This window comes from Streptomyces yamdrokensis (assembly GCF_053890455.1).
In genome coordinates this window covers 6,557,454-6,783,462 of record NZ_CM132679.1, presented here as the reverse complement: position 1 = coordinate 6,783,462, position 226,009 = coordinate 6,557,454, and the positions used below count along the sequence as shown (strand labels likewise).

Sequence of the window (226,009 nt, the reverse complement as noted above, 5' to 3'; positions counted from 1 at the left end):
GGGGGGTGCCTCGGGGCGGAGGATCAGGACGAGGCCCGGTCCGCGGTCCGGGACGTGCGGGGGCCGGACCGGCCGTGAGGGGTCCCACGGGAGTGCGCTGCCCCCGCGCCGGGGGTGCGGGTGGTGCCGTCGAGCGGGAACACCGCGACCGCGGTGCCGGCGTCCTGCGGGGAGGCCGCGGCGGAGGGCTCCGCCGTGCACACGGGCGCGGACTCGTGCGCCGTGACGACCGGTGCGGCCGGGGTGCCCGCGCGGGGCACGGACGTACCGGCGACAGGACGTAAAAGTACTGAACGCGGGGGGTGCCACATGAGCGACTCCTTGCAGTTCGGGCGTGCCGTGACGGACGCGTCGACTGGTGGAACCGCTCCCACTGGTGTCCATGAAGCTAGCGCCAAGTGACGGCAAAGAACAGGGGAGTTACCGACATTCACTGAACTTCGGTCATCGAATCTTTTCGACTCTCCACAAGCCTTGACCGCCTTGGACCCCATCCTCACTATGGGAGCGCTCCCACTGGTTCAAGCCTTGACATCTCCGAGTCGCAGGAGGAACCAGCACCATGCATCCCCCACCCAGAAGACGCCGCGGCCTCCGGCGACTGTGGACGGCCGCCGCGGCAGCACTCGCGCTTCCGCTGACGATGCTCTCCTCGGGATCGGCTCCCGCCCAGGCGGCTGCCGTCCAGTGCAGCGTGGACTACCGGACCAATGACTGGGGTTCCGGTTTCACCGCGGATCTGACCCTCACCAACCGTGCCGCGGAGGACATCGACGGCTGGACCCTGACCTACGCCTACACGGGCAACCAGCGGCTGGTGAACGGCTGGAACGGCAGCTGGAGCCAGTCCGGTTCCACCGTGACCGTGCAGAACGCCGGATACAACGCGCGGATCGCGGCCGGCGGCGCCGTCACCACCGGCGCGCAGTTCTCCTACAGCGGCAGCAACGCCGCACCCTCCTCCTTCGCCGTCAACGGCACCACCTGCACGGGGGCCCACCAGCCGCCGATCACCGTGCTGACCAGCCCCGAGGCCGGCGCGGTCTACACGCGGGGCGAAACGGTTCCGCTCGCGGCGACCGCGGCGGCGGCCGACGACGCGACGATCACCAAGGTGGAGTTCTACGACGACACCGAGCTGCTGGGCACGGACGAGAGCGCGCCCTTCACGCTTTCCGCCGCTGGTTTGACCGTGGGCAGTCATTCACTGACGGCGAAGGCCTACGACAGCCTGGGCGCCTCCGCGAACTCGGCCCCGGTCGGCATCACCGTCGCCTCCGGTCCGGTCGTCGTGGCCACTCCTTCCCAACTGGGCGTACGGCAGGGCGAGTCGGGCACGTACGAAGTGAAGCTGTCGACGCGGCCGAGCGCGAACACGACCGTCACGACGACCCGCGCGAGCGGCAACCCGGGGCTGTCGGTCACCGCGGGCGGCTCGCTCACCTTCACGCCGTCGAACTGGGACACCGCGCAGAAGGTCACGATCGGTGCCGACGCGTCGGGCACGGGTTCGGCGGTCTTCGAGTCGTCGGCCCCGGGGCACACCGAGGCGGCGGTCACGGTGACGCAACTGGGCGCGACGAAGGCGTACGACGCGCGCTTCCTGGAGCTCTACGGGAAGATCACCGACCCGGCGAACGGGTACTTCTCGCCCGAGGGCATCCCGTACCACTCGGTGGAGACGCTGATCGTCGAGGCGCCGGACCACGGCCACGAGACCACCTCGGAGGCGTACAGCTACCTGCTGTGGCTGCAGGCCATGTACGGCAAGGTGACCGGTGACTGGTCGAAGTTCAACGGGGCCTGGGACATCATGGAGCGGTACATGATCCCGACCCACGCGGACCAGCCGACCAACTCCTTCTACAACGCCTCGAAGCCGGCGACGTACGCGCCCGAGCTCGACACCCCCGCCGAGTACCCGGCGCCGCTGGACACCGGCGTCTCCGTCGGCCCGGACCCGATCGCCGCCGAGCTGAGGTCCACGTACGGCACGGACGACGTCTACGGTATGCACTGGCTGCAGGACGTGGACAACACCTACGGCTACGGCAACGAGCCCGGCCGGTGCGAGGCGGGTCCGACGGCGACCGGGCCGTCGTACATCAACACCTTCCAGCGCGGTGCGCAGGAGTCGGTGTGGGAGACGGTGCCGCAGCCCACCTGCGACGCCTTCAAGTACGGCGGTGAGAACGGGTATCTGGACCTGTTCACCCAGGACACCTCCTACGCGAAGCAGTGGAAGTTCACCAACGCCCCGGACGCCGACGCGCGCGCGGTGCAGGCCGCCTACTGGGCCGACCTGTGGGCCAAGGAGCAGGGCAACGGCGGTGACATCTCCAGCACCGTCGCCAAGGCCGCCAAGATGGGCGACTACCTGCGCTACTCCATGTACGACAAGTACTTCAAGAAGGTCGGGAACTGCACCAGTCCCTCCTCCTGCCCGGCCGGTACCGGCAAGGACGCCTCGCACTACCTGATGTCCTGGTACTACGCCTGGGGCGGTGCCACCGACACCTCGGCGGGCTGGGCCTGGCGCATCGGCTCCAGCCACGCGCACGGCGGCTACCAGAACCCCCTGGCGGCCTACGCCCTCAGCTCCTACGACGCCCTGAAGCCGGACTCGGCGACGGGGGCGGCGGACTGGGGCAGGTCCCTGGACCGGCAACTGGAGTTCTACCGCTGGCTGCAGTCCGACGAGGGCGCGATCGCGGGCGGCGCCACCAACAGCTGGGCGGGCCGCTACGCGACACCGCCGGCCGGGACGCCGACGTTCTACGGCATGCACTACGACGAGAAGCCGGTGTACCACGACCCGCCGTCCAACCAGTGGTTCGGCTTCCAGGCGTGGTCCATGGAGCGGGTCGCCGAGTACTACCAGCAGACGGGCGACGCGGACGCGAAGGTCGTCCTCGACAAGTGGGTGGACTGGGCACTGTCCGAGACGACCGTCAACCCGGACGGCACCTTCCGCCTCCCGGCGACGCTCCAGTGGTCGGGCAGCCCCGACACCTGGAACCCGTCCTCCCCCGGCGCCAACAGCTCGCTGCACGTCACCGTCACCGACTACACCAACGACGTCGGTGTGGCCGCGGCCTACGCCAAGACACTGACCTACTACGCGGACCGCTCGGGCGACACCGAGGCCGCGGACACGGCGAAGGCGCTCCTCGACGGCATGTGGGACAACCACCAGGACGACCTCGGCATCGCCGTCCCGGAGACCCGCGCCGACTACCACCGCTTCGACGACCCCCTCCACGTGCCGAGCGGCTGGACCGGCACCATGCCCAACGGCGACAGGATCGACTCGTCGTCGACGTTCGACTCGATCCGTTCCTTCTACCAGGACGACCCGGCCTGGTCGAAGATCGAGTCCTATCTGGCGGGCGGCGCCGCGCCCACCTTCACGTACCACCGGTTCTGGGCCCAGGCCGACATCGCCCTGGCCATGGGCTCGTACGCGGAGCTCCTCGAATAGCCCCCGCCGGCGCTCCGCGTGCCGGCCCCGGCACCTGACGCCGGGGCCACGGCGGCCGGGCGGGCCCCCTCGCGCACGGGGGGCCCGCCCGGCCCTCGCACGCTCCCCTCCCCCGCTCCTCCCGCCTCCCCCCACCCCGAGGAAGGACTTCACCGTGCGAAGAACCCGCGTCCTGGCGGCCGTGCTCGCCCTGGCGGCCGGCCTGCTCACGGGCGGCCCGCCCGCCCTCGCCGCCGCTCCCCCCGACCGCTCCGCCGCGGCCGACGCCCCGGCGGGGTCCGCGCTCGCCGCCGACACGTACACCTGGAAGAACGCCCGCATCGACGGCGGCGGCTTCGTCCCCGGCATCGTCTTCAACCGCAGCGAGAAGAACCTGGCGTACGCCCGCACGGACATCGGCGGCGCCTACCGGTGGCAGGAGGGGACGAAGACCTGGACGCCGCTGCTGGACTCGGTCGGCTGGGACGACTGGGGACACACCGGCGTGGTGAGCCTCGCCTCCGACCCGGTGGACCCGGACCGCGTGTACGCGGCGGCGGGCACGTACACCAACGACTGGGACCCGGACAACGGCGCGGTGCTGCGTTCCGCCGACCGGGGCGCCACCTGGCAGAAGGCCGACCTGCCGTTCAAGCTGGGCGGCAACATGCCGGGGCGGGGCATGGGCGAACGCCTGGCCGTCGACCCCCACCGCAACAGCGTGCTGTACCTGGGGGCGCCCAGCGGGAACGGCCTGTGGCGTTCGACCGACTCGGGCGCGAGCTGGTCGGAGGTGACGGCCTTCCCCAACCCGGGCAACTACGCGCAGGACCCGGGTGACACCTCCGGGTACGCCAGTGACAACCAGGGCGTCGTCTGGGTCACCTTCGACGAGTCGACGGGCACGCCGGGCAGCGCGACGCGGACGATCTACGTGGGCGTCGCCGACACGGAGAACGCGGTGTACCGGTCGACGGACGCGGGTGCCACCTGGGAGCGGATGGCCGGGCAGCCGACCGGGCACCTGGCGCACAAGGGCGTCCTGGACACCGGGAACGGTCACCTGTACATCGCATACAGCGACAAGGGCGGTCCGTACGACGGCGGCAAGGGCCGGCTGTGGCGGTACGCGACCGCGACCGGGACCTGGACCGACGTCAGCCCGGTCGCCGAGGCCGACACATACTACGGCTTCAGCGGGCTGACGGTGGACCGGCAGAACCCGGGCACCCTCATGGCCACGGCGTACAGCTCCTGGTGGCCGGACACCCAGATCTTCCGCTCCACGGACAGCGGTGCGACGTGGACGCAGGCGTGGGACTACTCCCCGTACCCGAACCGGGTCGACCGCTACACCATGGACGTCTCGTCCGTGCCGTGGCTGACCTGGGGCGCCAACCCGTCACCGCCCGAGCAGACGCCCAAACTGGGGTGGATGACCGAGGCGTTGGAGATCGACCCGTTCGACCCGGACCGCATGATGTACGGGACGGGCGCGACGGTCTACGGCACCGAGAACCTCACGAACTGGGACAGCGACACCACGTTCACCATCGAGCCCATGGTGCGGGGCCTGGAGGAGACGGCGGTCAACGACCTCGTCTCTCCCCCGTCGGGCGCGCCGCTGATCAGCGGACTCCTCGATGTCGGCGGCTTCCGGCACACGGACCTGACGAAGGTGCCGTCGATGATGTTCACCCAGCCGAACTTCACCGGTACCACCAGTCTGGACTTCGCCGAGTCCAGCCCCGATACGGTGGTCCGGGCGGGTGACCTGGACTCCGGCCCGCACATCGCGTTCTCGACGGACAACGGCGCCAACTGGTTCGCGGGCACCGACCCTTCGGGCGTCAGCGGCGGCGGCACGGTCGCGGCGGGCGCCGACGGCAGCCGTTTCGTGTGGAGCCCGCGGGGCGCCGGGGTGCACCACACCACCGGCTTCGGCACCTCGTGGTCGGCGTCGAGCGGCATCCCCGAAGGGGCGGTCGTCGAGTCCGACCGGGTGGATCCGAAGACGTTCTACGGCTTCAAGTCCGGCACGTTCTACGTCAGTACGGACGGCGGTGCCACCTTCACGGCCTCCCCCGCCACCGGCCTGCCGAGCGGTGACAGCGTGCGGTACAAGGCGCTGCCGGGCGCGAGGGGCGACATCTGGCTGGCCGGCGGGGAGAGCGGCGGGGCGTACGGTCTGTGGCGCTCCACCGACGGGGGACAGAGCTTCACCAGGCTGCGGGGCGTCGACGAGGCCGACACCGTCGGCTTCGGCAAGGCGGCCCCCGACGCCTCGTACCAGACCGTCTTCACCAGCGCCAGGATCGACGGCGTGCGCGGCATCTTCCGCTCGACGGACCAGGGGCAGACCTGGACGCGTATCAACGACGACGCCCACCAGTGGGGTTGGACGGGTGCGGCGATCACCGGTGACCCGCGGGTGTACGGCAGGGTGTACGTGGCGACCAACGGCCGCGGGATCGTCTACGGCGACACCTCGGACACCGGAGGCGGGGACGACGGCGGCGGAGGTACCGACCCCGATCCTGATCCGGAGCCGACGGGGGCCTGCGCGGTGGCCTACGAGGTCACCAACCAGTGGCCCGACGGTTTCCAGGCCCAGGTCCGGGTGACCAACACCGGGTCGGACGCCTGGGACGGCTGGTCACTGACCTGGTCGTTCGCGGACGGACAGCGGGTGTCCCAGCTCTGGAACGGGGCCCACACCCAGTCCGGTCCGGCGGTGACGGTACGCAGCACCGACTGGAACGGCACCGTCGCGGCGGGCTCGTCGATCGGGTTCGGCTTCACGGCGAGCCGTTCGGCGACGAACACGCGGCCGGCGGCCTTCGAACTCGGCGGGCGGGCCTGCACGGTGAGGTGACCGGCTGAGGAGCGGGGAGCCCGCGGGGCACGTGCGGCCGGGTCGGCCGTACGTGCCCCGCGGCCCTGCTCAGGGGGTGTAGACCGCCGGACGCGGCGGGGTCGGCATGCCGTCACCGATGAAGAAGCCGGTGTGCGGCGGCTGGTTGTATGCAGTGTTCTGCCACGCCAGCGAGGTGCGGTACAGGGTGTCGTGGAGCAGTGTCGTGATCTTGACGTTGGTGTCGTGCGGGGTGGAGTAGACGCGCAGCGCGGTGTTGTCGCCGGTGCGCCAGACGACCTCCTCACGCCAGTCGCCGAGGATGTCGCCGGACAGTACGGGGGTGGCCTTGGTGCCGTTGTTGGAGGCGACCCCGGACCCGGTCAGCAGGCGGGTGTCAAAGGAGGTGCCGTACTTGTCGATGCGGGTGCCGTCGAGGAGTTCACGCACCGGGTCGCCGTCCCACCAGGAAAGGAAGTTGGCGGAGGACGGCTTGCGGCCCTTGGTGCCGCCGCCCTCGTCGCGGACGGAGCCGTCGGAGGAGGACCACATCTCGGGGCCGGAGTTGCCCGACCAGATGTCACCGGCGACACCGCGCCCGTTGTCGCAGCAGGCGGACAGCTTCCAGCGGACCGATCCGTTGGCGGGGTCGATGTACAGGGCCGCGGGCTGGGAGGCCGACTCGGAGACCTTGTAGTACTCCAGGCCAGAGGTCGACGCGTCGAGGTCGCCGAGGTGCTGGGCGTCGCCGTGACCGGTCCTCGTGGTCCACAGGCCGTTGCCGTTGTCGTCGACGGCCATCGCGCCGTAGACGATCTCGTCCCTGCCGTCGTTGTCGACGTCGCCGACGGAGAGGCTGTGGGAGCCCTGGCCGTCGTAGCCCTTGCCGCTGTTGGTGGAGGAGTTGGTGTCGAAGGTCCAGCGTCGGGTGAAGGTGCCGCCCCGCCAGTCCCAGGCGGCGACGACGGAACGGGTGTAGTAGCCCCGGGCCATGATCAGGGAGGGCCGGGCTCCGTCGAGGTAGGCGGTGCCGGCGAGGAACCGGTCGACGCGGTTGCCGTAGGAGTCGCCCCAGGAGGAGACGGTGCCGCGGGCGGGGACGTGGTCGACGGTGCCCATGGCCCTGCCGGTCTGCCCGTTGAACATGGTCAGGTACTCGGGGCCGGACAGGATGTAGCCGCTGGAGTTGCGGTGGTCGGCGGAGGAACTCCCGATGACGGCGCCGGTGCCGTCCCGGGTGCCGTCGGCGGTCTTCATGGCGACCTCGGCCTTGCCGTCGCCGTCGTAGTCGTACACCTGGAACTGGGTGTAGTGGGCGCCGGAACGGATGTTGCGGCCCAGGTCGATGCGCCACAGCCGGGTTCCGTCGAGCCGGATGCCGTCGACGATCGTGTTGCCGGTGTAACCGGACTGGGAGTTGTCCTTGGCGTTGGTGGGCTGCCACTTGAGGACGAACTCGAGGGCGCCGTCGCCGTCGAGGTCCCCGACGGAGGCGTCGTTGGCCTCGTAGGTGTAGGAGACGCCGTCCGGGGTGGTGCCGCCGGCCGGCGGGGAGATGGGCACGTCCTTGTAGCCGCCGCGGAACTGGACGGCGTGCACGGAGTCGCCCTGCTCGACGCCGTTCACGACGGCGCGGACGGTGTAGTCGGCGTGGGACGGGGCGCCGGAGTGGAAGAACGTGGTGGAGCCGGTGACGGGGCTTGCGTTGACCTTCGTACCGGCCCGGTAGACGTTGAAGGAGACGTTGTCCGGATCGGTGCCGAGCCAGCGCCAGCCGACCAGGTTGCCGCTGCCGTTGTGCACGCTGACCACGCCCCGGTCGAGTGCCTCGACCTGGCGTGCCGTGGCGGCTTCGGCGGGACCGGCGCCGAGCCCGGTGAGCCCGGCCCCGGCGAGGGCCACGGCGGTGAGGACCGCGGGAAGGGCGAACCGGCGTCTGCGTGACCTGTGCGCGTGCTTCCTTGGATGCAAGTGCAGGTGCTTCACGGGACGAACCTCCAGGGAGGGCGGGGGGATTCCGCCTTTCAGTGGTCACCGGTCCCGGTTCGGTTGCCTCATCCCGCAAGGGACGTCGGCGGCTTCGGCGGCTTCGGCGGCTTCGGCGGCTTTCGGAACGCCCGTAACCGGAAGACCGGGTCGGGGCGGGGGCGGTCCTGGTCGGGGAGGGCGGCGAGGCGGGCGGCGAAGGCGTCGGCGAGGGGGGAGCCGGGGGGCAGGGTGACGAACCAGCCGCGGCGCAGGTCGGCGATGGTACGGCGAGGGCTGCGGCCCTGGCCGTGGCCCCGGAAGACGGTCTGTCCGGCCGGGACGAGGCCCTGTTCGGCGGCGCAGGCCGCCACGTCGGCGGCGAGGTCGCGCACCGGGCCGCGCGGGCGGGCGGCGAGGACGGCGTCGATGTCGCTGCCCACGTTGTGCGAGGCGGCCTTGTCGACGGTGGTGACGTAGACCCCGCCGGGCCGCAGGACCCTGGCGCACTCGCCGACGAGCGCCCGCACGTCCTCGGGGCCGGACTGGAGGTGCAGCAGCCACACGCTGACGGCGGCGTCGAACCGGGCGTCACCGAACGGCAGACGACGGCTGTCCGCGCGGACCACTGCGCCGGGCAGACGGGTGGCCGCGATCCGGGTCATCGACGGGGCGAGGTCGACACCGGTCACCCGCAGGCCGGGGCGGACGGCGGGGAAGCGCCGGGTCACGATGCCGGTGCCGCAGGCGATGTCCAGCAGGTCGCGCGCCCCGAGGGGGATCAGGTCGAGCACCGCCTGCGCGGCGGCCGCGGCCCGGGGCTCACCGCCCCGTGAGGCGTCGTACCGCCCCGCTTCCTCGTCGTAGTCGAGCACACACCTCAGTGTGCACCGTGACCGGGGGCCAAGTCCTCTACTCTGCGTGCCAGTTCGACATCCCTCGCGGTGACGGCGCCACCCGCGCTGTGCGTCTGGACGGCGACGGACACGGTGTTGTAGCCGAGGGTGAGGTCGGAGTGGTGGCCGAGTTCCTCCTGCACCCGGGCGACGTGGACGACCATCGCCGTCGCCGCGAAGTGGGAGCCGAGCCGGTAGGAACGGGTGAGCCGGCCGCCGTCGAGCGACCAGCCCGGCAGGCCGTCCAGCCGTTCCTCGATCTCCTTCGGCGACAGCGGTGCGTCGGATGCGGCGGGGTCGGGCATGGGCTGCGCTCCTCCTCTGTCCCCCGGTGCGGTCGGATTCCTCTCCCGCCCAGCGTGCCACAGGACGTGCCGCCGGACCCTGTGCAGGAGGCCGGGGACGGCCGGGGGGGGACGGACCCGAAGGCACGGCTCCCGCGTGCGGTGCCTTCTCGGCTACCGTCCCGGCATGAGCACTCTCATGTCCGGGACCGCCCCCGCCGCCGAAGGCGTGGGGCCGCTGCTGCGCGCCTGGCGGGAACAGCGGCGGGTCAGCCAGCTGGAGCTCGCGCTGCGCGCGGACTCGTCCGCCCGGCACATCAGCTTCGTCGAGACCGGCCGCTCCCGGCCCAGCGAGGAGATGGTGCTGCGGCTGGCCGAGCACCTGGACGTCCCGGTACGGGAGCGCAACGCGCTGCTGCTGGCGGCCGGTTACGCGCCCCGGTTCCCCGAGACCCCCCTGGACGACCCGGCGCTGGAGGCGCTGCGCGAGGGCATCGAGCGGCTGATCACCGCATACGAGCCGTATCCGGCGCTGGTCGTGGACGCGATGTACGACGTCGTGGCCGCCAACCGCGGGATCATGACGCTGTTCGACGGGGTGCCCGAGTCGCTGCTGGTGCCGCCGCTGAACGCGGTGCGGCTCACGCTGCACCCGCAGGGTCTCGCACCCCGGATCCGGAATCTGCGGGAGTGGCGCGGTCATCTGCTGGAGCAGATGGAGCGGCAGATCGCACTCCGCCGCTCCGCGCCGCTGCGGGCTCTGTACGAGGAGGTCTCGGCGTTCTGGGCGCCGGAACTCGAGCCGGACCCGGTCGAGGGGGCCGGAGAGGAGGAGTCGGCGTCCGTGGCGTACTTCGCGCTGCCGATGCGCATCGAGCACGAGGGCCGGATCCTGTCGTTCGTGTCGTCCATCTCCACCTTCAACACACCGATGGACGTGACCGTCGCCGAGCTGGCGGTGGAGACCCTCCTGCCGGCCGATCCGGCAACGGCCAAGTACCTTCATTCCTGGATGAGTTGACGGGAACTCCGCAGCGCCGTGTGCTGGAGGAGGGCGAAACCGGCCACGACGAGGGCCTGGAGGACCGTCCACACCGCGCCCGCCGTGCTCGGCTCGAGCCACAGCAGGAGGGCGGCGCAGCTCACCACCGCCCAGACGAGGTTGATCTCGACGACGGCCCGGACGCCCAGTGCCGGCGGATGCGGGCGCGAGGCCAGCAGACCCACGCCGGCCGCGTACACCGCGAGGAAGGCTCCGAGCCCGGCCAGCAGGCCGGAGCCGACGCCGAGGAGACGGCCGAGCGGACCGGGGAGGGCGAGGTAGGCGAGTGCGTTGACGCCGGTCACGGCGGCGTCGAGCACCAGGAGGCGGCGCAGTACGGACTGTGGGCCAAGGGCCCGGGTGAGTGCGGCGAGCCGGGTCGCGGACATGATGGATCACCCTCCGTCGGGGTCGGGGGCGGGGGCGGGGTCGAGGCCGGTTCGGGGCGGTTCGGTCACGGGTTGAACGCCGGAGCGCACCGCATATCGCATACGACGCTCCGGATACCGCGTACCTTCCTGTCAGCGGGTGCTGGACGAACCCGGTCCGGGTCCCGGCCCAAAGTGCGCCGGCCCGGGACCCGGTACGTCCACGATCCCGCCCGGGGCGGGCCGTGGTCGATTACCCGGGACGTCATGCCCCGTGCGCCCGGGAACGGGGGCGCCCGGCCGTCTCCCGTGAGAGGGTCGGGCGGGCATGGCAGACTGATCGTGTGTTTGGGCGCGTTGGGGAGACGTGGCGTGAGTGAACGGCGGGCCGCACCCACGGTGGGCCAAGTGGTACTCGGCAGGCGGCTGCAGGAGCTGCGGGAGACGGCGGGCCTCACCCGCGAGGAGGCCGCCCGGGTCCTGCGGGTGGCCCCCGCGACCGTCCGGCGCATGGAAACGGCCGAGGTCGCGTTGAAGATCCCGTACATCCAGATCCTGCTGACGACGTACGGGGTGTCCCAGAGCGAGGCCGCCACCTTCATCGGGCTCGCGGAGGAGGCGAACCGTCCTGGCTGGTGGCAGCGGTTCCACGACGTGCTGCCCGAGTGGTTCAGCCTGTACGTGAGCCTCGAGGGCGCCGCCCGGGTCATCCGGTCCTACGAGCCGCACTTCGTGCCGGGGCTGCTGCAGACGGAGGACTACGCGCGTGCCGTCATGGAGGCCGGGACGATCGGGAACCAGGGGCCGGAGGCCGTCGAGCGGCATGTCTCGCTGCGGCTGGAGCGGCAGCGGCTCCTGGAGCGCCGGGATCCGCCCCACCTGTGGGTGATCCTGGAGGAGACGGTCCTGCGGCGCCCGGTGTCACTCGACGGCCGGGTGATGCGTGAGCAGTTCGACAAGCTGCTGGAGTGGTCCGAGCGGGACCGGATCACGCTCCAGGTCGCCGAATTCGCCGACGGCCCCCACCCGGGGACGTACGCGCCCTTCTCGCTGTTCCGGTTCGCCGAGCCGGAGCTGCCCGACATGGTGTTCACCGAGTACCTGACCGGCGCCCTGTATCTGGACTCCCGCAAGGAGGTCTCGGTGCACCTGGAGGTGCTGGACCACATGACGGCGCGGGCCGCCTCCACCCAGCACACGCAGAAGCTGCTGCGGGAGTTCCGGGACAGCTACTGAGCGGCCCCGCGCCCGCCCCTTCCGCCGCTCCCCGCCCCCTCGTCGTTCTTGTCGTTCTTGTCGTTCTCGTCGTCGACGATCTCCGCGTCGACGACACCGTCCTCGCCGCCCTCGCCGCCCTGTTCCCGTGGTGCCCCATGGGGGCCTGCCTCGTCCGCGGACGACCGGGCTTCGCTCCCGGCCCCGTTCCCGGCGTCGGCCTGGGCGTACATCGCCTGGCCCATCCGCTGGCTGACCGCGGCGAGCTTCTCGGCGCCGGCGCGCAGGGCGGCCGTGTCGGCGGGCCTCTCCAGCAGCGGCTTCAGCTCGGCGACGGCGCCCTCCACCTCGGCCCTGGTGCCGGCGGGGATCCGGTCCTCGTTGTCCCGGATGAACTTCTCGGTCTGGTAGACGAGTTGCTCGGCCTGGTTGCGGGTCTCGGCGGCCTCGCGGCGCCTGCGGTCCTCCTCGGCGTACTGCTCGGCCTCGCGCATCATGCGGTCGATGTCGTCCTTGGGCAGTGCCGAGCCGCCGGTGACGGTCATCTTCTGTTCCCGGCCGGTGGCGAGGTCCTTGGCAAAGACGTGCATGATCCCGTTGGCGTCGATGTCGAAGGCCACCTCGATCTGCGGGACGCCGCGCGGGGCCGGGGGCAGACCGGTCAGGTCGAAGACGCCGAGCTTCTTGTTGTACGCCGCGATCTCGCGTTCGCCCTGGTAGACCTGGATGCCGACCGAGGGCTGGTTGTCGGTGGCGGTGGTGAAGGTCTCCGAACGCCGGGTCGGGATGGTCGTGTTGCGCTCGATCAGCGTGGTCATGATGCCGCCCTTGGTCTCGATGCCCAGGGACAGCGGGGTGACGTCGAGGAGCAGCACGTCCTTCACGTCGCCGCGGATGACACCCGCCTGGAGTGCCGCGCCGACGGCGACGACCTCGTCCGGGTTGACGCCCTTGTGCGGGTCCCTGCCGGTGAGTTCGCGGACCAGCTCGGTGACGGCGGGCATACGGGTGGAGCCGCCGACGAGGATGACGTGGTCGACCGCGGAGAGCTTCACCCCGGCGTCCTTCACGGCCTGGTGGAAGGGCGTCCTGCAGCGCTCGAGCAGGTCGGCGGTGAGTTCCTGGAACTGGGCCCGGGTGAGTTTCTCGTCCAGGTGGAGCGGACCCTCGGCGGTGGCCGTGATGTAGGGCAGGTTGACGGTGGTCCCGGAGGAGGAGGACAGCTCGATCTTGGCCTTCTCGGCGGCCTCCCGCAGCCGTTGCACGGCCATCCTGTCCCGTGCCAGGTCGATGCCGTGCCGGCTCTTGAAACGCTGGGCGAGATGTTCGAGGAGCCGCTGGTCCCAGTCGTCGCCGCCGAGCCGGGTGTCGCCGTTGGTCGCCTTGACCTCGATGACGCCGTCGCCCATCTCCAGGAGCGACACGTCGAAGGTTCCGCCGCCCAGGTCGAAGACGAGGACGGTCTGCTCGTTCTCCTTGTCCAGGCCGTACGCGAGGGCCGCCGCCGTGGGTTCGTTGATGATCCGCAGAACCTTCAGCCCGGCGATCTCCCCGGCCTCCTTGGTGGCCTGCCGCTGGGTGTCGTCGAAGTACGCCGGTACGGTGATCACGGCGTCGGTGACGTCCTCGCCGAGGTAGGCCTCGGCGTCCCGCTTCAGTTTCTGCAGCACGCGGGCGGACAGTTCCTGCGCCCGGTAGCGGGTGCCGTCCACGGAGCCCTGGTCCGGGAAGTGCCACTGCCCGTCACCCATGTGGCGCTTGACCGAGCGGGCGGTGCGGTCGACGTTCGTCACGGCCTGCCGTTTGGCCACCTCGCCGACCAGCACCTCCCCGTGCTTGGCGAAGGCCACGACGGAGGGGGTGGTCCTGGCCCCCTCCGCGTTCGTGACGACCGTGGACTCACCGCCCTCCAGCACGGCCACCACCGAGTTCGTGGTCCCCAGATCGATTCCGACCGCACGTCCCATCGCTGTCCCCTTCCGCCAGGGCACACCTCTTCGGACTTACAGACTTCCAGCAGAAAACTTGAGCGCGCTGTTGTCAATAGTTTGCCCGGACTGTTCGTCGCCCGTCCTCAACCGCTCGCCGCGCGCAGTTCCACGGCGCGGCGGGGTCGGTCGGTGATCAGTACGTCCACGCGCGGGTCGGTGAGGAAGGCGCGCATCGGGGCGGTGTCGTTGACCGTCCACACCATGGTGAACAGTCCGTTGCGGGCCGCCTCGCGCAGCGCCCCGCCGCGGGCGAGCCGCTGGTGCGCCGCGATCCCGTGGGCGCCGCAGGCACGGACCCGCCGCATGGGCAGCAGCTCGCTCAGCCTGGTGCGCGCCAGCCGGGCCCGCGGGACCCCGGTGCCGTCCCGGCCGAGGGAGAGCGCGGTGCGTACGCCAGGGAAGGCCGTGGTGATCGCGGCGACGGAACGGTCCTCCAGGCTGGTGGCGACGAACCCGTCCCGGCCGAGCAGGGCGATCGCGCGGTCGATCAGCTCCCGCTCGTGGCCGGTCTCCTTCAGGTCGAGATGCCCGACGAGCTTCCCGGCGATCAGCTCCATGACGTCGTCCACGACGGGAACGGGGTAGCCGGCTCGCGCGCGGAGTTCGGCATGGGTGAGCGTGGCCAGCGGCGGGCCGGTGCCTCCCGCACGGGCGTCGTGGTGGACGACGAAGACCCCGTCGGCCGTGCGCCGTACGTCGAACTCGACGTACTCCGCGCCGGACCGCAGGGCGTCCTCGTAGGCCTCCCGGGTCGCGGGCGCGGCGCGTTCGGAGCCTCCCCGGTGCGCGGAGACGGCGGGCCGTGACGTCATGAGGGGGGCGGCTCCCTGCCTTCGGGGTCTTCGGGGTCGTCGGGGCCCAGGCGTCGGGGCGGGGGACGCGGACGCGACGCAGGCCGCCCCCTGCGGAGCGGCCTGCGGGTGTCTCCGTACGTCCTTGCGTACAGGGCGAGCGGGTCAGGAGAGCTTTGCCGTCAGGGTGATCTCGGTGCCCTTCAGCGCCTGGCTGACCGGGCAGTTGACCTTGGCGTCCTCGGCGGCGGCGAGGAAGGCCGCCTCGTCCAGGCCCGGGACGGTGCCCTCGACGGTGAGGTGGATGCCGGTGATGCCCGTACCGGGTACGAAGGTGACGTCGGCGGAGGTCACCAGGCGGGTCGGCGGGTTGCCGGCCTTGTCGAGAATGTTGGAGAAGGCCATCGAGTAGCAGCTGGAGTGCGCGGCGGCGATCAGCTCCTCGGGGCTGGTCCTGCCGTTCGCCTCCTCGGCGCGCGAAGCCCACGTGACCGGCTGCTCGTCGATGCTGCCGGAGGAGTCGAAGGTGACGACCCCGTTGCCCTTGATGAGGTTGCCTTCCCAGACGGTGTGTGCGGAGCGCGTGGCTGCCATGACGCATCCTTTCGAAGAAGTCCGGCCGTGTGTCCGGCCGGGGAGCAAAACGGTCGGGAGACTCCCGGGCCACCGGGTTCCCGGCCCTATCCGATCACACTACGGCTCGACGCGGCCGCAGGACGCCCGCCCTCGCGGTGAGGGCGGGCGGCGCGCCGCCGACGGGAGGGCGGGCCCGTCACACGCGTTCACCCGGACTCTCCAACGCCGATCGCGCCGTACGGAGACGACGCATCGAGCGGCGGCGCATCCATACCACCCACCAGAGGAACCCGAGCGTGCCGGCCGCGAAGACCGCCGAGGGGACGACGGAGCCGCTGACGACGCCGAGGACGAGCAGGCCGACGGCGACGAGCCCCATCAGGGCGAGCCAGTAGGGGAACCACCGGCCCGCGCGCTGCATGCGTTCGAGCTGGTCGTCGGCCAGCCGTCGCATGGCCGCCCGTTCCTCCGGGTCCTGCGGCACCTCACCACGCCGTATCCCGCGGTTGAGGCCGGCGACCGCTCCCGGACCAACACCCGCCGCCCGTACGGAACGGCGACGCTGAGCGGCCAGGATCGCCACGGTGACACCGGTGTAGAGCGCGGCCTGCACGACCCAGACCACGGGATGCTCGTCCCTGCGCAACAGGGCGGTGGCCCCCACACACAGCGGGAAGATCAGCATCGCCTGGGCGGCAAGACTTCGGTCGAGTAAACGCTTGACGGCGGACACGCACGTACCTCCTCGGACGGCCGGGACAACCACGGTCCGTCCCACATACCCCGCGTACGGCGGCACATGAGCGATCCGCCCCGGCGGCCGCCGCCCGTCCTAGGCCGCCTGTTCCCGGTCCTGATCCGTCTTCAGCCCGGAGTCGTCCGACTCCTTCAGCCAGCGGCGCAGCACGTGGTGGACCTGCTCGGCACCGGCGAGTTCCTCCCCGTCGGCGACCGGCGCGGACAGGACCACCGGGGAGAGCAGGAAGGGTCGGCACTGGTCACCGCCGAGGCCGCCGTGGGAGCCGATCTGTTCCTCGAAGGCGAGCACCTCGCCGTCGGCGGGGTCGTGGGAGGAGTTGACCATGATGTCGGCGGTGTGCGGGAAGGAGTGGGTGCGGCGTACGGCGTCGGCGGCACCCGGCCCGAACGCGTCGAGCGGCCCGGGGTCGTCGTCGAGTTCGTCCAGGGGGATCTCCGCGCCGTGCGCGCCGAGCACGACGCCGCCGTGCCGTTGGCTGCGGACCAGCAGGAAGCCGATGCCGGGATGGTTGGCGAGGGTCGGCAGCAGGGCGGGGTGGCGGGCGTCGATCTCCTCCTTGGTCATCCGGTGCGGCACGTCCGGGAAGGAGACCAGGCCGAGGTTGCCGGAGGCCAGGACGACGGGTTCGGAGTCGCGCGAGGGGCGGTGCTGCTCGATGCCCTCCTCGACCGGGCGGCGCAGCGCGGCCCGGACCGCCGCGCGGGCCTCGGCGCCGCTGCGGGTGCGCCGGGCGCGGCGCGGCACGGGCAGTCCGCAGCCGGCCCGCACCAGGTCGCCGAGGGTGAGGCCGTATCGGGAGCGGAAGGTCTCGCCGGGGCTCTGGCCGTGGTCGGAGAGGACCACGATCCGGTAGGGGCGGGGGGCGTGTTCGGCGACGTGCTCGATCAGGGCGAGGGAGCGGTCGAGGCGTTGCAGGACCTTCTCGGCGTCCCGGCCCGCGGGTCCGGAGTGGTGGGCCACCTCGTCGTAGGCGACCAGGTCGGCGTAGACGGAGGTACGGCCGGCGAGCAGGTCGCCCATGACGGCGGAGACGACCACGTCCCGTTCGACGACGGTCGCGAAGGCCCGTATGAAGGGGTAGAGCCCGCCGCGGGAGACGCGCGGGAGCTGTTCGGTCCACCGGGCGCGGGTGGACTGGCCAATCTCGCGGATCACCTCGGCGGCGAAGGACAGGGCGGTGCGCACGGCGTTGGCCGGGTCGGAGAAGTAGGCGAAGTAGCCGGAGCGGGAGCGGTTCTCGCGGCTGCGGCGGCGGGCGGCGATGGACAGCACCAGGGCCTGTTCGTCGGCGCCGCCGCTGAACAGGTTGCCGCGGCTGGCGCCGTCGTCGGCGAGCAGTCCGGGGTGCCCGGCGTACCGGACGGCGCGCTGCTGGAGCTCCACCGCACTGGTGGGACGGTTGCAGACCATCACCTCCCGGCGGTCCTTCTCGTACCAGCGGAAGGCGGGGACGTCGTGGTTGTTGCCGTGCAGGATGCCCAGCTGGCTGGCGCCGGTCTGGCTGGACCAGTCGGTGCGCCAGGGAGTGAGCCGGTGGGAGTGGGGAAGGCCTGCGTCGCCGGTGCCGAGCCAGCGGGCGACGGTCGGCATCAGGCCGTCGCCGACGGCGCGCAGCAGGACGTCGTGGCCGACGCCGTCCAGTTGCAGGAAGACGGTGCCGGGAGTGGCCGGGGCGGGTGGTGTGGTGCGCCGGCGGCGGTCGGCGAGGCGGTAGAGGCGGCGGCGGTAGGCGTCGTCGTCGCGCACGGCGAGGGCGGCTCCGGTGGCGGAGGCGACGGCGGACATCACGGCGGCGACCACGACCGCGGTCTCCCAGGCGGCGGTGCCGCGCTCGACGGGGTTGAGCCGCAGCGCCACCAGCAGGAACGCGCCGTTGAGGAAGAACACCAGCAGGCCGAGGACGAGCGCCGGCACGAGCAGCAGCAGGCGCACCAGCAGCGGCCACACCAGCGCCGACAGCAGGCCGAAGGCGCCGGCGCCGAGCGCCGCGGTGACCGCGATGTCGGTGGCGCTGTCGCCGTCGGCGGAGCGCAGCCGGAAGTCGGGGAGGATACCGGCGAGCACCAGCATGGTGAGGGTGGCGACCGCCCACACCGTGACGCTCCGCCCGATCTGACTGGCGATCCGCCGCCACCGCACGCCACTCACGCCCAGTCCACCTCACGTCCCGGCCCGTTTGCCGCCAGGGCGGCCTGCGAACCGGCCCCCGCCCGTACCCACACCCTGTCACAACGCCCGGACGTGCCGTTTCGTCCCCCGTCCGCGGGCGGTCCCCGGAGCCGGGCGGTGCCCCCCGAGCCGGGCGGGCAGGTCTCAACGGCCGTCGTAGCCCGCGGTCGGCATGGACAGGCGGCGGTGCACCCGGGCCTTCATCACGGCGTCGTACAGCGGTTCGGCGCGGCCGACGGTCTCCACGCGCACCCCGCGCCGCGCGCACTCGACGGTGAACTCCTCGACGCAGGACAGGGCGCTCTCCAGCACCCGGCGGCTGGGTGCCACGAACAGGTCGGATCCGGGCCGTACGCCGTCCCACAGCACGCAGTGGTCGGGGCGCAGGCCGCGCACCAGCAGCTCCCGGGTCACCACGTACCCGCGCTCGTCGGCCCAGCGGGCGCACATGGCGTGCTGGCTGCGGGAGTCCACGAGGAAGGGATCGGCGTCCAGTTCCTCCAGCGGCGTCAGACTCGCGATCGCGATCACCCGCACCGGCCCCATGGCGCCCCCTCACCTCCGGACTTCGCCGCCGACCCTACTCCTGCGCGTAGGCTTCGGGGAGTCGCAGAAGGAGGCGAAGCGGTGCCGGTGGAGATCACCTGGTGGGGGCACGCCACCTGCACGGTCGAGGATGCGCGCACCCGCGTGATCACCGATCCCCTGTTCGCCCGCCGGTTCGCGCATCTGCGGCGCCGGCGCGGCGCGCTGCCGCCGCCGGATGCCCGGCACGCGGACCTCGCACTGGTCTCCCACCTGCATGCCGACCATCTGCACGTGCCGTCGCTGGCCCTGCTCGCCCCCGGCACGCACCTGCTCGTGCCCCGGGGCGCACGCCGTGCGGTGCCGTCGCTGCGCCGGCTCACGCATCTCAGGGTGAGCGAGGTGGCGCCCGGCGATGTCCTGACGGCGGGCGACCTGGTCGTACGGGCGGTGCCCGCCCGGCACGACGGGCGGCGGCTGCCGCTCGGGCGGCACCGCTCCCCCGCCCTCGGCTACGTCATGGAGGGCGAGGCGCGGACGTACTTCGCCGGTGACACCGGGCTGTTCGACACGATGGCCGAGGAGGTCGGCCCGGTCGACGTGGCGCTGCTGCCGGTGGGCGGCTGGGGTCCGTACCTCGGCGAGGGGCATCTGGACGCGGCCCGCGCCGCCGAGGCACTGGTCCGGCTGGGGGCGCGCAGCGCGGTGCCGGTGCACTACGGCACGTACTGGCCGGTCGGCATGGACGCCGTGCGTCCGCACGAATTCCACTCGCCCGGCGACGAGTTCGTGCGGCGGGCGGCCGAGCGGGCGCCCGGGGTGCCGGTGCACCGGCTGGGGCACGGGGAGAGCGTGCGCCTGGGAGTTCCACGGTGACCCTGCCCGCCGCCCTGACGCAGGTGACCGTACCGGCGACGGTGACTCCGGACACCACCCAGCAGGCGATCGGGTATCCCTCGTTGTTCCTGCTGGTGCTGATCGGGGCGCTGGTGCCGGTGGTGCCGACCGGAGCGCTGGTCAGTTCGGCGGCGGTGGTCGCCTTCCACCGGGCGGCACCGATCTCGATGGTGCTGGTGTTCGCGACGGCGTCGCTGGCCGCGTTCCTCGGGGACATCGCGCTCTACTGGCTGGGGCGGCGGGGGATGCGGTCGCGGAACGGCTCGCGCTGGCTGAAGGCGATCCGGGCGCGAGCGCCGGAGGACCGGCTCGATCAGGCGCGGGAGAAACTCGCCGACCACGGCGTCTCGGTGCTGGTGCTGTCCCGGCTGGTGCCGGCGGGGCGTCTTCCGGTGATGCTGGCCTGCCTGATCGCCGACTGGCCCATCCGCCGCTTCGTCCGCGGCAACCTGCCGGCCTGTCTGGCCTGGGCGGCGACGTACCAGCTGATCGGCGTCCTCGGCGGCTCGCTGTTCGACGAGCCCTGGCAGGGCGTGCTCACGGCGGTCGTGCTGACCGTGCTGATCAGCGTGGCTCCGGGCGCGTGGCGTTACCTGCGGGGGCGGGCGGCGGCGCGGTGATCCGCCGCCCGCCCCGGCGGACGGCGGGCGGGTGGGCGTCGGTGGGCCGGGCGGCCCTGGTCAGTCCAGGACGCGGGAGCCGCCGACGGGCAGGTCCCACAGGTGCTCGCGGGGCAGACCCGCCCGGTCCCAGGCGGCACGGACGCGGGTGAGGGGTTCCAGCACCGGTTCGGCGGAGAGGACGAACGTCGCCCAGTGCATGGGCGCCATCCGGCGCGCGCCGAGGTCACGGGCGGCGCGTACCGCCTCCTCCGGATCGCAGTGGACGTCCCTGAGCCACCAGCGCGGCTCGTAGGCGCCGATGGGCAGCAGGGCGAGGTCGATGCCGGGGTAGCGGCGGCCTATCCGGGAGAACCAGTGACCGTAGCCGGTGTCGCCGCCGAAGTAGACGCGCTGTCCGTCGGAGTCGGTGAGCACCCAGCCGCCCCACAGGGAGCGGCAGGTGTCGGTGAGGGTGCGCTTGGACCAGTGGTGGGCCGGCACGAAGTCGAAGCGGACGCCCTTCAGTTCGGCGGCCTCCCACCAGTCCAGCTCGGTGACGCGGGTGAACCGGCGGCGGTGGAACCAGCCGGCGAGCCCGGCCGGCACGAACACCGGGGTGTCGCGCGGGAGCCGGCGCAGCGTGGGGGCGTCCAGGTGGTCGTAGTGGTTGTGGCTGATGACGACCGCGTCGACGCGGGGCAGGGCCTCCCAGGCGACGCCGACGGGGGTGATGCGGGCCGGGGTGCCGAGGATGCGGCGGGACCAGACGGGGTCGGTGAGCACGGTGAGCCCGCCGATCCGCACCACCCAGCTGGCGTGCCCCGCCCAGGTGACGGCGACCGTGCGGGTACCGACACGGGGCGGCGGGCCGGGGGCGTACGGCAGTTGCGGTATGCCGGCGAGGCCCTGCGGACCGGGTCCGGTGGAGCCCTCACGGGCGAAGCGGGCGAGCCCTTTCAGGCCGGGCAGCGGGGAGGTGAGCCGGTCGTGGAAGGTGCGCGGCCACACCCGCCGTTCGGCGAGCGGGCGGGGTTCGGCGAGCGGCGGGTACGGGGCCGGGAAGGAGCCGGCCGCCGGGCCGGCAGGGGCGGGGCCGGCTGCGTGCGGGGCGGTGCTCGTGGCCGTGGCCGGCTCGGACTGCTGCGTCATCGAGGAGACTCCCCTCGCCGGGCGTCATCGCGGAGATCGTCGAAGACCGCCCTCAGGTGGATCAACATGCGTCGCAGGTGCGGGAGTTCCAACGGCGCGGAGGATCCGAGGCATTCCGCACGCCGCTCGGCGGTGTCACCGAGCAGGGGCGCGGTGCACAGTCGTACGCGGGGTGCTTCGAGGTCGTCGCCGAAGCGGTGACCGCCCGCCGCGGGCATGCCGAGCCGTCCGGTGAGGAAGTCCTCCAGCTCCTGCGCGTCGCCGACGCCGTGCGCGGCGAGTGCCGGGGCCAGCGGCGCGAGGTCGACGTACAGGTGCCGCCCGGCCTGCGGGGGCCGGGCCAGGGCTCCCGCGGCGACCACCGCGTCGCGGGCGGCCGCGGCCACGCGCGCGTGCAGGCGTACGGCGGCTGCCACCCGCGCGGTGACCGGTTCCGGCTCGGACAGCGCGTAGGCGGCGGCCGCGGCGACCGGGGTGGCGACGCGCGCGTCGAGCGCGGTCAGGACGTCGAGCACGCGCGCGTGCAGCGCGCCGCCCGCCGCGCCCGCCGGGAAACGGGCGACCGCGGCGGGCCAGCCGGGCGGGAGCAGGGCGCCCGCCAGGTCGGTGACCACGGTGACCCGTTCGGGCAGCATCTCGGCGGGGCTGAGCAGCACGGTGTCGCGCGGCGCGTGCAGGGTGTCGCGCCAGGTCTCGTCACTCACCAGGTGCAGCCCTTCGCCGACGGCGGCCTCGAGGGTCTCGTGCAGCAGCTCGGGCGGGGCGACGGTGGCGGTGGGGTCGTCGGCGACGGAGAGCACCAGCAGGCGGGGGTCTCCGCCCTCGGCACGCAGTCGCCGCACGGTCTCCAGCAGGGCGTACGGATCGGGGACGCCTCCGCTCTCGGCGGGGGTGGGCACGTGGAAGGCGGGGCGGCCGAGCAGCCGGGCGTAGGGCGCCCACCAGGCGGCGCAGGGCCGGGGCACCAGCACGTCCCCGCCGATCGCCGCGGTGAGCGCCGTGAGCAACACGGGCGCGCCGGGGCCGGCGGCCACCCGGTCCGGCGCCGCGGGCAGGCCGCGCCGGTCGCCGTGGCCGCACGCGGCGTCCAGCAGGACCGGGCCGCCGCCGACCGGCTCGGCCGCCGGGCGGGACGCGGCGGCGGCGAGGACGGCGGCCAGTTCGGGCAGCACGGGCAGCCCGTCCTCGGGCAGCGCCGGCCCGAAACGGACGGGGCCGTGGCCTTCGGGGTCCGTCCGCCGCATACACACCTCCACGCGATGTCCGGTGTCAGTACCCACGGTGCCCGCCCCACTCCGGTCCATGCCCCGGCCGGGGCATGGGCCGGGTGCGAGGGCCGGCCGGTCGCGGGAGGCCGCTCGGGAAAGAGATCAGTGATCCGTACGCGTACCCCTGCCCCGGTGGAGCCGGTGGGCGGCGGCGCCGAACGCGCCCGCGATCAGCAGCCCGCCCGCGACCAGGGCGGGGACGGAGCCGGTGAACCCGCCGCCCACTCCCGCGTGGACGCCTCCCGGGACGGTGGGGCCGCCGCAGTGGGCACGCTCGGACGGAGGGCAGGGCGAGGGGGACGGCTCGTGGGAGGGGGACGGTGGTCTGTGGGGGTGGGACGGGGACGGCGCACGGGAGGGGGACGGTGGTTTGTGGGAGTGGGACGGGGACGGCGCGCGGGAGGGGGTGCCGGAACCGTCCGGGTGGCGGGCGACGACGGTGAAGGCGGCGCTCCACGGCTTGCCCTTCCCGCCGGGCGCGGCGGGACACGTGCCCTCGACGGTCCACGCGGAGCCGCCGCCCGCCGTGCCGACGGCGTCGAGTGCGCCGAGCGCTTCGGGGGTGAGCGCGTCGAACGCACCGTCGGCAGGACTCACGGGCCCCGCCGTCTCCTCGGTGTCCTCGGTCTTCTCGGCGTCCTCCGCGCCCCCGGCGTCCTCCGTGCCCTCGACGCCTCCGTCGATCTCCTCGTCGATCTCCTCGCCGAGTTCCTCGTTCAGGCGGTCGTCCGGCCCCTCGTCCCGGTCTTCGTAGAGCTCCTCATGGGGCTCCTCGTCGAAGAGTTCGTCCTCCAGGGTCCCTGCCGCGCCCTCCGCGTCCAGGACGTCCCGGATGTCCGCGGTGCCGCGGTAGGTCGAACGGGACTCCTTCTCGTCTGTGCCGGCGGCCTTCTTCAGTTCGACGACCTCACCGTCGAAGGCCTCCGAGGTCGCCTCGAGGGTCTGCGGCGGGGGCCCGTCGGCCGGATCGCAGAAGACCGAGACGGTGACGGTGCCGCCCGGGGCCACGCTGCCCGGACTGACCTCGGCGGACGGCTCCGCGGACGCGGCGGGCGCGAGCACGTTGAGGACGGTACCGACGGCTGCGGCGAGGGTCAGGGCACGGGCGGTGCGGCGCATGGTGCGGGCTCCTTCGGGCGACGGCCGGGGCACGGCGTCCCGTTCGACGGCCGCGGGGGGTGGTCCCACGTCGGCGGGGCACGGGGTCACGCCCCGCATCCATCACAGTCCCCCGGCTGCCGCATCGCGCGCGGCCGGGCCCCATTCGCGGGACGCGCACGCCCGAGCGGGTGAAACCCTCGTGTGCCGGAACCCGTGCAGCGGGTCAGGAACTGCCGGGAGCCCGTCCTGGTTCCGCCCGGACGGCCGGCGCGGCGGGCGTGACGCCGGCCCGGATGCCCGCGTCCTGCGGTGGAGTGGCGCTGTCGGGGGCCCGTTCGGGCGGGCCGGGCAGCAGGAGTTCCTCGTAGCGGCCCAGCACCAGCAGTACGCCGAGCATGAGCGACGGAACGAGCACGGCGAGCACCGCCATGGCCGGGTCCCTTCCAGGAGACATGTGGGGCACGCAGGAGCGGGCGAGCCGGGTCTCCCGCAGCTCCCGGCGCAAACCGGCGGCGGGCCGGCTTACCGGTGAAGGCGATGACGATCCGCCCGGCGAACCCCGTGTCGGTCCCCGCTGTCCGGGTACGCGGTGCGCACCCCGAGCCATCTGGAGGGAAACATGCAGCGAGGCAGCGACCGGCTGAGCGTTCACCGCGACGACGAGATGAAGCACGAGCTGCAGGGCCTGCTGAGGTCGGGGCGCCCCACCCGGACCGAGGAGTGGAACGATCCGGAGCCGTCCGCCGAGGACGACCCGCAGGTGGCGCACGGTCCGGTGACGCCGAGCCGCGCGCCGACGTCGCTGGAGTCGGTGCGGCTGGAGCTGGCCAGGATCCTGGGCCGCGGGGCCTTCCCCGCGGGCCCGCGTGAGCTGATGCGCACCCTGAGCCGGCGGCACGCCCCTGACACGCTCGTCGAGGCGCTGGAGCGGCTGCCTCGGCAGGCCCGCTACGACAGCGTCCAGGAACTGGCCGAGGCGCTGACCCGGTCCCGGGAGACGGAGAACGCCTAGGCGCGGCTCCCCCGACATCATCCGAACGACTCATACCGAAAGGACGGAGCGCACCATGCGCATCGCATTCCTCGTCGCGCCCGAAGGCGTCGAGCAGGTCGAGCTGACCGAGCCGTGGCAGGCGGCCGTGGACGCCGGTCACGAACCCGTGCTCGTGTCGACGCGGTCCGGCAGCATCCAGGCCTTCAACCATCTCGACAAGGCGGACACCTTTCCCGTGCAGGAGGTCGTCGGCGACACGTCGGCCGACGCCTTCGGCGGGCTGGTGCTGCCGGGCGGCGTGGCCAACCCGGACCTCCTGCGCACGGACGAGAAGGCCGTGGCGTTCGTGCGGGACTTCGCCGGGCAGGGGCGGCCGGTCGCCGCGATCTGCCACGCGCCCTGGACCCTCATCGAGGCGGACGTGGTCCGCGGCAGGGAGCTGACCAGCTGGCCCAGCCTCGCAACCGACCTGCGCAACGCCGGTGCCACCTGGGTCGACGAGCAGGTGAAGGTCTGCGACCACGGCCCCGGCAAGCTGGTCACCAGCCGCAAGCCGGACGACCTCAAGGCGTTCTGCGAGACGTATCTCGAGGTCTTCGCCGCGGAAGCGGACGCGAAGGCAGCCTGAGACCGACGGCCGCCCCGGGCAGGGCCCGGGGCGGCCGCGCGGCGCCCGGGCGAGGGCTCGGCGCCCGGGCGGAGGTCAGGTGCCCGAAGTCGTGGGGGCCGCGGGGGCCTCCCCGGCCGCGCCGGTCCGCTCGCGGGCGCCTTCGCGCGTGCGGCCCGCCGCCACCCGGCGGCGGGGGTTGCGGCGCAGGTACTCGCCCTCCAGCTGCGCCATGCGCTCGTTGTGGGCCCGCAGCGCGCCGTTGGAGGCGTACAGCAGGGTGTCGTGACGCGTGCGGTGGATGGTTTCCAGCTCCTTCATGAGCTGCTGGTCGTCCAGACGGTTCGGCTCGACTCCGGTCATCGTGTGCCCCGCTCGTCGTGTGCGTCCTGCGGTCCGGGTACCCGCCGGGGAAGGCCACGGGCCCCGCGTCCCTGCATCCACTCTACGAACATCCCGGCCGGCGGGCCCGTCCCGCCTACCGGGCCCGTTCCACCCTGCGCTCGTCCCACACCGGTTCGGAGGTCTCCCGGACCCTGCCGTCGCTGCCGAAGACCAGGTAGCGGTCGAAGGAGCGGGCGAACCAGCGGTCGTGCGTGACGGCCAGCACCGTGCCCTCGAACGCCTCCAAACCCTCCTGGAGCGCCTGGGCCGACTCCAGGTCCAGGTTGTCCGTCGGCTCGTCGAGCAGCAGGGCCGTGACGCCCTGGAGCTCGAGGAGCAGGATCTGGAACCTGGCCTGCTGGCCGCCGGAGAGCCGGTCGAAGGTCTGCTCGGCCTGGCCGGTCAGTTCGTAGCGGCGCAGCCGGGACATGGCGGCGCCCCGGTCCTGGGCGTGCTCCTTCCACAGGATGTCCAGGAGGGTGCGGCTCTCCAGCTCGGGGTGCGCGTGCGTCTGCGCGAAGTGTCCGGGGACGACGCGGGCGCCGAGCCGCCAGCCACCGGAGTGGCTCACGTCGTCCCCTGCGAGCAGGCGCAGGAAGTGCGACTTGCCGGAGCCGTTGGAACCGAGCACGGCGACCCGCTCCCCGTAGAAGACCTCCAGGTCGAACGGCTGCATGAGGCCGGTGAGTTCGAGCTGCTCGCAGGTGACCGCGCGGACTCCGGTCCGGCCGCCCCTCAGGCGCATCCTGATGTCCTGCTCACGCGGCGGCTCCGGTGGCGGGCCGGCCTCCTCGAACTTGCGCAGCCGGGTCTGCGCCGCCTGGTACCGGGACGCCATGTCGTGGCTGACGGAGGCGGCCTGACGGAGGTTCAGCACCAGCTTCTTCAGCTGGGCGTGCTTCTCGTCCCACCGCCTGCGCAACTCCTCGAAGCGGGCGAAGCGTTCGCGGCGGGCCTCGTGGTACGTGGCGAAGCCGCCGCCGTGCACCCAGGCGTCGGCACCGGCGGGACCCGGCTCGAGGGAGACGATGCGCTGGGCGGCGCGGGCGAGCAGTTCGCGGTCGTGAGAGACGAACAGTACGGTTTTACGGGTCTGTTCGAGCCGTTCCTCCAGCCAGCGCTTGCCGGGCACGTCGAGGTAGTTGTCGGGCTCGTCGAGGAGCAGCACCTCGTCGGTGCCGCGCAGGAGCGCCTCGAGGACCAGGCGTTTCTGCTCCCCTCCGGAGAGGGTGCGCACCTGGCGCCACTGCGCCTTGTCGTACGGGACTCCGAGCGCGGCCGTCGTGCACATGTCCCAGAGCGTCTCGGCCTCGTAGCCGCGCGCCTCGGCCCAGTCGGCGAGGGCCTGCGCGTACTCCAGCTGGGCGGCCTCGTCGTCCACGGTGAGGAGGGCGTGCTCGGCCTTGTCGACGGCGCGGGCCGCTTCGCGGATCCGGGGGGTGGCGACGGAGACGAGGAGGTCGCGCACGGTCGTCCCGTCCCGTACGGAGCCCACGAACTGGCGCATGACGCCGAGGCCTCCGCCGACCGTGACCGATCCGCCGTGCGGCTTCAGCTCGCCGGAGAGAAGGCGCAGGAGCGTCGTCTTGCCCGCGCCGTTGGGTCCCACCAGGGCCATGACGGCCCCTTCCCCCACCCGGAAGGACACGTCGCCCAGGAGCGCCCTCCCGTCGGGAAGGAAGTACTCCAGATACGCGGCTTCGAGGTGACCCATGAGAGACGATTGTCCGGGGCCTCGACGCCGGTGGCAAACCGTTTTGACCGCCGGGCACGCGTGCGCCCGCGACCTCGGACCTTCGTCCGGAATGTGAAACACGGGTCTCGCCATTCGGTCGATGCGTCTACTGTGCCGGTCACGCGGGGAACCCGGGAACCCGGGAACGCCGGAACGCGACGAGAAGGGACGGGCCCCTCATGTCCGCACCGCAGGAGACAGCCGTCTACACCCACGGGCACCATGAATCGGTGCTCCGGTCGCACACCTGGCGGACTGCGGCCAACTCGGCGGCGTACCTCCTCGGGGCGCTGGAGCCCTCCTCGCGGATCCTGGACATCGGCTGCGGGCCCGGCACCATCACCGCGGACCTGGCCGCGCTCGTCCCCGACGGACACGTCACCGGGCTCGACCGGGCGCCGGGCATCCTGGAGCGGGCCCGCTCCACGGCCGCCGGGCGGGGCCTGACGAACACCACGTTCACGGTGGGCGACGTGCACGCGCTGGACTTTCCGGACGACACGTTCTCCGTGGTGCACGCCCATCAGGTACTCCAGCACGTGGGCGATCCGGTGCGGGCGCTGCGCGAGATGAAGCGGGTGACCCGGCCGGGCGGTGTCGTCGCCGTCCGCGACGCGGACTACGCGGCCATGACCTGGTACCCCCCGTCCCGGGGCATGGACGACTGGCTGGACCTGTACCGGCGGGTGGCGCGGGCCAACGGGGGCGAGCCGGACGCGGGGCGGCGGCTGAAGTCCTGGGCGCTGGCCGCGGGGTTCACGGACATCACCGCGACCTCGGGCACCTGGACCTATTCGACCGCGGAGGAACGGACCTGGTGGAGCGGCCTGTGGGCCGACCGCACGGTGGCGTCGGAGTACGCCGGGCGGGCCACCGGACAGGGCCATGCCACCGGCGAGCAATTGAGGGCCGTGGCGGACGCCTGGCGGGAGTGGGGCGTGCGGGACGACGGATGGTTCAGCGTCCTGCACGGAGAAATCCTCTGCCGCAAGGACGCGTGAAACGAGAATTCCGGGCAATCAGGAGTCCAGGAGGTCAAAACAATGATTCCTGTTCTGCTCGTACTGCTTCTGGCTCTGGTTCTTTTCGGCGCCGGATTCGCCGTGAAGGTGCTCTGGTGGATCGCGCTGGCGGTGCTTGTCCTGTGGCTCCTGGGATTCTTCATGCGCGGCACGTCCGCGAGCGGCGGCAGGGGCCGTTGGTACCGGTGGTGAGATGACGAAACCCTCGGGGCCGATGCGGGACCCGAGCCCTCGAAGCCCTTCGGGCTCCCGGAGCGCAGACCCCTTTCCCGGGGTCTGCGCTCCGGGCCGTTCAGGCGTCTTCCCCGGCGAACGAATACGCCGCCCACGGCCCGGTGAGGTCCACGCGGATTCCGGGCACCGCGCCTTTGGCCCGTTCCACCCTTTCCACGAACTTCTCGGATTCCGCCCGGGGTACGAGAAAAGCCGCATCGAACACATTGTGTCCCGGGGTGGGGGCGTCGCCGCGGAGCGCGGGATTGCGTGACGCGCGTGGCCGGGAATCCTCGGCGTACCCGGACAGCGTCTCGAAAAGCCGGTTCGCGAGGGCCTCGGCCTGCCGCGGGGACACCGGCGGTGCGGCGGAGGCCTCGGCAGGCTCCTCGACGAAGACCCTGACGCCCCATTCCACCCGGCCCTCCAGCCGGTCCAGCGTCCGCAGGAAGTGTTCCTCACGCGCCTCCATCATCGTCCGTACGCCGCTGTCGTCGGGAAACACGCTGCCCAGCCGCAGCGGCAGCGGGGTGGTGACGGTGGTGAGCGCGTCGACGACGCCCTGGTGGGCGCGGGCCACCGCGGTCAGCCAGTCGGGGTCCTCCCGGCGCGTGGGGAACGACTCCTCGGCGAAGTCGGCCTCCGGGACATGGCTGACGACCGCCACCAGGCCGTGGTGCGGCAGCAGCCGGGGCGGATCGCCCGCCACACCGGTCAGCTGCGCCTGGAGCGGCGTGCCGTAGGGACGGCATATGGCGTACACGTACCGCAGTCCGGTCACGAAGCCTCCTTCGGCGTGCGGCCGGCCGGCCGCCGTGCCGGCGTCCCGCTCCCACCGGTCAGTGCGTTCAGCCGTCGGCGGGCCGGTCCCAGTGCGCGGCCCCGGCGCGGCAGTCCGGCCCAGGGGTCGGTGCGCAGGTGCTCGACGGCGTCGGCGACGGTCCAGCGGCGGGCGTGCAGCTCCGGGTCGTCCGGCCGGCCCCAGGTGATCGGGGCCGCCACGGGGGCCCCGGGCAGCGCCCGGACGGTGCAGGGGGCGACCGCGGTCCGCGCGTAGGCGTTGCGCTGCACGTCCAGGTAGAGCCGGCCGGCCCGCTCCTTCTTGCGCGCGGCGGTCGTGAGCCGGCCGGGGCGCGCCCCGACGAGGGTGTCGGCGACCTCGCGGGCGAAGTCGCGCACGTCGTCGAAGTCGTGGCCGCCGTCGAGGGACACGACGATGTGGAGCCCCCGGGAGCCGGTGGTCATCGGCGCCGAGGGCAGATCCGGCTCGTCCAGCGGTTCCGCCGGCAGCCGGGCGGCCTCCCGCACCGCCTCGAAGTCGTCGCCCGAGGGGTCGAGATCGAAGACCAGCCGGTCCGGCCGCTCGATCCGGCCGGCCCGGGACAGCCAGCGGTGCAGGGTGATGCCCGCCTGGTCGACGAGGTACAGCGGGGTGGCCGTGTCGTCGCACACGGTGCGGCGGACCGTGCCGTCCTCCTTGCCGACCTCGACGCGGGTGATCCACTCCGGACAGGTCCCGGGAGTGTGCTTCTGCATGAACGCGGGCCCGTCGATGCCGTCCGGCCGCCGCTCCAGCATCAGGGGCCTGCCCCGCGGGTGCGGCAGCATGAACGGGGCGACGGCCCGGTGGTAGTCGGCCAGGTCGCCCTTGGTGTACTCCCGGGCGCCCTCGCCGCCGGGGAAGAGCACCTTCCCCGGCCGGTGGATCCCCACCCTGCGGCGGCCTGCCCGCACCGTCCGCACGCCGTCACGGGCGTCGCCGCCGCTGTCGGTCACGGCACGATCGCCTCCTCCGCCAGCAGCCGTCCGGCCGCCGCGATGGAATCGGCGTCGATGCCCGCGGCGCGCAGTTGCTCCTCGGGGGAGGCGGAACCGGGCATGTCGCGGACGGCCAGCCGTACCAGGCGCGGGACGGGCCGCCCGTCGGTGAAGGCGTCGAGGACCGCGTCCCCGAGACCGCCCTGCGGATGGTGGTCCTCCACGGTCAGCAGGCAGCCGGTCTCCTCCGCCGCCCGGCGCAGGGTGTCCCGGTCGACGGGCTTGACCGAGTACAGGTCGATCACCCGGACCGCGATGCCCTGCTCGGCCAGGGTGTCCGCGGCTGCCAGCGCCTCGGACACCGTGACACCTGCCGCGAGCACGGTCAGCCGGTCCTCGGCCGAGGAGCGCAGCACCTTGCTGCCGCCGACGGGGAACTCCTCGTCCGGGCCGTAGACCACCGGGCTCTCACCGCGCGAGGTCCGCAGGTAGCGGATGCCGTCGAGGTCCGCCATGGCGGCCACCAGGCGCGCGGTCTGGTTGGCGTCACAGGGGTACAGCACGGTCGATCCGTGCACCGCCCGCATCATCGCCAGGTCCTCGAGACCCATCTGGCTGGGCCCGTCCTCGCCGATGGCGACGCCTGCGTGCGAGCCGACGAGGTTGATTCCCGAGCCGCTGACCGACGCCATGCGGACGAAGTCGTACGCGCGGGTCAGGAAGGCGGCGAAGGTGGTCGCGTACGGCACCCAGCCCCGCGATGCGATGCCGGTCGCCGCGGCGACCATCTGCTGCTCGGCGATGTAGCACTCGACGTAGCGCTCGGGGTGCTCCTTGGCGAAGAACTCCGCGCGGGTGGAGTCGCCGACCTCTCCGTCCAGCGCCACGACGTCGCCGCGCGCGGTGCCGAGGGCGGCCAGCGCCTCACCGAAGGCGTTGCGCGTCGCGACCTTCTCGCCCTTGTCCCACCGGGGCGGTTCGGCCTGCCCGGTGTGCACGGCGTGCAGGGCGCGGGCGTCGGAGGGTTCCCGCACCTGGACGCGCAGGTCGCGCGGACCGCCGAGTTCGGCGATCGCCTCGTCGGCTTCCGGCAGTGGTTTGCCGTGCATCCCCTCGCGGTCCTGGATGGCCGCGACGCCCTTGCCCTTGAGGGTCCGGGCGAGGATCACGGTCGGCTGCCCCTTGGTGGAGGCCGCCTCGCCGCAGGCGCGGTCCACGGCGTCGACGTCGTGTCCGTCCACCTCCACGGTGTGCCAGCCGAAGGCCTGGAACCGGCGGGCGTAGGCGTCGAGGTCGTGCCCGTACCGGGTGGGGCCGCGCTGGCCGAGCCGGTTGACGTCCACGACGGCGGTGAGGTTGTCGAGGTTCTCGTGGGCGGCCTGCTCGGCGGCCTCCCACACCGAGCCCTCGGCCAGTTCGCTGTCCCCGCACAGCACCCACACCCGGTAGCCGGTGCGGTCGAGCCGTTTGCCGGCCAGCGCGATGCCGACGCCGACGGGGAGCCCCTGACCGAGCGATCCGGTGGCCGTCTCGACCCAGGGCAGCCGCCGGGGAGTGGGATGCCCCTCGAGGCGGCTGCCGAGCCTGCGGAAGGTGAGCAGTTCCTCGTCGTCGATGGCTCCGGCAGCCTTGAAGGCGGCGTACATCAGGGGCGAGGCATGTCCTTTGGAAAGGACGAGACGGTCGTTGCCCGGGTGGTCCGGGCGGTCGAAGTCGTAGCGGTAGTGGTGGGCCAGCAGGACGGCCATCAGGTCGGCCGCGGACATCGAGGACGTGGGGTGCCCGGAGCCGGCGGCGGCCGCGGCGCGGATGCTGTCCACGCGCAACTGCTGTCCGAGCTCGACGAGTTCACCGGTGTTCATGAGTCTCCTTGGACGGGAGGGGTGGGATCGTCAGGATCACGGGGATACCTGGGGCCGGTCGTGCCGGCGTGGCCGGCCCCGTTCGCCGGGGCGTCGGTGCGTTTGACGGGGCCGGGGGCGGTGTCCGGGCCGGTGGGCGGTCCTGGGGCCGGCCGACCGCCCTTCGCGGGCTCACCGCCGGGCTGATTCTTCGCGGGCTCACCGCCGGGCTGATTCTTGGCCGGCTCACCGCCGGGTTGATTCTTCGCGGGTTCTGTGGCCGACTGCGACGCGGCGGGTGCGGGTCCGGTGGCCTCGCCGGGACGGTGCCCCCGTGCCGGGCCGGACGGCACCCGGGCCAGTTCCGGGGACGCCGTGTCGAGCGGCACCGACCACGACCGTACGAGCCCCAACTGGACCGCCTGACGCGGCAGTACGGCGTCCAACAGCCAGTCGGCGGCGACGCGCACCCGGTTGCCGGGCATCGCCGCGAGGTGGTAGCCACGGGCGACCGCCCCCGCCGCAGGTCCGGACAGGTTGACGCCCAGCGGGTTGGCCGCCGCCTTGACACCTCCGAGATCCACCACGAAGCCCAGGTCGCGGTGCCGGTAGGCGCGCGGCTCGCCGTCGCCGAGGGATGCGGCGACGTTGTGGGCACAGACCCTGCCCTGGCGCCATGCGTGCTGCGCGGTCATCGGGGTGTACTGCCCGGGTTCCTCCAGGTCGGGGACGGCCGCCGCGTCGCCGCACGCGAACACCTCGGGCCGGCCCGGTACCCGCAGCTGCGGGTCGACCAGCAGCCGCCCGCGTTCCATGGGCAGTCCGAGCGACTCGGCGAGCGGATCGGGCCGTACGCCCACGCACCACACCACCGTCCGGGTGTCGACGAACTCGCCGTCGGTCAGCAGCACTCCCTCGTGCGTGGCCTCCTTCACGGAGGTTCCCATGCGTACCTCCACGCCCCGTTCGCGCAGGACCCGGTCGGCGGTGCGGGAGAGCCGCTCGTCGAGTTCGGGCAGCACACGGTCGGCGATGTCCAGCAGCAGCCAGCGTGGCCGCATGCCTGTCCGCATGGGGTGCCTGTGAACCTGCGCGTCGCTGAACAGCTTTCCGTGCGCGGCGACTTCGGTTCCGGTGTAACCGGCACCGACCACGACGAAGGTGCACCGGGCGGCGCATTTCGCGGGATCGTCGGTGGCGGCCGCGAGCTCCACCTGCCGGGTCACGTGGTCACGCAGGTACAGCGCCTCGGGCAGCCCTCGGAAACCGTGCGCGTGCTCGGCGACGCCGGGAATGGGCAGCAGTTTGTTGACACTGCCGGCGGCCAGCACCAGCCGGTCGTACGCGAGGGTGCCGCCCTCGCCCTCGGGGTCGGTGTAGCGCACGGTGCGTGCGTCGAGGTCGATGCCGTCGGCCTCGCCCAGCACCAGCCGTACGTGCGGGAGCGTGCCGGAGAGGGAGACCGTGACCCTGCGCGGCTCCAGGACTCCGGCGGCGACCTGGGGCAGCAGGGGCAGGTACAGGAAGTAGTCGGTCGGATTCAGCAGGGTGATGTCGGCCCGCCCCCGGGCCAGCCGGGACAGGGTGCGGGCGGTGCGGTAACCGGCGAAGCCGGCACCGACGATCACGATGCGGGGTCGCCCCACAGCTCGCCTCCAACGCTGTCGTCACGTGCTTCGGGAGACTTCCGCGTTTCCCCGGACCGGGCGGCCAAACGTCCGCCGGTCCCCGATCCGGCGGGGCACGACGTGGGGCGAGCTGAGGTACAACCGCCGCAGCGGGCCAACTAGGCTCGTCGTCATGGAGATTCTGGGTGCCACACTGCGCGTCTGCGTCGACGACATCGAGACCGCGATCCCCTTCTACGAGCGGCTGGCGGGTGGCAGGGCCCTGCGCTTCGAGCGAGCCGGTGTCCAGGTGGCCGCCGTCGGCTGCTTCCTGCTGATGAGCGGCCCCGCGGCCGAGCTGGACGTGCTGCGCAAGGTGGCGGCGACCATCGCGGTGGAGGACGTCGAGGAGGCCGGTCAGGTGCTGGCCGAGATGGGGGCGGACGTCATCGCCGGCCCGCTCCCCACCCCGGTGGGCCGCAATCTCATCGCACGGCACCCGGACGGGGCGGTGTACGAGTACGCGGACCGCCGCACCCCCTGACCCACCTGGCCGCGGCTGCCTCTGCCCTCCGGACGCGGGCCGCACCGGCACGGTCAGTGCGGCCCGCGCATCTCGCGGGTGAGGGCCCAGCGCTCGTGGTCGCGCCAGGCGCCGTCGATGAGGAGCATGTCCGGTGAGAACCCCTCGAGGCGGAATCCGCAGCCGCGGGCCAGGGCGATGGAGGCGGCGTTGGCGGGCTGCACGTTGATCTCCAGCCGGTGCAGCCGCATCGGTCCGAAGGCGTGCCGCACGACGAGGCCGAGCCCTTCGCGCATCAGCCCGCGCCCCGCCGCGTGCGCGAACGCGCCGTACCCCAGGACGCCGCACTGGAACGCGCCGTGCACGATGTTGTTGATGTTGATGAACCCGGCGATGGAGCCGTCGCCCTTCTCACAGACCAGGAAGCCCGCCCTGGTCGGGTCCTCGATCAGCCGTTGCGCGTACGCGGAGTACGCCGAGGCACTGTCCGGCGGGAACAGCCAGGGGTGGTGCAGGTCCCTGCTCTGCCGGGCGCGGGCGGTGAACTCGGCGCTGTCCGCGTGGGTGAAGTGACGTATTCCCACGTGGGGGCCTTCGGCGAGGTGGCGGGAAGCGTGGTGCGGCACCGTGCCACCCTACGACGGGTGTCCGATGCCCGCTGCCGCGTGCCGGACGGACTCAGTTCAGCGCCGGTTCGTCGAGCGTCAGGGTACCCGCGTCCGCGTCGAGTTCGGCCATGACGCCGAACGGCACGGTGCGTGCCCCGTCGCAGTGCCCGAACCCGAACTGCTCGGCCACGGGCACGCCGAGACCGCCGACCCGGTCGGCGAGCAGGGCCCGCACCTTCTCGTACGGGCCGCACTGCGCCCAGGAGCCGAGCAGCAGCCCCGACACGCCGTCGAGCCGGCCGGCCCGCAGCAGCTGGGTGAGACAGCGGTCGAGGCGGTACGGCTCCTCCCCCACGTCCTCCAGGCACAGCAGGCCGCCGCGCGCGAAGGCCCGGGTGTGCGGAGTGCCGAGGCCCGCGGCGAGCAGGGTGAGGCAGCCGCCGAGCGTGACGCCGCGCGCCCGGCCGGGGGCGAGCGCCGTGCCGTCGGAGGTGAGGGTGCGGACGGTCTCGGGGGCGAACAGGGTGGCCTTGAGGTGCTCCTGCGCGCGGGCGTTCTTGAGGAAGTCGACGCCCGCCGCCATCGGCCCGTGCAGGGTGACCAGTCCGAGCCGGGTCGCGAACGCCTCGTGCAGGGCGGTGATGTCGCTGAACCCGACGAGGACCTTCGGTCCGGCCGCCCGCATCGCCGTCCAGTCGAGCAGGTCGACCATGCGCTGCACGCCGTAGCCGCCCCGGGCGCAGATCACCGCGTCCACCGCGGGATCGCACCAGGCGGCCTGCAGGTCGGCGGCCCGGTCGGCGTCGGTGCCGGCCAGGTAGTCGAACTCGCCGTGCCGGTCGAGGACATGGGGTGCGGCCACCGGGTCGAGGCCCCAGCCGCGCAGCGTGTCGAGACCGGCCTGCAACCGCTCCTCCGGCACGGGCCCGCTGGGCGCGACGACGGCCACCCGGGCGCCGGGACCGAGCCGGGACGGCCGCCGCAACGGCTCGACCCGGCCTGTCGGCCGCCCGGCGCGGCTCGGCCGCCCGGCCCGGTTCACCGGTTCGCCCCGGCTGCTCCGGTCAGCTCCAGAACCGGCAGGCCCGGCACCTCGAGCCCGAACACCTTTGCGTACAGGGACAGTTCGGCCTCCAGTGCGCGCACCATGGTCTCCGCGCGCCGGAAGCCGTGTCCCTCTCCCTCGAAGGTGAGGTACGCGTACGGCACTCCCCTGCCCTCCAGCCGGGTGCCCTCCAGCCGGGCCAGGAACCGCTCGCACTGCGCGGGAGGGCAGATGCGGTCGTCCAGGCCCTGGAGGAGCAGGAACGGCGCGGTGAGCCGGTCGGCGTGCGCGGCGGGCGAGCGTTCGGCGTACCGCCCGGGGACCTCGGCGCGCGGGCCGATGAGGCTCTCGAGATAGTGGGACTCGAAGTCGTGGGTCTCCTCCGGGCCCCAGCCGGTCAGATCGAGCACCGGGTAGAGGATGGTGCCGCAGGCGTAGAGGTCGGTCGTGGTGAGGGAGACGGCCGTGGTCCAGCCGCCGGCGCTGCCGCCGCGGACGGCGAGCCGGTCGCGGTCGGCGGTTCCCTCGTCGGCGAGGGCGCGCGCGACGGCGGCGCAGTCCTCGACGTCGACGACGCCCCACTGCTCGCGCAGCCGGTCGCGGTAGGCGCGCCCGTAGCCGGTGGAGCCGCCGTAGTCGACCTCGGCGACGCCGATGCCGCGCGAGGTGAAGTAGGCGATCTCGAGGTCGAGGACGAGCGGTGCCCGGCCGGTGGGCCCGCCGTGCGCCCGGATCACGTACGGCGGCAGCTCGCCGTCGGGCCCGGCGCAGCCGGGGTTGCGCGGCGGGTACACCTGGGCGTGGATCTCGCGGCCGTCCGGTCCGGTGAAGGTGCGGACTTGGGGTTCGGGGTAGTGGGCGGGGTCCACGGCGTCCTCGTGCGCGGCGCCGATCACCCGGGTCCTGCCGGTGCGGGTGTCCAGCTCGACGACCTCGTGGGCGCTGCGCGGGCTCGCTCCGACCGCGACGACGCGCTCACCGTGGGCCGCGAGCGTGGGCGAGAACTCGGTCCAGGGTCCCGCCGCGTCGACGACGTCGCCCGTCCGCGGGTCGAGTATGCCGAGCGTGGCGGCGCCCCGGCCGTGCACGACGGCGATCAGGCCGCTGTCCAGCGGGGTGAACCAGCGCGAGCCCGGCTTCCACAGCGGCCCGCCGAACTCCTCCTCGCGCGGGCAGACGGGTTCGCCGTCGAGGTAGAGGTTCCACCAGCCGGTGCGGTCGCTCGAGTGGAGCAGCCGGCCGTCGCGCGTCCAGTCGGCCTGGGCGACCGACTCGCCGGGGCCGCCGGCCACGGTGCGGGCGTCGTGCAGGGTGCCGTCGGGGGCGACGTCGGCGAGTCGGAGTTCGGTGCCGTCCCAGGGCATGCGGGGATGGTCCCAGGCCAGCCAGGCGACAAGCCGCCCGTCGGGCGCAAGGCGCGGCCCGGTGACGAACCGGTGGCGGTCGTCGGTGAGTTCACGCACGGCCCCGCGGTCGTCGGCGGCCGAGCCGTCCAGGGGTACGGCGGCCAGAACGCGGCGCACGTCACCGGGTCCGTCGCCGGTGAACTCCTCCAGGACGCACCACACCTCGCCGCGGTCCGGCAGCAGGGTCGGCTCGGCCCAGCGCAGCCCCTGCCCCACCGGGGAGACGGGAGTCAGCGGACGCGGCTCGCCGCCCGGCTCGTACCGGTAGAGGCGCTGGTCGGCGAAGTCGACGAACACCACGAACGGGCCGTCGTCCCGCACGAACCCGGCCCAGGGCCGTCCGCCGTACTCGACGACCCGGCTGCGCACGTTCCACGGGGCGGGCAGGACGGACTCCTCGACGCCGTCGGAGTGCCGGCGCACCAGGGTGCGGCGGCCGCCCTCGGCGGGCCGGGGCTCGGTCCACCACACCTCGTCCCCCACGAACCCCACGTACTCGGGGCTTCCGTCGTGTGCCGCGGCCGTGGCCGCGTCGACGGGCGAGGGCCACTCGCCGTACGACAGGGTCCGCACCGTCTCCTCCACGCTCTCCCCCATCCGCTCAGGCCGTCCGCAGGAACCGGTCGAGGACACGGACGCCGAAGTGGAGCGCCTCGACGGGGACGCGCTCGTCGACTCCGTGGAAGAGGGCCTGGTAGTCGAAGCCCTCCGGCAGTTTCAGCGGGGCGAAGCCGTAGCCGGTGATGCCGAGGCGGGAGAACTGCTTGGCGTCCGTGCCGCCGGACATGCAGTACGGCACGGGGTGCCCCTCGGGTGCGAACTCCCGCACGGCGGCCCGCATCCGGGCGAACGTCGTCGATTCCACCGGCGACTGGAGGGCCGGCTCGCGGTGATGGAACTCCCAGTCCACGTCGGGCCCGGTGAGCCGGTCCAGGGTGGCGTGGAAGTCGTCCTCGCCACCGGGCAGGATCCGTCCGTCGATGTACGCCTCGGCCTGGCCGGGGATCACGTTGACCTTGTAGCCCGCGTCCAGCATCGTCGGGTTGCTGCTGTTGCGGACCGTGTGCTCGACGAGTTTCGCGGCCGGTCCCAGCTTGGTGAGCAGCGTGTCCACGTCGGACAGGTCGGGGTCGACGCCGTAGAGAGCGGCGAGTTCGGTGAGTGCCGCGCGGACGGTCGGGGTGAGGCGCAGCGGCCACTCGTGCTCGCCGATGCGGGTGACGGCGGCGGCGAGGCGGGTCACCGCGTTGTCCCGGTTGACCTTGGAGCCGTGGCCGGCCCGCCCGCGCGCGGTGAGCTTGAGCCAGGCCGTGCCGCGCTCCCCGGCGGCGATCGGGTAGAGCTGCCGGCCGGCGCCGTCGTGGACGGTGTAGGCGCCCGACTCGCTGATGCCCTCGGTGCAGCCCTCGAAGAGTCCGGGGTGCCGGTCGGCGAGGAAGCCGGAGCCGTCCTCGGCGCTGGCCTCCTCGTCGGCGGTGAAGGCGATCACGATGTCGCGCCGGGGCCGCACGCCCTGGCGGGCCCAGGCCCGCACCACGGCGAGGATCATCGCGTCCATGTTCTTCATGTCGACGGCGCCGCGCCCCCAGACCACCCCGTCGCGCACCTCGCCGGAGAACGGGTGCACGCTCCAGTCGGCGGCCTCGGCCGGTACGACGTCGAGGTGGCCGTGGACGAGGAGCGCGTCGGCCGTCGGGTCGGTGCCCGCGAGGCGCGCGACGACGTTGGTCCGGCCGGGGGTGCGCTCGAGCAGCACCGGCTCCAGGCCCGCTCCGGCCAGCCGCTCCGCCGCGTACTCGGCGGCGGGCCGCTCCCGGCAGTCACCGCCGCCCCGGTTCGTGGTGTCGATCCTGATGAGGTCGGACGTGAAGGTCACGACCTCGTCCAGGGCGCGTTCGTCAGCCATACTGCTCCTCCACCGCGGCCGAGGCGATCGTGGTGACCGCCTTGAAGGTGCGGATCCCGTCGTACATGGTTCCGCTGGTGTACGCCACTTTTCGCTCGCCGGTCCGGGCCACGCCCGGCACGACGGTGGCGGCCATGGCCAGATGCTCCGCGTCGAACTCCACCGAGACGGTGAAGGGTCCCTCGGCCACCGGCTCGTGGCGTACCGCGAGCGCGGCGGCGTCCTTGGCCGCCGCGCGGATGTCGAGGGCCGTCCGGGCGGGGGTCCGGCACACGGCCGCGTACCGCGACACGTGGTCCTTGACCGCGACCTTCAGCGCCCCTGGAGCGTAGCCGAGCGCGTCCTCGCAGGCCACGTCGTCGCCGGTGACCAGGACGACCGGCACTCCGTACTCGGCGACGACGGCCGCGTTGAGCAGGCCCTCGCTCGCCCGTTCGCCGTTCAGCCACACGCCGGTGACGGAGTTGGCGAGGAAGGTGTGGGCGAGGACGCCCTCCATGCCTGCGCCCGCGTGGTAGCCGACGAACGCGATGCCGTCCACGTCGCCGTGCTGCACACCTTCGACCATGGACAGGGACTTGTGCCGCCCGGTGAGCATCTCGGCCCGCTCGTCGAGCCGCTCCAGCAGGAGATTGCGCATGCTCCAGTGCGCCTCGTTGATCAGCACCTCGTCGGCGCCGCCGTCGAAGAAACCGCGCACGGCTGCGTCGACGTCGGAGGTGAACATGGACCGGCAGCGCTCCCACTGCGGGGTGCCCGGCAGCACGTCGGCCGGCCAGGTGACACCTGTGGCGCCCTCCATGTCGGCGCTGATGAGGATCTTCATGCGCCTCACGCTACGTCGTACCGCCAGAGCTCTGCCAGGCCTGTGGAAAACTCCCGCCGGCCCGGACCAATGACGGTACAGGGCCCACAAAACCGCCTCCCACCAGCCCCTACGTCTCCAGCGCCCCTACCCGCGCGCCCTGTGCCGCGTCCCGGGTCATCCGGCGCGCCCGGTCACATACCAGGCGGACGGCAGTTCGATGCGGGAGCCGTCGGGCGCGTACTCCGTCGTGGTGAGGGGCACGGTGCCGCTCGCCAGCAGGGTCAGCCCGGCCGCGGCCAGGAACTCCGGCACCGCGTCGTCGGCAACCTTGACGGGGGCTATGCCGTGCCGGAAGATCGCCGCCACCTTGGGCGGCGGCCCGGCGGGCGAGGCCGTGAGGCTCTGCAGCAACGGCCCGGCTGCCTCGGAGGGCTCGACGAGGAAAGCACGGCCGCGGTCGCCGACCAGGGTGGCGACGCCGTCCGCCAGGGGCTGCCGGTCGTCGGCCTCGCACTGGTGCAGCACGCCCCGCACATAGACGTTGACGTCGCCGAGCTCCGCGTGCAGGTCCTGCGCCTCGCCCTCGCCCGCGGCGTCCAGTTGCCGGTAGGCGGCCCGGCCGGCCGCGTCGGCACGCCGGGCGTGGTCCAGGGCGGCGGCGGACAGGTCGGCGCCGACGACCTGCGGGAAGCGGTCCGCGAGGAAGCGGGTCTGGGTGCCGTTGCCGCAGCCCAGGTCGACCAGGGGCAGACCGGGATCGGACAGATACGGTTCGAACAGGGCCAGATGGCGGGCCACGGTCAGGGTGGGTTCCGCGTCCCAGAACACTCCCCCCTGCCCGTCCGGCGCCTCGCGCCAGAAGCCCTCCCACGCCTCCCGGTACCGACTGGTCACGCTCATGCCCGACTCCTCAGGGTGTGAAGCGAATCCGCCCGCGTGACGGGCCAGTACGGTGTATCGCGCGCCGGGGCGCGCCGACAAGGACACGGCGCGTTCCTTCACGCCTCGTTCGCTTCGGGTGAGCCCCCGTCCGCCTCGAGTGCGCCCTTGTTCGCGTCGCGTGGACCCGCTCGCGGCGGATGAGGGTGGGACGGGAGAGCCGAGGTGTGGGACGGGGAGTGTGCCGGATCAGCGGCGCGGCAGCGTCAGTTCGAACCAGACGCTCTTGCCGGACTCGGTCCGGCTGGTGCCCCACTCCCGCGCGAGCCTGCTGACCACCCGCAGCCCGCGGCCTGCCTCGTCCGTCGGCCCGGCGCTGAGGAGGGTGGGCAGTTCGTGGTCGTCGTCCTCGACCTCGCACAGCAGGGTGTCGCCGCGGACCAGGCGCAGCGCCACGGGCCGGGCGTGGGCGTGCCGCACGGCGTTGGTGACGAGTTCGCCGACCATCAGCTCGGCGTTGTCCGCCTGCTTCGCGAGGCCCCACTCGTGGAGCTGCTCGCGGACCACGGCGCGGGCCCGGGGGACCTCCGACGGGTCGGGGGCGAGCCGCCACTCGGCGACGTGGCCCTGCTCGATGCCGCTCAGGCGTGCCATCAGCAGGGCCACGTCGTCCTTGCGGCCGCCGCCTGCGTTGAGGGCGCAGATGATGGTGTCGCAGGCGTCGTCCATGGAGGCGGCCGGGTGGGCCGCCGACTCGCACAGGGTGGCGAGGCCGACACCGATGTCCTCACCGCGCATCTCGACCAGTCCGTCGGTGCACATCACCAGCCGGTCGCCCGGCTCCACCCGCACGCGCGCGGACTCGAACGGCACGCCACCGACGCCGATCGGGGCGCCTGTGGGCAGGTCGAGCAGTTCGCTGCGGCCGTCCGCCGCGCGGACCAGGACGGGCGGGATGTGGCCGGCGTTGGCGAGGTGGAGTTCGCTCGCGATGGGGTCGTAGACGGCGTACAGACAGGTCGCCAGGTGGGTGTCGCCGAGCCGCTGGGCGAGGTCGTCGAGGTTGCGCAGCAACTGCGCGGGCGGCAGGTCGAGCCCCGCCATGGTCTGCACTGCGGTACGCAACTGCCCCATCATGGCGGCGGAGTTGAGGCCGTGGCCCATGACATCGCCGACGACGAAGGCGGTTCGGGCGCCGGGCAGCTTCACCGAGTCGAACCAGTCGCCGCCGACCCGGCCGAGCAGCGTGCCCGGCAGATAGCGGGTGGCGATGTCGCACCCCGCCATGCGCGGCGGGATGTGCGGAAGCATGCTGTCCTGGAGCGTCTCGGCGACGTTCTCCTGGTAGGTGTACATGCGCGCGTTGTCGAGCACCAGGCCCGCGCGGGCGGCGAGTTCGGCGCCGGTGACGCGGTCCATGTCGTTGAAGGCCTGCCGCTTCGGATGGCGCAGCAGAATCATGAAGCCGAGGACCACCTGACGCGCCTTCAACGGTACGACGAGCATCGAACGACCGGTGATCAGCGGGCGGATGTCGCGCTTCTCGAACTGCGAGGCGATGGCGTGCCCCGTCTGTTCGCTGATGCGCGGCACGAGCACGGGCTCGCCGGTGGTCATGCACTGGAAGAACGGGGTGTGGGCCGGGAAGGGCATGGCCTCGCCGACGGGCACGACGTCGTCCCAGCGGCCGGGCTCGTCGGTGTGCTCGAGGGCGACCCGGTGCCACATGGTGGTGGTGTCGGGCACGCCCTCGTCGAAGTCCTCACCGGCGACGGCCTGTTCGCGCAGATAGGTGCCGGCGACGTCGGTGAAGCGGGGCACGACGGCCTTGCTGACCTCGACGATGGTGCGGGACAGGTCCAGGGAGGTGCCGATTCGGGAGCTGACCTCGTTGAGGAACTCGAGGTGCTCGCGGACGGCGGCGTACTCGAGGTCCTCGGCCTCGTCGCGCAGGTCGTCGGGCACGGGTTCACCGGCCGCGCGGGCGCGTGCGGCCCGTTCCCGGCGCGCCTTGCGCCCGGCGCGGCGGGGGACGCCCCAGTCGGGAGTGACGGGCACCCGCTCGTTCTGGCTGAACTCCAGGATGGGATAGCCCAGTTCGAGGATCTGGGCGACGATGCGGGCGCTCTCCCCGACGCTCATGCTGGGCAGGATCTCGGGGAGCCGGCGGGCCAGGTCCGCGGAGCCGGGGAAGTCGGTGTGCAGGGCGAATCCGGGGGCGATCCGCTCGAACGCCTCCGCCCCGTCGCCCTGCAGCGCGTCCGCGTCGGCGGCGAGCACCAGCAGCCGCTCGCTGCCGGGGCCGACCAGCGGGTAGGCCCACCACAGCACGTCGACGCGGCCGGCCCCGGACCCGGCGTCGGACCCGGCGTCGGACCCGGGCGCGGGCGTGGGCGCGGGGGCAGGGGCGGCGAGGCGGGCACGGCCCGCGGCCGGATAGGAAAGGCCCCGGTCGAGGGAGGATTCGAGACCGGGGCCGAGACCGTCGTAGTCCGCGTACGGCGTGTACGCGCCGTGCCGCCCGGCCCCCCGTTCCTCCTCGTCCTCGGGGAGGGCGCCGGAGACCGGCAGCAGATCGGTGGCCGGCCGGCCGAGGGCGTCGCCCTTGGACAGCCCGAACAGGCGCTGTGCGCCCGTACTCCAGTGCGAGACCAGCCCGTCGCGGTCCACGATGACGACGGCCAGCGGGATCCGGCCCGCGCCGAGGCCCCCGGTCGCCGTGCCGTCCTCGGCTCCACGGCCGGCCGGCGCGTCCCGCTTGGCGCCATGGTCCATGGCCCAGGCCCTCTCTCCCCGCGGATCCCAAGATCTGTACCGCTCTACCACCGTACGGGCACGGCTTGTTGCGACGGGTGGCAATACGGGAATTGACCGCCGGTGTTCGCACCGGAGTGCGCTCCACCGCACGGACGTCCGTTCCGGATCCCCTTTCCCCTCGCGTGCCCCACACGTGCCCCACGCCGTGAGGGGGCCGGCCGCCTCACGGCGCCGCCGGCCCCCTCACGTCACCGCACCGGTCTACTTCTCGACCTCGGCGGCGAGCCTGGCCAGCAGCGCGTCGTGGATGCGGGCGAGCCCCTTGGGGGCGAAGGTCCTCTCGAAGAAGCCGCCGATGCCCCCCGCGCCGGTCCAGGTGGTGGTCACGACGACCCGGGACTTCCCCTCCCCGGCCGGGGTGACGCGCCAGGTGGTGACCATGGACGAGTTGCGGTCCTTCTCGACCAGTTCGCCGTCGCTCGGCTCGGTGACCTCCAGGAGGCAGTCGCGGACGCGCTTGCTGGTGGCCTGGAGCTTCCAGTGGACGAGGCTGCCCTCACCGTCGCCGCCCTCGCGGACCTCGTACTCGCTGTACTGCTCGGGCATCAGTTTCGCGCGCGTGCCGCTGTAGTCGGCGAGGGCGTCGAACACCGTCTCCGCGTCCGCCGCGACGATCCGCTCCGTAGTGGCCTCGACCTGCGCCATCGTTTTCCTCCAGGACATGGGTTCTCGGGGTGGCGGGGCAAGCCAACCACCCCCTCACCCGGCCCCCCAAATCGGGGGTCCGGAAGTGATCGGGAGTGCGACCGAAACCGTCGTTCGCACGATCAAGGGAACACTTGTTCTATTGTGTGGGCCAGTGCTACCGAGGAGGCGTCATGCGCTGGGAGAACCTCACCCCGGACTCCGAACACAGCCGGGCCGACGCCGCGCTGTTCGGCGCGGAGGCGGTGACCACCCGCACCTTCGACACACCGGAGTTCGCCGGAATCACCTTCCACGAGATCCGGGCCCGCTCGGTCCTCAACCGGGTGCCCGGAGCCTCCCGCATGCCCTTCGAGTGGACCGTGAACCCCTACCGGGGATGCACGCACGCGTGCGTGTACTGCTTCGCCCGCAAGACGCACAGCTATCTGGACCTCGACACGGGCACCGGCTTCGACAGCCAGATCGTGGTCAAGGTGAACGCCCCCGAGGTGCTGCGCCGTCAGCTCGCCGCCCGGCGCTGGCAGGGCGAGCACATAGCGATGGGCACGAACGTCGACTGCTACCAGCGTGCGGAGGGCCGCTACCGGCTGATGCCGGGCGTCCTCGCCGCGCTGCGCGACCACGCGAACCCCTTCTCGATCCTCACCAAGGGCACGCTGATCCTGCGCGACCTGGAGCTGCTGCGGCAGGCGTCCCGGGTGGCCGACGTCGGCATCTCGGTCTCCGTCGGTTTCACCGACACCGGGCTGTGGCGCACCGTGGAGCCGGGCACGCCGGCCCCGGAGCGCCGGCTGGAGGTGGTGCGGACGCTCGCCGCGAACGGGATCGGCTGCGGGGTGCTGATGGCACCGGTGATCCCGTTCCTGGGCGACCGGCCGGAGCAGCTGCGGGCCACCGTGCGGGCGATCGCCGCGGCGGGTGCCACCTCCGTCACACCGCTGGTGCTGCACCTGCGGCCGGGGGCCCGCGAGTGGTTCACGGCCTGGCTCGGACAGCACCATCCGTACCTCGTGAGCCGGTACGAGCGGCTGTACGCGCAGGGCGCCTACGCCCCGAAGTGGTACCAGCGCCGGATCACCCGTCAGGTGCACGACCTGGCCCGCGAGTACGGCATCGGTCCCACCCGCGCGGAGATGCCCCACCGCCCGAGGCCCGCCGGACCCGTCGGACCGGCCGCGCCCGCCGGGCCCCCCGGGGGCCGCCGCGCATCCGGTCTCCGGTCCGACCCAACTCTCGCTCCTCCAGGAGCATTCGAGGGCATCCGACGACCCGATCGGGTCAAGAGTCGGTAGAACGCGTTCATCCGGCGGCTCATTCCGGGACGATGCCGCGTGGACCGTGAGCCCGCGGTTCACCGACCTCCGTCCTGGGAGGACCCATGAGGAAACGCGCAGCAGTGCTGTGCGGCGCCGCCGCCGTCATGGCCGGGAGCCTGACGGCCCTGCCCGCCGAGGCGGCCGCACCGAGCGGTGCCGACACGTTTCGCGCGGCGAAGCCCGCGTGGCAGGACTGCGGCACCGAGAACCACCCGACGCTGCAGTGCGCGTCCGTCGAAGTGCCGCTCGACCACGCCCGCCCCGGAGGGCGGAAAATCACCCTCGCGCTGTCCCGCGTGCCGCACACCGCGAAGAAGTACCAGGGACCCCTGCTGGTCAACCCGGGCGGCCCCGGTGGCAGCGGGCTGACGCTCGCCGGGTTCGTCGCGGCCTCGCTGCCGAAGGAGGTGGCAGCCCAGTACGACGTGATCGGCTTCGACCCGCGCGGGGTGGGCGCGAGCAGGCCGGCCCTGGACTGCCGGCCGGGCTTCTTCGGGCCGGTACGGCCGGACCCGGTGCCGAGCACCCCCGCGGTGGAGCGGGCCAACCTCGAGCGCGTGAAGTCGTTCGCGGACGCCTGCGGCAGGAAGCACGGGGATCTCCTGCCGTACGTGAACACGACCAGCGCGGTGCGCGACATGGACGTGATCCGGCAGGCGCTGGGCGCCGGGAAGATCAATTACTTCGGCTACTCCTACGGCACGTACCTGGGCGCCGTGTACGCCAAGCTGTTCCCGGAGCGGGTGCGGCGCCTGGTCCTCGACTCGGTCGTCGACCCCACCGAGGTCTGGTACGAGGCCAACCTGAACCAGGACCACGCCTTCAACGACCGCCACCGCGCCCTGATGGCCTGGATCGCCGGGCACGACAGCACGTACCGGCTGGGCACCGATCCGAGGAAGATCGAGGCCGAGTGGTACGCGATGCGCGCGGCCCTGGCGAAGAAGCCGGCCGGTGGCAGGGTGGGCGCGGCCGAACTGGAGGACACCTTCCTCCCGGGCGGCTACTACAACGGCTACTGGCCCTACCTGGCGGAGGCGTTCGCGGCATACGTGAACGAGGGCGACCCGGGGCCCCTGGTCGAGACGTACGAGAACTTCGGCGCGGTCGACGCCGCCGGCGACAACGGCTACAGCGTCTACACGGCGGTCGAGTGCCGGGACGCGTCCTGGCCGCGGGACTGGCGGCAGTGGCGCAAGGACAACTGGGAGGTGTACGAGCGGGCGCCGTTCATGACATGGAACAACGCCTGGTACAATGCGGCGTGCGCGTTCTGGCCGACCGGGTCGCAGCGGCCGGTGAACGTCGTCAACGCGAAGCTCCCGCCCGCGCTGCTCTTCCAGGCCACCGACGACGCGGCCACCCCGTACCAGGGCGGCGTGACGGTCCACCATCTGCTGGCCGGCTCCAGCCTGGTGGTGGAGCAGGGCGGCGGCAACCACGGCGTCACGCTGAGCGGCAACGCCTGCCTGGACGAGCACCTGACGGCCTACCTGGCCGACGGCACCGTGCCACGCGGCCGCGGCGAGGCCGACGCGGTCTGCGAGCCCCTGCCCGACCCGGCCCCGCACACGTCGAAGGCGGCGTCCACCACGTCCCGCGGCTCGACCCTGCACGGCCTCCTCGGCTTCCGCAACTGAGCAGGGGCGTTCGTCGGGGACGGGGAGCCGGGTCGGGGCACGTGTCGCGTCGTCGGGCCCCCGGGCCATCATGGAGCCCATGAGTGAGCCCACCGGGGCCCCCGTCCCCGACGAAGCCCTTCCCGTCTTCCCGGCGGGCGTCGTCCCGCGTCCGATGACGGCGGACGACTGCGGCGGCGTGGCCGGGATCCGCGTACGCGGCTGGCAGTACGCCTACGAGGGCCTGGTTCCCCAGCCGTATCTCGACGGGCTCGACGTCGCGGCGGACGCCGACCGGCAGCGCGCCCGGCTGCTGGACGGCGACGGGAGTGTGCGGAACCTGGTCGTCGACGGGGACGAGGGGGAGCTTCTCGGCTGGGTCGCCTTCGGCCCGTACCGGGACGGTGACACACGCACCGGGGACGCCGAGTTGTACGCCCTCTACCTCCGCCCCGAGCACATCGGCCGGGGCGTGGGCGGGGCCCTCCTCGCGGCGGCCACCCGGCACTGCGCCGACGCCGGGCACGCGCGCATGTACCTGTGGGTCCTCAAGGGCAACACCCGCGCCCGCCGCTTCTACGAGCGCGCCGGCTTCGCCGCGGACGGCACCGAGGAGGCCTTCGAGGTGGGCGGTGCGGTGGTGCCGGAGGTGCGGTACGCGAAGGAACTGCTCCACGGCTGAGCAAGCGGTCGCCCCCGCCCCCGGGACCCTCAACCGGCCCTGCGGCCAGGGGTTTTTGATGGTTCTCCCTGGGGGAAGGAGCGGCGTTCGGTGCGTGCTCCCGATGTGCCGGGCCTCGCGACGCCGCCGGGATCCGTCAGAAGCCCCCTAACGCTGTCCGGGAATCCGCGGCGGCCCCGGCGCCTGCCGCTGCCCCGGGATCCGAGCCAGGGCGTGGACCGCCGCCTCGGCCAGGGCGGGGTGGGCGAGGGCGTCGGTCAGGACGGGGGCGGCGCGGGCGTCGCCGAGTTCGCCCAGTCCGTCCACGCAGGCGAGGGCGACCCCGCGGTACGGGTCGCGCGGGCGCAGCCGCCGCCGTAGCGTGGTGATCAGGGCGGGCACCGCCTCCGGGGCGCGCAGCGCGACGAGCAGACGTACGGGGTGCAGGGCGTAGGCGACGCGGAGTTCGTTGGTGGCGAGGGCGGCGGCGGCGCGGGCGGTGCGCGGGTCGCCGAGGCGGGCCAGGGCATGGGCGGCGGCGGCGCAGCGCGGGGGGTCCCGGTGGTTGAGGAGGAGGACGAGGGGCTCGAAGGCCCGCCGGTCCCCCGCCAGCCCGAGACGGAAGGCGGCCAGTTCCCTGGCCCACAGCGACTGCCCGGGTTCGGTGAGTACGGCGGCCAGGGCGTCGGGGTCCTCGGTCACCAGAAGCCGGTCGAGGGCCGCCGATCCGGCCGCTGTGGCCGCCTCGCCCCGTAAGCGTTCCGTGAGCGACCGCAACTCTTCGTCCATGTCCCGAGGTTAGACGGCTCACCCGCGCCTCGGGACGTACATCACAAACACCGAGGGCTGGCGCGCTCGTTACCGGCGAGTTAAGCTCAATCGAGCGAGTTACCCACTCGCGTTCCTGCTGTTCGTTTCTCCTCACGGTGGTTTGGTGACGCAGCCACGGTGAGTGCAGTCGGTTCGGTACTCGTGTACCGCAGTACGGCTCGGCCTCGGGACAGGGCCGGCCGGAACCGCCGTTCCCGGGCGTGTGCACGCCCGTCGTGACGGCACCGGGCGTGTGCGCTCGCAGCCCGGCATCACCCGCACTCCTTACGCACGCACCCGGGTGCGCCCTTCGGCGCACCCGGGCGCGTTCTCCGTCGTCACCCTCATTCCTGGAGTCCCTCGATGGCCACTCCCCTGTCCCCCCTGTCCCCCCAGTCCGGCACTTCCGTGTCCCCGCTCCGGACCGTCGCCGTGGTCGGCCTCGGCACGATGGGCACCGGCATCGCCGAGGTCCTCGCCAAGGCCGGCCGCGACGTCGTCGGCATCGACATCAGTGCGGCCCGGGCCGCACGGTGCGTCGCCGCCCTGGAGTCCTCGACGGCCCGCGCCGTGGAGCGCGGCCGGCTCACCGCGGAGCAGCGCACGGAGCTGCTGGCCCGCGTGACCACCTCCACCGACGTCGCGGCGGCGGCCGGCGCCGATCTGGTGATCGAGGTGGTGCCGGAGTCGTACGAGGCCAAACAGCAGGTCTTCCGGGAACTCGACGCCGTGGTGCGGCCGGAGACGATCCTGGCGACCGGTACCAACGCCCTGTCGGTCACCCGCCTCGCCGCCGACTCGGCCCGCCCCGAGCGCGTGCTGGGTCTGCACTTCTTCAATCCGGCCCCCGCGATGAAGCTGGTGGAGGTCGTCTCCTCGGTGCTGACCTCGCCGGCGGCCGTCACCGCGGTCACCGATCTGGCCCTGGACCTGGGCAAGGAGCCGGTCGCGGTCGGCGACCGGCCCGGATTCGTCGCCGACGGGCTGCTGTTCGGCTATCTCAACCAGGCCGCCGCGATGTACGAGTCGAACTACGCGTCCCGCGAGGACATCGACGCCGCGATGCGGCTGGGCTGCGGTCTGCCGATGGGCCCGCTGGCGCTGCTCGACCTGATCGGCGTCGACACCGCCCGCACGGTCCTGGAGGCCATGTACACGGAGTCCCGCGACCGGCTGCATGCGCCGGCCCCCATCCTCGGGCAACTGAGCGAGGCGGGTCTGACGGGGCGCAAGGCGGGGCGCGGCTTCTACACGTACGAGGAACCGGGAAGCGCCGCCGTCGTGCGGGACGCGCTGACCCCGCCGGAGGGCGGCCGGCCCACCGAGGGCCGGCCGGTCCGTTCGGTGGGCGTGGCCGGCTCGGGCACCATGGCCTCGGGAATCGCCGAGGTGTTCGCCAAGGCCGGCTACCACGTGGTCCTCGCCGCGCGCAGCGCGGAGAAGGCACGGGGTGCCAAGGCCCGGATCGGAAAGTCGCTGACGCGCTCCGTCGACAAGGGGCGGATGACCGCCGAGGCCGCCGCCCAGGCTCTGGAGCGGGTCCGGCCGACGGGCTCCTACGACGACTTCGCCGACGTGGACCTGGCGGTCGAGGCGGTCGCCGAGGACCTGGAGGTCAAGCGGCAGCTGTTCGGGACGCTGGACAAGGTGTGCAAGCCGGGAGCGGTGCTCGCCACCACCACCTCCTCGCTGCCCGTGATCGCCTGCGCCCGCGCGACCTCGCGTCCGCAGGACGTGATCGGCATGCACTTCTTCAACCCCGCGCCGGCCATGAAGCTGGTCGAGGTGGTCCGCACGGTGCTGACCGGGGACGACGTCCACGCGACGGTGCGCGAGGTCTGCCACGCGATCCGCAAGCACGCCGTGGACTGCGGCGACCGGGCCGGATTCATCGTCAACGCGCTGCTGTTCCCGTACCTCAACAACGCGGTCAAGATGGTGCAGGAGCACTACGCCGACATCGACGACATCGACGCCGCGATGAAGCTGGGCGGCGGTTATCCGATGGGCCCGTTCGAGCTGCTGGACGTGGTCGGGCTGGACGTCTCGCTCGCGATCGAGAAGGTGCTGCACCGCGAGTTCCGCGACCCGGGGCTGGCCCCGGCACCACTGCTGGAACACCTGGTGGCCGCGGGCTGCCTCGGCCGCAAGACCGGCCGAGGCTTCCGCGAATATGCCAAGCGCTGATCCCCCTCACCGCCTGGACGACCGGTACCGCGGCGACGGCCAGTGGGGCGGGCTGCTGGAACCCGGCCGGTTCCCGCAGCCCGCGGGCCGCACCGCTCCCCCGCCCCCCGAGGGCGGGGGAGCTCCCGGCCGGGCGCGACGAGCTGCGCGCATGCAGTACGTTCGGGGCATGTCCCAGCCCGCCAGGTCCTCCCGTACACCCGCCACGACCGAGCCGCCGGAACGCGCCGCAGGCACGCGCGCCGCCGCCCAACGGCTGAAGATGCGCCGGGAACTGGCGGCCGCCGCGATGGAGCTGTTCGCGACCAAGGGGTACGAGGCCACCACCGTCGACGAGATCGCGGCCGCGGCCGGGGTCGCCCGGCGCACCTTCTTCCGGCACTTCCGCTCCAAGGAAGAGGCGATCTTCCCGGATCACGACGACACCCTGGTGCGCGCCGAGGCGGTGCTCAACGCGGCGCCGGCACACGAGCATCCGCTCGACACGGTGTGCCGCGGCATCAAGGAGGTCATGCGGATGTACGCGGCCCGGCCGGAGATCTCGGTCGCCCGCTACCGGCTGACCCGCGAGGTGCCCACCCTGCGCGAGGCGGAGATCGCGTCGGTGGCCCGCTACGAGCGTCTCTTCACCCGTTACCTGCTCGGCCACTTCGACGAGCACGCGCACGACGAGGACGCCGGCGACGACCCGCTGCTGGCGGAGGTCGCCGCGTCCGCCGTGGTCACCGCGCACAACCACGTGCTGCGGCGCTGGCTCAGGGCGGACGGCCAGGGCGACGTGGAGGCGGAGCTCGACCACGCCTTCTCGATCGTCCGCAAGACCTTCGGGAGCGGGATCATGGCGGGCCGCCGCACGGTGCCGCCGAGGCCGCCGGCCGCGTCGGCGTCCGCCCAGGGCGAGGTGCTGGTGACGGTCGCCCGCACCGACGCCCCGCTGGACGAGGTGATGCGCACCATCGAGCGGGCCCTGAAGGAACGCTGAACACGCCCTCACCGCTGTGACGACGGCCACCCCACGGGGTGGCCGTTCTGCCATGTCAGGGCCTCTTTTCGCGCCCTCTGCCGATACCGTTCGATCGATCATCGCTCATTTGTTGCGTAAAGATTTCATCTGAGATCGATTTATGGCACCCAGTGCCTTGCGTGCTGTCACGGCGTGCCATACGTTGAAGGAGTCCGGGCGGCCGGCGCGCAGCGACCCTTCGTGCGCCGGCTGTCCCAGCAAGCCGGAAGGCCTGCCCGCCCGGACGCCTGCGTCACAGGCACCCTCCCGCGCCACCAAGCGCTGCCGAAGCACCACCGCCGAACCGACGGCATCCCCTCGAACCCTCAGCAGCACCGACGCAACCCTCAGCGCCCCTCCCTCAGGGTGCTCACCGCCGGAGGCAACACCGTGACCATGAAGGACATCCTGGCCGCGATCCAGTCGCCCGACTCCACGTCGGAGGACTTCGCCGCCCTGCCGCTGCCCGAGTCGTACCGTGCGATCACCGTGCACAAGGACGAGACGGAGATGTTCTCCGGGCTCGCCACCCGCGACAAGGACCCGCGCAAGTCGATCCACCTCGACGACGTGCCCGTGCCCGAACTCGGCCCGGGTGAGGCCCTGGTGGCTGTGATGGCCTCCTCGGTCAACTACAACTCGGTGTGGACGTCGATCTTCGAGCCGCTGTCGACCTTCGGCTTCCTGGAGCGCTACGGCAGGCTCAGCGAGCTGACCAGGCGCCACGACCTGCCGTACCACATCATCGGCTCGGACCTCGCGGGCGTGGTGCTGCGCACCGGCCCCGGCGTCAACGCCTGGCACCCCGGCGACGAGGTCGTCGCCCACTGCCTCTCCGTCGAGCTGGAGTCCAGCGACGGCCACAACGACACGATGCTCGACCCGGAGCAGCGGATCTGGGGCTTCGAGACCAACTTCGGCGGCCTGGCGGAGATCGCCCTGGTGAAGTCCAACCAGCTGATGCCGAAGCCGGACCACCTGAGCTGGGAGGAGGCCGCCGCCCCCGGCCTGGTCAACTCCACCGCCTACCGGCAGCTGGTCTCCCGCAACGGTGCCGGCATGAAGCAGGGCGACAACGTGCTCATCTGGGGCGCCAGCGGCGGACTCGGCTCCTACGCCACCCAGTTCGCGCTGGCCGGCGGCGCCAACCCGATCTGCGTCGTCTCCAGCGAGCAGAAGGCGGACATCTGCCGGGCGATGGGCGCCGAGGCGATCATCGACCGCACCGCCGAGGGCTACAGGTTCTGGAAGGACGAGCACACCCAGGACCCGCGCGAGTGGAAGCGCTTCGGCAAGCGCATCCGCGAACTCACCGGCGGCGAGGACGTCGACATCGTCTTCGAGCACCCCGGCCGCGAGACCTTCGGCGCCTCGGTGTACGTCACCCGCAAGGGCGGCACCATCGTCACCTGCGCCTCCACCTCGGGCTACCACCACGAGTACGACAACCGGTACCTGTGGATGTCCCTGAAGAAGATCGTCGGCTCCCACTTCGCCAACTACCGCGAGGCCTGGGAGGCCAACCGCCTCGTCGCCAAGGGGAAGATCCACCCCACCCTGTCGCGGGTGTACTCCCTCGAGGACACCGGCCAGGCCGCCCACGACGTGCACCGCAACCTCCACCAGGGCAAGGTCGGCGTGCTGTGCCTGGCCCCCGAGGAGGGCCTGGGCGTGCGCGACCACGCCAAGCGCGCGAAGCACGAGGACGCCATCAACCGCTTCCGGAACATCTGAGGGATCACATGAGTGAGCGTCAGAGCGCGCCGCGGGCGCGAGGGGAACGGGACCGGCCGTGGCTCATGCGGACCTACGCCGGCCACTCCACGGCCGAGGCGTCGAACGAGCTGTACCGGCGCAATCTCGCCAAGGGCCAGACCGGTCTGTCGGTGGCGTTCGACCTGCCCACGCAGACCGGTTACGACCCCGACCACGTCCTCGCCCGCGGTGAGGTCGGCCGGGTCGGGGTGCCGGTCTCGCACATCGGCGACATGCGCAGGCTGTTCCAGGACATCCCCCTGGAGCAGATGAACACCTCGATGACGATCAACGCCACCGCCATGTGGCTGCTGGCGCTCTACCAGGTCGTCGCCGAGGAGCAGGGCGCGGACATCACCCGGCTCCAGGGGACGACCCAGAACGACATCGTCAAGGAGTACCTCTCGCGCGGCACGCACGTGTTCCCGCCGGGGCCGAGCCTGCGCCTGACGACGGACATGATCGCGTACACGGTGTCCCGCATGCCGAAGTGGAACCCGATCAACATCTGCAGCTACCACCTGCAGGAGGCGGGCGCCACGCCGGTCCAGGAGATCGCGTACGCGATGTCCACGGCGGTCTCGGTGCTCGACGCCGTGCGCGACGGCGGCCAGGTGCCGCCGGAGCGCATGGGCGACGTCGTCGGCCGTATCTCGTTCTTCGTGAACGCGGGTGTCCGCTTCGTCGAGGAGATGTGCAAGATGCGCGCCTTCGGCCGGATCTGGGACCGCGTCACGCGCGAGCGGTACGGCATCGAGAACCCCAAGCACCGCCGCTTCCGCTACGGCGTCCAGGTCAACTCCCTCGGCCTGACCGAGGCGCAGCCGGAGAACAACGTCCAGCGGATCGTGCTGGAGATGCTGGCCGTGACCCTCTCCAAGGACGCCCGCGCGCGTGCCGTCCAGCTGCCGGCCTGGAACGAGGCGCTGGGCCTGCCCCGCCCCTGGGACCAGCAGTGGTCGCTGCGCATCCAGCAGGTACTCGCCTACGAGAGCGACCTGCTGGAGTACGGGGACCTCTTCGAGGGCTCCAAGGTGGTCGAGGCGAAGGTGGACGAGCTGGTCGAGGCGTCGCTGGCCGAGATGGGGCGGATCGAGGGGATGGGCGGCGCGATGGCCGCCGTCGAGTCCGGCTATCTGAAGTCCCAGCTGGTCTCCTCGCACGCCGCCCGCCGGGCCCGGATCGAGTCGGGCGAGGAGAAGATCATCGGTGTCAACGCCTTCGAGGGCACCGAACCGAACCCGCTGACCGCCGACCTCGACACCGCGATCCACACGGTCGACCCGGCGGTCGAGGCCCGGGTCGTGGCGGCGCTGCGCAACTGGCGCGACACGCGCTACCAGCCGCCGTTCAACCACCCGCGTCCCTGCAAGGCGCTGGAGGCGCTGAAGGAGGCCGCGAAGGGCGACGGCAACCTGATGGAGGCGACCCTGGAGTGCGCCCGCGCGGGAGCCACGACCGGCGAGTGGGCCGGCGCCCTGCGCGAGGTGTTCGGCGAGTACCGCGCCCCGACCGGGGTGTCCTCCGCGCCGGTCGCCGTCCCCGCCGAGGAGGGCTCGGCGCTCGCCGACGTCCGCCGCAGGGTGGAGGTGACGGCGCGTGACCTCGGCGTCGGCAAACTGCGCTTCCTGGTCGGCAAGCCGGGCCTGGACGGCCACTCCAACGGCGCCGAGCAGATCGCGGTGCGGGCCCGTGACGCCGGGTTCGAGGTGGTCTACCAGGGCATCCGGCTCACGCCGGAGCAGATCGTGGACGCCGCCCTCGCGGAGGACGTGCACGCGGTGGGCCTGTCCGTCCTCTCCGGTTCCCACGCCCAGCTGGTGCCGGACGTGCTGGAGCGGCTGCGCGAGGCCGGCGCGGCCGACATCCCGGTGATCGCCGGCGGGATCATCCCGAACGCCGACGCCGAGCAGCTCAGGGCCGCCGGAGTGGCAGCCGTCTTCACCCCGAAGGACTTCGACATCACCGGGATCATCGGCCGTATCGTCGACGAGATCCGCAACGCGAACAAGCTCGACCCCCTGGAGGTCCCCGCATGACGACTCCCCCGCCCCAGGTCAACCGGCTTCGCCCCCGGCGCTCCTGCCTGGCGGTGCCGGGCTCGAACCCGCGTTTCCTGGAGAAGGCCCAGGGCCTCCCGGCGGACCAGGTCTTCCTCGACCTGGAGGACGCCTGCGCCCCGCTCGCCAAACCCGAGGCGCGGCACACCATCGTCAAGTTCCTCAACGAGGGCGACTGGACCGGCAAGACGCGCGTGGTCCGGGTCAACGACTGGACGACCGAGTGGACGTACCGCGACGTCGTGACCGTCGTCGAGGGCGCCGGTCCGAACCTCGACTGCATCATGCTGCCGAAGGTCCAGGACGCCCGGCAGGTCGTCGCCCTGGACCTCCTTGTGACCCAGATCGAGAAGACCATGGGCTTCGAGGTCGGCCGCATCGGCATCGAGGCGCAGATCGAGAACGCCCGGGGCCTGAACAACGTCAACGAGATCGCGCAGGCCTCCCCGCGCGTCGAGACGATCATCTTCGGCCCGGCCGACTTCATGGCGTCGATCAACATGAAGTCGCTGGTCGTGGGCGAGCAGCCGCCCGGCTACCCGGCGGACGCCTACCACTACATCCTGATGAAGATCCTGATGGCCGCCCGCGCCAACAACCTCCAGGCGATCGACGGCCCCTACCTGCAGATCCGCAACGTCGACGGCTACCGCGCGGTCGCGCAGCGGGCCGCGGCCCTCGGCTTCGACGGCAAGTGGGTGCTGCACCCGGGGCAGGTCGAGGCGTCCAACGAGATCTTCTCGCCCTCCCAGGAGGACTACGACCACGCCGAGCTGATCCTGGACGCGTACGACTACTACACGTCCGAGGCGGGCGGCAGGAAGGGCTCCGCGATGCTCGGCGACGAGATGATCGACGAGGCCAGCCGCAAGATGGCCCTGGTCGTCTCCGGCAAGGGCCGCGCCGCCGGTATGCGGCGCACCAGCACGTTCGAGATCCCGGAGGCCTGAGCGGTATGCAGTTCGGACGCACCTACGAGGAGTTCGAGGTCGGCGCGGTCTACAAGCACTGGCCCGGGAAGACGGTCACGGAGTACGACGACCACCTCTTCTGCCTCCTCACCATGAACCACCACCCCCTCCACATGGACGCCAACTATGCGGAGAGGACGACGGATTTCGGCAAGAACGTCGTCGTGGGGAACTACGTCTACTCGCTGCTGCTCGGCATGTCGGTGCCGGACGTCTCCGGCAAGGCGATCGCCAACCTGGAGATCGAGTCGCTGAAGCACGTGGCGCCGACCTTCCACGGCGACACGGTCTACGGCGAGACGACCGTGCTCGACAAGTGGCCGTCCAGGTCGAAGGACGACCGCGGCATCGTGCACGTCGAGACCAGGGGGTACAAGCAGGACGGCACCCTGGTGTGCGTGTTCCGCCGCAAGGTGATGGTGCCGACCGAGACGTACATCAAGGAGCGCGGCGGCGAGCAGCCCGGCCGCCCGCCCGTCTCCCACCACCGCCCTCGGACGACGCCCCTGCGGGGCGACACCCCTGGATCCGAACTCGAGCAGCAGGAGAAGTGAGAGATGAGCCGTCTCGCCCAGACCCACGGCCTCACGGACGTCCAGCGGGAGATCCTGTCCACCGTCCGGGACTTCGTGGACAAGGAGATCATCCCGGTCGCGACCGGCCTGGAGCACCGCGACGAGTACCCGCAAGCGATCGTCGACGGCCTGAAGGAACTCGGCCTGTTCGGTCTGATGATCCCCGAGGAGTACGGGGGCCTGGGCGAGTCGCTCCTCACCTACGCCCTGTGCGTGGAGGAGATCGCGCGCGGCTGGATGTCGGTGTCCGGCATCATCAACACGCACTTCATCGTGGCGTACATGCTCAAGCAGCACGGTACGGACGAGCAGAAGGACCACTTCCTGCCGCGCATGGCGGCCGGCGACATCCGGGGCGCGTTCTCCATGTCCGAGCCGGCTCTCGGCTCCGACGTGTCGGCGATCTCCTCGAAGGCGGTGAAGGACGGTGACGAGTACGTCCTGAACGGCCAGAAGATGTGGCTGACGAACGGCGGCACGTCGTCACTGGTGGCCGTTCTGGTCAGGAGTGACGAAGGACACTCCCCTTCGGAGACGGCCGCGGCGCCGCACAGGTCGATGACGACCTTCCTGGTGGAGAAGGAGCCCGGATTCGGCGAGGTCCGGCCCGGACTGACCATCCCGGGCAAGATCGACAAGATGGGCTACAAGGGCGTCGACACGACCGAGCTCATCATGGACGGCCTGCGCGTTCCGGCGGACCGCGTGCTCGGCGGGGCCACCGGCCGCGGTTTTTACCAAATGATGGACGGCGTCGAGGTCGGCCGGGTCAATGTGGCGGCACGCGGCTGCGGTGTCGCCCTGCGCGCCTTCGAACTCGGTGTCCGGTACGCCCAGCAGCGGCACACCTTCGGCAAGCAGATCGCCCAGCACCAGGCCATTCAGTTCAAGCTCGCGGAGATGGCTACCAAGGTGGAGGCGGCGCATGCGATGATGGTGAACGCCGCACGCAAAAAGGACTCCGGAGAACGAAACGACCTTGAAGCAGGGATGGCCAAGTACCTCGCGTCCGAGTACTGCAAGGAGGTCGTGGAGGACGCCTTCCGGATCCACGGCGGCTACGGCTTTTCCAAGGAGTACGAGATCGAGCGCCTCTACCGCGAGGCGCCGATGCTGCTGATCGGCGAGGGCACCGCCGAGATCCAGAAAATGATCATCGGCCGCAGACTGCTCGAAGAGTATCGATTCCAGGGATGAATGTCCGGATACGGGGTGTTTTCGTGGGCTACAGGATCACACCCCGTCAGCACCCTCCGGCCATCGACTCGACTGACTGGCTTACCCAGTTGTCGCCCGGAGCCGCTACGATCGCCGGAAAGCCGCCGTCCCCCGTCCATGTGCGCGGCACTATCCGCTACGAAGGTCATCCATGCCCCACAGCCAAACCTCTGCATCTCGCGACAGCCTCGCCGGCGTGCGCCTCGCGCGCGGAGCATCGCCGTGGCTCCTGCCGACCGTCGCCACCGCAGCCGTCAGCCTGGTCCGCGCCCGCCGCTCGGGTGCCGCCAAGGCCGTAGCCGTCCCCGCCACCGCTCTCGCGGCGGGGATGCTGTGGTTCTTCCGCGACCCCGAGCGCGAGATCACCCGGGGCCGGGTGATCTCGCCCGCCGACGGTGTGGTGCAGAGCATCATGCCGTGGAAGGACGGCCGGACCCGCGTCGCGATCTTCATGAGCCCACTCAATGTTCACGTCAACCGCGCGCCGCTGGCCGGCACGGTGACGTCGGTCGAGCACATCCCCGGTGGATTCGTTCCCGCCTTCAACAAGGAGAGCGAGAACAACGAGCGCGTCGTCTGGCACTTCGACACCGAGCTCGGTGACATCGAGATGATCCAGATCGCCGGCGCGGTCGCCCGCCGCATCGTGCCGTACCTGCCCGAGGGCACCAAGGTCGAGCAGGGCGAGCGGATCGGTCTCATCCGGTTCGGCTCCCGCGTCGACCTCTACCTGCCCGAGGGCGTGGAGATCGACGTCGAGGTGGGCCAGAAGACCGTGGCTGGGGTGACTCGCATTGACCGTGATTGATCCGGAGAAGACCAGTTCCGGCTGGGTGCCCGGCGCCGACGAGGCGGACGACGACGAGGAGATGCCCCTCTCCCTCCGCCTGTCGATAGCCGACACCCTCACCCTCGGCAACGCCACCTGCGGCTTCATGGCCGTGTACTTCACCACCACCGGCATCCTGATCCCGCACCTCACGGGCAGCCAGGAGACCGGGATGGCCCGGCACAGCGCGGCCACCGCCGTGATCCTCATGCTGTGCGCGGCGGTCTTCGACCTGTTCGACGGCCTGGTGGCCCGCAAGCTGCGCTCCTCCCCCATGGGTGCGGAGCTCGACAACCTCTCGGACCTGATCAGCTTCGGTCTGGCCCCGGCGTACTTCGTCCTCGTCTACGGCATGGTCGCGGACGACGCGCACCAGAAGGTGGCCGCGGTCGGAGCGATCGTGGTGCTGCTGGCGGTGGTGCTGAGGCTTGCCCGGTTCTCCTGCGTCACCGTCAAGGACGGCACCTTCCAGGGCATGCCGTCCCCGTTCGGTGCGCTGACCGTCGTCTCGATCGTGCTTCTCGAGCTGCCGTTCGTGGCGACGGTGCTGGCCGTGCTGGGCACCGCCTGGCTGATGGTGAGCCGGGTCGAGTACCCGAAGCCCCGGGGCCCTCTCGCGGTCGCGATGCTCTCCTGGATCGTGCTGGCCATGGGACTGCTGGCGGCCTGGGCCTTCGACGCCCCGAGCGGCCAGCTGCTCCTGCAGACCGGCTGCGCGCTGCAGCTGGTGCTGGGCGCGGTGATCCCGCTGTTCGCCACGGCTCGCCGGGTGAACAACTTCCGCGACAACCGGCGCGAGGCACGGGCGGCGCAGCCGTAACGCCCGCACAGCAAAGGGCCCCGAACCCTGTGGGGTTCGGGGCCCTTTGCTGTGCGGGCGCCCGGCGCGGGGGCGGGCCCTGCCGGCGGCTGTGCCCCCGGTACGGCGTGGCCGGGCGGCCTCAGCTCAGGAAGTCCCGGGCGATCCGCTCCCCGGTGCGTTCCAGGAGCGGGCCCGCCTGTGCGACGCACGTGGCCACGTCCGGCTCGAGATCGGTCAGCGCGTACGCCCACCGGATCCCCGCCCGCCCCAGCGCCTCCGGCTGCAGCGCGAGCCTCCCGCACACCGCGACGACCTCCTTGCCGGCGGCACGGGCCGCGGTGGCCACCCCCGCCGGGGCCTTGCCGTGCAGGGTCTGCTCGTCCAGCGAGCCCTCCCCGGTGATCACGAGGTCGGCCCGCTCCAGTGCCGGTGCGAAGCCGAGGACGTCCAGCATGACCTCGATACCGGGCCGGAACCGGGCTCCGAGGAGCAGTGCGCCGTACCCGATGCCGCCGGCCGCGCCCGCACCCGGCGAGGCGGCGAACTCTGTGGCCCTGGCCCCGGCCGGTTCCTCCAGCACCTTCACGAAGTGCGCGAGCGCGGCGTCCAGCCGCTGTACGTCCTCGGGGGAGGCGCCCTTCTGCGGGCCGTAGACCGCCGGGGCGCCCTTCGGGCCGGTCAGCGGGTTGTCGACATCGCTGGCGAGCACGAACCCGACCTCACCGAGGCGCGGGTCCAGGCCCGACAGGTCCGCCGAGGCCAGCTCGGCGAGAGCGGCGCCGCCCGGCGCCACCGGCTCGCCGTCGGCCTTCAGGAAGCGGGCGCCCAGCGCGGCCAGCATGCCGCTGCCGCCGTCCGTGGTGGCGCTGCCGCCCACCCCGAACACAAGGGTGCGCGCGCCCGCGTCCAGCGCGGCCCTCAGCAGCTCGCCGGAGCCGTACGTGGACGCCGTCAGCGGTGCGAGCACACCGCCCGGCAGCCGCGCGAGTCCGCTGGCCTCCGCCATCTCCACCACGGCGGTGTCGCCGCGCAGCGCGAACGCCGCGGTGACCTCGTCGCCGAGGGGGCCGGTGACCCGTACCTCCCGCCGGTCGAACCCGGCCGCGACCGCCGCGGCCACCGTGCCGTCGCCTCCGTCGGCCACGGGCAGCGCCTCGATCTCGAGGCCGGGCACCACCCTGCGCAGCCCGGCGGTCACCCGCTCGGCGACCTCCACGGCCGTCAGCGACCCCTTGAACTTGTCCGCGGCGATGAGCACCCGCCGCACCGGGGCTTCGGGCCGTGCGGACCGTGCCGCTCCTGCCGACCGTGCCGATCGGGTCCCGTTCACTGCAGCGTCCGCCACTTCCGCCATCCCCTTGCTCTCCGGGCCCGTCCGCATGCCGGGTCGGTCGCGCCACCAGTGACCCTAGCCCTCGGCGCCCCGGAACGTCATGCCCCTGCCCAGCAGGTGGAACGGCGTCGGGCGCGGGCGGGGCCGGGCGCGGGACGGGCGGCGGGCCGGGGTCTGCGTGCTCCCCGCGCGTGCGCCGTCCGGTGCCGGTCGCGGGACCGGTGTGTGCTGCCGTGCGCCCTGGCCGGCCGGGCTTCCGGCGGCGGTGGGACCGTTCGCCGCCACTACCCTTCCCGCATGACCATCGCACAGGACACTCAGGACTACGCCACCTATATCGCCTCGCTCCCCCGGGTCCTCGCCGCTGCCGCCGCCCTCTTCCGGGACGGCGAGGGCCGCGTGCTGCTCGTCGAGCCGAACTATCGTGAGGGGTGGGCGCTGCCCGGCGGCACGATCGAGTCGGACGAGGGCGAGACCCCCCGGCAGGGGGCGCGGCGGGAGACGGCCGAGGAGATCGGGCTCGACCGTGAGCTCGGACGGCTGCTCGTCGTGGACTGGGTGCGCGGCCCCGGACGGCCGCCGATGGTGGCGTACCTGTACGACGGCGGAGCGCTCGGCGCGGACGACCTCGCGGCGATCCGCCTCCAGGAGTCGGAGCTGCTGTCCTGGCGGCTCGTACCGCGCGAGGAGCTGACCGGCCATCTCCCCGGTCCCCTCGGGCGCCGTGTACTGGCCGCCCTGGATGTCCTCGCCGACGGTTCGGGCACAGCGGAGCTGGAGGAGGGCCGTCGAACGGACCGAGGCGAACCGAGGCCGGCCTGAGCAGATCCGACCGGGATTCAACAAAATCCGCGGAGTGGCGGCTGGAACAGGCCCGGGCCCCGCTCCAGCTCCAGCAGCCGCTGCTTGCGCTGCAGACCGCCCCCGTACCCGGTGAGGCCGCCGCTCGCGCCGATGACCCGGTGGCAGGGGATGACGATGCCGATCGGGTTGCGGCCGTTGGCCAGTCCTACGGCCCTGGACGCCTTCGGACTGCCGAGGTCCTCGGCGAGTTCGCCGTAGGTGCGGGTCTCGCCGTAGGGGATGCGCGTCAGCAGGTCCCAGACGCGGCGCTGGAACGGGGTGCCGTGCGGGTTCAGTTCCAGGGTGAACTCCTTCAGCCCGCCCGCGAAGTAGGCCTCCAGTTGTTCCTCGGCCTCGGTGAAGGCCCGCACGCCGTCGGCGCGGTCGCCGAAGGTCTCCTCCGCGGGGCGGTGGCGCTGGTCGGTCATGTAGAGGCCGCACAGGACGCCGCCGTCGTCTGCGACGAGCGTCAGCGGGCCGTACGGGCTGTCGATCACGGTGTGCTGTTTCATACGTCCTCATGCCGGCAGGATGTTGATCGGGTGGTCGTCCGTCGCCCACAGGTACTGCACCGCGTACGCCCGCCAGGGCCGCCAGGCCGCCGCGTGCGCGGTGAGCGCGGCGGGGGTGGAGGGCAGGCCCAGTTCCCGGGCGGCGCGGCGGATGCCGAGGTCGGTGGGGAGGAAGGCGTCGGGGTCGCCGAGGGCGCGCATGGCGATGACGTCGGCGGTCCAGGGGCCGAAGCCCGGGAGGGCGAGGAGCTTCGCACGGGCCTCGGGCCAGTCGCTCCCGACGCCCAGGCGCAGACTGCCGTCCACGAGTGCGCGCACCAGGGTGGTGAGGGTGGCGCGGCGGGCACGGGGCAGGGCCAGGGTCTCGGGGTCCAGGTCCGCGAGTGCCCCGGGCGACGGGAAGAGGTGGGTGAGTCCGCCCTCCGGGTCCGGGTCGTCCACCGGTTCGCCGTACGCGGCCACCAGGCGGGCCGCGTGGGTGCGGGCGGCCGCGGTGGAGACCTGCTGTCCGAGTACGGCCCGGACGGCGAACTCCGCCTCGTCGACCGCACGCGGGACCCGGCGTCCGGGTGCTTTGTCCACGAGGGGTGCGAGAACCGGGTCGGTGCGCAGCCGGTCGTCGACGGCCACCGGGTCGGCGTCCAGGTCGAGGAGGCGGCGACAGCGGCTGATGGCGACGGTGAGGTCGCGCGGGTCGGTGAGGGTGAGGCGGCAGGCGATGTGGTCGGGCCGCGGGGCCAGGGCCACGAAGCCGTGCCCGTGCGGCAGCCGCAGGGTGCGCCGGTAGGCGCCGGCCCGCCACTCCTCCACGCCGGGTACGGCGGTGGCGGCGAGGTGTCCGAAGAGGTTGTCGGGGGTGAGCGGGGCCCGGAACGGCAGGCGCAGCGACAGAGCGGCGGGGATGCCGGCGGAGCCGGGGGGCGTGGCAGGACCGGACGTCCGCTTCGGTGCGCGGGCGCGCAGGTCGCTCGGGGCGAGGGCGAAGACCTCGCGCACGGTGTCGTTGAAGGTGCGGACGGAGGAGAAGCCTGCGGCGAAGGCGATCTCCGTCATCTGCAGGGCCGTCGTCTCGATGAGCAGCCGCGCCGTCTGCGCGCGCTGGGCCCGCGCCAGGGCGAGGGGCCCGGCGCCCAGCTCGGCGAGCAGTTGGCGTTCGACCTGCCGGGTGCTGTAGCCGAGCCGGGCGGCGAGGCCGGGCACGCCCTCCCGGTCCACGATCCCGTCGGCGATCAGACGCATGGCGCGGGCCACGGCGTCGGCCCGCTGGTTCCACTCCGGTGAGCCGGGGCTGGTGTCGGGACGGCACCGCTTGCAGGCCCGGAACCCCGCCTGCTGGCAGGCCGCCGCGCTCGGGTGGAAGACCATGTTCTCGGGCTTGGGCGGTACCACCGGGCAGCTGGGCCGGCAGTAGATGCCGGTGGTCAGGACCGCGGTGAAGAACCAGCCGTCGAACCGCGCGTCCTTGGACCGGACGGCACGGACGCAGCGTTCGGTGTCGGTGTGCATCCCCTTCTGCATGGGTCCAGCATCGGGCACGGACCGGGCCCGGTCTCGCGGAAATCCGACATGAACCTCAGCCGGCCTGCGCCACCCCGGTTCGCCACGCCGACTCGCGCAGCAGCCGCAGCCCGTTGAGGCCGACCAGGACGGTCGAGCCCTCGTGGCCGGCGACGCCGAGCGGGAGCGGGAGGTGACCGATCAGGTCCCACAGGACCAGGACGGTGATGGCCGTGCCGGCGATGACGAGGTTCTGCACGACCAGCCGGCGGGCGGTCCGGGACAGCCGTACGACCGCGGGCACGGCGGCGAGTTCGTCCCGTACGACGACGGCGTCCGCGGTCTCCAGAGCCAGGTCGGAGCCCGCGCGGCCCATGGCGAGACCCGCGTGGGCGGTGGCGAGGGCGGGCGCGTCGTTGACGCCGTCGCCGACGAACAGGACCTTGCGGCCGGCGTCCTGGAGGCCCCGTACGGCATGCGCCTTGTCCTCGGGCAGGAGACCGGCACGGACGTCCGTGAGACCGGTCGCGTCGGCCACGCGGGCGGCGGCCCGCGCGTTGTCGCCGGTCAGCAGGACGGGCGCGGTGCCGGTGAGGTCGGTCAGCGCGGCGGCCGCCCCGGGGGCGTCGGGGCGGAGGCGGTCGGTGAGGGCGAGGGTACCGACGGGGGCACCGTCCCGGGTGACGTGGACGAGGGTCTCGCCGCCGTCCGGTTCGAGGGCCCCACGGCCGTTCGCGTCGTGGGCCGTCCCGTCCGCGCCGGCCGCCGTCTTCGCGCGGCCCACGGTCACGACGTGCCCGGCGACGGTGGCGGTGATGCCGCGGCCGGGGGCGGCCGTGAAGTCCGTGGCGGGGGTGAGGGGCAGGGCCCGGGCGTGGGCGGCGGCCACCACGGCGCGGGCCAGCGGGTGCTCGCTGGCGTGCTCGGCGGAAGCGGCCAGGGCGACCAGGGCGTCCTCGTCGAGGCCGGAGCCGGGCAGCGGGCGTACGGCGGTCACCTCGGGGGTGCCTTCGGTGAGGGTGCCGGTCTTGTCGAGGGCCGTCGTGTCGATCTCGCCGAGGCGTTCCATCGCGACGGCCGACTTGACCAGGACGCCGTGCCGTCCGGCGTTGGCGATGGCGGACAGCAGGGGCGGCATCGTGGCGAGCACGATCGCGCAGGGCGAGGCGACGATCATGAAGGTCATCGCCCGCAGCAGGGCGTCGGTGAGGTTCTCGCCGAAGGCGAGCGGGATACCGAACACCGCGAGCGTGGCGGCCACCACGCCGACCGCGTACCGCTGCTCGATCTTCTCGATGAACAGCTGGGTCGGCGCCTTGGTCCGGGACGCCTCCTCGACCAGGGCGACGATACGGGCGATCACCGAGTCGGCCGGGTCGCGTCCGACCCGCACCCGCAGGACGCCCGTGCCGTTGAGGGTGCCGGCGAAGACCTCGTCGCCGGGGCGTTTGGCGACCGGCAGCGACTCGCCGGTGATGGTGGCCTGGTCGGCCTCGCTGACACCGTCCAGGACGGTGCCGTCGGCGCCGATGCGCTCACCGGGGCGGACCAGCAGGATGTCGCCCAGGGCGAGGCCGGCGGTGGGTACGGACTCCTCGCCGGCGGCGGTCAGCCGGGTCGCCGTGGCGGGCGCGAGGTCGAGCAGTCCGCGTACGGAGTCGGCGGTGCGGGCGGTGGCCAGGGCTTCCAGGGCGCCGGAGGTGGCGAAGATGACGATGAGCAGGGCACCGTCGAGCACCTGGCCGATGGCGGCGGCGCCGAGCGCGGCGACGATCATCAGGAGGTCGACGTCGAGGGTCTTCCCGCGCAGCGCGCGGAGCCCTTCGAGGGCCGGTTCCCAGCCGCCGCACACGTAGGCGACCGCGAACGGGACACCGCTCACCCAGCCCGGCGCCCCGCCGAGGTCCAGTGCGAGACCGGCCAGGAAGGCGACGAGCGAGGCGAGCGCCCACCGCGTCTCCGGGAGGGCGAGCACGCGGGTGCGGCGCCCCGCCGGGACCTCGGTGGACGGCAGGGGCGTGGGAGCGAGAGTCGTGGACACGGGCGCCACCATACAGGAACACATGAAGACTCATTCATCTGTTCATTCATTCAGGTGTTCGTGACCGGTGGGTAGGATGTCCGCATGGGTCATGGAGCCGTCATCCCCGCGCAGGACGCCGCCGAGCGTGTCCGCCTCGACGCGGACAACGTCGCGAAGGTCGCCACCACGCTCCAGGCCCTGTCCACCCCGTCCCGGCTGCTGATCCTCGCCCGGCTGCGCGAAGGGCCGCTGCCGGCGACGGAGTTGGCGGCGGAGGTGGGCATGGAGCAGTCGGCCTGCTCGCACCAGCTGCGGCTGCTGCGCAACCTGGGCCTGGTGGTGGGCGAACGCCGGGGCCGTTCCGTGGTGTACGCGCTGCACGACCACCATGTCGCCGGGCTGCTGGACCAGGCCGTGTACCACGTGGAGCATCTGCGGCTCGGGATCACCGACGCGGCCGAGTGACCGCGCCGGTCCCGTGGGCGCTGCTCGCTGCTCGCCGCGTGCTGCCCGGGCCCGCAGCCCGCTCTAGTCGGTGAACTCCTCCGCTGTGGGCCGCCGTGAGAGCGCCGTCGCCCCGTCCGGGTCGGTCAGCGGTCGCAGCCGGTAGGTGTGGGCGTAGTCGCGGTCCGCGAGGAGCTTGTACTCGTCGTGGGTGTGGGCGCCCCAGCTGTCGTCGCCGCCCACACCCATCTGCCGGTGGTTCAGCCGCAGCACGACCGCGTCGCGCGGGGTGAGCTGGTAGTCGTGCCGCACTCCGGCCGACAGGTCCTCCGGGGTGAAGTGCGAGGCGTTGACCTCCAGCAGCGGTTCGCCGCTGACGAGCAGGCCGCGTCCGTCGCGTCCGGTCAGGGCGGCCCAGCGCACGTCGGTCCTGTTGCCGTTCTCCTGCGGGCGCAGATACGGCGTCCACTGTCCGGCGACGGTGCCGGAGTACAGCCCGACATCGGTGCCGTCGGCGCGGTCCCAGTGGTTCTCCTCGGGACCGCGCCCGTAGTAGCGCAGGCGGTCCAGGCCCCGGGGCAGGAACAGCAGGGTGCCGACCTCCGGAAGGTACGGCAGGCCCGGCGCGCCGGGGTGCAGGGTGTTGCCGACCTTGATCTCGCCGTTGCCGAAGACGGTGTACGTGGTGGTGTACGCGGACGCGGCGGTGGTGGACCCGGTGGAGGTGGGCAGGGTGCCGGTGACGGTGATCTCGACGGCCCGGTCCCGCAGGGCCCGCACCCGCACGTCCGTCACCCGGCGCCGGGCTCCGGCGTCGCGCCAGGTCTGGTTGCGGATGTGCTGGCCGTTGCCCCGGTCGTTGTCGGTGGGCGCCCGCCAGAAGTTCGGTACCGGGCCGGAGTCGATCAGGCGCAGACCGCCGGCCTGGTACGAGGTGATGGTGCCGTCGCGCTTGTCCACCGTGACGGAGAAGCCCTTGCCCCGGACCGTGACGGCCCGGTCGCCGTCCTCGTGGCGCAGTGCCGGGACGCGTTCCAGCGGTACGGGGGTCACGGGCGGGCTGCCCGCGTCGACGGGGAGCTGCTGCGCGGCCACCTCGAAGCCGGCGTCGGCCCACGGGGTGCGTTCCCTGGTGGTGAAGGACAGTCGCAGGAAGTACTCGGCGCCCGGGGCCGGGTTCCGCGGCGGCCGCACGGGCAACGTGATGTCCTTGCCGGACGAGGGCGGCACGTCGAGCTGACCGCGGGTGAGCCTGCCCCGCTGTACGGCCTTCCCGTCGGCGACGAGGGACCAGCTGCCGTCGAACTCACGGAGGCTGGTGAACAGGTACTCGTTGGTGAGGGTGACGCGCCCCGGGGCGGGCGCGCCGCCGGACGCGGGCGTGACGTGGACGGCCTGGTGGATCCGCTTGACCTCGGCGGCCTTTCCGGTGTGGCCGCGGTCGGCGGTGACGATGCCGTCCCCGGCGAAGGCGCCGTCGTTGGGGTTGTCGCCCCAGTCGCCGCCGTAGGCGAGGAAGTCCTTGCCCCGGGGCCGCAGTTCGGTGTGCCCGACGTCGGCCGCGTCGAACCAGAACCGCACCCCTTCGTCACCGGGACCGCGGTTCCCGGAGGCCAGTTCGGTGGCGCCGAGGGCACGCGCGTACACCCGGGCGCGCCGGATGGTGCCGCTGAACTCCCGGGTGGGGTTGTCGACATCGGTGGCGAGGGAGAGCGGCGCGGTGTTGACGTCGGGGCCGCGGGAGGTGGTCCGGGTGGCCCGTCGCGCGCCGTCGGCGTACAGGGTCAGTGTGCCCGCGTCCGCGTCGTAGACCCCGGCGATGTGGTGCTCGCGTCCGGTCCAGTCGTCCGGGACCGCCCAGGTGGCGGTGATCCACCGGCCTCCGCCATGGACGAAGAACTCCAGGTTCCCGCCGTTCTGTTTGAGGGCGTACTGGGTGTCGCCCTTGACGAGGACCGGCTGATGATAGCCCGTCACTTTCGGAGTGATCCACGCCTCCAGGGTCAACGAGCCGGTGAGGTCGAGGCGTTCGTCGCGGGCGAAGACGGTGCCGCCAAAGATGCCGCGGTCGCGGGAGAAGGACCCACTGGGGTTGACGATCTCGCCGCGCAGCCCGGCCGGGCCCGATTCGGTGAGACCGACGCGCGCAGGGGCGGGACGGCGCAGCGCCTGGTCGGCGAAGTCCCAGATCCAGCCGCCCTGGAGCACGTCGTGCCGGCGGACGACGTCCCAGTACTTCTTGAAGTTGCCGTTGGAGTTCCCCATCCCGTGCGAGTACTCGATCATCACGTACGGCCGGGTGTCGGCGGTGTCCTCGGCCCGCTGCTCGACGCGGGCGGGGCTCTCGTACATCCTCGAGCGGATGTCGCTGATGCCGGGGCGGTCGTCGCCCTCGTACTGGATGACGCGGGTGGCGTCCTGGGAGCGGATCCAGTCGTGCATGGCGTTGAAGGTGGTGCCGCCGCCCGCCTCGTTGCCGAGGGACCAGATGACCACCGAGGGATGGTTCTTGTCGCGGTGCACCATGTTCTGCGCGCGGGCGACGCACGCCTCGGTCCAGTCGGGGTGGTTCCCGGGGTACTCGCCGCGGATGCCGTGGGTCTCGAGGTTGGTCTCGCCCACGAGGTAGAGGCCGTACTCGTCGGCGAGTTCGAGCCAGAGCGGGTTGTTGGGGTAGTGGGAGGTGCGGACGGTGTTCATGTTGAGCCGCTTGACGATCCCGATGTCCTCGACCATGTCCGCGCGGGTGAGGGACATGCCGCGGTCGGGGTGCATCTCGTGGCGGTTGGTGCCGCGGAAGGAGACGGGTCTGCCGTTGATCCTCATCAGGCCGTCCGTGAGCGCGAACTCGCGCAGCCCGACCCGGTGCGAGAGCGTCTCGGTCACCGTGCCGAAGGGGTCCCGCAGCCGCAGCACCGCCGTGTAGAGGTAGGGGTGTTCGGCCGACCAGAGCCGCGGTTCGGGCACGCTCCTGGACGCCTGCACCGTGACGTCCTCGCCGGCCGGTACGGAGCCGGTGTCGGCGGTCGACTCCAGGGGCCTCGGCCAGACGGCGTGGCCCCGGGCGTCGTAGAGCTGGGTCTCCACGGTGTACCGGCCCACGCCCTTGCCGCCCGAGTAGTCCCGTACCTGGGCGGTGACATGGAGGGCGGCGGCCGTGTGGCCGTCGCCGAGCGGGGTGTTGAGCGTGAAGTCGCGCAGGTGGACGGCCGGGGTGGAGTACAGGTGGACCGAGCGGAAGATGCCGCTCAGCCGGATCATGTCCTGGTCCTCCAGCCAGTCCCCGTCGGAGTACCGGTAGACCTCCACGGCGATCCGGTTGGAGCCGGGCCTCAGGTGCTCGGTGATGTCGTACTCGGCCGGGGTGAAGGAGTCCTCGTGGTAGCCGACGAGCGTGCCGTTGATCCACACGTAGTGGGCGGATTTGACTCCTTCGAAGTGCAGGAAGGTGCGCCGCCCCGTGGCCGTCCAGCCGCGGGGCACGGTGAAGGTGCGCCGGTACTGGCCGACGGGGTTGAAGCGGGTCGGGGCGGCGGGCGGGCGCGCCTCCTCGCCGAGCCCGTTGGCACCCCACCAGGGATACGTGATGTTGACGTATACCGGCGCGTCGTAGCCGTGCAGCTGCCAGCAGGAGGGGACGGGGAGGGTGTCCCAGGAGCTGTCGTCGAGGTCGGGGCGGTGGAAGTCGGGGTCGCGCTCCTCGGGGCGGTCGACGTGCGCGAACCGCCAGGTGCCGTCGAGGCTCAGCCGGTACGGGGAGCGGGTGCGGTCGGCGTCGAGGGCCTGCTCGAGATCCGCGTACGGCATGAGTGTGGTGTGCGGGGGCTCGGTGCCGAGCCGGAAGACGGAGATGTCGCCGTTCCACTCCGTCCCGTCGGCCGCGACCGGAGCCGCGGCGGGGCCGCCGTCCGGCGCGTCGTCGGCCGCGGCGCCTCGTCCGGCGGCGTACGCGCCGGCGGGCGGCGCGGACAGGGCGAACGCGCCGAGGAGGGCGGCGCCCCCTTCCAGCAGCCGGCGGCGGCTGACGGGCGGCCGTGTGCCGGGACGGGCGGACCGGTCGTCGGGAGACACGTGGGGGTGCGGCATGGCCGTGGCCTTCCTCGGTTCGACAGCGCACCGCCGCACGCACACGGATGCGCGGACAGGGGCCGGGGCCGGGGGAACGTCAGGGCCGGCCCTCAACACACCCTGACGGAGGATGCGTTGCTGTCGGGGGGATCACAACGAGTGATGTCGGAGGTGACGCAAGCGAGCTCTGAGCCAGGCACACCCTAGGACTCGAACACAATCGAAGCAATGATCCTGTCGAGATCTGTGCGACCTTGATGGTTCGATGGCCGAATCCCCGTCGCTCGTCCGTGAACAGCGGGCGCCGGCCGCGACTGCCGGCGAAGGAGAGCCCGCGGGGCGGGCCACGGTCGCGTGGGCCCGCCCCGTGACCACGGTGCGGAATCCCGGCCGGGCCGGAACCGAGCGGGCCGGCTCCGTCAGACAGGGCACGGAGCCGGGTCCTCCCACTGCGCGGGAGTTTCCGCCCGTGCTCGGGCGAGCAGAGCGGCCGGGTCGGGATCCGCCTGCAGGAACCGCAGTACCAGCGTCCACCACTGGTCGAGCCGCTCCCGCCAGTTCCGCCCGCCCGGCATCTCGTCGGTCAGGGTGCAGAGCCCGAAGAACGCGCACACGAGCGTCACGGCCGCGGCCGACGGCTCGACCCCCTTTGCGAGTTCGCCTCTGGTGCGGGCCTGCGCGAGAAGCCGGGTGGCAGCCACCGACCAGGCGTCGAACGGCGTGGGTACGTCGGCCTCGATGGTGCGGCGTTCCGCCCACAGCCGTGCACCGGCACGCGCGACGACGTCCTCGTTGAGGGACCGCGCGACCCGGAAACTGAGACCGACCAGCTTCTCCAGCGGAGGGACGCCGGGCCTGGCGTAGACGGCACCGAGTTGCGGCCAGGTGGCGAACTGCTCGCGGACCACGGCCAGTGCCAGCTTCTCCTTGCTGGAGTAATGGAAATAGATCGCCCCACTGGTTCTTCCCGAGTGATCGCTTATGTCATTGACGCTCGTTCCCGCATATCCCCGCTCGACGAATAGATGTGCCGCCGATTCCAACAGCACCCTGCGGGTCGCACGCGCCCTGTCCTGCACTCCGGTTCCACCTTCGCTCAAACGCGCCAACGCTACGACGGGAAAAGTCGGGCACCACCCATTGAGGCACATGCGTAGCGCGCGAAGATCTTATTATTCCTCGGCCATGCGTGGGAACGGACGGCAACACACCCGGGGTCGACCCCGTCGAACAGAATCGTTTCAGCCGAGTGCGGCGAACCCGCCCCGACCGAGGCCGCGGAACGCCGGAAACAGCTTTCACCAGGCGCGTTGACCGCCCTCCAGGCGTTCCGGCTTTTTTCTCCACCCCGCGCGCGAGAGGCCGACGGACCCCGGCCGGGGCATTCTCATGCACTCGAATTGGTGATTGCGGAAATCGCAGAAGCGAAATTAACGTAATGACCACGATGTTTTCGGGACTCACCCGAAAACGACGACCCGCGTCCGTCGCAGCGCGCTCCATCACGCTCGCGCGACCGCGGCAGCCGTACGGCATCCCCACCACCACTCGTGTCCGCGAGTGGACCAGTCACATCCCGACACGCACCTGCGCCCCGGCATCGAACCGGCTGGCGCGGCCTTGGAGAATGGCAGTTGCATGACAGCTCATCGCATCCTTTCCTGGTCCCCCGCCGCCATCGTCTTCGACTGCGACGGCACCCTGATGGACACGGAACAACACTGGCAGGAGGCCCGGAGCATCACCTTCCGGGCGTTCAGTCTCAAACCGCCGACCGGGTTCGCCGACCGGGCGAAGGGCATGCACTACACCGAGTGCGGCGCGCTCATGGCCGAGGAGACCGGGAAACCGGACCTCGTGGAGGACCTGACCGGGACCCTCCTCGACACGTTCACCGCACTCGTCGACGAGGACCCTGTCACCATGCCGGGCGCCGCCGCCCTGGTCCGGCTGGCCGCCCGCCACCTCCCCCTCGCCGTGGCGAGCAACTGCCCCCGCGAGGTGGTGGAGTCGTGCCTGGACCGGGCCGGGCTTCTCGACTGCTTCGGCCACATCGTGGTCGCCGGCGAGAACGTACGGCCGAAGCCGCAGCCCGACGTCTACCAGGTGGCCGCCCGCCTCTGCGGCGTGCCGCCGGAGGAGGCGCTGGCCGTGGAGGACTCGTTGACCGGCATGGAGTCCGCCCGCCGGGCGGGACTGCGCGTCCTCGGCATCGGACCGTGCCCGCCTGGGCCGGAGGCCAAGAAGGCCGACCTGTGGGTCGCGAGCCTCGCCGACGGGGAACTGCTGTCGTGGGCCCACAGCCGGATCGTCGCGTAGAGGGCACCGGCCCGGACGGGGGGACGTTCAGCCGGTGGAGAGATGAGGCGCCAGGGTGCGCACGGTCGCGGCGGCGGAGGCGAAGAACAGGGCGACGCCCACCGCTCCGGGGTCCGGGATGCCTGTCACCCGCTCGCCCAGGTAGCTCGCCCGGCCTCTGCGCGCCGTCAGGGACGCGGTGTCCCGCACCCCCTGCCATGCGCCGTCGGCCGCCGCGGCCAGAGCCGCCGCGGGCAAAGTGCCCTCCGCCGCCCGCAACGCGGCGGCGGCCGGGGCCAGCGCATCGACGAGTGTCTTGTCCCCGGGTACGGCACCGCCCACACGGCGGATGGCGGCCAGGCCCTGGGCGGTGCCTTCGGCGAGCGCACCCGTGGTCAGCCCGCCGCCGGGGCCGACGACGGAATCGGCGGCCCTGCTCAACGCCTGGAACAACAGACCGAACAGAGGGCCGCTGGTCCCACCGATCTCGTCGAGGAAGGCGGTGGCCACGGCTCCCAGCTCCTTCGCGGAGCCGACCGGGCCTCCCGTCCGGTCGAGCAGCAGCCCGGCGGCCCGGACCCCCGCGGCGAGATTGGTCCCGAAGTCGCCGTCCCCCACCTTCTGGTCCAGCTCGGTCAGCTCGGCCTCGGTGGCGTACACCGATTCGGCGAAGCGACGCATCCAGTCACCGGTCTGCGTGGTGTCGAAAGCGGCGGTCGTCATGATGCCGTCCTCCTGCTCCTGTCACGGGCCGCCGGGAGCCGGACCCTTCGGCCACCGGCCACTCACCATCGCCACGCCGGGGTGTGGACCGGCGCATCGTAGAAGTCCAGCACCGTACGGTCGGCGACCATGAGGGTCAGGGAGAAGCCCCGCATGTCGAGGGCCGTGACGTAGTCGCCGACGAGGTGCCGGGCGAGCCGGACCCGCCGGGCGTCGAGGACACGGCCCAGCTCACCGAAGATGCCGTACAACTCGAGCGACGTGACCGAGCCCAGGCCGTTGACCAGGGCGACGACCGGATCGTCGGGTCCGGGACGCAGTGCGTCCAGCAGCACCCCCGCCATGTCCTCCACCAGCACGCCGACCTGTTTCTGGCTCCGGGTGTGGTCGGCGCGTTCGCCGTGGATACCGACGCCGTACTCCAGTTCGCCGGGCGGCAGCGCGAAGGCCGGCTCGCCGGTGACCGGTGCGTGGTGAGCGGCGGAGGCGACGGCGAGCGTCCGGCACCGGCCTGCCACGGAGGTGCCGAGTTCCACCAGCGCCTCGAGCCCCATTCCGGTGTCCGCGGCGCCGCCCAGGACCTTCTCCACCAGGACCGTGGCGCCCGTGCCGCGGCGCCCGGCGGCGATGTCCTCGGAGTCGGAGGCCAGGTCGTCGTCGACGAGGACCCTCCCGCAGGCGACCCCCGCGTCGCCGAGCCGCTCGGCCGCGATACCGAAGTTGATCCGGTCGCCCGTGTAGTTCTTCACGATGTGCAGCACGCCGTCCGGCCCTGCCACCGCGCGGGAGGCCCGGAAGATCTGCCGGTTGTGCGGAGAGGCGAAGACCCTCCCGGGGCAGGCGGCATCGAGCATGCCCGCACCCACGTATCCGGCGTGCAGGGGTTCGTGTCCCGAACCTCCACCCGAGAGGAGCCCCACAGTCCGTGTCGGCGCGGGGTGCCGGGCGGTGACGTATCCGTCCACGGGGTCGTGGTCCACGAGGTCCTGGTGAGCGCGGGCGAATCCGGCCAGCGCGTCGGGGACGAGTTCACCGGTGCCGTTCTCGAAGTACCTGGTCATGTGCGGCACCCCTTCCGTCCCCGGCGGCGAGGCCGGACGAGTCGGCCTCCGGACGAGACCTCCATGGTGTGGGTGACCTGACGTGTACGGCAACTCGCGCAGCGTGCCGGCCCGGAAAGCGGGCCCCGCGGGTCGGCCGATCGGGTCATGGAGACCACACGTCGACCGGTTCCCCACGCTCCGGAGCAGGGCGTCCCGGCGGGGACGGAAGCGTTGCCGGCGTCCGGTGATCCGCCGGTGGGGGTCAGCCGACCCGCGCGGCGAACGCCTCGTGGGCCCGGACGTCGAAGAGAACGAACCTGACCTCCTCGACAGCCGTGTCGGCCCCCCGCACTGCCTCCACCGCGACACGTGCGGCGTCCTTTGGCGGCCACCCGTACACACCGGTGGAAATGGCCGGGAAGGCCACGGTCCGTGCTCCGAGTGTGTCGGCGACGCGCAGCGCCTCACGGTGGCAGGACGCCAGCAGGTGCGAGCGGTCCTCGGTCGCGCTGAAGACGGGGCCGACGGTGTGGATCACCCAGCGGGCGTCCAGCCGGCCCGCGGTGGTGGCGACGGCCCGGCCGGTGGCGAGGCCCTTGCCGTACTGGGAGGCGCGCAGGCGGCGGCACTCCTGAAGGATCTCCGGGCCGCCACGGCGGTGGATCGCGCCGTCCACGCCGCCCCCGCCGAGCAGTGAGGAGTTGGCCGCGTTGACGATGGCGTCGGCGCGTTCGCGGGTGATGTCGCCCCGGGCGAGGGTGATGGTGGTCATGGCTGCCGCAGCCTCCTCCAGACGGCCTTCGCCGCGTTGTGCCCGGACATGCCGTGCACGCCGGGGCCGGGCGGGGTGGCCGACGAGCAGATGAACACGGCCGGGTGCGGGGTGGCGTACGGGAACAGGGAGAGGCGGGGCCGCAGCAGGAGCTGGAGTCCGGAGGCGGCGCCGGAACCGATGTCGCCGCCGACGTAGTTGGCGTTGCGGGCGGCGATTTCGGGCGGGCCGGCGGTGGCGCGGGCCAGGACGCGGTCGCGGAACCCGGGTGCGAAGCGCTCCAGTTGGCGTTCCACGGCGTCGGTCAGGTCGCCCGTCCAGCCGCTCGGGACGTGTCCGTAGGCCCAGAAGACCTGCTTGCCGGCCGGAGCACGGGTGGGGTCGGCGACGCCGGGCTGCACGGTGATGAGGAACGGCGGGTCGGGGGCGCGGCCCTCCCGGGAGGCGGCGCGCAGGGCGGCGCCGATCTCGGCGCTGTCCGCGCCGATCTGCACGGTGGAGGCCCTGCGGGCCTCGGGCGCGGTCCACGGCACCGGGCCGTCCAGCGCGTAGTCGATCTTGAACACGCCGGGGCCGTAGCGGTAGTTCGCGTAGTGGTTGCCGAGGCCGGCGATGCGGGCGAGGGCGGTGGGCGAGGTGTCGAAGACGTACGCGCGGGCCGGCGGCAGGTCGTCGAGGCGCTTGACGTCGTAGTCGGTGTGGACGGCGCCGCCGAGGTCCTTCAGGTAGGCGGCGAGGGCGTCCGAGATCGCCTGGGAGCCGCCGCGGGCGACGGGCCAGCCGCGGGCGTGCGCGGCGAGGGCGAAGACCAGGCCGACGGCGCCGGTGGCGAAGCCGCCGAGGGGCGCCATCACATGGGCGACGAGTCCGGCGAACAGGGCCCTGGCCCGCTCGTCGTGGAAGCGGCGCGTCAGCCAGGTGGAGGGCTGCAGTCCGACGAGGCCGAAGCGGGCCAGGCCGACCGGGTCGCGGGGCAGCGCGGTGAGCGGCAGGGACATGAAGTCGCGGACCAGGGTGTCCCACCGGGGCAGGAAGGGCTGGACCAGGCGGCGGTACGCCCCGGCGTCGCGCGGGCCGAAACTGGCGGCCGTCTCGCCGACCGACCGGGACAGCACGGCCGCCGTGCCGTCGGGGAAGGGGTGGGCCATGGGCAGGTCCGCGTGCAGCCACTCGAGGCCGTAGCGCTCCAGCGGGAGGGCACGGAACGCGGGCGAGTTGATGCCCAGCGGGTGGGCCGCGGAGCACGGGTCGTGCCGGAAACCGGGCAGGGTCAGTTCCTCGGTGCGGGCGCCGCCCCCGACGGTTCCCTTCGCCTCGAACAGGGCGACGGAGAAGCCGCGCCGGGCCAGCTCCACGGCAGCGGTCAGTCCGTTCGGCCCCGCGCCCACCACGACCACATCGAGCATCGACACCACCTTCGGAACTCCTTCGTCGGCCGACGGCAACCGGATGCGACCAGAGCCCCCGGAGGACCCAGGATATGCCGGGGCACCGGCACTCCCCCGGCCCCGCCCCGGGGAGCGCCCGGCCGGTGACAGCGCGCCCGGTGCCGACTCGGCGTACCCGGGGGTCAGACTCCGGCCGACAGCAGTCCCGCCACCCGGCGGGCGGTGGCCTCGTCGCGGGCCGCGGTGAAGGGGAGGTCGTTGCCGCCGGTGATGCGGAAGGGTTCACCGGCGCGGGTCAGGTGGGCGCCGCCCGCCTCCTCGACGAGGAGCAGGCCCGCCGCGTGGTCCCAGGCCGCTTCCCAGGTGAAGGCGGTGGCGTCGGATTCGCCGCGGGCGACGGCCAGGTACTCCAGTCCGGCCGAACCGCAGGCGCGCGGGGCCACGCCGTCGGTCCCGAGGGCGATCAGCGAGCGCTTCTGGTCGTCCGTCGTGAAGTCCGGGTGGGACGTGGCCACGCGCAGATCACGGCCGGTCTCCGGGGAGCCCGCGTGCAGCCGCGCGCCGTCGAGGAAGGCGCCCTGTCCCCGTACGGCCGTGGCGAGCCGGTCGAGGGCCGGGGCGAACGTCCAGGAGGCGTGGACGACTCCGTCCAGCGCGAGGGCGACCAGGGTGCAGAATCCGGTGTCGCCGTGCACGAACTGCCGGGTGCCGTCGACCGGGTCGACGATCCACACCGGCGCCTCGCCGCGTATCCCCTGGTACGACGCCGGGTTGGCGTGCACCGCCTCCTCGCCCACCACGACCGAGCCGGGCAGCAGGGCGGGCAGCACCTCGGTGAGGTACAGCTCGGCCTGCCGGTCGGCGTCGGTCACCAGGTCGTGCGGGCCGGACTTGCGGTCGACCTCGTGGTCGGCGAGCCGGCGCCAGCGCGGCATGATTTCCTGGGCGGCGGCCTTACGGACGGCTTCCTCCACGTCGACGGCGCGCCCGGCGAGAAACTCTTCGATGGTTTCGTTGTGCTCGATCATGCCCTCCATGAGACCACGCGCCACTGACAAACCCCGCTCGCCCGGTGCACTCCAGGCGATATCCGCATGAACAAGGGGCCCCGGGGCGTGGTCAGCGGCCCACCGCGTAGCCCTGCATGCCGCGCGGGTTCGCCGCCGCCGAGAGCACGCCCGTGGCCGGGTCCCGCGCGACCGCGCACAGCCGGCCCTCCGACCATGCCTCGCCGACCGTCACCGCGTGTCCCCGGCGCCGCAACTCCCGCACCACCGCCGGGTCCGTGCGGGACTCCACGGTGACGCTGCCGGGACGCATGCCGCGCGGGTGGAAGGAGCCGGGGAAGCTGTCGTTGTGCCAGTTCGGGGCGTCGATGGCGCCCTGGAGGTCGAGCCCGCCGCGTACCGGGCCGCGCAGCGCGACGGCGAGGAAGAAGTGCAGCTGCCACTGGTCCTGCTGGTCCCCGCCGGGCGTGCCGAACGCCATCACCGGCACTCCGTCGCGCAGGGCGACGGACGGGGTGAGGGTGGTCCGGGGCCGACGTCCCGGCGTGAGGGTGTTGGGCAGCCCGTCCTCCAGCCAGGTCATCTGGAGCCGGGTACCGAGGGGGAAGCCGAGTTCGGGCACGACCGGGTTGGACTGGAGCCAGCCGCCGCTCGGGGTGGCCGCGACCATGTTGCCCCAGCGGTCGACGACGTCCAGGTGACAGGTGTCGCCGCGGGTGGCCCCGTCGCCGAGGACCTCCGGTTCTCCCGGCACGGGGGACGTGGGGTGCTTGGCGACCGTCGGTTCGCCGGACCCGGGCGCGCCGGCTCCCCTCGCGCGGGGGCCGCCCGCGCCGACGGCCGCCACGCGCGCGTGCGCGCTCAGGCGCGGGGCGCGGCCGCCGGGACTGCCGGGGCGCAGGGCGTAGGAGGCACGGGGGCCGACGCGGGTGCGCCGCTCGGCGTTGTACTGCGCCGACAGGAGGTCGTCGAGCGGCACCTCGGCCGCGTCCCCGTACCAGGCCTCCCGGTCGGCCATGGCGAGCTTGCTGCCCTCGATCAGCAGGTGCGTGTAGTCGGCGGAACCGTACGGGGGCAGTTCCGGCGGGAGCAGGGCGAGTTGCTGGAGCAGCACGGGACCCTGGCTCCAGGGGCCCGCCTTGCACACGGTCCAGCCGTTCCAGTCGTACGTCGCCGGGTCCTCGTACGTCGCCGACCAGCCGGCGAGGTCGGCGGCCGTCAGCGTGCCGGTGTGGTGCTCGCCGCTGGTGTCCAGGGTGGGCCGCCCGGCCTGCCGGACCAGCGCCTCGGCGATGAAACCGGTGCGCCACACCTCCCGCGCGGCGTCGATCCGTTCCTCCCGGCCGCCCGCGCCGGCCACCTCGTCCAGCAGCCGCCGCCAGGTGGCGGCGAGGGCGGGGTTGCGCAGCAGCTCACCGGGGCGGGGCGCGTGGCCGCCGGGCAGGTAGACCCGTGCCGACGAGGTCCACTCCGTCTCGAACAGTTCTCGTACGGTCTCGACGGCCCCGCCGACGTTCTCCACGGGCGCGTGCCCGTGTTCTGCGTATCCGATGGCGTACTGGAGGACGTCGGCCAGGGACCGGGTGCCGTGGTCGCGCAGCAGGAGCATCCAGGCGTCGAAGGCGCCGGGCACGGCGGCGGCGAGCGGTCCGGTGCCCGGGACGAGGTCCAGGCCGAGCGCACGGTAGCGGGCGGCGCTCGCCCCGGCCGGTGCGACGCCCTGCCCGCACAGCACCCGCACCCCGCCGTCCGCGGGCGCCAGCAGGATGGGCGCCTCGCCTGCGGGTCCGTTGAGATGCGGCTCGACGACGTGCAGCACGAAGGCGCCCGCCACGGCCGCGTCGTACGCGTTCCCGCCGCCCTCCAGGACGGCCATGGCCGACTGGGACGCCAGCCAGTGGGTGGACGACACCATGCCGAAGGTGCCCTGAAGGGTGGGGCGGGTGGTGAACATACGGCCTCTCACCTCGTTGTTCTCGCGTGTCGGCCGGTCCCGGCGCTGCTCGGAACGGGCCCTGGGGAGAATCCGGGAGTCCGGTCCGGACCCCTTCGCCGTCCCGCTCCCCCAGCAGGCTATCGACCGCCCTGTGTCCCTCGGGTACGCGTACCCGGCGAGGGATGTGAAGGTCCCCTCGCCCGTGGGCGGCCTCCTGCGGACCGGGGTCCGCCGGGGCGTGCGGGTCTCCGGTGACCGGGTACCCGGCGGGCGTCACAGCCGTCACCGGGAGGAGCTGGCGATGGCCGGCACAGTGGGCGGCGGGGTGGTGGTCACGGGCGCGACCGGCAACGCGGGGACGGGCCTCGTGTGCCTTCTGTCCGAGGACCCGCAGGTCGAGTGGGTGCGGGGCGTCGCCCGGCGGAAACCCGATCTGATCCTGCCGAAGACCGAGTGGCACAGCGTCGATCCGGCGTCCGACCGGGCCGGCCCGGCGGAGGTGTTCCGCGGAGCGACCGCCGTGGTGCCTCTGACGTGGGCGTTCCAGCCGACGCACGATCCGGCGTGCGCCCGCTCCGGCTGCCCCGTACGGCGGCCCGGTCCGCCGTCGCCGCCGGGTGGGGACTCCGTCTCCTTCCCGCCCCGCCCCACCTCTTCGATGCGGTACTGCGGGAGTTCCTGGACGGGTTGCGGCACGGCGCGGGCACCGGCACCGCACCCCTGCGGGGGCGCAAGGCCGGCTGAAGGGCCGGGGTCCCGTCCTGTGCGGGTGGCCGGGGCCGGCTGCCCCGGGAGGCTCACTCCCGGGGCAGCAGCGGTCCCAGCGGCCCGAGGTCCAGGTTCAGGTCCTCGGGCCGCAGACCGTATCGGTCGCGCAGCTCGGTCATGCGGTCGTCGAGGAGCATCAGGGTGAGCCCGATCCGCTCCTCCTGTTCCTCGCTCAGGTCTCCCTCGTCGACACGGCGCAGGGCCTGGCGCTCCATGAGCTGACGCAGCAGTTCCACCACGGTCAGCACCAGCTTGATCAGGTCCCGCTCGACCGTGTCGGGTTCGAGGTCGAGGCTCTTGCGGCGGTCGGTCACGTCAATCCCCAAACGGCGACGGAACATTGCGGTTGACCGAGCTGATCAGCGCGTTGAGGTCGATGCGGACCAGGTCGACGTCCGCGATGCGCAGCGTGACGTCGCCGGTGATGACGACTCCGCCGGCCAGCAGCCGGTCGAGCAGGTCCACGAGGGCGATCTCACGGCGTTCGACGACCGTCACGGTCCCTCCCCTGCGGTGTCCGCGTCGGCGGTTTCCTCACCGGCGAAGGAGTAGGCCGCCCACGGACCGGTGAGTTCCACACGCATTCCGGGGGCGTCGTCCTTCGTACGGTCCACCATCTCCACGAACTCCTCGGAGGCCTCCCGCCGCACCAGATAGGCGGCGTTGAGGACGTTCTGGCCGGAGGCGCCGGAGAGGCCGGGATTCTGCGGCGCGTGCAGCCGCGCGTCGTCGGCCCGGGAGGACAGCGTCTCGTGCAGGCGTGTGGCGAACTGTTCGGCCCTGGACCACAGGTCCTCCTTCGCCCGCGTCCGCATGCGCCGCTGCCGCAGGTAGTCCCGGCCCGAGGCGGGCTTTTCCGTGGGCTCCGCCGGGGCCCCCGACCGCTCGGGTTCCGTCTCGGCGTACACCTTGACGCCCCACTCCACGCGCCCGTCCAGCCTGTCCAGCGTGCGCCGGAAGGTTTCCGCGCGCTCCTCCATCATCGCCCGCACGCCGTCGTCGTCCCGGAAGACGGTCGCCAGCCGGAGCGGCAGGGGGGTGGTGACGGTGGTCAGCGCGTCGATGACCTGCTGATGGGCCCGCGCGGTCCCGGCGAGCCAGTCCAGGTCCTCCAGGCGGGCCCGCAGCGCCTCCTCGGAGAAGTCGTCCTCGGACACCCGGCCCACCACGGCGACCAGGTCGTGGTGGTTCAGCAGCCGGGGCGGGTCGCCCGCGACCCCGGCCGGCGGGGCCGGGAGGGGCGCGTCGAGGGGGCGGCAGACCGCGTAGACGTAGCACAGCTCTGTCATGGTGCCTCCCTCGGTACGCGCCCCGCGTCCAGCTCGCGCAGACGTTCACGCAACTCGGCGTTCTCCCGGGTCAGTTCGTCCTGCCGGGCACGTGAGGAGAGCGCGGGGTCGCTCTCCCACCAGTCGATGCCCATTTCCTTGGCCTTGTCGACGGAGGCGACGATGAGCCGCAGTTTGATGGTGAGCAGCTCGATGTCGAGCAGGTTGATCCGGATGTCGCCCGCGATGACGACTCCCTTGTCGAGCACCCGTTCCAGGATGTCGGCGAGGTTGGCACTCTGTCCCTGGCCATAGGGGTCGGGCAGTCGGCTGGGTGTGGTCATCGACGGCCCCCACGGCCGGCGTCCTCGTCACGGGGCGCGCCCTCGTCCTCGCGGGCTTCCTTGTCCTCCGCGTACCCGGCCTCGGGCTCCTCCTCGTACTCCGCGTCGGCCTCCTCCTCGTACTCGCCCTCGGGATCCTCCTCGTACTCCCCTTCGGGCTCCTCCTCGTACTCCGCGTCGGCCTCCTCCTCGTACTCGGCCTCGGGGTCCTCCTCGTACTCGGCCTCCGCATCACCCTCCTCCTCGGCGTACGGAGCTTCCTCGTCGTCCTCGTGCGCTCCTTCCGCCGCGGACTCTTCCCTCTCCTGCTCCTCGTTCTCCTGCTCCTCCGCCTCCTGCTCCTCCGCGACGGCGTCCTCGTGGCTGCGGACGACCTCGCCGTCGCGGATCTCGCCGCGCCAGCCGTCGTCCGCCTCGCCCTTGAGGGTGATGTGGCGGACGTAGTTCTTCAGGTCGAGGCGGGCCCGGCGGCCCTGGGCGCGCCAGATGTTGCCGGTCTTCTCGAACAGGCCCTTGGGGTAGTACTCGATGACCAGGATCACGCGGGTGAGGTTGTCGGCGAGCCGGTGGAAGCTGACGACGCCCTTGGTCGTGCCCTTGGCGCCCTCCGACGTCCAGGAGATCCGGTCGTCGGGTACCTGCTCGGTGGTCTTCGCCTTCCAGCTGCGGTTGGACCAGAAGACCTTCATCTGCCAGTCGGACGAGGTGTCGTCGGCGCGGTTCGCGCTCTTGACACCCTTGGCGAAGGTGCTGAAGTCCTGGTACTGGGTCCACTGGTCGTAGGCCGTGCGCAGCGGTACGCCGACGTCGGCGTACTCGATGATGACGGTCGGCTTCTGCCCTCCGCCGCCCTTGCGCCTGCCCTTGCCGCCGCCGAGGTTCTTGACCGCGCCGACCACGTTGTCCTTCACCTTGGAGGCGCCGACCTCGAACGCGGCCCGCACCGGGCTCTTGCCCTCGGCGAGCTTGCGTCCCCCGTCGAGGGCGAGCTTGGTGAAGCCGGGGCTGTTGCCCTCGGCTATGTCGTTGAGCTTGCCGGTGGTCTCACCCAGCTTGCGGCCGGCGCCGGTCAGCAACCGCTGGGCCTGGACGGCGAGGTAGTCCTGGACCTCCGACTTGAGACGGTCGGCGGCCTCGCTCCTGGCCACGTCGGTGAGCGGGTTCTTCTTCGCCGCGCTGCCCGCCGTGGAGGTCGCGGAACCGAGCGTGCCGCTCATCGCTCACCACCGCCCTTCGCCTGCCGGGCTCCGGCCCCTCGGGCGGTGCTCCTGGCCCCGGCCGTCTTCTTGGCGGCCGTCTTCTTGGCCGCCGCCTTCTTCGCGGGTGCCTTCTTCGCGGGCTCCGCGGTCTTCTTCGCGGCCCGCTCGCGTCGCGGCCCGCGCCGCTCGTCGCGCCGGCCGGGCTGCTCCTCCGCCTGCTCCTCCGCCTGCTCCTCCGCCTGCTCGTCCTCGTACTCCGCGCGCGGCTCCGAGTCCTCCGAGGCCCCGGAGCCGCGGGAATCGTCGGACCCCACGCCCCGCACCTGGGACGCCACGCCGGAGAGCTGGTCGCGCACCTGGGCGGTGCGCCCGTGCAGACGGTCGGCGATCGCGCCGATCTGCCGCTCGACCAGGGCGCCCGAGGCCGCCTTGCCCACGCCCCGGAAGTCCGTGCGCAGCTGATCCCCGATCTCCTTGAACTGCGGGTTGTTCTGCAGCTGCGTGGTGACCAGTTCCGCCACGCCCTTCGGCGTCAGGTTCATCTTCTTGCCGGCCACCATCGTGCCCACGGCGACGGCGAGTTTCAGTTTCTTCGTACGTCCCAGCAGATAACCGGCCCCTACCGCGAGGCCTAGTCCCACTCGATTCATGGTGCCGTACCGTTGCCCAATCCCGCGCTGTTGCGCGAAGCGATCTCCAGCCGGTCCAGAAGCTCGTCCTCCTGCCGGTCGAACTCCTCCTCGGTGATCTCCCCCGCCTCCAACCTCTGTTCCAGAGCGGCCAGTTCGACCCGGACGGTAGCGGGGTCGTAGTAGATCCGCTCGGCCTCGTCCACCACCTGTCCGATGACCCAGGCGCTGGCGCGCACCGGGGCGAACGGCAGCATCAGGACCTCCGTGATCAGCCCCACGTCGTCACCCTGAGCCGACGTCCACACCACCGGCCGCCACGCCCGCGGGCTCGGACTGACCGGGCTCGACGAAGCTGTACGGCGGCAGCGGGCCGTTCACCCGCACCTCCAGGTGCGGCATCTCCTCGCGGATCCGGTCCACGGCGTTCAGGAACTCCTGGGCCGAGTCCCGGTCCACCAGGTACGACACGTTGGCCAGCCAGCCGGTGGACTCGGGGCCCACGCTCACGGCGTGGGCGGCCGGTACCAAAGCGTTCTCCAGCGCCATGGCGTCCTGGGCCTCCTGGCCCTTGACGGCGGTGGCGACCATCTCGCCGAGCTGGATCTTGCTCTCGTAATTACCGCCGCCCGCCTGCCGGGCGGCCTCCGCCATGGCGCGGAGCTCCGGGCTCTCGGCCATCACGCGGTGCAGGACTGCCTCCTCGACGTGGCTGGCCTTGATGTTGTACTCGACCCGGCCGTCCAGCGCCCTCAGGCGTTCCTTGTAGTGCTCGGCACGCTCCGCGAGCACTGCGGTGACCGCATTGTCGTCGGTGGCGACGCTGCCGAAGCGCATGGGCAGCACACAGCCGGCCGCGCCCACCTCGCTCAGCACGTGCTGATGGGCGAGCAGTTCCTTGCGCTTGGGACGCAGCCCCTCGGGCGCGTCGCTGACGACGGCCGCCAGCCCGCTCTCCTCGAGGATCCGCACCTCGCGCGGCGGGTCGCCCACGCCGCCCATGCCCTCGGGAAGAGAGGGGTGCGCCTCGGCGATGATGCCGTAGATGTACGTGCTCACTCCTGCTCCTCCTTACGACGCGAGGGCGCGGCCTTGCGGGCACGCGGACGCGATGCCGGCTCGCGCTCGGAGTCGCCCTCGTCCCGGGCCTGCTTGAACGCGTCGGATATGGTCTCGGCGGCGCCGGACAGCGCCCCCTTGGACTTGCCGCGAGCACCGGACTCGGTCATCTCCCCGACCAGGTCGGGCAGGCCCGGGTCCTTGCGCGGCCCGGCCTCCAGGTCGAGCCGGTTGCACGCCTCGGCGAAGCGCAGATAGGTGTCCACGCTGGCGACGACGACACGGACGTCGATCTTCAGGATCTCGATGCCGACCAGGGAGACGCGCACGAATGCGTCGATGACGAGCCCCCTGTCCAGAACGAGCTCAAGGACGTCGTAGAGACCGCTGCTGCCGCCTCCACCGCTGCTCTGTTGTGCCGGTACGACAGTCATGTCCGGTGTTCCTCCATCGTGTTCGTCGGTGTGGTTGCTTCTCCGGGTGGTTGCTTCTCCGGTCGAGCGGCCTAGCGGCCGCCGGAACCGCGCGCGTCGGCACGGCCTCTCTCATAGCGCCTGCTGCGCCGGTAACCGGTGAGCTGCCCCTGGGGGTCGGCCTCCACCTGGTAACTCGCCAGCAGGCTCATCGTGTCGGGCACCCGCTCGAGCTCGAGGACCTCGACCTCCAGCGTCCAGCCCTCCTCCGTCTGTTCGAAGGACGACACGGATTCGACGGTCAGGCCGGTGAGCTCCGCGAACTGGGCGCGCGCCTGACGCAGTACCTCCATCAGGCTCGGCCGACGCTCCTGTGCGGGGGTGTCGCCCGTGTGCCCGCTGTCGTCCTCGGACGAGTTCCGGGAACTCTGCGACGAGTTCTGCGACTTCTGCGAACTTTGTTGTGAACTCTGCGATTCGGACGTGTTCTTCGTATTCGACATGGCCACCTCGTCCTCCGTGTGGCCGCAGGATCGTTCGCCAAACCTCCACGATCGCGCGCATGCGCCACACACCGACCGACGTCGCGCCGATTTTCGACCCAAATCCCCCATGTCGGCGACATGCTGACGACTGTTCAGTGAAGCGTCCGGGGAAGGAAGCCAGGGGGGGCGCGCCCGAGCACCAGCACACGTGCGACCCGTGGAGGACCTCCACTCCCTGGCACCGCCACCCGACCGCTCGGCTGCTCCCGGATGCACGTCCCCCGCCCGCTGTCACGCACCCTGAAGCGCCCGCCCGAGGCAGGACACGCTCACCACGGACCGAGACGAAGCCCATGACAGGCCGGACGCCTGCCGCCTCGTTCGCGCGCCCGGCCGAATACCGGCCCGCGGGTGCGGCGCCCCGGGACGGATGCCGAATACACCTAGTGCCCGAAGGTGGACAATTTTCCCATGTGACGGCGCAAAGGCACCGCCCTCGTCGAAGTCAGGTCGGTCATGGCGAGGAAACCACCCGCGTCCGAGCCCCGAGCCACCCCGGGGAAAGGGTCCGAGCCGTCACCAGGGCACCTCGCAGCACGGCTGGTCTCCCGACGTGGACGAGACGCGTCAGCGGGAGAACCCCAGCGCCCGCCGCTCCTTCCAGGCCGCCGAGCACGGCGGCGAGAAGGGCCCGGGACGAACGAAGTCCGGGCAAGAGACGAAGTCCGTACCGGGCGAGACGGTGCAGAGCGACAGCGCACGCGGCGAGGAGTACGCCCACAACGACGAGAAGGGCCGCCGGGACACGGGGCCCAGGGGCCGCTCCCGGCGTCCCAGCGGCGCCAAGGACGCCTCCGCGGCGACCGGCGTCGACCCACAAGATCCGTGAGCCCGGCGCCTCCGGCGCCACGGGGGCCGGTACTGCGGTCCTACGGCCTCCGTGTGCTCACGGGGTCTGGCCGGGGGTGCGGCGGGCTTCCTTCATCTCCGCCTCGTACACGTGCTCGCGTCCCTCGAGAAGTTCGCGCCGGATGCGGGCCTCGGCGTCTGCGAAGGGCCGGTAATAGTGGGTGTTGTACTCCTCGACGATCTCGAAGGTCCAGTGCCCGGGGATGACGTTCCGGCCCACGATGTCGTGCTGCAACCGGTCGGCCTGGGCATGGTGGCCCCCGGCGCGCAGGTGCTCCAGCGCCTCGTCCAGTTTCAGGTCCGCACCGCCGGTCAGCTGGTGGAAGGCGTAGAGGCTGCCCCGGGCCCGTTCCACGGTCTCCAGAGCCTCCGAGAGCGCGCCCAGGGCCTTCACCGTGGTGTCGGTGGCGCCGTCGGGCCGACGGTGCGACAGGTCGGGGCTCTGGGGCTCGTCCGGGTTCTCGTTCATGGTTCTCCTGTGTCGTCGGCGGGTGAGCGGCCCACCGCCCTGGTACGCCTCGGACGCCGCTGCTCCCGTGCTCGTACCGGCCCCGTCACGGCAGTGGGGTGCCGCCGGTCGCGTTGACGATCTCGCCGGTGATGTAGCTGGCCTGCGGGGAGGCCAGGAAGACGTAGGCGGGTGCCATCTCGGCCGGCTGGGCGGGACGGCCCAGCGGTGACTGCTTCCCGAACTCCTTGGTGTCCGGGAGCGTCGCGGGAATCAGCGGTGTCCAGACGGGACCGGGCGCGACCGCGTTGACGCGGATGCCGTCCTTGGCCAGCATCTGCGCGAGCCCCTGGGTGAAGGTGACGATCGCGCCCTTCGTCATGGCGTAGTCCAGCAGGTGGGGGCTGGGCTTGTAACCCTGGACGGAGGCCGAGTTGATGATGCTGCCACCGGCCGGGATGTGCGGGAGCGCCATCTTGGAGAGCCAGAACATGCCGTACAGGTTGGTGCGCATCACCCGGTCGAACTGTTCGGTGCTGATGGCCGCGATGCCTTCGGGCTGGGACATCTGGTAGGCGGCGTTGTTGACGAGGATGTCGATGCCGCCGAATTCCTCGACGGCCCGGTCGACGAGGCTTTGGCACGCCTCTTCCACACGGATGTCGCATTCCACCGCGACGGCGCGCCGGCCGGCGTCCTCGACCAGCCCGACGGTCGTGCGGGCCTCGTCCTGTTCCTCGGGCAGATGCGTGAGAAGGACGTCCGCGCCCTCACGGGCGTAGGCGAGGGCGACTGCCCGGCCGATGCCGGAGTCCCCACCGGTGATCAGAGCCCTGCGCCCGGTCAGGACGCCGGAGCCGCGGTACGTCTCCTCGCCGTGGTCCGGGGGCGGATCCATCGGCCCGGTCCAGCCGGGGTGTGCCTGATCCTGCTGGGCGAACTCGGGCTGCGGATGCTGCTCGGCGGGGTGGGGCGTGGGCGGCTCGTTCTGCGCCATGGGCTGCTTCTCCTGTCTGTTGCTGCGGTCTCCCGGTACCGGCCTGATACCTACGGATGCTCAACTCGGGGGGTAGGGCGATTGCTCGAGGAGTTTCGCCAGATGGGCGGCATTGGCCGCCATGGCCTTGGTGGTGGCGGCCACGGCGTCGGGGGTGGCCGCCAGATCCTGGTAGTCCGTGCCCTGCTGGGCTTCACCGACCCAGTAGGTGACCGCACCCGGCGACAGCGAGAACCCGAGGTCGTTGAGCCCTTGGAAGAGATCCGCGCTCACCTTGTGCGCGCCGTCCTCGTTGCCCACGACGGCGACCAGGCCGACCTTGCCGCTGAACAGCCGGCGCCCCTGCTCGTCGGTCTCCGAGATGTCGGCGTTCAGGCGTTCCAGGACGCGCTGGCAGAGGCTGGAGGGGTGGCCGAGCCAGATCGGAGTGGCCAGGAGCACGATGTCGGCGGCCGTCACCTTCTCCCACAGTCCGGGCCAGTCGTCTCCGTCGCCCATGTCGCGGGCGATGCCCGGCCGGACGTCGTGGTCGACGACGCGGATCGTCTCGCCCTCCACACCGAGGCCGGCGAGTTCCGACATCACCTGTTCGGCGAGGTGGTGGCTGCTGGAGCGGTCGGGCGAGGGGCTGAGTGTGCAGACGACTGCGACAGCGCGGGTCATGAATCCTCCTGGTCGGGCGGGGTCGCCGCGGGGGCGGGGTCGGCCGTCGGGATCAGATCACCGTGGAGGGCTGCCGCGGGGAGTGCTCGACCACGTCGGCCAGCCGGGCGAGCATGGTGCGGTGACGCAGTTGGATCAGGGCGTCGGCGACCGTGTTGTGCAGCTTCCCGCCCGGTCCGCGCAGGGGATGCTCGTTGATGGTGAGCAGTGTGTTCTCGCCCCAGGGCCGCACCTCGAGGGCGATCCGCGCGGTGCCGAGCCATCCGCTGTCGGCTTCCAGCTCCAGGATGAAGGGCGCTTCGCACCGCCGGACGACGGTGCTCCCCGACACCGACCACGGCGCCAGATGAACGGTGTACGTGATGCTGGAGCCGACGTGGGGCCACACGCCCGCGTCGGGCCGTGTCCCGGACGTGCCGACCACCCAGTCGGCGTAGCGGGTGCCGTCGGCGAGTACCGCCCAGACGTCGGCGGGCGGGCGTTCGATCAGCCGGTGCCGTTCAGCCATGGATCCTCCAGTTCACGGTGGGCTCACTGGTGGTAGTCCTGGTGCCCAGCATGTCGCGGCTCATCCCCTGTTCTTCCACTTTTGCACGCATCCCGGGGATCCGCCGCCTGTCGGCCGTGGGGCGTCGTCCTCGCGGCGGGTGGTGTGTCCGGCACCGGCGTACCCCGGACGGGACGGGTCAGAGCGGTCCGCGCAGACTGGTGCGTCCGTCGCGCCAGGCGGTGAGCGTCCTCTCGCCCAGGCGCGCGTCCAGCAGATCGGTGGCGTGGATACCGAACGCCACGTCCGCCTCCAGCCACGGTTCCTCCTCCAGCAGCCCGCCCACCACGTCGCGGCGGACGACCTGTTCGTGGACGGCGTCGGCCTCCACGTGCTCGGCGTAGAAGTGCACGGCCGCTTCTCCGGCACCCGTCCGGCGCATCGCCTCGGCCAGTCGGCGGGAGGCCGGCGACGAGGTGACCTCGACGGCGGCGAAGTGTCCCACCAGCGCGCCGCGCAGGGCACGGTGCAGGCCGAACATCGACATCAGGTTGACGATCGCCAGCATCTCCGCCGTGGCCACGTCGACGTACCGGCCGTACGTCGTGTCCAGGTCCAGGTCCCTCATCAGGTCCGCGAAGAGCCGCGAGTGCATCCGTGACGCCCGCCCGGCACCGAATTCGTCGTACTCGACCGCGACCATGGCCGCCTTCGCCCTGCCGCGCAGCCGGGGGATCACCCAGGCGTGCGGGTCGGCTTCCTTGAGGTGGTAGAGCGAACGCTGGGCCGCGTACTCACGCAGCTGCCACAGTTCCCCTTCGTCCCGGAGGTGGCCCGAAAGTCCACCGGCCTCCACGGGCTCGACGAGGATCCCGGCGAACGCCTCTTCGAGGCCGGTGCCGCGCTCGGTGTCCGCGCGCAGCGCGTCCAGGAAGCGACGTTCCAGACCGGCGCGCAGCCCGAGCAGCCCCGGGTCCCACTCCCAGGCGGAATCCACGTCGTGGAACCCGCGGTAGTGCAGTTCGTAGCAGAGGTAGAGCGCGAGGTGGAGGTCCTCTCCGTACGGGTCGGCCTCGTCGGCCGTCCCGCGCGACGGCAGGGGGACCCCGTCGCCGGGGTCGCCCCGCAGGGCACGGACGACTCCGTGGCTGAGGTCGCCCCGTCCTGCCGGCAGGACGGGCCCGGTCAGAGGGGTGCCGGACTCCTGAACCGTCTTCACTCGAACCGTCTTCACTCTGCGGCCTCGCCACTCGGGTCGGCAGTACGGACAGCGGTCTCGTCGGCAATCCGTTCGGCATCCGAACCGGCACGTCGTGCCGGCTTGTCCTTGTCCGCCGCGGGGCGCCCGGTGCGAGGGCCTCGGCCGGCGGAGTCCCTGACCCTGCGGCGGTGGCTGGTGTCGCACCACGGGTAGGTCCTGCTGCGCCGGCAGGCGCACAGGGCCACCACGAAACGGTCCGACGTGACCGTGCTCCCGTCCTCGAGGGTCACTTCGACCGGCCCCTCCAGGAGCACCGGCCCGTCCTTCGTCGGCGTCACTCGGTGCGGCCCGTCACCGGATGCGGTCGGCACGGATGATCACCAACTCTTCCTTCTCGTCATCGGGCGCGATCAGACCGCGGCCCGCCAGCCACTTCCTGCGTGCCGAGAGCACCGGACCGAAAGGCACACAGCGCCGGTCGGTCACCTCGGCCCGCAGGCCGGACCGCTCCAGACGCTCCAGGGTGGCGGACACCCCGCACAGGGCCGAGTGCACCAGCAGCACAGCTCCGCCGGGGCGCAGCAGGTCCGCCGCGCCGTCGCACAGACGGTCGACGAGGAAGCGTCCGTCGTGGCCCGCGTCCCAGGCTCTGGCCGAGCCCCGCCGGGGTGGTGCGGCGTCCGGAGCGGGCACGTACGGCGGATTGCTGAGGATGAGGTCGAACCGCCGTCCGGCGGCGGGGGTCAGGAGATCCCCCCGGACGACATCGATCCTCAGTCCGGCGATCGCCGCGTTCACACGGGTGGTGAGCACGGCGCGGCGGGTGCGGTCGACCGCCGACACGCGCGCTCCCCGCCGTGCCGCGGCGAGGGCGAGCACACCCGACCCCGTTCCGACGTCCAGGACCTCCGTGCCGGGGCCGACCGCCTCACGTTCCAGGGCCTTCCGCAGCAGCAGCGTGTCCTCCTGAGGCGCGTAGACACCCCGCGGCGCCATCACCCGACCGCCCAGGTTGTACGTTCCCAGCAGACCTGGCATCGGCTCACCTCACACATCCGGTTGAAGCGCACCCTTCACGCTGTTCTCACGACGACCCAGTGCCTAGTGCCCGTGGAGGAGGTGTTTAATCAACGCCTCTGTCCCGTTACCGGCGGTGCCGGAGTGCGACCGGGCCCCGCGGCCGAAGCCCCGGCGCCCCCGGCGGGCCGGGGGCGCCGGGGACGCCGGGGCGCCGGGGGCGGTCGGCCGGTGGGTCAGTGGCCCGCGACGACGCCGGAGAGTTCGTTGGTGCTCTTCGGCAGGGTCACGGAGGTGATCTTCTCGCCCGATTCGATGTCCACGGCGTGCAGTTCGCGCGTGCCCGGTTCGGAGACGTACGCGGTGTGGTCGCGGACGAAGAGGGTGGGCCTCGGCTGCTGCCAGTCGAGCGGTTCCTGCCACTTGTCCACGACGGGGATCTTCTTCTCGACCTTGCCCGTCTCCGGGTCGATCACGTGCAGGGCGCCGTCCGTACCGAGGACGAGCGCCTCGCCGTGGGGCCCCCGGCCCAGCGAGCGGAAGGAGTAGCTGGTGCCGAGGTCGACCAGGCGCAGCTCTGCCGTCTCGGTGTCGATCAGGGACACGCGCGTCGGCCGCTCCAGCTCGGCGTCCGGGTCGGTCTTGTAGTCGCCCAGCAGGACCGGGGAGGCGTCGCTGCCGGCCTGGTTGCCGATGCGGCCGTAGTCGTCGGGGGCGTCGATCTTGGTGAACTCGCCGTCCTTGTAGATCAGGATGCCGTCCTCGCAGCCGACGGCGACGGCCTCGCCCTGGGCCGTGGCCTCGCCGTGGACGCCGGGGCACTTCTCGTTGCGCGCGATCTCCTTGTCGTTTTCGTCGAGGACGAGGGCGCCGGTGCGCTTCTCCTCGGTGCCCACGGTGCTGAGGAGTTCGCCGTTGCTCAGCTCGATGGCGACGCCGTGGTGCGGTTCGGCGGAGGTGTGGCTCCGGCCCTCGGGTTTCCCGCCGCCGGCGAGGTCGGCGGGGTCGAGGACGTTGACCTCGCCCGTGCCGTCGGTGAACAGGACCGTCTTGCCGGCGTGCCGTACGACGTGTCCCGGCTTGGCGCCGTCGTACGTGATGTCGGTGAGGGCCTGCCCGGCTGCGTCGAGGACCCGGAAGCCGGAGTCGGTGGAGACGAAGACGTGGGAGTCGTCACCGGCGGGGTTGACCCGGTTGAAGCCGGGCAGCTCGATCGTCGTGGCGAGCTTCAGGGTCTCGCCGTCCAGGATGTACAGGCCGCCGTCGAAGGTGGCGACCAGCGGTTCCTCGACCCTGGCGGCCCCGGCTCCCGGGGTGCCCTTCGTCGCCTTCTCCGTCTTCTCCGCCTTCGCGTCGGACGAGGAGGTCCCGCCGCCTCCGCAGGCGGTCAGGACGGCGGAGACCGCCAGGGCGAGGGCCGTACCGGTGAGGGCTCTGGCGCGTGTCGACTTGCTCACTGTGCGTGTTCCTTTCCGGCCGCGCGGACGCGGCTTGGGGGTGTTCGAAAACGGGGGTTCGGGCGCGGGTTCAGCCGGCGGTCAGGCCGTCCGTCATGGCGGTGGTGTTGGCGCGCATCATCTGCAGGTAGGTGCCGGCGCCCCCGCCCTTCTCGGTCAGCGACTCGGAGTACAGCGCGACGACCTGTACCCGGCCGCCCAGTTCCGTGCGCAGGACCTCGGCCAGCCGGGTGGGCTGGGAGGAGTCCGCGAAGACGGTCCGCACCCCGGCCTCGCGCATGGCCTCGGTGAGCGAGCGCAGGTCCGAGGAGCTGGGCGAGGCCAGCGTCGTACCGCTCGGTACGACCGCGCCGACCGTCCGGAAGCCGAAGCGTTCGGCGAGGTAGCCGAAGACGTGGTGGTTGGTCACCAGCGCGCGCCGCTGCTCGGGTATGCGGTCGAAGGAGCGTTCCATCCAGGCGGTCAGGTCGGCGAGTCGCCCGTCGTAGCGGTCGGTGTGGGCGCGGATCGTCTTCTCGTCCACGCCGTCCACGTGCTCGACGACCCGGTCGGCGATCAGGCCGGCGGCCGTGCGCACCCGGTCGGGGTCGGTCCAGAAATGCGGGTCGGGCTGTCCGGCGTCCCCCTCGGGGCCGCCGTCGGCCGGCGCCCGGAAGACGAGCGGGTCCACCTCCCCGCCGACCTCGAGCGTGGCGATCCCCGCCTCCCGGGCGGCCTCCACGTGCCGCAGTACGTTCTCCTCCAGGCCCAGCCCGTTGAAGACCACGAGGTCGGCCCGCTCCAGCTCGGCCGCCTGCACGGCCGACAGCCCGAAGGAGTGCGGGTCGGCGTTCGGTTTCATCAGCACCGTGACGTCGGCCTCGTCGCCGACGATCTCCTGGGTGATGTCGCCGAGGATGTTCGTCGTCACCACGACCCGGGGCCGGTCGTCGGCGGTCGCGCACGCGGTGGCCGTGCCGGCGAGGGCGAGGGCGAGCAGGGTGAGGAGCAGGCGGCGCAGCCGCAGGACGGCGCGCCTCGGTGTCGTCGTCATCGGCCGGTCTCCACCATCAGGGCCGGTTCGATGTCGAGGTCGAAGGTGCGCGCGATGCGCAGGTCGTCGTTGTAGTCGATCTCGTACACGCGCTTGCCCGCCGGGTCGTTGAGGTAGGCGCGGCTGCGGTCGACCTCGATGACGGGCCGGGGCGTCGTCGCCTCCGGTCCGGTGCCGGGTACGTCCTTCAGCAGCTGCTTCGTCCGGGACACCTGCTCGCCGGTGGCGATGTCGTAGCCGTACAGGACCCCGTCGGTGCCGAGGACGAGCAGGGGCGAGCCCTCGCCCGCGGTGTTGGCGGCGACGGCGGGGCCGGTCTCCACCCGGGTCCAGGTGCGCTCCGTGACGTCCAGGACCCATACGGCCCGGTCTCCGGCCGGCGCCGTGAGCGTGTCGCTGCCGGCCCGGTGACGGAAGGCCGTGGCCCGTTCCCGCTCGGCGACGCCCGTACCGTACGGGATCCTCTCGGCGGTGAACGTGCCGTCCTCCGCGCGGACCAGCAGGGCTCCGTCGGCGCAGCCGAGGACGACTCCCCGCCGGGTGACGGCGTCGCCCCGCGGGTTTTCGCACTCGGCGTCCGGTGCCGCGACGCGCTCGCCCTCGCGGTCGTACACCGCGACCTTCGGGGTGCCCTTCGTGTCGTCGGTGAGGGTCAGCAGGTGCTCCTCGTACGGCACGACGGCGCCGGCGTGCGTTCCGGGCAGCGGGCGGGGGGTGCCGGTGGCCCCCGCCTCCAGGTCGGCCCTGCGGTGGATCCCGGCCCGGCCGTCGCCGTGGGTCACGACGGTCACGGCGGCGTCGCTGCGGACGCTGGTACGGGGGCCGTCGGAGAGGCGGCCCACGTCGCGTATCTCCGCGCGGTAGTAGTGCACGTGGTCGCCGTGGTCCACCGTCCAGGCGCCGGTGTCGAGGACGCGCGTGCCGTCCGCGGCGTGGAGGTGGCCGAACCGGCCGTCCGTGGTGAGGGCCGAGGTGCCCGGCACCCGGGAGACCTCGTGCGACTCCCCGGTGATCAGGTCGAGGACACGGGTGTCACCGCCGCTCGGGTCGTTGAGGAGCAGTCTGGACTGCTGCTCGGCCTTCTCCTGCGCCCCTTCGACGTATCCGTGCGGGGTGGCGGCCGACGGGCTCGCCGGCGGGGCGGAGGCGGCGCCGTCCCGGCCGTCCGCGCAGCCTGTGGCGAGCAGCGCGAGGGCCAGGAGCGCGGAGGCCCCGGCAGTGACGTTTCCTCGGAGGGGCAAGGGGATCGCCTCAATCAGGTTTCTGGATCAGGTCTTGAGTTCGGGTCGGGGCTTCGGGTCAGGTCCGCGGATCAAGGCGGCGGCGTTGCTGCCGGTGGCGGAGGCCCGATGCGAGGTGGGAGAGGAAGAACAGGCCCACCGCGAGGGCCGAGACGGTCGCGCCGGCCGCGGTGCTCAGGTGCCAGGAGAGCAGCAGGCCGAAGAAGGTGGCGGCCGCGCCGAGCAGTGCCGCGATCACCATCACCGCCCGCACGCTGCGCCCCCACGGCAGTGCCGCCGCCGGCGGGGCGATGAGCAGGCCCAGGACCAGCAGCGTCCCCACGATGTGGAAGGAGGCGACGATGGCCAGCGCCAGCAGGCCCAGCAGTACGGCGTGGGCGACGCGCGGACGCAGGCCGAGGGTGCGGGCCTTGCGCGGGTCGAACGCCAGGGCGAGGAAGGCGCGGTGGCCGAGAACCGAGACCGTCAGTGCCGACAGCAGTGCCGCTGCCAGCAGGACCAGGTCCTGTTCCCGGACGGCGAGGACGTCGCCGAAGAGGAACCCGGTCAGGTCCACCGCGAAGGACTGCGAGCGCGACACGATGATGACGCCGAGCGAGAGCATCCCGACGAAGAGCAGGCCGATCCCGGTGTCCTGGGACAGCCGGGGGGTACGCCCGAGGGCGGTGACACCGGCCGTCATCACGGCCGCGCTCAGCAGCGCCCCCAGCAGCAGGTTGCCGCCCAGGAGCGCGGCGAGCGCGACTCCGGGCAGCAGTCCGTGCGACATGGCGTCACCGAGGAAGGCCATGCCTCTGAGCACCACCCAGGTGCCCGCCAGGGCACAGATCGCCGACACCAGCATCCCGCCCCACAGGGCCCTTTGCACGAAGGTCACCTCGAAAGGGCCTGTCAACCACTCCATAACGAGCACACTACAATGACAACCATGTTCAATAGAACCCTCTCCCCCGCCGTCGAGGGCCGGACGCCGCCCCGCGTCCGCTTCACCGGACTTTCCGCGGGCTACCCCGGCCGTCCCGTGCTCGACCAACTCGACGGCGAGATACCGGCATTGGCCGTCACCGCGCTGATCGGCCCGAACGGCAGCGGGAAGTCCACGCTGCTCGGAGTACTGGCCGGAGTGATCCGCCCCACAGCGGGAGAGGTCCAACACGACGGAGGCCGGCCGCCGGCGTTCGTCCCGCAGCGAGGGGCCGTCGGCGACACGCTTCCGCTGACGGTCCGCCAGACCGTGGAGATGGGCCGCTGGGGCGAGCGGGGACCGTGGCGCCGGCTCACGCGGCGCGACCGGACGGTGGTGGACGAGGCGATGGAGCGGCTCGGCATCACGGCGCTCGCCGCACGCCGGCTCGGCGAGCTCTCCGGCGGGCAGAGGCAGCGCACGCTCATGGCGCAGGGCCTGGCCCAGGAGTCGGACCTGCTCCTGCTGGACGAGCCGACCACCGGCCTCGACCCCGAGGCCAGGGAGCGCACGGCGGCGCTGCTGACGGAGCTGGTGGCCGACGGGGTGACCCTCGTCCACGCCACCCACGACCTGGACGCGGCGCGCTCGGCGGACACCTGCCTGCTGCTCCGCGACGGCCGCCTGGCCGGCCAGGGACCGCCGGACCGGCTCCTCACCCCGACGGCACTCGCCCACCTGTGGCAACCGGTGTGAGAGCCGCGGCAGCCGCGCGGGCCATTCCTTCGAGCTCACTGCTCCGGGCTCACGCCTCGGACCGGTTCACGCGGATCAGCAGCGTCTGCTGCCCGGTGGCGACGGGCGTGCGTTCACCACCCGAGCGGATGCGACAGCCGGTCACCTGTGAGCGGCAGGACCGCAGGACGTGGTGGCATGCGAGCGGCCCCGGCGCCCAGGTCGGCGCGGGGCGAGAGGGTGGGGGCAGGTGACCGGCATCAGTGGGGGTGGGTGTCCTCCCTTCCCCCGCGCAGCGGTCCTCACTCACCCCCGTGGAGGGCCGCTGCGCCCTCACGACCCTCCGCCTGGCCGTCACCAGCGGGAGCGGGCGGTTCCTCGTCGCGTGGAGTGGCTCGCAGAGAGCGAGGTCGGCGGCCGTGTCACCTCGGCCGGTGAACAGCCGAGGTGACACGGTGTCCCGTCGGCACGGTCAGGAGGTGAGTCCGGCCACGAAGGCTCGGGTCAGCGCGGTCGGCGCGGTGATGGCGGTGCCCACGACGACGCTCAGTGCGCCCGCCGACAGGGCCTCGGCAGCCTGCTCCGGGGTCGCGATCCGGCCCTCGGCGATCACCGGGGCGGTGATCGCGGCGGCGAGGTCGGCCACGAGGGCCAGGTCGGGGGCCGTCCGGCGGGGGCTGCCCGGCACGTGTCCGGACAGCGTCGTTCCCACGAAGTCGGCGCCGCGGGCGACGGCCGCGCAGCCCTCGTCGAAGGCCGACACGTCGGCCATGACCAGGGCGCCCGCCGCGTGGACGGCCTCGACCAGGTCCGCGAAGGTGCTGCCGTCGGGCCGCGAGCGCGCCGTGGCGTCGGCCGCGACGACCGCGGCTCCGGCCTCGACGAGGGCGAGGGCGTGCCGCACGGTCGGAGTGATGTAGACGCCGGTGTCGCCGTCCTTCCACAGCCCGATCACGGGCAGGCCGACCGCGGCGACGGTGGCCGCGACGACCTCCGGCTCGTTGACCCGCACGGCCGCCGCGCCGCCGGCCTCGGCCGCACGGGCCAGGCGCACCAGCGTGTCGGTCTGGCGCATCGGATCGCCGGGAGGGGCCTGGCAGGACACGATCAGCCGGCCCTTCAGGGCGTCGGCCAGAGGCAGGGTCATCGAGGAACTCCGGTGGCTCGGGGGCTGTGCAGGGGCAGGGTGCGGGTCAGCGCCGCGGCGCCGTGCACCGCTGTGTCGGATCCGCCGCCCGGCGGGGCGGGGCGCAGGCCCCGCAGCGGGGGCATGAGTTCGGTGGCGAAGGCGGCGTCCAGGGCGTCCGTGTACAGCGCTCCGATGCGGGGCACGCCGCCGCCGACGACGACGTGGTCGGCCCCCAGCACGTTGGCGAGGCCACCCAGGACACGGCCGACGGCCTCGGCGCCCAGGACGATGGCCGCGGTGGCGTGCGGGTCACCCTGGGCCGCGCGGGCGGCCACGGTCTCCAGGCGGTCGGCCGGGACTCCGCTCATCCGCGTGTAGTGGGCGGTGACGGCGGGACCCGCCGCGATCGCCTCGAGATGACCGGTGGCACCGCAGGTGCAGGGCAGCCCCTCGGCCTCGGGGCTCGACAGGTGGCCGAGATGTCCGGCGATGCCGGCCGCCCCGTGCAGCATGCGCCCCTCGGCGGCGACGGCGCCGCCGACGCCGGTGCCGACCGCCGCGTAGATCAGCGTGGGCCGGTGACCGTCCGTGCCGCCGTTGTCGTGCGCGGCGCCGTCCCCGCGGCCGGCGCCGTCCTTCCGGAGGGTGGCCAGTTCCGCGGCGGCGGCGGCGCGCACGTCGTTGTCGCAGGCCACCGGGAGCCCGGTGCGGGTGGCGAGGCCGGTGGCCAGGGGGGTGCCGGCCCAGCCCCGGATCGCGTCGGTCGCGCTGGTGACGGTCCCGGTGGCGGGGTCGATCACCCCGGCGGCCGCGACGCCGATCGCCCTCGTGCCCAGTGCCCGGACCGCGCGGGCGGCCTCGGCCAGCGCGTCGAGCACCGCCTCGGCCCCCTCGGTCGCCGGTGTGGGCCTGAAGTGCCGGTCCAGGACGGTGCCGTCGGCCCCCACCAGGGCGGCGGCGATCTTCGTACCGCCCAGGTCGAGGCCGATGACCGTCGCGTCCGGTCGCCGTGCCGTCATCGGACCGGAAGCAGTCCGGCGCCGCGCAGCCGCTGCTCGACGAAGGCGATCGACGCGTCGCCCAGCTGGATCTGCGGGGCCGCGGTGGTGCCGTGCGTGAACACTCCGAGCAGCCGCAGCGCGTGCTTGAAGGCGCCGATGGCGGAGGAGTTGGGGCCCATCTCGTCCCCCGGCCCGGCGTCGACCATGCGGAACAGCTCGACGAGCCGCTCCTGTTCCTTGACGGCGCTGTCCAGGTCGCCACCCCGCACGGCGTCGTAGAGGCGCACGTATCCGGCGGGGTCCACGTTGCCCAGGCCGGGGACGACCCCGTCGGCACCCGCCAGCAGGGCGGCGTCCACGGTCAGTTCGGAGCCGGTGAGGATGCTGAAGGAGGGGGCCGGGCCGTCGGCGCGGCCGTGCCGCCCGCCGAGCTGGACGATGAGCCGGCGCAGGCCGCCCTCGTCGCCGCTGCTGTCCTTGAGGCCGGCGAGCGTGCCGTCCTCGGCGAGTTCGCGCACCAGGGCGGTGGAGAGCTTGCTGTGCACGGAGACCGGCAGGTCGTAGGCGTACAGGGGGAGGTCGACGCGGGCGCGGAGGGTGCGGAAGTGGTGGGCGATCTCCCGGGGGTGGGTCCGGGCGTAGAAGGGCGCGGTCGCGACCAGGGCGTCGGCGCCCGCCTCGCGCGCGGCCTGTGCGTGGTCGATCACCCGGGGGGTGGTCGTGTCGATGACACCGGCGAGTACGGGGACGCGTCCGGCGACGGCGTCCACGACGGTCCGCAGCACCACCGCACGCTGCCGGTCGGTGAGGAAGGCGACCTCGCTGCTGGAGCCGAGGGCGAACAGGCCGTGCACTCCCCCGCTCACGAGGTGTTCGACGTGCCGGGTGAGCGAGGCGGTGTCGACCTCGCCCGAAGCGTCCAGGGGGGTGCAGACGGGCGGCACGACGCCGCGCAGCGGCTGGGACGGGGACGGGGACATGAGAGTGCTCCTGGGTTGTGCGGTGGTGGTACGGAGGGAAACGGGCCGCCCGCCCCGGGTGGTGGGCGGGCGGCCCGGGCGGCCCTGGTCAGGGGGCCGTGACGGTGAGCTTGTTGTCACCGTAGGACCGCTGGGTGCCGCGGACGGTGTAGGTGGCGGTGGTCGGCACGGTGCCCGCCGCGGCGTTCGCCGGCACGGTGACGGGGATCTTGACGTTCGCCCCCTGGCCGGGATTGAGCGCGGGCATGGCCACGGACGGGGCGCTCCAGCCGGCCGGCAGCTGGAGGGAGACCGTGCCGGCGGGAAGGAGGACGTCGTTCTGGCTGACGACGCGGACGGTGACGTCGGTGGTCCTCCCGGCGGGCAGGGAGGCCGGCGGGGTGACGGTGACCGGTGCGCAGACCCCGCCGAGCCACTGGAGGTCGAAGGAGGAGTAGGTGATGTGCTGGTAGTTGTTGCGCTCCCACAGCATGCCGACCCGGGCGTTGCCGGTGCCGTCACCGAGGGGGGTGAGGGTGGAGTAGGCGGCCGAGCCGGCCTCGGCGGTCTTGCGGACCGGCCAGTTCTGTCCGTTGTCGCAGGACAGGCGGACGGTGAGGTTGCTGCGGCTGTTGGTGGTGGCGGTGTTGCTGAACATCAGCCAGGAGGCCCGCGGGTGCGAGGCGGCGACGCCCGGCGCGAAGCGGGCGATGGAGCCGTTGTTGGCGGGGTCGGGCAGTTCGGTGTCCTGCTGGAAGGGGGTGTAGGTGACACCGCCGTCGCTGGAGTGGGCCACCGTGCGGTAGGGCGCGGAGCGGTTGTTGAGCATGACGCGGCCGTCGGAGAGTTCGACGGTCTTGTTCTCGTCGCCGCCCGGTCCGACGGGGGTGCCCATCCTCCAGGTGGCGCCGTGGTCGTCGCTGTAGGCGCTGACCGCGTAGTTGGCCCCGTTGTTGCGGATGGCGTACTGCTGGATCAGGCGGCCCTTGTAGGTGCCGTGCCGCAGCTGGATGCCCTCGCCGGAGGCGGCGAACATGCCGGCCCAGGCCGGGTTCTTGATCTCCGCGGTGATCCGCTCGTGCTTCCAGGTCAGACCGTCGTCGTCGGAGTAGCTGTAGTCGGCCTGCAGGACGTTGGGGTCGTTCTCGTCGTTGCCGGTGCCGGAGCCGAAGAAACCCTGGTTCACGGAGGCCGCGTAGAAGACGAAGACGCGTCCGGTCTCGCGGTCGACCAGGAGGCTGGGGTCGCCGTAGCCCTTGGGCGCGGCTTCCTTGCGCACGACCTGCTGCGCCTGCCAGGTGGTGCCGCCGTCGGTGCTGCGGCGCAGGACGACGCCGAGGTTGCCGGGCAGGTCGCCCAGGGTGGGGCGGGCGTCGTACGCGGCGAGCAGGGTGCCCTTGGTGGTGCGGGTCAGGGCGGGGATGCGGTAGTGGGGGGACCCGGTTCCCGCGGTGGCGATGTTCTGCGAGGTGAAGGTGGCGGCGGCCACGGCGGGGGCGGGCTGGTCCGCGCCGTGGGCGGTGGGAGTGGTGAGGGCCAGGACCGTCAGGGCCGCGGCCGCGGTGGCGGTGACGCTGAGGGGAACTCTTCGCTGCATGGACAGGCCTCTTCTCGGGTGAGGGATTCAGGCGAGTTGCGGATCGTGCAGTGCGGAGAGAGCCGTGGAGCCCGCAGGGTTCGCGGGGTCCACAGGGCTTGTGGGACTCGGCAGGACCAGCCGTTCCCTCAGCCAGGCGAGCTGTTCGCGCCGGTGGTGGCCGCCGCCGCCCTCGTGGCCGTTGAACTCGTAGACGCGCAGGTCCTTGCCGCCGCCGTAGCGGTGGTAGGCGGCGAAGCAGGTGGAGGGCGGGCAGACCTCGTCCATCATGGCGATGGAGAAGAGGGCCGGTGCCGTCGCGCGTAGGGCCAGCAGGGCCGCGTCGACGTAGGACAGGGTGGTGAACACCGTCTCGGTGCGGCAGCGGTGCAGGCGCAGGTATTCGGCGATCTCGGTGTAGGGCGGTTGGGCCGCGATGTTCGCTCCGCGCCGGATGTCGCACAGGAACGGGACGTCGGGCATCACGCCGGCGAGGCCCGGCACGAGGGCGGCCACCGCGAGCGCGATGCCGCCGCCCTGGCTGATGCCGGTCACGACGGTCCGGGCCGGGTCGACGGCCGGGTGCGCGCGGGCCGCCTCGACGAAGCGGACGGCGTCGGTGAACACGCGGCGGTAGTAGTGGTCGTGGGGGCTCTCGACGCCGCGCGTGAGGAAACCGGGGACGGTACCGCCCACGTCCGCGGTGTCGGGGGTGTCGCCGCCGGCGGTGGACCAGCCCTGGCCGCGGGTGTCCATGATGAAGTGCGCGTAGCCGGCGTTCGCCCAGAGCACCTGCTCGTGTGCCAGTCCGCGTCCGCGTCCGTAGCCGAGGAACTCCACCACGCAGCCCAGCGGTCCGTCGGCCCCGGCGGGCAGGTGCAGCCAGCCGCGGACCGGCTCACCGGCGAAGCCCGGCACCGTCGCGTCGTAGGTCCTCACCTGGGTCAGCCCGGTCTCCACGGGCGTGAAGCGGGCGGGGCCGCCGACCGCCCGGGCCTGGCGGAGGGTCTGGTCCCAGAAGGCGTCGAGGTCGGCGGGCTCGTCGAGGTCGGGCCGCAGCGCGAGGCACTGGGCGAGCGTGAGGTCCGTCAGTGGCATGTGGAGGGCCCCGGTGGGTGAGGCGTGCGCGCAGGCGCAGCGCGGGAGTCCGGAGGGATGTCGATCCGGAAGACCGACTCCCGAGAACAGACGTCTGATGTCTGTTGTCCTGGGACCCTAGGGATCCGGAGAACGCCCGTCAAGTGCCCCGCCACCGCCGCCGCCCGCCCCGCCACCACCCCCCGGCGGCGGGGCGGGCGGCGGCACGGCAAGGCGGGGGCGGCCCTGCGCCGAAGCGGCCCCCGCCGCCGGAAGAGCCCAGGTCAGCGGCGCGCGCGGGCCTCCGTGATGCGATGGCGCACCGGTGCGTAGTGTTCGACCAGGGCGGCCGCGAACTCGACGGGATCCCGGTCCCGGACGGCGTCCACGATGCGCTGGTGACTGGCGATGGTGGCCGCCTCGTGCTCGTGCGTGAAGACGTCGAGATGCGGCGCGACGATGACGTAGACGTCCCAGAAGGCCGCGGACAGCTGCCCGACGAGATCGTTGCCGAGAGGGGCGAGGAGCAGGGTGTGGAAGGCGCGGTCGGCCTCGACGAATCCCTGCCCCTCGCCGGCTCCGGCCCGGCGCATGGCGTCGACGAGCTCCTCGAGGCGGTCGATCTGCTCACCGGTCAGGGACGTCACGAGCCGTTCCGCCATGCCGCGTTCGAACAGCTCTCGCACCTCGATGAGGTCCGACATCACCTGGAAGTCGTCGTCCGGACTGAGCAGGCCGCGGAAGGCCAGGCTTTCCACCAGCGCGGACAGGCTCAGCCGCCCGACGTACGTGCCGTGACCGTGCCGCACCTCGACGATGTCGAGCGCGGTGAGGATCCTGATCGCCTCCCGCACGCTGGAGCGGCTGGCGCCGAGCGCCTCGCACAAGGCGGGCTCGGTCGGCAGCGGGTCCCCCGGGCGCAACTGATTGTGCAGAATGTATGCCTTGATGCCGTCCACGACCTCCTGCCGCAATGGCTGTCGTGCCGTTTTGGGCTCCGGCATCGTCCGCCGGACCGCCCCCTGATCCACCGCCACCTCTTGACCCCTCTCCCTTGCCGAGCTACGTTCCCACGCTATCAAGCATCAGACATCAGACGTCTGATGCATCGTGGGTGAGGTACCGTTCGCGCCCGCTTCTTCCTGACATCGACCATCGCACGTCATTTTCCCGCCTGGAGGAACCTTGTCCGCGCGCAGCGCAGCCGGCGTCGACCGCCGCACCTTCATGAGATACACCAGCGCCATCGGTGCGGCGACCGCGATCACCGCGGGTCTGTCCGCCTGCGGCGGTCCCGGCAGCACCGGCGAGGATTCCGGTGGCTCCGGCGGCGGCAGTGCCAGCGACACCATCGAAGCCGGCCTCTCCTATCCCCTCTCCACGGGCTTCGACCCGATGATCACCTCGGGCGCGACTCCGTTCGCGGCCAACATGCACATCTTCGAGAGCCTGGTGGACCTCGACCCGGCCACGCTCGCCGCACGGCCGGCGCTGGCCACCGAGATGCCCAAGAAGATCAACGCGACCACCTACCGGGCCACCCTGCGCGAGGGGGCCACCTTCCACGACGGTTCGGCGGTCACCGCGGACGACGTGGTGTTCAGCTTCGAGCGGGTCCTCGACCCGAAGAACGCCTCGCTGATGGCGCAGTTCGTCCCGTTCATCGACCAGGTGAAGGCGGTCGACGAGTCGACGGTCGAGTTCAAGCTGAAGCACGCCTTCGCGCTCTTCCCCTCGCGCATATCCGTGGTGCGGATCGTGCCGGAGAAGATCGCCGGCGCCGACGCCAAGGCCTTCGACGCCAAGCCCGTCGGCTCGGGCCCGTACCGCTTCGTGTCGGCCGTCCGCGAGGACAAGATCGTCATGGAGGCGTACGACAAGTACAACGGCCCGCACCCGGCCAAGGCCAAGAAGATGGTCTGGCGCCTCATGTCCGACCCGTCCGCGCGGGTCAGCGCGCTGAAGTCCGGCCGCGTACAGGCCATCGAGGACGTGCCCTACATCGACGTCAAGGGCTTCACCGGCAAGGACAAGGTGGAGTCGGTGCAGTCCTTCGGGCTGCTCTTCCTGATGTTCAACTGCGCCGACAAGCGCTTCGAGGACAAGCGGGTGCGCCAGGCGCTGCACTACGCCCTGGACACCGAGAAGATCATCTCGACCGCGCTGCTGGGCAACGCCGAGCCCGCCACGGGTTACGTCCAGGCCACGCACCCCGACTACCGCAAGGCCGCCACCGTCTACAGCCACGACCCGGCCAAGGCCAAGAAGCTGCTCGCCGACGCGGGCGTGGGCAGGCTGTCCTTCACGCTGCTGCTCACCGACACCGGCTGGGTCAAGGACATCGCGCCCCTGATCAAGGAGAGCTGGGCCGCGGCCGGCATCGACGCCAAGCTCGACATCGCCCAGTCCCCCGCCCAGTACGCCAAGGTCGACAAGGGCGACTTCGAGGTCCTGGCCGCGCCCGGCGACCCGTCGGTCTTCGGCAACGACGCCGACCTGCTGCTGCGCTGGTTCTACTACGGCTTCTGGCCGGAGAACCGTTACGGCTGGAAGGGCTCCGCCGCCTACAGGAAGACCAAGTCGCTGCTCGACGAGGCCGCCCGGGAGGCCGACGCGGAAAAGCGCAAGGAGCTGTGGGGCGAGGTCACCGACCTGGTCGCCGATGAGGCGGCGCTCTACCCGGTGCTGCACCGCAAGCTGCCCACCGCCTGGCGGGAGGGAGCGCTGTCGGGCTTCAGGCCGCTGCCCACCACCGGACTGTCCTTCGTCGACGTCGGCCGCGCCTGAGCCTCGTCCACCCGGACCGTCGGGCCGCCGCCGCTGCCTGCCGGGCAGCGGCCGCGGCCGGCCCCCAATCCCTAGGAACCTCACGATGGTTGCATTTCTCCGGCTCGCGCTGCGCCGCGTCGCGATGATGCCGGTGATGATCCTCGGCATCGCGCTGCTGGTCTTCGTGGTCCTGCAGTTCTCGCCGGTCGACCCCGCGTACAACGCGCTCGGCGACAGCGCGAGCCCCGAGGCCCGTGCCGCGTTCGCCGAGGCCCAAGGTCTCAACGATCCGCTGCCGGTGCGGTACTTCGCCTTCTTGGCCGATCTGGCACAGGGAGACCTCGGCGTCACCGTGCCCCCCAGCCAGCCCGTCGCCGACCGCATCGCCACCGCGTTCCCGCTCACCCTGCAGCTGACGCTGCTCGGCCTCACGCTGGCCATCGTGCTGGCCCTGGTCCTCGGTGTCACCAGCGCCGTGTGCCGCGACCGCTGGCCCGACCAGGTCTTCCGTGTGCTGTCGATGGCCGGGATCGCCCTGCCCTCGTTCTGGCTCGGTGTCCTGCTCATCCAGCAGTTCGCCCTGAACATGCAGCTCCTGCCGACCGGCGGGTACGTCAACCCGGCCGACTCCTTCGGCGGCTGGCTGCGGAGCATGGCCCTGCCCGCGACCGCCCTCGCCCTGCCCGTATCCGCCTCCCTGGCCCGGCTGATCCGTACCTCGATGGTCACCGAACTCGACCGCGACTACATCCGCACCGCCCGCGGCAGCGGCCTGCCTCCGTTCATGATCGTCCGCTCGGCGCTGCGCAACGCCCTGGTCACCCCGCTGACCGTACTCGGCGTCAAGGTCGGCTACATGCTCAGCGGCGCCGTCGTCATCGAGGCGATCTTCGACCTGCCCGGCATGGGCAAGCTGATCCTCGAAGGCGTCACCGGAGGCGACGTCGGTCTCGTCCAGGGCACCGTGCTCACCATCGCGGTCGCCTTCCTCGTGGTCAACGTCGTCGTCGACCTGCTGTACCTGCTCGTCAACCCGCGCATCAGGACGGTGTGATGTTCGCCCCACGCTCCCTCGCCGAGCGGCTGGCCCCCGGCACCCGCCTGCGCCGCCTGCCCCTGCCCTCCCGGATCGCCCTCGGGGTCATCCTCGTGGTCGTGCTGGCCGCGGTGTTCGCGCCGCTGCTCACCCAGGACCCCCTCGCCACCGGCATCCCCGCCCAGCCACCGAGCGCCGACCACTGGTTCGGCACCGACCGGGCCGGCCGCGACGTGTTCGCCCGCGTGGTGCACGGCGCCCGCTACTCCCTCGTCATCGGTCTCGGCGCCACCCTGCTCGCCCTGAGCATCGGCTCGTTCCTGGGCGCCCTGGCAGCCACCTCGCGCAAGTACGCCGACGAAGGCGTCATGCGCTCCCTCGACGTCGTCATGTCGTTCCCGCCGATCGCCCTGGCCGCCGTCCTCGTCGCCGTGTTCGGCCCCAGCGTCCCGGTGATCATCTTCACCATCGCCTTCGTCTACTCCCCCTCCCTGGCCCGCGTCGTCCGCGCCAACGTGCTGGAGCAGTACGGCGAGGACTACGTCGCCGCCGAACAGGTCATCGGCGCCCGCCGCGGCTACATCGTCGCCCGGCACGTCGCCATCAACTGCGCCGCCCCCGTCATGGTGTTCGCCACCGTCATGGTCGCCGACTCCATCATCTTCGAGGCGAGCCTGTCCTTCATCGGCGCCGGCGTGCAGGACCCCGACCCCAGCTGGGGCAGCGTGCTGGCGTACGGCCGGCAGATCCTGCTGTCCGGCGGCTGGTGGGCGACCCTCTTTCCCGGCCTGTGCCTGCTGGTCACGGTCCTCGCCCTGAACGTCCTGTCCGAGGGCATGACGGACGCCGCCGCCTCCCCGGACAAGGCCCGCGCCGGCGGCGCCGACCCCGAGAAGGAGGTCGCCGCCGCCGCGCCCGTCGCCCACGGCGCCGAGGTGGACGCCGCGCTCACCGAGCTCGCCACCCGGCTGACGGCCGTGGAGCCCTCCGTACCGCCGCTGGCCGAGGACGCCTCCGAGCTGCTCGTGGTACGCGACCTGACGATCCGCTTCCCCGACCGCTACGGCGACACTCGCGTCGTCGACGGCATCTCCTTCGACGTCCGCGAGGGCGAAACCCTCGGCCTGGTCGGCGAGTCCGGCTGCGGCAAGTCCATCACCAGCCTCGCCGTCATGGGTCTGCTGGCCCGCAACGCCGAGGCCGAGGGCGAGATCCTCTACCGCGGCCGCAACCTGCTGACGCTGTCGTCCAAGGAACGCCGGGCACTCATGGGCCCGGAGATCGCCATGGTCTACCAGGACGCCATGTCGTCCCTGAACCCGTCCGTCCTCATCGGCACCCAGCTCAAGCGCCTCACCTCTCGCGGCAGCACCCGTACCCCCGCGGAACTCCTCGACCTGGTCGGCCTGTCCCCCGAGCGCACCCTGCGCAGCTACCCCCACGAACTCTCCGGCGGCCAGCGCCAGCGCGTACTGATCGCCATGGCACTCTCCCGCAGCCCGCGGCTGCTCATCGCGGACGAACCGACCACCGCGCTCGACGTCACCGTGCAGGCCCAGGTCGTCGAACTCCTGGTCGGGCTCCGCGACGAACTCGGCTTCGCGATGCTCCTCGTCTCGCACGACCTGGCCCTGGTGGGCGACCTCGCGCACCGCATCGCGGTGATGTACGCGGGCCAGGTCGCCGAGGCCGGCGACACCCGCTCGCTGCTGACGGACCCCACCCACCACTACAGCCGCGGCCTGCTCGGCTCCGTCGTCTCCCTGGAGGCGGGCTCGGACCGGCTGCACCAGATCCGCGGCGTCGTGCCCGCGCCCAGGTCGTTCGGCCCCGGCTGCCGGTTCGCCTCCCGCTGCGTGGCCGCCACCGACCTGTGCGCCACCACCCCGCCGCCGACGGCCGACCGCGACGGTGCGCGGGACCACCGCTTCGCCTGCCATCACCCGGCGTCCGTCGACCGGCCGGCCAAGTCGCTGGAGAGCGCCCGATGACCGCCCCGGAGGACACCACGATGGACCCACTCGTCCGGCTCGACCGCGTCCACGTACGGCACAAGGCCCGCAGCGGCGGCATTCTGCGCAGGGATGTTGTGCACGCCCTGACCGACGCCTCCCTGGAGGTACGGCGTGGCGAAATCCTCGGCCTGGTGGGCGAGTCGGGCTGCGGCAAGTCGACCCTGGCCCGGGTGGTCACCGGACTGCAGCGCCCGACCGAGGGCCAGGTGTACTTCAAGGGCCAGGACCTGTGGCAGATGCCCGCCGCCGAACGCCGCGACGACTTCGGTGCCGGCATCGGCGTGATCTTCCAGGACCCTTCCACCGCCCTGAACCCGCGGCTGCCGGTCCGCCGCATCCTGCGCGACCCGCTGGACGTGCACCGCCGCGGCACCCGCGCCGAGCGCGAACAGCGCGTCGAGGAACTCCTCGATCTGGTGGGTCTGCCCGGCCACACCCTGGAGGCGCTGCCAGGCCAGCTCTCCGGCGGCCAGCGCCAGCGTGTGGCGATCGCCCGCGCGCTGGCCCTGGAACCCGAGCTGATCGTCGCCGACGAACCCACCAGCGCCCTGGACGTCTCCGTGCGCGCCCAGATCCTCAACCTGCTGGTGGATCTGCGCTCCCGTCTGGGTCTGGGCATGGTGTTCATCTCCCACGACGTGCAGACCGTGCGCTATCTCGCGGACCGCATCGCCGTGCTCTACCTCGGCCGCGTCGTCGAGGAGGGCGGGGCCGAGCAGGTGAGCGACGACTCCCGCCACCCCTACACCGAGGCCCTGCTCTCCGCCACGCCCAGCCTGCTGGAACGCCCGGAGCGCATCGTGCTGCACGGCCCGGTGCCCTCGGCCACCAACCCGCCCTCCGGATGTCCCTTCCGCACCCGCTGTTGGAAGGCGGACGACGCGTGTGCCACCGTCTTCCCCGCGGTGGCCGAAACGCCCGGCGACCACCGCTGGCACTGCGTGCACCCGCAGACTCCCGGCAGGGGCGCCGCCGCGGCGTCCCTGCCAAAAAGCGCGGCAGGCGCCACGTGACAGCGTCGGACGGTGCGCGGCCGGCCGCGCACCGTCCGACGCTCACTGATCGACCGCGCACCACCGGCACCACTGACCGTGCGGCCTCCCGGGCCGGGACAGCGCCGCCCCCTCCGTCCGGACGAGCCCGCCCACCCCCGATCTCCGACGAGGAGCCCACCGTGCGCGGACGCTCCATGCTTCTTGTCGCCCGGCTCTCCGGTGCCCGTCCTGCAAGCGCCGAACCCGGTCGATCGGGCGAAATGGCCCGGCCGCACGGAGCTCCGGCGCTACGCGCGGACCATGGGAGAAGTGGCGGCCCAGGAGAAGGCCGTCTTCCTTGACCACTACGACGACTGGCTGGACGGCAACGGCGGCAGGGTTCCGCTCTCCCTGCTCAACGACGGCCTGCACCCCGACGAGCGGGGGCATCACCGGATCGTCCTGGAGATGATCAGAGACCCGCAGCTCTTCGACCCCGCCGGCCGGGTGTGCGCCCTGTCCGCCCCCCGACGAAGCCTGCGCCCCCGCACGGTCGGCGCCGAAGCCGGGCATCGGGAGAAAGCGACGGCGACGGCGTGGTCCTCCCGTACCTCGACGGAGTGACGAACTGAAGTGCGCGACAACACCGTTGGGACGTAAGTTGTGGTGCGACACACCCACTGGCTGAATACGCCTGCCTCGGCTGAGAGACGGACCGTACCCATGAGCGACCCCGAGACGACGCCCGGAACCGCCGCACACCAGAAGATCGACACCTCGGTGCCGCATTCGGCCCGGATCTGGAACTACTGGCTGGGCGGCAAGGACAACTACCCGGTCGACGAGGAGGCCGGCGACGCGTACACCGATGTCTTCCCCGGCATCGTGACCATCGCCCGCAGCAGCCGGGCCTTCCTGCGACGCAACATCACGTATCTGGTCTCCGAGGCCGGCATCCGGCAGTTCCTGGACATCGGAACGGGCCTGCCGACCGCCGAGAACACCCATGAGGTCGCCCAGCGCATCGCCCCGGAGAGCAGGATCGTCTACGTCGACAACGATCCGATGGTCCTGGCGCACGCCCGCGCCCTGCTCTACTCCACCCCCGAGGGGGCGACCGCCTACGTCGACTCCAACGTGCTGGACCCGGAGCGCGTCCTGGAAGCCGCCGCCAAGACGCTGGACCTCTCCCGCCCCACGGCCCTGATCCTCAGCAACATCCTGGGCCACATCGCCGACTACGACGAGGCGCGCTCCATCGTCACGCGACTGATGGACGCGCTGCCGTCCGGCAGCCACCTGTCCGTCAACGACGGTTCACGGGGCGTCGACCCGGGCTTCGAGCAGGCCCAGGACGGCTACAACAAGAGCGGTGCCGTGCCGTACAACCTGCGTACCGTCGAGGAGATCACCTCGTTCTTCGACGGCCTGGAGCTCCTGGAGCCCGGCGTGGTCTCGGTCACCCGGTGGCGCCCGGACGCCGGCGCACCCGAAGCGCCGGTCATCGCCGAGCACGGCGGCCTCGCCCGCAAGCCGTGAGCCTTTGACGGGCCGCCGGGCCCTCGTGGCCCGCGGCCCCGGCTCCCGCCCGACGACCGACGGCAGGGCGCCGCAAATCACCTGAACTCAAGGGAAGTACGGCAAAGCGTCACCCGTGACGGTGCTCCCCTGTCACCCCGCCCCTACGGAGCGAGTTCACACTTCCGCCCCACAGGGAAGCGTGTGAGACTGGCGTCCCGTCCGCAGTGCGGGCCCTCCTCCGCACCGACCCCCACGAGAAGTGCGACGTGCGTTCCTTTCCTCTGCCGATAGCCCTGACCGCGCGCCTGTCCCCGGTGGTCGTCCTCGCCGCGGCGGGCTGGGCCCTGTCGTCCGGACCGTCGTCCGAACCGCAGACCGCCGAGAAGAAGCCGACCGGGGCGACGGGGTCGCAGTCCGCCTCCACTCCGCCGCCGACGACCGTGCCGAAGACGTACAGCGCCGCTCCCGCGCCCTGCGACAGCATCGCCGAGAAGACCGTCAAGTCCCTCGTGCCGGGGGCGAAGGCGGCGGGCAAGGAGATCAAGTCCACCGACTCCGGTCTGCGCCGCACCTGTTCGTGGAACGCGCTCGACGGTTACGAGTACCGCTGGCTCGACGTGTCCTTCGAGGTCCTGCAGTCGGACGAGGCGGCCGAGGAGTCGTACCGGGGGCGGCTGAAGGACAGGAGCGGCGGTGGCGAGGTCCCCGGGCTCGGTGACGCCGGATACTCGGTCGTGGACCTCTCCACCGAGGACAAGCAGCAGACCCGGGAGGGCGTGGTGGTGGCCCGCGCCTCCAACGCGCTGGTGGTCGTGACGTACAACGGCAGCGACTTCGAGTCGAAGAAGGCGCCCTCCACGGACGAGATCAACAAGGGCGCCATCAAGGCCGCCAAGGAAGCGGTGGCGGCGCTGCTCGACGGCAGGGCCTGACCCGGCCCGTGCGGGCCCGGGTCAGCCGTTGACCGCCGGGATCACGTGTGTCCCGTACACGTCGATCACGGTTTCCGGGGCGTCGTGCATGTCGTAGACGGCGAACTGGTCGACGCCCAGGGCGCGGAGCGCCTCCAGCTTCTCGACGTGCTGTGCCACCGTGCCGATCAGGCAGAACCGGTCGACGATCCGGTCGGGCACGAACGCGGTGTCGGGGTTGCCGCTGCGGCCGTGGTGGGCGTAGTCGTACTCCTGGCGGGAGGCGATGTAGTCGGTCAGTTCGTGCGGGACGACGCCGCTGTCGGCGCCGTACCGGGCGACCAGGTCGGCGACGTGGTTGCCGACCATCCCGCCGAACCAGCGGCACTGTTCGCGTGCGTGGGCGAGGGCCTTCGGGGAGTCGTCCTCGGTGACGTAGGCCGGGGCGGCGACGCAGACGGTCACCTCGGCGGGGTCGCGTCCGGCTGCGACCGCGGCGTCCTTGACGGCCTTGACCATGGTCCCGGTGAGGTAGGGGTCGGCGAGCTGGAGGATGAACCCGTCGGCCTCCTCCCCGGCCATCCTCAGCGCCTTCGGCCCGTACGCGGCCATCCACACGGGGAGGCGGGAGCCCTCCTCGATCCAGGGGAAGCGGACGACGGTGCCGCCGCCGAGGTCGGCCTCCCCGCCCTCGGCGAGGGCGCGGATGACCTTCATGGCCTCGCTCATTCGGGCCAGGGTGTTGGGTGCGCGGCCTGCGACCCGCATCGCGGAGTCGCCGCGGCCGATGCCGCAGACGGTGCGGTTGCCGAACATGTCGTTGAGGGTGGCGAAGGTGGAGGCGGTGACCTCCCAGGTGCGGGTGCCCGGGTTGGTGACCATCGGGCCGACGGTGAGCGTCGTCGTGTGGGCGAGGATCTGGCTGTAGATGACGAAGGGCTCCTGCCAGAGCACGGCGGAGTCGAAGGTCCAGCCGTGGGTGAAGCCGGCCTGTTCGGCGCGCTTCATCAGGTCGACGACCCGCGAGGCCGGCGGGTCGGTCTGCAGAACGAGTCCGAAGTCCATCCGTGCTGCTCCTAGTTGAGGTACTGACAGGTGGACCGCGGGGTGTAGACGCCGTGGCCCGCGCGGCCGGTGTACTCCCGCTCGGTGATGACGGGTTCGCCGCGCGAGAGGACGCTCTCGACGCGGCCGGTGACGCGCTTTCCCTCGTAGGCCGAGTAGTCGACGTTCATGTGGTGGGTCTCGGCGGAGATGACCTGCTCTGCGTGCGGGTCGTAGATCACGACGTCGGCGTCGGCGCCGGGCGCGATGGTGCCCTTCTTCGGGTACAGGCCGAACATGCGGGCCGGGGTGGCGCAGGCGATCTCGATCCAGCGGCGGCGGGTGAGGTGCCCGTCGACAACTGCCTGGTGGAGCAGGTCCATTCGGTTCTCGACGCCCGGCAGGCCGTTGGGGATCCTGGAGAAGTCGCCGCGGCCGAGGTCCTTCTGGCCGGTGAAGCAGAACGGGCAGTGGTCGGTGGAGACCACCTGGAGGTCGTTGGTGCGCAGGCCCCGCCACAGCGCGGCCTGGTGCTCCTTCGGCCTCAGGGGCGTGCTGCACACGTACTTGGCACCCTCGAAGTCCGGCTCGGCGAGGTTGTCGGTGGACAGGAACAGGTACTGCGGGCAGGTCTCGCCGAAGACGTTCAGGCCCTCGTCGCGGGCCCGCGCCAGTTCGGCGACCGCCTCCGTCGCGGAGACGTGGACGACGTACAGCGGGGCGCCGGCGACCTGGGCGAGGCGGATGGCGCGGTGGGTGGCCTCGGCCTCCAGCAGGGCCTTGCGGACCTCGCCGTGGTGGCGGGGGCCCGTCTCCCCGCGGGCCAGGGCCTGTTCGACGAGGACGTCGATCGCGATGCCGTTCTCGGCGTGCATCATGATCAGACCGCCGTTCCCGGCGGAGCGCTGCATGGCGCGCAGGATCTGTCCGTCGTCGCTGTAGAAGACGCCGGGGTAGGCCATGAACTGCTTGAAGGAGGTGACGCCCTCCTCGACCAGCCGGTCCATCTCCTTGAGGGTGTCCGGGTTCACGTCGGAGACGATCATGTGGAAGCCGTAGTCGACGGCGCAGTTGCCCTCGGCCTTGGCGTGCCAGGCGTCCAGTCCCTCGCGCAGGGAGTGGCCGACGCTCTGCACGGCGAAGTCGACGACGGTCGTCGTACCGCCCCAGGCGGCGGCCCGGGTGCCGGTCTCGAAGGTGTCGGAGGCGAAGGTGCCGCCGAACGGCAGCTCCATGTGGGTGTGGGCGTCGACGCCACCCGGGAGGACGTACTTCCCGGTGGCGTCGATGGTCCGGTCCGCGGTGAACGTCTCGGCGGTGAACGTCTCGGCGGCCGGGGTGCCCGAGGCGGCGAGGGCCGCGATGCGGCCGTCCTCGATCAGGACGTCGGCGTGGAGTTCGTCGGAGGCGGTGATGACGAGGCCACCACGGATGACGGTACGGCTCATGCGTGCACGCTCCGCTGGGTCGTGGTCGAAAGGTGCGGGTCTTCGGCGGCTGGTCGCGCCCGCGCTCGGCGGCAGCCGCACATCGATCCCGGCCCCGCGCCCCCCGGAGGCTTCGCCCCGCACGGGGGACGCGGGCAGCCGGGAGCGGGCGTCGGGCCGCTACTGGAGGCTCCGCAGGGCCTGTTCGAGGACGGCGGCGCCCTCCTCGGCCTCCGCGACGTCGAGGGACAGGGGCGGGGCGATCCGCAGGACGCTGGTGTTGTGGCCGCCGCCCTTGCCGATGAGCAGTCCGCCCCGGCGGGCGGCCTCCAGCACGGCGGAGGCCGCCCGGGGGTCGGCCTCGTCGGTGCCCGGTCTGGTCAGCTCGACGCCGATCATCAGGCCGCGCCCGCGGACCTCCCGTACGGCGGGCACCTGGGCGGCGACGGCCCGCAGGCGTTCGATGAGCAGGCCGCCGACCCGCCGGGCGTTGCCCTGGAGGTCGTGCTCGAGGAGGTAGGTGAGGTTGGCGAGACCTGCGGCCATGGTGACCTGGGTGCCGCCGAACGTCGAAATGCTCTGGGAGTCCAGGCAGTTCATGATCTCGGCGCGGGCGACGACGCCGCCGATGGACATGCCGTTGCCGATGCCCTTGGCGAAGGTCACGATGTCGGGCGGGCCGCTTCGGGCATGCGCCTGCCAGCCCCAGAAGTGTTCGCCGGTGCGGCCCCAGCCGGTCTGCACCTCGTCGGAGATCCACAGCACGCCGTGCGCGTGCAGGACTTCACGGAACGCCGCGTACAGTCCGTCGGGCGGTGAGGTGAAGCCGCCGACGCCCTGGATCGGCTCGGCGATCAGGGCCGCGGGCGGACGGGTGTGGCCGAGCAGGTCCCGCAGGTCCTCGACGCAGGCCGCGATGAACTCGTCGTCACCGAGCGTGGCATACGGGCCGCGGGTGCGCACGCCTCCGTGCACGTACAGGGTCTGCAGCGGGGACAGCCCGGTCGGGGACCATCCGCGGTTGCCGGTGACGCCGACGGCGCTGAAGGAGCGGCCGTGGTAGCTGTTGCGCATCGCCAGGACGGTGTTGCTGCGCCGGTGGGCGGTGGCGAGCAGCAGGGCGGTGTCGTTGGCCTCGGTGCCGGAGGTGGTGAAGAAGACGCGGGCGTCCGGGATGCCGCTCAACCGGGCGACGCGTTCCGCCATTTCCACCATCTGCCGGTTGAGGTAGAGGGTGGAGGAGTGGATGATCCGCCCGGCCTGCTCGGCGACCGCCTCCGTCACCTCGGGCAGGGCGTGGGCGGTCATGGTGGTGAGGATGCCGCCGAAGAAGTCGAGGTACCGGTTGCCCTCAAAGTCCCAGACGTGGCGGCCCTCGCCGTGGGTGATCTCGATCGGCTCCTCGTAGTAGAGGGCGAGCCAGTCGGGGAGCACGGAGCGGTGGCGGCCCAGGAGGTCGTCGGTCACGGCCGCACCAGCCCTTCGTAGGCGTCGGGGCGGCGGTCGCGGTAGAAGGCCCACTGCTGCCGCACCTCCTCGATGAGGCCGAGGTCGAGGTCGCGGACCACGAGTTCCTCCTTGCTGTCGCTGGCGGCGTCGCCGACGAACTGCCCGCGGGGGTCGACGAAGTACGAGGTGCCGTAGAAGTCGTTGTCCCCGTACTCCTCCTGGCCCACGCGGTTGATCGCGGCGACGAAGTACTCGTTGGCGACGGCCGCGGCCGGCTGTTCCAGCCGCCACAGGTGGGACGAGAGTCCGCGGTGCGTGGCGGACGGGTTGTAGACCAGCTGGGCCCCGTTGAGGCCGAGTTGACGCCATCCCTCCGGGAAGTGGCGGTCGTAGCAGATGTAGACGCCGACCTTGCCGACGGCGGTGTCGAAGACGGGCCAGCCGAGGTTGCCGGGTTTGAAGTAGAACTTCTCCCAGAACCCCTTGACCTGAGGAATGTGGTGCTTGCGGTACTTGCCGAGGACGGTGCCGTCGGCGTCGATCACTGCGGCGGTGTTGTAGTAGAACCCCGACTGCTCGACCTCGAACACCGGAACGACGATCACCATGCCGGTCTCGCGGGCCAGTTCCCGCATCCGGGTGACGGTCGGCCCGTCGGGCACGGGCTCGGCCCAGCGGTAGTGCTCGGCGTCCTGGACCTGGCAGAAGTAGGGGGAGTTGAAGACCTCCTGGAACCCGATGATCCTCGCGCCCCGCCGGGCCGCCTCGCGGGCGTGCTCCTCGTGTTTCGCCAGCATGGACTCGGTGTCGCCGGTCCAGGTGGCCTGGACCAGGGCGGCACGTACGACGTTGGCCATGAGCTGCTCCTTCGACGCGGCGTCAGCGCCTCTACGCCCGTAGAAGCGGTCGTAGAGGGACGAACGTAAGCCCCTCGCCCGGCCTTGCCAAGACCATCGTCGTGAAGCCGCGGAGTCGATCCTGTTTCGCACTCCGGTGGGTGAGTCCCCGCGCCGGCCTGCCGGGGCCTGTCCGGCGGGGCCCGGTCGGGCGGTGAATTCGGCGACGCGCAGGGCGTACGGCAGGTCCCCCTACCGCTGCTCGAAGACGTCCCGGGCGGGCCGAGGAGCAGCGCGGGACGAGCCCCGGGCCCGGGGGCTGCACTGCGGGCCGCCTCCGCGGGAGGGCGCGTCCTGACATGGGCGTCGAGGAACGTGCGCACCTCGCGGTGGCGGTGCTCGGCGTCCGGTGCGAGGACCGCCCGGCCGGTTTTCCCGGCGGGCCGTACGACGCCCTGGCACCGGATCTGCTCGCCGTCGTCCGCGTGCCCCGCCGCGGTCGGCGCGTCGGCCGGCCGGGCGCCGGGCAGGAGGGCGGGCGGGGATGCGCCTCCCACAGCGACGTCGCCCGGTCGGGCCGGGGCCGGGCCCTCCTCCGAAAGCCCTCGCGAGCCCCGGAGGGACCCCGCGCGGTGACGTGGTTCCGAGGTGCTGCCCCCGGGCGATCGTGCGAGGGTGTTCTACGAGCGCGCCGCTCCCACCACACGTCGGGCGGCACGTCGCAGGCGGCACTCGCACCGCGGGGTCACGCATGTGTGCAACCGGGAGACGGCCGGGTACCCGCGTCCGGACCGTACGTCGAGCAGTGAGCGCGCCCCGGGCCTCCCTCAGGTTCCCGGTCCCGCCCGGCCCTGGGGGTTCTCGCAGGGGCGCCGGAACGGGATGTCCATGAGCAGCGGGTTCACGGGTCCGGAGGGCTACGGCTCGGACCCCTTCGGAGAGTTCCTCGCACGTTTCTTCGGCGGGCCGCGCCCCCGGCAGGTCGACATCGGCCGGCTGCTGAGCCAGCCGGCCAGGGATCTGGTGCGCGGTGCCGCGCAGTACGCCGCCGAGCACGGCAGCCGGGACCTGGACACCCAGCACCTGCTGCGCGCCGCGCTGGCCACCGAGCCGACCCGCGGCCTGCTCAGCCGGGCGGGCGCGGACCCCGACTCGATGGCGTCGGAGATCGACGAACGGTCCGGTCCCGTCCAGCACGGGCCGGACGACACCCCGCCGCCGACGTCGCTCTCGCTCACCCCCGCCGTCAAGCGGGCCCTGCTGGACGCGCACGAGATGGCCCGGTCGACCGGAGCCGGGTACATCGGCCCCGAGCACGTGCTCAGTGCCCTGGCGGCCAACCCCGACTCGGCCGCCGGGCACATCCTGGACGCGGCCCGGTACGCCGCCGCCGGGAGGCAGCCCGACCCGCCGGACCCCGCGCAGCACCGCGCCGAGCGGCCCCGCACCGCCACGGGCACGCCGACGCTGGACCAGTACGGCCGTGACCTCACCGAGCTGGCCCGTGAGGGCCGCGTCGACCCGGTGATCGGGCGGGAGGAGGAGATCGAGCAGACCATCGAGGTGCTCTCCCGGCGCGGCAAGAACAACCCGGTGCTGATCGGTGACGCGGGAGTCGGCAAGACCGCTGTGGTGGAGGGGCTGGCCCAGCGCATCGCCGACGGGGACGTGCCCGACCTGCTGATGGCCCGGCGGGTGGTCGCGCTCGACCTGACGGCCGTGGTCGCCGGGACCCGTTACCGGGGCGACTTCGAGGAGCGGATGACCACCATCGTCGACGAGATCCGGTCCCACTCGGACCGGCTGATCGTCTTCATCGACGAGCTGCACACCGTCGTGGGCGCCGGGGGCGGCGGCGAGGGCGGCTCGATGGACGCCGGGAACATCCTCAAGCCGGCGCTGGCCCGCGGCGAGCTGCACATCGTGGGCGCGACCACGCTGGAGGAGTACCGCCGGATCGAGAAGGACGCGGCGCTGGCCCGCCGCTTCCAGCCGATCATGGTGCCGGAGCCCACACCGTCCGACGCGATCGCCGTCCTGCGCGGTCTGCGGGACCGGTACGAGGCCCATCACCAGGTCCGCTACACCGACGAGGCGCTGGTGGCGGCCGTGGAGCTGTCCGACCGCTATCTCAGCGACCGCCGCCTGCCGGACAAGGCGATCGACCTGATCGACCAGGCCGGCGCCCGGGTGCGGCTGCGGTCCCGGACCAAGGGCACGGACGTACGCGCCCTGGAGCAGGAGCTGGAGCAGCTGACCTGCGACAAGGACCAGGCGGTCGCCGACGAGCGGTACGAGCAGGCGACGCAGCTGCGGGACCGCATCGGCGAGCTGAGGGAACGGATCGCCGATGTCGGTGGCGAGGGCCGGGTCGACGAGGGACAGAGTCTGGTGGTGGACGCCGAGGCGATCGCGGAGGTGGTGTCCCGGCAGACCGGCATTCCGGTCAGCCGTCTCACCGAGGAGGAGAAGGACCGGCTGCTGGGTCTCGAGGAGCATCTGCACCAGCGGGTCGTCGGCCAGGACGAGGCGGTGCGGGTGGTCGCGGACGCGGTGCTGCGCTCGCGGGCCGGGCTCGCCAGCCCCGACCGGCCGATCGGCGGTTTCCTGTTCCTCGGGCCGACCGGCGTCGGCAAGACGGAGCTGGCGCGGGCGCTGGCCGAGGCCCTGTTCGGCAGCGAGGACCGCATGGTCCGCCTCGACATGAGCGAGTACCAGGAGCGGCACACCGTCAGCCGGCTGGTGGGCGCCCCGCCCGGGTACGTCGGCCACGAGGAGGCGGGGCAGCTGACCGAGGTGGTGCGCAGGCATCCGTACTCGCTGCTGCTGCTCGACGAGGTGGAGAAGGCCCATCCGGACGTCTTCAACATCCTGCTCCAGGTTCTCGACGACGGCCGGCTGACCGACTCCCAGGGCAGGACGGTGGACTTCAGCAACACCGTGATCGTGATGACGAGCAACCTCGGTTCCGAGGCCATCACGCGGCGCGGCGGGGCGCCGGGTTTCTCCGCCGGCGGCGCGGACGCGGACGAGGAGGCGCGGCGGGAGCAGATCCTGCGGCCGCTGCGGGAGCACTTCCGGCCCGAGTTCCTCAACCGGATCGACGAGGTGGTGGTGTTCCGTGAGCTGACCGCCACGGAGCTGCGGCGGATCACCGATCTGCTGCTGGAGTCGACGCGGCGCGGGCTGCGGGGGCAGGGCGTCGCGGTCGAGTTCACCGAGGCGGCCGTGGACTGGCTGGCGCGGCGCGGCCACCAGCCCGAGTACGGGGCGCGGCCGCTGCGCCGCACCATCCAGCGGGAGGTCGACAACCAGCTCTCCCGGCTCCTGCTGGACGGCACGGTCAGCGGCGGCGACCGGGTGACGGTGGACGCGGAGGACGGAAACCTCACGTTCCGTACGCGGGCGGAGACCGGCACCGGCGCGGGGGCCAGGACCGGATCAACGGCCGGTGCCGGCACCGGCCGTGAGGAGCCTCCAGCGCCAAAGCCGCCCGAACGGTGAGCGCGCGGGCGCCCCTTCCCGTCGGGGACACGGGCGCCTTCGCCTTCCCGCCGACCGGGCCTGCGGCCTACCGCGTCGGGCGCACCACCATCGCCGAGCCGCCTCCCCTGCGGGTCTTCTCCGCCGCGGCGAGCCACCGGCCGTCCGGCAGCCGCTGCACGGCGGTGGTGGCGCCGATCTCCGGGTTGGCCTGGAAGGAGTGCCCGATGGCCTCCAGTTTCTGCCGTACGGCGCTGTCGTAGAGGCCGGGTTCGAGGTCGGTGCGGGCCGTGTTGCGCTGGCTGGCGCGCGGCGCGGCGATCGCGTCGGCCAGCGGCAGACCGCGGTCGAGGAAGCCGGTGAGGGTCTGCAGCACGGTGGTGATGATGGTCGAGCCGCCGGGCGAGCCGAGCGCCACGACCGGCCGGCCGTGGCCGTCGAGCACGATCGTCGGGGCCATCGAGGACCGGGGCCGCTTGCCGGGACCCGGCAGGTTCGGGTCGTGGACGGCCGGGTTCGCCGGGGCGAAGGAGAAGTCCGTCAGCTCGTTGTTGAGCAGGAACCCGCGGCCCGGCACGGTGATGCCGCTGCCGCCGGTCTGCTCGATGGTGAGCGTGTAGGAGACGACGTTGCCCCAGCGGTCGGCGGTGGTGAGGTGCGTGGTGCTCTCGCCCTCGTACGTCGTCGGGACCGCGGGGCCGCCGGTCGCACAGGGCGCGGGGTCGCGCGGGTCGCCGGGGGCGAGCGGGCTGGTGAGGACGGCGTCGTCCTGGATGAGGCACGCGCGGGAGTCGGCGTACCGCTGGGAGAGCAGTTGCTTCGTCGGTACGTCCTCGAAGGCGGGGTCGCCGACCCAGCGGCCCCGGTCGGCGAACGCGATGCGGCTGGCTTCGATGAGGCGGTGCAGGTAACGGGCGTCGTCGGCCCGGGAGAGGTCGGCGCGCTCCAGGATGTTGAGGGCCTCGCCGACGGTGGTGCCGCCGGAGGAGGAGGGCGCCATGGCGTAGACGTCCAGGCCGCGGTACGACGTCCTGGTGGGCGGCTGGGACGTGGCCCGGTACGCCGCGAGGTCCCGTGCCGAGAGGTCTCCGGGGCGGGCGTTCCAGCCGGAGTCCGGGTCCACGGGTGGCTCGTTGACCGTGTCCACGATGTCCCGGCCGATGGCGCCCCGGTACAGCGCGTCGACGCCCTTCCTGCTCAGCTCCGCGTAGGTGCGGGCGAGGTCGGGGTTCTTGAAGGTGGTGCCGACGGCCGGGAGTTCACCGCCGGGAAGGAACAGCTCGGCGGTGTCGGGGAAGTGGCGGAAGCGGGTCTCGTTGGCGGCGGTCTGGGCGCGGAAGGTGCTGTCGACGGTGAATCCGTCGCGGGCGAGCCTCTCGGCGGGTCTCAGGACCGCCCGCAGGGACGTGCTGCCCCATTTCTCGAGCGCCCGCTGCCAGGTGGCCGGGGTGCCCGGGGTGCCGACGCCGAGGCCGCTGCTGACGGCTTCGGCGAAGGGGACGGGGGCGCCGTCCTCCAGGAAGAGGCCGGAGTCGGCGGTCAGCGGTGCGGTCTCGCGTCCGTCGATCGTCCGCACGGTACGGGACCTGGCGTCGTAGTGGACGAAGTAGCCGCCTCCGCCGATACCGGCCGAGTAGGGCTCGGTGACGCCGAGCGCGGCGGCGGTGGCGACGGCCGCGTCGACGGCGTTCCCGCCCTTCCCGAGGATCTCGATGCCGGCGGCGGAGGCGTCGGCGTCGACGCTGGAGACCGCTCCGCCGTGGCCGACTGCCACCGGGGTCTTGGCAGGTGCGGCGGCCGGGGCCCGGCCGGGCCCGCCCTGCGCGGCGGTCGTCGGTGGCGCTGCCGCTCCCGCCGAGACCACGGCGGCGGTGACCGCCAGAACCGTCAGCTTCCGTCCGACACGATGACTCATCCGCACCTCCGTTGAAGGGCCGTTCCCGCAGCCTAATTCATCGCCATGCCCACATCAGGTACATCACGGGACGCGCCGCCGCGCCTCCCCGGACGCCCTTTCCCCGGACGTCTCGAACACGGGTTTGCCCGAGCCCGCTAGCATGCGCGCCCATGAGTGACGACGTACGCAACATTGTTCTGGGTGTGGTCGCCTCCGGCCTCTTCGCCGCGCTGGGCTGGATCGCCCGTACCCACCTGTGGAAGCGCAGGCTCCGGCGCAAGCAGGCCTTCTTCGGTCTGCCGGACAACTCCGAGTCGCTCCTCGTCGTCAACCGCGATCCGGCCACGGCGGAACCGGCCGTGCACCGCTTCGACGTGTTCTCGCTGCTGGAGCTCTCGGCGTTGATCAAGGACTGCGGGGCGCACGTCCAGGTGGTCACGCAGGACATGGTCCACCAGGGTCTGGGCGAGCGCACGGAGTTCTGCGTGGGGGGTCCCGCGTCGAACCGGCGGATGGTGGCCCACATGGCGGCGATGCTGCCGGGGGTGCGCGTCAACACGGATCCCGAACCGGGCCCGGACAGGGCCGCCTTCCGGATCGGCACCGAGCTCTACCGGCTGGAGCCGGGGGTCACGGAGTACGTCCTGCTCGCCCGGCTCACCGCCGGTGACCGGCGTGACGCCCGGCCGGTGTTCCTGTTCTGCGGCCAGCGCGCGATCACCAACCAGGCCGCCACCCGCTATCTCGCCCGCCATCACGAGCGGCTCGCCCGCAAGCACGGTTCCCATTCCTTCGTGCTGCTGCTGAAGGTCGTCAACTCACAGGCGTACGGCCCTGATGTCGTCGAGGTGGTCGGGGACGTGACCCACGCCGCGCGGACCCCGCTGCCGGCCCCCGCCACCGGGCCCTCCCCTGACCCGGCACCCGCTCCCGCGCCCGCCTCGCGGAAGAAGCAGCAGAAGTCCTGAACCTCCCGGAGGGCGTGCGCGGGCGGGCGACGACCGGGCGCAACCCGTCCGGCGCGCAGCTGACCTTCTGCTCGCCGGCGGACGACCCGTGGCACGGGCCGTCTTCGCCACGCGGGCAGTGATCTCCGGCTGCCGCCGGGCGGGACTGGCCGTTGTGAACCACCGCCCCGCGGACGTGGGGCGGCGGGCCCCTCCCGGCGGCGGTGTGACCGCTGTGACCGCGAAGTCCCCTTCCTCACCGGGACGGAGAAGACATCGTAGTCGAGGCCGGGGGGCGGGCGTCCCCGCAGGAGCCGGCTCATGCCCGAGAATCCTGGCGAGGGGATCCCGGGCCCGTCCGCCGCCCGGCGTCTCAGGCCTCCGCGACCTCGGCGTACAGCTGGGACAGTTCGGGCACCCCGCCCGCGGCCCAGGCGTGCCCGGAGTCCACGACGTCGAACTCCCGCCCGGAGGCGAGCCGTACGACGGGCTGGCCGTCGGGCCGGATCTCCCAGACGGCTCCCAAAACGGTGCGCACGATGACCGTGCCCAGATACAGACCCGCGTCGTTGCCCAGCCAGGTCAGGGTGTCCTCGTCGTCCCGCCAGCTTCCCGGGACCATCTGGTCCAGCGCCTCCAACGAGGCCGGGGAGTCGTCCAGCCGGACACCGGCCCGGGACACCTGGGAACGCAGCAGCTCGCACTCGGCGAGGAGTTCCGCGAGGCCTTCGGGATCGCGGACCGCGAAATTCCGGCGGCGGTTGCCCAGGAAGGGGATGTTCATCCCTCCAGGGTGACATTCGTACCGCCGTCCGCACCACAGGGCACGCGGGCAACTGCTGTCGGGGGGGCCGGTGATCACACGTCCAGGTCGACCACGACCGGCGCGTGGTCCGAGGCGCCCTTGCCCTTGCGCTCCTCGCGGTCGACGTAGGCGTCGGAAACGGCCTTGGCGAACGGCTCGTTGCCGTACACCAGGTCGATGCGCATGCCGCGGTTCTTGGGGAAGCCGAGCTGGCGGTAGTCCCAGTACGTGAACGGGTGGTCGTACTTCAGCGGGCGCGGGACGACGTCGGTCAGACCGGTCTCGCGCAGGGCCGCGAGGGCCGCGCGCTCGGCCGGGGTGACATGGGTGGAGCCCTCGAAGGCGGCACGGTCGTACACGTCGTCGTCGGTCGGTGCCACGTTGTAGTCGCCGAGCACCGCGAAGGGGCGGCCGCCCGCCGCGTCACCGGCCACGGCGGCCTTCAGCGCCTCGAACCACCGGAGCTTGTACGCGTAGTGCGCGTGGTCCACCTCACGGCCGTTGGGCACGTACACCGACCAGACGCGGACCGGGCCGCAGGTCGCACGGACGGCACGGGGCTCCGACGAGCCGTCGTAGCCCGGGTCACCGGGCAGGCCCTTGACGACGTCCTCGAGGCCTACGCGGGAGAGCACCGCCACGCCGTTCCACCGGCCGGTGGCGTGCACCGCCGACTCGTAGCCGAGCTCGCGCAGTTGCTCCACCGGGAACTGGTCCTCGGCGACCTTGGCCTCCTGGAGGCACAGCACGTCCGTGCCGCTGCTCTCCAGCCAGGCCAGCAGCCTCGGCAGGCGGGCGGTGATCGAGTTCACGTTCCAGGTCGCGATGCGCATGTCCCACAACCTACCGGGCACCTCGGACAATGTCCGGCCGTCATCCGCCGGCCACGGTCCGGCTCACAGCTCGGCCGTCGCCCCCGGGGCCAGCCGCAGGTGCAAAGCGCCTCCGAGGGCGCCGATCTGGCGGTCGTAGACGGGCCGGGCCAGGTCGGTGAGCAGGGCGTCGTGGATGTCGTAGGCGCGCTCCGGCCGGACCTCGCGGACGTAGTCGATGACCTCCGAGATCTTGTTCCAGGGGGCCATGACGGGGAGCATCAGTGTCCGGACCGGGTGGTCGGGGACGGTGAGGGCGTCGCCGGGGTGGAAGAGGGCACCGCCGTCGACGAGGTAGCCGACGTTGGTGACCCGCGGGAGGTCCGGGTGGATCACGGCGTGCAGCTCGCCGTGCACCTGCACCTCGAAGCCCGCGGCGGTGAACGTGTCGCCGTGGCCGACGGTGCGCACCCGGCCGGGGAACGCGGCCGAGAGCTGGTCCGCGACGGACTTCAGGGTCCAGACCCCGGCGGCCGGGTCGGCCTCCAGGGCGGCCCTGATCCTGCCCTCGTCGAAGTGGTCGGGGTGCTCGTGGGTGACGAGGATGACGTCCGCGCCGAGCGCGGCGTCCTCCTCGCTGAACCCTCCGGGGTCGACGACGAGGGTTCGGCCGTCCTTCTCCAGGCGGACGCAGGAGTGCGACTTCTTCGTGAGCCTCATACGTCCATCCTGCCTCCACGGGCCCGCTCCGGCACGAGGCGCCCGGGTCTCTCACTCCTGGGGTGTGGTCTCCTCGCGGACGACCTGCTGGGCCACCCGGAACGCGCTGTTCGCCGCGGGGACACCGCAGTAGACGGCCGCCTGGAGCAGGACCTCCTTGATCTCCGTCGGGGTGAGGCCGTTGCGCAGGGCCGCCCGGGTGTGGACGGCGAGGTCCTCCAGGTGGCCGCCGGCGACCAGGGCGGTGAGGGTGACGCAGCTGCGGGTGCGCCGGTCCAGGCCGGGCCGGCTCCAGACCTCGCCCCAGGCGGAGCGGGTGACGTACTCCTGGAAGTCGCCCGAGAAGTCGTCGCTGTGGGCCAGCATCCGGTCGACGTGCGCGTCGCCCAGCACCTCCCGGCGGACCTTCATTCCCGCTTCGTACGCGTCGCTCCCGCCGCCCTGGGCCTGCGGCGGAACGGCGCCGGCGATCTCCGCGACGGGCCCGGCCTGCTGCGGCACGACCACCTGCCCCGCCCTGACCTGGACGGCGGGCAGGGCGATGTGTCCGGTGACGGACTCGAAGGCGGGCTGCCAGGCCGTGGAGAAGTGCCGGACCAGGAGGTCGGTGACGGCGGCGGGCTGCTCCACCGGCACGAGATGGGAGGCGCCGGGCACTACGGCCAGCCGGGCGTCCGGCACCCCGGCGACCAGTGTGCGGGCCTCGGCGGGGCCGGTGACCTGGTCGTCCGAGCCGACCAGCACCAGGGTCGGCACGCCGACGCTGCCGAGTTCGGCCCGTACGTCGAACGAGGCGAGGGCCTCGCAGGCGGCGATGTAGCAGCCCGGGTCCGTGGTGCGCACCATCTGCACGGCCCACTCGGTGATCGCCGGCTGCGCGGCCGCGAAACCGCTGGTGAACCAGCGGTCGGGCGAGGTACGGGCGATCGGGTCGAGCCCGTTCGTCCGGACGATCACCCCGCGCTGGCGGAACTCGTCGGCGGTGCCGAACCGGGGCGAGGCCGCGATCAGGGCGAGGGAGGCGAGGCGTTCGGGGTGCCGCAGGGCCAGTTCCAGACCGATCGCGCCGCCGAACGCACAGCCCGCGTAGCCGAAGCGCTGCACGCCGAGGCCGTCGAGGGTGGCGAGCAGCCGCGCGGTGAGATCGCCGACCGATCCCCCCGGGTGGGCGGGGGCGCCTCCGTGTCCGGGCAGGTCGAACCGGAACACACGCCACTGCTTGGTCAGCTCGGGGATCTGCCGGTCCCACATGTGCCATGTGGTACCGAGGGACGGCCCCAGGATCAGGACTGGTAGGTGTTCCGGCCCGTCAAAGCGGTACTGCAGCGTTTCGATCTTGCCTTCGGTCACGGGTTCACACCTTCATCTGTCATGAACTGTCACACGCCCCCTGCGAGACCTCCCCATGCCTCCGCTTCCGGAAGCAGGTCCGCCGCGTCCGGCTTCACGTACCACTTCTTCGTCGTCTTCACGTTCGTGTGCCCGGCCCACCTGGCGAGCAGGTGATCCGGCACACCGTTGTTGGCGAGGTACGTGAGGCAAGACGCCCGAGCATCGTACAGACGGACCCTGCGAAGGCCGTTTGCGTCCATTATTTTGTAGGCCCGTGTTCGGAGCTGCCGACCGTTCAGCGCGCCCCCAAGTTCATCCACGAGCACATACCTGCCGCCCTCGTTCACCCCGCCGCCTCACCCACCCTGGAACCTGGTGCCGCGGTGTGCGACGTGGCCGCCGCACGTGACCGCTTCAAGAGTCTGATTCTCGCGTACGAGCACATGCCCAGGCTTGGGAAGTTCGAGACATGGGCTCTGCAGGCGGCGCGTGAGCGGCAAGCCGTCTTGGGGGACGTCGAGCGCATCCTTGCTTCACTTCCACAGCTGACGGTCCAGGTCATGCACGGCGACCTGGCAGGTCCCAACGTCCTGTTGAAGAACGACGACGTCGCCGCGATCGTGGACTTCGGACCACCCACACCTGGGTACCTGGCCTGGGAAATCGTGCGTCTTGGCTGTGACCCCAAGAGCGTCCTGTCCAACGGTGTGGAGAGCTGGCTCAAGGGCTACACCGATCTCGCCCTGGCGTATCTAGACGCCAACCCCAAGGCGCCCGCGGACGACCTCTTGTCCTCGCTTCGTGTCGGCTGTGCAGCGAAGCTCTGCTCGGCCTTTCCGTTGTCGGCACCAGTGGAACGACCGCACCTCGTCGACGCTGCACTCGAGTCCTACGCGCGGGCACGGCACGAGGCAGCTCTGATGCTGCTGGACCGGCTACCTGTCTTGGAGGCGGCCCTGCGTGACACTCTTCGCTGAGTTCATGACCCTGATGGCCGGCGTAACCGGTCACCGAACCCGCCGTGCGAGTCGGCCATTGCGGACTGCGCTGGCTTCTCCGGCTCGACCCCGGCCTCCCAGGGGGCGAATCCAGTAGCCTCGCGCGCTCGCGAGCCAGCGCCACCCCCGGGCCGCGGACTTGTGGTCGGGCGCGCGTCCGACTGCCGCGGCTGTGCGGCGGGCGGCGGGTCCTCCTTCTTCCGTCAAGGGGGTTCACCGACGGCGTTTCGGCCATCCGGGCTTCCTGCCGCACCCTTGCGGGGCACGGGTGGGTGCATCACCCACTCGCCGTTTCGCCCGTAGCTATGCGGAAGCCAGCTCGTCTCAAACACGTGAGTTCGAAATCCCGGTGCTGTCGTTGAACTCCCGACAGCGTCCATTCGACGATCCAGGGGACCAGTAGCCGTGGCTGATGCCCACAAGAGTCCGACCGTCGCCCCTCCTCCCCCACCGCCGCCAGCGGAGATCACCTACAGCGGCCAGTACTCCGTCAACCCGCTCGCCGAGGTGTCGTTCCGGCGGATGTGTGCGCAGATTCCGGCCGTGCTGGGGAGGATCGCCCGGTTGTCGTGGCGGACCGACCGGCGGGCCGTGCAGCTCCTGGTGGCGTGCCAGGTGCTCACGGGTGTCTCGGCGGCCGTCCTGCTGACCGCAACCGCCCGGGCGATGGGCCCGGTGCTCGGTCCCGGGCCCGTCGCCGACCGGCTGCACAGTGCTCTGCCGGCGCTGTTGGTGCTGACGTTGGCTGCTGCTCTCGGCCGTATCTCAAGTGCGGTGGCCACGTACGCGGAACGGCGGATCACTCCCCTGCTCACCTCGCAGATGGACAGCGCGCTGGTGGAGGCGGTCTGTCGGGTCGAGGCCGCGGCGTATGCGCAGGACGGGTTCTCCGACCGGCAGGAGGCGGCGGAGATGGGGGTGACCCGCACCCACGTGATGGTCACCGACGCCCAGCGCTTCATGTCCGCACTGATCCGCATGGTCACCGCGGCCGGCGTCCTGTCGGTGCTCCACCCGCTGCTGCTGCCGCTGCTCCTGCTCGCCGTTCTCCCCGCGGGTATCGGCGCCCTGCTGAACGCCCGGGTCGACTACGAGATCCACTACTCCAACATCAGCGACCGCAACGTACGCGGCATGATGCGCTGGTGGGCGACCACGTCGAAGTACGGCGACGAAGTCCGCGCCAACTCGATGACCGATTACCTCGTCTACTGGTACCGGGCCCTGTCCGAGCGGTGCGATCGGCGGACTCTGGCCGCCGCGCCGCGGACCCTGCGCATCGCCCTGCTCTGCTCACTGGCCGGCGGTGTCTTCCTCCTCTCGACCTGGGGCGCTCTCGCGTGGCTCGCGGCCACCGGCCGAGTCGAGCCCGCCATCGCGGCCACGGCCGTCATCGCCGTCCAGACCACGCTCGCCGCCCTCTCCCAGGTCGTGGTCAACGGGGCCGCCGTCTTCCACACCAGCCTCTACCTGGGCGACATGCAGAACTTCCTCGACGACGCCACCGCCCGCGCACCGAAGCGCGGCCGCCACCAGCTCGCCACCCCGGTGGAGGAGATCAGGCTCGACGAGGTCGTCTACCAGTACCCCGGGAAGGACAAGCCGGCCGTCGACGGCGTCTCCCTCACCCTGAAGCGCGGCCAGATCCTCGCGATCGTCGGAGCGAACGGCTCGGGCAAATCCACCCTGACCCGGCTGCTCACCGGGATCTACCTCCCCGACAAGGGCAGAACGACGTGGAACGGCACCGACCTCGCCGATGCCGATCCCGCTGCCGTCTGGCGGTGCACCGGCCTGGTGCCGCAGATCTTCGCCCAGTGGCCGCTGCGGGTCCGCGAGAACGTCACCCTCGGCCAGCCCCGCACCCACGACGACGGACCGGTGTGGGAGGCCATCGACGCGGTCGGGCTACGCGAAGCCATCGACGACCTCCCCTCCGGCCTCGATACCCTCCTCGCCCGGGACATCTTCGGCGGCTTCGAGTTCTCCGGAGGACAGTGGCAGCGCACGGCCGCCTCCAGAGCCCTGTACCGCAAGCCCGAGCTGCTGATCCTGGACGAGCCGACCTCGCAGATGGACCCGCGCGGTGAGCATCAGATCTTCGAGCAGATCAAGGCCATCGCCGCCGACCGGATCACCATCGTGGTCACCCACCGCCTGGAGAACACCAAGATCGCCGACCACATCGTCGTGATGGAGCACGGCCGGATCACCGAACAGGGCCGGTATGAGGACCTCGTCCACGGCGGAGGGACATTCGCGGAGCTTCTGGAACTCTCTCAGGACCGCTGATCATGTCGCCCCGCCCGTCCCGCCGTACGTACGACGGGACGGTCACACACCAAGGAGGAACCGTGCTCGCCCTCTTCACCAATGCCGACGGCCGCACTCCCCGCGCCCAGGCTGCTGCCCGCCTAAGCGTGAGGTGCGCCGCGTGAGGAAGATGAAACATCTGCCCGAGGCGGTGCGGCACTGGGCGGAGCAGCGGATCGGGCCCGTGGTGTCCGTACGCGATACGTCGCACGACTGGCACCGGTCCCGCGTGTGGGAGCTATCGGGCCAGGGCGGGGCCCGCTGGTACGTGAAGGTCTCACCGTCGGCGAAGTTCTTCGCCCGCGAGACCAGGGCCTACCGCCACGTCGTTCCCGCACTCGGGCACAGCCGGGCCCCCCAGCTCATCGACAGCCGCGCGGAGGACCTGGCCTTGCTGCTCACGGTCGCGCCGGGCGCTCCAGCGCCGGGTCTGGATCTGTCCTCAGCCACGTGGAGGGCCGTACACGAGCAGGCTGGCATGCTGTGCGCCCGGCTCCACGAAGCCGGGGCACTCGATCGCGGCGACCAAGCGGAAGCCGAAGAAGCTCTGAGAGCCGCAGCCGACGGCGTGAAAAAGCACCTGGGCCGCGCCGGGGACCGGCTCACCGGAGGCGAGCAGGAGCTGGTCCGTGACTACGCGGCCCAGCTGCGCCGCGTCGGACCGGTGCCGCTCGGCTACATCCACGGCGACAACCAGCCGATTCACTAGGCAAGTCGGTTGTCGGAAGTGGCGTTGTCGAGTCCAGTCGCACCTGTCGACCTGGCCTGACCAGTGGGCACCATGTGGGGCGCCGGGGCCCCGCCAAGTGGCGTAGTGATCCGGAATGCCTCGCTTCGCTCCGAGGGCCGCCTTCGCGCCAAGCGCTGTCGAGTTTCCTCGGGGCGGTGCCGACGCCGTTTTGGTCGTAGGAGTGGTCTCTGCGCGAGTGTGAGCCCTGCCGATACGCGTCAGTCGCGGAGTCGTGAACTCCACAGTGCTACACCGCTGCACGGGCGCGACCTGGCACCGTTCGTAGTGGCCGCGGCGCCTTTTTCTGTCCCGGCGCTGGTAGACGCAGTACCACGCCAAGCCTGCAGCAGCCCCCGGGATGTTGAGCGGTAGGTATCGATGACGTCACTTCATGTGATCAAGGTCATAGGTCGGGGCGTAGGCAGTGGTGTCCGCTTATAAGGCATTAGATGATCTTGGTGGTGTTGTGCTCCGGCTTACTTTGCGAATCGATCACTGTTTTTTTTACGTGACGAGTAGACGGGGATGGATTCGTGAGACCTGTGGATATGGCCCCTTCTCCTGGGGAGACGGGGTGGATTTGGCGTGACCGTAGCCGAAGTCTGCGTTGGATCGCGGGTGGGCTTGCGGTGCTGATGTCGGTGTCGTTGCTGCAGGGTGTGGCAGCGGCGGTACCGGCCGGGGTGTCGGAGAAGGATTCGGAAGCAAAGTCGGTGACCACGGCGGCGGATATCGCGTCGGCGAAGGTCGCGGCCCGGTTGTCAGGCAGGCGCGTGGAGGCGCTCAGCGAGCGCACTGAGACGTCGACCACCTGGGTCAACAAGGACGGAAGTCTCACCACGGAACTCGCCGCCGGACCCGTCCGGTTCGAGCGTGATGGCCGATGGACCGACGTCGATGTCAACCTCCGTGAAACCGGATCAGGTGTGGAACCGGTCGCCCACCCGGAGGGCCTGCGGCTCGCCGGCAGGACCGGCACCCCCGCGAAGTCGCTGGCCGCCGCGCAGGAGGCCAAGGCGACGGACCTGGTAACGCTGGGCGAGGGTGACCAGCAGATCACGCTTCAGTGGAAGGGGGGTCTGCCGCAGCCGAAGCTGGACGGCACGCGTGCGGAGTACGTCAACGCCGTTCCTGGCGCGGACGTGGTCGTCGAGGCCACGCGTACTGGCTTCGAGCAGTTCGTCGAGATCAGGCAGCGTCCGGAGACGGGCGGCTACTCGTACACGCTGCCGCTAAAGGCCAAGGGCCTGAAGGTGAAGCAACTCGCTGACGGCAGCGTCCTGTTCACCGACAAGAAGAACAAGAAGCGGGCTGTGATGCCCGCGCCGGTGATGTGGGACGCCACCGTCGACAAGCGGTCGGGCGAGCACACGAACCGGGCCAAGGTCGGCATGAAGGTGGTGCGGAAGGGCTCCACCGTCGATCTGATCGTCACCCCGGACGCGAAGTTCCTCGCTGACCCGGAGACCACGTACCCAGTCACCGTCGACCCGTCGACGTCGTCTCTGTCCAACGTCTTCGACACCTACGTGCAGCAGGGCGAGACGGTCGACTGGTCCGCCGACACCGAACTCGACCTGGGTAACCCCGGTACGACCAACTCCGACGGCACCCCGCGCACCGCGCGGTCGTTCATCTCCTGGAACACGACTCCGATCCAGGATGCCTTGGTCTTGGATGCGAAGCTGTCCCTGTGGAACTTCCACTCGGGCAACAACACTGACTGCAAGGTCTACCCGTGGGAGGTGTGGTCGACCGGGGCGGCCTCGACGTCGTCGCGCTGGACGGCGCAGCCGTCGTGGACGGCGAAGAAGGCCACCTCCACCGAGACCCGCGGCAACGCCGCGTGCACCACGCAACCGGACGGCTGGATCAACGCCGACGCGACCACGCTCGTGCAGGAGTGGGCATCCGCCAAGGCCACTCGCGGCCACATGGGCCTGCGCGCCACCAGCGAGACCGTCGTGGCCCAGTGGAAGCGGGTCAACTCCGCCAACGCGGCCTCCAACCCGCCCAAGCTGGTCGTGAACTACAACTACCGGCCGCGCACTGGCACCAAGCAGGAGGCCGGCCCGCCGTATTTCTCCTACAGCGGTGCCTACACGGTCAACACCACCACGCCCGCCCTGCGCGACACCTTCGTCGACTCCGACGGTGACAAGGTCAACGGCACCTTCCAGATCTACGACAACGCCACCAACACACAGGTCGGCGACGTCATCGTGTCGAAGTACGTGCCCTCAGGGCAGATCGCCTCGGTGACTGTGCCATCCGGGGTACTGAGCAACGGCAAGACATACAAGTTCCGCACCAGCCCGTACGACGGCACGCACTACAACAACGGCTGGTCGGCGTGGAAGACGTTCACCGTCGACACCAGCGCCCCGTCCGCCCCGACGAAGATCGTCTCCACCGACTACCCGTCGAGCTCCTGGGTCAAGGGCGCGGGCCAGGCGGGCACCTTCACCGTCACCCCGCCCGCCTCCGACCACAACTGGCTGGAGTGGTCGCTGGACGGCGTGACCTGGACCAAGGTCGCCACCGGCGGTTCCACCGCCGACAAGGCCCTCTCCATCACCCCGCCCAAGGACGGCACCCACACCCTGCAGGTGCGCTCGGTGGACAAGGCGGACAACAAGTCCGAGGCAATCGAGTACACCTTCCACGCCGGGCCCGGCGGTTTCGTTCAGCCCTCCGAAGGCGAGCGCACAGCGCGCCGTCTCCCGCTGGTCGCCGAGGCCGACGCGAGCAAGTACAACAGCGTGTCCTTCTCCTGGCGCCGGTCTGAAGCCGACGGCTGGCAGAGGATCCCGGTCGGGGACGTCACCTCCGGGGGCGACACGCTCACCGGATGGCCGGTCCCGCTGACCAACGGCAAGAACAGCCAGCTGGTGTGGAACGCCGTCGCCACCGTCAACCCCGACGGCGCAGTGCAGGTCAAGGCCGACTTCACGGGAGCCAACAGCGCCTCCGGTCGCACCGAACCTCTCACGGTCGTTGTCGACCGCTACGCCCTCGGTGCCGCGCCTCAGTTGATCGGGCCTGGCTCGGTGAACCTGCTCACCGGTGACTTCACCCTCTCCGAAGTGGAAGCCTCATACTTCGGCTTGTCCGTCACCCGTACGGCTACTTCTCGGACACCGTCCGCAGGAGACCAGGAGGGGCAGGTGGCCATATTCGGCAACGAGTGGGCATCTGGCACGGTCGCCGAATCCGCCGGCTCGGACTACTCCTATGTCAGCAGGGTCTCCGACACCGCCGTTGACGTGGTCGGCAGTCAAGGCGACGCCATCCACTTCACCGCGAACGCGGCCAAGACCGCATGGATCGCTGAACCGGGCGCCGAGAAGATCACCCTGCAAGGGAGCACATCGGGCTCCTTCACCCTGACCGACGCCGAGGGCACGGTCACCGACTTCGCGAAGCTGGACGACGCGGCAACGACCTGGCAGGTGTCGTCGGCCCGTCTGGACGGCCGCAGCAACTCCACCACCACGGTCCTTTCAGAAACGGTCTCGAGCGATGGAAAGGTCAAGGCGCGGCCCAAGCGGGTTGTCGCCCCGACCTCGGCAGCCGCCTCCGGCACCTGTGCGCAGACCCCCTCCACACGCGGCTGCCGGGTGTTGGAGTTCGTCTACGCCACCTCCACCACCGCCGCTGCGGGCACGTACGGCGACTTCACCGGCCGAGTGAAGGAGATCCAGGTTTGGTCCACCGCTCCCGGAGCGACGGCAGCCACCTCGACGTCCGTGCAGAAGTACGCGTACGACACCACCGGACGGCTGCGTCGTACGTGGAACTCGCAAATTTCCCCGCAGTTGGTCACCGAGTACGCCTATGACAGCGCTGGCCGGGTCACCGAGCTGACCCCGCCAGGCCAGTTGCCCTGGACCTTCACCTACGGCCAGGCGGGAAGCTCGACCGCCGCTGGTCCGGGGATGCTGCTGAGCGTTTCGCGTCCCGGCCTGCAGCCCGGTACGGCCGCGACCGTGCAGGGCGAGGCAGTCACCAGCCTGGTCTACGATGTCCCGCTCACCGGCGCCTCCGCCCCCTACGCCATGGGATCGAGTGAGGTCAAGACATGGGGCCAGCTGGATGCGCCCACCGACGCAACGGCGATTTTCCCGGCGGACTCCGTACCGGCCTCGCACACAGGCAGCAGCCTCGGTGCGGGAGCCTATGCGCGGGCGACTATCCAGTACATGGACGCCTCCGGACGCCAGATCAACGCGGCCCTGCCAGGCGGCCACATATCCGCGTCGGACACTGACCGGTTCGGCAACACGATCCGCGAGCTCACCCCCGCCAACCGTGCCCTGGCACTCGGCCAAAGCGGCGCGGCACAGAAGGTTCTCACCGACCTGGGCATCGCGGACCTCCCGAGTGCCGAGCGGGCCGACCTGCTGTCGACCCGGTCCATCTACAACGCCACCGGAACACGCGAACTGGAGGCACTGGGCCCTCTGTCACGGATCGACCTGACCCAGGACCTCACCTCGGGCGGCACCACGCTCGTCTCCGCCGGCACATCCGTCGTGGCCCGCGCCCGGAGTGTCAACACCTATGACGCCGGGCGCCCGACGGACGGCACTGCCACGGTCAAGGACCAGATCACCGGCACCACCACCGGGGCACAGCTCCGCGTCCACCCCACCGTCCATGCCGAGACCCGTGAGACGCGGACCGTCTACGACTGGGCACGCGGCCTGGCGACCCAGACGGTCCAGGACCCCGGGGGCCTCGCCATCACCACCGTCACCCAGTACGACGAGCAGGGCCGCGTGACGAAGGAGATCCGGCCCGACAGCACCGCGACCTCGGCGACCACACGCGTGACCGACTACTGGTCCGCCTCCGGCACCGGTACCTGCGCCGGACGCCCCGAGTGGGCCGACCTGCCCTGCCGGACCTCGCCCGGTGGCGCCATCACCGGGGGCGGCAGCAACCCGTCGGCACTCCCGGTCACCACCACCGAATACGACCGATGGGGCAACCCCACCAACGTCTCCGAAACCGCCGGGGGCGTCACCAGGACCACCACAACCAGCTATGACGACGCGGGCCGTCCCATCTCGGTCGCCATGACCGGAGGCGTCGGCGAGGCGTTGTCCAAGACGACTACCGACTACGACGCCACCACCGGCGAGGCCATCAAGAACACTTCGGCCACCAGCGGGACCATCACCAAGGTGTTCGACGCACTGGGCCGCCAGCTTTCCTACACCGATGCGGACGGCGGAGTCACCCAGGTCCGCCACGACCTGCTCAACCGTGTCACGCAGGTCTCCGACTCCGTTCCCTCGACGGTCACCTACACCTACGACCACACGGTCGAGCCCCGCGGCCTGGCCACGAAGACCACCGACTCCGTCGCAGGTGCGTTCGAGACCGCCTACGACGCTGACGGCGCCGTCATCAACGAGAAGCTGCCCGGCGGCTACACCCTGGCCCAGGAGATCGACACAACGGGCTCACCCCTGGCGCGTACCTACACCAGGGCTTCCGACAGCACCGTGGTGCTCGCCGACTCGGTAGACAGGTCCATCCACTCCCAGGTGACGGCCCACTCGGGATGGTCGCACCAGCAGTACCGGTACGACGCTGTCGGACGTCTGGCCGGGGTCGACGACACCGCGGACACCGTCTGTACCCGCCGCACGTACACCTTCGGCGCACGCAGCACCCGCAGCGCGGTGACCACAGCTACCTCCGAACCCGGCGTCGACTGTCCGAGCTCCGCAGGAACCACCACCAGCCACACGTACGACAGCGCCGACCGTCTCACCGGCACCGGCTACGTCTACGACGCGTTCGGCCGGACGACCACCGCTCCGGGCCACGGCACCCTTTCCTACTACGCCAACGATCTTGTCTATCGGCAGACAGTCAATGGCAAGCGCCAGACCTGGCAGCGTGACCCTGAACTGCGCGTGCGCTCCTGGACGACGGAAAGCGGCTCAGGTACCACCTGGACGCAGACTGCATCCAGGATCAACCACTATGACAGCGACTCCGACAACCCCAGGTGGGTGGTGGAGGACACCGGGACCGGCGAGGTCACCCGCAACATCGTCTCCGCGAGCGGAAATCTCACCGCGACGAGCACCAAGACCGGCGGCGTGGTGCTCCAACTCGCCAACCTGCACGGTGACATCGCTCTCCAGCTCCCGCTGGACGGCGCGACGGCTCCGACAGTGCTCGACTACGACGAGTACGGCAATCCGCGTCCCGGCCAGGCAGGCACCCGCTACGCCTGGCTCGGCACCAAGCAGCGCTCCGCCGACACCTTGACCGGGCTCACTCTCATGGGCGTACGCCTCTACGACCCGAAGCTCGGCCGGTTCCTCCAGGCTGATCCGGTTCCCGGCGGATCAGCGAATGCCTACGACTACGCCAACGCCGACCCGTGCAACAGTTCCGACACCACCGGGCTGATCCCCAAGTGCGGAAAAAAGCACAAGACCAACGGCTACAACCTGCAGATCATCACCAGCCGCCGCGGCGGCGGCGTGACCAAGGACGGCCACCGCTACATCGGGTACTACGTGGAGACCCAGATCAAGGGATTCGCCAACCGGTACCTGTCCCGAAACGCCGTATACGCGGAAACCTGGGGAACCCGGCCGGGCAAGAGAAGAATGGGCAAACTTCAAGGCAAGGCCAGCTGGTACACGCCCTGGAAGAAGCAGTGGGAGGTTCACTACAACATCCAAGTGAAACCCGGAACGAGAATCGTGACCCACGGCAACGGGGTCGTGCTCGGGTGGAACGGCTTCGTGACCGCCGTCTCCTCCATCTGCAAGGCCAGCGCGTAGTCCAGCGCCGCGTATCATGATCACAATATGGGTACGCGGCATATCCGGGGTGGCCCACCCACAGGCGGGTGGGCCACCCCGGCTCGGATTGCTCTCATGGAAAACCGCTTTCGCGCAAGGACCAGGATGCCTAAGAATCTGGCAGAACTCGCCCACGCAGCTCTGACGGCCGGGCACACGGCGGGCGCTGCCGCATCGCACGCCGTGCCCACCCGCCTCGACAGCACGACCGAGGCTGCTGTCGCCGACATATGCATACGCGACGGCCTCGGCTCCGTCCTCCTCTTTCACCGGCGCAAAGACGCCCGATTCGCAGAAGAACTCTACTTCTCGACCCGACTGGACGATGGGTCTTGGGCAGCAGCAGAGCACCTCTCTGGGGGCGCCATGGGAATCGAGCCGACCAACACCTGGGAAATCGCAGGAATTCTGAGCGGTAGACCCCTGGTGCTGTTCGGTGAATCCGAGACGGAGCTGTTCACCGGCCGTCCTCAGGCCGACGAAGGATATGAACTGCTGCACTTCTTTGAATTGCTCGTGGATAAGGAAGTCAGTCATCTGGAAATCAAGGACGCTTCACCGGGAGCTGACCCTGAATGCAGCCTCATCCATAAGTCACTCGTTTCGCAGGTGGCACTCCTTGCGCTCTTTCCTGGCGAACGCTTCACCATTCGCGCGATGGTGCAAAAAGGGGCTACTTCGTACCCTCTTGGCGAGCCGTACGAGCTGACCGGCTCTGACCTCGGGCGCGTAGCTGACTCGCCAACCTGGGATGAGGACGCAAGATGACAGAGCCGGAGAGCTGACCGCGATTCGTCAGCGGGGTCCGGTCGCCAATCGATGCGGCGATCCACCCGTGATGTACCCCGCTGGGGTGGGATGGGCGGTCGCGGTGACGCTGCGGCTGCTCCGGGTTCCACGGGCCCGGGGACTGCGAGGATGCCTTCTCTTCTGCCCGCGACGCTGCGGGCGGTTCAGCGCGGCGGCCCTGGTCGTCGGTGCGTCCTTCGGGTGGAGGCACCCGGAACATCGCCCGCCGGAGCCGACCGGCCAGTAGGGCCCGCCCGGCCGTGACCAGCCCGACGCCCGGCATCGCGCCTCCGATGGCGACGCAGGCCGAAGGCGGCCAGCCGACTTTGTTCTCGCCGACATGTCCTCGTGCTCGCGGCAACGAGAAAGCCCAGAGGGTCGTGCCCGGCGACGTGTGCCGCCCCTGCCAACGTTTAGGTGATTCCGGCGCCTCGCGGTCCGGGTAGCCGTGTGATCTGCTGGGCTGTCGTGAGTTCCTCGCGCGCTTGGTCGAGTTCGAGTGACAGTTCGGCGGTGGCACGCACGAGGGCGCGGACCCGCTCGCGTTCTGCGGCGAGTTCGTTCTTGGTCTTCGCCAGGGCGTCCCTCAACGCGGCGTTTTCGTCCGCCATGTGCTGGGCGGCCTGCGGGGTGAAGTTCTGTGCCGTGGCCCGCGCCTTGAACTCGTCCACGAGGTCCTTGTGGTCGCCGTAGACGATGTCGCGCCGTAGCCCGCACTCGGCGATCAGCTCGGTGCCGGTAAGTTTGCCGGCCGTCGAGCGAAAGGGTGTGCCGGCCAGGAGACGTGTCGCGGCGGCTTGTATCGCCTCGCGCTCCGCGTCCCGGTCTCGGTTCCTGCGGGTCATGCCGCCTGACCGCCGTTCGTGTGTGCGGCTGCTGGCCGCGACGTCTCGTGTTGTTCGATGACCGCGAGGATCTGGCCGGCCTGTGCGGCGGCGCGGTCCCGGCGCGGGCGCGGGGTCATCGGATCGCGTGCTTCCGTCATCAGGACGGGCAGGCGCGTGCGGTGTTCGGCGATGTCCCGGTCGGTGTAGGCGAGGTTGACGCAGGTGCTGCGGCAGAGTGATTCATCGGGTCCGTCGTCGGCGGGCAGCCCAAGCAGGAGTTTCTCCTTGCGGCATGCCGCGGTTTCCGCACGATGCACGCAGGTCATGGCGTCGCCGTGGTGGCTGTCGGTGTCCGTCTGCGCCAGGAGGCGGCTCACACTTGCCTGTGCCCGCACGGTGCGGCCGAGGAACGCCGCGGCGCCGGCGGTGCGGCGGCGGTACTCCGCGGCGGCCGGGCCGCTGACGTGCTCGTGCTCTTCCTCCAGGCGGGTCCAGTCGTCCTCGGACTGTTCCAGAACCATCTCGAGACGTTCCACGGCGACGTCGTCGAGCCACGAGTCGTCGTTCGCGGCGTAGTTCAAGGTCACTTTCGTCTTGAGGTGGCCGTACTGCAACGCAGCGGCGATCAGGCCGCGGGGACGGCGCACGATGAAGTACGCGAGCGTCCGACGGAACCGGGAGGCGTGCAGGTGCTTGACCGGGTCGGGCGGTATCGCAGCCGTGCCACTGACGGACGTGAAGGTGGAGTTCACCCAGCCCTGCAACCGCTGCAGCTCCGTGTTGGTCTTCTTGGTGTCCCAGGTCCGCGCGCCCGCGCGGCTCTTGCGCCCGCTGCTGCCCGGCAGACGGGTGGGGAACAGCAGCTCCGTCTCGTGCAGTGACTCCAACAGGGCGATGGCCTGGTGCACCGGGCTGACGACGGCCCAGGGACGGGCCGGCGGCCGCTGGGTCTCCGCCGCGGTCCGGTCGTACCCCTTGCCCCGGTGCCCGAGCAGCAAGAGTTCCCCGGACTCGACGTCCTCCGCCCGGCAGCCGCGCCGCAGATTGGCCACCTCACCAGGACGCATACCAGACAAGTACGACACCGTGACGAAGCATGCCGCAGTCACGACCCAGACGAGGGCGGGGAGTTCCGATACGGTGAGCGGCCGCTCCCGCCAGGGACGGCCGTCGATCCGTCCCGTGATGCGGCCGATGAAGAAGCCCTCGGCCACCGGCAGCCGAGCGGCTTCGGCCAGCGACCGGGAGGCCCCGGACAGGGAGTTGGACAGCGCGGGCAGCCCGATGAGGCAGGCCAGGTACTTGAAGTCGATGGTGCCGGGGTGGTCCGGGTAGCCGGGCAGCTCCCTGCCCTCTTCACGCGCGGCTTGGAGGAAGAGCTTCATCCGCTCGGCCTGCGGCAGCCCGTCGTACCGGCGGTGGCTGAGGTGGTCGCCCGTGTACAGCTGCCGGAATTCCCGCCACGCGTCGCGGACGTCCGGGCCGATGTCCTCGACGATGCGCAGAGCCCAGTCCAGCAGCGCGGTCATGGTGGCGGCCTCGATCCTCGGGGTCTTGTTGCCCCGGCCGGTCTTCATGTCCTCGGCCAGTTCCCCGGGGGAGCGGCCCTGCCACGGCACCGTGACGGGCATCCGGTGCTCCGACGGAAGTTGCGGCGCGTAGGCCCAGATGGCGCGCACAGCGCTCAGGAGTTGACGGCGCGTGTTGGTACTGGCCTGTATCGCCCGCACGCGGTCGAGGTACCGGTCGAGATCGTGCTCGGTCACGTCCCGGAGCCGGGCGATGCCGCGATGCCGCAGCCAGGTCGCGAAGACACGGAGACGCTTGAACCACAGGAGCACCGTGGCGACGCTGGCCCGGTCCAGTCCCGTGATCCTGCTCAAAGCCGGTGGATAGGGGCAGTCGAGCACCGCGAGGGTGAACACCTTGAAGTCGTCCACCAAGGCGGACGGGAACGTCGACCAGTACAGCATGATGGGCTGGGTGTGCTGGTCCGGCTGCGCCTCGGCCAGGGACCAGGTCCAGTCCGCGAACCGTGACAGCGACACCGGATCGATGCCGTGCCACAGCGGGCGTGCGCGCAGGACGACGACATCCGCAAGGCGGTGCGGCAGTGAAGGCGCTACCGCCTCGTCACTCAAGGGCATGGTCATCGCAGGTCCATCCGTCCACTCATCAGTTCGTTGATCATCTTTGTCTGCGGCTCGGTGAGGTCGCGGCGTGCCTTGTCCTGCTCCGAGGCGCGGTAGTGGCCCACCAGGTCCTCCAGACGTTCCTGGTGCACCGCGTGGTGCGCCTTCCACGTCGCCGGATCGACGTGGGCCCGCAGGATGTTCAACTGGTCCAGGGCAGCGATCTGCAGAGGCAGTTGGTGCGGGAGTGCCCGGGCGTTCTCGCACCCCAGACAGGCCAGGAACGATTCCGCACAGGGCTCTCCCGGCTCCGTGGTCGGGTTGTTGAGGTGGTCGACACATCCCGTCAGCACGGTGTCCTGCTGGCCGGTGACCAGCCGCTGCAGAACCTGCGGGTCCAGGTCTGCCTCGCGGGCCGCTCCGTCCAGATCGGTAGCGGCCCGGGCGACCAGCAAGGCCGGCAGGACGGGGACGCTGCGCCGCTTTCGGGCTGTGGCCACTTGGGCGCGCAGTGCGTCGGCGACAACGGTGCGGGACTGGGCCACGACCGCCTTGCTGCGGGCCAGGTAGTGGTCGTTCATGGTGGACCGGGTGTGTGCGACCGGGCGGCGCTTGCGTTCGATTCCGGTCTGCCGAAGCCGTCTGGCTTCCACCGGCTCGATCCCCTCTGCCGTGGGCTCCTTGGTGGGAAAGCCGTGCTGAGCGGACCATCGGGCGATGTTCTTGGCATCGGCCCCGCGCGTCCAGCGTCCCTCTCTGGAGGCGCCCGTCGCGCGGAACCCGGCCAGAGCCAGGTCATGACCACCGTGGCGGCGCGCGACCTGTGTCAGCTCCAGGAGCAGCTGGTAGACCCGCAGCGGGGAACGGAAGAGCCGAGGTTCTGGATCAGCGTCCACCAGGAGCGCGGCCAGGTCTTCCGGCACGTCTTCCACGGGGGTCACCATGTGCTCGCGCTCCGGGCCGCGCCGGGGCTTGGACGATTCGACCAGGGCAACCCCCGGGATGCCCTCGATCCCGGCGTCCGGCCGGTAGTGCGCCGCAGGCCACGCGGCCACCGTGCCGAAGTTCTCCGCCGTCAGCAGCAGGCAGAACGCGGTCAGCTCCTGAGAGTTCAGGCACAGCCACCGGGCGATCTCGCGAATCCCGCCCGCCTGTCTCACCGCCAGCACCGGCGAGCCGCCGGCCGTGCGCGGGATGTCCCCCGTGCGGTCGAAGACGTCCAGCAGGCTCGCGAGTTGATGATCTGAATCCATGGGCAGCACCCGGCCGCCGCGAAAGCGCGCCAGGAGACCCTGCCCGGCCCGTACCCGGTCCCGCGCCACCCGGACATCGTGCCGCAACGCAGTCATGATCCGCTGCATGCCCGCGTCGTCGTACGCGGGCACATCCACGATGTGCGTCACCTCGGGCAGCGGCTGCTCGTACAGGGCCGCCCGCACCTCCTCCGACAACTGGTCGTCATCGCGCCACAGCAGACGCAGCCGGTAGAGGTGATCCCGTTGAGTGGCGTTGTTGCGCCCTTCCATATGCGTCCACAGCGCCCGCACGTGATCTGCGGTGACGTCGCTCGGCCCCCGAACGGGCGGGCTCTGGGCCGCGAAGAACCGGGCCAGCCAGGACAGCACCGCATAGATGCCCTCAGCGGCGCCGAGCCGCGTCACCCCCGAACGGTTCGAGGTCCGAGCGGCGAAGGCCGACGCCAACCAGCGTTGCAGCCCCTCAGCGATCACCACCCGCCGGCCTCTACGGTCATGGATGTCGGCGAAGTCGAACACCCGTGAACGCGCCCCCGACTGCTCGATGACGCGCACCGCCGTACCACCGGACGACTCAAGCATCCGTTCCGGTGGCTGCCAGCCTGTCGGCGGCATGGCCGCCTGGCGTCCGCCCCGTCCCCCGGCGCTCATGCGCGTCCCCCGACCGACGGCTGGACGCCAGGGCGGGCGACACCCGTCAGCGTCCACCCGCCCCGCTCGGCCACCGTACGGATCAACGCCTCGATCCCCTTGGCCTCGTCGCCGTCCAGCAACTCCATCAGGTAGTCGACCTGAAGCGCGGTGAACGGTTCCAGATACGTGTCCCGCGTCGTGGACGGGTCCGCGTGCCCCATCAAAAGCGACAGCGCGTACCACACACCGCCGAACATCTCCCGTATGTCCAGCAGTTCCTGTTCGGTGAACCCGTCGAGGTGCGGCTGCCACACCGCCGACAGCAACGAGTACCACTTGAGCGCGAACGAGTGCCGGCACATATGCGGACGGCACCACAACGGCACCAGCCCCTCCCCGCCCGCCTCCGTCCAGACCCCCTGTACTCTCTTGTTGGCCGCGGTGAACGTGTCCTCCCAGCCCTCCACCTTCTTCGGCATGCCGTTCGGCGACAGCCACACCGCCAGCGGCTCGAGACCGGACGCGGTCCGACGAAACAGCAGACGCCGCTCATCGGGGCTTAGCACGTCAACCGACAACGAGCCCCCGCCCTCCAGATACAACACCCGGCTCCGGGCGTTGTAGCCGCGGACCACCCGCAGGTACGCGAGCCGCTCGTAGCTGCCCCGACGCTGGGCCCTGCGTATCGCCTCCGTCCGCGAGCCCTCCAACGGATCGGCGTAACCCTCGACCTCACGCAGCACCGCACGCGGAATCCGGTACCACCGGCCCTCCTTCGCCCCCTTCAGGCACCCCGCCGCCAGCCAGGCCCGCGAAAGACGCGCAGTCGAAGAACGCGGCAGCTCCACGTCAAGGACACTGCCCCACTCCTGAAGACGCAGCCCGGTGCCGTACAGGCCGTCGACGAACGCCGCGTCGCGATCCTCGTTCGGCCCGCACCATCCGGCCCGCCGCACACCGTCGAAGCCGAAGCCACACAACCCGACGTCACGCCACTGCTCGAAGGGCACCCGAAGCATCCACTTCACCTGACGCCGGCGCGAGCCCGACGGCCGGATCCCCTCCCGCCGACGACCCCCCGGCCCGAGATCCTGCCCGGACCGGCCACCAGTACCCGACGCCGGAGAGATCCCCGTCACCGGGTTGAGCAGCCCGTACCTGCCGGAGGCCCACGTGTAGAAGGTGTTCAGAGCGGCCCGGTCGGCGTCGAAACTCCCAGCCATGATCCGCTCATCGTTGCGCACGTCCGTGGCCGCCAGTCCTTGAACGCCTCCACATCCCGAGCCGTAGCCTCACGCCAGCTTCTGCCGAACACCTGCAGGAAGTTCAGCCACACGACCAAGGTGTACGCGTACCGCCGCCAGGTTCTGATCCCACGCCCCACCATCGGCGAGACACGAAAGAACAGATTCACGCCCGGATCAGTAAAGCCCGAGACCGTCACCAGCACCGGCGTGCCATGCTGAGCTCCGTTCCGCGACGCCCGCTCATGGAGGTCGCCGAACCCCTCCAGCACACCCCCGCCCAGGCCCGGCGGCGGCTTCAGGAAGTCGTAGAACGCAACACCCCAACGATCTGACACTTCTCCTCCAGAAGATCCATGAGCAAGGTGGACGACAACTCTGGAGAGCCTAGAGAAAGCCGATTCTCCGGGCCTGCTCAATGTCGTTGGCGGCAGGCTCGAAGCTGGCGAGTTCTTGGACGAGGGCGCTGCGCGCGAGCTCGCCGAGGAGACCGGCATCATGATCGCTCCGGAGCGGCTGGAGTTTAGTCAGCTGGTGCACCTGCATGCTGCGGACGGGGAGCGGGTGACCGGGGTGGCGTTCCTGGCGCGTCAGGGGGAGGGCGAGCCGTACAACCGGGAGCCGGGCACCCACAGCGATCTGGTCTGGGCCGATCCCGGCAGCCCGCCCGAGGACTGCCACCCCTTCACCCACGAGGTCCTGCGTCACTTTGCCGCAGGCCTGCGGTACGCCAACGTGATCGCCCTGGAGCTGAAGGGCAGGGGTGAGGCCCCGTGACGGTCGTCGGCCAGAAGGCGAAGGCCACCGCGTGGTCGAGACCGGCCTTCCGGTTCCTGCTCGGCAGCGAGGCGATGACCCTGTCCGGGTCGGCGGTGAGCGCCGTCGCTCTACCTGCGCTGGCCGTGCTGGAGCTGCGTGCGTCGGCCAATGAGGTGGCCGTGCTCGCGTTCTTCGAAAGCCTTCCGAACGCGGTCGCGCTGTGGGCCGGGGCCCTGACCGACCGGCACCCCAGGCGGCCCCAGCTGATCGCCTCGGACCTGGCGGCCGCCGCTGCGCTGGTGACCATCCCGACCGCCGCCCTAGCCGGGGTGCTCACCGTCGGGCAGCTGTGCGCGGTCGCGATCGTACTCGGGGCGGCCAAGGTGCTGCACGACGCCGCGGCGATCAGCCTCCTGCCCGCCATCGTCGATCCGAACCAGCTCCAGAACACGAACGGGCTGCTGCGTCAGTACTTCCCGAAGGGCACCGATCTCTCCCGGTGGTCGTCCACGGACCTCGAAGCCGTCGCCATGGCGATCAACAACCGGCCCCGCAAGATCCTCGGTTGGCGGACGCCGGCCGAGGTCTTCGAAGAGCAGCTACGCTCGCTGCAACAGCCCGGTGTTGCAACGACCAATTGAACTCGCCGAATACTGCTCCCGGAAGTTCAAGCGGGCCTGCCGCAAGCTGGGCATCGTGCAGTCCATGGGCAGAGTCGGATCCTGCTTCGACAACGCCGTGAACGAGGCGTTCAACAGCGTGCTCAAGGTCGAGTACGTCCACCGGCACACCTTCCGCACCCGCACTGCGGCCCGCATCAAGATCGCCACCTGGATCACCGACTTCTACAACACCAGGCGGCTACACAGCGTGTGCGGGTTCAAAAACCCGATCGACTACGAACGCGAGTACCGGGCCACCCTCACCGAGAGACTGGCCGCATAGATCGTCTCCACGCTGCGAGGGGATTGACGGTGCCGGCCTTGCCCACCACCGCGTACACGGAAAGGCGGTACGGCGGAGTCACCATGCTGGTGGGCGCCGACCTGGGAGCTTACCCCTACGTCAACTCCGTACTCGTGCGCGGCACCGCCGAGACGCCGGTCATCGACCCGTGGCCGGGGTCGGCGCATGACCCCGGCCACGGGGTTTCCACCTGTCTCTCGGGCCGGGCTCTCACCTCGTCCCGGCCTCGAGTGGTCCAGAGGCTCCCCACGGTGTGGACTTTCCGACGCGGGGGGAGCCATGGACAGTCACTCGTCGCAGAGAGTTGGTGAGGCGTCCTGACTTTAGAAGAAGTGCTTGCGTCCACCGACCGCGCGACCGGTCGCACCCAGGATCCACAGGATGGCGCCCACCAGAATGAGGATGCCACCGATCGTCGTCAGCAGACCCATGCCGACAAGCATGCCGATGATCAGCAGAATAAGCCCAAGAATAATCATTTCAAAACCCCATCTTCAATTCCGGTCTCAGGCGCGTGTGCGTATAAGCTTCACAAGAGCCTGAGTTCGTCCCTTGGCTGGCAGATCCCGACCAGCTCCAAATGCCAGGACCTCGGTGCGATAGCCCTTGTACCCGGCGACACGATGTTCATGCACTCCTTCGAAACCTCGTTCAGTACACCATCTCCTCGACCGTCCTCCGCTCCGGAAAACCCTTCCACCCCGGACGGTTCGGACGTTGGTGACGGAGACACCGGGCAGCGGCGCCTACGGGCAGGCCCTCAGGTCCAAGGGCATCTTCACCCCCGCCAGTCGGCCCTGGGTGACGGGACTGTGGCCGCAGGCCGGTTCGGTGGCTCGCTTCGAACCTTCCTCTGCTCGTGACACCGCCAGCCCTTATGCGCAGGAACTCGTCTTCATCGGCACCCAGATGGACGCGGAGCTGCTGCGGGCCGACCTGAACGGCTGCCTCATGCAGGAAGGCGTAGCTCTGCCCGCTTCCGATCCCTTCCCTGCCTGGGGCACCTACGGCTCCTGCGAGAGCTGCGCGCATGAGCACGACCCCCTCACCACGGTGACGGGGCGCTGAAACCCCGGGTCGGTCGGTGGTCGCAGCCACGGCGGAGCTTCAATGGTCCCGGACACGAGACTTTTCCGGCGTCAGCCCCGCCCTGCCTCCCCGCGGGGTTCCGTCGCCTCACGGCTGCGATGTTGACAGCGGATGCGATCGCAAATCCGTCGTCCCCACAAGCAACGCGGGAACCTGACTGAGTGAGGAGCCGAACGCGTCTTGTGCGCCAGCGCGTTCGACCTCACGGCGAAGCCGCACCGGAGTGCTCCGGTGCGGCTTCGCCGTCTCATGGACCCGCGCAGAGATCCCGCCCGGACGGATCTCGGTGGGGTCTCGCCGTATCGCCCGCGTATCACACAGCCATCACCAACTGGTCAGACCCTCCCGGACCAAAAGGCTCTGACCTGCAATTCCATGCTCGCACTGGACTGGCATAGACGTCCCCGGACGGTCTCTACAACCTGTGCCATGTGGTACCCAGTGAGGGCCCCAGGATCAGAACCGGAGCGTCTTCCGGCCCGTCAAAGCGGTATTGCAGGGTGTTCGGTGGTGTCTCGCTCACGCCCCAGACCCTCTCACGTATCATGAAATCTCACACAGCCCGGGGAAGCCGACGGCTCGATGCACCCGAGGCTCGGCTCGTCGGGCACTGCCGACGGCCTCGTCGATCGAGTCTGAAGCCTTTCGGCGTGTACGCGCGCCCCTGACGCAGCGTGGCCTGCCGGCCGCACTCTCGCCCGGTCCCCCGCCGACGCACTGCTTCCTCCATCAGCACGGCTGCCAGCCGTTCCGAGTTTGCAGCAAAGCATGCGGTGCCGTCCCGGAGGTCGGGATGACGTAGCTGGAAACCTTTCGGGCCACTCCGATCAGCCCCCTGACAGCCATCCCTTGGGATACGCCGCCGAACTCACGCACGCCCCTCCGCCTCACCGTGCAGGCCATCCCATGTGGTGGCGGCTTCGCGGAGGTCTTCCACGTCTGGCTTCACGTACCACTTCTTCGTGGTCTTCACCGTGTGCCCGGCCCACCGGGCGAGGATGTGATCCGGCACGCCGTTGTTGGCAAGGAAGGTGAGGCAGGAGGCTCGAGCGTCGTAGAGACGTACTCTGCGCAGGCCAAGGACCTCCATGAGCCGGTACGCGCGCCTGCGGAGTTGCTTGATCGTGAAAGCCTCCCCGGTCTCGTGCACCACGACGTGCCCGGAGTCCGAGTAAGCCTCCCCGAGGATGAGCTTCTCCTTGGCCTGGAGAGTCTTGAACGTCCTGAGGGCCATCAGTACTGGCCCCGGCAAGGGAAGATCGCGTTCTCCGGCCATGGACTTGGTGTCCTTTTCCACGACGTATCGATTCCCCATCATCGTCCGGGTGTTGGCTATGCTGATCGTGGCATTGTCCATGTCGACGTCCTCCCATCGAAGTCCGCAGACTTCAGCAGGACGCAGACCCGTGAGAGCTCGTAACACGATCATGGTCGGGCCTTCTTGGGGCGTCTCCAGCAGATCAGGCTGCAGGCCAGGGAGACGAAGGCATCGTGGAGTTCGGTGCGGCGTTCCCATCGGACGGCGAGGCGTTTGAACTGGTGGAGCAGGGCAAAGGTCTGCTCCACGACGTACCGGAGCTTGCCCAGGCCCTGGATGTTCGGGGCGCTTCTGCGGGAGATGACCGGCAGGATCCGCCGCTTGCGCAGCTCACGCCGGTGGGGGTGGGAGTCGTAGCCCTTGTCGCCGAGCAGGGCTTGGGGACGCCTGCGCGGACGGCCGGGGCGGCCGGCGACGGGCGGGATGCCGTCGACTGGGGCGAGGGTCCGGGTGACGTCGTTGACGTTGGCCGCGGTGGTGATGACCTTGAGCGGGGTGCCGCGTCCGTCGCAGATCAGGTGGTGTTCGCTGCCCGTCTTGCGCCGGTCGACCAGTGACGGACCGGTGTCGGCACCCCCTTCTTCGCGCGGAGGTGGGAGCCGTCCACGCACGCGCGAGGCCAGTCGAGTTCGCCCGCCGCGTTCAGTTCGGCCAGCAGGATGCGGTGCAGCTGGTCGAAGACGCCGGCCTTCTGCCACCGGTCCAGGCGGCGCCAGCAGGTCTGTCCGGAGCCGAACCCCAGCTCCAGGGGCAGGAGTTGCCAGACTGTGTCGTTGTGGAGGACGTAGAGGATGCCCTGCAGACACAGGCCCCGATGGTCGCGTGACCCTTGCGGTTCGCGGCGACCACGCGGGCCGGTGGAGCGACGGGCTCGGGCAACTGGACGGGGGCGTCGCCGAGGTGGAGACGTTGTGGGCGCCGACCTCGACGTCCTCGATCGTCAACCGGCCGATCGCCGACGGACCTTGGGTGATCTGGCTCACGTCCTGTCACAGCGACCGATAGCGCGGTGTCTTGAGGCCGAACACCTGGAATCGGAGGAGGCGTTATGACTGGGAACACGCATGTGGTCGTGATCGGTGGCGGATACGCGGGCGTGATGGCCGCGAACCGGCTGATGCTGCGCGACGACGTGACAGTGACGCTGATCAACCCGCGCCCGGATTTGGTCCATCGGGTCCGGCTGCACCAGCTGGTCGGCGGGTCCGACGACGCGGTCGTCGCCTATCAGGACGTTCTGGCCGAGGGGGTCCGGGTGGTGGTCGACACCGTCACCAGGATCGACGTGGCCGAGCGCAGCGTGACACTGACGGCCGACGGCACGCTCGGCTACGACTACTTGATCTACGCGGTGGGCAGCGGCAGCGCCGAACTGAGTGTGCCAGGGGCGGCTGAGTTCGCCTACCCGATCGCCACCCTGGAGGAGGCACAGCGGCTGCGTGCGGTCCTCGACGCCACGCCCGCGACGGCCCCCGTGACAGTGGCCGGCGCCGGCCCCACCGGCATCGAGACCGCCGCCGAGCTGGCGGAGGCCGGCCGCGCGGTGACCCTGGTCTGCGGAGGTGTGCTCGGCCCGTACCTGCACACCCGGGGCCGGCGCTCGGTTGCGAAGCGGCTGGCCAGGCTCGGTGTGACGGTCATCGACGGCTCTGACGCGATGGTGACGGCGGTGACCCGCGAAGCCGTACGGCTCGCCGACGGTCGTGAACTGCCGAGCGAGGTCACCGTCTGGACCGTCGGATTCGGCGTTCCGGATCTGGCCGTCCGCAGCGGGCTGAGCACCGACGCGGTGGGACGTCTGCTCACGGACGAGACGCTGACGAGCGTGGACGACGCGCGCATCCTCGCGGCCGGGGACTCGGCTGCACCGTCGGACCTGCCGCTGCGGATGAGCTGTCTGAACGCGGTGCCGCTGGGCGCGCGGGCCGCCGATACCGTGCTCAGCCGACTCGCAGGTGAGCAGCCGGAGAACCTCCATCAGTCGATGTACGCCCAGTGCATCAGCCTGGGCCGAAGCGCGGGCATCTACCAGTTCGCCAACAGGTCCGACGTCGCGGTGTGGCTGCACATCGACGACGGGCTGGGCGCCAGGATCAAGGAAGTGGTCTGCAAGGGCATCCCCAAGCACCTGGCCAAAGAGGCGCACAAGCCCGGTTCATTCAGGCTGCACCGCATGCCGGGAAGTGTCGCCAAGCGCCAGCAGCTGCTGCGCGCCCACCGCGCCGAGGCACTGGCCGCCGCCGACCGGGCAGCCTGACCGGTGCCTACTGCGAGGATCTTGCTGTGGACGCATGCGAACGCGGTCGGCCGCCAGGGCCGACCGCGAAGGACGAGGAGAGGGGACGAGAGATGAGCGACGACGCCACCGACCCTGCGACCGAGACGTTCATCGCCCACCGCAACCTGCTCTTCACCGTCGCCTACGAGATGCTCGGATCGGCCGCCGACGCCGAAGACGTCCTCCAGGAAACCTGGCTGCGCTGGGTCAAGGCCGACCTGGGACAGGTGAACGACCAGCGCGCCTACCTGGTCCGGATCACCACCCGCCAGGCGCTCAACCGGCTGCGCACCGTCAAGCGCCGCAGGGAGGCGTACGTCGGCTCCTGGCTACTCGAGCCTCTGCTCACCACGCCGGACGTGGCCCAGGACATCGAGCTCGCCGAGAGCGTGTCGATGGCGCTCATGCTCGTCCTCGAGACGCTGTCGCCGATGGAACGCGCCGTCTTCGTACTGCGCGAAGCCTTCGACATCGGCTACGACGAGATCTCCGAGGCCGTCGACAAGAGCCCCGCGGCCGTTCGCCAGATCGCCCACCGCGCCCGCCAGCACGTCGACGCCCGCCGCCCCCGCCGGGTGGTCTCCTCGAACGAGGGCCAGGCGGTCCTGGAGTCGTTCCACCGCGCGATCGAAACCGGGGACCCGCAGGCCCTCCTTGAGGTGCTCGCCCCTGAGGTCGTCCTGATGAGCGACGGCGGCGGCATCAAACACGCCGCGCTGCGGCCGGTCACGGGCGCTGAGCAGGTGGCCCGTATGTTCGCCGGCGGCATCGGCAAGTTCGAAGACACGCTCACCGCCGAACCGACCGTGGTCAACGGCAACCCGGCACTCCTCGTCCGCCTGGACGGCGAGATCGACGGCGTCATGGCGATCCGTGTCCAGGACGCCCGCATCACCGGCCTCTACTACGTCCGCAACCCGGAGAAACTGTCCCACCTCACATCAGCGACCCCGCTCACCCTGCGCTGAACACCAACGGCCTCCGACCCGCGGACGTCAATCCTTCGCCTTCGTGGCGTGGGGCCGCTTCGGCCACGAGTCCTTCACCAGCTGACCCGCCAGGGAGATAGCCGATGAGCCATGCAAGCGAGCGAACGGGAGAGATCATGAAGGCAGTGCGTTACCACTCCTACGGCGGCAGCGACGTCCTCGTCTACGAGGAGGCAGACCGGCCGGTGCCAGGTGCGGGCCAAGTAGTGGTGCGGGTGGCCGGCACCTCGTACAACGACGCGGACTCCGGCCTCCGCGCGGGATTGCGACAGGACCTGCTCCCACTGGCCTTCCCGCACATTCCCGGCCTCGACCTGGCCGGAGTCATCACCGAGGTCGGCGAGGGCGTGACCAACTGGAGCGTGGGGGACGCGGTGGTCGCGCTTCTGCCGGCGGACGCACCCGGCGCGGCCGCCGAATACGTCGCCGCATCCGCCGAGGCGCTGGCCACCGCTCCCCGTACCGTCGAGCTGGCCGACGCCGAGGCCCTACCCCTCGTCGGGCTGACGGCATGGCAGGCCCTGTTCGAACACGCCGACTCAAGCCCGGGCAGAACATCCTGATCAACGGCGCAGGCAGCGCAGTGGGCGGGTACGCCGTCCAGCTTGCCGCGCAGGCCGGTGCCACCGTGACCGCGACCGCCGGTGCGCGCAGCCGCGACCGTGTCCGCTCCTACGGCGCGGACCGGATCGTCGACTACGCCGTGACCCCCGTTGTGCAGACGCCGGCCGGGCAGCACTTCGACGTGGTGCTGCAGCTGGCTCCCGCCAGCTCCGAGGAGAACGCGCAGCTGGTGGGCCTGGTCGCCGACGGTGGAGCCTTCGTCAGCGTCACCGTTCCCGGCCCGCAGGATGCCGGGCGCGGGGTGCGCACGGTGCACGTGTTCGCGCGCAGCGACGTCACCCAGCTCGCCGACCTAGTCGCCCGCGTCGACGCCGGAGATCTGGCGATCGAGGTGGCCCAGCGGCTGCCACTGGCCGACCTGGCCGCGGTCCACGCCCGCGCCGCCGGCCGGTTTGCCCGGATCGCCGAGCTGGCCGCCCGGGTCGAGGGTGGAGACCTGGCCGAGCGGCTGCGTGCCGACCAGGCCGCGGTCCGCGCCCCGGCTGCCGCCGGAGAGCTGGCCGGCAAGACCGTCCTGACCCCCTGACCCGAGCGACGCCGGCACCGGCCCGGTCTCCCCGGCCCACTCGGCGATGGTCCAGCAGTTCTTGCGCGGCGGGTCCGACAGCAGGCCGAGTACCAACCGCCGCGCCCGCAGGCGGGGTTCAACCCGCGTGAACCGGCTTGCGATCCGGCCCATCAGGCCCTCGAACGCCTCTTGCCACCGGGCAGGGTCTACGCTGTGACCTGCGGCCACCGCGTGATCGTTTGTCTTCACACACCGATGATCAACGGCGGCCGCACCCGTCTCCACAACGCGTCAGGGTCGCGCAGTTCCGCCTGCCGTCCTGAGTCAGGAGGACATGTGCAGCGTGGTGAAGTCTGGTGGGTGGAGTTCGACGAGCGGCGGCTGGTCGTACTGCTGGCGACAGACGACGCGTCCAGGATCCGGGCGATGCAGGTCGTCACTCCTGCGGGCGTCGACATCAGCGGTCTGGGCGTCGAAGTGCAAGTCGGCGCCATGGAAGGACTGCCCTTCGAAGGCGTGCTGCGGTTCGCGTTCCCGCGCCCGGGCTTTACCCCATGCACGTGGCTGACCACCGTGTCCCGGGACGACCTGATCGAGCGGGCGGGCGTCCTGTCCTCCGCGAAGCTCAGCGCGATTGAGGACGCCCTCCGTCTCGGCGAACAGGCGAAGGAACGGACCCCGGCGACAACCGCGAAGCTCAGCGAGATAAGGGACGCCCTCCGTCTCGGTGAACTCGGGTAGGCGGAGAGGCGCCACTCACCATCGAGATCACGATCTACGGCTGGAGTACGATCCGCCTGATTGCTCCCTCCCCCACACCACAGCACCGGACGGCGGCGTGTGGACCGACGTGTACGCCGGAAACGTCCCGACGGAGACGATCGACCCCTACGGCAAGAGCATCACCTATGACTACGACCGTCACCTGCGGCCCGTCGCCATCACCGACCAGCGCGGCAACACCACGGAGATGACGTACGACAGCGCCGGGCGGATGCTCACCCGCAGCGCCCCCTCGGCCCTCGGCTACGCGGAGAGCTGGACCTACGACAGCGCGGGCAACATCACCAGCCACACCGACGGCCGCAGGAACAAGACGACCTACACCTACAACACGTCGAACCAGCTCACCTCCACCACAGACCCCCTGGGCGGCAAGACCACCTACACGTACACCCCGCTCGGTTCGCTGGAGACCGTGACGACCCCGCGTGGCAAGGTCACCACCTATGGCTACGACGCGGCCGGCAACCGGACGTCGGTCACCACGCCGCTGGGTGAGAAGACGACGTTCACCTACGACAAGGTCGGCCGGATCCTGACGAAGACGGGCCCGCGCGGCAACGCCACCGGTGCCGATCCCGCTCTGTCGCTGGCGCACAAGACGCGTTCGGCTCCTCACTCCGTCAGGTTCCCGCGTTGCTTGTGGGGACGACGGATTTGCGATCGCATCCGCTGTCAACATCGCAGCCGTGAGGCGACGGAACCCCGCGGGGAGGCAGGGCGGGGCTGACGCCGGAAAAGTCTCGTGTCCGGGACCATTGAAGCTCCGCCGTGGCTGCGACCACCGACCGACCCGGGGTTTCAGCGCCCCGTCACCGTGGTGAGGGGGTCGTGCTCATGCGCGCAGCTCTCGCAGGAGCCGTAGGTGCCCCAGGCAGGGAAGGGATCGGAAGCGGGCAGAGCTACGCCTTCCTGCATGAGGCAGCCGTTCAGGTCGGCCCGCAGCAGCTCCGCGTCCATCTGGGTGCCGATGAAGACGAGTTCCTGCGCATAAGGGCTGGCGGTGTCACGAGCAGAGGAAGGTTCGAAGCGAGCCACCGAACCGGCCTGCGGCCACAGTCCCGTCACCCAGGGCCGACTGGCGGGGGTGAAGATGCCCTTGGACCTGAGGACCTGCCCGTAGGCGCCGCTGCCCGGTGTCTCCGTCACCAACGTCCGAACCGTCCAGGGTGGAAGGGTTTTCCGGAGCGGAGGACGGTCGAGGAGATGGTGTACTGAACGAGGTTTCGAAGGAGTGCATGAACATCGTGTCGCCGGGTACAAGGGCTATCGCACCGAGGTCCTGGCATTTGGAGCTGGTCGGGATCTGCCAGCCAAGGGACGAACTCAGGCTCTTGTGAAGCTTATACGCACACGCGCCTGAGACCGGAATTGAAGATGGGGTTTTGAAATGATTATTCTTGGGCTTATTCTGCTGATCATCGGCATGCTTGTCGGCATGGGTCTGCTGACGACGATCGGTGGCATCCTCATTCTGGTGGGCGCCATCCTGTGGATCCTGGGTGCGACCGGTCGCGCGGTCGGTGGACGCAAGCACTTCTTCTAAAGTCAGGACGCCTCACCAACTCTCTGCGACGAGTGACTGTCCATGGCTCCCCCCGCGTCGGAAAGTCCACACCGTGGGGAGCCTCTGGACCACTCGAGGCCGGGACGAGGTGAGAGCCCGGCCCGAGAGACAGGTGGAAACCCCGTGGCCGGGGTCATGCGCCGACCCCGGCCACGGGTCGATGACCAGCGTCTCGGCGGTGCCGCGCACGAGTACGGAGTTGACGTAGGGGTAAGCTCCCAGGTCGGCGCCCACCAGCATGGTGACTCCGCCGTACCGCCTTTCCGTGTACGCGGTGGTGGGCAAGGCCGGCACTGTCGATCCCCTCGACACCAGACCGGCCTCACGCCGCTCCCGCCATGCCTTGCGCCACCGCTCGACCGACCGCACCGAGACCCGCAGGTCCGCCGCGATCCTCGCGTTCGCCCGTCCCGCCTCGGACCGGGCCCCGGCCTCCAGCCGGATCCGTTCCCGGGCCGCCCGCTCCTTGTCGGACAGCCCACCCCCTTGCGCATATCTCACACCACATTGAGATAGCGCACACAGCAGCAGGCTGTCAGCCGAACCGGGACGACATCACCCGTTCAAAGTCAGTAGCGGGGCGGCTACGCATTCGTTCGCAGCCCTACTCGATTACGCAGCAGCCGCACAAACCCGTTCACCCCAGCCTGAGCCGAGCCGTTATTCATCCGCGCACGGATGGCAGGCGAAGGAGTGGCGTTCAGTGGGGATAGCAGCTGAATTCAGGGCCCCCGAATTAACCGGCCACCAGCGCGACATCTGGGCGGCCGAAGCGAGAACACCCGGGGAACTGCCCGAAGAACATCTTCCCGAGGGGGTCGTTGAAGTTCACCGCCATCCCGGTGTCGATGACCGTGAAGCGCACCTCCCGCTCGGCGAGCGAGTCGGCGATCTCGTACAGGTGGCGGATGGAGCGGCCGAGCCGGTCGAGTTTGGTGATGGTGAATTCGTCGCCCTTGCGGGGCACCTTGAGCGCGGTGCGGAGCTCGGGCCGGTTGGCATGCTTGCCGGTGGCCTTGTCGACGTGGACGTGTCCGTCGGTACAGTCGGCCGCGGTGAGTTCGCCGGCTCGCGAGTCGGAGTTCTGGTCGAGCACGGACACTCGCCCATACCTGATCTTGTACGCGTCACCCATGGGTAACAAGTGTGCCGCAAACCCTCGTTGGCGGTACGTAGCTTCCGAACAGGGTGCCGAGCCGAAGTGTCACCTCATGTGACACCAAACCGCACACTCTGACTGATTCATGCTTGATCTGCGGATTGCCGGCTACCGGCGGGGGTCGGCGGTGTCAGCGGACCCGCCCGGTGAGACGAGTCCTGTCTCGTAGGCGAGGACGACGGCCTGGGCCCGGTCGCGCAGGGTCAGCTTGGCGAAGATCCGGGCCACGTGGGTCTTCACCGTCGCCTCACTGAGCGTCAGTTCGCGTGCCAGTTCGGAATTGGAAAGACCCTGCCCCATGAACGTCAGTACCTCGCGCTCGCGCGGCGTCAGTGCGGCCAGGTCTCGGTGGACGGCCGGGGTTGCGAGGCTTGAACCGGTTCTGGTGGCGCTGGGGGCGAAGCGCTCCACCAGGCGGCGGGTGATCGAGGGTGCGAGCAGTGCGTCACCGGTGTCGACCAGGCGTACGGCGGCGGCCAGATGCGCGGGGGTGACGTCCTTGAGCAGGAATCCGCTGGCTCCGGCGGCGAGGGCGGCATAGACGTAGTGGTCGAGGTCGAAGGTGGTCAGCATGATCACCCGGCAGTCCGGGGCCTGCGCGAGTATGCGGCGGGCGGCTTCCAGGCCGTCCATGGTGGGCATCCGGATGTCCATCAGTACGACGTCGGGCCGCAGCCTCCGCACGGCGGCCACGGCCTCGGCTCCGTCGCCGGCTTCGCCCACGACGTCGATGCCGCGGGCGGTCAGGATCAGGCGGAAGCCGGTGCGGACCAGCTCCTGGTCATCGGCGATCACGACGCGAGGGGCGGATTCGCACCCAGGGCCACCTGCCACCGTCCGGTCATCGGTCCGGTCTTCCTTCGTGCGCCGGGGTCACCGAGCGCGCGACAACGCGTTGTACTGCTCCAGGACGTGGCACAGGCCCATCAGCTCTCGTCCGTACGGTGGCATGAGGTGACGGTCGGTGGTGGTCGGCGCGGACGCCCTCGGTCCCCTGCGCCGGGTCGGGCGCGCCCCGCGGCCGACGCCCGGGAACCGCACCCCGGCGCCTCGCGCATCAGAGGGTGCGCGGGGTGTCCAGGCCGGTGAGGGCGCCCACCGGGTCCGGGTCGGGGGTGCCCCGGGGCCACCAGTCGTCGTGGCCGGGCTCTGACTCGTACGCGTACCAGAGGTGGTCGCGGCCGAGGCGGAGCTGGAGGTGTCCCCGGGGGTGGGTGAGGTGGTTGTGCCAGGGGCGGAAGGCCGGCAGGCCGGCGGCGAGGAGGAGGGGGCGGGCGCGGTCGAAGCGGCCGGCCGGCGGGTCCCAGAAATCCTCCAGGACCTCGAGCCCGGCCGGCCCTCCCTGGCGCCAGGAGGCGACCGCGCGGGCCAGCTCGGCCGGGGTGCGCCCGGTCGCGCGGGCGAGGGAGGAGTACAGCGCGCGGGTGGTGGCGGTGAGTCCGGAGCCGGGGCGGGCGGCGGCGAGCCGCACGGCGTCCTGCCACAGCGTGAGCCGGCCGACGGGATCGCGGCCGGTGGTGAGCAGGGCGTGGGCGCGGGCGGCGGCGTCGGTGGCGAGCTGGTCCAGCGCGAACGGGTCCGGGCCGCCCGGGGCCGCCGGGTAGACGGGCGGCTGCTCCGGATGCGGGGGCGGGGGCAGCGGTGCCGGAAGGGGCGGGAGGATGCGCGGGGTGACTGCCTCGCGTGCCCGCACCCCGGGGAGGGGTTCCGGTTCCCTGTCCCGGGTGGCACGGGCCGTGCGGGCGGCGCTGAGCCGGGACAGGGCGTCGATCACGTCACGCTCACCCCGGCCGCGCAGCAGGAGCAGCACGAACGGGTCGGCGTCGAGCAGCCGGGCGGTCTGGTAGCAGAGGGCGGCGGCGTGCTTGCAGGGGTGACCGGAATCGGGGCAGCTGCAGCGCGGGTCGAGGTCGCCGGGGCGGGGCAGCAGCGGGGCACCGCAGTCGGCGAGGGACTGGGGCATCTCCTTGTCCAGCAGGGCCGCGATGTGGCCGGGCCGGTCGGCGGCCGCGTCCAGGAACCGCTCCCACTCGTCGTCCGCGAAGGTGCGCAGCCGTACCTGCACGCGGTACGGGCGGGGACGGCTTCCCTGGACGTACGCGAGGACGAGCCCGGGGGTGACGGTGATGGCGTCGACGTGCCCCCGCTCGGCGTACCGGCGTCCACGGACCAGCCGCGCGGCATCGAGCGCGCCCTCCTCCAGCGCCGTGACCCATGCGTCACCCCACCAGGTGTCGGCGAACCCCGTGCCGTCCGGGGTGCGGGACGGGAACGCGGGGAAGGTGCGGCGCAACTCGCCGTCCCGGGTGGGGGCCGCCATGGAGCGGGGCGTTCGGGGGGTGGCGGGGGATGGATGGGGGGTCGGGTGTACCGGGGGTGCCAAAGGCTCGTGGGCGGTCGGTGGTTCGTGCGCGGTCGGCGGCCGGTGAGGCCGGCCGCCGGGCTCCGGGGGCGGCTCGGCCGTGTCGGAGGACAGGGGCGGGAGTGCGGGGACGGCGTCGGTGAGCAGGTCCCGTACCGCGGGCACTCCCGTCCCCTCGGCCGGCGCCTCGACCGTCCGGACACCGGCGGCGCGGTCGCCCCGGGTGGTACGGGGGACGCGGGGAGCGGTGCCCGAAGGGGTTCGGCCGGTGTGCGGGCCGATGACGGCCGCTTGCCCGTCGCTCCCCCGGTCGCCGGTTGCGCGGTCACCGGAGGACCGGTCGTCGGGGAATCCGTCTCCGAAGGACCGGTCGTCGGTCCCCGTTCGCGCGCGCAGCGCTTCCTCGCGGGCCGAGCGCAGAGCCTCCCGCGCGATGTCAGCGGGGCGCCGGGCGGGCCGCGGCGCCGGGTGATCCGGACGGCTCCGGGTGCCGTCGGCAGCGGGCGGCAGGGCGCCGGCGTCCGCCTCCCCTGCGGGCCCCTCCGCCCGCACGCCGATGTCGGTACCGGCGTCACCGGTCACCACCGGCCCCCCGTGTTCCGTCTCTGTCCCCGTCTCTGTCCCCGTCTCCGCCACCGTGCCCGGGTCGCCCTTCGCGTCGGAGTCACCCCTCACGTCGCAGGCCCCGGCCCCGTGCCCGCCCCCGTCCGCCGCCGTCCGCGGGCTTCCCGCGTCCGCGGCACGCCGGGCCCGGACCGCCCTGTGGAGGGCGTCACGGGCCACGTCACCGGGACGTTGGTCCCGGGTTCCCACGGGCTTCCCGTGCTCTCCCGCGTCCGGCGCCGGGTCGGCGCCCGCGCGCCTGCGGGCAGCTCTCAGGGCTTCCCGGGCCTCGTCGGACGGACGGGGTGTCATGACGTCCTCCGCAGGGAGACCAGGTCGGACAGCTCGCGGTCGGTCAGTTCCGTGAGGGCGGACTCGCCGGAGCCGAGGATCGCGTCGGCGAGGGCCCGTTTGGCCTGGAGCATCTCGGCGATGCGGTCCTCGACCGTGCCCTCGGTGATCAGGCGGTGGACCTGGACCGGCTGGGTCTGGCCGATGCGGTAGGCGCGGTCGGTGGCCTGCTCCTCGACCGCCGGGTTCCACCAGCGGTCGAAGTGGACGACATGGCCCGCGCGGGTGAGGTTCAGGCCGGTGCCGGCCGCCTTCAGGGACAGGACCAGGACGGGCGTCGCGCCGCTCTGGAAGCGGTCCACCATGCGCTCCCGCTCCGGTACCGGCGTACCGCCGTGGAGGAGCTCGACCGGCACCGCGCGCCCGGTCAGATGTGCGGTGATCAGCCGGGCCATGCCGACGTACTGTGTGAAGACCAGGGCCGATCCGTCCTCGGCGAGCACGGTGTCGAGGAGCTCGTCCAGCAGGGCGAGTTTGCCGGAGCGGGCCGCGAGGCGGTCGCCGTCGGCCCGTGCGTGCCCAAACCGGGCGTGCTCGTCCTTGAGGTAGAGCGCCGGGTGGTCGCAGATCTGTTTGAGCGCGGTCAGCAGTTTCAGCACCAGGCCCCGGCGGCCCATGCCCTGGGCGGTCTCGATGGCGAGCAGCGACTCGCGCACCACCGCCTCGTAGAGCGCGGCCTGTTCACGGGTGAGCGGGACGGGATGGTCCGTCTCCGTCTTGGGCGGCAGCTCCGGGACGATGCCGGGGTCGGACTTCTTGCGCCGCAGGAGGAAGGGCCGCACCAGGCGGGAGAGACGCCCGACGGCCTCCTCGTCCTCGCCGGCCTCCACCGCGCGGGCGTGCCGGGCGCGGAAGGACGTGAGGGGACCGAGGAGTCCGGGAGTCGTCCAGTCGAGGAGGGCCCACAGCTCGGAGAGGTTGTTCTCGACGGGGGTGCCGGTGAGGGCCACACGCGCGGGGGTCGGGATGGTGCGCAGGGCCTTCGCCGTGGCCGAGTGCGGGTTCTTGACGTGCTGCGCCTCGTCGGCGACGACCATGCCCCACCGGTGTGCGGCCAGTGTCGGGGCGGCCGAGCGCATGGTGCCGTAGGTGGTGAGGACGAAGCCGCCGGTCAGGCCGTCCAGGGTCCGGTCCGGGCCGTGGAAGCGGCGCACGGGGACGCCGGGGGCGAACCGGGCGATCTCCCGCTGCCAGTTGCCGAGCAGCGAGGCGGGGCAGACGACCAGGGTCGGTTCGGCGCGGTCCCGTTTCAGATGCAGCGCGATGAGGGTGATCGTCTTGCCGAGGCCCATGTCGTCGGCGAGGCAGCCGCCGAGGCCGAGGGAGGTCATGAGGTCGAGCCAGGCCAGGCCCCGCAGCTGGTAGTCGCGCAGGGTGGCGTCGAGTCCGGGGGGCGGGTCGGCCGGCCGGACGCCCGTGGTGAGGCGGTCACGGAGAACGGCGAGGGCGCCGACGGGGACGGCCTCGACGGTCTCGCCGTCGGCCTCCGCGGTGCCGGTGAGGGCGACGGACAGCGCGTCGACGGGATCGAGCAGGCCCAGCTCCCGTTTGCGGGCCTTGCGGACGAGGGCGGGGTCGACCAGCACCCACTGGTCGCGCAGCCGGACGACGGGGCGGTGGGCCTCGGCCAGGGCGTCCATCTCGGCCTCGGTGAGCGGGTCGCCGCCGAGCGCGATCTGCCAGCCGAACCGCAGCAGGTCCTCGCTCTCGAAGAAACCGCTCCCGTCGGTCGCCGATCCGGGGGCCGGCCGGACCACCGCCGTCGCGGTCAGGTCCTGGGCCAGGTCCCTCGGCCAGTGCACGGCGACGCCGGCCGCGGCGAGGCGGGTGGCGGCGACGCCGAGCAGGTCGTTCAGTTCGTCCTCGGACAGGGGCAGGACGTCGGGGACGTCCTGGGCGGAGAGCCGGTCCAGCGGGGGCCAGACGCGGGCGGCCCGGCGGACGGCGAGGGCCGCGTCCACGCGCGCGCGGGGGCCGAACGCGCTGTCCGCCGTCCCCGCCCACAGGGCTGCCGCGTCGGCGACGAGGGTGGGGTCGGCGAGGCTGTGCACCTGGACGACCGCCGCGCCCGCACCGCGCGCGCCGGCGCCCCCCGCGCCCTCGTCGGAGCCGTCGAACAGGTCGTACGCACAGAGGTCGAGGCGGAGCGAGATACGCACCCCGGCGTCCATGCCGGCGGCGACCTCGGCGGCCCAGTCGTGGGCGCCGGGCAGCCGCTGGGCCTTGCGGGCGGCGAACGGCAGCCCCGAGGCGTACGGCGCGGCCGGGGTGCGGGGCAGGGTGTCCGCGACCGCGTCCAGGAAGGCGCGGACCAGGGCTTCCGGCTGCGGCAGCCGCAGCGGGCCGGGGCCGGGCAGCGCGACGGCGTGGCCCTCGAGGGGCATGGCCGCGGCCACCGCGCGCAGGTGTGCCACGTCGTCCGGATCGAGAGGGCCCGCCCGCCAGGCGTCGTGACCGGCGGCCGTCAGGCCGGGCAGCAGCCGGCCGCGCGCCGTGAGCCGCAGGGCGTGCAGGGCGGCGGCGCCCCAGCAGGCGGTGGCGGGGTGCGCCGCGGGGGCGTGCCGGGCACGGACCAGTAGGGGCAGGGCCTCGTCGAGAGGGAGAAGGAGCGCGCTGACCGTCCGCCGCCGGATCCCGTCGCCGTGCGGGCGGATGACGGTGAGCCCCGTGCGCAGAGCATGTGCCGAGGGCTCGGACCCGGAATCGTCGGACCGCGGACCACCGGCGCCGCCCACGACCGGCCCTGCGGGCTCCGGCCCGGCAGGCGCGGCTTCGGCGGGGCCGAGCCCCCCGGGGTCGTAGAAAGCGACGCGTCCGTCGCGCGGCAGGGCCGACGGCAGGAAGACCGCGGCGAGACCGACGGAGATCCCGGAGATCTCTTCGGCGGCGACGTCCCCGGTCGCCGCGTCCGCCGGACCGGCGTCTCCCGCGCCCGTGCGCGTCCCTGTCGTGTGCCGGTCGGCCGTCACGGTCGCCTCGCCCATGCGCCCTGTCACCGTCCGCCCGTCCCCGTCGCCGTCCATGCCCATCCGTGTCGTCCGCCCCTTCGTCCTCGACTCTACGGTCGGGCACTGACAATCGGTGCCGGCGGCCCGGCCCGGCAGGACCGGGCGCCCCCGGTCACGGGGCGGGAGCGGTGGGGCGGGTCAGGGAACCGTCCGGGAGACGACGTACACCTTGGGGAAGCCCGGCTTGCCCTCGTTGACGACGACATCGTGCGTGGGCGCGGGGTTCTTCTGTTCGTTGACGAGACCGGACCAGATGCCGGGGCGGTCGAACTTCCAGCCGGTGACCTCCCGGTCGCGTTCGCCGATGGTGATGCTGTCCGGCTCCAGGTCGTCCTGCTGGACGCCCATGCCGGTGAGGAAGGCGCTCAGGCCGGCGTCGGTGGTCTCGAACTCGACGTACAGGCGGCTGGTCTTCCAGTTGTTCGTCTCGTAGGTGGCCACCCACCAGGCGGGGTGCGGGACCGGCACCTGGTAGAGACGTCGCTGCACCTTCGACGGCCAGCCCTGGGTCAGGCCGTTCGCCGAGTACCTGGCCTCCTTGTCCTTGCCGCTGGCCCGGCTCTGGTTCGCGGAGATCATCAGGTATCCGGCGGGGACGCCGATCAGCAGCACGATGATCAGAAGGGTGAGCGCCCTGCGGCGGATCATGTGCCCGCGGCCCTCGGGCGGCCGGGGCCCGCCGGGACGGTCGGACTGGTGGGAGGCGTCGCTCGTCACGGCGTCTCCTGGGTGGCTCGGCCGGCCTCCACGTACCGCTCGTAGCGCTCGTACCTCTCGACCCTGCGGCGCTTGGCGCGGCGGAAGCGGCGGGCGACCAGGCGGGCGAGGTCGGCGGCACCGACCATGCCGGCCTCGGGACCGAGCTGGGCGCGGACGATGTGGGCCTCGGGGCGGTAGCCGCGGCCGGTGAGCTGCCGCTTGAACGCGTCCCGCGCGGGGCCGATCAGCAGGTCGTCGGCGGCCGAGACCCCGCCGCCGATGACGAAGCAGGAGGGGTCGAGGGCGGCGGCGAGGTTGGCGATCCCGACGCCGAGCCACTGGCCGATGTCCTGGAGGAGCTCGATGCACATGGCGTCGCCCTCGCGGGCCAGCTCGGTGATCATCGGGCCGCTGATCTCGGCGATGTTGCCCTTGACGTGCTCGATGATCCCGTAGGCGACCGGCGAGTCGGCGGCGGCCAGTTCGCGCGCCTCGCGGACCAGTGCGTTGCCGGAGCTGTACTGCTCCCAGCAGCCGCGGTTGCCGCAGGGGCAGCGGTGGCCGCCGGGGACGACCTGCATGTGGCCGAACTCGCCGGCGACGCCGTACTTGCCGCGCTGGACCTGGCCGTCCTGGAGGATCGCGCCGCCGATGCCGGTGCCCAGCGTGATCATGACGAGGTGGTCCTCGCCGCGTCCCGCGCCGAAGCGCCACTCGGCCCAGGCGGCGGAGTTGGCGTCGTTGTCGACCAGGACGGGGACGGCGAGACGGCCGGCGAGACGGTCGCGCAGCGGCTCGTTGCGCCACGAGAGGTGGGGGGCGAACAGCACGCGGTTGCGGTCGGCGTCGACCCAGCCGGCCGCGCCGATGCCGACCGCGTGCACGTCGTGCCGGTCGGACAGGTCCAGCACCAGTTCGACGATGGTGTCCTCGACGACTTTCGGGCTCTTGGACTTGTCCGGGGTCTCCGTGCGGAGCCGCTCCAGGATGTTGCCGTCGGCGTCGACGACGCCCGCCATCACCTTCGTGCCGCCGATGTCGATGCCGACGGTCGGCACGCGCGGTGCCGTCAGGTGCGAGCGGCGTTCCCGGGTGCCGACCGTGCGGAGCACGGGAGCACGGCGGGAGCCGATCGGGGCGGCGCCCGCCCGGGCGGAACTCAGCGCCCTGGGGAGTGTGAGGTCGCGGTAGGTGCTCATCGTCGCCGATTCTGCCTCACGGTGACCCCGGGCGGCGTACCCGGGAGCAAAGGGATCGCGTGACGCGCGCCGCCTCCGGGACGCTCCCGGCTGCTTCCGATGGCCCTCGAACGGCCTCCCGGCGGCTTCCCGGTGCGTTCCGACGGCTGCTCCCGCCGGGACAACCCTCGCGTTTCGACGCCTCGCCCCATGATCCGGTCACATTGTCCGGACAATGTGACGAAGATCGCCCCAAGTCGCCCGCGTCACCTGGACTTCACCGGGACTTCAGGTCCCGGGTCCGGCCTCGGCGTCCAGGGGCGTCACGACCGTACGAGCAGCTGGAACTCGAACGAGTAGCGGTCGGGCCGGTAGGTGTGGGTGCCGAACTCCACGGCACGGCCGGTGTCGTCGAAGGTCACGCGCTGCATGGTGAGCAGCGGGGCGCCCCGCTGCTCACCGAGCCGCTCGGCCTCGGTGGCCCCGGCGGCGCGGGCGCCGATGGTCTGGCGGGCGCTGTGCAGGGTGATCCCGGCCGCCCGCATCAGCCGGTACAGACCGGTGGCCTCCAGCTGCCGGGTGTCCAGGTCGAGCAGCCCCGGGGGCAGGTAGTTGCACAGGTACGCCATCGGCTCCCCGCGCGCGAGCCGCAGCCGCTCGATGCGGTGCACCTCGCCCGCCTCGTCCACCCCGAGGGCCGCGGCGACCTCGGGGGTCGCCGGGACGACCGTGTTGACCAGGACCTTGGTGGCGGGGCGATGGCCGGCCGCCTCGAGGTCGTCGTAGAGGCTGCTGAGCTCCAGGGGCCGCTTGACCTGGCTGTGCACCACCTGGGTGCCGACCCCGCGCCGCCGCACGAGCAGGCCCTTGTCGACGAGGGACTGGATGGCCTGGCGGACGGTCGGCCGGGACAGGCCGAGGCGCCCGGCCAGCTCGATCTCGTTGCCCAGCAGGCTCCCCGGGGTCAGCCTGCCGTGCTCGATGGCGGCCTCCAGTTGCTGGGACAGCTGGAAGTACAGCGGCACGGGGGAGCCGCGGTCCACGCTCAGCTCCAGCTGTACGGTCGGGTCCACTCCTGGTTTGGGCACGGCCCGAGCGTAGCCCCGCGCGTGGTCGACGGGAAGTGGCGTAGTTCGGTTGTCCGGACATACGGATTGACAGGGAGGGACGCGGGCCGCAGGTTGTTCCCATGCGCATCGGGGTCATCGGTACGGGCCGTATCGGCACCATTCACGCCCACACACTCAGCAGGCATCGCGACGTGGGATCCTTGATCCTCACGGACGCCGACCCGGCTCGGGCACAGGCTCTCGCACACCGGCTCGGTGAGACGGCGGCGCCCGGGGTGGACGAGATCCACGCCTGGGGGGTGGACGCCCTGGTGATCACCACGACCACGTCCGCCCACGCCGAACTCATCGGCCGGGCAGCCCGTTCGGGGCTGCCGGTGTTCTGCGAGAAGCCCATCGCCCTCGACCTCGCGGGCACGTTACAGGCGGTCGCGGAGGTCGAGGCGGCCGGAACGGTCCTGCAGATGGGCTTCCAGCGCCGGTTCGACCCCGGCTACGCGGGCGCGCGTGAGGCGGTGCGTTCGGGCCGGCTCGGCCGGCTGCACACCGTACGGGCGATGAGCAGTGACCCGGCGCCGCCGCCGGCCGGGTATCTGCCGCAGTCCGGCGGACTGTACCGGGACACGCTGATCCACGACTTCGACATCGTGCGCTGGGTGACCGGCCGGGAGGTCGTGGACGTCTATGCCGCCGGGTCCGACGCGGGTCCCGCGATGTTCCGCGAGGCGGACGACGTGGACACCGGCGCGGCGCTCCTCACCCTCGAAGGCGGCACGCTCGCCGTCCTCACCGCGACGCGGATGAACGGCGCGGGCTACGACGTGCGTATGGAGCTCGCCGGGGAGCGGGACCAGATCGTGGTCGGCCTGGACGACCGTACGCCGATCGCGTCCACCGAACCGACCGGGCCGCCGGCCGCGGACAAGCCGTGGACGGGCTTCCTGGAGCGCTTCGGGCCCGCGTACGAGGCGGAGCTGAACGGGTTCGTCGAGGTGGTGCGGGGCGAGCGGGCCAATCCCTGCGACGGACGCGAGGCCCTGCAGGCACTGCGCGTCGCGGAGGCGTGCGAGCTGTCCCGGCGGGAGCGCAGACCGGTGCGGCTGAGGGAGATCGCGGGCGGGGCGGTGTCTGCCTACGGGTGAGCGTGGACCCGCGGGCTCCGGACGACGGGCCCGGGTCCCGTCGTCACATCCTCCTCGTCCGCCCGCAGGGCGGGCCTCGCGGCGTCATGGGATCCCCCGCCCGGGCGGAGCCGGGAGTGGGAAGGAAGCCGGGAGCTCGTGGGAACGTGTTCCCGGCGTGCCGGGCGCAGAGCCTCGTACGGGATGCACTCGGGTCTGTGCCCGGTGCGGCGAGTGGAGGTCACCTGCTCGAGGAGCTGGGGGCATGACGTCGCGAGACAGGCGGGACGGTGACGACAGGGCCCGGGTGCTCAGGGTGCGGAGACCGGCAGGACCGTGCCCTGGGCGACCACGCACAGGGTCGCGGTGCCGTCGTCCTCGAGGGTGTGCAGGTCGCAGCGGACGACGGCCTGGCGCCGGCCACCGGACACGACCTGCGCGCGGGCGCGCAGGTCGTGTCCGGTGGCCGGCCGGAGGCACTGGATCGGGAAGCCGTCGGTGAGGGCGTTGCCGGCGGCGTGGGAGAGGACGCCGCCGTACAGGAAGCCGTTCTGCCGGAGCTCCGCGCGGACGTCGATCTCGAGGGTGGCCGCGCCGTCCCCGAAGGCGGTCACGCGCGCGCCGGGCAACCGGCTGGAGGGCCGGCTGTCCAGCGCCCGCTGGGCCGTGGTCAGGTCGATTCCGGGGGACGCGGTCATGGGAACGGGGCTCCTTCGGGATGCCGGGACGCGGGGATGCCGGGACGTGCCGGAGTGACGGCCGGCCCCGTACGGGTCAGGTCTCCCGGGTGTCTTCCAGGAGGCCGGCGTCCTGGACGAGCAGGGCGATCTGCACGCGGTTGTCGAGGTCCAGTTTGGCCAGGACTCGGGAGACATGGGTTTTGACGGTGGCCACGCTCATGTAGAGCTCGGCGGCGATCCCGGCGTTGGCGTGCCCCCGGCCGACCGCGACGGCGACCTCGCGCTCGCGTTCGTTGAGGGCGGCCAGCCGCGCACGCGCGCGTGCGCGCCGGGTGCCGGCGGCGCTGCCGGTCGCGTGCGCCATGAGCTGTCTGGTGACCGTCGGCGACAGGACGGGGTCACCGGCCGCGACCCGGCGCACCGCGTCGACGATCTCAGCGGGTGGGGTGTCCTTGAGGACGAAGCCCGCGGCACCCGCGCGAAGCGCCCGCAGCACCTGCTCGTCGGCGTGAAAGGTGGTGAGCAGCACGATGTGCGGAGCGTCGTCGCGCCGGCGCAGCAGTTCGGTGGCGGTGAGACCGTCCACCGACGGCATGCGGATGTCCATGAGGACGACGTCCGGGCGGGTGCGGTCGACGAGTTCCTGGACCTCGTCGCCGTCGGCGGCCTCGCCGACGATCTCGATGTCGTCGGCGCCGCCCAGCATCAGGGACAGCCCGGCCCGCACCAGCGGATCGTCGTCGACGAGAAGCAGTCTGATCGCGGTCATGGGCCTTCGGGCGTCGGGGGCGGACGGGGACAGTGGCGACGGCGGGACGGCGGTCGTGACGAGGCTTCGCCGGTCTCCGTTCAGCCCCACGGCAACCGGGCCCGGACCTCGAACCCGCCGTCGGACGTGGGGCCGTGCTCCAGGGTGCCGCCCGCCAGGGTAGCCCGTTCGGTCAGGCCGATCAGTCCTTGTCCGGCACCGGGGACGGGCGGTACGTCCCCGGCCGGGGCGGGGTTGCGTACGGACACGGCGAGGCCCTCCCCCGGGCCGCCCGTGACGGAGACGACGACCTCGGCACCGGGGGCGTGTTTGCGGGCGTTCGTGAGCGCCTCCTGGACGATCCGGTAGGCGGTGCGGCCCACGGAGGCGGGGACGGCGGCGCCGGGGCCGGTGATCCGGTGGTCGAGGACGACCTTCGTCCCGGCCTCCCGCGACTCTGCGACCAGCCGGTCCAGCGCCGCGAGCGTCGGCTGCGGCCGGCCCGCGTCGTCGGACTCGCCGGTCCGCAGCACACCGATGATCTCCCGCAGGTCCTGCAGCGCCTCGTGCGCGCTCTCCCTGATCACCCCGGCCGCCCGCGTGATCTCCTCGCGGGGCGCGTCGGGGCGGAACTCCAGCGCGCCCGCGTGCACGCTGAGCAGCGTCAGCCGGTGTGCCAGTACGTCGTGCATCTCCCGTGCGATGGCCTCGCGGGCGAGCCGCTGCGCCTGCTCGGCCCGCAGCCGTGCCTCCGTCTCGGCCCGACGGGCCCGGTCCCGCAAGCTCAGCAGCAGCTGTCGCTTGGACCGGACGAACATGCCCCAGCCGACGCACACTCCCGTCATCAGAACGGCGAGGACGAGCGTCGCGACGTAGGGCAGTTCAGGGTCGGGGCGCCACCAGAAGTAGAACGGGGCCGCCACGAGATGGCCCCCGGCGGCCCAGGCCACGTACCGGAAGGGGCGGTGCACCGCGAGGCTGAACAGGGCGATCAGGGCCACACCGCCGGACGTCTCCGAGATCTGGCTGACGGGCACCATCACCGCGGCCAGGCCGATCGGCCAGCGGCGGCGCAGCCAGAGCGCGGCGCAGGACAGCGCGCCGAGCACCTGGTCGGCGGCGACCACCGTGCGCGGGACGCCTGGATTCTCCACCAGGGCATCGAGGCCCAGCAGGCCCACGAACACGGCCAGCAGGAAGCAGGCGAAGTCGACGACCCAGTCCCGCGCGGTGCGCCGGGGACGGTGGGGGCGCCGCGCGGAGCGGGTGGGCCCGGAAGCGTCGTCGAGGCCGGGGACGCGGTCTGCGTCGGGGACGCGGTCGAGTTCGTGGAGGAGGGCTGACGGATGAAGCCATCGTGCTCCCGTGGACACCGAGGCCGTCCGTGGCGCCTTGTCAACTCTCATCACGGTCGTCAAACCTATGCAGGGGCCGCCCGGTCCGTCCCTCCCCGGTCCGGATCGGCTACCGAAGTCGTACGGCCGCAGACTTTCGGCGTGCTCCGCGCGCCAGGACGCCGACCTTCGTCACCGGCCTCGCGCCCGGTGGCCGACGCGCGCGAGGGCGGCGCGCGGTGATCATCCTGTGCATGAGGAAACTGCTGGAGATTCTCGGCGTGCTTGCCCTGCTGCAGGGTGCCGCCTGCCTGGTGACCGGGTTCACCTCCTTGGACGTGGGCCTGGTGCGGCGGCTGGGGTTCCTGGACGGCCTCGAGATCTACGCGGGCATCACCCTGCTCGTTCTGGGCTTCGCCCTGTTCGCCGTGGCGGAGAGCCTGAGGTCCGGCTGAGGACGGCGTGTGAGGGCTCCGGGAAGTCCGTCGGCGTCGCGCTCGGCCGGCCGGGTGCCTGGGCGGGCACCCGGCCGGGCGCCGGGTCGTCGTGGGGAGGCGGACGTCAGGCCGGGTCGAAGGTCGTCTGCCGAGGGCCGGAATCAGGGCCGAGGGTCCGCGGGTCCGCGGGGCGGGCGACATGGACGGGGCGTCCGACTGGTAGAAGAGGTCGATGTCGGCCTCCTCGCCCCCGACGATCAGCGTGTCCCACGCGCCGCTCTCCTGAAGCCCCCGCAGGGTCGTCGGCGCGAGCGTGGCGAGGTGGCCGCGCGGTTCCTCGTCGGCGGGCACGCCGGGGAGGCGGGGTGCGAGGCGCTCGCGTATCGCGCGCATCCGCCCGAGCAGCGCCTGCGGGCCCGGCCCCGGGACGAGGCCCTGGGTCTGACGCGTCCCCGCATCGTCCGTCGCGGCCCCTGCCGGCCCGGCGGGTCAGCCGCCCAGCTCCCGGTGGCGGGTGGCCAGGGCGGCCGCTCCCTGCCCGGTCAGCGAACCGAACAGGCGCAGCCGGGAGATGCCCCCGTCGGGGAAGACGTCCACGCGCGCGTGCGTGCCGATCGCCGGAGCGGGGAGGACGAAGCGGTGGTCGGTGTCGGGCTGGAGACGGGTCCGGGACAGGATCTCCCGCCATCCGCCGTCCCCACCATGCCCATCGGCTCTGCCGTGCTCCGTGTCCCGCACCGACACCGAGGCCCAGCCGGCGCTGTTGCCCTTCAGGTACGCGGTGTCGATCTCCAGGGCGCGGATCTCCGCCTGGCCCGTGAGCCGGTAGCGGATCCAGTCGTGCCCCTGGTCGCGGCGGCGCCGGGTCTCCCAGCCGTGGTCCATCCGGTGGGAACGGCCGGGCCTTATGGTGTTCACGGGCGGTGAGTAGAAGCGGTCGGACGCGTCCTCGACCCGGCCGCCGTTCTCCAGGGCGACGACGTCGAAGGTGCCCAGGGCCTCCAGCCACACCGGGTCCGGGGCGACCTCGCCGTACACGCGCAGCCGCGCGATGCCTCCGTCGGGGTACTGGGACAGACGCAGATGGGTGAAGCGCCGGCCGGCCGGTACGGCGAAGCCGTTGGCCGCGTGGCCGCCCACCGGGGTGCGCGGCAGCAGCGTCGTCCACCTCGCCTCGTCCGACAGCAGTTCCTCCGGTGCCGGGGAGCCGGGCACCGAGACACCCTCGACCGACACGGCCCGGGGGTGGTTGCCGCGGAAATGGGCGGTGTCGACGACGATGCCGTGGACGACTCCGGGCGCGCCGAGGCGGATCAGCGCCCAGTCGCGGTCCTCCGCCGCCGGCCAGGGGTGCCCGGCGCGGGAGCCGCGGCGGCGCCGGGTCTCCCAGCCGTCCATGGTCTTGCCCCTGTGCCCGAAGTGCTCGGGGTCGAACACGGCACGCCCGGGCAGCAGCAGGTTCTCGCGCTCGGCGAAGAACTCGTCGTTGGCGGCGACGACACCGGCGCCGAGCCGGCGGTCGGCGAGGTCGGTGAGCTGCGTGAAGGGGAAGTCGGCGGTGCGGTAGTCCGCGTACGGGTCACCGCCGCCGTAGGGGCGCGCGGCGCCGGTGAAGCGGGCCGCCGGGGACTCGTGCTGCGCGGTCACGGTGATCCGGTCCTTCCTTTCGGTGGTCGGTGGCCGGGGGCCGGGGGCCGGGGGCCGGGGGCCGGGGACGCCCGGGTCAGGGGACGCGGGCCAGCAGCCGGCCCTGCGGTGCGGTGAACTCGCCGTCGGCCATGACGCGCCGGCCGCGCAGCCAGGTGGACTTCACGACGCCGTGCAGGGTCCTGCCCGCGTACGCCGTCACGCGGTTGCGGTGCTGGAGCCCCGCCGGGTCGACGGTGAAGGTGTCGTCGGGTGCCAGGACGGCGAAGTCGGCGTCGTGGCCGGGCGCGATGGCGCCCTTGCGGCCGCCGAGACCGGCGAGTCCCGCCGTACGCGCCGACATCCAGCGCACGACGTCCTCCAGGCCGTGTCCCCGTTCGCGGGCTCCGGTCCAGACGACGGGCAGGCTGAGCTGGAGGCCGGAGATGCCACCCCAGGCGGTGGCGAAGTCGGTCGTCTTGAGGTCGGCGGTGGACGGGGAGTGGTCGGTGACCACGCAGTCGATGACGCCGTCCGCCAGCGCCTGCCAGAGCGGTCCCTGGTTGGCGGCTTCGCGGATGGGCGGGCAGCACTTGAACTCGCTGGCACCGTCCGGGACTTCCTCGGCGGTGAGGGTCAGGTAGTGGGGGCAGGTCTCGACGGTGACGCGCACCCCGTCGGACTTGGCCTCCGCGATCAGCGGCAGCGCGTCGCTGGAGGACAGGTGCAGGATGTGCACGCGCGCGTCGAGGCGTTTCGCCTGCGTGAGGAGCCGGGCGACGGCGGTGTCCTCGGCGTGGCGCGGGCGGGAGGCGAGGAAGTCGGCGTACTTCGGGCCGCCGTGCCGGGGGGCGGCGTCGAGGTGGCCGGGGTCCTCGGCGTGCACGATCAGCAGCCCGTCGAAGGCGGCGGTCTCCGCCAGGGTGCGGGCCAGCCGGTCCTGTCCGAGGTGCGGGAACTCGTCGACTCCGGACGGCGACAGGAACGCCTTGAAGCCGAAGACGCCGGCCTCGTGCAGCGGGCGCAGGTCCTCGACGTTGCCGGGCAGGGCACCGCCCCAGAAGCCGACGTCGACATGGGTCCGGCCGGCGGCGGCCTGCTGCTTGGTGCGCAGATGGCCGGTCGTCGTCGTCGGCGGGAGGGAGTTGAGCGGCATGTCGAGGAGCGTGGTGATGCCACCGGCCGCCGCCGCGCGGGTGGCGGTCCAGAAGCCCTCCCACTCGCTGCGGCCCGGGTCGTTGACGTGCACGTGGGTGTCGACCAGGCCGGGCAGCAGCACGTCGTCGCCGAGGTCCGTCAGGCGGGCCGCCCCGGGGACGGGCGCCTCGTACGGCAGGACGGCCGCGATCGTGCCGGCGGCGACGACGACCGACGCGGCGCGCGTCCCCCCGGGAGTGATGACGCGCGTCGAGCGCAGCACCAGTTCGACGTCGGACACCCGCACCCTCCTGAGCCCTCATGGCCACTTTTTCAACGTTCTGTTGAAGGAGTCTTCACTCCCGCTCCGACGCCGTCAAGGGCACACTGCCGACACGGACGTCGGCGTACACCTCTTGAACTGTTCCATAAAGCGGAATTAATATTCCGGGAAGCGGAACGCATGCACGCGTGAACGCGCAGACAGGCGGCCGATCGCCTGCCGGGTAGGCTTCTGCCCTTCCCGCCAGCCCGAAAGGAACGCGCCGTGCCGACGTCCGACGCCAGCACCAACGACTCCGTCCGGTCCGCCCCGAGCGGCGGGGTGCAGTCCCTCGAGCGCGCCTTCGACCTGCTCGAGCGGATGGCGGACGCGGGCGGCGAGGTCGGCCTCAGCGAGCTGTCGGCGAGCAGCGGGCTGCCCCTGCCGACCATCCACCGCCTGATGCGTACCCTGGTCACGTGCGGTTACGTACGTCAGCAGCCCAACCGCCGGTACGCGCTCGGCCCGCGCCTGATCCGGCTCGGCGAGTCCTCCTCCCGGCTGCTGGGCACCTGGGCACGCCCATATCTGGCCCGCCTGGTGGAGGAGACCGGCGAGACGGCCAACATGGCACTGCTCGACGGGGACGAGATCGTGTACGTCGCGCAGGTGCCGTCCAAGCACTCCATGCGGATGTTCACCGAGGTCGGCCGCCGCGTCCTGCCGCACTCCACCGGCGTGGGCAAGGCCCTGTTGGCAGGCTTCCCGCCGCAGGACGTACGGGCCCTGCTCGCCCGTACCGGGATGCCCGCGGCGACGGACAGGACCATCACCACACCGGAGGGTTTCCTGGCCGCGCTCGACGAGGTACGCCGCCAGGGCTACGCCGTCGACGACAACGAGCAGGAGATCGGCGTGCGGTGCCTCGCCGTCTCCGTACCCGACTCCCCCACCCCGGCCGCCCTCTCGATCTCCGGTCCCGCGGGACGGGTCACGGAGGCGGCGACGGAGCGGATCGTGCCGGTGCTCCAGCAGGCGGCGACGGAACTCTCCGAGGTGCTCACCACCCCGGGCAGCGGCCCGGCGGTCTGACCCGGCCAGCCCCGAACCGGTCGCCCACCGCGACCACAGCGCCCGCGCACGCCCCCCTTCGGGAGGCGTGCGCACAGGTGTGCGTCAAGCCCGGGGTGACGGCCCGAACAGGTCCACCGCGTCCCGCACTTCGCCCAGCCCTCGGCCGAGTGCGCTCACCGAGCCGATCGCGCCGGCGATCAGCAGCAGGGAACGGCGTAACCGGGGAATCTCGGGATTGCCGCCGGCCGCGAGGTCGTCCAGTGCGGCGAGTTCCTCCTCCGCGATGATCCGGTCGGGGAATTCCATTGGATAGGCTGCCAGTTGACGCCGCAACCGGGCCACGGCGGAGCGCAGCTCCGTCACCCGTGGATCGTCCTGCCGACTGCCGGCCGCATGCCGCTGCCCTACGCTCCGCACCACAGACCTCCCCCTCGCACGCGGTGGTGCGCCTCCCCATCGGCCCCGCCGCCCCGTCGCCCGGTGCGCGCCAGTAAACGCCACCCCACCCCCTCCGCGCCAGCCCGCTGCGTCATCGTCTTGCTCCACAGCGTGACATTCCAGACCGGATGCGCCCCTCCGCGCTCCCCGCATCCGTCCCGTTTCCACCCCTTCCGCACCATCCACCCCGCTCTCCTCCCCCGCTCACCGCGCCACCCCCGCGCCGCCCACCGCGTCCCTCCGGCGTCCGGCGGTGGTCCGCGGGGTGTTGAGGTATGCAGAACCCATGACGACACGTCGGACGAGTCCGGACTCGGAACGGGCCACGGGACAGGTGGCGGGGCTGCTGCTCGCGGCGGGTGGTGGCCGGCGCCTGGGCGGCCGTCCCAAGGCGCTGCTGACGCACCGGGGACGGCCGCTGGTGGAGCACGCGGTACGGGCGTTGCGCGCGGGCGGCTGCGAGCGCGTGCACGTGGTGCTCGGCGCGCGGGCGGACGACGTACGCGCACGCGCCGCACTGGCGGACTGCGTACTCGTCGACAACCCGGCCTGGGAGCAGGGCATGGGCTCGTCCCTGCGGGCCGGGCTCGCCTCGCTGGCCGGCACGCAGGCGCGGGCCGCCCTGGTCCTGCTGGTCGACCAGCCCGGCATCGGTCCGCAGGCGGTCGCGCGGGTACTCGCCGCGCACGCGGCACGGGAGGCACAGGGCGCGCCCCTCCCGGACGCCCTGCTCTCGGCGGCCTACGCCGGCGCGCGCGGCCACCCCGTCCTGTTCGGGGCCGCGCACTGGGCCGGCGTGGCCGCGGCCGCGGCCGGCGACCGGGGGGCACGCGCCTACCTGAAGGAACACGCGGACGCGATCACCCTCGTCGAGTGCGGGGACGTGGCCGAGGCCTACGACATCGACACGGAGGAGGATCTGAGCCGCCTCGAGTGAGCGGGTGCCGCCTGCCCGGCCCGGGACCCCCCGACATCAACAAACCATTGAACTTCCACGATAAGGAAACTACTATCCGCAAGCCAGAGCGCCCTTCAGCCCCACCCCTCCCCGGGCGCTCCCCGCCGTACCCGGGTCGACCGGCACCCGGTGCCCTGTCCGCCGAAGGAAGTGACAGCTGATGTCCGCACCAGCGCCGCACCCGCTGGCCGTCGTCGACGCCGAGCCCCTGCCCCGGCAGGAGGAGGTCCTCACCGGGGCGGCCCTCGCCTTCGTGGCGGAGCTGCACCGGCGGTTCACGCCCGGGCGGGACGAACTCCTCGCCCGTCGCGCGGAGCGCCGTGCCGAGATCGCCCGTACGTCCACGCTCGACTTCCTCCCCGAGACGGCCGCCGTCCGGGCGGACGACTCCTGGAGGGTGGCCCCGGCCCCCGAGGCCCTGAACGACCGCCGGGTCGAGATCACCGGCCCCACCGACCGCAGGATGACCGTCAACGCCCTCAACTCGGGCGCGAAGGTGTGGCTCGCGGACTTCGAGGACGCCTCCGCGCCCACCTGGGAGAACGTGGTCCTCGGCCAGCTCAACCTGATCGACGCCCACGCCCGGACCATCGACTTCACCGACACGTCGTCCGGCAGGTCCTACGCCCTGCGCCCGGAGGGGGAACTGGCGACGGTCGTCACGCGCCCGCGCGGCTGGCACCTGGACGAGCGCCACCTCATCGACGCCGACGGCACCCGGGTGCCCGGTGCCCTGGTCGACTTCGGGCTGTACTTCTTCCACAACGCCCAGCGGCTGATCGACCTCGGCAAGGGCCCGTACTTCTACCTCCCGAAGACGGAGTCCCACCTCGAAGCCCGCCTGTGGAACGACGTGTTCGTCTTCGCGCAGGACTACGCGGGCATCCCCCGGGGCACCGTGCGCGCCACCGTCCTCATCGAGACGATCACGGCCGCGTACGAGATGGAGGAGATCCTCTACGAACTGCGTGACCACGCCTCCGGGTTGAACGCCGGACGCTGGGACTACCTGTTCTCCATCGTCAAGAACTTCCGGGACGGCGGAGCGAAGTTCGTCCTGCCGGACCGCAACGCGGTCACGATGACGGCCCCGTTCATGCGGGCGTACACCGAACTCCTCGTGCACACCTGTCACAAGCGGGGCGCGCACGCGATCGGCGGCATGGCGGCCTTCATCCCGTCCCGCCGGGACCCGGAGGTCAACAAGGTCGCGTTCGAGAAGGTGCGTGCCGACAAGGACCGTGAGGCGAACGACGGTTTCGACGGCTCCTGGGTCGCCCACCCGGACCTGGTCCCGATCGCCCTGGAGTCCTTCGACCGGGTGCTCGGCGGCCGGCCGAACCAGAAGGACCGGCTGCGCGAGGACGTCGACGTCAGCGCCGCCGACCTGATCGCGATCGATTCCCTGAAGGCGACGCCGACGTACGCGGGCCTGGTCAACGCCGTTCAGGTGGGCATCCGTTACATCGAGGCATGGCTGCGCGGCCTCGGCGCGGTGGCCATCTTCAACCTGATGGAGGACGCGGCGACCGCCGAGATCTCCCGTTCGCAGATCTGGCAGTGGATCAACGCGGGTGTCGTCCTCGACAACGGCGAGCCGGTCACCGCGGAGCTGACCCGCGGGATCGCGGCCGGGGAACTGTCGAGCATCCGCGGAGAGCTGGGCGAGGAGGCCTTCGCGGCGGGCCACTGGCAGCAGGCCCACGACCTGCTGCTGACGGTCGCCCTGGACGAGGACTACGCCGACTTCCTCACCCTGCCGGCCTACGAACAGCTCAAGGGCTGACCCGCACGGCACCCGCCCCGGGCCGCCGGTCACCCCAGGTGCGCCGACCAGTCCTGCTCCGCCGCGGGCCTGCCGTGCAGATCGGGAACGTTCTTGAGCCAGGCCGGGCGCCCCTGCCGGGAGCGGGCGGCCCGGCGGGCGTTCTCCGCGGCCAGTTCCTCCGCGCCGGGAAAGTCGGTCGGCAGCCACGCCTCCGAGGCCCGTACCCGCGCGTCCAGGTACCTCACGTATGCCTCGCGGGCCGCGTCGGGCGTCGCGAAGTCGGGGTCGCCGGCGAGCCAGGCGTCGGGTACCTCGGCCGTGATGGAGCGCAGCAGTTCCTCGGTCACCCGGGGCGCGAGCTCGGCGTCGGCGGCGCGGACGTCGGGCCCGTGGCCGCCGAGGGCATGGTGGCGGAAGTCGTATGCCTTCACCGGGTCGGACGCGTCCCAGCGGTGGTGGAAGACGAGCGCGGCCCCGTGGTCGATGAGCCACAGCCGGGGCTCCGCGACGCCGAGCGTCGGCCAGACCATCAGGTTGGAGGAGTGCACGGTCCGGTCCACGTTCACCGTGAGGGCGTCGAGCCAGACGATCCGCCCGGCCTCCACCGGGTCGACGGGAAACACCTCGGCGACCTCGGGCGTGAAGTCCCGCGCCCCCGGCAGGTAGTCCATGCCGAGGTTGGTCCCGGCGCTGGCCGCGTGCAGTTCCCGCACCTCCTGGTGCGGCTCGCTGTCGGCGATCACCGGATCGAAGTCCACCAGCACCAGTTCCGGGAACCGCAGCCCCAGCGCACGCGCCAGTTCCCCGACGATCACCTCGGCCACCAGCGCCTTGCGCCCCTGCGCGGACCCCGTGAACTTCACGACGTAGGTGCCCAGGTCGTCGGCCTCGAACACGCCGGGCACGGACCCACCGGACCGCAGAGGTGTGAGGTAACGGGTAGCGATGACCTCAGTCAGCATTTCCCCAGGCTACGCGATACCTTGGCCTTGTAATCCACGACCTGACCCCATGCATGGTGATGCAGCCGGCCGGCGTGGCGGATCCGTCGCACGGGTCCGCGAACTCCCCCGCGCTCCTCACCCGTGGCCGACCGCCGAAGCCGTGCTTCGGCGTCCTACAGGGTCCCGAAGGAGCGGTTCCGGATTCCGGGGATACCGGCGGCCTTGTATCTCTTTCCCTTCCCGCAGTGAGTGGTTCCTCCTTTCTTCCCGGTGACCGGATCCTTCTTCTCGATCCAGCGGTCTTCTATTGATCGGAAACTCATTGGGGGCACCCGCCGAGGACGCAGCGGACGTACGGGGCTTGAAGCAGCCGGTGACGATGCCGGGCCGGCGTTGGCGGCGGTGGAAGAACCTGCGGGTCCCGGCAGCGGGTTCGGCCTGGTTCCCGGCCCGGTGGGTGCGGGGCGGACTGCGTTTGAGATCGGCGTCGACCGGCTCGTCCGAGTGCGGCTCGGGTGAGTACGGGGGGGCAGGAGGCGCGGCTCGGTCCCGTCCCGGTGGTCGGCGAGCCAGGCCCCGGCGGTCTTCGAGCGGTGGACAAAGTGCCGGTCGAAGACCGGGCGGACCTCCCGGTCGAAGTGCCCGGCGGGCCGGGTGAGGAAGCGGCACACGACCTTCGCGTCGAACGGCCCTGTGAAGACCATGAAGTGCATCCGGCCCTTCGTACTGATCGCGGACATCTCGTTCACGGAGAACCGATTCCCGGTGCGACCGACGACCGGCGTCGCGCCCTTGGCGCCCCGGGTGCGGCCGGTGACCTGGTCCGAGCGGACCCCGACCTGACCACCGAAGAGCCCTTCGGCGTTCCCCGCCTCCGCCTGGGCCCGGGGCACCGGCCAGGTCTCCTCGTGCCGGACGCGGACCGCTTTCGCATCCTGTTCGACCGCACTCCTGTCCGGGCGCCGGAAGGCCGGCCCCGCCGCTCGAGGTACTTGCCCACGCCGGACCCGGTGAAGCGGACCCGGTACGACTTGAAGATCGACTCGCCGATCCGCCTCCGCGTATCCCCCACCGGTTTGCCCACACACTGCCGACAAGCCCGAACCCAAAGCGTTTCGGGTCGATAAACGCTTCCTCGAGTACGCAACGGGCCGTGAAGTACGTATCTTCGGGGTGTGCGCGGTGTACGTATCACAAGGCCCGGGCAAGACGAGTGCGTAAAATACGGAATTCAAAGGTCCGATTTCCCTGGGCACTCTCCCGTCACCGACGCCACTCCCGTAGTGACCCTATTCAAGCTTGCACTTCTCGGCAGTGAATGCGACATTGGCACAATGCTGCGAACGGGGAGCCGCATCACCGAGAACATGAAAATGGGAAAGTCCGCGCTGCCGCACGCCGTGCTGCGGGCGCGCTGCCGTCCCGGCGAGAGCCGGTTCGCGTACGGCATGGTGCGCATCTCTTCGATCCTGTGCTCAGCGGGACCGGCCGACGCGAGGCATCCGCGTTCGAGGGCTCGCGTCGACGACGTGGCGGGCACCGGCGTGCGGCCCACCGCCAATCCCTCGCCACGAACCGGCCGCGTCCGGGGTGCCCGCCTGTCGGCTTGCCCGACGCGCCGGCCCGATCCCCACGAAGATCAGGAAGGAGCAGCCCCCGCAGCCCCGGCCCGTGGTGGACGAAGTCCCATCGCACGCAGCAGCGTTCACCGCCGGAAGACCGCGTTCTGAGATCTCTGCGGTCTTCCGGCGGGATGTCACACCGTGGGATGTAAGGCCCCACTCCCTTCAAGGTGCTTCCGGGGTGGTCTCGCGGTGCTCTTACGGTCAAAGGTTGCGTCGGTGCCCGACTGCGCCCCGACGCTGCGGCGCAAAGGCCGCCCTGCCGCGCCCCCGGCGAACGTGCCCATCGCCTGCGCATGTCCCGAGAGGGGAAACGAAATGCAGGTTCAGCTTCTTGGACCGCTGCTCATCTCCTGCGCCGACCGCAGGATGGAGGTCAGCGCGCGGAAGCCACGTCAGATCCTCGCCCTGCTCCTGCTCAAGCACTCACGCGTCGTGCCGATGGCCACCTTGGCAGAGGAGCTGTGGGGCGGCCATGCGCCGAAAACGGCGCGGGCCTCCGTGCAGCTCTACGTTTTCCAACTGCGCAAGAACCTCGCCGAGGTCACCGGTCAAAGCATGGACGCCGTCAGCAGCGAGACGTTGCGCACCGCGCGCGACGGCTACGAGTTCGTCGGCGACGTGAGCCGGTTCGACCTGCGGGCCTTTCATCAGCTGGAACGCTCAGGTGCGGCGGCCATCGCCGACGGAGATCTGGTCACGGCTGTTCAGGACTTTCGTGAGGCGCTGTCGTTGTGGCGCGGTCCGGCGCTGGCCGACGTCGAACCGGGGCCGACCATCCGTGCCGAGGCGGCAGGGCTTGAGCAGTCGAGGTCGACGATGCTGAACCACCGCATAGAGCTGGACCTGCGGCTCGGGAGGCATCAGGAGATTCTCGCTGAGCTCACAGACCTGGTGACGCACGACCGGTTCCACGAAGACCTGCATGCCCAGCTCATGATCGCGCTGTACCGCTCCGGCTACCGCACCAGCGCGTTGGAAGTGTTTCACCGGCTGCACAGGAACATGGTCCGCGGGTTCGGCCTGGACCCGTCTCCCAAACTGCGCCAGTACTACAACGCGGTACTCACCTCCGACTCGGGGCTGGACAGGATGCCGGTGCTGCAGTTGCCCGGGGAAGTGCGGGTACAGCTCTCGTGACGGAGGGTTTCGAAGGGCTCATGCGCCCCTGGCATGTCCGTAGCCGCTTGCGGCGTCCACGGTCGCCGCGTCGGCGACCCGCATGACGTGCCGCAGCCTGGTGATCCGCGCGGACGGCGCTATGCCGAGTTCATCATGCATGCTCCGACGCAGCTCGTCGAAGACTTCCAGGGCCCGAGTCCGGTATCCCGACCGGTACAAGGCGACCATGTACCGGGCGTGCAGCTCCTCGTTGTGGGGATGCCGCACGACGAGCCTGGCCAGCTCGCTCAGTATCTCGCGATGCCGGCTCATATCCAGCTGGGTTCCGAAGAACAGGGCCAGTGTGTCCAACCTGGACCGGTCGAGTTCCGCCACCGCGGCGCGGAGCAGCCTGCCGTGGTGGACGTCCAGTAGCGCGGGACCACGCCACATGCCGAGTGCCTCGCTGAGCACCCGGCTGGCGCCGAGCACGTCACCGGTGTTCAGCAGTGTCTGCGCCAGGTGCCGCAGGCGCTGGAATTCGCATACGTCGAGGGACGCCTTGCCGAGGTTGATCTGATAGCCGTCCCCGCGGGTCTGTATCAGATCCCGCACGATCAGGTCGCGCGTGACATCAAGCCTTCGGGCGAACTCCGTACGCAGCGCGAAAATATGGGTGTGCAGGGTGGCCAGGGCACACTGCGGCGGCGCGTCGTCCCACAACTCGGTGACCAGTGAGCCGGTCGGTACCCTGCGCGGCTCGTTGAGCAGCAGCAGGGCCAGCAGTTGCCGTGGCTTGCCGGTGGTACGGATCAGCTCTTCGCCGTCTTCCTTGATCGACAGCGAACCCAGCACCCGGAATTCCATGCGGTCGCCCCCCTGATCGACGTCCATGCCGGCCTGTTGTGTGGCGCCGGCAGCCGACTGCCCGGGACAGCGAGTGGTGCGCTACCGGGCAAGAATCAGTGTGGCGGGCGACGGGGTGGGATGGAACGAGATGTCCTCGAAGCCCGCCTTGGTGAGCCATGCCCGGTAGTCGGCCCGCCGCCAGGTCCCGCCCTTCTTGCTCTTGAGCAGCATTTCCGAAGCGAAGAGGAGCGGGAAGGACGGGCCGCCCCGGTCGTCGTCCACGACGTAGTCGCAGACGACCAATGTGGCTCCGGGCTTGAGGGTGCCCCGGACCTTGGAGAAGATCGCCACGTTGTCCTCCGGCCCCTCCTGGTGCGCGACATGGGAGTACACGGCGATGTCGTAGGCGGCGGTGCCGAAGTCGACGGTGTGGAGGTCGCCGTCGACGCAGGTGAACCGGTCGGCCACGGACCGCTCCGCCAGCAGCCGGCGGGCGATCGCGTTGATCGGTTCCCAGTCGAGCTGCGTGGATCGGGCGGCGGGATTGATTTCGAGCCAGATGGACGAGAAGATCCCCGAGCCGCCGCCCAGGTCGAGGATCGAGATCTCCCCTGCCTCCGCCAGCCCCAGCAGGTCCGCGGCGGTCCTCGCCACCGGAACCGACTGCGCGGCTATGGCGGGGACCACTTCCTCCCAGTGGGGGTTGTCGGCCACCTCCACCATCGCGTCCGTCACCGGCCCTCCGATGCGGAACACATCGAGCAGGGACACCAGCTTGCTCATCTCGGCCAACTTGAGTTTCGCGTAACCGCTCAGGTCGGTGCGCTCGCCTTCGACCAGGAAGACGGCCGCTTCGGCGGTGTTGCGGTACCTGGCGTCGCGCAGTTCGATCAGGCCCAGGCCGACGAGCCCGTCGAGCAGGGTCTGCGCGCCCCGCTCGGAGAGACCTGCTTTGGCTGCCAGTCGGCCCGTGGTGTCCACACCGGCCTGGAGATGGGTGAACAGCGAGTGCCTCACGGCCACGCCAAGGAGGCCGGTGGCCCAATAGCCGTTGGCGATCTCCAGAACCCGGTCCGGCCTCGGTCGGTCGTCGTTCACTGTGCCTCCTCGGCGGATGCCAGTACGGCATACGTCACTCGGTCCGTGCTTGCCGTCGGCGCGTCCGCGAACCAACTTCCCATCGCCATCTCAGCGGTGATACCGGGGCCGAAACCCGCGATCACACCGGTGGCATCCGGCGTCATCGTGTCTTCCTCGAACAGTCTGCGCAGCGCGTCGAATACGACTGCGCTGGCGATGTTCCCGTATTCCGTCAGCGTCGCCCAGCTATGGCGGAACATGCCTTCGCCGACGCCGAGGAATTTGCTCAGGTCAGCCAGGATCCGCGGGCCGCCGGCGTGGATGATGTAGAAGTCGAGATTGCCGATGTCCCAGCCATGGTCCACGGCGAGCTCGCGCAGCACCGGAGCGAGCGGCTCCATCGTCCCGGGCACCCTGCGGTCCAGCTGGAAGTGGAAGCCGGTGGCGCGTACGGCGTAGGAGATCCAGTTCTCGGTGTTCGGGATGATGTACGAGGCGTTGCGCTCCAGCGACACACCGGTGCCGCCGCTTCCGCGCACCACGGCGGCCGCGACCGCGTCACCGAACAAGCCGTCGGACAGCAGGGAGCCGACACCGTCGTCGTCGGGCTGGTAGCACAGTGAGCACAGCTCGCAGGAGACGATCAGAACATTGCTCTCCGGGTAGGCCATGCAGAAATCGTGAGCACGGTTGATCGCTGCACCGCCCGCCGCGCAGCCCAGTTGCGCGATGGGTATCTGCCGGGTGTTGGTCCGGAATCCCAGATTGTTGATCAGCCATGCGGTCATCGACGGCATCATGAATCCGGTGCACGACACGAAGATGATCGCGTCGATGTCCTGGGCCGTCAGGCCGGCGTTGGCCAGGGCCCGTCCGATGACCGCGGGACACCTTTTCTTGGCCTCGGCCTCGAAGATCCGGTTGCGCTCCTCGAAGCCGGGGTGGCGGAGCGTCTTCTCGATGGGCTGCACGATGTGTCGTTTCTGCACGCCCGTGTTCCTGATCAGCCGAAGCGCCAGCGAAAGCTGCGGTTTTCCGGCGTGTGCCGCTTCGGCGAATTTCAGGGTGTCTTCCATGGTGATGACATGTTCCGGCACGCTCACCGACGGTTTGCACAACGTTGGCATATCTGCAGAGCCCACCTTCTGAGAAGTCGCACCGGTCATCTCATGGCTTCCGATGCCGACAATCGGAATCGGGTCGGGGATCCAGCTTCGACAACCATCACTCGCCCCTCTTGCCATCGGCTTGGCATCGGCTTGGGCTTCCCCGTCCTCGGCACCAAAGGAGGGCTATTCGCCTTGGCGGGCGATGATCGATTCCAGCGTTCGGCGCAGCACGGCGATCTCGTCCCGGCCGAGATGCCGCGCCCATTGCTGTTCGATTTCCCCGAGGATCCGGGCGGCAGCGACCTGGCCCTGCGCGCCCCGCTCGGTCAGCCGGATGAGCTTTGCCCGACGGTCGCCCGGATCGGCCGTCCGCTCGACGTAGCCGAATCGCTCGAGTTCGTTGACCACCTCGGCGATTGCCTGTTTGGTGAGCCCGGAACGTTCGGCGAGCACGGTCAGCCGCGACCCTTCCGCGTCGATGAACCGGAAGACGGAGCCGTGCCGGTACCGAATCTCCTCGAACCCCTCCTCGCCGAGCCGCCGGTGGAGCCGCTCGATCGTCGTGTCCTTGGCCCGCGCGAGCAGAGTGGGCAGCGGCACCTCGATCCCGCCGCCCTCATCGGGCTTCCCGGATTGCGTCGTCATCTCGGGCGACCTTTCTGTCACGGCCATTTCGTCAGGCAGCTTGACTAAGCGGTCAAACTACCTGACTATACCGTGGTGAGGCCGCTTGACCGACTCCGGCGGCCTGGACCCGATCCGGGATGTGAATCCCGCAGCAGCCGCGAAGAGAGGAACAACCATGAGCCGTTCCGACCAGGAAGGCAGCAAGGTCGTCGGCGTCGAAGCCGCAGCGACAGACTCCTTAGCCGAACAGGTGCTGGGTCCGGTGCTCACCCCCGCAGACGAGCAGTACGACGCGGAACGCGCCGGAAACCAGACCGCCCGTTGCCATCGGCCCGCCGTTGTGGTGGGCGCGACCGGACCCGCTGATGTGCAGGCCGCGGTGGCATTCGCGACCAGCCACGGGCTTCCGGTGGCGGTGCAGGGAACCGGGCACGCGCTGTCCGCCGTCGCGGCCGAGGGCGGCGTTCTGATCAACACATCCCGGATGCAGGGTGTCCGGGTGAAGGCCGAGGCGGGCACCGCGTGGATCGGGGCCGGGGTGCGCTGGAACCAGGTGCTCCACGAGACGGCGCCGGCCGGGCTGGCACCGCTGTCGGGCTCGGCCCCGGGCGTCGGCGTGGTCTCCTACACCTTGGGCGGCGGGCTGGGACTGCTCTCGCGGCGTTACGGATACGCTGCCGACCATGTGCGCGGCGTGGACGTCGTCACGGCGGACGGCCGGCTGCGGCAGGTCACCGAGGACTCGGATCCGGACCTGTTCTGGGCACTGCGCGGCGGCCGGGACAACTTCGGCGTGGTGACCGGAATCGAGATCGACCTCATGCCGGTCACGACGATCTACGGCGGAGGCCTGTTCTTCGGCGCCGAATCTGCCGCCGAGGTCCTCGACACCTACGTGCGGTGGACGGCCACGGTACCCGACGAGATGACCTCCTCGGCCGCGCTGATCTCCTTCCCGGACGTTCCGGCGCTGCCGCCGACGCTGCGCGGCCGCCATGTCGTCCATGTCCGGATCGCCTACGCCGCAGATGCCCTCGGGGCCGGCGAGAGCCTGGTGGCGCCGCTGCGGGCGCTCAACCCGTTCACCGACACCCTTGGCGAGCTGGCCTACGCCGATTCCGGGTCCATTCACAACGACCCCCCCTTCCCGGGGGCCTTCGAGTCCGGTACCGCCATGCTGGGCGAACTCGACGCCGACGCGGTGCGCGCCGTCCTGGACCTGGCCGGCCCGCACGCGCCGGTGCCGCACGTCGTCGAACTGCGCCATCTCGGCGGACGGCTCGCCCGACCCTCCGGCATCCCCAACGCCGTCGGCAACCGCGACGCGCGTTACGTGCTCAATGTGGTCTCCCGGCTGGAACGCGCCGACATCACAGAGATCCGGCCCGCGCACGACCGCATCTTCGAGTCGATCGCGCCGTGGAGCACGGGTGGCCGCGCCCTGAACTTCATGAACGGCGAGAAGGACGCCGAGCACGTGCGCTCGGCGTACGACGCCAAGGACTACCAGCGCCTGACCGAGATCAAGGCCGTCCATGACCCGGAGAACACCTTCCGGCTCAACCACAACATCCCACCGGCCGTCTCAGGCGCGTAGCGCAGCGGCCCATCCGGGGATCGCCGTCGCCGGTGCCGTCAAGGAGCAACCTGCTCGACCTGCCATCACTCCTTGACGACACCGACCGCGAGGACGCTTCCCTCAGCGACGCAGCCGTGTCCGGCATCGAGCGGGACGGTTCCGACGTGACCGACGGCTTTCCCGGGAAACCGACTCCGAGCAGCACAGCGAACCGGGGTGCGGAGAGTTCAGACCGGCTCCGTCAGCTTGGCCAGCACACGTTCCACCACCGCCGTCTGGGCCTCCGGTGGCGCCTGCTGCTGTTCGAGCCGGCCGATCTCGATCGAGCTCTCGACGACGAGCCGGCACCGCTGCTCGCGCCGTGCGGTGAACGCGTCGAACGTCTCGGCGACGGACCCGTGGCGGGCCAGTTCCTCGGCGAGCACCAGGGCGTCCTCGACCGCGATCCCGGCCCCGGAGGCCAGTTGCGGCGTCGTCGGATGGGCTGCGTCCCCGATCAGGATCACCCGCCCGGAGTGCCACGGGCCCGGCAGGTCGAACGACTCCAGCGGGCGGAACACGATCCCGGTGTCCCCGCTGATCGACGCCCGGAACTGCCGCACGTACCCGCCGTACGGTTCGAGCAGGCCGGCGAGGCGGCCCGGCAGCTCGTGCGGTTTGCGGGCCACCCGTGGTGTGCGCTCGACCACGAACATGTACATCCGGGTCGCCGAGACCGGTGTCCAGCCGACTTTGGCCTCGCCTCCGAGGAAGTAGTGGCGGCGGTCGACCCCCGGCGGGCGCGGCACGAACATCCGCCACACGCTCTGCCCGGTGTACTCCGGCCGGGGCGCGCCGGGGAACACCTGCTCGCGGGTCCGAGAGTAGATCCCGTCCGCTCCGACGACCATGCCGTAGCGGCCGGTGGTGCCGTCGCTGAAGGTGACGTCGACGCCGTCGCCGTCGTGGGTGATCCTCTCGACGGCCGTACCGAAGCGCGGGCGGACGCCGTCGGCGAGCACCCGCGAGGAGAGGATCCTGTACAGCACCGGCCGGGAGATCCCGCCCGAGCCGCACACCCGGGCCTCCGGCGGCATCGGCGTCGGGATGTCCCTGATGGGCTCGCCGTCGACCCCGCACACCCGGATGCCCTCACCGGCGTAGCCCTGCGCGGCGATCTCGTCGTACACGCCGAGCTGCCGGAAGGCCCGCAGCGTCGGCCCGGTGATCGTGAGGCCGGCGCCGGTCACCGTCCAGTCGGTACCGATGTCGATCAGATCGACCGCGACACCGTTGCGGCGCAAGGCGATCGCCGCCGACATGCCGGCTATGCCGGCACCGACGACCAGCACGCGTTCGTCCTGCTTCGACGCCATTGTGATCCTCCCTTGCCGCGCTGGAGCGGGAAACGGGCTACTGGGGCGGGTTGCCGTGCTTGCGGTGGGGCGCGCAGCTCCGCGAGGCGGGTGCGGGCGTCGTCCGCGAGGACGTCGTGCGGGGTGCCCGCTGTCTCAGAGGAGGTGGTCACGGTGTACCGGGCTCCGGGTTCCGGGTCTGCTCGGCGGCGGTGCCGGGGCAGCAGGTGTCCTGGCGGAACGGCACCGTCTGATACGGCGACGCCGCTGCGGGCTCGGTCCGCGCTCGGTCGGCGCCGGGTCGCGGACTGGCGGTGAGCAGATCAGCGGCAGATCGACGCCGAGGGCGTCCACGGCCCGGCGCGCGCCGGACAAGGGCGTCCCGCCGGAGGTCCTCCGGCACCGGATCCGGGACCTGGAGCATCCTGTCCGTCGCCCGCCGGCCACCACCCCGGTGCCGAGTGACTCCCCCACCGCAGTCATGACCACTGCGGCTCTACGGCGCGGGCCGCTTCGATGCCGTAAGTCCGGGCAATGCGGGCGACCAGATCCGACGGGACCAGCTTGTACTCCTGGGTGCCGACCGACTCCAGCACGGTGGTGGCCAGGGCGCAGCCGAACTGGGCGGCCCGCTCCTGCGACCACCCCCACGCCGCGCCGGCGAGGAAGCCGGACCGAAAGGCGTCGCCCGCCCCCGTGGGGTCGGTGATCTTGTCCGTGGGTACGGCCGGTATCTCCAGCGTGGCGGCACCGGACGAGGCCAGTGACACCCCGGACGCGCCCCGCGTGGTGATCCAGGTGCCGACCCGGTCGAGCAGTTGCCGCTTCGTCCAGCCGGTGCGTTCCATCAGGAGGGCGGCCTCGTACTCGTTGGTGAACAGCCACCGTGCGTGGTCGACCAGCTGACGGGCCTGCTCGCGGTCGAGGCGGGCGAGCTGCTGGGAGGGGTCGGCGGCGACCTGGATGCCGAGGCGGTGGCCGGTGGCGGTGTGCCGCAGCATGGCCGCGGGGTCGTCGGCCCCGACCAGGACGAGGGCGGGCTTGCCGGTGCGCGCGGCGATCGCGGCCAGGTCGATCCGGGGCGCCTCGGCCATGGCGCCGGCGTAGAAGGTGGCGATCTGGTTCTGGTCCTCGTCGGTGGTGCACACGAAGCGCGCGGTGTGCAGCCTGTCACTGACCAGCACCGAGGAGGTATCGACGCCGTTCGCCTGCAGCCAGGCGCCGTATTCGGCGAAGTCGACGCCCGCCGCGCCCACCAGGATCGGGTTCAGCCGGAGCCGTCCGAGGCCGCATGCGATGTTGGCGGCGACGCCGCCTCTGCGCACCTCCAGCCGGTCGGCCAGGAACGACAGGGAGACCCGTTCCAACTGCCCCTCGATCAACTGCTCGGCGAAGCGTCCGGGAAACACCATCAGATGATCGGTCGCTATCGATCCGGTCACGGCGATACGCACGGAAGAGCACTCCTTGGACCTGAGCCGGTGTCGGGGACCTGACGGCTGCCGGTCGCCGGTGCCCGGCGGGGAAGTGGTGCGCGGCCGGGGAAACCGCGCACCACTGGCTGTCGCGCCGGGCACCCCGGCGGGGCCGGGCCGTTCAGCCCGCTTTCACCGCCTCGCGCAGAACGTCGACGCGATCGGTGCGCTCCCAGGTGAAGTCCGGCAGCTCACGGCCGAAGTGGCCGTAGGCGGCGGTCTGGGAGTAGATCGGGCGAAGCAGGTCGAGGTCCCGGATGATCGCCGCCGGGCGCAGGTCGAACACCGTGGCGACGGCGTGCTCAATCCTGTCGACGGCGACCTTGGCGGTGCCGAAGGTCTCGACGAACAGGCCGACCGGCTCGGCCTTGCCGATCGCGTACGCGACCTGTATCTCGCAGCGCGAGGCCAGGCCGGCCGCGACCACGTTCTTGGCGGCCCAGCGCATCGCGTACGCCGCGGAGCGGTCCACCTTGGAGGGGTCCTTGCCGGAGAAGGCGCCGCCGCCGTGCCGGGCCGTGCCGCCGTACGTGTCGATGATGATCTTCCGGCCGGTCAGCCCGGCGTCGCCCATCGGGCCACCGATCTCGAACCGGCCGGTCGGGTTGACCAACAGGCGGCAGTCGTCCGTCTCCAGCTTGATGCCGTCGTCGGCCAGCTGGGCCAGGACGTGTTCGACGACGTGCCCGCGGATGTCGGCGGCGAGCAGCGAGTCCGGGTCGACATCGCGCGCGTGCTGCGAGGAGACCACGACCGTGTCCAGGCGGACCGGTCGGCTGCCCATGTACTCGATGGTGACCTGGGTCTTGCCGTCAGGGCGCAGGTAGGGGGCTGTGCCGTCCTTGCGGACCTGCGCCAGGCGGCGCGAGAGGCGGTGGGCGAGCTCTATCGGCAACGGCATCAGGGTGGGCGTCTCGTCGGTCGCGTACCCGAACATCAGGCCCTGGTCGCCCGCGCCCTGCTTGTCCAGCTCGTCACCTCCTTCGTCGCGGGAGGCGCCCTCGACGCGCTTCTCGTACGCCGTGTCGACGCCCTGCGCGATGTCGGGCGACTGCGAGCCGATGGACACCGACACACCGCAGGAGCCGCCGTCGAAGCCCTTGGCGGAGGAGTCGTAGCCGATGTCGAGGATCTTCCGCCGCGCCAGGCCGGCGATGTCGACCCGGGCGGAGGTCGTCATCTCGCCCGTGATGTGCACCTGACCGGTGGTGATCAGGGTTTCGACCGCGACGCGCGAGGTGGGGTCCTGGCGCAGCAGCGCGTCGAGGACGGTGTCGCTGATCTGGTCGGCGATCTTGTCGGGATGCCCCTCGGTCACGGATTCCGAGGTGAACAGGCGGCGGGACATGACCCTCCAGTGTGGTGGGTGTCGTCGTGGCTACGAGTGGCGCGCGACGATCAGGAGGTCTTCACCGCGCACAGGATGCCCTGCACGGGGAGGGCGTACGGCGGCAGCTCGGCGGGATCCTTGGAGATCGCCTTGGTGACCGTGAAACCGGCTTCTTCCAGCCAGCTCCGGTACGTCGACAGCTTCTGCGGCCCGCCCTGGCCCATGGAGGCGCCGAGGAAGAAACTCGGGAAGAAGTCGATGGTGTAGTTGTCGGTGTCCTCGATGTTCTCCGGGTACACCGGCACCAGGACGTTGACCTGCCCGCCGACGTTCAGCGACTGGCTGACGCCGTCGAGGATCCTGAGTACATCCCCCTTGTCGAACATGTCGATGAAGTGTTTGACCAGCACGACGTCGAAGCCCTTCGGGACGCCCTCGAACACGTCACCGCCGATGAACGAGCAGTGCTCGGCCACACCGTGATCCCGGAAATTCCGCAGGCACTCCTCTTCCCGTTCGGGAAGGTCGAATGTGGTCACCCGGAGCCCGGGCGACTTCTTGAGCTCGTAGGTGTGGATCGCACCGAGGCCGGTGTTCCCGGCCAGATCGAGCACCTGCGCCCCGGAGGGGACGTCGATGTTGTCGAAGAACCAGGGGTCGATGCGCGCGGTGGTCGCGTTCATCACCTTTGCCCAGGGGTCGCCCAGGTCCCGGTGCTCGGCCGCGGCAGCGTACAGGGTCCCGTCAAAACCATAGAATTCGCGCAGGCCGACGACGGTCCCGCTCCGCGCGCTCTCGGTGAGGTAGAACAGCTGCCGGAGCGTGGTGACCTTGATGAATTCCAGGAAGGCGACCACCCCCCGGAGGTCGCTGTCGGCCACGTCGGCGAGCGCGTCCAGCGAGTATGCGCCGGAAGCCTCGTCGTACGCGACGAAGCCCTCCTTGACCAGCAGATACAGGAGCTGCTCCACGGCATCCGGCTTGGCCCCGACGGTATCGCCGAGCTTGGCCGCCGTCATGCCGGGATTCTCCCGGAGCGCATCGACGACGCCGAGTTCAAAGCAGGACAGCAGATTCATGAACCGCGCGGGCCCCACCATGTATTCACGGAAACGTGCGAGCGTTGCTTCTGCAGTCATGGACCGATCCCTTCTGGGCATGCGAAACCAATGGTGGAGCCAGGACGAACCCGGCTGATCATGCAGTCTTCGTCGCGCACAGAATGCCCTGCAGCGGAAGGGCGTCCGGCGGAAGGTCGGCGGGATCCTGGGCAATCGCCTTTGTGACGGTGAACCCCGTCTCCTCCAGCCAGGCCCGGAACGTCGACAGCTTCTGCGGCCCACCCTGACCCGTGGCGCAGCCGAGGAAGAAGGACGGGTAGTAGTCGACGGTGCAGGAATCCCTGATGTTCTCGGAATATATCGGCACCAGGATGTCGACCTGTCCGCCGACATTCAGCGACTGGTGGACACCCTCCAGGATCTTGAGTACATCCCCCTTGTCGAACATGTTCAGGAAGTGTTTGACCAGCACGACGTCGAAGCCCTCGGGGACGGCTTCGAACACGTCACCGCCGATGAACGAGCAGTGCTCGGCCACACCGTGATCCCGGAAGTTCCGCAGGCATTCTTCTTCCTTGTCGGGAAGGTCGAACGTGGTCACCCGAAGTCCGGGGGACGCCTTCATCCGGAAGGTGTGGATCGCGCCGAGACCGGTGTTCCCGGCCAGATCGAGCACCTGCGCGCCGGAGGGGACGTCGATGTTGTCGAAGAACCAGGGATCAATGCGCTCGGTGACCGAGTCCATCAACCTCGACCATGATTCGCGCAGGTCCGCGTGCACGCCCATGGCGGCGTACAGGTCCCCGTCGAACCCGTAGAGTTCGCGCAGGCCGACGACGGTCCCGCTCCGCACACTCTCGGTGAGGTAGAACAGCTGCCGGAGCGTGGTGACCTTGATCTTGTCCATGAAAGCGAGTACCCGCTGGAGATCGACGTCGGCCACGTCGGCGAGCGCGTCCAGCGAGTATGCGCCGGAAGCCTCGTCGTACGCGACGAAGCCCTCCTTGACCAGCAGATACAGGAGCTGCTCCACGGCATCCGGCTTGGCCCCGACGGTATCGCCGAGCTTGGCCGCCGTCATGCCGGGATTCTCCCGGAGCGCATCGACGACGCCGAGTTCAAAGCAGGACAGCAGATTCATGAACCGCGCGGGCCCCACCATGTATTCGCGGAAACGTGCGAGCGTTGCTTCTGCAGTCATGGACCGATCCCTTCGAGTCGTGCGACAGCATCGGCCACCCGACTTGGCCGGGGCTGTTCAACGAGTTGGCGCCGGCTTGGCGCCCCGTCCGCCTCTCACGACACCGGATCGCCGTTCCCCCTCCGAAGGGGGTGCCGGCTGCGGTGGAGCGGGCGCGTGACGCGTGGCGGTCCGCCCGATGCGGAGTGGGAGTCGGTCGAGCCGCATCTGCCGCTGGGAGTGTCCGGGCCGGTTCCTGACCTGCGCCGCTGCTTCGGTGCGGTGATGCGGAGGGTGCGGACCCGGCAGTCCTTGGCGGGGCGGGACGCCACGGCTCCTGGTCGACGGTCCATGACCGGTTTTGGCTGCGGGCGCACGCCGGGGTCCTCCAGGCGCTGACGGAGGCGTTGGTCGTTGAGGCGGCGGCCCGCGACGCGGAGCTTCTCGACCCGTTGGAGAAAGCCGTGGCGGAGGAGGAGCGGCTCCGGCGAAGGGGCAGGACGACCCGGTGGACGAGCGGCCGACGGGCAGGCCGCCGACGGCCCACGCTTCGTCCCGGTCCCGGCGAAGGGACGTTCGGGAAGTAAAGGAACGGCAAGGGCCGGCCGCCCGTCACGACAAGACACCCGAGAGCCGCACCGCCGGGTCCCACCTGCGCGGATACGCCCTCCAGCCGCACAGCCGGCCAGCCCCTCCATGATCTCAACCCGCACAGACCCTAGGGCCTTTTAAGAGATTTTTCAGCGGGCGTCCATAGCCTCGACCAGCCGATGCCCAGATGCACAGCGGACACTCAGAACGAACTCCGCAACATGATCACACACAGCAGCTGACCGCCCCCGGAAAGGCTTGAAATGATCAATGCATTAGTCGTCGGGAGCTTATGCCTTACGGGATCCGCCCGGTGACCAAGACGCAGTCGCCGGCCGTACACAGCGGCCCCCAGGTCACGGTGGAATTCCGCGCGTTGGGCCCAGTGGAAGCAATGATTGCCGGCCGGCCGGTGGATCTGGGGGCACCCAAGCAGCGCACGTTGCTCGCGCTGCTGGTGAGCCAGGTGGGCCAGCCGGTGAGCGTGGACGTGATGATGGAGGCCCTGTGGGCCGGGCATCCGCCGCCCTCGGCGATGACCTCGCTCCAGGCGTATGTGGCGAACCTGCGAAAGCTGCTGGAACCGGATCGTGCGCCGAGAAGACCGGCGACCGTGTTGCGCACGTGCACCCAGGGCTATCTGCTGGACGTCGGCGCCACCGACGTCGACGCCCGCAGGTTCGTCGAGCACGCCAAGGCGGGTTGGCAGGCCAGGGGCCAGGAGCACCCGCAGCGGGCGCTGAGTGAGTTCGAGGCGGCGCTGGCGCTGTGGCGGGGACAGGCCTACCAGGAGGTGGCCGCTGTTCCTTGTGTGGTGCCGGAGGTGGCGCGGCTGCAGGAGCTGCGGCTGTCGGTCGTCGAGATGCGCTGCGCGGCGCTGCTGGACCTGGGGGCCCATGAGATGGCGGCGGCCGAACTGGAGGCCTTCATGAAGGCCAATCCGCTGCGCGAGTACGGCTGTGAGCTGCTGAGTCTGGCGCTGTACCGGGCCGGTCGGCAGGCCGACGCACTGGAAGTGCTGCAGACCATGCGGGTACGGCTGACCGAGGAGCTGGGCGTCGACCCGCGGATGGCGCTGCAGCACCTCAGGCGGAAGATCCTGAACCAGGCCCCGTCCCTGGACCGGCACCCGACCCCGGCCCTCCCGGCCTCGCCGGGGTTCAGCGGGACCGCGGTCCCCCCGCGGGCTGGTTCGGCCGGTCCGCCGCCGGCGCCGGACGCCGACGGAGAGGTGTTCGTCGGCCGGGAGGCGGCGCTGCGGCAGCTGACCGAGGCACTGGCCGCGGCACAGGCCGGCCGGGGGCGCGTGGTCACGGTGTCCGGGGAACCGGGAGCCGGAAAGACCAGTCTGCTGCGGCGCTTCGCCGAGCCGACGGGGGTGCCGGTGCTCTGGGGTACCTGCACCGAGCACGTCACCGCACCGTCGCTGTGGGTCTGGGAGCAGGTGCTGCGTGCGGCGGCCGCCGCCTTCCCGCGGCACTCGATACCCCGCCCGGTGTCGGAGCTGCTGGACGGGGACACCCAGCGGCCGACGGACGGCGCGGAGCCGCCCGGTGCCGCGCTGCGGCGTTTCGAGGCGATCGTCCAGTACCTGACCGGCCTGTCCCGGTCCGGACCGCTGGTCGTGATGCTCGACCACCTGCACCGGGCGGATCCGGGCTCCCTGCGGCTGCTGGCCCACCTGGCCGAGTCGGTGCCCGCAAGCCGGCTGCTGCTGGTCGTGTCCTACCGGTCGCACGAGGCACCGGTCCTGGCCGAGACGCTGGCCGCCCTGGCCCGCGGGGAGATGACGCGGCTGGAGCTGGAAGGGCTGACCCCCCAGGACACCCGGGCTCTGGCGAGCGCCGTCCTGCGCCGGGAAGTCAGCAGCCATACCGCGAAAGGGCTGTGTGCCCGCACCGACGGCAACCCGTTCTTCCTGCGGGAGATGATCGGGCTGCTGGCCGACGACCAGTACGTGGACGATCCCCGTGCGGCCCCGGTGCCGGCCCTGGTGCGCGAGGTGGTGCTGGGACGCATCGCGCGGCTGCCCCGGCCTGCGGTCGAGGTGCTGTCGGTGGCAGCCGTCGTCGGCCGGCACTTCGACATCGCGGTCGTCGCCGACGTCGTGCCGGTCGGGATCGACGCGGCACTGGCGGCCCTCGACACCGCGATCGCGGCGGGCCTGATCATGGAGGACCAGCGGCGCCTCGGCTGGTTCCGCTTCACCCACGCCTTGGTCGCCGAGGTGCTGTACGAAACCACCGGGCGGTTGCGCCGGGCCCGTCTGCACCGGTGGATCGGTGCGGCGTCCGGCCGGGCGGGGGCGACGGAACGGGCGGCCGAAAGGGCGGCCAGGACCGCCCGGCACTTGCTGCCGGCCACCGAAGGCGACCCTGCCACTGCCACTGCCACTGCCACCCGCGCATCGTTGTCCATCGGCGGATAAGTCAAGGAGTCCAAGCATGGTTACGGCGGAGAACGCGTCGACCTCCGATGTCCCGTTCCTCAACGTCGTTGATCCGGAGTTCGACTTCGGCGCGCCCGAGGTGATGGCGGCCCAGACGAGGAGCTGGTATGCGAACAGCCCGATGGGCCTCCTCGTCCTGCGGTACGCCGAGGCCCAGGAACTCTTGCGGGACCGGCGGCTCGATCACAACGGCCGGGGCTACATGGAGCAGAACGGTGTCTTCGACGGACCGATCTACGACTGGTTCGTCCCCATGATCAACAATCATGACGGGGAGGATCACCGGCGGCTGCGCGGCCTGGTGAGCAAGGCCTTCACCCCGCGCATGATCAGTGAGTTGCGGCCGTTCATCCGAGCAGAGGCCGAGCGCATGGCCGAGGAGATGGCATCGGCCGGCTCGTGCGAGTTCGTCGAGAGCTTCGCGGACCCGCTGCCGCTGGCGGTCATGTGCAGGATGCTCGGCGTGCCGAGGGAGGACTACGACACGTTCCGCCTGTGGACCAACGACATCGGCCTCGTCTTCAGCATGATCCACGGCGGCGACATCGTCGCACGCGTGGAGCGGGCCGTCGTAGGGCTGAACGGCTATATCTCCTCACTGATGGAGGACAAGGCGAAGAACCCGGGCGATGACCTCATCTCCACACTGGTCACCGCGCAGCGAGAAGAAGGCCAGGTCAGCGAGGACGAACTACGCAACCTTCTCGTCACGCTGGTGTTCGCCGCCCACGACACCACCTGCCATCAGCTTTCCAATGCCATGGTCGTCTTCGCCGAGCACCCCGAGCAGTGGAACCTGCTGGCCGAGCACCCCGAGCTGGCGCCCCAGGCCATCGAGGAGATCATCCGCTGGTCCCCGTCGACGCCGATCATCTACCGGTGCGCGGCCGAGGACTTCGACTACGGAGGCCTGCACATCGAGAAGGGCACCTTCATGACGATGTGCGCCCAGACCGCGCAGCGCGACCCGCGCGTCTTCGAGCACGGCGACTCGTTCGACATCACGACCAGCAGCACGGCACCCCCTCTTCTCTTCGGCGCGGGTCTGCACTACTGCCTGGGTGCCCCGCTCGCCCGTGCCGAAATGGCGGATGCGCTGTCCGCGCTGGTCAAGCGGCTGGGCCCGCCTTCCGTCGTGGGCCCGGTCAGCTGGCGGCCACCGACCGGCATCCACGGTCCGGAAAAGCTCCCGCTGCGCTTCGGCGATCGCTAGTGCCCGGCCGGGCCGGAGCAGGCCGCTATTCCTGCGGCGCGGCCTTGGCCCGGGACGCCGGGCTCGGGCCGCGGTTGCCACGAGCGGCGGAACGGGGGGGCTGGGCACGCATGTGGTCCCGCACCCGGGTCATGATGTCGCCGAGTCGTCCCAGCTCGTCGTCGGACAAGGGGTCGAACAGCATCCGGCGGGTGACCTGGACGTGGCCGGGCAGGACGTGGTCGAACAGGGCCCGGCCTTTGTCGGTGACGGTGACCAGGGTGGCGCGGTCGTCGTCGGGACTGCGACCGCGGGTGATGAGACCGGCCTCCTCCAGCAGCCCGGCCTGGTACGTCAGCCCGCTGCGGCTGTAGACGACACCGTCGGCGAGTTGCGTCATGGTCATGCGGCCGTGGGACGTGGCGAGGCGGGCCAGGAGCTGGAACTGCACATAGCTGAGGTCGCCCTCGGCGCGCAGCTGTTGCTCGACCTGGTGCTGGAGCAGGCTGACGGCTTCCATGAGCGCGAAGTACGCCGCCAGTTGCTGGGGATCGAGTGCGCCAGCGCTGTCCGCGTCGGCGGCCGAGTGGGAGCCGCTCACCCAATGAGCGTACCTGCTGCCCGGATCAACGGAGAGGTGTGCTTCGAACTCGAAGCACACTATTATGGTGCTTCGAGTTCGAAGCAATCGAGAGAAGCGGTGATGATGATGAAGGCGATGCGTTACCACTCCTACGGCGCCACGGACGTCCTCGTTTTCGAGGAGGCGGACCGGCCGACGGCGGGTGAGGGCCAGGTCGTACTGCGGGTGGCCGGTGCCGCGTTCAACCCGGTGGACGCCTCGATCCGCGCCGGCTACTTCCCGGAAGTGTTCCCACTGGTCCTGCCGCACGTCCCGTGCTACGACGTGGCTGGTGTCATCACCGAGGTCGGCGAGGGCGTGAGCGGTTGGAGCGTCGGGGACGCGGTGGTGGCATGGCTGCCGATCGCCTCGCCCGGCGCGGCTGCCGAATACGCCGTCGCGCCGGCCGAGACGCTGGCGAACGCCCCCCGCACCGGTGAACTGGCCGACGCCGCGGCGCTGCCCTCGGTCGGGCTGACTGCCTGGCAGGCCTTGTTCGAGCACATCGGCCTGAAGCCGGAGCAGAGCATCCTGATCAACGGCGCGGGCGGCGCGGTGGGCGGATACGCCATCCAACTCGCGGCACAGGCCGGCGCGGTCGTGACCGCGACCGCCGGCGCGCGCAGCCACGACCGCGTCCAGTCCTACGGCGCGGACCGGATCGTCGACTACACCTCCACCCCTCTCCAGGAGGCGGTGGCCGGGCAGCAGTTCGATGCGGTGCTGAACCTGGTGTTCCTCGGCCCGGAGGAGCTCGCGCGCCTGGTGGACCTGGTCGTCGACGGCGGAGCCTTCGCCAACACCGTCCCCCCGGGCCTGCAGGACATCGAGCGCGGGGTGCGGAACCTGCAGGTCTTCGGGCGCAGCGACGCCGGCCATCTCGCTGAGCTGGTCAGCCGCGTGGATGCCGGGGAACTGCGGATCCACGTGGCCCAGCGCCGGCCGCTGCCCGAGCTGAGCGCCGTCCACGAGGCCGCCGCCGCCGGAGAACTGCCCGGCAGGACCGTCCTGATCCCCTGAGCCCTTCACATCCCATGAGGAGCAACCTGCCCATGCCATCAACATTACGATCGGACGCCGTCGCCTCGACCCTGAACCGGCTGCTGGCCACCGAGGAAAAGCAGGATCTGGTGGCCGCCTTCGCTGAGGCCGGCGTGGACATGGCCGGCGATTACCCCATCGAGCTGAGCGCCGCCGAGCTGGCTGAACGCACGAAGGACATCATCATGTCGGTGTCCAGGGAGGGCGGGGACCTGCTGTACCTGCTCACCCGGGCGGTCAGCGCACGAACCGTGGTGGAGTTCGGTACCTCTTTCGGGATTTCGACGCTTTATCTGGCGTCCGCGGTACGCGACAACGGCGGCGGTCAGGTGATCACGACCGAGCTGCAGCAGGACAAGGCACGCCGCGCACAGGAGAGTTTCGCCGCCGCCGGCCTCGCCGACCTCATCGACCTGCGGCTCGGCGACGCGCGGGAGACGCTGAGAGAACTCCCCGGACCGGTCGACCTGCTACTGCTGGACGGATGGCTCGACCTGCGACTGCCGATCCTCGACGTCGTGGAACCCCGGCTGAGGCCCGGCGCCCTGGTGGTCGTAGATGACATCGACCTCGACATCGGCCGGGGCTTCTACCAGGAATTCCTGGACCACATCAACGACCCGGCCAACGGGTACCTTTCCGTAAGGCTCCCGGTCCACCAGGGGGTTCAGGTGTGCCTCAAGCTCGGCTGACGCAGGGCGGTCGATGATGCGCATCAGGGTCCTGGGGCCGCTGTCGATCCACCACGGCGCCGTCGAGATAACACCCACAGCGCAGAAGCCGCGCACCCTGCTCGCGCTTCTGCTGCTCAACCACGAGCAGGTCGTGCCCGTCTCGGAGATGACGGACGAGCTGTGGAAGGGCGTCCCGCCCAAGAACGCGCGCGCGGCACTGCAGATCTATGTGTTCCACCTGCGGAAGAGGCTGGCCCAGAGCACCGGGTCCTCTTCCGCGGAGGTGGCCCGGACCATGCTGCAGACGGTGCAGAACGGGTACCGGTTCGCCGTCGAGCCCGGACAGTTCGACCTGGAGATCCACCATCGGCTCCAAAGGGCAGGCGGCAATGCCATGGCGACCGGCGATTTCCGCTCGGCCGCCATGCACTTCCGCGAAGCCCTGAACCTGTGGCACGGACCCATGATGAGTGATGTGGAACCGGGCATCAGGATCCGCGCCGAGGCCGCGGCTCTGGAGCAGTCCCGGATGACGATGCTGGACTACCGCATCGAACTGGACCTGAAGCTGGGCCTGCACCGCCAGATCCTCAGCGAACTCGCGGTGCTGACCTCGCAAAACCGCTTCCATGAGAATTTGCACGCCCAGTACATGATCGCGCTGTACCGGTCGGGATACCGAGTCCGCGCGTTGGAATTGTTCCACAAGCTACGGCGCAACCTGCTCGACGAGTTCGGTCTTGAGCCTTCTCCCAAGCTCAGGGAATTCCACCAGTCGGTGCTGACCCTGGACCCCGCCCTCGACGACGCGGAGGTGGTGACGCCGCCTCCGCGGCCGGTGGCGGACCTGCCGGAGATGCCAACACTGGCGAGCTCTTTCTGACTCGTTCTAGGCGGCTTCCTCCGCTGCCTCGAGCACGGCCCGGACGCTGTCGTCGACGAGGCGCTCAGCGCGCTCCCGGGATATCGCCTCGTCGATGTAGGTGAAGTTCCACGACAACTGGCCGTGGCTGGTGGTAACCGACGAGGCGAAGTAGCCGACCACCGAAATACCCCCCACGAACTGCGCCCCGGAAAATCCCCACGCACCCAGCTTCCCGGGAAAGTCGAACCGCCCGATGTTGGACACAAAGAAGTTGAAAGAGCCGTGCTCCTCGATGTATTGGACCAACGGCCCACTGTCCGCGACACCGGTCGGCCCCTGGTCGGCGAGGAGGCCGAACACCGAATACTGCTCGCCGCGTCGCCTGCGCGCTGCGATATCGCGATTGATGAATCTGGCCATCGACCACAGATCGCCCGGCTGATAGCGGACCACGGAGTGCACCGCCGACACGTAGCAGCCGACCTCGTCCTCGGACACCGGCCGCTCGAGTTCGTCCCGGAAGGCGACCGGAGAGCCCACCGCGAAATGCGCGGGCGGCGGGGCGCCGGCGTCACGTGCCACGGCACAGGCCATCGCCGCGGCCAGCACACCGTGCAAGGTGACGCCCTCCCGCCGGCACGCCGTCGCGAGGCTCTGCAGTACACGACTTCCGAGGAATCGGTGCAGCAGCCGGGTCCGGCGCTGGTGGAACGGCACGAATCGCCCGGGCTCCAGCCGGCCCACCCCGCCCGGGTCCGCCTCCAGACCGCCCCCGCCGGTCGCGGCCCTGTCGGGCAGGACGCCCGGCATCACGCGGTAGTGCGCCGGGAAGAGGGCTTCGACCGGGACCGGGACCGGGGTGGATCCATTCTCAGCGGGGCGCCGGCCGGGCGCCGGCGGCTCGGCGGCGAGCCGCACCCACTGCCGCAGCAGCGCGAGCGCGGTGGTCCCGTCCGAGATGCAGTGCGGGACGGTGATGACGAGATCGTGGATCTGCCCCGGCTGCCCGATGACGACGGCGCGGGCCAGCGGACCGGACCGCCAGTCGATCGGCTCCGCCAGCTCATGGCCGTCCACCTCACGCACCCATCGCGAATCATCGGATTCGCTCAGCTTCACCTCGCGCAGTGGAATCGCATTACTCGTCGGCACGAACCGCGGTCCGGTGCCGCTCGAGTCCGACGGCTCTTCCGTGATGGCCAAGCGCAACATCGGATGCCGGGCCTGAAGCGCGCCAAGCGCATCGCGCAGAACCGCTGCGGGCACCTCACCCTCAATACGGACCCGGGCGCAGACATTGAGCGTGGAAAGCTGGTCGATAATCCAGTACCAGCGTTCCGCCGGGCTCAACGCCCGCGTCAAGGAAGTCGGTGTATTCATACTGGGCCCCCCAACCACTATTGGAACACCGCATAGTCCACTGACCTGAGCGGCTACGCGACAGGAGACTAGCAAGCCCACAAGAGGCGTCAATCAAACGCCAAGTGGCATGAGTCACAAATCCCAGAACTGGGAATTATAGAAAATATTAACCGATTCTCAAGCGGGCCGTGCTGGCATTCACTTCATTCCCGTGCCCTGAAATTCAGTCGACATCCAGTCAGCCAGGAGGCGCATCACCATGACCGACTCGACGGTCGACCGAACCGCCCCCCCTCTCGTCCACATCGATCCCCTGGGCACCGACCGCCATGGCGAGGCGGCCCGGATGCGCGAACTCGGCCCGGTTGTCCGCGCAGAGCTTCCCGGTGGCGTCCGGATGTGGGTGGTCACCGACTACGCGCTGCTCGCCGAACTCGCCGCCGATCCGAGGGTGGGCCGGGACTGGCGCAACTGGGATGCCCTGCAACGCGGCGAGATCCCCGACGACTGGCCACTGCTCAGCATGATCCGGCTCAACAACGCGATGGCCCGCGACGGCGCGGAGCACCGTCGGCTGCGCCGCCCGCTGACCCGCTCGTTCACCCGTACCCGAGTCGAGCGCCTGCGACCGCGCATCGACCAGATCGTGACCACGATGCTGGACGGTCTGCCCGGCCAGGTCGGACCGGACGGCACCGTCGACCTGCGGCGGCACTACTCCTACCCGTTCCCCATGCAGGTGATATGCGAGCTCATAGGCGTACCCGAACCGTGGTGGCCGCGGTTCCGCGAGCTCATCGACACCGTCGTACGGGCCGACACGACTGCCGAGCAGTTCCTCGCCACCCAGCAGGAGCGGCACGAACTGTGGCAGCGGCTCTTCGCCATGCGGCGCGCCGAACCGGCCGACGACCTGACCAGCGCGCTGCTCGCCGACAACGACGAGGACGACGCGCTCACCGACGACGAGCTCGAGGACACGCTGTGGATGCTCATCGGCGCCGGCCATGAGACCTCGATCAGCCTGATCACCAACGCGACGCGGGCGCTGCTCACCCACCCGGACCAGCTGGCCGTCGCCCGCGACGGCGACAGCGAAACGTGGGGCAAGGTCATCGAGGAGACCCTGCGGTGGGATGCCCCGGTCGGCAACTTCCCGGCCAGGTTCCCGGTCGAGGACATCACCGTGGCCGGTGTCACCATCCCCAAGGGCGACGGCATCCTCGCGCCCTGGAGCGGGGTCAACCGCGACCCGGCGCAGTACGGCGAGGACGCCGACCGGTTCGACATCGACCGACCGGTCAAGAAGCACATGGCGTTCGGCGGCGGACCGCACGTCTGCATCGGACCCACCCTGGCCCGGTTCGAGGCGATGGCCGCTCTGCCCCCGCTGTTCGCCCGCTATCCGGGCCTACGGCTCGCCGCCGACCCCGCCGAGCTGAGCGCGGTTCCGTCCATCTTCTCCAACTCCGTCAGCAGCCTGCCGGTGTATCTCGGCCCGGCGAGGGACTGAGTCCGGATCCACGTACGCCGTCGACGTGCCGGCCGACCGGACGGGGCCCACCCGGGCACCTGGGCGGGTTCGTTGTGCCGGCGCCCGATCAGGGCGTCCGGTGACCAGCAGGGCACAACCGGGCGTGACATCCGGCGGGCGGCCGGGCCGGGCCGGGGTCACGCGGTGGCAGGAGCTGCCGGTCCGACCAGCTCCGACAGGACGTCCTCCATCGTGACGACGCCGATCACCTTGTCGCCCTCGCCGAGCACGGCGGCGAGGTGACTGCCGTCGGCGCGCAGGGCGGTGAGGGTGTCGTCCAGTGGCGTGTCGATGCGGACCCGGGTGACCGGGTGGAAGGCACCGCGGGGGAAGGGCTGGTCACGGTCGGTGCGACCGAGGGTGTCCTTGATGTGCAGGTACCCCAGGAGACCGCCGTCCCGGCCCGTGACCGGGAACCGGGAGTAGCCCGCCTCCGCCGCCACCCGCTCCAGCCGCGCCGGGGTGATGGTGTGATCGACGGTGTGCATCCGCCGGGCCGGGACGAGGATCTCGCCCACCGGCCGGGTGCCCAGCTCCAGCGCGTCGCGCAGCCGTTCGCCGTCGGCGGGGGAGAGCAGGCCGGCCTCTCTGGAGTCGACGACCATGCGGGCCAGCTGGTGGTCGGTGAAGGCGGATGCGACCTCGTCCTTCGGTTCGACGCGCAGCAGTTTCAGCAGAGCGTTGGCGAAGGCGTTGATGCCGAAAATGACCGGCTTGAGCGCGCGGGTGAGGGCCACCAGCGGCGGCCCCAGCAGCAGCGCGGTGGCGGTCGGGGCGGCCAGCGCGATGTTCTTCGGGACCATCTCGCCGAACAGCATGTGCAGGTATGTCGCCAGGCCGAGCGCGATGACGAACGCGATCGGGTGCACCAGGCCGTCCGGTATGCGCGCCGCCTCGAAGCCCGGCTCCAGCAGGTGCGCGATGGCCGGTTCGGCGACCGCACCCAGCACCAGCGAGGACGCGGTGATGCCGAGCTGGGCGGTGGCCATCATCGTGGACAGGTGCTCCAGACCCCACAGGGTCATCCGCGCCCGCTTGTCGCCCGCGTGGGCGCGGGGTTCGACCTGGCTGCGGCGCACCGAGATCAGGGCGAACTCGGCGCCGACGAAGAAGGCGTTGACCAGTATCATCAGGACGCCGACGGCGAGCTGGAGGCCGGTCATCGGGACTCCTCCCCCGGCTGCGCCGGGACACGGACCGGTTCGGTGATACGGACCCGGTCCGCGCGGTGGTGCTCCAGTTCCAGGACGTCCAGCCGCCAGCCGTCGAGGGCGATGACGTCGCCTTCGGCGGGGATGCGGCCCAGGCGGGTGGCGATCAGCCCGGCCACGGTCTCGTACGGGCCGTCGGGCGCGGTGAGCCCTATGCCGGCGAGCTGGTCGATGCGTACGCTGCCGTCCGCCTCCCATGCCGCACGGCCGTCCCCGGTGGCGGGCGCGGGCACCAGGTCGGGTGTCTCCAGGGGGTCGTGCTCGTCGCGGACCTCGCCCACGACCTCCTCGACGATGTCCTCCACCGTCGCCACGCCCGCCGTACCGCCGTACTCGTCGATGACCACGGCCATGGTGCGGGTCGCCCGAAGCCGTTCCAGCAGCCGGTCGGCCGTGAGGCTGTCGGGCACCAGCAGGGGCTCGGTGGCCCGCTCGGTGACCGGCGTGACGGCGCGCCGTTCCGGTTCCAGGGCGAGGACGTCACGGATGTGGACGGTGCCGACGACCTCGTCCAGGCTGTCGCGGTAGACCGGGAAGCGGGACAGGCCGGTGGCATGGGTGAGGTTGGCGGCGTCCGCGGCCGTCGCGTGCGCCTCCAGCGCCTTGACATCGATGCGTGGCGTCATCACGTTCTCCGCGGTCAGCTCACTCAGGTGGAGCGTACGGACGAACAGGTCGGCCGCGTCCGCCTCCAGCGCCCCCTCGGCGGCCGAATGCCGGGCGAGCGCGACCAGTTCCTCGGAGCTGCGGGCGGAGGCCAGCTCCTCGGTGGGCTCCATGCCGATGCGGCGTACGAAGTGGTTCGCGGTGCTGTTCAGGTGCCGGATGAACGGACCGAACGTAGCCGTGAAGCCGCGCTGCGGTCCGGCCACCACCTTGGCGACCGCCAGCGGCCGGGAGATCGCCCAGTTCTTGGGCACCAGCTCGCCGACGACCATCAGCACGACGGTGGACACCACCACGCCCAGCACGGTCGCCACCGACGAGGCGGCGCCGCCCAGACCGACCTCCCGGAGCGGACCGCGCAGCAGGGCCGCGAGCGACGGCTCGGCGAGCATGCCGATCACCAGGGAGGTCACGGTGATGCCGAGCTGGGCGCCCGACAGTTGGAGGGTCAGGCGGCGTACGGCCTTCAGCGCGCCCTCCGCGCCGCGCTCGCCGGCCTCACAGGCGCGTTCCAGGTCACTTCGCTCGACTGTGGTCAAGGAGAATTCGGCCGCGACGAACACCGCACAGGCCAGGGTGAGCAGGAGGGCCAGCAGAAGCAACAGGACCTCGGTCATCGTGCCGCCCCCGATCCCTCGCTCACGGAGGGCGGACGGGACAGGGCACGGGCGGTGCCAGGAGGCTCACCCATCGGGGGACGCCACTCCTTCTCACGACTTCTCACAACGCGCGGACCACCTGTGACGACGGTGGCCGGAAGCAGGCGTGCCTGCGTCTTCCTCCACTGTAGAGGAGGCGCGGGGAGGCCGCCCGACGCCTTCCCCGGCCCGCGGACGGGGACACCAGACGGCACCGAGGGTCGGCAGGAGGCGACGGGGGCAGGACCGCGGCGGACCTCGCCGGCCTGGGATGCGCCCGCCGGGCGCAGGCGCTCGCCGCCCTCGACGTGGCCGGACAACCGGCCCCGGACCGCCGTGGCGCCCCCCGCAGGGGCGACGGCACCGTCCTCGGGGAGCACACGCACCCCGTGTCGGCTCGGCCGGCGGCGTCACCGGAGTGAAGTGCGTCCGCCCCGGGAGTCCTGGCTCCCGGCCCGGGGCAGTGACTGCGGTGCCGCGTCCCGCCGTGCGGCAGCCTGCGTTTCCCGGGCCGTCCGGCCGGAGTGCCTGCGTTGCCAGTAGGGGTTGTCGTGGGACAGCCTGCTGGAGATCCGGCCGTACATGCCGAACGTCGCGATGAGCAGCCCCATGACGTAGCTGAAGATCACGTTGCTCATGCCGAAGTCCAGGATGTTGGCGGGGCGTCCCAGCACGAAGGTGTGGGCGAAGCCGCTCAGCAGGAACAGCCCGCCCACCGTCATGTTGAGGGTGGAGGCGAAGTTGCCGCCGACGGCGGCGCCGACGAGCAGCGCCAGTCCCACCGCGGTGGAGATGACACTGAGCGCGACGTTGCTGGTCATGCCCGCGATCGTGTTTCCCGACGTACTGAAAGGACTGAGTGCGTCGGCGAAGCCGAGGCCGGCGAAGGCGAGCAGGACGAGGCCGCAGAAGGCGGCACCGTAGCGGTAGACGGTCGCCAGGTGATGGTCGACTGGAAGTTCGTCTTGCAGCTTCATGAACACTTTTCACCCGAAGCCGTCCGGTTGGATGCTGATAGTTCCGGTTTTTCGTTCCTGGGATCCGGATGCCCCCGGGGCAGGGCGGCTCGGCGCCGAGGCCGGCCGGCGTTCGGTGGCCGGTTGCTCCAGGAACGCGGTCTCGCCCCGGGAGAGTGCGGTCACGGCCGGCGAAGGGCTCCGTACAGGGTTCGGCGCACGCGGAGGCCGGGCACGGCTCAGGACGAGGTGACGGCGGCATGAGCGAGGGCAGCGGTCTCCTGCGGCGTTCCGTCGACCGGGATGGCCGCGCCCGCTTCGCCGTCGTCCAGCGGTTCGAGGTCGGCGAACTGTGTACGCAGCAGAGCGGGCGGCATGAAGTGGCCCTGCCGCGCGTTGATCCGTGCCGCGATCAGCTCGGGCGAGCCATCGAGGTGGAGGAAGAAGACGTGCGGGGCGGTGGAGGCCAGCTGGTCGCGGTAGCCCCGCTTGAGCGCCGAGCACGTCACCACTCCGCCGCTGTTCGCATGACCGACCAGCCATCGTGTGATCTCGTGCAGCCAGGGGCGGCGGTCCTCGTCATCGAGCCGGTGGCCCGCTCGCATCTTCGCCACATTGGGCGCGGGGTGGAAGTCGTCCCCCTCGGCGTAGGGGACACCGAGGTCCCGTGCCAGCAGTCGGCCCACTGTGGTCTTTCCCGAACCCGACACTCCCATGACGACGACCAACGGAGCAGTGTGGTGAGACATCCCGAGCTCTCCTTCGGATATTGCCGCCTACAGCTCGACGACTGCCTTGACGTCGTCCGGTCGTGGCGTGAAAGCCTCCTCCGCGCGCTCCAGCGGCACTCGCCGGGTGATCAGGCGCTCGAGCCATGACAGGTCGGCCTGCGCCAGGGCGTCGGCAGCCTGGCGGTAGTGACGCAGGTTGGCGTTGACCGAGCCCACCACCGCGTCGTTCTGCAGCACGATCTCCCGGTTGATGGCGCCCGCGTCCACGGTCATCCTGCGGCCGGCGGGCGACACACCGGTCAGGCACACCACCCCGTAGGACGCGGTGCCCGTCAGCGACGCGAGGACGGGCTCGTTCGCGCCCGTGGCTTCGATGACGACATCCGGGCGCACGGCGGAGACGACCTGCTCGGCGTCCTCCGCGTGGTAGGTGGCGCCCAGCTCCCGTACCAGCGCGGGCTTGGTCCCTTCGGTCACCCGGTCGAGCACATGCACCTCCAGCCCGCGCCGGGTGCCCAGGAGGGCGGCCAGCAGACCGATGGGCCCCGCACCCATCACCAGGGCGCGACGCGGCTCGAACCACGAACGGGCACCGACCCTCTCGACCTGTTCCCATGCCTTCGCCACCACGGTGGTCGGTTCCATCAGCACCCCGACGCGCTCCAGATGCGGCTCCAGCCTCACCGCGTAGCCGGCTTCCACGCACCACGCCTGCGCGCCGTAACCGTCGATCTCCTTGATACCGCGTTCGGTGTAACGGCCGTTGCGGCACATGTCGAACTCCCCGCGGGCGCAGGCCCCGCACGGTTCGGGGTCCGGCCGGCGCACCACCCCGGCGACAAGGTCACCGGCCGAGAACCCGCTGCCGGGCGGCGCCTGCCGCACCCGCCCGAGGGACTCATGCCCCAGGACCAGCCACTCCCGGCCCGCGGGGGCCCAGCCGTACTCGCCCCGGACGATTTCCCTGTCCGTTCCGCACACCCCCACCGCCAGGCCCCGCACCAGCAGCTCGCCGACAGCCGGGGCGGGATCAGGCAGCTCCCGTACCTCCAGGGAATCCTTCTCACCGGGCCGCACGGTCAATGCGCGCATCGCCGACCTCTTTCCTCTCGCCACGCGGCGCCTCGTATTGTCGTGCGCACCGCTGCTTGACGTCTGTCCCGTCTTTACGTGTGTCCCGCTCAGACCTTTTCAGCACCAGCCGGGCGGGGTGGGGGGACACGTCCGTGCGCCGCTGTGCTGCTGTCCGGAGGAAACTGAGCCGCTCAGCGCCACCGACCGACCGGCCCGGGCGGATGCACGGCGCCGCTGCGGGCGACGTACCGATTTCTGCGTCTTACCGCACATCGGGCCCCGGGACGAACGGGTGATGGTGCCGATGCCGGTCGCTGCGGAGCGCGGAGGAGGTCCGCCCTGATGCCGAGGGAGCCGCCCGCCCCATCGGCGCATCCGGAAGGCGGCCGGAAGTGTGCCGGGGCCGCCTCGCGTGCCTACGCTCGGCGCAGGGTGCGGGAAGGACTCCGGCAGCGGAGTTCTCCGCCGTGGCCCGAGAGGGAGTGCAGGGGTTGTTGCCCGGTGTGCCCGGGTGGTCCGGCGATGTCGAGGACGCGGCCGATCACGTGCCGGAGGGGTTCTCCCTCCTTGAGGTGCACCCGGATGTTCCCGACGGCGTCCGCGCTCTTCACGAGAGCGGATCCCGGCTGGTGACCATGACCAACGGCAGCTCGGAACTCAGTGAGGGGCTCCTCGGCCGGGCCGGGCTCACGGACTGCTTCGAGGGCCGTCCGGACGTGAGCGGGCCGCGGCGCTGGAAACCGGCCCGAGATGCCCACCAGTACGCCGTGGAGCAGACGGGAGTACGTCCCGACGAGGCCGTCCTGGTAGCGGTTCACCCGTGGGTCATCGACGGGGCACAGCGCGCGGGACTCCGCGGCGCGTGGCTGCGACGCGGAACAGCGGACTGCCCACGGGTCATGCCGACCCCGACGTACACGGCCGGAAACCTACGGGACCTCGCGGAGGCACTCGTACAGGCCCGTACCGGCTGCCTCCTGCCGATGTGAGGCTCGCCCGCGGTTCTCCCACTACCGGCGACGGCACCGATCGCGTCGAGCGCCGTCACCGGGAAGGCCTCCCGGCTGCAGGCCATGACGGCCAGGCGGGTGGGGGCCGCTGCTCCGCATGGTGTCGAGGGTGCCGAACTGCTGCGTGCCGAGCAGGCGGGAGAGCGCTTGGCCGGACAACGGGCCTGGTACCGGCCGGTTTTCACTCACGCATCGGGCAACATCCGTGGCCGTCCAAGGCGTTCCCGTGTCCCCGGGGCGGCGACGGACGTCGGCCGAGGCGCGCTCGGCGGTCGGCTACCCGGAGGACGGGAGGTGCTGCAGGAAGTCCTCCGGGCTCAGAGCGCGTTCGACGATGCGGGTGTCGCCGATCCAGCCGTAGAAGCCCTGCCCGAACTTCTCGGCGAACTGGGTGCCGCCGATGACGAACGGTTTGCCGAGCGTCTCGATGCCGGTGGCGGGCTGGGCCGGGTTGCGGGCGATCTTCGAGCCGTCCACGTACATCACCGTGCGTCGCCCGTCGTTGACGACGGCGATGTGGGTCCACCGGCCGACCGGCAGCGTGTGGCTCCACGAGGTGGGGTCGGCGTCCTGCACGTCCGGGTAGAGCACGAACTGCAGGAAGCGCTCCGGGGAGACGTTCAGGCTGCAGGTGGGCTCGTCCTTCGACCAGCCCGTGGTCTTGCCCGCGTCCCCGTTGCGGCCCTCCCAGCTGAGGATGCCCATCCAGGCGTGGTCGCCCTCGAACGGGTCGGGGAGCTTGATGAAGGTCTCGATGGTGAACCCGGAACGGAACTTCGAGCTGTTCAGCGGCGCCGTGGACTTCGTGGTCAGTACGGCCCCACGGTCCGGCGCCTTCCCTCCGTCGAACCGCAGGCTGGCGTGCGCGGGCTGACCGTCGTGGTGGTCGGCCGACCAGGTGACGACGTCGGCGGCGCTGTCGTGGAGCAGCCGTACGGCCAGGTCGTTGCCGTTCCCGGTCAGGTCACGGACCACCGCCCCGGCGGGCACCGGGGAGCCGGGACGGCCGGCGGCGGACAGGCCGTCGGCGTCGAACCGCCAGTAGGCCACCGTGCCCCTCGGCATGACCCGGTGCGCGGGCCGCGGCTTGGGCGCGACGACGGAGGCGAAGTCCGCGAACCGGTCGGCGAAGTCGATGTCGAGGCTGAACCGGTCGGTGGAACCGGTCAGTTCGAGGGTCTCCGCCTCGAGCGGGGTCCGCTTGTCCGGGTCGCGCGCGAGGAACCAGGGGGCGAAGGTCTGCACGTCGATGACGTTGCGCGCCAGGTCGAAGGCGTACAGCCGGATCATGCCGGCGCCGCCGTAGTAGCGGTCCTGGTAGTTGGTGATGTGGACGTGTACGTCGTGGCCCGCGTCATTGGTGAGCACGGTGCGGCCGGGCGGCCAGTAGTGGCCTCCCAGCGCGAGGAAGATCTGGTCGTTGCCCCGGACCAGGCTGTCCCACAGCCGCTGCCCGTTGCCCGACAGGCGCGCCTCGCCGTCCTCTTCGGCCGAGGCGATGTCGTGGGTGGTGAGGATGACGGGGTGGGCGGGGTGCGCGTCGAGGACGCCCTGCGCCCATGCGAGCCCCTTGTCCGAGGCCCGCCAGTCGAGGGCGAGCACCAGCCACTTCCGGCCGGCGGCGCGCAGCACGTGGTAGCTGTTGTAGCCGTCGGGAGAGGCACCGCCGAACGTGGGCATGCCCTTGAAGCGCCGGGGTCCGAAGGCCCGGAGGTACGCGCTGTCGCCCCGCTGGTCGTCACCCGAGGCGATGTCGTGGTTGCCTGCGAGAACGCTGTAGGGGACCTTGCCGTGGAGGGACCGGAAGGTGTCGGCGGCGAGTTCGATCTCGTCCTCCGTACCGTGCTCCGTGATGTCGCCGAGGTGCGTCATGAACGCGATGTTCGCCTCGCCGCGCTCGGACGCCAGGTACCGGAAGGTCGCCTTCAGCGGCTCCGGGTCCGCGCTGTCGGCGTCGAACAGGTACTGGGTGTCGGGGAGTACCGCCACCGAGAAGCGCGGACTGTCCTCGTCGAAACGGCCTCGCCGGGTACCGGTGTTCGTGTGGGGTGTCGCGTCCGCCGTCCCGGCCCCGAGCACGGCCGCGGTGGCTCCTGTCGCGGGAACGACGACCGCCGCCTGCAACAGAGACCGGCGCCCCGGTCCGGGGCGGTGGTGCGTGTGCTCGCTCATACGATCTCCCTGTGCGCGAAGGACCCGGTCCGCGAGGATCGTGAACGCAGAGGGCAAGCACGGAACGAACCGTCCCTGAACACAGGACACACGGCACCGGTCCAGACCACCGAGCGGGTTCGGCGACGGGTGCGCCTCTCAGGAATCCGGTCTATTCCGTTGCATACGGGGCTGTTCGGGCGCCCTGGCGACTCCGTAGGACATTGCTTGAAGCCCCACGGCACACAGGAACAACACCATGAAGACGGCGGGAGGCGCGATCCTCACCGTCCCCACGGCAAGGCCCATGACCAACGCGCCGGCACCCCACCACTGGGGGTGGACGGGGCGGCGTACCCACCGGACGCCGACCCGTCCGGTGACGATGGCGAATACGCCGCCGCCCCCGAGCAGCAACGCCAGAAGAACAGTGAAGAGCAGGACGAACTGCGCCACCGACAAGCTCCCTTCGCTCCCGCCGCGCGGGATCATGGCTGATGACAAGCGCGTGACTCGTCTCGTCAGCACACTGATCTCCGCCCTCTGCGTCCTCATGGGCATCCTGCTTCTTGTCGCCGGGACCGGCGAGTACCGGTCGGGAGCGTCCGCTCTCCGGCTCTGGGCAGGTGGACTCGTCCTTCTCGGCTGCGTCCACACCCTTGTGCGCGATGTCCGACGACTCCGGCGGTCGTCATGACCGACCGCCGCGCCGACGACGAAATGGCGTTGCCCGGGAGCCGGCGTTCACGTTGGCTGGGCGGCATGGCTGAACTGTGTACCGATCGCCTTGTCCTCCGTCGTTGGCGTGGCTCCGATGTCGGACCGTGGGCGGCGATGAATGCCGATCCCGAGGTCAGGGAGCATCTGGGAGACTTGCTCACCCGCGAACAGAGCGAGGCCTCCATCGCCCGCTTCCAGGCCGGGTTCGACCGGCGGGGCCATGGATGGTGGGCGCTCGAGGTACGGGCCACGGGCGAGTTCATCGGCTTCGCGGGCTTGGACGAGGTGGAGGAGCAGATGCCCTTCACCGGGGTGGAGGCCGGCTGGAGGCTCGCCCGCCCGGCCTGGGGCCGGGGCTACGCCACCGAGGCCGCACGGGCGGTCCTGGCCCACGGATTCCACACGCTCGGGCTTCCCGAGATCCTCGCCGTCACCACGGCCGGCAACCTCCGTTCGCAGGCGGTGATGCGCCGCATCGGCATGGCCCGGAACCCGGCCGAGGACTTCGACGACCCCACGGCGCCCGACGGCCCACTGCGCCCGAACGTGCTGTACCGCATCGCCCGTGGTACGTCGCCGGAGTGAAGGCGCCGTACGGCCCGTCGGCGCCTACGGTTCCGCCAGCGGGTTGGGGACCGGCACGTAGCGGGCCGAGGCTCCGTCGGCGTGGGTCCAGCGCAGGAGGAGGTTGGTCTTGGCGGGGAGGGTGGGGGTGGTGAGGAGGGCCTGGGCCTCCGGGAGGGAGTGGCGGGAGAGTTCCCGGCGGGCTGCGGGCCACGGGGTGAAGCCCGGGTGGTGTTCGGTCAGGGCTGACGCGATTTCCGTCAGGTGGTTGACGATCAGGCAGTAGACGAGGCGCTCCCAGCCCGCTTCCCTCGTCACCTCCGGAAGCAGTTTCACGCCTTCCGCGTCCCGGTACAGGGCCTGCGCGGGCATGCCGTCGGTGTCGACGGCGATCAGGGTGTTCTGCAGGTGGGCCTCGACCACGACGCCGTGCCGGGCGAAGGTCCGCAGCGCCGGGGGGACGACCTGGGCCAGGTAGGCCTTCCACCAGGCGGCGGGGGTGGGCGTGGTGGCCAGCGGGTTGCCCTCGTACTCCTCCGGCAGGGCTGCGGCCAGGTGCGGGGTCGTGCCGGGGAGCAGGTGGGGGCGCAGGCCGTCGCGGACCAGTACGGCCAGTTCCTCGAAGGCGAAGTCCGCGGTGCGGTAACCGCGGTCGCCGAGCCAGGCCGCGGGGGCGTCGGGCGTGGCCGAGGCGGCGAAGGCCTCGCTCGTGGCCCGGTCGGTCCTGATCAGCTTCAGCAGGTCGTGGCGCCACAGACGGCGGACGTCGTTGGTGATGCGCACGTCCAGGCTGAACTTCAGGAACAGGTCCTGCGCGGGCGTGTACACGGTGCGGATCGCGGCCGTGGGCCATACCGGGAACGCGGTCGTGCCCAGCCGGACCAGCCGGCCGTCGGCGAACGCGGGGGCCAGGCTCCGGGCCGTCAGCTCCAACTGCCAGGGGTGGGCGGGCAGGAGGCGGTAGCCGGGCGGGGCGGTGCCCAGGCGGTCCAGGGACGTCGTGTCACCCTCCTCCACGACCGCGTCCTCGCGCACGCCGAGCAGCGTCAGCGGGAAGCGTGCGTACGCCTCCGGTGCGTACGGCAGCCAGCTCGCCGTGGGGCCCGCGCCGCGGGCCTTGGGGGCGGGGTGGTGGGTGTGGCCGGTGAGCAGGGACTGCTCGGAGCGCAGGTAGGGGTCGGTGGGCGGGGTGGCGCCTGCGCGTGCGGCGAGCAGCGCGGCCACCGCGTCGCGGCTGTCGGTCATCTCGGCCGCCAGGTCCCGGTTGGCCACCCCGGTGTGCCGGCGCAGCTCCCCGGCGACGAGTTCCACCAGTTCCGGATGGCCGAGGCGGCACCAGGTGCCGTCCTGCCCGCGGACCTCGGGTGCGGTGGGGCTGCGGCGGGTGCCGTGGACGCGCAGCAGGCGCTGGGTGCCCGGCAGGCGGTATGTCCGGAGGGTGCCCGGCTCCCGGTCCCGGTCCCGGCCCGTTTCCCCGTCCTCGTCCTCGCCGTCCGGGACCGGTTGTGCCACCTCGCGCAGGAGGCAGTTCAGGAGCGGGGCGACCGCGTACGCGTCGGCGCGGGCGGCCGGGCGGGCGGTGTCGTGGGCGCGGGGTGCCGCGTCGTCGTCTGCGGGCGGGGGCATGAGGTCCACGCGTTCCACTGTTTCCCTACGGTCTGTCCGGACGGAGACGATCAGTATCTCCGCATGTCCGTCACGGACCGACCCGTTCGTTCCGCAGAGCCTTTCGTACCCGAGGAGCCCGCCCGTGCACCGTCCCTTCGCCGTCGAGGCCGAAACCGCCGACGAGTTGGCCGTCGTACGGCCCGCGCTGGTGCCCCGGTACGCGGCAGCGCTGCCAGGGGCCCGCGCGGCCGTGCTGACCCGGCTGTGGCGCGGCCTCGCGCACGATCCGCTGCCGTGGGTCGTGCGCCGGGAGCCGGACGGTGACGGGCTCACGCTGCGGCTGGCGGACGGCCGTCGGCTGCGCGGCCCGCGCCCGGACCCGTATGCGACCGCCGCGTACGTCACCGTCGTACGGCTGGACGGGGTGGCGTACGACGATCCCGCGCGGTTGACGGGGGAGCTCGCCGTACCGCGTTCGGCCGCCTTCGCAGCCGAACTCGCGCACAGTGTCGCCTCGTTGGCGCTGTCCCGGGCGGGAGCCCCGGAGAGGGGCGGGAAGGACGTGGATGCCTGGGACGGGAGGTCCGACTGGGAGTGGGAGCAGCGGGTGGTCGACGGGCATCCGTTCCATCCCAACTGCCGTTCCCGACCAGGGTTCTCGGTGGCCGAGCAACTGGCGTACGGGCCCGAGCACCGGCCTCTCGTGGAGTTGGGGCTGGTTGAGGTGCCGGCCGGGGACTGTCTGGTGACGGGGAGCTGGCCCCAGTGGCTGCGGGACGGAGGGCGGGTGGTGATCCCGGTGCATCCCTGGCAGGCGGCGCATGTGCTCAAGCGGGAGCCCGCAAAGCGGATGGCGGCGCGTCCGCTGATGGCGCTGCGCACGCTCGCGCTGCCCGACGGCCCGCATGTGAAGACGGCGTTGAGCGCGCGGCTGACCTCGTCGGTGCGGGACATCTCGCTCGGTTCGGTCGCCGCGTCCGCGGTGCTGTCGGAGTTCGGGGAGTCGGTGGCGGCACGGACCGGCGGGCTGTTGCACATCACCCGCACCCTGGGTGCCGCGGCGGCCGGTTCCCCCGATCTGGCGGCCGTGGTGCGCGAGTCGCCGCAGGAGTACGCGGCGGCCGGGGAGCGGGTGGTGCCGGTGGCGGCCCTGGCGGCGACCGGGCTGCCCCGCTCCCCGGGCTGGACGGCCCGGTTCGCGCGGCTCGCCCTGACGGTCGGACTGCGACTCCTCGATGTGGGTGTGGCGCTGGAGGCGCACGGTCAGAACCTCCTGGTGGTGCTGGCGCCGGACGGGGAGCCGGTGCGGCTGGTCTACCGCGATCTGGCCGACCTGCGGATCAGCCCCGCGCGACTCGCCCGCCACGGCGTCTTTGCGCCCGGGTTGCCCGCCCGCATGGTGACGGACGACGAACGGGCTCTGCGGCGCAAGCTGTTCGGGTCGCTGGTGGCGGGTGCGCTGGCCGGTACGACGGGCTCCGGCCCGGCGTTGCGCGCCGCGTTGGAGAGTGCCGTACGGGATCTGCCGCGCACCCCGGACCTCGCTGCACTGTGCGGCGAACCGCTGCCCGCGAAGGCGCTGACGCTGATGCGGCTTTCGCCGGGGACGACCGGGGACGACTGGGCACAACTGCCCAATCCACTGCTCGATCCCCCTCAGGGCGAACCCGTGTGGGGCCGGCCCCGGAGCCCCGCTTTGGAACAGGGCGTCTCTGATCAATAAGATCCGCCGATGATCAGAAGAAAATGGCCGGCCGCAGGCGTCGGTGTCCTGCTCGCCGCTCTGTCGGCGGGACTCGCCCTCCCGTCCGCGGCGGCCGCCGGTGAACCCACGGGCCAGGACGCGCCCCAGGTCGACCTCGTCCTCGATGTGAGCGGCTCGATGCGAACCCGGGACATCGACGGGCAGTCCCGGATGGCCGCGGCGAAGCAGGCGTTCAACGAGGTGCTGGACGCGACGCCGGAGGAGGTCCAGCTGGGGATCCGCACCCTCGGTGCCGACTACCCCGGCGACGACAGGAAGGAGGGCTGCAAGGACACCGCGCAGCTCTATCCGGTCGGTCCGCTGGACCGCACCGAGGCCAAGACGGCGGTGGCCACGCTGAGTCCGACCGGCTGGACCCCGATCGGCCCCGCCCTGCTGGAGGCGGCCGACGACTTCAAGGGCGGCGACGGTTCCAAGCGCATCGTGCTGATCAGTGACGGTGAGGACACCTGTGCCCCGCTCGATCCGTGCGAGGTGGCCCGGGAGATCGCGGCCAAGGGCATCGGCCTGACCATCGACACGCTGGGCCTGGTGCCGAACGCCAAGCTGAGCCGGCAGCTCAGCTGCATCGCCGAGGCGACCGGCGGCACCTACACCTCGGTCGAGCACCAGGACGAACTCACCGACCGTGTGAATGAGTTGGTGGACCGTGCGGCCGAGCCGGTGGTGACACCGGTCGCGACCGAGGGAGGCGCCTCGTGCGCGAAGGCGCCGACGCTGGAGTCCGGTCTCTACACGGATCGTGAGGAGTTCGGGCAGCAGCGCTGGTACCGCGTGGACGTGCCGGCGGGCCGGGAACTGCGCGCATCGGTGAGCGTGGCGGCCGACCGGGCGGTGAACCCCGACCACGGCGTGCTGCTGCGGGCCGTCACGGTGCACAGCCGGGAGATCGTCCGCGGCGAGGCCACGGGCAACGGCCGCACGGACGTCCTGTCCACCGGCCTGCGCTACCCGAAGCCCGAACGGGACGACGACGGTGACGACTCCGGCGGCAAGCCGGTCGCCGAGACGGTGTGCCTGGCGGTGACCAACTCGTTCTCGCCGGCCTCCGGTGTGAAGACCACGCCCGGCCTGCCGCTGGAACTGACCATCGACGTCGTCGACGGCCCGAGCGGGTCGGGCGACGTGGCCTCCTTCGGCCTGGGCCGGGGCTGGTGGCTGCTCGGCGCACTGGTCCTCACGGGCTTCCTCGCCGGTCTCGTCTGGGGCTGGCTGTCACGCTGGCGGCTCGCGGTCTGGAGGACCAGCTGATGCGTACCACCCGCTTCACCCGCTCGTTGAGCGCCGCCCTGCTGACGTTCGGGCTCGCCGCCGCTGCCGTGGCCCCCGCGGCAGCCGACTCCACCCCCTCCCCCAGCGCGTCGGGGGACGCCGCCGGACCGACCCGGGCGGGCACCTCGTTCCGTACCGCGACGGAGTTCGAGCAGGGGCGGACCGCCACGGCGCGTGCCTCCGTCGGCGACTACCTGTACTGGTCGTTCCCGGCGGGCGCGGGGCAACGCCCCACCGTCGACGCGACGGTGAAGCTGCCCGAGACGCACGCCGCCGGGACCTGGCGGGTCGACGTGTACGACGGTCTGCGCCGCCGGCAGGCCTGCCAGTACGGCGCCCAGACCCGCACCGCGGCGGCCGACGCGGCCTCTGTGGAGCTGAAGTGCGTGCTGCGCACGGTCCGCGCCTGGTCGGAGCCGTGGGCCAATGACCCGCTGCCGGGCACGTACTACATCCGGCTCACCGCGGTGAACCTCTCGGCGTCCGACCTGGGCCAGCCGGTGGACATCGAAGTCCGGGCCGGTTCCAAGGAGATGGGCGGTGCGGCGGCGGTCGACGGTTCGCTCGCGGAGCCGCTGGTGCCGGGTATCGCACTGCGCAGCGAGACCGACGACACCGAGGAGGGCGACGGGGACGACTCGCCGGCCGCCGTGCTGGCCGACCTCGAGCCCGAGGACGGCTGGACCTCCGGCTGGTGGTCCGACCGGTGGGTGTGGACCGCGGTGGGCGGTGCGCTGGCCGCTTTGGCCGGAGTCGCCGGCTACCGGCTGGCCCGGGGCACGGGGCGGCCGTCCCGGGTACCGCCGGGCGCGTGAAACCACATAGGTGATGTGCCGTCAGGAGGCCCGACCCGTGCGGGCCTCCCCCTCTTCGGCGGCCGTTCCCGCCGTCCCGCTTCCCGTCACACCTCCCTCAGTGCCTTGGCGAGCGTGCCGTCGCCGCTCACCGTCACCCGCCCGTCCCGTACGGCCTCGGCGACGGTCGCCTCGCCGCGGCTGATCGCCGTACAGGTGTCGGTGTCGAGGACCAGGATCGCGTCCGGCACGCCGGAAGCGGGTCCGTCGCCGTAGACCGACCCGTTCCCGTGGACCGGTCCGCCCCCGTGGACCGGTCCGTCCCCGGCGCCGACCCGCAGGTGGAACAGCCCTTCCTCCAGCCGGACTTCGACCAGGCCGCCCTCCCCCTCGCCCGGACCCTCGTCCTGACCGGCGCCCACTCCCTCCAGGGCGCGGAGCAGGGGCAGCGCGAACCAGTGCGCCCGTACCGCGTCGGTGGGCCGCCGCTCCCCCAGCACCGCCTGCCCCCACGCACCGAGCGCTTGCAGTACGGGCAGCAACTCACTTCCACGGCTCGTGAGTTCGTACACGTAGGCCGCACCGGGCGGGGGCAGCCGCCGCCGGGTGGCCAGCCCGTCGCGCTCCATGTCCTTCAGCCGCGAGGCCAGTACGTCCGTGCTGACGCCGGGAAGGTCCGCGTGCAGGTCGGTGTAGCGCCGCGGGCCGGCGAGGAGCTCGCGGACGATCAGCAGGGTCCAGCGGTCACCGACGGCGTCGAGCGCGCGGGCGGCGGAACAGTACTGGTCGTAGCTTCGGCGAGGTGACATGCGACGCAGTGTAGACAAGTTGTTGGACTTTCCAAGCGGTCACTTGGTAAAACCAAGCAGGAAACACGGGATACCCGAGGGGAAGCGGCGCATGGAGTTCCGGCAGTCGAGCAAGCTCAGCGAGGTCTGTTACGAGATCCGCGGCCCGGTCATCGAACACGCGAACGCGCTGGAGGAGGCCGGGCACAGCGTGCTGCGCCTGAACACCGGGAATCCGGCCCTGTTCGGCTTCGAGGCCCCGGAGGAGATCCTCCAGGACATGATCAGGATGCTGCCGCAGGCGCACGGCTACACCGACTCGCGGGGCGTCCTCTCCGCCCGCCGCGCGGTGGCCCAGCGCTACCAGACCCTGGGCGTGGAGGTGGACGTCGACGACGTCTTCCTCGGCAACGGCGTTTCCGAGCTGGTGTCGATGGCCGTCACGGCGCTGCTGGAGGACGGTGACGAAGTCCTCGTCCCCGCGCCCGACTTCCCCCTCTGGACGGCGGTGACCACCCTCGCGGGCGGCAAGGCGGTCCACTACCTGTGCGACGAACGGGCCGACTGGTACCCGGACCTGGACGACATGGCGTCGAAGATCACGGACCGTACGAAGGCCGTGGTCATCATCAACCCCAACAACCCGACGGGCGCGGTCTACCCGAAGGAGATCGTCGAGGGAATCCTCGATCTGGCCCGCCGGCACGGCCTGATGGTGCTCGCCGACGAGATCTACGACCAGATCCTCTACGACGACGCCGTGCACCACTCGGCCGCCGCGCTCGCCCCCGACCTGGTCGTCCTCACCTTCTGCGGGCTGTCGAAGACGTACCGCGTGGCGGGCTTCCGCTCCGGCTGGCTGGTGGTCACGGGCCCGAAGCGGCACGCGAGGAACTACCTGGAGGGCCTGACGACGCTGGCCTCCATGCGCCTGTGCGCCAACGCGCCCGCCCAGTACGCCATTCAGGCCGCGCTCGGCGGCCGCCAGTCCATCGGTGAGCTGACCGCCCCGGGGGGCCGCCTGCACGAACAGCGGGACGTGGCCTGGCGGATGCTCAACGACATCCCCGGCGTGAGCTGCGTCAAGCCCAAGGGCGCCCTGTACGCCTTCCCCCGCATCGACCCGGCGGTGCACAAGATCCACGACGACGAGAAGTTCGTCCTCGACCTGCTCCTGCGGGAGAAGATCCAGGTGGTCCAGGGCACCGGCTTCAACTGGCCCACCACCGACCACTTCCGCATCCTGACCCTCCCCCACGCGGACGATCTGGAGGCCGCGATCGGCCGCATCGGCCGTTTCCTGAGCGGCTACCGGCAGTAGGGCACCGGGAACCACGGACGGGGCGACCGCGTCGGATCAAGGTATGAGTGAACAGAGACAGGAGAGACAGGAGAGACAGGGTTGTGCGGGCATCCTCCTGGCGGCCGTCGGCGCCGTCGCAGCGGTGCTCGCCTGGTCGCCGAAGGCACGGGTCAGCATCGACGGCGGCTTCGAGGGCATGCACAGGGACCTGAGCGTCCTCTACGTCGACCTTCCCCTCATCGCCGCAGGCGGGGCTCTCGTCCCGCTCCTCGCCTGGCTGCTCACCCTGCGCGCGCTGCGCCGCCCATGGCTCGCGGCCGTGATCGCGGCGGGTGCGCTCGCGCTCGGCATCTGGGGCCTGCTGAGCTGGTGGACGCCCTATCAGCGGCCGGAGTTCATGGGCTAGCCGTACCGGCCGGCCCGGGAGCGGCCATCGGGCAGGACGTGGGGCCCGGTCGGCACACCTTGTCGGCCACCCCTGACCGCGAAGCCGCGGCCGCGCAGAGCGGGGAGCACACGGTGAGCCGCGGACCGGGCACACCCGGTTCGTCGGCGGTCCCGCTCCACCGCGTGCGCCCCTGCTCGCGCAGCAGGGGCAGCGGGGTGGGGCGTTCTCCACGGTTCTTGGACCCGGCGCGGACCCGGCGCCCGCGCTCCGCGGTTTTGCTGGGGGCTGCGGTGTACGAGCCGGGTTCTCCACAGCGGAACTTCTCCCACCGGCGCACTTCCACGGAGTGTCGGTGCTCGGCCGTAGGCTTCGAAGGCGCCGGAAAGGCCCGCAGCGGGCCGGCCGGAGATCGGGGGTGGGTGTGGTGGCGAGAGCGTTGGGCGCGGGGTTGCGTCGGGTGGTGGCGGCGGCCGATCCGGTCAGTGGGCGGGTCAAGGGGACGGAGACCCAGCTTGCGGGGCTGGTGAAGCGCGGGTTGGTGTTCCGGCACCCCCGTGCGCCGCACGACCACTTCCTGACGCCGGCGGGGCATCGGATCCGGGAGGGGGAGGCGGTACCGGCGCCGGTGGAAGCGGAGGCACCGGCCGCGACCGGGGTGTTCGCGGCTCGCGTCGGTGGCGGGGGCGCGGCGCACCGGTCCGGTCCCGCCCGGCGGCGGGAGGTGCACAGTGCCTGGCAGGGCATGCTGGAGCTGCGCCGGATGACCAACCCCGACGGCGCCACGGACCGCCCCTGCGGCTGGGAGCGCTCGCATCTCGTGCAGGCTGCCGCACTCGCGCTGGAGGCCGCCGGGCACCCCCCTGCCGGGCAGGAAACCGAGGGCGGTTACCGGGTGCGGGAGACACCGCAGCCGGAGGCCGTCGCCGTGTACGAGGCGGACGGCGAGGCGCTGCGGGCCTGCGCGGCCACCCTGGAGGGGGCCGGCTGGCAGGTCGGCGAGTACACGGAGCCGAGGACGCGGGCCCGGTACCTGCTGGCCTCCCCGCGCCGCGTATGAGGGCGCGTGCCAGGATCGGTGGCGAGTGCGGCGAATCGAGCAGGTGCGAAGGGGGACGCAGTGAGCGAGCCGTTTTCCGTCCGGGTGACCGTGCGCGGATACGAGACCGACGTGCAGGGCCACCTCAACCAGGCCGTATACCTCAATTACGCGGAGCACGCGCGCTGGACGCTGCTCCGTGAAGCGGGCATCACGCAGTCCGTGCTCGCGGCGCGGGGGGTGGGGCCCGTCGCCCTGGAGACGACCATCCGCTACAGGCGCGAGCTGCTCGCCGGCGACGAGGTCGACGTGAGCTGCGTCTTCGTCTGGGGCACCGGCAGGACGTTCCGTATCGAGCAGGTCGTCACCAGGACGGACGGCACGGTCTCGGCCGAGATCACGGCGGTCGGCGGTGTGCTGGACCTGGGGCTGCGCAAGCTGTTGCCGAGCCCGCAGGACGTCTTTTGGGAGCTGGCCGAGAACCCGGGTGTGCTGGGCCTGTAGGACCGGCCGCGGCGGCGGAAGGGAAACGGCAGGAAGACCGATGGACGGCTCGGGGCAAAGGCCGCTTCACTTCCGCTTTCAGTCGGTGAAGGTTTCCGCCGCCAGAACGGCACCGCCCCCGGCCGTCCGAACCGCCACGGCATTCGGAAGCCCTCGGCGCGGCGTTCGCCCCGACGGCGACCACCCGGCCGGTTCGGCCGGGCGCCCGCTCAGGGGTCCTTGCACCATGCCCGCCCGGGTCGCGCGGCCCGGCACCGCACCTCGCCGCGTTGCCCAAAAGCCCTGGTGGCTCCGCCACGAGGGCTCTGTGGCGCCTCGCGATGCTCCCCCACTGCCTGAAAGGCGTGGGCGGCACCCCCGGCACCGGACCACACGACCTCACCGGGCGCTCACAGTGCAAGGACCCCTCAGCCCTGCGCCGCGATGGCGGCCAGCCGCCGGGCCTGGGCACGGGTGTCGCGGGCGATCTCGTCCTCGTCGGCCGTGCGCAGCCGGCCCTCCTCCACGATCTGACGGCCGTTCACGAACGACGCGGTGACCGGCGCCGCCGCACCCAGGACCAGCGCGGCCACCGGGTCGGCGATGGACGCGTGGGCCAGGGTGTCCATCCGCCACAGCACCAGGTCGGCGAGCTTGCCCGGCTCCAGCGAGCCGATCTCCGTCGCCCGGCCCAGGACCTGGGCACCTCCGTGGGTGCCCAGGCGCAGCGCCTGGCGTGCCGTCAGGGCGGCTTCGCGGTGCGGCCCGAGGCGGCCCACGAGGAGGGCGTTGCGCAGTTCGGTGTGCAGTTCGCCGGACTCGTTGGACGCGGTTCCGTCCACGCCGAGGCCGACCGGGACTCCGGCGGCCAGCAGGTCGGGGACGCGGGCTATCCCGGCGGCGAGGCGGGCGTTGGAGGAGGGGCAGTGGGCGACGCCCGTGCCCGTACGGGCGAAGGCGGCGATGTCGGAGTCGTTCATGTGGACGCAGTGCGCCATCCACACGTCCTCGCCCAGCCAGCCGGTGGACTCGAAGTAGTCGGTGGGGCCCATGCCGAACAGCTGGTGGCAGAACTTCTCCTCCTCCACCGTCTCCGACCCGTGCGTGTGCAGTCGTACGCCGAGACCGCGCGCCAACTCCGCACTCTGCCGCATCAGTCCGGTGGAGACGGAGAACGGGGAGCAGGGGGCCACGGCGACCTGGGTCATGGCGTCGCGGGAGGTGTCGTGGTGCTCCCTGACGGTCTCCTCGGTCGCGGCGAGGGCGTCGTCGAGCGTCTCGACGGCGAAGTCCGGGGGCAGTCCGCCGTCCTTCTCGCCGCGGTCCATCGAACCGCGGGCGAGGGTGAAGCGCACGCCCATGTCGCGGGCGGCGCGTACGACGGCGCCCGACAGGTCGCCGGAGCCGCGCGGGAACACGTAGTGGTGGTCCATGGCGGTGGTGACACCGCCGCGGGCCATCATCGCGAGGGAGCCCCGGGCGGCGGCGCGGACCATCGGCTCGTCGATGCGCGCCCAGGTCGGGTAGAGCGCGACGAGCCAGTCGAACAGGTTGTGGTCGGTGGCCAGCCCCCGGGTGATCCACTGGTAGAAGTGGTGGTGGGTGTTGACGAGGCCGGGTGTCGCCAGGTGCCCGGTGGCGTCGATGCGGCAAACGACGTTCTCCAGGCCCTCGGGGGCCCTGCCCGCGCCGAGCGACTCGATGCGGTGGCCGGCGAGGACGAGGTGTCCAAAGGCGTACTCGGTGTCCTTCGCGTCGACGGCCGCGATCGCGCAGTTCTCGATGACGGTGCGCCGGACTGCTTCCATGGATTCGTCCCTCCAGCGATCGTTCCTGTCTCAGAGGTTGGTGAGGTCCGGCGGTATGAGCGCCTCGCAGCCGTCACGCAGGATCGTCGCCTCGATCAGGCCGTAGGGACGGTCGGCGGCGAAGTACACGGCGCCGTCCGCGGTGTCGTTGTCGAGCCCGAAGGGCTCCAGGTCCACCTGGAAGTGGTGGCTGTTGGGGAGGGAGAAGCGGACCTCGTCTATCTCGTCGCGCTGTTCGATGATCCGGGCGCCCATCCGGTACATCGTCTGCTGCAGGGAGAGGGAGTACGTCTCCGCGAAGGCCTGGAGCAGGTGCTGCCTCGTCCGCTCGTACGACGTCTCCCAGTCGGGCACCGGCCGCTCGTCGTCGGTCCAGTTGAACCGCCAGCGGGCGGCGACCGAGGTGGCGAGGATGCGGTCCCGGGTCTCCTTCAGCGTCGTGTACCTGTCCTTGACGAAACCGTGGAACTCGGAGTCGGTGGAGTTCAGCACCGTCAGGTCCTTCAGGCCCGAGACGATCTCCCAGCACCCGCCGTCGTAGGTGACCTGCGTCAGCCGGGTTTCCTGGCCCCTGCGGACGAAGGAGTGCTCCCCGCGCTCGCCCGCGTGGGCCTCGGAGGTCGCGATCCGCTCCCAGGCGTACTCCTCGACGCGGATGCGGGCCCGGTGGACGGTCTCCTGGGAGGTGACGAAGTGCCGGGCGAGGTGGATGCCGAACTGCTCGGCGGACTCGATGCCGTGCTCCTTGGCGAAGGCGAACACGGTGTTCTTGGTGGTGTCCGTCGGCAGGACGTTGGCGTTGGAGCCGGAGTAGTGCACCTCCTCCATGTCGCCGGACAGGGCGACGGAGACGTTGAGGTCCTTGATGTGGTGGGTGGCGCCGTCCCGCGTGACCCTGACGACGCGGTTCTCCGCTTTGCCGTACTGGTTCCGGCCGAGAATCGTGGGCATGTCCGCTAGCTCCCTCGGTATACGGAGTAGCCGAACGGGTTGAGCAGCAGCGGCACGTGGTAGTGCTCGCCCGGTACGACGGCGAACGTGATCGCCACCTCCGGGAAGAACACACCGGTGCCGCTGTCCCGGTGCGCGGGGGCGTCCTGCCGTGCCTCGTCCTGCCTGTCGGTGAAGTACGGCTCGACGTCGAAGTGGAGCCGTACGTGGGTGGTGCCCTCCGGCAGTGCCGGGAGGTCCTCGCACCGCCCGTCCGCGTCGGTCGTGGAGCCGCCGAGCGCCTGCCAGTGGGCCCTTCGGCCCGAGCGGGCGGAGAGCTGGACGGCGACGTCCCGGGCGGGACGGCCGAGGCTGGTGTCCAATATGTGCGTGGACACGGAAGCGGTGGTCTCTGTGCTCATGCGGGCGCTGCTCCCGGGGATGTCAGGGCTGTCG

Annotated in this window: 197 protein-coding genes and 8 pseudogenes (1 of these 205 running past the window's edge); 77 read left to right on the top strand and 128 right to left on the bottom strand. The window is 71.5% G+C overall.

Features of this window, described 5'->3' with window-relative positions; all coding sequences use genetic code 11:
* Positions 1-562: 562 nt before the first annotated feature.
* Positions 563-3,481: a glycoside hydrolase family 48 protein gene (locus ACWZEH_RS29990; RefSeq protein WP_456194194.1), complete on the top strand. Its 2,919-nt coding sequence runs from the start codon at positions 563-565 to the stop codon at positions 3,479-3,481.
* A gap of 154 nt (positions 3,482-3,635) precedes the next feature.
* Positions 3,636-6,335 (top strand): cellulose binding domain-containing protein, encoded by a 2,700-nt coding sequence (locus tag ACWZEH_RS29985; protein ID WP_456194193.1) that lies wholly within the window; start codon positions 3,636-3,638, stop codon positions 6,333-6,335.
* Between the two features lie 69 nt (positions 6,336-6,404).
* On the opposite strand, the gene ACWZEH_RS29980 is transcribed toward ACWZEH_RS29985, so the two are convergent.
* The 3 genes from ACWZEH_RS29980 to ACWZEH_RS29970 form a co-directional block, all read right to left on the bottom strand.
* Entirely contained in the window at positions 6,405-8,300 is a 1,896-nt protein-coding gene (locus ACWZEH_RS29980; protein ID WP_456194192.1) for a rhamnogalacturonan lyase, read from the bottom strand.
* 68 nt (positions 8,301-8,368) lie between these two features.
* Positions 8,369-9,154, bottom strand: coding sequence for a class I SAM-dependent methyltransferase (locus tag ACWZEH_RS29975; protein WP_456194191.1), 786 nt, complete (start codon positions 9,152-9,154; stop codon positions 8,369-8,371).
* 5 nt (positions 9,155-9,159) lie between these two features.
* On the bottom strand, positions 9,160-9,480 hold the full coding sequence (locus ACWZEH_RS29970; RefSeq protein WP_456194190.1) for a 4a-hydroxytetrahydrobiopterin dehydratase: 321 nt from the start codon (positions 9,478-9,480) through the stop codon (positions 9,160-9,162).
* 166 nt (positions 9,481-9,646) lie between these two features.
* Between ACWZEH_RS29970 and ACWZEH_RS29965 the strand changes: the two genes are divergently transcribed.
* Positions 9,647-10,480 carry a helix-turn-helix domain-containing protein gene (locus ACWZEH_RS29965; RefSeq protein WP_456194189.1) on the top strand — a complete coding sequence of 278 codons (834 nt, stop codon included), beginning with the start codon at positions 9,647-9,649 and terminating at the stop codon, positions 10,478-10,480.
* Here ACWZEH_RS29965 and ACWZEH_RS29960 read toward each other — a convergent pair.
* A complete protein-coding gene (locus ACWZEH_RS29960) occupies positions 10,462-10,890 on the bottom strand; it encodes a hypothetical protein (protein WP_456194188.1) in 429 nt (142 codons plus the stop codon). The genes ACWZEH_RS29965 and ACWZEH_RS29960 overlap by 19 nt on opposite strands.
* 351 nt (positions 10,891-11,241) lie before the next feature.
* Between ACWZEH_RS29960 and ACWZEH_RS29955 the strand changes: the two genes are divergently transcribed.
* Positions 11,242-12,105: a helix-turn-helix domain-containing protein gene (locus ACWZEH_RS29955; RefSeq protein ID WP_456194187.1), complete on the top strand. Its 864-nt coding sequence runs from the start codon at positions 11,242-11,244 to the stop codon at positions 12,103-12,105.
* Here the strand turns inward: ACWZEH_RS29955 and dnaK are convergent.
* The 6 genes from dnaK to ACWZEH_RS29925 all read right to left on the bottom strand — a co-directional run bounded on the left by dnaK (position 12,099) and on the right by ACWZEH_RS29925 (position 18,917).
* Positions 12,099-14,051: a molecular chaperone DnaK gene (gene dnaK, locus ACWZEH_RS29950; protein WP_456194186.1), complete on the bottom strand. Its 1,953-nt coding sequence runs from the start codon at positions 14,049-14,051 to the stop codon at positions 12,099-12,101. The genes ACWZEH_RS29955 and dnaK overlap by 7 nt on opposite strands.
* 107 nt (positions 14,052-14,158) lie before the next feature.
* On the bottom strand, positions 14,159-14,887 hold the full coding sequence (locus ACWZEH_RS29945) for a glycerophosphodiester phosphodiesterase family protein (protein WP_456194185.1): 729 nt from the start codon (positions 14,885-14,887) through the stop codon (positions 14,159-14,161).
* A 144-nt stretch (positions 14,888-15,031) separates the two neighbouring features.
* The gene (locus tag ACWZEH_RS29940) at positions 15,032-15,460 is read right to left on the bottom strand and encodes an OsmC family peroxiredoxin (RefSeq protein WP_456194184.1); all 429 of its coding nucleotides are present in this window, start codon (positions 15,458-15,460) and stop codon (positions 15,032-15,034) included.
* A gap of 178 nt (positions 15,461-15,638) precedes the next feature.
* A complete protein-coding gene (locus ACWZEH_RS29935; RefSeq protein WP_456194183.1) occupies positions 15,639-16,175 on the bottom strand; it encodes a hypothetical protein in 537 nt (178 codons plus the stop codon).
* 99 nt (positions 16,176-16,274) lie between these two features.
* Positions 16,275-18,350 carry a phage holin family protein gene (locus ACWZEH_RS29930; RefSeq protein WP_456194182.1) on the bottom strand — a complete coding sequence of 692 codons (2,076 nt, stop codon included), beginning with the start codon at positions 18,348-18,350 and terminating at the stop codon, positions 16,275-16,277.
* 165 nt (positions 18,351-18,515) lie between these two features.
* Entirely contained in the window at positions 18,516-18,917 is a 402-nt protein-coding gene (locus ACWZEH_RS29925) for a hypothetical protein (RefSeq protein ID WP_456194181.1), read from the bottom strand.
* A gap of 81 nt (positions 18,918-18,998) precedes the next feature.
* Between ACWZEH_RS29925 and ACWZEH_RS29920 the strand changes: the two genes are divergently transcribed.
* The gene (locus ACWZEH_RS29920; protein ID WP_456194180.1) at positions 18,999-19,772 is read left to right on the top strand and encodes an MBL fold metallo-hydrolase; all 774 of its coding nucleotides are present in this window, start codon (positions 18,999-19,001) and stop codon (positions 19,770-19,772) included.
* A complete protein-coding gene (locus tag ACWZEH_RS29915) occupies positions 19,769-20,413 on the top strand; it encodes a DedA family protein (protein ID WP_456194179.1) in 645 nt (214 codons plus the stop codon). The genes ACWZEH_RS29920 and ACWZEH_RS29915 overlap by 4 nt, the downstream gene beginning before the upstream one ends.
* A 60-nt stretch (positions 20,414-20,473) precedes the next feature.
* Here ACWZEH_RS29915 and ACWZEH_RS29910 read toward each other — a convergent pair whose 3' ends face one another.
* The 4 genes from ACWZEH_RS29910 to ACWZEH_RS29895 form a co-directional block, all read right to left on the bottom strand.
* Entirely contained in the window at positions 20,474-21,544 is a 1,071-nt protein-coding gene (locus tag ACWZEH_RS29910; RefSeq protein WP_456194178.1) for an MBL fold metallo-hydrolase, read from the bottom strand.
* Positions 21,541-22,788 carry an aminotransferase class I/II-fold pyridoxal phosphate-dependent enzyme gene (locus tag ACWZEH_RS29905; protein WP_456194177.1) on the bottom strand — a complete coding sequence of 416 codons (1,248 nt, stop codon included), beginning with the start codon at positions 22,786-22,788 and terminating at the stop codon, positions 21,541-21,543. Before ACWZEH_RS29905 ends, ACWZEH_RS29910 begins: the two co-directional genes overlap by 4 nt.
* Before the next feature lie 126 nt (positions 22,789-22,914).
* Positions 22,915-23,931 (bottom strand): hypothetical protein, encoded by a 1,017-nt coding sequence (locus ACWZEH_RS29900; RefSeq protein WP_456194176.1) that lies wholly within the window; start codon positions 23,929-23,931, stop codon positions 22,915-22,917.
* A 205-nt stretch (positions 23,932-24,136) separates the two neighbouring features.
* Positions 24,137-24,343, bottom strand: a complete 207-nt coding sequence (locus ACWZEH_RS29895; protein ID WP_456194175.1) for a hypothetical protein — start codon at positions 24,341-24,343, stop codon at positions 24,137-24,139.
* Positions 24,344-24,532: 189 nt separating this feature from the next.
* Between ACWZEH_RS29895 and ACWZEH_RS29890 the strand changes: the two genes are divergently transcribed.
* On the top strand, positions 24,533-24,925 hold the full coding sequence (locus ACWZEH_RS29890) for a DUF2795 domain-containing protein (RefSeq protein WP_456194174.1): 393 nt from the start codon (positions 24,533-24,535) through the stop codon (positions 24,923-24,925).
* Between the two features lie 55 nt (positions 24,926-24,980).
* Positions 24,981-25,535, top strand: a complete 555-nt coding sequence (locus tag ACWZEH_RS29885) for a type 1 glutamine amidotransferase domain-containing protein (protein WP_456194173.1) — start codon at positions 24,981-24,983, stop codon at positions 25,533-25,535.
* Positions 25,536-25,610: 75 nt separating this feature from the next.
* Here ACWZEH_RS29885 and ACWZEH_RS29880 read toward each other — a convergent pair.
* A pseudogene (locus tag ACWZEH_RS29880) lies at positions 25,611-25,954 on the bottom strand (DUF6158 family protein).
* A 38-nt stretch (positions 25,955-25,992) separates the two neighbouring features.
* Complete coding sequence (locus ACWZEH_RS29875; RefSeq protein ID WP_456194172.1) at positions 25,993-27,612, bottom strand: ABC-F family ATP-binding cassette domain-containing protein; 1,620 nt, start codon at positions 27,610-27,612, stop codon at positions 25,993-25,995.
* Positions 27,613-27,812: 200 nt separating this feature from the next.
* On the opposite strand from ACWZEH_RS29875, the gene ACWZEH_RS29870 reads away from it, so the two are divergent.
* Together ACWZEH_RS29870 and ACWZEH_RS29865 are read left to right on the top strand one after the other, a co-directional pair.
* Positions 27,813-28,634 (top strand): methyltransferase domain-containing protein, encoded by an 822-nt coding sequence (locus ACWZEH_RS29870; RefSeq protein ID WP_456194171.1) that lies wholly within the window; start codon positions 27,813-27,815, stop codon positions 28,632-28,634.
* 42 nt (positions 28,635-28,676) lie between these two features.
* Positions 28,677-28,847, top strand: a complete 171-nt coding sequence (locus ACWZEH_RS29865) for a hydrophobic protein (protein WP_456194170.1) — start codon at positions 28,677-28,679, stop codon at positions 28,845-28,847.
* Positions 28,848-28,947: 100 nt separating this feature from the next.
* Here the strand turns inward: ACWZEH_RS29865 and ACWZEH_RS29860 are convergent, their stop codons facing one another.
* The 4 genes from ACWZEH_RS29860 to ACWZEH_RS29845 are packed head-to-tail and all read right to left on the bottom strand — an operon-like array spanning position 28,948 to position 34,113.
* Positions 28,948-29,649, bottom strand: coding sequence for a GvpL/GvpF family gas vesicle protein (locus tag ACWZEH_RS29860; RefSeq protein ID WP_456194169.1), 702 nt, complete (start codon positions 29,647-29,649; stop codon positions 28,948-28,950).
* On the bottom strand, positions 29,646-30,644 hold the full coding sequence (locus ACWZEH_RS29855) for a DNA polymerase domain-containing protein (protein ID WP_456194168.1): 999 nt from the start codon (positions 30,642-30,644) through the stop codon (positions 29,646-29,648). The genes ACWZEH_RS29860 and ACWZEH_RS29855 overlap by 4 nt, the downstream gene beginning before the upstream one ends.
* Positions 30,641-32,488 carry a transketolase gene (locus ACWZEH_RS29850; protein ID WP_456194167.1) on the bottom strand — a complete coding sequence of 616 codons (1,848 nt, stop codon included), beginning with the start codon at positions 32,486-32,488 and terminating at the stop codon, positions 30,641-30,643. The genes ACWZEH_RS29855 and ACWZEH_RS29850 overlap by 4 nt, the downstream gene beginning before the upstream one ends.
* The gene (locus ACWZEH_RS29845; RefSeq protein ID WP_456194166.1) at positions 32,485-34,113 is read right to left on the bottom strand and encodes an NAD(P)/FAD-dependent oxidoreductase; all 1,629 of its coding nucleotides are present in this window, start codon (positions 34,111-34,113) and stop codon (positions 32,485-32,487) included. Before ACWZEH_RS29845 ends, ACWZEH_RS29850 begins: the two co-directional genes overlap by 4 nt.
* A 154-nt stretch (positions 34,114-34,267) precedes the next feature.
* Between ACWZEH_RS29845 and ACWZEH_RS29840 the strand changes: the two genes are divergently transcribed.
* Positions 34,268-34,618 carry a VOC family protein gene (locus ACWZEH_RS29840; RefSeq protein WP_456194165.1) on the top strand — a complete coding sequence of 117 codons (351 nt, stop codon included), beginning with the start codon at positions 34,268-34,270 and terminating at the stop codon, positions 34,616-34,618.
* Positions 34,619-34,671: 53 nt separating this feature from the next.
* On the opposite strand, the gene ACWZEH_RS29835 is transcribed toward ACWZEH_RS29840, so the two are convergent.
* The 8 genes from ACWZEH_RS29835 to ACWZEH_RS29800 form a co-directional block, all read right to left on the bottom strand.
* On the bottom strand, positions 34,672-35,223 hold the full coding sequence (locus ACWZEH_RS29835) for a GNAT family N-acetyltransferase (RefSeq protein ID WP_456194164.1): 552 nt from the start codon (positions 35,221-35,223) through the stop codon (positions 34,672-34,674).
* A gap of 52 nt (positions 35,224-35,275) precedes the next feature.
* The gene (locus ACWZEH_RS29830; RefSeq protein ID WP_456194163.1) at positions 35,276-36,190 is read right to left on the bottom strand and encodes a S66 peptidase family protein; all 915 of its coding nucleotides are present in this window, start codon (positions 36,188-36,190) and stop codon (positions 35,276-35,278) included.
* A gap of 53 nt (positions 36,191-36,243) precedes the next feature.
* Positions 36,244-38,253 carry a dipeptidyl-peptidase 5 gene (locus ACWZEH_RS29825; RefSeq protein WP_456194162.1) on the bottom strand — a complete coding sequence of 670 codons (2,010 nt, stop codon included), beginning with the start codon at positions 38,251-38,253 and terminating at the stop codon, positions 36,244-36,246.
* A 4-nt stretch (positions 38,254-38,257) separates the two neighbouring features.
* Entirely contained in the window at positions 38,258-39,562 is a 1,305-nt protein-coding gene (locus ACWZEH_RS29820; protein ID WP_456194161.1) for a M20/M25/M40 family metallo-hydrolase, read from the bottom strand.
* Complete coding sequence (locus ACWZEH_RS29815) at positions 39,555-40,388, bottom strand: M55 family metallopeptidase (protein WP_456194160.1); 834 nt, start codon at positions 40,386-40,388, stop codon at positions 39,555-39,557. The genes ACWZEH_RS29820 and ACWZEH_RS29815 overlap by 8 nt, the downstream gene beginning before the upstream one ends.
* A gap of 156 nt (positions 40,389-40,544) precedes the next feature.
* Positions 40,545-41,270, bottom strand: coding sequence for a class I SAM-dependent methyltransferase (locus tag ACWZEH_RS29810; protein WP_456194159.1), 726 nt, complete (start codon positions 41,268-41,270; stop codon positions 40,545-40,547).
* A 228-nt stretch (positions 41,271-41,498) separates the two neighbouring features.
* Positions 41,499-44,024: a SpoIIE family protein phosphatase gene (locus ACWZEH_RS29805; RefSeq protein ID WP_456194158.1), complete on the bottom strand. Its 2,526-nt coding sequence runs from the start codon at positions 44,022-44,024 to the stop codon at positions 41,499-41,501.
* Positions 44,025-44,267: 243 nt separating this feature from the next.
* Positions 44,268-44,711, bottom strand: a complete 444-nt coding sequence (locus tag ACWZEH_RS29800) for an SRPBCC family protein (protein WP_456194157.1) — start codon at positions 44,709-44,711, stop codon at positions 44,268-44,270.
* 173 nt (positions 44,712-44,884) lie between these two features.
* On the opposite strand from ACWZEH_RS29800, the gene ACWZEH_RS29795 reads away from it, so the two are divergent.
* The 3 genes from ACWZEH_RS29795 to ACWZEH_RS29785 all read left to right on the top strand — a co-directional run bounded on the left by ACWZEH_RS29795 (position 44,885) and on the right by ACWZEH_RS29785 (position 48,331).
* Positions 44,885-46,006, top strand: coding sequence for an Rv2578c family radical SAM protein (locus ACWZEH_RS29795; RefSeq protein ID WP_456194156.1), 1,122 nt, complete (start codon positions 44,885-44,887; stop codon positions 46,004-46,006).
* A gap of 86 nt (positions 46,007-46,092) precedes the next feature.
* Positions 46,093-47,670, top strand: a complete 1,578-nt coding sequence (locus ACWZEH_RS29790) for an alpha/beta hydrolase (protein ID WP_456194155.1) — start codon at positions 46,093-46,095, stop codon at positions 47,668-47,670.
* Positions 47,671-47,824: 154 nt separating this feature from the next.
* Positions 47,825-48,331 carry a GNAT family N-acetyltransferase gene (locus tag ACWZEH_RS29785; RefSeq protein WP_456199912.1) on the top strand — a complete coding sequence of 169 codons (507 nt, stop codon included), beginning with the start codon at positions 47,825-47,827 and terminating at the stop codon, positions 48,329-48,331.
* Positions 48,332-48,478: 147 nt separating this feature from the next.
* On the opposite strand, the gene ACWZEH_RS29780 is transcribed toward ACWZEH_RS29785, so the two are convergent.
* Entirely contained in the window at positions 48,479-49,099 is a 621-nt protein-coding gene (locus ACWZEH_RS29780) for an adenylosuccinate lyase (RefSeq protein ID WP_456194154.1), read from the bottom strand.
* 384 nt (positions 49,100-49,483) lie between these two features.
* On the opposite strand from ACWZEH_RS29780, the gene ACWZEH_RS29775 reads away from it, so the two are divergent.
* From ACWZEH_RS29775 to pssA, 9 genes are all read left to right on the top strand, one after another.
* Positions 49,484-51,307, top strand: coding sequence for a 3-hydroxyacyl-CoA dehydrogenase family protein (locus tag ACWZEH_RS29775; RefSeq protein ID WP_456194153.1), 1,824 nt, complete (start codon positions 49,484-49,486; stop codon positions 51,305-51,307).
* A gap of 169 nt (positions 51,308-51,476) precedes the next feature.
* The gene (locus ACWZEH_RS29770) at positions 51,477-52,289 is read left to right on the top strand and encodes a TetR family transcriptional regulator (RefSeq protein WP_456194152.1); all 813 of its coding nucleotides are present in this window, start codon (positions 51,477-51,479) and stop codon (positions 52,287-52,289) included.
* Positions 52,290-52,706: 417 nt separating this feature from the next.
* A complete protein-coding gene (ccrA, locus tag ACWZEH_RS29765; RefSeq protein ID WP_456199910.1) occupies positions 52,707-54,044 on the top strand; it encodes a crotonyl-CoA carboxylase/reductase in 1,338 nt (445 codons plus the stop codon).
* Between the two features lie 8 nt (positions 54,045-54,052).
* Positions 54,053-56,104 carry a protein meaA gene (locus ACWZEH_RS29760; RefSeq protein WP_456194151.1) on the top strand — a complete coding sequence of 684 codons (2,052 nt, stop codon included), beginning with the start codon at positions 54,053-54,055 and terminating at the stop codon, positions 56,102-56,104.
* Positions 56,101-57,075: an HpcH/HpaI aldolase/citrate lyase family protein gene (locus ACWZEH_RS29755; protein WP_456194150.1), complete on the top strand. Its 975-nt coding sequence runs from the start codon at positions 56,101-56,103 to the stop codon at positions 57,073-57,075. Before ACWZEH_RS29760 ends, ACWZEH_RS29755 begins: the two co-directional genes overlap by 4 nt.
* 5 nt (positions 57,076-57,080) lie before the next feature.
* On the top strand, positions 57,081-57,650 hold the full coding sequence (locus ACWZEH_RS29750) for a MaoC family dehydratase (protein WP_456194149.1): 570 nt from the start codon (positions 57,081-57,083) through the stop codon (positions 57,648-57,650).
* Between the two features lie 3 nt (positions 57,651-57,653).
* Entirely contained in the window at positions 57,654-58,868 is a 1,215-nt protein-coding gene (locus tag ACWZEH_RS29745; RefSeq protein WP_456194148.1) for an acyl-CoA dehydrogenase family protein, read from the top strand.
* A gap of 172 nt (positions 58,869-59,040) precedes the next feature.
* Complete coding sequence (locus ACWZEH_RS29740) at positions 59,041-59,697, top strand: phosphatidylserine decarboxylase (RefSeq protein ID WP_042164564.1); 657 nt, start codon at positions 59,041-59,043, stop codon at positions 59,695-59,697.
* Positions 59,698-59,722: 25 nt separating this feature from the next.
* On the top strand, positions 59,723-60,538 hold the full coding sequence (gene pssA, locus ACWZEH_RS29735; protein ID WP_456199908.1) for a CDP-diacylglycerol--serine O-phosphatidyltransferase: 816 nt from the start codon (positions 59,723-59,725) through the stop codon (positions 60,536-60,538).
* 121 nt (positions 60,539-60,659) lie between these two features.
* Here the strand turns inward: pssA and ACWZEH_RS29730 are convergent, their stop codons facing one another.
* Positions 60,660-61,865 carry a glycerate kinase gene (locus ACWZEH_RS29730; RefSeq protein WP_456194147.1) on the bottom strand — a complete coding sequence of 402 codons (1,206 nt, stop codon included), beginning with the start codon at positions 61,863-61,865 and terminating at the stop codon, positions 60,660-60,662.
* A 285-nt stretch (positions 61,866-62,150) separates the two neighbouring features.
* Here ACWZEH_RS29730 and ACWZEH_RS29725 point away from each other — a divergent pair, with 285 nt between their 5' ends.
* A complete protein-coding gene (locus tag ACWZEH_RS29725) occupies positions 62,151-62,675 on the top strand; it encodes an NUDIX domain-containing protein (RefSeq protein WP_456194146.1) in 525 nt (174 codons plus the stop codon).
* Positions 62,676-62,692: 17 nt separating this feature from the next.
* On the opposite strand, the gene ACWZEH_RS29720 is transcribed toward ACWZEH_RS29725, so the two are convergent.
* Genes ACWZEH_RS29720 through ACWZEH_RS29710 form a run of 3 tightly spaced genes read right to left on the bottom strand, consistent with a single transcriptional unit; the run spans position 62,693 to position 66,758 of the window.
* Entirely contained in the window at positions 62,693-63,208 is a 516-nt protein-coding gene (locus ACWZEH_RS29720; RefSeq protein WP_456194145.1) for a methylated-DNA--[protein]-cysteine S-methyltransferase, read from the bottom strand.
* A 6-nt stretch (positions 63,209-63,214) separates the two neighbouring features.
* Positions 63,215-64,726, bottom strand: coding sequence for an AlkA N-terminal domain-containing protein (locus ACWZEH_RS29715; RefSeq protein WP_456194144.1), 1,512 nt, complete (start codon positions 64,724-64,726; stop codon positions 63,215-63,217).
* A 55-nt stretch (positions 64,727-64,781) separates the two neighbouring features.
* On the bottom strand, positions 64,782-66,758 hold the full coding sequence (locus tag ACWZEH_RS29710) for a heavy metal translocating P-type ATPase (protein ID WP_456199906.1): 1,977 nt from the start codon (positions 66,756-66,758) through the stop codon (positions 64,782-64,784).
* Positions 66,759-66,830: 72 nt separating this feature from the next.
* Between ACWZEH_RS29710 and ACWZEH_RS29705 the strand changes: the two genes are divergently transcribed.
* Entirely contained in the window at positions 66,831-67,193 is a 363-nt protein-coding gene (locus tag ACWZEH_RS29705) for an ArsR/SmtB family transcription factor (protein ID WP_456194143.1), read from the top strand.
* A 63-nt stretch (positions 67,194-67,256) separates the two neighbouring features.
* Here the strand turns inward: ACWZEH_RS29705 and ACWZEH_RS29700 are convergent, their stop codons facing one another.
* Together ACWZEH_RS29700 and ACWZEH_RS29695 are read right to left on the bottom strand one after the other, a co-directional pair.
* Positions 67,257-71,258 (bottom strand): glycoside hydrolase family 2 TIM barrel-domain containing protein, encoded by a 4,002-nt coding sequence (locus tag ACWZEH_RS29700; protein WP_456194142.1) that lies wholly within the window; start codon positions 71,256-71,258, stop codon positions 67,257-67,259.
* A 401-nt stretch (positions 71,259-71,659) separates the two neighbouring features.
* Positions 71,660-72,319, bottom strand: coding sequence for a ScbR family autoregulator-binding transcription factor (locus tag ACWZEH_RS29695; protein WP_456194141.1), 660 nt, complete (start codon positions 72,317-72,319; stop codon positions 71,660-71,662).
* A gap of 559 nt (positions 72,320-72,878) precedes the next feature.
* Between ACWZEH_RS29695 and ACWZEH_RS29690 the strand changes: the two genes are divergently transcribed.
* Positions 72,879-73,559 (top strand): HAD family hydrolase, encoded by a 681-nt coding sequence (locus tag ACWZEH_RS29690; RefSeq protein ID WP_456194140.1) that lies wholly within the window; start codon positions 72,879-72,881, stop codon positions 73,557-73,559.
* 27 nt (positions 73,560-73,586) lie between these two features.
* Here the strand turns inward: ACWZEH_RS29690 and dhaL are convergent, their stop codons facing one another.
* The 6 genes from dhaL to ACWZEH_RS29660 form a co-directional block, all read right to left on the bottom strand.
* Entirely contained in the window at positions 73,587-74,261 is a 675-nt protein-coding gene (dhaL, locus tag ACWZEH_RS29685) for a dihydroxyacetone kinase subunit DhaL (protein WP_456194139.1), read from the bottom strand.
* A gap of 62 nt (positions 74,262-74,323) precedes the next feature.
* Positions 74,324-75,322 (bottom strand): dihydroxyacetone kinase subunit DhaK, encoded by a 999-nt coding sequence (locus ACWZEH_RS29680; RefSeq protein WP_456194138.1) that lies wholly within the window; start codon positions 75,320-75,322, stop codon positions 74,324-74,326.
* 244 nt (positions 75,323-75,566) lie between these two features.
* Entirely contained in the window at positions 75,567-76,076 is a 510-nt protein-coding gene (locus tag ACWZEH_RS29675) for an O-acetyl-ADP-ribose deacetylase (RefSeq protein WP_456194137.1), read from the bottom strand.
* The gene (locus tag ACWZEH_RS29670) at positions 76,073-77,482 is read right to left on the bottom strand and encodes a phytoene desaturase family protein (protein WP_456199904.1); all 1,410 of its coding nucleotides are present in this window, start codon (positions 77,480-77,482) and stop codon (positions 76,073-76,075) included. The genes ACWZEH_RS29675 and ACWZEH_RS29670 overlap by 4 nt, the downstream gene beginning before the upstream one ends.
* A gap of 164 nt (positions 77,483-77,646) precedes the next feature.
* Positions 77,647-78,492 (bottom strand): inositol monophosphatase family protein, encoded by an 846-nt coding sequence (locus ACWZEH_RS29665; protein ID WP_456194136.1) that lies wholly within the window; start codon positions 78,490-78,492, stop codon positions 77,647-77,649.
* 91 nt (positions 78,493-78,583) lie between these two features.
* Complete coding sequence (locus ACWZEH_RS29660) at positions 78,584-80,425, bottom strand: gamma-glutamyltransferase family protein (protein WP_456194135.1); 1,842 nt, start codon at positions 80,423-80,425, stop codon at positions 78,584-78,586.
* A gap of 546 nt (positions 80,426-80,971) precedes the next feature.
* Here ACWZEH_RS29660 and ACWZEH_RS29655 point away from each other — a divergent pair.
* Complete coding sequence (locus ACWZEH_RS29655; RefSeq protein WP_456194134.1) at positions 80,972-81,151, top strand: hypothetical protein; 180 nt, start codon at positions 80,972-80,974, stop codon at positions 81,149-81,151.
* Positions 81,152-81,204: 53 nt separating this feature from the next.
* Here the strand turns inward: ACWZEH_RS29655 and ACWZEH_RS29650 are convergent, their stop codons facing one another.
* The 10 genes from ACWZEH_RS29650 to ACWZEH_RS29605 all read right to left on the bottom strand — a co-directional run bounded on the left by ACWZEH_RS29650 (position 81,205) and on the right by ACWZEH_RS29605 (position 86,590).
* Entirely contained in the window at positions 81,205-81,489 is a 285-nt protein-coding gene (locus ACWZEH_RS29650; RefSeq protein ID WP_384022689.1) for a gas vesicle protein K, read from the bottom strand.
* Between the two features lies 1 nt (position 81,490).
* Entirely contained in the window at positions 81,491-81,673 is a 183-nt protein-coding gene (locus ACWZEH_RS29645) for a gas vesicle protein (protein ID WP_003972471.1), read from the bottom strand.
* On the bottom strand, positions 81,670-82,464 hold the full coding sequence (locus tag ACWZEH_RS29640) for a GvpL/GvpF family gas vesicle protein (RefSeq protein ID WP_456194133.1): 795 nt from the start codon (positions 82,462-82,464) through the stop codon (positions 81,670-81,672). Before ACWZEH_RS29640 ends, ACWZEH_RS29645 begins: the two co-directional genes overlap by 4 nt.
* A complete protein-coding gene (locus tag ACWZEH_RS29635) occupies positions 82,461-82,787 on the bottom strand; it encodes a gas vesicle protein (protein ID WP_456194132.1) in 327 nt (108 codons plus the stop codon). Before ACWZEH_RS29635 ends, ACWZEH_RS29640 begins: the two co-directional genes overlap by 4 nt.
* On the bottom strand, positions 82,784-84,004 hold the full coding sequence (locus ACWZEH_RS29630) for an SRPBCC family protein (RefSeq protein WP_456194131.1): 1,221 nt from the start codon (positions 84,002-84,004) through the stop codon (positions 82,784-82,786). The genes ACWZEH_RS29635 and ACWZEH_RS29630 overlap by 4 nt, the downstream gene beginning before the upstream one ends.
* Positions 84,001-84,636: a DNA primase gene (locus tag ACWZEH_RS29625; protein ID WP_456194130.1), complete on the bottom strand. Its 636-nt coding sequence runs from the start codon at positions 84,634-84,636 to the stop codon at positions 84,001-84,003. The genes ACWZEH_RS29630 and ACWZEH_RS29625 overlap by 4 nt, the downstream gene beginning before the upstream one ends.
* Complete coding sequence (locus ACWZEH_RS29620) at positions 84,633-84,896, bottom strand: gas vesicle protein GvpG (RefSeq protein ID WP_456194129.1); 264 nt, start codon at positions 84,894-84,896, stop codon at positions 84,633-84,635. The genes ACWZEH_RS29625 and ACWZEH_RS29620 overlap by 4 nt, the downstream gene beginning before the upstream one ends.
* Positions 84,897-84,900: 4 nt before the next feature.
* Positions 84,901-85,674, bottom strand: coding sequence for a GvpL/GvpF family gas vesicle protein (locus ACWZEH_RS29615; protein ID WP_456194128.1), 774 nt, complete (start codon positions 85,672-85,674; stop codon positions 84,901-84,903).
* Positions 85,671-86,108, bottom strand: coding sequence for a gas vesicle structural protein GvpA (locus ACWZEH_RS29610; protein ID WP_456194127.1), 438 nt, complete (start codon positions 86,106-86,108; stop codon positions 85,671-85,673). Before ACWZEH_RS29610 ends, ACWZEH_RS29615 begins: the two co-directional genes overlap by 4 nt.
* 71 nt (positions 86,109-86,179) lie before the next feature.
* Entirely contained in the window at positions 86,180-86,590 is a 411-nt protein-coding gene (locus ACWZEH_RS29605) for a gas vesicle protein GvpO (RefSeq protein WP_456194126.1), read from the bottom strand.
* Positions 86,591-87,185: 595 nt separating this feature from the next.
* On the opposite strand from ACWZEH_RS29605, the gene ACWZEH_RS29600 reads away from it, so the two are divergent.
* Positions 87,186-87,461: a hypothetical protein gene (locus ACWZEH_RS29600; protein WP_456194125.1), complete on the top strand. Its 276-nt coding sequence runs from the start codon at positions 87,186-87,188 to the stop codon at positions 87,459-87,461.
* A 57-nt stretch (positions 87,462-87,518) separates the two neighbouring features.
* Here ACWZEH_RS29600 and ACWZEH_RS29595 read toward each other — a convergent pair whose 3' ends face one another.
* The 11 genes from ACWZEH_RS29595 to aztB all read right to left on the bottom strand — a co-directional run bounded on the left by ACWZEH_RS29595 (position 87,519) and on the right by aztB (position 96,929).
* Positions 87,519-87,950 carry a hypothetical protein gene (locus ACWZEH_RS29595; RefSeq protein ID WP_456194124.1) on the bottom strand — a complete coding sequence of 144 codons (432 nt, stop codon included), beginning with the start codon at positions 87,948-87,950 and terminating at the stop codon, positions 87,519-87,521.
* Between the two features lie 85 nt (positions 87,951-88,035).
* Positions 88,036-88,926: a glucose 1-dehydrogenase gene (locus ACWZEH_RS29590; protein WP_456194123.1), complete on the bottom strand. Its 891-nt coding sequence runs from the start codon at positions 88,924-88,926 to the stop codon at positions 88,036-88,038.
* A gap of 60 nt (positions 88,927-88,986) precedes the next feature.
* Positions 88,987-89,589, bottom strand: a complete 603-nt coding sequence (locus ACWZEH_RS29585; protein WP_456194122.1) for a flavodoxin family protein — start codon at positions 89,587-89,589, stop codon at positions 88,987-88,989.
* 52 nt (positions 89,590-89,641) lie between these two features.
* On the bottom strand, positions 89,642-90,097 hold the full coding sequence (locus tag ACWZEH_RS29580; protein ID WP_456194121.1) for an SRPBCC family protein: 456 nt from the start codon (positions 90,095-90,097) through the stop codon (positions 89,642-89,644).
* Between the two features lie 178 nt (positions 90,098-90,275).
* Positions 90,276-91,295: an iron-containing redox enzyme family protein gene (locus tag ACWZEH_RS29575; protein WP_456194120.1), complete on the bottom strand. Its 1,020-nt coding sequence runs from the start codon at positions 91,293-91,295 to the stop codon at positions 90,276-90,278.
* Between the two features lie 11 nt (positions 91,296-91,306).
* Complete coding sequence (locus ACWZEH_RS29570) at positions 91,307-91,567, bottom strand: CDGSH iron-sulfur domain-containing protein (RefSeq protein WP_456199902.1); 261 nt, start codon at positions 91,565-91,567, stop codon at positions 91,307-91,309.
* 61 nt (positions 91,568-91,628) lie between these two features.
* Complete coding sequence (locus ACWZEH_RS29565) at positions 91,629-92,315, bottom strand: HemK2/MTQ2 family protein methyltransferase (RefSeq protein ID WP_456194119.1); 687 nt, start codon at positions 92,313-92,315, stop codon at positions 91,629-91,631.
* A gap of 215 nt (positions 92,316-92,530) precedes the next feature.
* Positions 92,531-93,751 carry a zinc metallochaperone AztD gene (gene aztD / locus ACWZEH_RS29560; RefSeq protein ID WP_456194118.1) on the bottom strand — a complete coding sequence of 407 codons (1,221 nt, stop codon included), beginning with the start codon at positions 93,749-93,751 and terminating at the stop codon, positions 92,531-92,533.
* 70 nt (positions 93,752-93,821) lie between these two features.
* Complete coding sequence (gene aztC, locus ACWZEH_RS29555; protein ID WP_456194117.1) at positions 93,822-94,784, bottom strand: zinc ABC transporter substrate-binding protein AztC; 963 nt, start codon at positions 94,782-94,784, stop codon at positions 93,822-93,824.
* Positions 94,781-96,025, bottom strand: coding sequence for a hypothetical protein (locus tag ACWZEH_RS29550; RefSeq protein WP_456194116.1), 1,245 nt, complete (start codon positions 96,023-96,025; stop codon positions 94,781-94,783). The genes aztC and ACWZEH_RS29550 overlap by 4 nt, the downstream gene beginning before the upstream one ends.
* Positions 96,026-96,083: 58 nt before the next feature.
* Entirely contained in the window at positions 96,084-96,929 is an 846-nt protein-coding gene (aztB, locus tag ACWZEH_RS29545; RefSeq protein ID WP_456194115.1) for a zinc ABC transporter permease AztB, read from the bottom strand.
* Between the two features lie 15 nt (positions 96,930-96,944).
* Here aztB and aztA point away from each other — a divergent pair, with 15 nt between their 5' ends.
* Positions 96,945-97,685: a zinc ABC transporter ATP-binding protein AztA gene (aztA, locus tag ACWZEH_RS29540; RefSeq protein ID WP_456194114.1), complete on the top strand. Its 741-nt coding sequence runs from the start codon at positions 96,945-96,947 to the stop codon at positions 97,683-97,685.
* Between the two features lie 451 nt (positions 97,686-98,136).
* Here aztA and ACWZEH_RS29535 read toward each other — a convergent pair whose 3' ends face one another.
* The 6 genes from ACWZEH_RS29535 to ACWZEH_RS29510 form a co-directional block, all read right to left on the bottom strand.
* Complete coding sequence (locus ACWZEH_RS29535) at positions 98,137-98,811, bottom strand: N-acetylmannosamine-6-phosphate 2-epimerase (protein ID WP_456194113.1); 675 nt, start codon at positions 98,809-98,811, stop codon at positions 98,137-98,139.
* Complete coding sequence (locus ACWZEH_RS29530; RefSeq protein WP_456194112.1) at positions 98,808-99,812, bottom strand: ROK family protein; 1,005 nt, start codon at positions 99,810-99,812, stop codon at positions 98,808-98,810. The genes ACWZEH_RS29535 and ACWZEH_RS29530 overlap by 4 nt, the downstream gene beginning before the upstream one ends.
* On the bottom strand, positions 99,809-100,774 hold the full coding sequence (locus tag ACWZEH_RS29525; protein WP_456194111.1) for a dihydrodipicolinate synthase family protein: 966 nt from the start codon (positions 100,772-100,774) through the stop codon (positions 99,809-99,811). Before ACWZEH_RS29525 ends, ACWZEH_RS29530 begins: the two co-directional genes overlap by 4 nt.
* Positions 100,775-100,862: 88 nt before the next feature.
* The gene (locus tag ACWZEH_RS29520; protein ID WP_456194110.1) at positions 100,863-102,350 is read right to left on the bottom strand and encodes an exo-alpha-sialidase; all 1,488 of its coding nucleotides are present in this window, start codon (positions 102,348-102,350) and stop codon (positions 100,863-100,865) included.
* Between the two features lie 27 nt (positions 102,351-102,377).
* Positions 102,378-103,427: an acetylxylan esterase gene (locus ACWZEH_RS29515; RefSeq protein WP_456194109.1), complete on the bottom strand. Its 1,050-nt coding sequence runs from the start codon at positions 103,425-103,427 to the stop codon at positions 102,378-102,380.
* A 263-nt stretch (positions 103,428-103,690) separates the two neighbouring features.
* Entirely contained in the window at positions 103,691-104,410 is a 720-nt protein-coding gene (locus tag ACWZEH_RS29510; protein WP_456194108.1) for a FadR/GntR family transcriptional regulator, read from the bottom strand.
* Between the two features lie 223 nt (positions 104,411-104,633).
* On the opposite strand from ACWZEH_RS29510, the gene ACWZEH_RS29505 reads away from it, so the two are divergent.
* The 7 genes from ACWZEH_RS29505 (at position 104,634) to ACWZEH_RS29475 (ending at position 112,653) form a co-directional block, all read left to right on the top strand.
* The gene (locus tag ACWZEH_RS29505; protein ID WP_456199901.1) at positions 104,634-106,193 is read left to right on the top strand and encodes an ABC transporter substrate-binding protein; all 1,560 of its coding nucleotides are present in this window, start codon (positions 104,634-104,636) and stop codon (positions 106,191-106,193) included.
* An 85-nt stretch (positions 106,194-106,278) separates the two neighbouring features.
* Complete coding sequence (locus ACWZEH_RS29500; RefSeq protein ID WP_456194107.1) at positions 106,279-107,229, top strand: ABC transporter permease; 951 nt, start codon at positions 106,279-106,281, stop codon at positions 107,227-107,229.
* Positions 107,229-109,202: a dipeptide/oligopeptide/nickel ABC transporter permease/ATP-binding protein gene (locus tag ACWZEH_RS29495; RefSeq protein WP_456194106.1), complete on the top strand. Its 1,974-nt coding sequence runs from the start codon at positions 107,229-107,231 to the stop codon at positions 109,200-109,202. Before ACWZEH_RS29500 ends, ACWZEH_RS29495 begins: the two co-directional genes overlap by 1 nt.
* Positions 109,199-110,239 carry an ABC transporter ATP-binding protein gene (locus ACWZEH_RS29490; RefSeq protein WP_456194105.1) on the top strand — a complete coding sequence of 347 codons (1,041 nt, stop codon included), beginning with the start codon at positions 109,199-109,201 and terminating at the stop codon, positions 110,237-110,239. The genes ACWZEH_RS29495 and ACWZEH_RS29490 overlap by 4 nt, the downstream gene beginning before the upstream one ends.
* Positions 110,240-110,521: 282 nt before the next feature.
* The gene (locus ACWZEH_RS29485; protein ID WP_456194104.1) at positions 110,522-110,824 is read left to right on the top strand and encodes a hypothetical protein; all 303 of its coding nucleotides are present in this window, start codon (positions 110,522-110,524) and stop codon (positions 110,822-110,824) included.
* Positions 110,825-110,923: 99 nt separating this feature from the next.
* Entirely contained in the window at positions 110,924-111,739 is an 816-nt protein-coding gene (locus ACWZEH_RS29480) for an SAM-dependent methyltransferase (RefSeq protein WP_456194103.1), read from the top strand.
* Between the two features lie 248 nt (positions 111,740-111,987).
* Positions 111,988-112,653 (top strand): hypothetical protein, encoded by a 666-nt coding sequence (locus ACWZEH_RS29475; RefSeq protein ID WP_456194102.1) that lies wholly within the window; start codon positions 111,988-111,990, stop codon positions 112,651-112,653.
* A gap of 21 nt (positions 112,654-112,674) precedes the next feature.
* On the opposite strand, the gene ACWZEH_RS29470 is transcribed toward ACWZEH_RS29475, so the two are convergent.
* The 4 genes from ACWZEH_RS29470 to ACWZEH_RS29455 form a co-directional block, all read right to left on the bottom strand.
* The gene (locus tag ACWZEH_RS29470; RefSeq protein WP_456194101.1) at positions 112,675-113,697 is read right to left on the bottom strand and encodes a TIGR03842 family LLM class F420-dependent oxidoreductase; all 1,023 of its coding nucleotides are present in this window, start codon (positions 113,695-113,697) and stop codon (positions 112,675-112,677) included.
* 11 nt (positions 113,698-113,708) lie between these two features.
* Positions 113,709-115,124, bottom strand: a complete 1,416-nt coding sequence (gene hydA / locus ACWZEH_RS29465; protein ID WP_456194100.1) for a dihydropyrimidinase — start codon at positions 115,122-115,124, stop codon at positions 113,709-113,711.
* Positions 115,125-115,283: 159 nt separating this feature from the next.
* Positions 115,284-116,570, bottom strand: a complete 1,287-nt coding sequence (locus ACWZEH_RS29460; protein WP_456194099.1) for an aspartate aminotransferase family protein — start codon at positions 116,568-116,570, stop codon at positions 115,284-115,286.
* Positions 116,567-117,409 (bottom strand): nitrilase-related carbon-nitrogen hydrolase, encoded by an 843-nt coding sequence (locus ACWZEH_RS29455; RefSeq protein ID WP_456194098.1) that lies wholly within the window; start codon positions 117,407-117,409, stop codon positions 116,567-116,569. Before ACWZEH_RS29455 ends, ACWZEH_RS29460 begins: the two co-directional genes overlap by 4 nt.
* 867 nt (positions 117,410-118,276) lie before the next feature.
* Between ACWZEH_RS29455 and ACWZEH_RS29450 the strand changes: the two genes are divergently transcribed.
* On the top strand, positions 118,277-120,892 hold the full coding sequence (locus tag ACWZEH_RS29450; protein ID WP_456194097.1) for an ATP-dependent Clp protease ATP-binding subunit: 2,616 nt from the start codon (positions 118,277-118,279) through the stop codon (positions 120,890-120,892).
* A 67-nt stretch (positions 120,893-120,959) separates the two neighbouring features.
* Here ACWZEH_RS29450 and ggt read toward each other — a convergent pair whose 3' ends face one another.
* Positions 120,960-122,786, bottom strand: coding sequence for a gamma-glutamyltransferase (gene ggt, locus ACWZEH_RS29445; RefSeq protein ID WP_456194096.1), 1,827 nt, complete (start codon positions 122,784-122,786; stop codon positions 120,960-120,962).
* 152 nt (positions 122,787-122,938) lie between these two features.
* On the opposite strand from ggt, the gene ACWZEH_RS29440 reads away from it, so the two are divergent.
* The gene (locus tag ACWZEH_RS29440) at positions 122,939-123,736 is read left to right on the top strand and encodes a hypothetical protein (protein WP_456194095.1); all 798 of its coding nucleotides are present in this window, start codon (positions 122,939-122,941) and stop codon (positions 123,734-123,736) included.
* Between the two features lie 352 nt (positions 123,737-124,088).
* Here the strand turns inward: ACWZEH_RS29440 and ACWZEH_RS29435 are convergent, their stop codons facing one another.
* The 5 genes from ACWZEH_RS29435 to ACWZEH_RS29415 form a co-directional block, all read right to left on the bottom strand.
* Positions 124,089-124,499, bottom strand: coding sequence for a DUF6278 family protein (locus tag ACWZEH_RS29435; protein ID WP_456194094.1), 411 nt, complete (start codon positions 124,497-124,499; stop codon positions 124,089-124,091).
* Positions 124,500-124,573: 74 nt separating this feature from the next.
* Positions 124,574-125,353 (bottom strand): exodeoxyribonuclease III, encoded by a 780-nt coding sequence (locus tag ACWZEH_RS29430; RefSeq protein ID WP_456194093.1) that lies wholly within the window; start codon positions 125,351-125,353, stop codon positions 124,574-124,576.
* A 63-nt stretch (positions 125,354-125,416) separates the two neighbouring features.
* The gene (locus tag ACWZEH_RS29425) at positions 125,417-126,052 is read right to left on the bottom strand and encodes an MBL fold metallo-hydrolase (RefSeq protein ID WP_456194092.1); all 636 of its coding nucleotides are present in this window, start codon (positions 126,050-126,052) and stop codon (positions 125,417-125,419) included.
* 51 nt (positions 126,053-126,103) lie between these two features.
* Positions 126,104-127,402 (bottom strand): bifunctional 3-oxoadipate enol-lactonase/4-carboxymuconolactone decarboxylase PcaDC, encoded by a 1,299-nt coding sequence (pcaDC, locus tag ACWZEH_RS29420; protein ID WP_456194091.1) that lies wholly within the window; start codon positions 127,400-127,402, stop codon positions 126,104-126,106.
* Positions 127,403-127,431: 29 nt separating this feature from the next.
* Positions 127,432-127,731 (bottom strand): tyrosine-type recombinase/integrase, encoded by a 300-nt coding sequence (locus ACWZEH_RS29415; protein ID WP_456199899.1) that lies wholly within the window; start codon positions 127,729-127,731, stop codon positions 127,432-127,434.
* Here ACWZEH_RS29415 and ACWZEH_RS29410 point away from each other — a divergent pair.
* The 5 genes from ACWZEH_RS29410 (at position 127,669) to ACWZEH_RS29390 (ending at position 139,029) form a co-directional block, all read left to right on the top strand.
* Positions 127,669-128,361, top strand: a complete 693-nt coding sequence (locus ACWZEH_RS29410) for a phosphotransferase (protein ID WP_456199897.1) — start codon at positions 127,669-127,671, stop codon at positions 128,359-128,361. The genes ACWZEH_RS29415 and ACWZEH_RS29410 overlap by 63 nt on opposite strands.
* Positions 128,362-128,904: 543 nt before the next feature.
* Positions 128,905-130,674 (top strand): ATP-binding cassette domain-containing protein, encoded by a 1,770-nt coding sequence (locus ACWZEH_RS29405; RefSeq protein ID WP_456199895.1) that lies wholly within the window; start codon positions 128,905-128,907, stop codon positions 130,672-130,674.
* 151 nt (positions 130,675-130,825) lie between these two features.
* Positions 130,826-131,404 carry a phosphotransferase gene (locus ACWZEH_RS29400; RefSeq protein ID WP_456199893.1) on the top strand — a complete coding sequence of 193 codons (579 nt, stop codon included), beginning with the start codon at positions 130,826-130,828 and terminating at the stop codon, positions 131,402-131,404.
* Positions 131,405-132,060: 656 nt separating this feature from the next.
* Entirely contained in the window at positions 132,061-138,240 is a 6,180-nt protein-coding gene (locus tag ACWZEH_RS29395; RefSeq protein ID WP_456199891.1) for a DNRLRE domain-containing protein, read from the top strand.
* A gap of 126 nt (positions 138,241-138,366) precedes the next feature.
* On the top strand, positions 138,367-139,029 hold the full coding sequence (locus ACWZEH_RS29390; protein WP_456194090.1) for a hypothetical protein: 663 nt from the start codon (positions 138,367-138,369) through the stop codon (positions 139,027-139,029).
* A 434-nt stretch (positions 139,030-139,463) separates the two neighbouring features.
* Here the strand turns inward: ACWZEH_RS29390 and ACWZEH_RS29385 are convergent, their stop codons facing one another.
* The 5 genes from ACWZEH_RS29385 to ACWZEH_RS29365 all read right to left on the bottom strand — a co-directional run bounded on the left by ACWZEH_RS29385 (position 139,464) and on the right by ACWZEH_RS29365 (position 145,480).
* The gene (locus ACWZEH_RS29385; protein ID WP_456194089.1) at positions 139,464-139,895 is read right to left on the bottom strand and encodes a hypothetical protein; all 432 of its coding nucleotides are present in this window, start codon (positions 139,893-139,895) and stop codon (positions 139,464-139,466) included.
* A complete protein-coding gene (locus tag ACWZEH_RS29380; protein WP_456194088.1) occupies positions 139,892-142,030 on the bottom strand; it encodes a site-specific integrase in 2,139 nt (712 codons plus the stop codon). The genes ACWZEH_RS29385 and ACWZEH_RS29380 overlap by 4 nt, the downstream gene beginning before the upstream one ends.
* The gene (locus ACWZEH_RS29375) at positions 142,027-143,820 is read right to left on the bottom strand and encodes a hypothetical protein (RefSeq protein WP_456194087.1); all 1,794 of its coding nucleotides are present in this window, start codon (positions 143,818-143,820) and stop codon (positions 142,027-142,029) included. The genes ACWZEH_RS29380 and ACWZEH_RS29375 overlap by 4 nt, the downstream gene beginning before the upstream one ends.
* 92 nt (positions 143,821-143,912) lie before the next feature.
* Positions 143,913-144,917, bottom strand: a complete 1,005-nt coding sequence (locus tag ACWZEH_RS29370) for a hypothetical protein (protein WP_456194086.1) — start codon at positions 144,915-144,917, stop codon at positions 143,913-143,915.
* A gap of 167 nt (positions 144,918-145,084) precedes the next feature.
* Positions 145,085-145,480 carry a hypothetical protein gene (locus ACWZEH_RS29365; RefSeq protein WP_456194085.1) on the bottom strand — a complete coding sequence of 132 codons (396 nt, stop codon included), beginning with the start codon at positions 145,478-145,480 and terminating at the stop codon, positions 145,085-145,087.
* 40 nt (positions 145,481-145,520) lie between these two features.
* On the opposite strand from ACWZEH_RS29365, the gene ACWZEH_RS29360 reads away from it, so the two are divergent.
* The 3 genes and pseudogenes from ACWZEH_RS29360 (at position 145,521) to ACWZEH_RS29350 (ending at position 146,846) form a co-directional block, all read left to right on the top strand.
* Positions 145,521-145,919 (top strand): NUDIX domain-containing protein, encoded by a 399-nt coding sequence (locus ACWZEH_RS29360; protein WP_456199890.1) that lies wholly within the window; start codon positions 145,521-145,523, stop codon positions 145,917-145,919.
* Between the two features lie 425 nt (positions 145,920-146,344).
* Positions 146,345-146,542 (top strand): annotated as a pseudogene (locus ACWZEH_RS29355) (transposase); the annotation flags it as partial.
* On the top strand, positions 146,526-146,846 hold the full coding sequence (locus ACWZEH_RS29350) for an integrase core domain-containing protein (protein ID WP_456194084.1): 321 nt from the start codon (positions 146,526-146,528) through the stop codon (positions 146,844-146,846). The pseudogene ACWZEH_RS29355 and the gene ACWZEH_RS29350, both read left to right, overlap by 17 nt.
* Positions 146,847-147,190: 344 nt before the next feature.
* Here ACWZEH_RS29350 and ACWZEH_RS29345 read toward each other — a convergent pair whose 3' ends face one another.
* Positions 147,191-147,346 (bottom strand): hypothetical protein, encoded by a 156-nt coding sequence (locus ACWZEH_RS29345; protein ID WP_093436216.1) that lies wholly within the window; start codon positions 147,344-147,346, stop codon positions 147,191-147,193.
* A gap of 173 nt (positions 147,347-147,519) precedes the next feature.
* On the opposite strand from ACWZEH_RS29345, the pseudogene ACWZEH_RS29340 reads away from it, so the two are divergent.
* A pseudogene (locus ACWZEH_RS29340) lies at positions 147,520-147,935 on the top strand (CobW C-terminal domain-containing protein); the annotation flags it as partial.
* Between the two features lie 889 nt (positions 147,936-148,824).
* Here ACWZEH_RS29340 and ACWZEH_RS29335 read toward each other — a convergent pair.
* Entirely contained in the window at positions 148,825-149,385 is a 561-nt protein-coding gene (locus tag ACWZEH_RS29335; RefSeq protein ID WP_456194083.1) for a site-specific integrase, read from the bottom strand.
* Positions 149,382-150,153: pseudogene (locus ACWZEH_RS29330) on the bottom strand (IS5 family transposase). Before ACWZEH_RS29330 ends, ACWZEH_RS29335 begins: the two are co-directional and overlap by 4 nt.
* Between ACWZEH_RS29330 and ACWZEH_RS29325 the strand changes: the two are divergent.
* The 5 genes from ACWZEH_RS29325 (at position 150,097) to ACWZEH_RS29305 (ending at position 153,691) form a co-directional block, all read left to right on the top strand.
* The gene (locus ACWZEH_RS29325) at positions 150,097-150,279 is read left to right on the top strand and encodes a hypothetical protein (protein WP_456200035.1); all 183 of its coding nucleotides are present in this window, start codon (positions 150,097-150,099) and stop codon (positions 150,277-150,279) included. The pseudogene ACWZEH_RS29330 and the gene ACWZEH_RS29325 sit on opposite strands and share 57 nt — an antisense overlap.
* Positions 150,280-150,322: 43 nt before the next feature.
* Complete coding sequence (locus ACWZEH_RS29320) at positions 150,323-151,531, top strand: NAD(P)/FAD-dependent oxidoreductase (protein WP_456194082.1); 1,209 nt, start codon at positions 150,323-150,325, stop codon at positions 151,529-151,531.
* A gap of 92 nt (positions 151,532-151,623) precedes the next feature.
* Positions 151,624-152,520: an RNA polymerase sigma-70 factor gene (locus ACWZEH_RS29315; RefSeq protein ID WP_456194081.1), complete on the top strand. Its 897-nt coding sequence runs from the start codon at positions 151,624-151,626 to the stop codon at positions 152,518-152,520.
* Positions 152,521-152,657: 137 nt separating this feature from the next.
* On the top strand, positions 152,658-153,104 hold the full coding sequence (locus ACWZEH_RS29310; protein WP_456194080.1) for an alcohol dehydrogenase catalytic domain-containing protein: 447 nt from the start codon (positions 152,658-152,660) through the stop codon (positions 153,102-153,104).
* Positions 153,053-153,691, top strand: coding sequence for a zinc-binding dehydrogenase (locus ACWZEH_RS29305; protein ID WP_456194079.1), 639 nt, complete (start codon positions 153,053-153,055; stop codon positions 153,689-153,691). The genes ACWZEH_RS29310 and ACWZEH_RS29305 overlap by 52 nt, the downstream gene beginning before the upstream one ends.
* Positions 153,692-153,709: 18 nt before the next feature.
* Here the strand turns inward: ACWZEH_RS29305 and ACWZEH_RS29300 are convergent.
* A pseudogene (locus ACWZEH_RS29300) lies at positions 153,710-153,901 on the bottom strand (IS701 family transposase); the annotation flags it as partial.
* Positions 153,902-154,009: 108 nt separating this feature from the next.
* Here ACWZEH_RS29300 and ACWZEH_RS29295 point away from each other — a divergent pair.
* Together ACWZEH_RS29295 and ACWZEH_RS29290 are read left to right on the top strand one after the other, a co-directional pair.
* Positions 154,010-154,414, top strand: a complete 405-nt coding sequence (locus tag ACWZEH_RS29295) for a type II toxin-antitoxin system PemK/MazF family toxin (RefSeq protein ID WP_456194078.1) — start codon at positions 154,010-154,012, stop codon at positions 154,412-154,414.
* Between the two features lie 73 nt (positions 154,415-154,487).
* Positions 154,488-155,039: pseudogene (locus ACWZEH_RS29290) on the top strand (DUF6531 domain-containing protein); the annotation flags it as partial.
* 218 nt (positions 155,040-155,257) lie between these two features.
* On the opposite strand, the pseudogene ACWZEH_RS29285 reads toward ACWZEH_RS29290, so the two are convergent.
* A pseudogene (locus tag ACWZEH_RS29285) lies at positions 155,258-155,673 on the bottom strand (CobW C-terminal domain-containing protein); the annotation flags it as partial.
* A gap of 173 nt (positions 155,674-155,846) precedes the next feature.
* Between ACWZEH_RS29285 and ACWZEH_RS29280 the strand changes: the two are divergent.
* Positions 155,847-156,002, top strand: coding sequence for a hypothetical protein (locus ACWZEH_RS29280; RefSeq protein WP_093436216.1), 156 nt, complete (start codon positions 155,847-155,849; stop codon positions 156,000-156,002).
* Positions 156,003-156,320: 318 nt separating this feature from the next.
* On the opposite strand, the pseudogene ACWZEH_RS29275 reads toward ACWZEH_RS29280, so the two are convergent.
* The 8 genes and pseudogenes from ACWZEH_RS29275 to ACWZEH_RS29240 form a co-directional block, all read right to left on the bottom strand.
* Positions 156,321-156,524, bottom strand: a pseudogene (locus tag ACWZEH_RS29275) (helix-turn-helix domain-containing protein); the annotation flags it as partial.
* Positions 156,525-156,759: 235 nt separating this feature from the next.
* A complete protein-coding gene (locus tag ACWZEH_RS29270; RefSeq protein ID WP_456194077.1) occupies positions 156,760-157,158 on the bottom strand; it encodes a recombinase family protein in 399 nt (132 codons plus the stop codon).
* 132 nt (positions 157,159-157,290) lie between these two features.
* Complete coding sequence (locus ACWZEH_RS29265; RefSeq protein ID WP_456194076.1) at positions 157,291-157,977, bottom strand: response regulator; 687 nt, start codon at positions 157,975-157,977, stop codon at positions 157,291-157,293.
* 262 nt (positions 157,978-158,239) lie between these two features.
* On the bottom strand, positions 158,240-160,459 hold the full coding sequence (locus ACWZEH_RS29260; RefSeq protein WP_456194075.1) for an SWIM zinc finger family protein: 2,220 nt from the start codon (positions 160,457-160,459) through the stop codon (positions 158,240-158,242).
* Positions 160,456-163,482: a DEAD/DEAH box helicase gene (locus tag ACWZEH_RS29255; RefSeq protein ID WP_456194074.1), complete on the bottom strand. Its 3,027-nt coding sequence runs from the start codon at positions 163,480-163,482 to the stop codon at positions 160,456-160,458. Before ACWZEH_RS29255 ends, ACWZEH_RS29260 begins: the two co-directional genes overlap by 4 nt.
* A gap of 162 nt (positions 163,483-163,644) precedes the next feature.
* Positions 163,645-164,223: a sugar kinase gene (locus tag ACWZEH_RS29250; RefSeq protein WP_456194073.1), complete on the bottom strand. Its 579-nt coding sequence runs from the start codon at positions 164,221-164,223 to the stop codon at positions 163,645-163,647.
* A complete protein-coding gene (locus tag ACWZEH_RS29245; protein ID WP_456194072.1) occupies positions 164,220-165,404 on the bottom strand; it encodes an ROK family glucokinase in 1,185 nt (394 codons plus the stop codon). Before ACWZEH_RS29245 ends, ACWZEH_RS29250 begins: the two co-directional genes overlap by 4 nt.
* Before the next feature lie 302 nt (positions 165,405-165,706).
* Positions 165,707-166,456 carry a GntR family transcriptional regulator gene (locus ACWZEH_RS29240; protein WP_456199888.1) on the bottom strand — a complete coding sequence of 250 codons (750 nt, stop codon included), beginning with the start codon at positions 166,454-166,456 and terminating at the stop codon, positions 165,707-165,709.
* A gap of 116 nt (positions 166,457-166,572) precedes the next feature.
* On the opposite strand from ACWZEH_RS29240, the gene ACWZEH_RS29235 reads away from it, so the two are divergent.
* Entirely contained in the window at positions 166,573-167,595 is a 1,023-nt protein-coding gene (locus ACWZEH_RS29235; RefSeq protein WP_456194071.1) for a Gfo/Idh/MocA family protein, read from the top strand.
* A gap of 290 nt (positions 167,596-167,885) precedes the next feature.
* Here the strand turns inward: ACWZEH_RS29235 and ACWZEH_RS29230 are convergent, their stop codons facing one another.
* The 3 genes from ACWZEH_RS29230 to ACWZEH_RS29220 form a co-directional block, all read right to left on the bottom strand.
* Positions 167,886-168,272 (bottom strand): PaaI family thioesterase, encoded by a 387-nt coding sequence (locus ACWZEH_RS29230; protein ID WP_456194070.1) that lies wholly within the window; start codon positions 168,270-168,272, stop codon positions 167,886-167,888.
* 76 nt (positions 168,273-168,348) lie between these two features.
* Entirely contained in the window at positions 168,349-169,023 is a 675-nt protein-coding gene (locus ACWZEH_RS29225) for a response regulator transcription factor (protein ID WP_456194069.1), read from the bottom strand.
* 80 nt (positions 169,024-169,103) lie between these two features.
* Complete coding sequence (locus ACWZEH_RS29220; RefSeq protein ID WP_456194068.1) at positions 169,104-170,408, bottom strand: sensor histidine kinase; 1,305 nt, start codon at positions 170,406-170,408, stop codon at positions 169,104-169,106.
* 182 nt (positions 170,409-170,590) lie between these two features.
* On the opposite strand from ACWZEH_RS29220, the gene ACWZEH_RS29215 reads away from it, so the two are divergent.
* Positions 170,591-170,791 carry a hypothetical protein gene (locus ACWZEH_RS29215; protein ID WP_456194067.1) on the top strand — a complete coding sequence of 67 codons (201 nt, stop codon included), beginning with the start codon at positions 170,591-170,593 and terminating at the stop codon, positions 170,789-170,791.
* A 471-nt stretch (positions 170,792-171,262) separates the two neighbouring features.
* On the opposite strand, the gene alc is transcribed toward ACWZEH_RS29215, so the two are convergent.
* Both alc and allB read right to left on the bottom strand, forming a co-directional pair.
* Positions 171,263-172,420: an allantoicase gene (gene alc / locus ACWZEH_RS29210; protein WP_456194066.1), complete on the bottom strand. Its 1,158-nt coding sequence runs from the start codon at positions 172,418-172,420 to the stop codon at positions 171,263-171,265.
* Positions 172,421-172,496: 76 nt separating this feature from the next.
* The gene (allB, locus tag ACWZEH_RS29205) at positions 172,497-173,837 is read right to left on the bottom strand and encodes an allantoinase AllB (protein WP_456194065.1); all 1,341 of its coding nucleotides are present in this window, start codon (positions 173,835-173,837) and stop codon (positions 172,497-172,499) included.
* Between the two features lie 246 nt (positions 173,838-174,083).
* On the opposite strand from allB, the gene ACWZEH_RS29200 reads away from it, so the two are divergent.
* Positions 174,084-174,890 carry an IclR family transcriptional regulator gene (locus ACWZEH_RS29200; RefSeq protein WP_456194064.1) on the top strand — a complete coding sequence of 269 codons (807 nt, stop codon included), beginning with the start codon at positions 174,084-174,086 and terminating at the stop codon, positions 174,888-174,890.
* Positions 174,891-174,974: 84 nt separating this feature from the next.
* On the opposite strand, the gene ACWZEH_RS29195 is transcribed toward ACWZEH_RS29200, so the two are convergent.
* Complete coding sequence (locus ACWZEH_RS29195) at positions 174,975-175,235, bottom strand: DUF5955 family protein (RefSeq protein ID WP_456194063.1); 261 nt, start codon at positions 175,233-175,235, stop codon at positions 174,975-174,977.
* 361 nt (positions 175,236-175,596) lie between these two features.
* On the opposite strand from ACWZEH_RS29195, the gene ACWZEH_RS29190 reads away from it, so the two are divergent.
* Together ACWZEH_RS29190 and aceB are read left to right on the top strand one after the other, a co-directional pair.
* Complete coding sequence (locus tag ACWZEH_RS29190; RefSeq protein WP_456194062.1) at positions 175,597-176,247, top strand: nucleotidyltransferase family protein; 651 nt, start codon at positions 175,597-175,599, stop codon at positions 176,245-176,247.
* A 181-nt stretch (positions 176,248-176,428) separates the two neighbouring features.
* Positions 176,429-178,054 (top strand): malate synthase A, encoded by a 1,626-nt coding sequence (gene aceB, locus ACWZEH_RS29185; protein WP_456194061.1) that lies wholly within the window; start codon positions 176,429-176,431, stop codon positions 178,052-178,054.
* Positions 178,055-178,083: 29 nt separating this feature from the next.
* Here the strand turns inward: aceB and ACWZEH_RS29180 are convergent, their stop codons facing one another.
* Positions 178,084-178,998, bottom strand: coding sequence for a HipA family kinase (locus ACWZEH_RS29180; protein WP_456194060.1), 915 nt, complete (start codon positions 178,996-178,998; stop codon positions 178,084-178,086).
* 155 nt (positions 178,999-179,153) lie between these two features.
* Positions 179,154-179,873, bottom strand: a complete 720-nt coding sequence (locus ACWZEH_RS29175; RefSeq protein ID WP_456194059.1) for a transposase — start codon at positions 179,871-179,873, stop codon at positions 179,154-179,156.
* Between the two features lie 1,047 nt (positions 179,874-180,920).
* Here ACWZEH_RS29175 and ACWZEH_RS29170 point away from each other — a divergent pair.
* On the top strand, positions 180,921-181,742 hold the full coding sequence (locus ACWZEH_RS29170) for an AfsR/SARP family transcriptional regulator (RefSeq protein ID WP_456194058.1): 822 nt from the start codon (positions 180,921-180,923) through the stop codon (positions 181,740-181,742).
* A gap of 18 nt (positions 181,743-181,760) precedes the next feature.
* Here ACWZEH_RS29170 and ACWZEH_RS29165 read toward each other — a convergent pair whose 3' ends face one another.
* The 4 genes from ACWZEH_RS29165 to ACWZEH_RS29150 form a co-directional block, all read right to left on the bottom strand.
* Positions 181,761-182,597 carry an AfsR/SARP family transcriptional regulator gene (locus tag ACWZEH_RS29165; RefSeq protein ID WP_456194057.1) on the bottom strand — a complete coding sequence of 279 codons (837 nt, stop codon included), beginning with the start codon at positions 182,595-182,597 and terminating at the stop codon, positions 181,761-181,763.
* A gap of 54 nt (positions 182,598-182,651) precedes the next feature.
* The gene (locus tag ACWZEH_RS29160) at positions 182,652-183,650 is read right to left on the bottom strand and encodes a methyltransferase (protein ID WP_456194056.1); all 999 of its coding nucleotides are present in this window, start codon (positions 183,648-183,650) and stop codon (positions 182,652-182,654) included.
* Entirely contained in the window at positions 183,647-184,759 is a 1,113-nt protein-coding gene (locus ACWZEH_RS29155) for a type III polyketide synthase (RefSeq protein WP_456199887.1), read from the bottom strand. Before ACWZEH_RS29155 ends, ACWZEH_RS29160 begins: the two co-directional genes overlap by 4 nt.
* Before the next feature lie 165 nt (positions 184,760-184,924).
* On the bottom strand, positions 184,925-185,413 hold the full coding sequence (locus ACWZEH_RS29150) for a MarR family winged helix-turn-helix transcriptional regulator (protein ID WP_456194055.1): 489 nt from the start codon (positions 185,411-185,413) through the stop codon (positions 184,925-184,927).
* Positions 185,414-185,543: 130 nt separating this feature from the next.
* Here ACWZEH_RS29150 and ACWZEH_RS29145 point away from each other — a divergent pair, with 130 nt between their 5' ends.
* A complete protein-coding gene (locus ACWZEH_RS29145) occupies positions 185,544-186,965 on the top strand; it encodes an FAD-binding oxidoreductase (protein ID WP_456194054.1) in 1,422 nt (473 codons plus the stop codon).
* 209 nt (positions 186,966-187,174) lie between these two features.
* Here the strand turns inward: ACWZEH_RS29145 and ACWZEH_RS29140 are convergent, their stop codons facing one another.
* The 5 genes from ACWZEH_RS29140 to ACWZEH_RS29120 all read right to left on the bottom strand — a co-directional run bounded on the left by ACWZEH_RS29140 (position 187,175) and on the right by ACWZEH_RS29120 (position 193,348).
* Positions 187,175-188,302 (bottom strand): FAD-dependent oxidoreductase, encoded by a 1,128-nt coding sequence (locus ACWZEH_RS29140; RefSeq protein ID WP_456194053.1) that lies wholly within the window; start codon positions 188,300-188,302, stop codon positions 187,175-187,177.
* Between the two features lie 458 nt (positions 188,303-188,760).
* Positions 188,761-189,735 (bottom strand): carbohydrate kinase family protein, encoded by a 975-nt coding sequence (locus ACWZEH_RS29135; protein ID WP_456194052.1) that lies wholly within the window; start codon positions 189,733-189,735, stop codon positions 188,761-188,763.
* Positions 189,736-189,877: 142 nt separating this feature from the next.
* Positions 189,878-191,104 carry a methionine adenosyltransferase gene (gene metK / locus ACWZEH_RS29130; protein WP_456194051.1) on the bottom strand — a complete coding sequence of 409 codons (1,227 nt, stop codon included), beginning with the start codon at positions 191,102-191,104 and terminating at the stop codon, positions 189,878-189,880.
* Between the two features lie 50 nt (positions 191,105-191,154).
* The gene (locus tag ACWZEH_RS29125) at positions 191,155-192,225 is read right to left on the bottom strand and encodes a methyltransferase (RefSeq protein WP_456194050.1); all 1,071 of its coding nucleotides are present in this window, start codon (positions 192,223-192,225) and stop codon (positions 191,155-191,157) included.
* A gap of 58 nt (positions 192,226-192,283) precedes the next feature.
* Complete coding sequence (locus tag ACWZEH_RS29120; protein ID WP_456194049.1) at positions 192,284-193,348, bottom strand: methyltransferase; 1,065 nt, start codon at positions 193,346-193,348, stop codon at positions 192,284-192,286.
* Positions 193,349-194,231: 883 nt separating this feature from the next.
* Between ACWZEH_RS29120 and ACWZEH_RS29115 the strand changes: the two genes are divergently transcribed.
* Positions 194,232-196,346, top strand: coding sequence for an ATP-binding protein (locus ACWZEH_RS29115; protein ID WP_456194048.1), 2,115 nt, complete (start codon positions 194,232-194,234; stop codon positions 196,344-196,346).
* A 16-nt stretch (positions 196,347-196,362) separates the two neighbouring features.
* Positions 196,363-197,580, top strand: a complete 1,218-nt coding sequence (locus ACWZEH_RS29110; protein WP_456194047.1) for a cytochrome P450 — start codon at positions 196,363-196,365, stop codon at positions 197,578-197,580.
* A gap of 25 nt (positions 197,581-197,605) precedes the next feature.
* On the opposite strand, the gene ACWZEH_RS29105 is transcribed toward ACWZEH_RS29110, so the two are convergent.
* Positions 197,606-198,160 (bottom strand): MarR family winged helix-turn-helix transcriptional regulator, encoded by a 555-nt coding sequence (locus tag ACWZEH_RS29105; protein WP_456194046.1) that lies wholly within the window; start codon positions 198,158-198,160, stop codon positions 197,606-197,608.
* Between the two features lie 102 nt (positions 198,161-198,262).
* On the opposite strand from ACWZEH_RS29105, the gene ACWZEH_RS29100 reads away from it, so the two are divergent.
* From ACWZEH_RS29100 to ACWZEH_RS29090, 3 genes are read left to right on the top strand one after another with little or no spacing between them, the layout of a single operon-like run.
* Positions 198,263-199,201 (top strand): NADP-dependent oxidoreductase, encoded by a 939-nt coding sequence (locus tag ACWZEH_RS29100; protein ID WP_456194045.1) that lies wholly within the window; start codon positions 198,263-198,265, stop codon positions 199,199-199,201.
* Between the two features lie 14 nt (positions 199,202-199,215).
* Entirely contained in the window at positions 199,216-199,914 is a 699-nt protein-coding gene (locus ACWZEH_RS29095) for an O-methyltransferase (protein ID WP_456194044.1), read from the top strand.
* Between the two features lie 13 nt (positions 199,915-199,927).
* The gene (locus ACWZEH_RS29090) at positions 199,928-200,779 is read left to right on the top strand and encodes an AfsR/SARP family transcriptional regulator (protein ID WP_456194043.1); all 852 of its coding nucleotides are present in this window, start codon (positions 199,928-199,930) and stop codon (positions 200,777-200,779) included.
* A 6-nt stretch (positions 200,780-200,785) separates the two neighbouring features.
* On the opposite strand, the gene ACWZEH_RS29085 is transcribed toward ACWZEH_RS29090, so the two are convergent.
* Positions 200,786-202,123 carry a condensation domain-containing protein gene (locus ACWZEH_RS29085; protein ID WP_456194042.1) on the bottom strand — a complete coding sequence of 446 codons (1,338 nt, stop codon included), beginning with the start codon at positions 202,121-202,123 and terminating at the stop codon, positions 200,786-200,788.
* Between the two features lie 259 nt (positions 202,124-202,382).
* On the opposite strand from ACWZEH_RS29085, the gene ACWZEH_RS29080 reads away from it, so the two are divergent.
* The gene (locus ACWZEH_RS29080) at positions 202,383-203,636 is read left to right on the top strand and encodes a cytochrome P450 family protein (RefSeq protein ID WP_456194041.1); all 1,254 of its coding nucleotides are present in this window, start codon (positions 202,383-202,385) and stop codon (positions 203,634-203,636) included.
* 158 nt (positions 203,637-203,794) lie between these two features.
* Here the strand turns inward: ACWZEH_RS29080 and ACWZEH_RS29075 are convergent, their stop codons facing one another.
* The 5 genes from ACWZEH_RS29075 to ACWZEH_RS29055 form a co-directional block, all read right to left on the bottom strand.
* Positions 203,795-204,820: a hemolysin family protein gene (locus ACWZEH_RS29075; RefSeq protein ID WP_456194040.1), complete on the bottom strand. Its 1,026-nt coding sequence runs from the start codon at positions 204,818-204,820 to the stop codon at positions 203,795-203,797.
* Entirely contained in the window at positions 204,817-206,151 is a 1,335-nt protein-coding gene (locus tag ACWZEH_RS29070) for a hemolysin family protein (RefSeq protein ID WP_456194039.1), read from the bottom strand. Before ACWZEH_RS29070 ends, ACWZEH_RS29075 begins: the two co-directional genes overlap by 4 nt.
* A gap of 431 nt (positions 206,152-206,582) precedes the next feature.
* Positions 206,583-207,149: a DUF4383 domain-containing protein gene (locus ACWZEH_RS29065; RefSeq protein ID WP_456194038.1), complete on the bottom strand. Its 567-nt coding sequence runs from the start codon at positions 207,147-207,149 to the stop codon at positions 206,583-206,585.
* 218 nt (positions 207,150-207,367) lie between these two features.
* Entirely contained in the window at positions 207,368-207,877 is a 510-nt protein-coding gene (locus ACWZEH_RS29060; protein ID WP_456194037.1) for a gluconokinase, read from the bottom strand.
* 27 nt (positions 207,878-207,904) lie between these two features.
* Positions 207,905-208,951, bottom strand: coding sequence for a glucose 1-dehydrogenase (locus ACWZEH_RS29055; protein ID WP_456194036.1), 1,047 nt, complete (start codon positions 208,949-208,951; stop codon positions 207,905-207,907).
* 485 nt (positions 208,952-209,436) lie between these two features.
* On the opposite strand from ACWZEH_RS29055, the gene ACWZEH_RS29050 reads away from it, so the two are divergent.
* Positions 209,437-209,922 (top strand): HAD family hydrolase, encoded by a 486-nt coding sequence (locus tag ACWZEH_RS29050; protein WP_456199886.1) that lies wholly within the window; start codon positions 209,437-209,439, stop codon positions 209,920-209,922.
* A gap of 297 nt (positions 209,923-210,219) precedes the next feature.
* Here ACWZEH_RS29050 and ACWZEH_RS29045 read toward each other — a convergent pair whose 3' ends face one another.
* On the bottom strand, positions 210,220-212,115 hold the full coding sequence (locus tag ACWZEH_RS29045; RefSeq protein ID WP_456194035.1) for a laminin G domain-containing metallophosphoesterase family protein: 1,896 nt from the start codon (positions 212,113-212,115) through the stop codon (positions 210,220-210,222).
* A gap of 138 nt (positions 212,116-212,253) precedes the next feature.
* Positions 212,254-212,550, bottom strand: coding sequence for a hypothetical protein (locus ACWZEH_RS29040; RefSeq protein WP_456194034.1), 297 nt, complete (start codon positions 212,548-212,550; stop codon positions 212,254-212,256).
* Between the two features lie 306 nt (positions 212,551-212,856).
* Here ACWZEH_RS29040 and ACWZEH_RS29035 point away from each other — a divergent pair, with 306 nt between their 5' ends.
* Complete coding sequence (locus ACWZEH_RS29035) at positions 212,857-213,399, top strand: GNAT family N-acetyltransferase (protein WP_456194033.1); 543 nt, start codon at positions 212,857-212,859, stop codon at positions 213,397-213,399.
* Positions 213,400-213,423: 24 nt separating this feature from the next.
* On the opposite strand, the gene ACWZEH_RS29030 is transcribed toward ACWZEH_RS29035, so the two are convergent.
* Positions 213,424-215,022 (bottom strand): IucA/IucC family protein, encoded by a 1,599-nt coding sequence (locus tag ACWZEH_RS29030; RefSeq protein ID WP_456194032.1) that lies wholly within the window; start codon positions 215,020-215,022, stop codon positions 213,424-213,426.
* Between the two features lie 106 nt (positions 215,023-215,128).
* Here ACWZEH_RS29030 and ACWZEH_RS29025 point away from each other — a divergent pair, with 106 nt between their 5' ends.
* From ACWZEH_RS29025 to ACWZEH_RS29015, 3 genes are read left to right on the top strand one after another with little or no spacing between them, the layout of a single operon-like run.
* Entirely contained in the window at positions 215,129-216,709 is a 1,581-nt protein-coding gene (locus ACWZEH_RS29025; RefSeq protein WP_456194031.1) for an IucA/IucC family protein, read from the top strand.
* Positions 216,710-216,718: 9 nt separating this feature from the next.
* Positions 216,719-218,002, top strand: a complete 1,284-nt coding sequence (locus ACWZEH_RS29020) for a VWA domain-containing protein (RefSeq protein ID WP_456194030.1) — start codon at positions 216,719-216,721, stop codon at positions 218,000-218,002.
* The gene (locus ACWZEH_RS29015) at positions 218,002-218,838 is read left to right on the top strand and encodes a hypothetical protein (protein WP_456194029.1); all 837 of its coding nucleotides are present in this window, start codon (positions 218,002-218,004) and stop codon (positions 218,836-218,838) included. Before ACWZEH_RS29020 ends, ACWZEH_RS29015 begins: the two co-directional genes overlap by 1 nt.
* 86 nt (positions 218,839-218,924) lie before the next feature.
* Here ACWZEH_RS29015 and ACWZEH_RS29010 read toward each other — a convergent pair whose 3' ends face one another.
* Positions 218,925-219,626 carry a winged helix-turn-helix transcriptional regulator gene (locus ACWZEH_RS29010; RefSeq protein ID WP_456194028.1) on the bottom strand — a complete coding sequence of 234 codons (702 nt, stop codon included), beginning with the start codon at positions 219,624-219,626 and terminating at the stop codon, positions 218,925-218,927.
* 91 nt (positions 219,627-219,717) lie between these two features.
* On the opposite strand from ACWZEH_RS29010, the gene ACWZEH_RS29005 reads away from it, so the two are divergent.
* The 4 genes from ACWZEH_RS29005 (at position 219,718) to ACWZEH_RS28990 (ending at position 222,836) form a co-directional block, all read left to right on the top strand.
* The gene (locus ACWZEH_RS29005; RefSeq protein ID WP_456194027.1) at positions 219,718-220,926 is read left to right on the top strand and encodes a pyridoxal phosphate-dependent aminotransferase; all 1,209 of its coding nucleotides are present in this window, start codon (positions 219,718-219,720) and stop codon (positions 220,924-220,926) included.
* A gap of 43 nt (positions 220,927-220,969) precedes the next feature.
* Complete coding sequence (locus ACWZEH_RS29000; protein WP_456194026.1) at positions 220,970-221,314, top strand: hypothetical protein; 345 nt, start codon at positions 220,970-220,972, stop codon at positions 221,312-221,314.
* Between the two features lie 406 nt (positions 221,315-221,720).
* Positions 221,721-222,353 (top strand): hypothetical protein, encoded by a 633-nt coding sequence (locus tag ACWZEH_RS28995; protein WP_456194025.1) that lies wholly within the window; start codon positions 221,721-221,723, stop codon positions 222,351-222,353.
* A 60-nt stretch (positions 222,354-222,413) separates the two neighbouring features.
* Positions 222,414-222,836, top strand: a complete 423-nt coding sequence (locus ACWZEH_RS28990) for an acyl-CoA thioesterase (protein WP_456194024.1) — start codon at positions 222,414-222,416, stop codon at positions 222,834-222,836.
* Between the two features lie 407 nt (positions 222,837-223,243).
* Here ACWZEH_RS28990 and ACWZEH_RS28985 read toward each other — a convergent pair whose 3' ends face one another.
* The 4 genes in view from ACWZEH_RS28985 to uraD are tightly spaced (at most 30 nt apart) and all read right to left on the bottom strand, a layout consistent with a single transcriptional unit that may run on beyond the window.
* Positions 223,244-224,623, bottom strand: coding sequence for an 8-oxoguanine deaminase (locus tag ACWZEH_RS28985; protein WP_456194023.1), 1,380 nt, complete (start codon positions 224,621-224,623; stop codon positions 223,244-223,246).
* Positions 224,624-224,653: 30 nt separating this feature from the next.
* Entirely contained in the window at positions 224,654-225,574 is a 921-nt protein-coding gene (pucL, locus tag ACWZEH_RS28980) for a factor-independent urate hydroxylase (RefSeq protein WP_456194022.1), read from the bottom strand.
* Positions 225,575-225,579: 5 nt separating this feature from the next.
* Complete coding sequence (gene uraH, locus ACWZEH_RS28975) at positions 225,580-225,975, bottom strand: hydroxyisourate hydrolase (RefSeq protein ID WP_456194021.1); 396 nt, start codon at positions 225,973-225,975, stop codon at positions 225,580-225,582.
* A gap of 22 nt (positions 225,976-225,997) precedes the next feature.
* Positions 225,998-226,009: the 3' end of a 2-oxo-4-hydroxy-4-carboxy-5-ureidoimidazoline decarboxylase gene (gene uraD / locus ACWZEH_RS28970; protein ID WP_456194020.1), read on the bottom strand. 507 nt of this gene lie beyond the right edge of the window; only the last 12 of its 519 coding nucleotides appear in the window; its start codon lies beyond the right edge, outside the window; its stop codon occupies positions 225,998-226,000.

Bases quoted from the DNA above. Each gene is read 5' to 3' on its own strand.
- ACWZEH_RS29990 (WP_456194194.1), top strand. From the start codon at position 563: ATGCATCCCCCACCCAGAAGACGCCGCGGCCTCCGGCGACTGTGGACG.
- ACWZEH_RS29970 (WP_456194190.1), bottom strand. From the start codon at position 9,480: ATGCCCGACCCCGCCGCATCCGACGCACCGCTGTCGCCGAAGGAGATC.
- ACWZEH_RS29965 (WP_456194189.1), top strand. From the start codon at position 9,647: ATGAGCACTCTCATGTCCGGGACCGCCCCCGCCGCCGAAGGCGTGGGG.
- ACWZEH_RS29960 (WP_456194188.1), bottom strand. From the start codon at position 10,890: ATGTCCGCGACCCGGCTCGCCGCACTCACCCGGGCCCTTGGCCCACAG.
- dnaK (WP_456194186.1), bottom strand. From the start codon at position 14,051: ATGGGACGTGCGGTCGGAATCGATCTGGGGACCACGAACTCGGTGGTG.
- ACWZEH_RS29945 (WP_456194185.1), bottom strand. From the start codon at position 14,887: ATGACGTCACGGCCCGCCGTCTCCGCGCACCGGGGAGGCTCCGAACGC.
- ACWZEH_RS29940 (WP_456194184.1), bottom strand. From the start codon at position 15,460: ATGGCAGCCACGCGCTCCGCACACACCGTCTGGGAAGGCAACCTCATC.
- ACWZEH_RS29925 (WP_456194181.1), bottom strand. From the start codon at position 18,917: ATGGGGCCGGTGCGGGTGATCGCGATCGCGAGTCTGACGCCGCTGGAG.
- ACWZEH_RS29910 (WP_456194178.1), bottom strand. From the start codon at position 21,544: ATGACGCAGCAGTCCGAGCCGGCCACGGCCACGAGCACCGCCCCGCAC.
- ACWZEH_RS29905 (WP_456194177.1), bottom strand. From the start codon at position 22,788: ATGCGGCGGACGGACCCCGAAGGCCACGGCCCCGTCCGTTTCGGGCCG.
- ACWZEH_RS29900 (WP_456194176.1), bottom strand. From the start codon at position 23,931: ATGCGCCGCACCGCCCGTGCCCTGACCCTCGCCGCAGCCGTCGGTACC.
- ACWZEH_RS29895 (WP_456194175.1), bottom strand. From the start codon at position 24,343: ATGGCGGTGCTCGCCGTGCTCGTTCCGTCGCTCATGCTCGGCGTACTG.
- ACWZEH_RS29890 (WP_456194174.1), top strand. From the start codon at position 24,533: ATGCAGCGAGGCAGCGACCGGCTGAGCGTTCACCGCGACGACGAGATG.
- ACWZEH_RS29885 (WP_456194173.1), top strand. From the start codon at position 24,981: ATGCGCATCGCATTCCTCGTCGCGCCCGAAGGCGTCGAGCAGGTCGAG.
- ACWZEH_RS29875 (WP_456194172.1), bottom strand. From the start codon at position 27,612: ATGGGTCACCTCGAAGCCGCGTATCTGGAGTACTTCCTTCCCGACGGG.
- ACWZEH_RS29870 (WP_456194171.1), top strand. From the start codon at position 27,813: ATGTCCGCACCGCAGGAGACAGCCGTCTACACCCACGGGCACCATGAA.
- ACWZEH_RS29865 (WP_456194170.1), top strand. From the start codon at position 28,677: ATGATTCCTGTTCTGCTCGTACTGCTTCTGGCTCTGGTTCTTTTCGGC.
- ACWZEH_RS29850 (WP_456194167.1), bottom strand. From the start codon at position 32,488: ATGAACACCGGTGAACTCGTCGAGCTCGGACAGCAGTTGCGCGTGGAC.
- ACWZEH_RS29840 (WP_456194165.1), top strand. From the start codon at position 34,268: ATGGAGATTCTGGGTGCCACACTGCGCGTCTGCGTCGACGACATCGAG.
- ACWZEH_RS29825 (WP_456194162.1), bottom strand. From the start codon at position 38,253: ATGGGGGAGAGCGTGGAGGAGACGGTGCGGACCCTGTCGTACGGCGAG.
- ACWZEH_RS29820 (WP_456194161.1), bottom strand. From the start codon at position 39,562: ATGGCTGACGAACGCGCCCTGGACGAGGTCGTGACCTTCACGTCCGAC.
- ACWZEH_RS29815 (WP_456194160.1), bottom strand. From the start codon at position 40,388: ATGAAGATCCTCATCAGCGCCGACATGGAGGGCGCCACAGGTGTCACC.
- ACWZEH_RS29810 (WP_456194159.1), bottom strand. From the start codon at position 41,270: ATGAGCGTGACCAGTCGGTACCGGGAGGCGTGGGAGGGCTTCTGGCGC.
- ACWZEH_RS29805 (WP_456194158.1), bottom strand. From the start codon at position 44,024: ATGGACCATGGCGCCAAGCGGGACGCGCCGGCCGGCCGTGGAGCCGAG.
- ACWZEH_RS29800 (WP_456194157.1), bottom strand. From the start codon at position 44,711: ATGGCGCAGGTCGAGGCCACTACGGAGCGGATCGTCGCGGCGGACGCG.
- ACWZEH_RS29795 (WP_456194156.1), top strand. From the start codon at position 44,885: ATGCGCTGGGAGAACCTCACCCCGGACTCCGAACACAGCCGGGCCGAC.
- ACWZEH_RS29790 (WP_456194155.1), top strand. From the start codon at position 46,093: ATGAGGAAACGCGCAGCAGTGCTGTGCGGCGCCGCCGCCGTCATGGCC.
- ACWZEH_RS29785 (WP_456199912.1), top strand. From the start codon at position 47,825: ATGACGGCGGACGACTGCGGCGGCGTGGCCGGGATCCGCGTACGCGGC.
- ACWZEH_RS29780 (WP_456194154.1), bottom strand. From the start codon at position 49,099: ATGGACGAAGAGTTGCGGTCGCTCACGGAACGCTTACGGGGCGAGGCG.
- ACWZEH_RS29775 (WP_456194153.1), top strand. From the start codon at position 49,484: ATGGCCACTCCCCTGTCCCCCCTGTCCCCCCAGTCCGGCACTTCCGTG.
- ACWZEH_RS29770 (WP_456194152.1), top strand. From the start codon at position 51,477: ATGTCCCAGCCCGCCAGGTCCTCCCGTACACCCGCCACGACCGAGCCG.
- ccrA (WP_456199910.1), top strand. From the start codon at position 52,707: ATGAAGGACATCCTGGCCGCGATCCAGTCGCCCGACTCCACGTCGGAG.
- ACWZEH_RS29760 (WP_456194151.1), top strand. From the start codon at position 54,053: ATGAGTGAGCGTCAGAGCGCGCCGCGGGCGCGAGGGGAACGGGACCGG.
- ACWZEH_RS29755 (WP_456194150.1), top strand. From the start codon at position 56,101: ATGACGACTCCCCCGCCCCAGGTCAACCGGCTTCGCCCCCGGCGCTCC.
- ACWZEH_RS29750 (WP_456194149.1), top strand. From the start codon at position 57,081: ATGCAGTTCGGACGCACCTACGAGGAGTTCGAGGTCGGCGCGGTCTAC.
- ACWZEH_RS29745 (WP_456194148.1), top strand. From the start codon at position 57,654: ATGAGCCGTCTCGCCCAGACCCACGGCCTCACGGACGTCCAGCGGGAG.
- ACWZEH_RS29740 (WP_042164564.1), top strand. From the start codon at position 59,041: ATGCCCCACAGCCAAACCTCTGCATCTCGCGACAGCCTCGCCGGCGTG.
- ACWZEH_RS29725 (WP_456194146.1), top strand. From the start codon at position 62,151: ATGACCATCGCACAGGACACTCAGGACTACGCCACCTATATCGCCTCG.
- ACWZEH_RS29720 (WP_456194145.1), bottom strand. From the start codon at position 63,208: ATGAAACAGCACACCGTGATCGACAGCCCGTACGGCCCGCTGACGCTC.
- ACWZEH_RS29715 (WP_456194144.1), bottom strand. From the start codon at position 64,726: ATGCAGAAGGGGATGCACACCGACACCGAACGCTGCGTCCGTGCCGTC.
- ACWZEH_RS29710 (WP_456199906.1), bottom strand. From the start codon at position 66,758: ATGGTGGCGCCCGTGTCCACGACTCTCGCTCCCACGCCCCTGCCGTCC.
- ACWZEH_RS29705 (WP_456194143.1), top strand. From the start codon at position 66,831: ATGGGTCATGGAGCCGTCATCCCCGCGCAGGACGCCGCCGAGCGTGTC.
- ACWZEH_RS29700 (WP_456194142.1), bottom strand. From the start codon at position 71,258: ATGCCGCACCCCCACGTGTCTCCCGACGACCGGTCCGCCCGTCCCGGC.
- ACWZEH_RS29690 (WP_456194140.1), top strand. From the start codon at position 72,879: ATGACAGCTCATCGCATCCTTTCCTGGTCCCCCGCCGCCATCGTCTTC.
- dhaL (WP_456194139.1), bottom strand. From the start codon at position 74,261: ATGACGACCGCCGCTTTCGACACCACGCAGACCGGTGACTGGATGCGT.
- ACWZEH_RS29680 (WP_456194138.1), bottom strand. From the start codon at position 75,322: ATGACCAGGTACTTCGAGAACGGCACCGGTGAACTCGTCCCCGACGCG.
- ACWZEH_RS29675 (WP_456194137.1), bottom strand. From the start codon at position 76,076: ATGACCACCATCACCCTCGCCCGGGGCGACATCACCCGCGAACGCGCC.
- ACWZEH_RS29670 (WP_456199904.1), bottom strand. From the start codon at position 77,482: ATGCTCGATGTGGTCGTGGTGGGCGCGGGGCCGAACGGACTGACCGCT.
- ACWZEH_RS29665 (WP_456194136.1), bottom strand. From the start codon at position 78,492: ATGATCGAGCACAACGAAACCATCGAAGAGTTTCTCGCCGGGCGCGCC.
- ACWZEH_RS29660 (WP_456194135.1), bottom strand. From the start codon at position 80,425: ATGTTCACCACCCGCCCCACCCTTCAGGGCACCTTCGGCATGGTGTCG.
- ACWZEH_RS29640 (WP_456194133.1), bottom strand. From the start codon at position 82,464: ATGACAGAGCTGTGCTACGTCTACGCGGTCTGCCGCCCCCTCGACGCG.
- ACWZEH_RS29635 (WP_456194132.1), bottom strand. From the start codon at position 82,787: ATGACCACACCCAGCCGACTGCCCGACCCCTATGGCCAGGGACAGAGT.
- ACWZEH_RS29630 (WP_456194131.1), bottom strand. From the start codon at position 84,004: ATGAGCGGCACGCTCGGTTCCGCGACCTCCACGGCGGGCAGCGCGGCG.
- ACWZEH_RS29625 (WP_456194130.1), bottom strand. From the start codon at position 84,636: ATGAATCGAGTGGGACTAGGCCTCGCGGTAGGGGCCGGTTATCTGCTG.
- ACWZEH_RS29610 (WP_456194127.1), bottom strand. From the start codon at position 86,108: ATGACTGTCGTACCGGCACAACAGAGCAGCGGTGGAGGCGGCAGCAGC.
- ACWZEH_RS29605 (WP_456194126.1), bottom strand. From the start codon at position 86,590: ATGTCGAATACGAAGAACACGTCCGAATCGCAGAGTTCACAACAAAGT.
- ACWZEH_RS29595 (WP_456194124.1), bottom strand. From the start codon at position 87,950: ATGAACGAGAACCCGGACGAGCCCCAGAGCCCCGACCTGTCGCACCGT.
- ACWZEH_RS29590 (WP_456194123.1), bottom strand. From the start codon at position 88,926: ATGGCGCAGAACGAGCCGCCCACGCCCCACCCCGCCGAGCAGCATCCG.
- ACWZEH_RS29585 (WP_456194122.1), bottom strand. From the start codon at position 89,589: ATGACCCGCGCTGTCGCAGTCGTCTGCACACTCAGCCCCTCGCCCGAC.
- ACWZEH_RS29580 (WP_456194121.1), bottom strand. From the start codon at position 90,097: ATGGCTGAACGGCACCGGCTGATCGAACGCCCGCCCGCCGACGTCTGG.
- ACWZEH_RS29565 (WP_456194119.1), bottom strand. From the start codon at position 92,315: ATGCCAGGTCTGCTGGGAACGTACAACCTGGGCGGTCGGGTGATGGCG.
- aztC (WP_456194117.1), bottom strand. From the start codon at position 94,784: ATGACGACGACACCGAGGCGCGCCGTCCTGCGGCTGCGCCGCCTGCTC.
- aztB (WP_456194115.1), bottom strand. From the start codon at position 96,929: ATGGAGTGGTTGACAGGCCCTTTCGAGGTGACCTTCGTGCAAAGGGCC.
- aztA (WP_456194114.1), top strand. From the start codon at position 96,945: ATGACAACCATGTTCAATAGAACCCTCTCCCCCGCCGTCGAGGGCCGG.
- ACWZEH_RS29535 (WP_456194113.1), bottom strand. From the start codon at position 98,811: ATGACCCTGCCTCTGGCCGACGCCCTGAAGGGCCGGCTGATCGTGTCC.
- ACWZEH_RS29530 (WP_456194112.1), bottom strand. From the start codon at position 99,812: ATGACGGCACGGCGACCGGACGCGACGGTCATCGGCCTCGACCTGGGC.
- ACWZEH_RS29525 (WP_456194111.1), bottom strand. From the start codon at position 100,774: ATGTCCCCGTCCCCGTCCCAGCCGCTGCGCGGCGTCGTGCCGCCCGTC.
- ACWZEH_RS29520 (WP_456194110.1), bottom strand. From the start codon at position 102,350: ATGCAGCGAAGAGTTCCCCTCAGCGTCACCGCCACCGCGGCCGCGGCC.
- ACWZEH_RS29515 (WP_456194109.1), bottom strand. From the start codon at position 103,427: ATGCCACTGACGGACCTCACGCTCGCCCAGTGCCTCGCGCTGCGGCCC.
- ACWZEH_RS29510 (WP_456194108.1), bottom strand. From the start codon at position 104,410: ATGCCGGAGCCCAAAACGGCACGACAGCCATTGCGGCAGGAGGTCGTG.
- ACWZEH_RS29505 (WP_456199901.1), top strand. From the start codon at position 104,634: ATGAGATACACCAGCGCCATCGGTGCGGCGACCGCGATCACCGCGGGT.
- ACWZEH_RS29500 (WP_456194107.1), top strand. From the start codon at position 106,279: ATGGTTGCATTTCTCCGGCTCGCGCTGCGCCGCGTCGCGATGATGCCG.
- ACWZEH_RS29495 (WP_456194106.1), top strand. From the start codon at position 107,229: ATGTTCGCCCCACGCTCCCTCGCCGAGCGGCTGGCCCCCGGCACCCGC.
- ACWZEH_RS29490 (WP_456194105.1), top strand. From the start codon at position 109,199: ATGACCGCCCCGGAGGACACCACGATGGACCCACTCGTCCGGCTCGAC.
- ACWZEH_RS29485 (WP_456194104.1), top strand. From the start codon at position 110,522: ATGGGAGAAGTGGCGGCCCAGGAGAAGGCCGTCTTCCTTGACCACTAC.
- ACWZEH_RS29480 (WP_456194103.1), top strand. From the start codon at position 110,924: ATGAGCGACCCCGAGACGACGCCCGGAACCGCCGCACACCAGAAGATC.
- ACWZEH_RS29470 (WP_456194101.1), bottom strand. From the start codon at position 113,697: ATGGACTTCGGACTCGTTCTGCAGACCGACCCGCCGGCCTCGCGGGTC.
- hydA (WP_456194100.1), bottom strand. From the start codon at position 115,124: ATGAGCCGTACCGTCATCCGTGGTGGCCTCGTCATCACCGCCTCCGAC.
- ACWZEH_RS29455 (WP_456194098.1), bottom strand. From the start codon at position 117,409: ATGGCCAACGTCGTACGTGCCGCCCTGGTCCAGGCCACCTGGACCGGC.
- ACWZEH_RS29450 (WP_456194097.1), top strand. From the start codon at position 118,277: ATGAGCAGCGGGTTCACGGGTCCGGAGGGCTACGGCTCGGACCCCTTC.
- ggt (WP_456194096.1), bottom strand. From the start codon at position 122,786: ATGAGTCATCGTGTCGGACGGAAGCTGACGGTTCTGGCGGTCACCGCC.
- ACWZEH_RS29440 (WP_456194095.1), top strand. From the start codon at position 122,939: ATGAGTGACGACGTACGCAACATTGTTCTGGGTGTGGTCGCCTCCGGC.
- ACWZEH_RS29435 (WP_456194094.1), bottom strand. From the start codon at position 124,499: ATGAACATCCCCTTCCTGGGCAACCGCCGCCGGAATTTCGCGGTCCGC.
- ACWZEH_RS29430 (WP_456194093.1), bottom strand. From the start codon at position 125,353: ATGCGCATCGCGACCTGGAACGTGAACTCGATCACCGCCCGCCTGCCG.
- ACWZEH_RS29425 (WP_456194092.1), bottom strand. From the start codon at position 126,052: ATGAGGCTCACGAAGAAGTCGCACTCCTGCGTCCGCCTGGAGAAGGAC.
- ACWZEH_RS29405 (WP_456199895.1), top strand. From the start codon at position 128,905: ATGTGTGCGCAGATTCCGGCCGTGCTGGGGAGGATCGCCCGGTTGTCG.
- ACWZEH_RS29400 (WP_456199893.1), top strand. From the start codon at position 130,826: ATGAAACATCTGCCCGAGGCGGTGCGGCACTGGGCGGAGCAGCGGATC.
- ACWZEH_RS29395 (WP_456199891.1), top strand. From the start codon at position 132,061: ATGTCGGTGTCGTTGCTGCAGGGTGTGGCAGCGGCGGTACCGGCCGGG.
- ACWZEH_RS29390 (WP_456194090.1), top strand. From the start codon at position 138,367: ATGCCTAAGAATCTGGCAGAACTCGCCCACGCAGCTCTGACGGCCGGG.
- ACWZEH_RS29385 (WP_456194089.1), bottom strand. From the start codon at position 139,895: ATGACCCGCAGGAACCGAGACCGGGACGCGGAGCGCGAGGCGATACAA.
- ACWZEH_RS29380 (WP_456194088.1), bottom strand. From the start codon at position 142,030: ATGACCATGCCCTTGAGTGACGAGGCGGTAGCGCCTTCACTGCCGCAC.
- ACWZEH_RS29370 (WP_456194086.1), bottom strand. From the start codon at position 144,917: ATGCTTCGGGTGCCCTTCGAGCAGTGGCGTGACGTCGGGTTGTGTGGC.
- ACWZEH_RS29345 (WP_093436216.1), bottom strand. From the start codon at position 147,346: ATGATTATTCTTGGGCTTATTCTGCTGATCATCGGCATGCTTGTCGGC.
- ACWZEH_RS29335 (WP_456194083.1), bottom strand. From the start codon at position 149,385: ATGATCGTGTTACGAGCTCTCACGGGTCTGCGTCCTGCTGAAGTCTGC.
- ACWZEH_RS29320 (WP_456194082.1), top strand. From the start codon at position 150,323: ATGACTGGGAACACGCATGTGGTCGTGATCGGTGGCGGATACGCGGGC.
- ACWZEH_RS29315 (WP_456194081.1), top strand. From the start codon at position 151,624: ATGAGCGACGACGCCACCGACCCTGCGACCGAGACGTTCATCGCCCAC.
- ACWZEH_RS29310 (WP_456194080.1), top strand. From the start codon at position 152,658: ATGAAGGCAGTGCGTTACCACTCCTACGGCGGCAGCGACGTCCTCGTC.
- ACWZEH_RS29305 (WP_456194079.1), top strand. From the start codon at position 153,053: ATGGCAGGCCCTGTTCGAACACGCCGACTCAAGCCCGGGCAGAACATC.
- ACWZEH_RS29280 (WP_093436216.1), top strand. From the start codon at position 155,847: ATGATTATTCTTGGGCTTATTCTGCTGATCATCGGCATGCTTGTCGGC.
- ACWZEH_RS29270 (WP_456194077.1), bottom strand. From the start codon at position 157,158: ATGGGTGACGCGTACAAGATCAGGTATGGGCGAGTGTCCGTGCTCGAC.
- ACWZEH_RS29260 (WP_456194075.1), bottom strand. From the start codon at position 160,459: ATGACACCCCGTCCGTCCGACGAGGCCCGGGAAGCCCTGAGAGCTGCC.
- ACWZEH_RS29255 (WP_456194074.1), bottom strand. From the start codon at position 163,482: ATGGGCGAGGCGACCGTGACGGCCGACCGGCACACGACAGGGACGCGC.
- ACWZEH_RS29245 (WP_456194072.1), bottom strand. From the start codon at position 165,404: ATGAGCACCTACCGCGACCTCACACTCCCCAGGGCGCTGAGTTCCGCC.
- ACWZEH_RS29235 (WP_456194071.1), top strand. From the start codon at position 166,573: ATGCGCATCGGGGTCATCGGTACGGGCCGTATCGGCACCATTCACGCC.
- ACWZEH_RS29230 (WP_456194070.1), bottom strand. From the start codon at position 168,272: ATGACCGCGTCCCCCGGAATCGACCTGACCACGGCCCAGCGGGCGCTG.
- ACWZEH_RS29225 (WP_456194069.1), bottom strand. From the start codon at position 169,023: ATGACCGCGATCAGACTGCTTCTCGTCGACGACGATCCGCTGGTGCGG.
- ACWZEH_RS29220 (WP_456194068.1), bottom strand. From the start codon at position 170,408: ATGAGAGTTGACAAGGCGCCACGGACGGCCTCGGTGTCCACGGGAGCA.
- ACWZEH_RS29215 (WP_456194067.1), top strand. From the start codon at position 170,591: ATGAGGAAACTGCTGGAGATTCTCGGCGTGCTTGCCCTGCTGCAGGGT.
- ACWZEH_RS29190 (WP_456194062.1), top strand. From the start codon at position 175,597: ATGACGACACGTCGGACGAGTCCGGACTCGGAACGGGCCACGGGACAG.
- aceB (WP_456194061.1), top strand. From the start codon at position 176,429: ATGTCCGCACCAGCGCCGCACCCGCTGGCCGTCGTCGACGCCGAGCCC.
- ACWZEH_RS29180 (WP_456194060.1), bottom strand. From the start codon at position 178,998: ATGCTGACTGAGGTCATCGCTACCCGTTACCTCACACCTCTGCGGTCC.
- ACWZEH_RS29170 (WP_456194058.1), top strand. From the start codon at position 180,921: ATGCAGGTTCAGCTTCTTGGACCGCTGCTCATCTCCTGCGCCGACCGC.
- ACWZEH_RS29165 (WP_456194057.1), bottom strand. From the start codon at position 182,597: ATGGACGTCGATCAGGGGGGCGACCGCATGGAATTCCGGGTGCTGGGT.
- ACWZEH_RS29155 (WP_456199887.1), bottom strand. From the start codon at position 184,759: ATGCCAACGTTGTGCAAACCGTCGGTGAGCGTGCCGGAACATGTCATC.
- ACWZEH_RS29150 (WP_456194055.1), bottom strand. From the start codon at position 185,413: ATGGCCGTGACAGAAAGGTCGCCCGAGATGACGACGCAATCCGGGAAG.
- ACWZEH_RS29145 (WP_456194054.1), top strand. From the start codon at position 185,544: ATGAGCCGTTCCGACCAGGAAGGCAGCAAGGTCGTCGGCGTCGAAGCC.
- ACWZEH_RS29140 (WP_456194053.1), bottom strand. From the start codon at position 188,302: ATGGCGTCGAAGCAGGACGAACGCGTGCTGGTCGTCGGTGCCGGCATA.
- metK (WP_456194051.1), bottom strand. From the start codon at position 191,104: ATGTCCCGCCGCCTGTTCACCTCGGAATCCGTGACCGAGGGGCATCCC.
- ACWZEH_RS29125 (WP_456194050.1), bottom strand. From the start codon at position 192,225: ATGACTGCAGAAGCAACGCTCGCACGTTTCCGTGAATACATGGTGGGG.
- ACWZEH_RS29120 (WP_456194049.1), bottom strand. From the start codon at position 193,348: ATGACTGCAGAAGCAACGCTCGCACGTTTCCGCGAATACATGGTGGGG.
- ACWZEH_RS29110 (WP_456194047.1), top strand. From the start codon at position 196,363: ATGGTTACGGCGGAGAACGCGTCGACCTCCGATGTCCCGTTCCTCAAC.
- ACWZEH_RS29100 (WP_456194045.1), top strand. From the start codon at position 198,263: ATGATGATGAAGGCGATGCGTTACCACTCCTACGGCGCCACGGACGTC.
- ACWZEH_RS29095 (WP_456194044.1), top strand. From the start codon at position 199,216: ATGAGGAGCAACCTGCCCATGCCATCAACATTACGATCGGACGCCGTC.
- ACWZEH_RS29090 (WP_456194043.1), top strand. From the start codon at position 199,928: ATGATGCGCATCAGGGTCCTGGGGCCGCTGTCGATCCACCACGGCGCC.
- ACWZEH_RS29080 (WP_456194041.1), top strand. From the start codon at position 202,383: ATGACCGACTCGACGGTCGACCGAACCGCCCCCCCTCTCGTCCACATC.
- ACWZEH_RS29075 (WP_456194040.1), bottom strand. From the start codon at position 204,820: ATGACCGGCCTCCAGCTCGCCGTCGGCGTCCTGATGATACTGGTCAAC.
- ACWZEH_RS29070 (WP_456194039.1), bottom strand. From the start codon at position 206,151: ATGACCGAGGTCCTGTTGCTTCTGCTGGCCCTCCTGCTCACCCTGGCC.
- ACWZEH_RS29065 (WP_456194038.1), bottom strand. From the start codon at position 207,149: ATGAAGCTGCAAGACGAACTTCCAGTCGACCATCACCTGGCGACCGTC.
- ACWZEH_RS29060 (WP_456194037.1), bottom strand. From the start codon at position 207,877: ATGTCTCACCACACTGCTCCGTTGGTCGTCGTCATGGGAGTGTCGGGT.
- ACWZEH_RS29055 (WP_456194036.1), bottom strand. From the start codon at position 208,951: ATGCGCGCATTGACCGTGCGGCCCGGTGAGAAGGATTCCCTGGAGGTA.
- ACWZEH_RS29045 (WP_456194035.1), bottom strand. From the start codon at position 212,115: ATGAGCGAGCACACGCACCACCGCCCCGGACCGGGGCGCCGGTCTCTG.
- ACWZEH_RS29035 (WP_456194033.1), top strand. From the start codon at position 212,857: ATGGCTGAACTGTGTACCGATCGCCTTGTCCTCCGTCGTTGGCGTGGC.
- ACWZEH_RS29020 (WP_456194030.1), top strand. From the start codon at position 216,719: ATGATCAGAAGAAAATGGCCGGCCGCAGGCGTCGGTGTCCTGCTCGCC.
- ACWZEH_RS29015 (WP_456194029.1), top strand. From the start codon at position 218,002: ATGCGTACCACCCGCTTCACCCGCTCGTTGAGCGCCGCCCTGCTGACG.
- ACWZEH_RS29010 (WP_456194028.1), bottom strand. From the start codon at position 219,626: ATGTCACCTCGCCGAAGCTACGACCAGTACTGTTCCGCCGCCCGCGCG.
- ACWZEH_RS29005 (WP_456194027.1), top strand. From the start codon at position 219,718: ATGGAGTTCCGGCAGTCGAGCAAGCTCAGCGAGGTCTGTTACGAGATC.
- ACWZEH_RS29000 (WP_456194026.1), top strand. From the start codon at position 220,970: ATGAGTGAACAGAGACAGGAGAGACAGGAGAGACAGGGTTGTGCGGGC.
- ACWZEH_RS28985 (WP_456194023.1), bottom strand. From the start codon at position 224,623: ATGGAAGCAGTCCGGCGCACCGTCATCGAGAACTGCGCGATCGCGGCC.
- pucL (WP_456194022.1), bottom strand. From the start codon at position 225,574: ATGCCCACGATTCTCGGCCGGAACCAGTACGGCAAAGCGGAGAACCGC.
- uraH (WP_456194021.1), bottom strand. From the start codon at position 225,975: ATGAGCACAGAGACCACCGCTTCCGTGTCCACGCACATATTGGACACC.